This window comes from Streptomyces xiamenensis, from assembly GCF_000993785.3.
Taxonomy (GTDB): Bacteria; Actinomycetota; Actinomycetes; order Streptomycetales; family Streptomycetaceae; genus Streptomyces; species Streptomyces xiamenensis.
Genome location: NZ_CP009922.3, coordinates 4471298 through 4698694, shown reverse-complemented (window position 1 = coordinate 4698694; position 227397 = coordinate 4471298). Strand labels below are relative to the sequence as shown.

The following is a 227397-nucleotide window of genomic DNA, read 5'->3' as shown; positions in this document are numbered from 1 at the left end:
GGGCCAGCCCTTGCCGATGTCGTGCAGCAGGGCAGCGACCAGCAGCAGGTCGGGACGCTGGACGCGGCGGGTGAGCGCGGAGGCGCGGACGGCGGTCTCGACCAGGTGCCGGTCGACGGTCCAGCGGTGCACGGGGTTGCGCTGGGGGCGGCAGCGCACGCGTTCCCAGTCGGGCAGCAGGGCGTCGATCAGCCCGCCGGCCTCCAGTGCCTCCCACACCGGGACGGTGTCCGGCCCCGCGCCGAGGAGGGTGATGAACTCCTCGCGCGCTTCCGCCGGCCACGGCGCGGGGAGCGGGGCGGCGCCGGCGGCGAGCGCGTGGACGGCGGGCATGGCCAGCGGGAGCCCCGCCTGGGCCGCCGCCGCGGCGGCGCGCAGCGGCAGCACCGGGTCGCAGTCGGGACGGGCGGAACGGGCCAGCACGACCTCGCCGTCCACCTCGACCACGCCTTCGGCGAGCGGGGTGCGCTGTTCCGCCGGGTTGACCCGGCGGCCGCCGCGGCCGCCGAGCAGCTGTCGCAGCCGGGGCCGGGCGGCGCGCGAGCGCAGTACCCGGCCGACCTCGCGCCAGGTGACGTCGGAGGCGTAGGAGATGGTGCGGGCCGCCTCGTACACGCGGCGCAGCAGGGCGTCGGCGTCGAGCATGCCGAGGGCCTTGGCGACCTGGTCCTGGTCCTCCAGGGCGAGCCGGTCGGTGGCGCGTCCGGTGGTCAGGTGGAGGGCGTCGCGGATGTCCAGGAGGGTGGAGCGGGCGGCTTCGAGGCCGCTCCGGGGGGCGTCGGCGATCCAGGAGGCGGCGACGGCGCGCAGCGCGGTGGCGTCGCGCAGGCCGCCGCGGGCCTCCTTGAGGTCGGGTTCGAGGAGGAAGGGCAGTTCGCCGTGGCGGCGGGCGCGTTCGCGGCCGAGTTCGTGCAGGGCCGGGAGGCGGGCGGGTGCCTGGGCGCGCCACTGTGCGAGCAGGGCGGTGCGCAGTTCGGTGGTGAGGGCGGCGTCGCCGGCGATGTGCCGGGCGTCCAGCAGGCCGAGATGGACCTTGAGGTCGTTCGCGGCGGTCGTGTGAGCCTCGCCGAGGGTGCGGACGGAGTGGTCGAGGGCGATGCCGAGGTCCCACACGGGGTACCAGAGGCGGTCGGCGAGGGCGGCGATCTCGGCGGCGCTGCCGGTTCCGTCGTGCAGGAGGAGCAGGTCGAGGTCGCTGCGGGGGGACAGTTCGCCGCGTCCGTAGCCGCCCACGGCGACGAGGGCGACGCGGGGGCTGTGCGGCCGGGGGCCGAGCAGGCCGGTGAGCCAGGTGTCGGTGAGCTGCGCGAGTTCGGCGCGGCGCGGCGGCCCGGGCCGGGTCTGCTCGGCGAATGGTTCGCCCAGCAGACGCAGCCTGGCCGCCGCGTACCCGCCGCTGGGGCCCGTGTCCGTGCCGGTGGTGGATGTCGACTCCGCCGTCATGCGGTCCCCAGCTCCTGTTCAGATCGTCAGGTGGTGCCTTGTCGCGGTGCCCGGTGTCACAGGGCGTCGGGGCCGCGGTCGCCGGTGCGGACCCGTACGGTCGTCTCGACCGGGACGCTCCAGACCTTTCCGTCACCGATCTTGCCGGTGCGGGCGGCCTTGACCACGACGTCGATCAGCTGCTCGGCGTCGTCGTCCTCGGCGAGGATCTCCAGGCGGATCTTGGGGACGAGGTCGACGGTGTACTCGGCACCCCGGTAGACCTCGGTGTGTCCGCGCTGCCGGCCGTAGCCGCTGGCCTCGGTGACGGTCATGCCGTGCACACCGAAGGCCTGGAGGGCCGACTTGACCTCGTCGAGACGGTGCGGCTTGATCACTGCGGTGATGAGCTTCATGCGTCCACCTTCTTCTCACCGGAGGCCGTCTGGGCGGTCGCCGGAACGCTGCTGGCCACGGACACCGAACCGGTGCCGGTCTGGCTGAAGTCGTACCCGGTCTCCGCGTGGTAGACCTGGTCGAGCCCGGCGGTCTCGTCGTCCTCAGTGGCCCGGAAGCCCATGGTGGAGTCGATGATCTTGGCCAGGATCCAGGTGACGACGAAGGAGTACGCCATGACCGCGGCCGCGGCGACGGCCTGGAGGGCGAACTGGGCGAAGCCGCCGGCACCGTCGATGGCCAGGAAGCCGACCAGCAGAGTGCCGATGATGCCGCCGAAGAGGTGGACGCCGACCACGTCGAGGGAGTCGTCGAAGCCCAGCTTGTACTTGAGGCTGACGGCCCAGGCACACACCGCGCCGGCGACCAGGCCGATGAGCAGGGCACCCATCGGGTTGACGTTGGCGCCGGAGGGGGTGATGGCGACCAGGCCGGCGATCGCGCCGGACGCGGCGCCGAGCGTGGTGTACGCGCCGTGCCGGATGCGCTCGTAGGCCAGCCAGCCCAGGACGGCGGTGCCGGTGGCGACCATGGTGTTGAGGGCCATCAGGGCGGTGGTGCCGTTGGCGGCGAGCTCCGAGCCGGCGTTGAAGCCGAACCAGCCGAACCACAGCAGGGCGGCACCGAGCATGACCATGGGCAGGTTGTGCGGACGCATCGGGTCCTTCTTGAACCCGACGCGCTTGCCGATCACCAGGACTGCGGCGAGGGCCGCGACGCCGGCGTTGATGTGGACCGCGGTACCGCCGGCGAAGTCGATGACCTCGCGCCCGTCGATCTCCAGGCCGCCGATCCAGCCGTTGTCGCCCCAGACCCAGTGCGCGACGGGGAAGTAGACGATGGAGACCCACAGCGCGATGAAGACGGCCCAGGCGCTGAACTTGACGCGCTCGGCCAGGGCACCGCTGATCAGGGCCGGGGTGAGTACGGCGAACATCAGCTGGAACACGGCGAAGGTGAGGAGGGTCTCGGAGCCCTCGACACCGAGCATTCCCTTGAAGCCGATGAAGTCGAGGTTGCCGATGATGCCGCCGCCCTCGCCGTTGACGCTGTCACCGAAGGCGATGGAGAAGCCGTAGAGCACCCACAGCACGCTGGAGATGCCGGTGGCGATGAAGCACATCATGAGCATGTTCAAGGCGCTCTTGACACGGATCATGCCTCCGTAGAAGAAGGCGAGGCCGGGGGTCATCAGCATGACCATAGCGGCACAGATCACCACAAAAGCGATATCTGCTGCTTCCAACGTGAACGTCTCCTCAGAATGACGACCCGTGCGGGCAGGATCTTGGGCGGGTCAGGATGCGCCACAGGCTCTCGGAGGGCCGTTTCCGGTGATGGCCGCCCATGTTTCGCATGGGTGACGATGAGTAGCCGCATGTTAAGCAGAGATGAAATGGACCTGACCGTCACCACGCCCGTACTACGGTGTGCCGCACTGTCCTCCCGGAGTGCGGACAGGGAACCGGCCGCGGCGGGCCGACCCGGAGAGGACCTGGTGGGAATGCCGGGTCGGGTGCTCCGGGCCGGCCGCCGCGGCCGGGGATGAGGAGAGGGCGACGGGCGCGCTCAGCAGGCCCGTACCACCTCGTTTTCCGGGAGTTCCGTGGTCAGCCGCTCGGTCAGACCGCGTACGGCGGACACCTCGCCGAAGTCCCGCAGCGCGTTGGCGGAGGTCTTGCGCAGCCGGGTGTTGACCCGCTCCGAACGCAGCCGCCGGGCCAGCGCGATGGCCTGCTCGGCCCGCTCCGCGGCGGCCTCCGGCTCCCGCTCCAGCAGGTGCACGGAAGCCATGCCGATCAGGTTGAGTGCATACGACCGCTGGTGGCCGCCGTTCTCCTTGCCCTCGCACTCCGCCGCGAACAACTGCACCGCGCGCTCCATCTCCGGGCGGGCCAGCGAGACATAGGTGGGGCTGCGTCCGGCGACATAGGCGAGATCGCGGTAGGAGTGGGCATTCTCCGACTTCAGTTCGGCCTCGGAGAAGAAGCGGATCCACGGCGGGTCCTGGTCGGCCCGGCCCGCCTCCGCGAACGTCTCCTCCGCGGCGCGCGCCGCGCGATGGCACTTGGGCGGGGCCCCCATGGTGGCGTAGGCGCGCGCCTCGATCGCGTAGAGCATCGCCTGGGTACGGGCGGTGGCTCCCTCGCGGCTGCCGTACTGCGCGAGGTGGATGAGTTCCAGGGCGTCCTCGGCCCGGCCCAGATGGATCATCTGCCGGCTCATCTGGGACAGGATGAACGCTCCCAGCGGCCGGTCCCCCGATTCCTTGGCGGCGTGCAACGCGAGGACGAAGTACTTCTGCGCGGTGGGTTGCAGTCCGATGTCGTAGCTCATCCAGCCGGCCAGTTCGGACAACTCGGCGGTGATGCGGAACAACCGCCTGCGCACCGGCTCGGGGTGGGGCTCCTGGAGCAGGTCCGTGACCTCGTGCAACTGGCCGACGACCGCCTTGCGGCGCAGTCCGCCGCCGCACTGCGCGTCCCAGGCCCGGAATTCAGCGGTGGTGGCCTCCAACTGTTCCAGCTCGGGCACCGACAGATTTCCGCGCCGCCCATCGGGGCCGGCGGGCGCGGGCAGCGCGATGATCCGGGCGCCGCCCCCCGATGCTCCGGGGGCGGGTGCTTCGGCGGAGGTGGGCACCAGCCAGCGCTGCATGGGCTCTATCAGCGCGGGGCCCGCCGACATCGACAGCGAGGTGCCCAGGAAGCCGCGCCGGCCCAGCATCAGGTCACTGCGGGAGAACTCGTTGATCAACGCCACCGTCTGCGGGCCGGCCCAGGGCAGGTCGATGCCGGAGACGGCGGCGGACTGGCGGGCGGAGCGCAGCCCCAGGTCCTCGATGCCGACCACGCAGCCGAACCGCTCGGAGAACAGCTCCGACAGGATCCGCGGTATCGGTTCGCGCGGTTGTTCGCCGTCCAGCCAGCGGCGCACCCGCGAGGTGTCGGTGCTGATGTGGTGGGCGCCCAGCTCCCTGGCCCGGCGGTTGACCTGGCGGGCCAATTCGCCCTTGGACCAGCCGCTGCGCTGGAACCAGGACATGAGCCGTTCGTTGGGAACCTTCTCGGAGGTGCCGCCGTCAGTGCCCACAGTTACGCCCCCATTCCGGCCCGCATGCCGCGCGGGCCGATGGCCGTCGCCTCGCCGTACCGATCTGACGCGCCGTCTGCTGACATCCCGTCTATGAATCTACCGAAAGTAATCCTATGATCACCGACGCGCTGGAGGCGCGGCGGGTAATCGCCACCATTCGCCACCCCTCCGATTGAACCTATTGCCCAGCGTGCGCGCTTCACTGATACGGGGGATGCACGGCCTCGGGCGGAAGGAAGCACAGCGGGGGCGCGCGCTGCGCAGAACGTGCTCCCCCCGGCCTCAGCCCGACGATCGTAACTATCCGTATACCCGACCCGTTGGAGAGTGCATGGGCTTCACGATCGACGGACTGCGGGAGATCCGGGAGCTGCGGCTGACAGGCAGGTTGCCGCGCCGGCTGGTCCGGAACCCGGTCCGGATGGCGGTCGCCGAGTACACCGGCCTGTGGGGCTGGGACGTGACGCCGGGTGCGCGCGCCGTGCGGCGCGGGCCCGGTCCCGGGCGCCCCGAGTGCTCCTGCGGACGCGCCGACTGCGCCTCCCCGGGTGCCCATCCGCTCAGCGCCGGCCTCACCATCGCGGCGGGCAGCTCACTGCGCCAGGCCCTGGCCGACTGGGACCGTACCCCCGGCGCCACCGTCCTGCTGCCCACCGGACGCGACTTCGACGTCATCGAGGTGCCGCGCGGACCCGGCCGTCGTGCCCTGCTGCGTCTGGAACGCATCGGGCTGCCGCTGGGGCCGGTCGCCGAGGCGCCGCACGGTCGTGTGTGGTTCTTCGTCGCGCCCGGTGCCGCCGCCGAGCTCCCCCACCTGCTGTACCGGATGGGCTGGGACGACGCCCTGCCGCAGCTGCGCTGTCTGGGGCCCGGGGGCACATCACGGCGCCGCCGTGTGAGCACGGCGGGCTGGGCCCGGTGCGCTGGCTGCGCCCGCCGAACCTGGAGAGCTCCGCACCACCACCGGCCCGGCTGCTGATCGGCGCGCTGGCGTACGTGTGCCACCGCGCCGCCGACTGACCCGCCACCCGGGGCGGGGCGGGCCCGCCGGGCCGGCCCGTCCCCGGTCGCCGGCTCCGGCCGGGCGCAGGCCCGCGACCAGCAGGTCCTTCAGCCGATCAGCGCGTCGACGAACGCCTCGGGCTCGAACGGCGCCAGATCGTCCGCACCCTCCCCCAGGCCCACCAGCTTCACCGGCACCCCCAGCTCCCGCTGCACGGCGATCACGATGCCGCCCTTGGCGGTCCCGTCCAGCTTGGTCAGCGCGATCCCGGTGATGTCGACGACCTCGGAGAAGACCCGCGCCTGCACCAGGCCGTTCTGGCCGGTGGTGGCGTCCAGGACCAGCAGCACCTCGTTGACCGGGCCCTGCTTCTCCACCACCCGCTTCACCTTGCCCAGCTCGTCCATGAGGCCGGTCTTGGTGTGCAGCCGGCCCGCGGTGTCCACCAGCACCACGTCGGCGCCCTCCGCGATCCCCTCCTTGACGGCGTCGAACGCCACCGAGGCGGGGTCACCGCCCTCCGGTCCGCGCACCGTACGGGCGCCCACCCGCTCGCCCCAGGTACCCAGTTGCTCGGCGGCCGCGGCACGGAAGGTGTCGGCGGCGCCGAGCACCACCGACTTGCCGTCCGCGACCAGCACCCGGGCGAGCTTTCCGGTGGTGGTGGTCTTGCCGGTGCCGTTGACCCCCACGACCAGCACCACGGCGGGGCGCTCCTCGCCCTCCACCGAGACGCCGCCCTCGGTGTGCACCGCGCGGTCAAGGTCGGGACCGATGACCGCCAGCAGTTCCTCGCGCAGCAGCGCGCGCAGTTCCTCGGGGGTGCGGGTGCCCAGCACGCGCACGCGCTCCCGCAGCCGTTCCACCAGCTCCTGAGTGGGCGTCACGCCGACGTCCGCCGAGAGCAGGGTGTCCTCGATCTCCTCCCAGGTCTCCTCGTCCAGCCGCTCCCGGGAGAGCAGGCTGAGCAGCCCCTGACCGAGCGCCGATTGCGAACGTGAGAGCCGGGCCCGCAGCCGTACGAGGCGGCCGGCGGTGGGCTCGGGGGTCTCCAGCGGCGGCGCGGGGGGCGGCGGGGCGACGGGCGGCAGCACCACGTCCTCGACCGTGTGCCGGGCCTCCTCGGTCGTCGCGGGCTCCGCCTCGTCGCCCCGTTGCGGCTCGGTGGGCGGCGCGGTGCCTGTGCCTGTGGCGCCACCGGTGCCGGTCCCGGTGTCGATGCCGGTCCCGGTGCCTTCCTCCTTCGTCCGGGGCAGTGCCTTCTTGCGGCGACTGCCGACGACCAGCCCCGAGATCGCGGCGATGGCGACCAGAGCGATGACTACGACGAGAATCACGGTTTCCATAACGCGACTCAGTATCGCGGATGGCCCCCGCCACCGGCGCGGGACTCAGCCCATCTCCTCCAGAGTCTTCCCCTTCGTCTCCGGGACGCACAGCCACACGAAGGGGATCGAGAGCAGGGCGAAGACCGTGTACATGACGTACGCACCGGACAGGTTCCAGTCCGAGAGCGAGGGGAAGCTCTGGCTGACGGCGAAGTTGGCGACCCACTGCGCGGACGCCGCCACGCCGAGCGCGGCGGCCCGTACCCGCCCGGGAAACATCTCGCCCAGCAGCACCCACACCACCACGCCCCACGACAGGGCGAAGAAGAGCACGAAGCCGTGCGCCGCGATCAGCGCCGCCGTGCCCTGTGCGTGCGGCATGTGGATGGCGTCCCCGGTGCCGGTGCGGAAGGAGAACGCCCACGCCGCCACGCCAAGCGACACCGCCATTCCCACCGAGCCGACGAGCGCCAGCGGTTTGCGGCCGACCCGGTCCACGAAGAGCATCGCGATCACGGTGCCGGCGATGTTGATGATGGAGGTGGTGAAGGAGTAGAAGAACGAGGTGTCGGGGTTGACGCCGACCGACTGCCACAGTGAGTTCGAGTAGTAGAAGATCACATTGATGCCCACCAGTTGCTGGAAGACGGACAGCCCGATGCCGATCCAGACGATCGGCAGCAGCCCGGCCCGGCCACCCAGCAGGTCCCGCCAGCCGGACTTGTGCTCACCGTGGATCCCGGCGGTGATCTCGGCGACCCGGGCCTTCAGATCGGTCCCCGGGGCCTCCACGTCGGCGAGCACACGGGTGGCCTCGGCGTGGCGCCCGCGCAGGATCAGATAGCGCGGCGACTCGGGGATGCGCAGCGACATCAGCCCGTACGCCAGCGCCGGCAGCACCTCGATGCCCAGCATGATCTGCCACGCCTCCAGCCCCAGCAGCGGGCCGCGCTGATCACCGTTCGCGAGGGTGACCACGCCCCAGTTCACCAGCTGGGAGACCGCGATACCCAGCACGATCGCGCCCTGCTGGAACGAGGCCAGCCGGCCGCGGTACTCCGCCGGGGAGACCTCGGCGATGTAGGCCGGCGCGATCACCGACGCCATCCCGATCGCGACCCCGCCCACGACCCGCCACAACGCCAGGTCCCAGACCGCGAACGGCAGCATCGAACCGAGACCGCTGATGAAGAACAGCACCGCGGCCAACTGCATCACTTTGATCCGGCCGATCCGGTCCGCCAGCCGACCCGCGATCATCGCGCCGAGCGCCGCACCCAGCAGCGCGATGGCGACGACCGTGCCCAGCGTTCCGGAGGCGACTCCGAATCTGCCTCTGATGCCCTCCACCGCGCCGTTGATGACGGCGGAGTCGTAGCCGAAGAGAAAGCCGCCCATCGCGGCGGTGGCGGCGATGAAGACGACGAAGGTCAGATGCGGCGGCCGGCCCTGGCGGGCCTGGTGTTCCGCCGAAGCGGTACTGGTCACGGCACGTCTTTCCGGAGCGGGCCGACGGCACCCGCGCCGTCGGCCACGAACGACACTGTCGCCATCAAGTCCCGCACATCCGCGCCGCTCCCACCACCCGGGGAGACCCGCCGCAGGTCAGCCCAGGCGCTGGCTGATCACCTTCGAGACGCCGTCGCCCTGCATCGACACGCCGTACAGCGCGTCGGCGACCTCCATGGTCCGTTTCTGGTGAGTGATCACGATCAGCTGAGAGCTGTCCCGCAGCTCCCGCATGATGCGGATCAGCCGCTGGAGGTTCGTGTCGTCCAGCGCCGCCTCCACCTCGTCCATCACGTAGAAGGGGCTGGGGCGTGCCTTGAAGATCGACACCAGTAGCGCCACCGCCGTCAGCGAACGCTCACCGCCGGACAGCAGGGACAGCCGCTTCACCTTCTTGCCCGGCGGCCTGGCCTCCACCTCCACGCCGGTGGACAGCATGTCGGCGGGATCGGTGAGAACGAGCCTGCCGTCGCCGCCGGGAAACAGTCGGGAGAAGACCCCCTCGAACTCCCGGGCCGTGTCGTGGAACGCGTCCGTGAACACCTGCTCGACGCGCTCGTCGACCTCCTTGATCAGTCCCAGCAACTCGGTCCTGGTCTTCTTCAGGTCCTCCAGCTGCTCGCTGAGGAACTGGTGCCGCTCCTCCAGCGCCGCGAACTCCTCCAACGCCAGCGGATTGACCTTGCCCAGCTGCTTGTACGCGCGCTCGGCAGCCTTGAGGCGCTTCTCCTGTTCCCCGCGCTGGAAGGGGCGCGGCTGGTTGCGCGGATGCGCGGGATCGTCCGGCAGCGTCTCGCCCTCGGCGGGCGGGGAGGGCGGCACCGGCTGGTCCGGACCGTACTCCGCGAGCAGCGCCTCGGGTTCGACGCCCAGTTCCTCCAGCGACCGTTCTTCCAGCTGGCGGATCCGCAACCGCTTCTCCGCGCCGAGGACCTCGCCCCGGTGTACGGAGTCGGTGAGCTTGTCGAGTTCCGCCTTCAGTTCGCGTCCGGCGGCGCGGGCGGTGGACAGGGCGTTCTCCTTGGCCGCGCGGGCCGTCTCGGCGGCGGCACGGTCCTGCTCGGCCCGGGTGAGCGATGCCTCGACGTGGGCGAGCAGCTGTGCGGCGCCGTCGGCCACCGCGGTCGCGACGGCCACCTCGTGGCGCAGCCGGGCGCGCCGCTGCTCGGCGCGGGCCCTGGCCTCGCGTTCGGCGCGGGCGCCGCGGTCCAGGGCGTCCGCCCGGCCGGCCAGCGCCTTGACGCGCTCCTCATGGGTGCGGACCTGGAGCCGGGCCTCCATCTCGGTCTGCCGGGCGTTGGCGCCGTCGGCGGCCAGCCGGTCGCGCGCGGTGGTGTCGGGGTCCTCGTCGTCCTGCGCCGCGTCCTCGGCGACGGCCAGCCGTTCGGCCAGTTCCTCGGCCTGCGCGGTCGCGGTCTCCAGAGCCTCGCGGGCGCGGGCCACGGCGGCGGCGGAGCGCTCGGCCTCGCCCGCGGCGGCGCGAGCGGCGCCGGCCAGCCGGCCCAGGTCCTGGCCGACGCGGGACCGTTCGCGCTCGGCGGTGGTCAGGCGGCGGCGCAGGTCCTCGGCTTCCGCCGCGCGCTCCCGGCGTTCGGCCTCGGCCGCCGCGCGGGCCCGGGTCAGTTCCTCGCAGTGCGTCTCCAGCTCGCGCAGCCGGGCGGCGGTCTCGTCCACCGACGCCTGGACCTCCAGCAGGCTGGGGGCGGTGGCCGAACCGCCCTGGGCGAGACCGCGGCTGAGCACATCGCCCCCGGCGGTCACGGCCGTGAGTGCGCCGGCCCCGGCCAACAGGTCCGCCGCGTCGTCGAGGCCGGCGACCACGACGGTGTCGCGCAGGAGCCAACGGACGGTGGCGAGGATGTCCTCGGGCCCGTCTACGAGATCGGCTGCGGCGCGGCGGGCGGTGGGATCCGTTCCTTCGACAGTCCGGGCCGGGGGCGTGCCGGGGCCGTGGCCGCCGCCGGAGCGGGCGGTGGGCAGCGCCCCGCCGCGCGGCTGCCCGGGGGTGTGGTCGCGCTGCGCCTGGTCCTCGGCGAGGGCGGCCCGGACGGCCGGCCCCCCGGTCGGCCCGGCACCGGCCGCGACGGCACGCTCGGCGCCGCCCGGCCGGCCCGGCCCATGTCCGTCCCCGGGGCGCTCCAGCTCTCCAGCGGGCCCGGCGGCGGTGGGCGCGGTGGGGCCGGGGTGTTGTCCGGCCCGGTCCCCGGGCCGCGCGGCGGCGGAGTCTCCGTGCTCCCCACCGGCGTCTTCGATGGGCCGTGGGGCCCTCGCTGCGGGGACGGCCTTCGGCGTCGTGACCAGGAGGGCGGCGCGCCCGGCGTTGGTGGTGCGGAGGAGTTTCAGCGCCTCGACCGCCGTGCCGGGTCCGTCCACCGCGATGGCGTCGGCGGCGGCGCCGAGAGCGGCGGCGACCGGCACTTCGAAGCCGGGGGTGACGGTGAGCAGTTCCGCGGCGGGGCCCAGGACTCCGCCAAGGGTGTCCGCCGCCGCCAGCAGCGCGCCGGAGCCGTCCTTGCGGCGCAGTCCGAGGGAGAGCGCTTCGTGGCGGGCGTCGAGGGCGGCGCGTTCGCGTTCGGCGAGGGTCAGGGCGTCCCTCGCCGCGCTCAGGGCGGCGTCCGCCGCGGCGAGGCGTTCGCCGGCGCGCTCGTGCTCGGCGGCCAGTTCACCGTCCCCGGCGTCCCTCCCCGCCACTTCGTCGCCGAGTGTCCGGTGTTCGTTCCGCGCGCTCTCCGCGCGCCGCGTCGCGTCCTCGTGCGCGGCGGTGAGCCGGTCGATCTCCGCCTGGGCGGCGGCGGCCCTGCTGCGCGCGGCGGCGGCCTGACCGTGCAGCCGGGCCAGACCCTCGCGGCGGTCGGCGACGGCGCGGGCGGCGTCCCGCAGGCGGCGTTCCTCGGCTGCCAGCTCCCTTTCCAGCCCCGCGCGGTGCTCGACGGTGTCCTCCAGGGCACGCCCCGCGGCCTCCAGGGCGGCTTCGAGTTCGGCTTCCTGTTCCCTGATCCGTGCCGCCTCGCGCGCCATGTCCTCCGGGTCGCGGCCACGGCGTTCCTCCGGCTGACCGCTCCCCGCGCTGGCGATCCGGGCCTGGGCCAAGGACCGGGTGCCGCGTACGCGCTCGGCCAGCTGGGAGAGTTCGTACCAGGTCTGCTGGGCGCCCTGGAGCCGCGGCGTGAGGGCTCTCACTTCCTCCTCCAGCGCGGTCTCGGCCCGCGCCGCCTCCCGCAGCCGCTGCTCCGCCGTCTCCTTGCGCTCCTTCAGTGCGCTCTCGTCCGCGATCTCGGCGGCCAGCGCGCGGCGCTGCGTCGTGAGTTCGTCGGCCAGCAGCCGCAGCCGGGCGTCGCGCAGGTCGGCCTGGATCACGGCCGCGCGGCGTGCGACGGCGGCCTGCCGGCCCAGTGGTTTGAGCTGGCGGCGCAGTTCATCGGTGAGGTCCTGGACCCGGGCGAAGTTGGCCTGCATCGCGTCGAGCTTGCGCAGGGCCTTCTCCTTGCGCTTGCGGTGCTTGAGGACGCCGGCCGCCTCCTCGATGAAGGCGCGGCGTCCGGCGGGGTCGGCGTGCAGCACGGAGTCGAGTTGCCCCTGCCCGACGATGACGTGCATCTCGCGGCCGATGCCGGAGTCGGAGAGCAGGTCCTGGACGTCCAGCAGGCGGCAGGTGTCGCCGTTGATCTGGTACTCGCTGCCGCCGTTGCGGAACATGATGCGGGTGATCGTGACTTCGGCGTAGTCGATGGGCAGCGCGCCGTCGGCGTTGTCGATGGTGAGGGAGACCTCGGCACGACCCAGCGGCGGGCGCCCGGTGGTCCCGGCGAAGATGACGTCCTCCATCTTCCCGCCGCGCAGGGATTTGGCGCCCTGTTCGCCCATGACCCAGGTCAGCGCGTCCACCACATTGGACTTGCCCGACCCGTTGGGGCCCACCACACAGGTGATGCCGGGTTCGAAGCGCAGCGTGGTGGCCGAGGCGAAGGACTTGAAGCCGCGCAGGGTCAGGCTCTTGAGGTGCACGCCGTCGGACTTTACTCCCCGGCCTTACCTGATTGGCCGTTTCGACGCGGGGGATGGGGGGCACATCAGTAGTTGAGCCAACGCGGTCCGTAGGCCGGCCGGGAGGCGGCCGGGTACAGAGCAGAACAGCAGAAGTGGTCCGCACATGACGAAGGGACGCCGAAGCGTCCCTCGCATGATCCGCAGGCGGTGAGTGAGCCGTGGTGCCCTGCCCTCATCCTTGAGGTCAGGTCAGAGCGGGCTCCGCCTTGTGCACATCGATGCCGTCGAGCACCGGGTCGCTGTGCCGAGTGGCGGCGGCCAGCGCGTCGTTCTCCGCCTGTACCCGCAGAAGCTGCGTCTCCAGGTCCTGTACGCGCTGCTGAAGCCGTCGCATCTCGGCAAGGACACGGGGGTCCGAGCCACCGATGTGACCGAGAAGCGCCTTTGCCATGATGGATGGTCCTCCACACTGAGTGACCGACCGAAGCCGTGGTAGGTCGTGAGGGATAACGCCCGCGGCGGGTGTTCGACACCCTGTTCTCAAGGCCACATAGCTGAGATGCGCGGGGATTTCAGAGTCTCACCAAAAAGTGGGACGGTCAACACGATCACACCGCGTATCGCCGGGGGTGCCGGGCCCACGAAGACCGGACACCGCCGGGGGGCGGGGCGCTCGCACGGGGCGCCGACGCGTACACCGACCGGTGATCGGTTGGCAGCCTTGCACGTGGGGGCGGGGTTGGCAACCACTTTCCGGTACCGGACCCGCTTCGTGTCGATCACCCGATCAGCGGATGGCGAAGTCGGGGTAACGGTCCCGGGGTGTGTCCCAAATCTCGGTGACGCCATCCACCCTGCCGGGCGTGTCGCCGGCCCTGGCCCACTCCAGCAGTCGCTCGCAGCGTTCCCGGGGCCCCTCGGCCACGATCTGGACCCGGCCGTCGGCGAGGTTCGAGGCGAATCCGCGCAGCTCACCGATGGCGAGCGCCTGCGCCCGGGTGTACCAGCGAAAGCCCACTCCCTGCACGTGGCCGCGCACCCATGCCGTCATCCGGACGGGCTGGGACGGGTCGTTTTCGTGGGGTGCGGGTTCCTTCATGTGACGCACGCTATCCGGCCATCCGCACACGCGGCAGCCACGCCGCGCTCACGATGCCGTAAAGTCACGCCGCAGTAACGACCACTCGTTCGAGTGATCTTTAAGTTGTCGAGTTGACGAGGACGGTGCCACCGATGGGTCGCCATCGCCGCTCAGCGCACACCCCATCGCCCCTTCCCGCCCCGCGCGAGGAGAACGGACACAGGGGCACGCACCGCAGAAAGAGCCCCGCCCGCGCCGGCCTGCTGGGCGCTTCCGCCGCACTCACCGTGGGGGCCATGGCCGTCGGCTCCGGACTGCTGCCCGGCATGGCGGACCGCTTCACCCTGACGGACTCGGACGATCTCCAGGCCCGCCCCGGCCCCACCGAGGACCGGCTGATTCTCGGCTCCCCCTCCTCCTCCCCCACCCTGGAGCGCGGCGCAGCCGCCGAGGAGCGCGAGGAGGCCGCCAGCCGCGGACAGGGACGCACCGCGACTCCGGAGGACCCGGCCCCGTCGCAGGACGAGGAGAGCAAGCCGCAGAGCGAGGAACCGTCCGCCGAGCCCTCCTCCGAGGCCCCCGCCGAGGAGCCCAGCCCCTCGGCGACGCCGGAGACCGCGGAGCCCGACCCGACCACGCAGGCGCCGCAGCCCACCCAGAGCACCCCCGCACCCGATCCCGAGCCCTCCCCGTCCCAGGACGCCGCCTCCGCCCAGGCCGACGCCGTGCTGCGCCTGGTGAACGAGGAACGCGCCAAGGCCGGCTGCCGGCCCCTGGTCCGCGACGCCGCGCTCGCCACCCTGGCCACCGACTTCAGCCGGGACATGGCCCAGCGCGGCTACTTCTCCCACACCGACCCCGACGGCCGCACCCCCTGGGACCGCGCCCAGGCGGCCGGCATAGCGAACATGGGCGGCGAGAACATAGCCCGCGGCCAGCAGGACGCGCAGGCCGTCATGGACTCGTGGATGAACAGCGAGGGTCACCGCGCCAACATCCTCAACTGCGACTTCACCACCCTGGGAGTCGGCGTCCACCTGGGCGACGGTGGCCCATGGTGGACACAGAACTTCGGCTACTGAGCGGGACCGCACGGCCGCGGACCCCGGCCGGCCCCCGCGCCGTCCGTCAGACGACCGAGGCCGGCCTGCGCTGGCAACGGGGGCAGAAGTAGCTGGAGCGGTTCATCCACGGGCGGCGCCGGATGGGCGTGCCGCAGCGGCGGCACGGCTCGTCCTCGCGCCCGTACGCGTCCAGCGAGCGGTCGAAGTACCCCGACTCGCCGTTCACGTTCACGTACAGGCTGTCGAAGCTGGTGCCGCCCTGCGCGAGCGCCTCGTTCATCACCTCACGGATGTGGGTGACCAGCTCGGCCGTACGCGGCCGGGTCAGCGAGGCCGTGGGCCGCTCGTAGTGCAGCCGGGTGCGCCACAGCGCCTCGTCCGCGTAGATGTTGCCGACCCCGCTGATCAGCGACTGGTCGAGCAGCGCCCGCTTCACGGTGGTTCGTCGGCGGCGCAGCGCCGCGTGGAAGGCGTCCTCGTCGAAGGCGGGGTCCAGCGGATCGCGGGCGATGTGCGCGATCACGTCCGGCAACCCGTCCGCCGTCACCGGATGCAGTGACAGACCTCCGAAGGTGCGCTGGTCGACGAACCGCAGCTCGCCCTCGCCCGGGTCGGTGAACGTCACCCTGATCCGCAGATGCCGCTCGTCCGGTGCCGTCGCCGGCTGGATCAGCAACTGGCCGCTCATGCCCAGATGGGCCAGTACGGCCAGCTCGCCGTCCGCCAACGGCAGCCACAGATACTTGCCGCGCCGCCGCACCGCCGCCACCCGGGCGCCGGTCAACCGCGCGGCGAAGTCCTGCGCGCCGAGCTGGTGGCGGCGTACGGCGCGCGGGTGCAGGGTCTCGACGGTGGCGATGACGCGGCCGCTGACCCAGCGGTCCAGGCCACGTCGTACGACCTCGACCTCCGGCAGCTCAGGCAACGGACCGCCCCGGTGCCGGGCCGTCCCCGCCGCGGCGTACCGCCGCCGCGCGGATCTCCCGCCAGGCCGTCTCCGCCGCCTGCTGCTCGGCTTCCTTCTTGCTGCGGCCGGTGCCGGTGCCGTAGGTCTCGCCACCCACGCGGGCCGCAGCGGTGAAGGTCTTCTCGTGATCGGGCCCGGCTTCGTTGATCACGTACTCGGGAACGCCGAGGCCCTCGGCCGCGCTCAGCTCCTGAAGGCTGGTCTTCCAGTCGAGACCGGCGCCCAGCTTCGCGGAACGCTCGATCACCGGGTCGAAGAGCCGGTGCACCATCTCGTCGGCGGCCTCCAGGCCCCGGTCGAGATAGACGGCGCCGATGACCGCTTCCAGGGTGTCGGCGAGGATCGACGCCTTGTTCCGGCCACCGGTCCCCTCCTCGCCCCGCCCCAGCCGTACGAACGCGCCCAGATCCAGGCCACGCGCCACATCGGCGAGCGCCCTGGCGTTGACGACGGCCGCGCGCAGCTTGGCCAGCTGCCCCTCGGCCAGTTCGGGATAGGTGCGGTACAGCGTGTCGGTGACGATCACCCCGAGCACCGAGTCCCCGAGGAACTCAAGACGCTCGTTGGTGGGCAGACCGCCGTTCTCGTACGCGTACGAACGATGGGTCAGCGCACGCACCAGAAGGGCGGACTCCAGCTGATAGCCGAGCCGCCCTTCCAGAACCGCGTGGGACGAGGCCACTTCCGCCGACGCCTGGGTCTTGGACCGATGGGCGTGAGACATGGAGCCTGTCACCCGCCGATCAGACGTCGATGACCTGACGGCGGTTGTACGTGCCGCAGTTGGGGCACGCGATGTGCTGCAACCTCGGCTCCTGGCAGCGCTCGCAGCTCACCAGGTTCGGGGCAGTGGCCTTCCACTGCGACCGGCGGTGGCGCGTGTTGCTGCGCGACATCTTCCGCTTAGGAACAGCCACGGCTACTTCTCCTGTGGATCGTCCCCGCGGGTGCGGGGTGTCTTCTTGTGGTCCGCGGGCGTGTAGTCCCGCAGTGCCGCCCAACGGATGTCGACGGCAGCGTCGTGATGGTGCTCCGGGTCCTCCGCGAGCCGTGCTCCGCATTCGGGGCACAGGCCCGGGCAGTCCTCGCGGCACACCGGTTGCAGTGGCAGCGACAGCACCACCGCGTCCCGCAGTACGGGTTCGAGGTTGACCAGGTCATCCTCGAGGAAGAGCCGCTCCTCGTCCTCGGCGTCGTCGCCCGGCTCCGCGGAGCGGATCCAGTCACCGGCGTCGGGGTAGGAGAACAACTCCTGGAACTCCGCCTCGGCCTCTTGGGCCAGTGGCTCCAGACACCTTACGCACTCCCCCGCCAGCGGTGCACGGGCGGTACCGGTGACCAGTACCCCCTCCATGACCGATTCCAGCCGAAGATCCAGCTCCAGCGGAGCGCCTTCCGGCACTCCGATCACCTCGATGCCCAGGCCCTGGGGGGCCGCGACACTGCGGGTGATCCGCTTCAGCACACCGGGACGCCGCCCCAGCTCGCGGGTGTCGAACACCAGCGGGGCACGGTGGTCCAGGGGGGCGTTCAGGGCTCTCTGCTTTCTACGGGGCAGGACAGGACGTGAGGGGCGCGACCCGGTGAAATGGGCCGGCGGGCAGCCGTGATCACTGATGCGGTACGGCCGAAGAGACAGCATACGTCACGGTCGGCGCCCCTCCCAATCGGCGGTCTGCGGGCAGCTCAGGGGCGTCCCTGCTCGTAACGGCGCAGTTGCTCGGGGTCGATCATCCCCGTGTCGAAGAGGCTCGTCTCGTCCAGCGTTCCCGAGCCCTGGTAGCCGAGCGCGGGCTGCTGGTATCCGTAGCCGGCCGCGTCCTGCCCCTGGCCCTGCGGCCGGCCCTGGCCCGCGGCGTACGGGTCCGCCGGGTAGCCGCCGGACGGGGCGTACGGGTCCTGGCCGTAGCCACCGGCGCCGTAGCCGCTCTCCCGCGCGTAGGCGGCGGTGTCCTGGGCCGCGTACGGCGCGGGCTCCGCCGCGGGCTGCTGCGCGTAGCCGGGCTCACCGCCGCCGCCCGGGCCATCGGCGCTGCCGGGCGCGGTCATGCCCAGGTAGCCGTAGGTGTCCTGCTCGGTGTCCCGGGGGCCGTAGTACGCGCCGGCGTCCGGCACCGTACCGGCGCTGTCCTGCTGCGCGACGTGCTCGGCCAGCTCGTCGATGGGACGGTGCCCGGTGAGCTTGCGCCGCCCGCGGCCGACCGCCTCCAGGGTCTTGCGCAGCACCGCCTCGATCGCGGCGAACTGCGCCTCCACATAGGCGTCCGCCTGCTGCGGCAGATCGCCGCCCGGGTCCCGCTCGGGGCCCAGCAGCTTGTCACGGCCGCGCTCCACCGAACCGATGGTCTTGCCCAGGACGACCTCGAAGTTGGCGAGCTTGCTGTCCACGTAGTCGTCGGCCTCGGCCTTGATCTCGTCGGCCTCCTGCCGGGCCCGGTCCAGCAGCTGGGCGGCCTCGGCCCGGGCCCGCTGCACGATCTCGGTGCTCTCGACGAGGGAGCCGCGCTCGGCGTGCGCGGCCTGCACGATGCGCTGGGCCTCCTGCTGGGCGTCGGCTACGACGGCCTCCCGGTCGCCCAGCACCTCCTGGGCCTGGGCGAGGGAGCCGGGCAGGGCCTCGCGCACCTCGTCCAGCCGGGCCAGCAGGTCGGCACGATGGATCACACAGGACGCCGACATGGGCATGCTCTTGGCGCCGCGCACCGTGTCGACGATCTCATCCAGTTTCTGCGTAACGTCCACGGGTTGACTGTACGGCCAACGGCGCGCGGCGGTGGGCTCAGGCCAATTTGCGTTCCAGGGCCCGCATCACGGGGTCGGGGACGAGGTGGGAGACGTCGCCGCCCCAGGTGGCGACCTCCTTGACCAGGCTGGAGGAGAGGAAGCTGTAGGTGGGGTTGGTGGGCATGAACAGGGTCTCCACGCCGGTGAGACCGTTGTTCATCTGCGCCATCTGGAGTTCGTAGTCGAAGTCGCTGACGGCCCGCAGTCCTTTGACGATCGCGGGAATGTCGTGCTGCTTGCAGTAGTCCACCAGCAGGCCGTGGAAGGCGTCGACACGCACATTTCCGAACTCCCGGGTGCACTCACGGATGAGCTCGACGCGTTCCTCGGTGGTGAACAGGCCCTTCTTCGACTTGTTGATCATCATGGTGACGTGCACCACGTCGTAGAGCTTGGAGGCACGGCCGATGATGTCGAGATGGCCATGGGTGATGGGGTCGAAGGACCCCGGACAGACGGCGCGGCGCAACGGTGACTCCTCGGGCTGTGGTGGGGTTCCGGTCATGACCGGTCGCTGTCGTGCTCGGTCCCGGGTTGTGGCGCGTACGCCTGCCCGGGCTGCTGCTCGGTCCCCGCGGCGAGCCGGCCGTACCACAGGGTGCCCTCGCCGTAGCGGCGCGAGCGCAGGGCGGTGAAGCCGGCGGGCCAGGAGAAGGGGCCTCCTCTGGTGCCGCGCTCCACGGTGGCGAGCGCGTCCTCGGCGAGCCAGCCCTCCGCACGGAGTGTGAGGAGGATCTCGTGGAGTTCGGCGTCGGTCACCGCGTAGGGCGGGTCGAGGAAGACCAGGTCGTAGGGGTCCTCGGGGGCCGGGCCCCGGACGACGGCCTCGGCGCGCCCGGTGCGCAGTTCGGCGCCGGGCAGGGCGAGGTCGCGGATGTTGGCGCGGATGGTGCGGGCCGCGCGGGCGTCGGCCTCGGTGAGCAGCGCGTGGGCAGCGCCCCGGGAGAGCGCCTCCAGGCCGACGGCGCCGGAACCCGCGTACAGGTCCAGTACCCGGGCGCCGTGCAACGGCCCCCACAGGGCGGTCCAGGTGGAGAAGAGTCCTTCCCGGGCCCGGTCGGAGGTGGGCCTGGTGCCGCCGCCCGGCGGTACGGCCAGCCGCCGCCCGCCGGCGGTCCCGGCGATCACGCGGGTCATCACGGTCCTTCGCGGCGCTCGGTCATCAGCTGTCACGCACCACGCTATACGTGGCGGTGCGCCGGCCGTGCGCCGAGGTGGGGCGTGGGGAGGTGGACGGGGGTGGACCGGGAGCGCGGGCGGCGCGACGGGGCGGGGGCCGGGGGCGGGGCGCAGCGCGGCGCGGTGGCTCAGCCGGCGGCGGCCAGCGCGTGGGCGTGGCGGCGTGCGGCGCGTCCGGCGGCCACCTCGTCGCGGTAGACCTCGCAGACCAGGCGGCGGTCGGGGGTGAGGTCGTGCTCCAGCTCGTAGAGGCACAGCTCGCTGTCGTCGGCCAGGAGGAAGGCGTGCTCGTACACGGAGCACCAGCGGCGGCGCTCCCCCGGCACGGCGGAGCGGGGCTCGGGCAGCCGCTCGATGCCGTAGCCGCGGGCGCCGAGCAGCAGGCGCAGGATGTCCTCGCCCGGCCGGTCGGCGTTCTCCGCGCGCCCCAGCAGGCGCCGTGCGTGCCGGGAGGAGTCCTGTCCGGGGTAGCCGCGCGGGGCGGGCACCTCGATGTCCAGCACCGTGAAGGTCTCGGCCACCGTCGCGGCGGCCGCTTCGTGCTGGTCGGTCATGGCGGAATCCTCCCGGTACGACGGCTGGTTTCAGTCCCCGCGCGCACACACCGTAATGCCATGACTGCGTGCTGGGGAGGGTTTTGGGGAAACCGGATCGGTCGCCCGCGTCACTGGGGTTTGTAGTAGACGCTGAACCGGCGGGCGCCGGAGGCTCCGGAGGCGAACCCCAGGCACAGCCGGCGCGGGTTGCTCAGCCGGATGGCCACACCCTCGGGCTCGCGGAAGCTCAGCGAGTACGCGGCCTCGGTGCGCGAGCGCTGGGCGACGGTGCCGGTGCTCAGGTTGAGGCGGGTGAGGTAGGTGTTGCCGCGGCCCGAGGGCGGATTGCTGCCGCTCTCGGACGTGTAGGAGGTGCCGGTCATCTGGTAGGCGTGCTCGCCGAGCACGGCGAAGCCCTGGAAGACCTCGGAGTCGGAGACGCCGGCCTGCGGGACGTCGTGGAGGGCGGTGAACCGGCCGGCCTTGACGTCGGCGAGGTTCATCAGCCGGTAGCGGGCGACGCCGCTCAGCCGGTAGCGGAGCAGCAGCAGCTGGTTCAGGTTGTCGATGGACACCTGGTTGCTGGTGGAGCCGGGCACCGGGCGGATCTTGGCGAGCGAGGAGGCACCGCTGTCGAGGACGGTGCCGTTGGCGAACCGGAAGCGGCTCAGGGCCCGGCCGTACCCGGAGGAGGGGTTGGCGTCGGACTCGGTCCACAGCCAGGGGCTGGCGCCGGCGTGCTCGACGCCGATGGCCACGCCGTGACCGAAGCCCCGCACGTACATGTGGCCCAGCTTGGCGCCGGCCAGGGTGAGCTTGGTGATGCACAGGTCGCCGCGGGCGGCGCGGTCGGCTCCGGAGACGGCGGCGGACTCGCCGGACAGCCGCAGGCCGCCCTGCATCACCTGGATCGCGTAGAGGTGACCGTTGACGTCGTCGAAGGCGAAGGACTGCATCACGGTGACGTTGTGCAGCGCCTGCTCGCGGATCCACCGCTCGGCGGCCACGGAGAGGTTGAACGTACCGCCCGCGGCGGCGGCGCTCGCCCCGTCGCCCGTGGCGGCGAAAGCCGGACCACTCAGGGCCAGACCCGTGGCGCCGGTGACGGCCGCCGCTCCCGCCCCGAGGACGAAACCGCGCCGGTCCAGCTGTGCCGCACCCTGCTTGCTGCGTGCCATAGAGCGACCAACTCCTGGAGGAAAACGCCGTGTTGGCTCGAAACCGAACACCGCCACCGTAGTACGCGGTGGCGGTGTCCGCTCCAGCCGTGCCGATCGGTCGGTGAGACTACGAGGCGGTGCCCGCCGCCGGCTCCTGCGCCGCCCCGAGCATCGCGGGCGAGGCGTAGCGGGACCAGGACAGGCAGCCGTCCGGCGGGCAGTGCTCGGGACGGCGCGGGTCATGGCCCAGCTCGCGCAGCTTGGTGCGTACGGAGTCGGGGGTGCGCCCGAAGCGCGCCGCGATCCGGGCGATGGTCTCCCCGGCGTGGAACCGCTGCGTCAGATCCTCCTCGTGCTGGGGTATCCAGGGGGCGCCGTGCCCGGGGAACAGTTCCCGCAGGATGTCCCGGTCGGGGATCGGCTCGGCCACGTCGGCGGCCAGCGCCAGGGCGCGCAGTCCGCGGTTGAGGGCGATGCGCAGGGTGGGCACATCGGCCAGGGGCATGGTCAGGGAGCCGCCGGCCAGCGGCGTCAGGGGCGCCGCCTCCCGCCAGCCGGTCAGGGTCAGGGTCACGGTGATGTCGTCGTCGCTCGCCAGCTCGACGCGGAAAATCTTGTCGCCGAGCGGCAGTTCGTTGATGTGGCGGAATGCCATCAGACAACCCCCAGTGGTCCGACCGCCCGCAATCCCGGATGGATTGCCGCGGACTGGGTCCATTCTCCCAGCGACCACTGACAATTCCGAGGGCGCCGGATGCGTGCCTCAGCCCTTGTCGAGGTACTCCTCGCGGTCGGAGTCCAGCAGCGCGTCGAGGGCGGCGCGCAGCTCGGGGGCGGCCTCCAATGTGGGGTCGGCGGCGACCAGCGCGGTGGCCTCGGCGCGGGCGGCGGCGATGATCTCCTCGTCCTCGATGACCGCCAGCATCCGCAGGCTGGACCGGCCGCCGGACTGCGCCTGCCCCAGGACATCGCCCTCCCGGCGCTGTTCGAGGTCGATCCGGGAGAGTTCGAAGCCGTCCTGGGTGCCGGCCACCGCGTCCAGCCGGGAGCGGGCCGGGCTGCCCTCGGGTGCCTCGCTGACCAGCAGGCACAGCCCGCCGGCGGTGCCGCGCCCGACCCGGCCGCGCAGCTGGTGCAGCTGGGAGACGCCGAACCGGTCGGCGTCCATGATCACCATCACGGTGGCGTTGGGCACGTTCACGCCGACCTCGATCACTGTGGTGGCTACCAGCACCTGGGTCTCACCGGCGGAGAACCGGCGCATCACCTCGTCCTTGGCGTCCGGGGTCATCCGGCCGTGCAGGCTCTCCACGGCGAGCCCGGACAGCGGTCCGGCGCGCAGCTGCCCGGCGATGTCCAGCACCGCCAGCGGTGGCCGCCGGTCGCCGTCGGCGCCGCCCGCGGCCATGTCTTCTCCCGCGCCCGTGTCCTCGTCCGGCTCGGCGGTCTTCCCCGTCTTCTTCGGCCCCTTGGTGTCCTTGGGGTCCTCGTCGCCGATGCGCGGGCACACCACGTACACCTGGTGGCCGGCGGCCACCTCCTCCCGTACCCGTTCCCAGGCCCTGGACAGGAAGTGCGGCTTGTCGCGGGCGGGCACCACATGGCTGAGGATCGGGGCGCGCCCGGAGGGCAGCTGGTCCAGGACAGAGGTCTCCAGGTCCCCGAAGACGGTCATGGCCACGGTGCGCGGGATCGGGGTGGCGGTCATCACCAGCAGATGCGGCGGGCGGTGCCCCTTGCCGCGCAGAGCGTCGCGCTGCTCCACGCCGAACCGGTGCTGCTCGTCGACCACCACCAGGCCCAGATCATGGAACTTCACCACGTCCTCGATCAGCGCATGGGTGCCGATCACGATGCCCGCCTCGCCGGTGACGGCCTCCAGCAGGGCGCGGCGGCGGGCGGCGGCGCCCATGGAGCCGGTGAGCAGGGTGACCCGGGTGCCCTGTTCGGCGCCGCCGATCAGGCCGCCCTCGGCGAGGTCGCCCATCATCTCGGTGATGGACCGGTGGTGCTGCTGGGCCAGTACCTCGGTGGGGGCCAGCAGCGCGGACTGCCCCCCGCTGTCGGCGACGGCGAGCATGGCCCGCAGCGCCACCAGGGTCTTGCCGCTGCCGACCTCACCCTGGAGCAGCCGGTGCATGGGGTGTTCGGTGGCCAGGTCGGCGAAGATCTCCGCGCTGACCGTGCGCTGGCCCTCGGTGAGGGTGAACGGCAACCGGGCGTCGAAGGCGGTCAGCAGGCCGTCCGCGGCCGGGCGGCGGGCGGTGGCGGGCAGCTGTCCCTCGGTGTGCCGGCGCCGGGCGAGGGCGACCTGGAGCACGAATGCCTCGTCCCACTTCAGCCGGGCGGTGGCGGCGGCGATGTCGGCCTTGGTCCGGGGGCGGTGCACCTTCTCGAACGCCTCGGGCAGCTCGATCAGGCCGCGTTCGCGGCGCAGCGCCGCGGGCAGCGGGTCGATGAGCCCCGCCCAGCCGGAGGCGGCCAGCGAGTCGAGCACCAGGGCGACGGCCTTGGCGAGCTTCCAGGACTCCAGTTGCTTGCAGGCCGGGTAGAGCGGCAGCAGCCGCCCTGCGAACTCGCGGGCCGCGGCGGCCCCGGCCTCCGGGACGTCCCCGCCGTCGGCGGCCAGCAGTTCGTAGGCGGGGTGGGCCAGCTGGAGCTTGCGGTTGAAGACGGAGACCTTGCCCGCGAACATGCCCCGGCGGCCGGGCACCAGCTCGCGTTTGTGGTGGTGGACGCCGCGGCCGAAGAAGACCAGCTGGAGCCGTCCGCTGCCGTCGGTGAGGGTGACCTCCAGGCGCTGTCCCTTGCCCCGGTTGAACGTGTGGCTGCGGGCGTCGGCGATCTCGGCGACGACGGTCACGTGTTCGTCCAGCGGTAGTTCGGCGAGCCGGGTCAGCTCGCCGCGTTCGGCGTAGCGGCGGGGGTAGTGGTGCAGCAGGTCGCCGACCGTCCGCAGATCGAGGTGGTCGGCCATCACCTTGGCGGTGGTACCGCCGACGACCTTGGCGAGGGGTTCAGACAGCGCGGTCACGCTGCCCATTGCACACCATGGGGCTGACATCGCCGCGCAGTGGCCGGGCCCGGGGCCCGGCCCGGGCGCGGCACCGGGGCGGGCGGCTACTCGACGCCGATCAGCAGCGGGGCGGCCTGCCGGCCCTGGTAGACGACGGTGTCCACGCCGAGGTGGCCGCGGCGCACCTGGCGCTCCAGCCGGTCGGCGAGTGCGGCGGGGGTGCGCTCGCCCAGCACCAGGGTGACCAGCTCGCCGCCGGCCGACAGCATCCGGGCGAGGAGTTCGGCGGCGACCCGTTCGGTGTCCGCGCCGATCACCGCGACGTCGCCGTCGATCAGGCCGAGGACGTCACCGGCCTGGCAGATGCCCCCGGCGGTCCAGTACTCGCGCTCGGCGACGGTGACCTCGCCGAAGCGGGTGGCGCCGGCGGCGGAGGTCATGGCGACCACGTCCTCGTCGAAGCGGCGTTCCGCGGCGTGCACCGCGAGCGCCGCCAGGCCCTGCACCGGTGAGCGGGTGGGGATGACGGCGACCCGGACACCACGCTCGCGGGCCTGCTCCGCCGCGGCGGCCGAGACGTGCCACAGGGTGCCGTCGTTGGGCAGCAGCACGATCTCCCGGGAGCCGGCGCGGTCGATCGCCGCGGCCAGTTCGTCGCTGGCGGGGGTCACGCCGGGCCGTACGGTCAGGGCGGTGGCGCCGGCCTCGGTGCACAGGGCGGCCAGGCCGTCGCCGGGCATCACGCACACCACGGCGCGCTCGGCGGCGCCGGGCCGGGCGGGGGTGGCCGTGGCCAGCTGGGTGATCCGGATGTGGTGCGGACGGCCGGCCTCGATGCCCGCCTCGACTGCGGGGCCCGGGCGGTCGGTGTGCACATGGACGTTCCACAGGCCCTCGCCGCCGACGATCACCAGCGAGTCGCCGAGGCCGTCCAGCGCCCGGCGCAGGGCGGGGACGGCGGCGTCCTCGGCGTCCAGCAGGTAGATCACCTCGTAGCCGCCGCCCGCGCACCCGGGGGTCGCGGCGGTGTCCCCCGCCGCGCCGTGCCGGTGTCCGGCGGGGCGGCCCAGGCCGTGGTGCGGCAGGAGGTCGGGGGCACGGCCGGAGAGCGCGGCGTCCAGGGCGTCCAGCACGGTGACCAGGCCGGAGCCGCCGGCGTCCACGACCCGGGCGCGGGCGAGCACGTCCAGCTGCGCCGTGGTGGCGGCGAGCGCGGCGCGGGCTCCGGCGCAGGCGGCGGCGGTGACCTGCGCGGGGTGCCGGCCGGTGGCGCGCTCCGCGGCGTCCGCGGCGGCGGCGGCGACCGTGAGCATGGTGCCTTCCACGGGGTGGCTGACCGCCTCGTAGGCCAGGGTGGCGGCGCGGCGCAGCGCGCGGCGCAGCGCGTCGGCGCCGGCGTCCCCGCCGGGCGAGGCGGCCAGCTCCTGGGCCATGCCGCGCAGCAGCTGGGCGAGGATGGTGCCGGAGTTGCCGCGGGCGCCGATCAGGGCGCCGCGGGCCATGGTGCGCACGGTGTCCGCGAGGCTGCCCCCGGCTCCCCCGCCGCCACCGGCACCGCCGTCGTGCGCGGCCTGGGTCAGGGCGCGGTCGGCGGACTCCATGGTGAGGTAGAGATTGGTGCCGGTGTCCGCGTCCGGGACGGGGTAGACGTTGATGGCGTCGATCTCCGCGCGATCCCGGCCCAGGGTGTCCAGCGCGATCCGGCACCAGCGCCGCACCGCGTCGGCGTCCAGCGGTTGCGGCACGGTGGTGACCTCGGCTCTCTCCTCGGCGGTCGGCGGGGTGCAGCTTATGCGGACCAGGGCTGATTTCTCCGTTCGGGAAGCCCCGGGGTATGCTGCTGCGGTTGCTCGGTACGGGTGTTCTCCCGGTTGTCGGGCACATCCCCGAGGGTCCTGGCCCCGGGATCCCACATTCGTTTCCGTCACTCCGCGTAAGCGGGGTTGACCTGTCTTTGGAGTGACCCGTGGCTGCCAACTGCGACGTCTGCGGCAAGGGGCCGGGCTTCGGTAACAGCATCTCCCACTCGCACCGCCGTACCCCCCGCCGTTGGAACCCCAACATCCAGCGGGTGCGTGCCGTGATCAATGGGACGCCGAAGCGCCTGAACGCCTGCACCTCGTGCATCAAGGCGGGCAAGGTCGCGCGCTGACGCCTTCGGCACGCGGTTTGCTCGTTAGCCGTTGAGCCGGTCCACCTCGTGGTGGGCCGGCTTTTTGGCGTTCCCGCAACCCCGGCGCGGCGCCGGAGGACGGGGCGGGCGGGTGCGGCTTCAGATGCGGTAGCCGTGGTGGACGGGCCCGATGCCGGCACCGAGCGGGAACCCCGCGGCGATGGCCCCGGTGACGTACTCCTTGGCCGTCCGCGCGGCGTCGGGCAGCGTGGCGCCGCGCGCCAGTTCGCAGGCGAGGGCGCTGGCCAGGGTGCACCCGGTGCCGTGCGTGTGCCGGTTGGCGTGCCGCGGGGCGCGCAGCCAGTGTTCCGTGCTGCCGTCGGTGAGCAGGTCGACGGCGTCACCGCCGGGCAGATGGCCGCCCTTGATCAGCGCCCAGCGCGGCCCGTGCGCCAGGATCGCCTCGGCCGCCGCCCGCAGACCGGACTCGGCGGTGACGCGTACGCCGGTGAGCTGGGCCACCTCGTCCAGGTTCGGGGTGACCACGGTGGCGGCGGGCAGCAGGACCTCGCGCACCGCGTGCACGGCGTCGGCGGCCAGCAGGCGATCGCCGTGCTTGGAGATGCCCACCGGGTCCACCACCACGGGGACCCCGACGCCCTCCAGCAGCGCGGCGACGGTCCGCACCGTCTCCGCCGTGCCGAGCATCCCGGTCTTGACCGCCTGCACCCCGATGTCGTCGGCGACCGAGCGGAACTGGGCGCGTATCGCCTCGGCGGGCAGCGGCCAGGCGCCCTGGACGCCCAGGGAGTTCTGCGCGGTGACGGCGGTGAGCACGCTCATGCCGTGGGTGCCCAGCGCCAGCATGGTCTTCAGATCGGCCTGGATGCCGGCGCCGCCGCCGGAGTCGGAGCCGGCGACGGTCAGCACCCGTGGCGGGGGCGTGGTGGTGGCGGGGTCGGGGGTATGCGGGGCGCGGTTCATGGCCCCGACCCTATTCAGCCGCCGGAGCCGAAGTGATCCCAGCCCCCGTCCCGTTCCCAGGGGGCCCCGTCCACCGTCACCTGGGGCCGTACGCTGCCCCGCGCGGGCAGTACCTGGCCGATCACCCGCCAGCGGGCGGGGAGTTTGGTGTCGGCGGGGAAGGTCGCCACGATCGCGTGGTCCTCGCCGCCGGTGAGCACCCACTGCAGCGGGTCGACGCCCACCGCGTGCCCGATGTCGGACATCTGGGCGGGTACGTCGAGCGACTCGGCGTGGATGTCGATGCGGACGCCGCTGCTGTGCGCGATGTGCCCCAGGTCGGCGATCAGCCCGTCGCTGACGTCGGTCATGGCGGTGGCGCCGAGCGCGGCGGCGGCGGGGCCCGCGTGGTACGGGGGTTCGGGGCGGCGGTGCGCCTCGACGAAGGCGCGCGGGGAACGGAAACCGCGGGAGAGCACGGTGAATCCGGCCGCCGACCAGCCGAGCCAGCCGGTGACGGCCAGCAGGTCACCGGGCCTGGCGCCGGAGCGGGTGACGGGTTCGCGGTCGCGCAGGTCGCCCAGGGCGGTGATGGACACGGTGATGGCGTCGCCGCGCACCACGTCGCCGCCGGCCACGCCGGCTCCGGCCACCTGGCACTCGTCGTGGATACCGTCCATGAGTTCGGTGGGCCAGGTGACGGGCAGTTCGGCGGGGACCACCAGGCCGAGCAGGATGGCGGTGGGCACGGCGCCCATCGCGGCGATGTCCGCGAGGTTCTGGGCCGCGGCCTTGCGGCCGACGTCGTAGGCGGTGGACCAGTCGCGGCGGAAGTGCCGCCCCTCCAGCAGGATGTCGGTGCTGGCCACCACCCGCCGGTCCGGGGTGGCGATCACCGCGGCGTCGTCGCCGGGGCCGAGACGTACGGCGGGAGTGTCGCTGATCCGGGCGGTCAGCTCCCGGATCAGCCCGAACTCCCCCAGTTCCCCCACACTGCCCTTCACTCGGCTCTCCTCAGCTCTCTTCGGCACCGCCGCGGTCGCTCCGCGGCGATCGGCACCGGACGATGTCTCCCGGTGCAGGTCATGACGCGCTACGGTAGCGCCCCCGCACCTCGTAGCCGCCGTGGAGGACCTGTGGTACAGGCGTACATCCTGATCCAGACCGAGGTGGGCAAGGCGTCCGCCGTGGCCGACGTCATCTCCCGGGTTCCGGGTGTGATCACGGCCGAGGACGTCACCGGCCCCTACGACGTCATCGTGCGCGCCGAGGCGTCCTCGGTCGATGACCTGGGCCGGCTGGTGGTGGCTCAGGTGCAGCAGGTACGGGGGATCACCCGCACCTTGACCTGCCCGGTGGTGCATCTGTAGGGCACCCTATGCTGGCGGCGTGAGCCTCACCGTACGTACCGCCGGCGCCGTGCCGACCGCCCTGGCCGCGCTGTTGGCGCTGACCGGATGCGGCGGCGAGGGCGACGGGGGCGGCACCGCCGTGGTGGCGCCGACCCCGGACGCGGCGGCGGCGCCGGTCTGCGAGGCGGTCGCCGCGGCGCTGCCGGAGCGGGTGGAGGGCCGGGGCCGTACGGACGACGGCGCGCTGCCCCAGGTCGCCGTGTGGGGGGACCCGGGGATCGTGCTGCGCTGCGGGGTGTCACTGCCGCTGCTGCTGACTCCGGGTGAGGAAGGTTATGACCCGCTCGCCGACGCGGTGGACGTCAACGGGGTGTCCTGGCTGCTGGAGGACGCCCCGGGCGGCGGGAAGCTGTTCACCACCACCCACCGCACGGTGTTCGTGGAGGTCACGGTGCCCGCCGCGTACGCGCCCGAGGTGAACCCGCTGGTCGATCTCGCCGGGGCGATCGCCGGCAACGTACCGCTGGACGAGCTGTACGCCGAGCAGCCGCCCGGTTCCTGACCCGCACCGCGGCCCCGCCCCGGAAGGGGCCGGGCCGGGGCCGCACCCGCCACCGCGTGTGCGACCCTCCGGCCCGCACGCCGGGGGGTTCCCTAGCGCAGCCCCGTGGAGCGGCGCAGCGCCGCCTGGATGAGCCGGTCGATCAGTTCGGGGTACTCCATCCCGGAGGCCTGCCACATCCTGGGGTACATCGAGATCGGCGTGAATCCGGGCAGGGTGTTGATCTCGTTGATGACGAACTCGCCGTCCTCGGTGAGGAAGAAGTCCGCCCTGACCAGGCCCTCGCAGGAGACCGCCTCGTAGGCGAGCACGGACAGCTCCTGCACCCGGGCGGTCTGCTCGGGCGTCAGCGGCGCGGGCACGATGCCCTCGGCCGAGTCCAGGTACTTGGCCTCGAAGTCGTAGAAGTCGTGGTGGGAGACCGGCGGGATCTCGGCGGGCACCGAGGCGCGCGGGCCCTCCTCGAACTCCAGGACGCCGCACTCGATCTCCCGGCCGCTGAGCAGCGACTCCACGATGATCTTCGGGTCGTGGGCCTGCGCCTCGGCGATGGCCTCGTCGAGACCGGCGAGGCCGCTCACCTTGGTGATGCCCATGGAGGAGCCGGCCCGCGCGGGCTTGACGAAGACCGGCCAGCCGTGGTCGGCGGCGAAGTCCACGATCTTCTTGCGGGCGGCGGCCGGGTCGGCGGCCCACTCGCGCGGACGGACGACGGTGTACGGGCCGACCGGCAGCCCGAAGGAGGTGAAGACGCGCTTCATGTACTCCTTGTCCATGCCGACCGCCGAGGCCAGTACGCCGGCGCCGACGTAGGGCACGCCGGACAGCTCCAGCAGCCCCTGGAGGGTGCCGTCCTCGCCGTACGGGCCGTGCAGCACCGGGAAGACGACGTCCACGTCGCCGAGGTCCTTGGGCACCGAGCCCGGTTCGCAGTAGACGACCTCGCGGCCCGCGGGGTCGACCGGCAGCAGCACGGAGCCGCCACCGGGTTCGGCGATGGCGGCCACGGTCGGGAGTTCACGGCCGCTGAGGGCCATCCGCTCGGGGTCGTCGGCGGTCAGCGCCCAGCGGCCGTCGGTGGTGATGCCGATGGGCAGCACGTCGTAGCGGTCACGGTCGATCGCGCGGAGCACGGCGCCCGCGGTCAGGACCGAGATGGTGTGCTCGGAGCTGCGGCCGCCGAAGACGACGGCGACGCGGGGCTTGGGGCTCTGGGGTGTGGAGTCGCTGCTCATAACCCCATGAGGCTACTCGTACACCTGCCCGGCAGTCAGCGAACCTCGGCCTTGGCGCTGCGCGCCATCAGATCCTTGAGCGCGGCGGCGGGCTGCACTCCTTCGTGGACGATGCCCACCACCGTTTCCGTCAGCGGCATGTCGACGTCGTGGCGGCGCGCCAGATCCCGTACGGAGCGGCAGGATTTCACGCCCTCGGCGGTCTGCCGGGTGACGGCGATGGTCTCTTCGAGGGTCATGCCCCGGCCGAGGTTGGTGCCGAAGGTGTTGTTGCGGGACAGCGGCGAGGAGCAGGTGGCGACGAGGTCGCCCATCCCGGCGAGCCCGGCGAAGGTGTGGGCGTCGGCGCCCATCGCCAGGCCGAGCCGGGTGGTCTCGGCCAGACCACGGGTGATGAGGGACGCCTTCGCGTTGTCGCCAAGGCCCATGCCGCCGGCGATGCCCACGGCGAGTGCGATGACGTTCTTGACGGCGCCGCCGAGTTCGCAGCCCACCACGTCGGTGTTGGTGTACGGGCGGAAGTACCCGGTGTGGCAGGCGGCCTGGAGCCGGCGGGCGACATCCTCGTCGCGGCAGGCGACCACGGAGGCGGCGGGCTGCCGCTCGGCGATCTCGCGGGCGAGGTTCGGGCCCGACAGCACCGCGATGCGCTCCGGGCCCGCGCCGGTCACCTCCGCGACGACCTCGCTCATGCGCTTGCTGGTGCCCAGTTCCACGCCCTTCATCAGGGAGACCAGCACGGTGTCCGGGGGCAGCAGCGGGTTCCAGGCGGCGAGGTTCTCCCGCAGGGTCTGGGAGGGCACCGCCAGCACGGTGAACTCGGCGCCGTCCGCCGCCTCGGCGGGGTCGGCGCTGGCCCGTACGCCGTCCGGCAGCCGGACGCCGGGCAGATAGTCCGGGTTGACCCGGGTGGTGTTGATGGTCTCGGCGAGAGCGGGGCGGCGGCCCCACAGCGCCACCCGGGCACCGGCGTCGGCCAGCACCATGGCGAAGGCGGTTCCCCAGGAACCATTGCCGAAGACGGCGACGCGCGTCACTCGCTGATCTCCTTGATGTCCTTGCTCTGCTTCAGGGAAGCCGGGGCGGCGGGCCCGGTGCTCTCCGGCCGAGCGGCCGTCGGCCCCGCGGGTTCCGGGTGCTCCGGGTGCTCGGTACGGTCCCGGTCGTACACGTAGCGGCGGTCCGGCGGGGTCTGCTGCCGGATCACGGCGAGTTGTCCCGTGACGGCGTCCATGATCCGTTCGGTCGCCGTGCGCAGCACCTCGGCGGAGGGCTCGCGCTCGTACAGGTCGCTCAGATCCACCGGGGGGCCGGCCACCACGGTGAGGGTCTTGCGCGGGAACAGCCGCACCTTGTGGTTCTTCGCGTACGGCGGCATGGCCTCGTTCGCGCCCCACTGGGCCACCGGGATGACCGGGGCGTGGGTGAGCAGGGCGACCCGCGCGGCGCCGGTCTTGCCCGCCATGGGCCACAGGTCCGGGTCGCGGGTCAGGGTGCCCTCGGGGTAGAAGGCGACGCATTCCCCGCTGTTGACGGCGTCGACGGCGGCGCGGAAGGCGCCGGCCGCGTCCGAGCTCTCGCGGTAGACGGGGATCTGGCCCGTGCGGCGCATCATGAACCCGACGAAGCCCCGTTTGAACAGCCCGACCTTGGCGAGGAAACGGGGCACCCGCCCGGTGCTGTACTGGAAGTGGGCGTAGGAGAGCGGGTCGAGATAGGAGTTGTGATTCACGGCGGTGATGAATCCGCCATGGTCCGGAATGTTTTCCTGGCCCCGCCAGTCCCGCTTGAACAGGATCAGCATCGGGGGCTTTACCAGAAACGCGGCGCATCGGTAATAGAGGCCGATTCTGCGGCGGGACACTCGGACACCATCTCCTCTTGCACTACTCCGGCACGGCCTTGCGGGAGCGCCGGACAAGTGTCGCTCCAGGCGGTTTGGCTGTCCAGCGGGGCACTGTGACCCCGTGGGCATCCTGTGACCTTACGTCCCGGGGCCCGCGACGGGCAGGCAGACTGGTCGGACAGGCGGAAGCCGGGGAGGGAAACGTGATGCCACAGCACGCCGGATGGTCGCTGATCGTGCCGCTGAAGCCGCTGGGACGGGCGAAGAGCAGGCTGGTGGCGGTGAGCGCCGGGGAGCGGCGGTCGGCCCTCGTACTGGCCTTCGCCGAGGACACGGTGGCCGCGGCACTGGAGTGCGTGGCGGTACGGGATGTGGCGGTTGTCACGGATGATCCGCTGGCGGCGCGGCGGCTGGCGCGCCTGGGGGCGCGCGTCGTTCCGGACGCGCCGCGTGGTGGCCTCAACGCCGCGCTGGCGCACGGGGAGCGGGTGGTGCGCGAGCGGGGCGCGCGCGCCGCGGTGGCGGCGCTCGGCGCGGATCTGCCGGCGCTGCGTCCGGCGGAGCTGGCACGGGTGCTGACGGCGGCGGGCGGGTATCCACGGGCGTTCGTGGCGGACGCGGCGGGGGTGGGCACCACGGTGCTGACGGCGGGCCCCGGAACGGCGCTCGCGCCGGCGTTCGAGGGCGCGTCCCGGGCGCGGCATCGTGATTCCGGTGCGGTGGAACTCACGCTGGCCGGGGTGGAAAGCGTGCGTCAGGACGTGGACACCGGGGCGGATCTGCGGCGGGCGCTGGCGCTGGGCGTGGGGCCGCGCACAGCGGCCGGGGTCCGCGCGGTCACAGTGTCTGGAGTGTCACCAGGGTGATGGGGGCGGCGGGGGTGCCGTCCTCGGTCTCGATGCGTACCCGCTGGCCGGGGCGGAGCAGCAGCAGCCCTCCGGCCTCGAAGGCGTCGGGGCCGAAGTCCAGTGGGGTGCCGTCGTCCAGCAGCACACTTCCGCTGCGGGTGCCGGAGTCGTAGGTGTACGCGGTGGCCTGCATGCGGGCATCGTAGTGCGGCGGGCGGGGGCAGGACACAAGCGCGCGGGCCGGGCTCCCCGGTGGGGGAGTCCGGCCCGCGGGACGGAGGCTCGGGTGCCGTGGCTCACCCGCGGCGCGCGGTGGCCTTCTTGGCGGTGGTCTTGCGGGCGGAGGCCCGCTTGGCCGGGGCCTTCTTGGCGGTGGTCTTCTTGGCCGGGGCCTTCTTCGCCGTGGTCTTCTTGGCGGTGGCCTTCTTGGTGGTGGCCTTCCTCGCGGTGGTCTTCTTGGCGGTGGTCTTCTTCGCCGTGGTCTTCTTGGCGGTGGCCTTCTTCGCGGCCGCCTTCTTGGTGGTGGTGCCACCCGAGAGGCTGCCCTTGGGGGCCTTCTTCACGGCGACGTCGTTCTTGGGGAGCTTCTTGGTCCCGGCGACCAGGTCCTTGAAACCCTGGCCGGCCCGGAAGCGGGGGACGGAGGTCTTCTTGACCCGCACCCGCTCCCCGGTCTGCGGGTTGCGCGCGTAGCGGGCGGGGCGGTTGACCTTCTCGAACGACCCGAAACCGGTGACCGAGACGCGCTCGCCGGCCACCACTGCCCGGATGATGGCATCGAGGACGATGTCCACCGCGTCCGCGGCCTGCTGGCGGCCGCCGAGCTTGTCTGCAATCGCTTCTACGAGCTGCGCCTTGTTCACGTCTTCCCCTTCGCAGGCATGGCTGGAACGAATGTGTTCAAGCTTTTTCGCACGTTAGGCAGATATATTCCGCAAATCAAACGTGAAACGGGCTAATCACCCTTGTGTCGCAACGAACTCGGCCATCACGCGGTTCCATCGCGGCCGTGACCGGGTGGATCGGGCGGCATCCGCCCCGCGTCGACGTCCGCGATCAGCCGTTCCAGACGGCGGGCGGCGCCCGGCAGGTCCTGTTTGGCAGCCGCCGTGATCACCAGCAGTTTCCGGGTGAGGGCCTGCCGTACGGGCTCGGGCACTTGTGCGGTGCGCACCGCACGGTGCGCCTCTTTCAGCCGAGCGGCGACGAGGTCGTACAGCTCAGGTTGACCGTCGCGTTCCATACGCCGATTGTGCCACTTTGCATCCGCTCTCGCCCGGTAAGCCCCCAAAGGCCGTGTCCTGACGTGTCGTTCGGTGCCGGAACGACCACCGCCCCCATCCGGCTGGCCGGTTGGGGGCGGGTGGTAGCGGGCCACGGTGAACGGGGCCCGTCGGGGCGGGAGTCAGTGGGTCAGGGTGCGCGGCTTGTACCCGGGCCGGCGCGCCTCGAAGGCGGCGATCGCGTCCTCGTTCTGGAGCGTGATGCTGATGTCGTCGAGCCCTTCGAGCAACCGCCAGCGGGCGTTCTCGTCCAGCTCGAACCCGGCCTCGACGCCCTCGGCGGTCACGGTGCGGGTGACCAGGTCGACCGTGACGGGCGCGGCCGGGTCGGACTCGGTGAGCTGCCACAGCGCCTCGACGGTCTCCTGGGGGAGCACCACGGTCAGCAGACCGTTCTTCAGGGAGTTGCCCCGGAAGATGTCCGCGAAGCGGGAGGAGATCACCGCCTTGAAACCGTAGTTCTGCAGCGCCCACACGGCGTGCTCACGGGAGGAGCCGGTGCCGAAGTCGGGGCCGGCCACCAGCACGGTGGCGCCGGAGCGTTCCGGCCGGTTGAGGACGAACTCCGGGTCCTTGCGCCACGCCTCGAACAGGCCGTCCTCGAAGCCGTCCCGGGTGACCTTCTTCAGCCAGTGGGCCGGGATGATCTGGTCGGTGTCGACGTTGGAGCGGCGCAGCGGGACGGCCCGGCCGGTGTGGGTGGTGAATGCTTCCATGGCTCAGACCTCCACGGGGACGGGAACGCCGGCCAGATCGGCCGGGGACGCGAGGGTGCCGGTGACCGCGGTGGCGGCGGCGACCTGCGGGGAGACCAGGTGGGTACGGCCGCCCTTGCCCTGCCTGCCCTCGAAGTTGCGGTTGGAGGTGGAGGCGGAGCGCTCGCCGGGGGCCAGCTGGTCCGGGTTCATGCCCAGACACATGGAACAGCCGGCGTGCCGCCATTCGGCGCCGGCCGCGGTGAACACCTTGTCCAGCCCCTCGTGCACGGCCTGCAGCGCCACCCGGACGGATCCGGGGACCACCAGCATCCGTACCCCGTCGGCGACCTTGCGGCCCTTGAGCACGGCAGCGGCGGAGCGCAGGTCCTCGATGCGGCCGTTGGTGCACGAACCCACGAAGACGGTGTCCACGGAGATCTCGCGCAGCGGCATCCCGGCGGACAGGTCCATGTACTCCAGCGCCTTCTGGGCGGCGAACCGCTCGCTGGGGTCGGTGAACTGCTCCGGGTCGGGCACGGCGGCCGACAGCGGAGCGCCCTGTCCGGGGTTGGTCCCCCAGGTGACGAACGGCGCCAGGGCGGTGGCGTCGATGACGACCTCGTGGTCGAAGACGGCGTCCTCGTCGGTGCGCAGCGTCTTCCAGTACGCGACCGCCTCGTCCCACTCGGCGTCCCGGGGGGCGTGGTCACGCCCGCGCAGATAGGCGAAGGTGGTCTCGTCCGGGGCGATCATGCCGGCCCGGGCGCCCGCCTCGATGGACATGTTGCAGATGGTCATGCGGGCCTCCATCGAGAGCTTCTCGATGGCCTCGCCGCGGTATTCGATGACGTAGCCCTGGCCGCCACCGGTGCCGATCCGGGCGATGATCGCCAGGATCAGGTCCTTGGCGGTGACGCCCTCGGGCAGCTCGCCCTCGACGGTGATCGCCATGGTCCGGAACGGCGCCATCGGCAGCGTCTGGGTGGCGAGCACGTGCTCGACCTGGCTGGTGCCGATGCCGAACGCCAGCGCGCCGAACGCCCCGTGGGTGGAGGTGTGGCTGTCACCGCAGACCACGGTGGTGCCCGGCTGGGTGAGCCCCAGCTGCGGGCCGACCACGTGCACCACGCCCTGCTCGTCGTCGCCCAGCGAGTGCAGCCGGACCCCGAAGTCGGCGCAGTTCTTGCGCAGCGTCTCCAGCTGGGTGCGGGAGACCGGGTCGGCGATCGGCTTGTCGATGTCGAGGGTGGGGGTGTTGTGGTCCTCGGTGGCGATGGTGAGGTCGGTGCGGCGGACCGTACGGCCGCTCTTGCGCAGCCCGTCGAACGCCTGCGGGCTCGTCACCTCGTGCAGGAGATGGAGATCGATGAAGAGCAGATCGGGCTCTCCCTCCGCACGCCGGACGACATGGTCGTCCCAGACTTTCTCCGCCAGTGTCCGTCCCATCGCATTCCCTCCGCTCCACGTGGCCGCCGTCCGCTCCCCGCGTACCGGACGGTGGCCGGGTCCACCCCTTTGCGGACCCTGGCCGTCCAGGGTGGCGCCTTCTCGGGAAAAAGGAACTTGCGTTTCACAGTGTGAGACGCGAGTATCGTTGCATGGACAATTCACGTGGCGACTCCAGCGGAGTGGGTGTACTGGACAAGGCGGCCCTGGTGCTCGGCGCACTGGAGTCCGGTCCGGCGACGCTGGCCGGTCTGGTGTCGGCCACGGGACTGGCCAGGCCCACGGCGCACCGCATGGCGGTCGCCCTGGAACATCACCGGCTGCTCGCCCGTGACATGCAGGGCCGCTTCGTCCTGGGCCCGCGCCTGGCGGAGCTGGCGGCGGCGGCCGGCGAGGACCGGCTGCTGGCGGCGGCCGGACCGGTGCTGACGCATCTGCGGGATCTCACCGGGGAGAGCGCTCAGCTGTACCGCAGGCAGGGCGACATGCGCATCTGCGTCGCGGCGGCGGAGCGGCTGTCCGGGCTGCGGGACACCGTGCCGGTGGGCTCCACCCTCCCGATGAAGGCCGGGTCCGCGGCGCAGATCCTGCTGGCCTGGGAGGAGCCCGAGCGGCTGCACCACGGGCTGCAGGGCGCGCGGTTCACCGCCACGGCGCTGTCCGGAGTGCGCCGCCGGGGCTGGGCCCAGTCGATCGGCGAGCGGGAGCCGGGGGTGGCCTCGGTGTCCGCCCCGGTCCGCGGCCCGTCCAACCGGGTGGTGGCGGCCGTCTCCGTCTCCGGACCCATCGAGCGCCTGACCAGGCACCCGGGCCGGATGCACGCCCAGGCCCTGATCGACGCCGCCGGACGCCTGACCGAGGCGCTCAAGCGCGGCGGGGGCCACTGACCGCCCACGGCGGGACGTCGGGGCGCGTACCGCCCCGCTCCACACCGCCCTGCCCCGCGCCGGCGATCGCGCCCCGTCTCGGGACCCGGTCGAGCGGTCAGACCCGGCCGAGGCGCTCGGCCGCGCTCTCCCCACGCCGCTCCACGGGTATCACCCCGCCCGCGGCGCCCAGGCCGAAGGCCGGCATGTTCCGGTAGACCGACTCGTGCGCGCCGGCCGGGACCACATAGGTCTCGTGCCAGAAACCCACCCGGCCCCGGCCCTGCCGTATCCGCCGGTTGAACGCCGCCCAGGCCGGGCGATGCTCCCCGTCCGGCGCCGAGGCGTACGCCATCAGCCGCTCGTGGGACGACCAGTACTGCACCACGTAGATCAGCCTGGGCCCGCCCCACAGCAACCGGTACCCGAGCAGTCCGCTGTCCGGATCGCGGGACAGCTCGCGCAGCATCCTGGGCATCGCCCTCAGCAGCGGCCCCCAGTGGCGCACCCGCCAGAAGCTGTTGATCCGCATGCCGATCAGGAACAGCGTGACCTCCCCCGTGGCCGCCGCCGTCATCCGGCCCTCAACGATCTTGCCGCTCATGTCTTCCCCGCTCTCCGACGCACTCTTCCGGGCAGCATTGGATAGTCTCGCTATCCATGATTGGATAGTTGCACTCTCCAACCCATCCTGGCAAGGGGATCCCGGAAAAAGAGGAGCTGGGGCCGTATGCGGCTCGCGGAGCTGAGCGAGCGCAGTGGGGTGACCACCGCGACGATCAAGTACTACCTGCGGGAAGGGCTGCTGCCACCGGGCGAACGGGTCACGGCCACCCAGTCCGAGTACCGCGAGGAGCATCTGCGCCGGCTGCGGCTGATCCGCGCGCTGGTGCAGGTCGGCCGCATCCCGGTGGCCACCGCCCGGGAGGTGCTCGCCGCCGTCGAGGACGAGGAGAGCGATCAGCTCACCCGGATCGGCACCGCCATCGCCGCCCTCCCCCACCCCGCGCCGCCACGGGAGAACGACGAAACCGTCGCCGCCGCCCGCACCCTCGCCGAGGAGCTCCAGCGCCGGCTCGGCTGGCGCGTCGTGCCGGGCAACCCGGCACACCAGGCGCTGGTTTCCGCCCTCACCGCGCTGTTGCGGCTGGGCTACCCCTGCACCGTCGAGCAACTGCTGCCGTACGGCGAGGCCGCCGGCCGGCTCGCCGGGCACGAGGTGGCACTCATCGGTGAGTTCACCTCGCCCACCACCCAGTTGGAGGCGGCCGTCGCGCTCACCGTGCTCTACGAACCCGTGCTGCTGAGCCTGCGCCGCCTCGCCCAGGCCGAGACCGCCTCCCAGCACCTGGGACACCACCCCTGAACAGCGAAAAGCCCCCCTCCTCACCTGGGGTGAGAAGGGGGGCTCTGCTCGCGTACCCCCGACCGGATTCGAACCGGCGCTACCGCCTTGAGAGGGCGGCGTGCTAGGCCGCTACACAACGGGGGCCCACACAAGATCCCGAAGGATCCGTACCCCCGACCGGATTCGAACCGGCGCTACTGCCGTGAGAGGGCAGCGTGCTAGGCCGCTACACAACGGGGGCTTTGATCTGCGAACAGATCGCGCTGGGCTACCAGGACTCGAACCTAGACTAACTGAACCAGAATCAGTCGTGCTGCCAATTACACCATAGCCCACCAAATCGCAACTTCCGGAGGAAGTTTTGCTTGGCGTCCGCCGGTCTGTCCCGGCGACAGGAAGAACATTACCCGATCGGCGACGGTGCTCCAAAACGAGTTGTCCCGCCCGCCAGTTCTCTCAGCAGCAGGTACGCCCGCTGGATGAAAGCGCCGTTCAGCGCGGGCGCGCTGTTGGTCACCGCGACCAGCGCCACCCGCCGCTCGGGGCTGAAGCCCACGAACGCCGTGCTGCCCCGGGTGCCCCCCGAGTGGAAGCACAGCACATGCCCGGGGCGCTGCCTGATGTTCCAGACCAGGGCGATCCGGTCCTCCCCGGGGCGCACCACGAGACGGGGCCTGGCCACCTCCGCCAGCGCGGTGGCCAGCGGGCCGGCGCCGGCCGCCCGCCCCGGGTACAGCAGCGCCTCCAGGTAGCGCAGCAGCTCGTCCGCCCCGGCGTGCAGGACCCCGGCTCCGGCCAGCCCGGGGATCCGCCAGGGCGGCCTGGCCCGGCCGTGCCAGTAGCCGGTGGTGTCCTCCGCCGCCGCGCCGTCCCCGCCGGTGCGCAGCAGGCCCAGCGGGGTGAGCACGCGCGCGGCCAGTACCCGCTCGTACCCGCCGAACGGCTCCCCCGCCGCGCGGGCCAGCAGCATGCCCAGCAGCCCGACGCCGAAGTTCGAGTAGCGCACCCGGGTGCCGGGGGCGGCGAACGGGCGGGTGTGCGCCAGCGCCGCCAGCAGATCGCCCGGACCGTACTCCGCGTAGGGGTTGGAGAACCAGCGCGGCAGCGCCCGGCGCAGCAGCCCGGGCGGCAGCCGGGGCAGCCCCGAGGTGTGGGTGGCCAGGTGCAGCAGCGTGATGGGAGCGCCACCGATCCGCCGGTACGGGGCCGCACCGGGCGGCAGATAGCGGTCGATCGGGTCGTCGTACCGGACGTCGCCGACGGCCACCAGCTCCGCAAGCAGCAGCGCCGTGTAGGTCTTGGTCACCGAGCCGACGGCGAACCGCGTCTCCGGGCCGGCCGGAAGGCCGGCGGCGCCGTGCGCGGTACTGCCGCCGACCGCCAGCAGCCGCTCCCCCGCCAGGTGCGCCGCCACCGCCACGGCGCTGGCGCCCGGCGCGGCGGCGGCCAGCGGCGCGAGCAGCGGCCCGGCCACCGCCCGCGCCTGCCGCCGCACCCCGTTCACGCGAGCGTGCGGGAGACCGCGATGCTCCCGGCGACGGCCGCGACCACGGCGGTGTGCTGGTGATCGGCGAACCGCCGGGCCGGGTCCTCGCTCACCGGATCGCCGTCGCGCGGCACCAGACCGTCCGGGTGCTGGACGGCCGCCAGCGCCGCCCAGTCGGCGGGGTCGCACACCGGGTCCGGCAGACAGGAGCCGACGATCATCAGTTCGGCGACCAGGTCCCACTGGGCGACCTCGCGCCAGATGTCCGTCCACACCGGCAGCCAGGTGGTGAGGTAGCTCGCGATCTCCTCCGGCAGGTCCTCGGGGCGGGCGCCCCAGTCGGTGAGGTGGAAGACCGTGTGGGTCATGGAGTAGGCGGTCATCCAGTCGATGGCCCACGGCTCGGGGGTGGCGCCCAACCAGGTGGCGCGGGTCAGTGCCGCCCAGTCGAAGCCGTAGTCGAGCCCGGCGATCCGCGCCGCGTTGGCGATGGCCAGCCGGCGGTTGGGCACCACCTCGGCGGCGCGTACCGAGCGCAGCGCGGCGTTGTGCCGCAGCAGGGCGTCCATCCCGTCGTGGCGGTAACCGGCGCGCGCGAAGTGGGCGTACATCTCCAGCGGGTCGGTGAGCAGCGCGTGGCGCAGCTGCCGCTCGTACAGCAGGTCGCCCTCGCGCAGTTGCCGCCAGCCGAAGTCGAGCAGTTCGCGTGCGGCGCGCATGCTCTCGCTGCCGGCGGCGGATTCGCGCAGCACCAGGGAGCCGGCCAGGGCGGCCTCACCCAGCGGCTTGTAGACGCTGTTGGGGTCCCCGAGGTCGGCCGTGGTGCCCTCGGGCAGCGCGCCGTGGTCGCGGTGCGCGAGGAGCCAGCCGAAGGCGCGGGTGGCGACCTGGTGGGCGATCGGGGTGACGGCGGTGGTCATGCGGTCCTCCCCAGCAGCAGCCGGGCCACCGCCAGATCGAGGGCGAGGCGCGGCTCGCCGGCGGCGTGCAGGGCGATGTGCTCGGTGAGCCGGTCGGGTTCCAGCGCGAGGGTCACCCCGTCGCGCTGGGCGGCGGCCAGCCAGCGCAGCAGCCGGGCCGCGGTGGGGTAGTCACGGCGCAGCAGGGCGCGGGTGGTGGCGCGGGCCAGGGGTACGGGGTGGCGGCGCACGGCGGCCGGCACGGGGCCGCCGACGCCGGGCAGGGTGAGCGGGGCCAGCCGGGCACAACCGGCGGCCCAGCGGGGCCAGTCGGTGGCGTCGGTGAGGATCTCACCGGTGGGCGGCCGCGGGCTCTCCTGGGCCGCCGCGTCGCCGAGGGCGGCGATGAGCCGGTCGGTGGCCCAGTCGCGCCAGGCGATGGCCCAGTTCTCGATCGGACCCTCGGGGGGCGGCGCGGTGAGCACGGGTGCGGGGAAGACGGCGGTGGCCTGGCTGATGACGGCCAGGTCGCGCGGGTGCGGGCTGCCGCCGGTGAGGGCGTACGGGGCGAGGACGTCGGCCCCCAGGACGCGGACGGCCGCCAGAGCCGCCTTGGGGTCGCTCGCGGTTTCGGTGAACCGTGCGAGCGGGGCTGTGTCCCCGGCGCCCCGCAGGGCGTCGAGGACACAGCTCGCCAGCGCGGCGGTCGCCTCCGTGTATGTGGCACGGGCGGTGCGCTCGGTGGGTCCCGTCGTCACGGGTGCTCCCTCCGGCCGCCGTGCGCCGGCATCCGGCTCACTTGTCGCCCGGCTCCATGGGAGTCTTCGGCGAGAGCAGCAGGAGAAGCAGGAGGAACCCGGCCGCCTCCGGCGAGTACAGCGGGGCGTCGCTCAGCGGCGCCTCCGGTTCGGTCATCAGCGCCTGGGCGGCTGCGGCCTCGGCGGGGTCGGCGACGAGCGGGAGTGTCTTCTGCGCGAGCATGCATTGCCTCCTCATATCGGGTGCGTTGCCATGTCAGCGATACTGACGAGGCAAAACGCTACGGCATCACCCGATATGTCGCATTTTGAGGAGGCCCGCCACGGCGGACGGACGCACCGCCGCACACGCGCGGGCCCCGCCGCGGCACACACCGCGACGGGACCCGCCCCGCCCTTGCCCGTACTCGGCCCGCGCTCAGCCGGCGAGCCTGACCAGCGCCGCCTCGACGCGCGCCAGCGTGCGCTCGCGCCCCAGCACCACCAGCGACTCGAACAGCGGCAGCCCGACCGTGCGGCCGGTGACCGCCACCCGAACCGGCGCCTGCGCCTTGCCCAGCTTCAGACCATGCGCCTCACCGGCCGTCTGCACGGCCTCCTTCAGCGACTCGGCCGAACTCCAGTCGGCCTCCGCCAGCCGGTCCCGCGCAGCGGCGAGCACCTGCTCCGCGCCCGGCTTCATCGCCTTCTGCCAGGACTTCTCGTCCTCCACCGGGGCGTCCAGGAACAGGAAGTCGACATTGGCCGTGATGTCGGAGAGCACCGTCAGCCGGGTCTGTGCCAGGGGCGCCAGCTCCTCGAACGCCGCCCGGTCGAACGCCTCGGGCTTCCACGGCGCGTACGGCGCCGCCAGCCACGGCGCGCACGCCTCGACGAACGCTGCCAGGGGCAGCTCGCGCAGATGCACCGCGTTGATCGCCTCGGCCTTCTTCAGGTCGAAGCGCGCCGGGTTGGCGTTGACGTCACCGATCTCGAAGGCCTCCACCATCTCCTGGACGCTGAAGATGTCCCGGTCCTCGGCGATCGACCAGCCCAGCAGGGAGAGGTAGTTCAGCAGACCCTCGGGCAGGAAGCCGCGCTCGCGGTACAGGTTGAGCGAGGACTCCGGGTCGCGCTTGGAGAGCTTCTTGTTGCCCTCCCCCATGACGTACGGCAGATGCCCGAACGCGGGGGTGCGCCCGGAGCCGACGCCGATCTCGGCCAGCGCCGCGTACAGCGCGATCTGCCGCGGCGTCGAGGAGAGCAGGTCTTCGCCGCGCAGCACGTGGGTGATCTCCATGAGCGCGTCGTCCACCGGGTTGACCAGGGTGTACAGCGGGGCGCCGTTGGCGCGCACGATGCCGTAGTCCGAGACGTGCTCGGGCGCGAACGTCAGCTCGCCGCGCACCAGGTCGGTGAAGGTGATCCGCTCGTCCGGCATCCGGAAGCGGATGATCGGGGTCCGGCCCTCGGCCTCGTACGCGGCCACCCGCTCCGCGCTCAGGTCGCGGCAGTGCCCGTCGTACCCGGAGTGCTTCCCGGCGGACCGGGCGGCCTCGCGGCGCTCGTCGAGCTCGGCGGTGGTGCAGTAGCAGGGGTACGCCCGCCCCGCCTCGCGCAGCCGGCGCGCGACATCCGCGTACAGGTCCATCCGCTGCGACTGCCGGTACGGGGCGTGCGGGCCGCCCACTTCGGGGCCCTCGTCCCAGTCGAGGCCCAGCCAGCGCAGGGAGTCCAGCAGCGCCGTGTAGGACTCCTCGGAGTCACGGGCCGCGTCGGTGTCCTCGATGCGGAAGACCATGGTGCCGCCGTGGTGGCGGGCGAAGGCCCAGTTGAACAGGGCGGTGCGCACCAGGCCCACATGGGGGTTGCCCGTCGGGGAGGGGCAGAAGCGCACACGGACGGAGGGGGTGGTGGGACTAGTCACGCCTTGACGACCTTGTTGGTGAGAGTGCCGATGCCTTCGATGGAGACGGCGACCTCGTCGCCGGCGTGCAGCGGGCCGACGCCGGCCGGGGTGCCGGTGAGGATGACGTCCTGCGGGAGCAGCGTCATCGACTCGGTGATGTGCACGATCAGGTCCTCCACGGTACGGACCATCTCGCTGGTGCGGCCGAGCTGCCGCTGCTCGCCGTTCACGGTGCACATGATGGCGAGATCGGCCGGGTCCAGATCCGTCTCGATCCAGGGGCCGAGCGGGCAGGAGGTGTCGAAGCCCTTGGCCCGCGCCCACTGCTTCTCGCGGTCCTGGACGTCGCGCGCGGTCACGTCGTTGGCGCAGGTGTAGCCGAGGATGACGTCCTTGGCGCGTTCGCGCGGCACGTCACGGCACATCCGGCCGATGACCACGGCCAGTTCGGCCTCGTGATGGACGTTCTGGGAGATCGAGGGGTACCGGATGGCGTCGCCGTCGCCGATCACCGAGGTGGAGGGCTTGAAGAAGGCGACCGGGACCTCCGGGACCTCGTTGCCCAGCTCACGGGCGTGCTCGGCGTAGTTGCGGCCGATCGCGACGACCTTGCTGGGGAGTACGGGCGGCAGCAGCCGGACCGCCTTGAGCGGAACCCGGTGGCCCGAGCGCTCGAATTCGGCGAAGGGGTGGCCCTTGATGATGTCGAGTACGAGCCCGTCCTCGTCGGTGGGCTCCCCCTCCACCACACCGAACCCGACGGTGCCGTCGATGGAGAATCTGGCGATGCGCACGGCTGCGTTGCCCTTCACTGGCTGCTGGGATCTTTGTCCTCAGACTAGCCAACCGCCACGCGGCGGTGTCTCCCCAGCACGGGGAGACCACCGGGCGTGGCAGTGAGTGAGCGCGGGGTTCAGCGCAGGCGGGCCATGAGGGCGTGTTCGACGAGGGTGATCAGCGCCGACTTCGCCTCCGCACGATGCCGCGCGTCCGTCACGATGATCGGAGCGTCCGGACCGATCTGCAACGCCTCCCGCACCTCCTCCGGAGAATACGGCTGATGCCCGTCGAACCCGTTCAACGCGATCACGAACGGCAGACCACTGTTCTCGAAGTAATCCACCGCCGGAAAACAATCCGCCAACCGACGCGTATCCACCAGCACCACCGCACCAATGGCACCACGCACCAAGTCGTCCCACATGAACCAGAAACGATCCTGCCCCGGCGTACCGAAGAGATACAGAATCAGATCCTGATCCAACGTGATACGACCGAAGTCCATCGCCACCGTCGTGGTCGTCTTACCACCGGTATGCGTCAGATCATCAATACCGGCGGACGCGGACGTCATCACGGCCTCGGTACGCAGCGGATTGATCTCCGACACGGCACCGACAAACGTGGTCTTCCCCACACCAAACCCACCCGCGACCACAATCTTCGCAGAAGTAGTGGAACGGGAAGGAGCCGAACGGCCCGCACCGCTAGAGCTTGCGAAGTCCACTGAGCACCCTTTCGAGCAGTGTCACATCAGGCTGACCGCCGGGCTCCCCCTCGTGGCCCGGCTGGTGAATCGCGACAAGCCCAGCCTCAGCCAGATCGGCCACCAGAATCCGGGTGACACCGAGAGGAATGGAGAGGAGGGCGGAGACTTCGGCGACGGACTTGACCTCGTAGCACAGCTGGCAGATCCGCTGGTGCTCGGGAAGCTGGCCGCCGAGCTGGGCGGGGTCGGCGCTGGTGGACACCAGCGCCTCGATCGCCAGCTGATAACGCGGCCTGGTCCGGCCACCCGTCATGGCGTACGGACGCACCAGCGGCTGGGGCTCACTGTCGAAGGAGCGCCGCCTGGGCTGTTCGGGCTGCGGCTGCGGCTGCGACTGCGGCTGCCGCTGCGGGGGCGCCGCCTCGGCACGCTGGTCCGGCGCCGGGCGATGGTCCGGCGCGGCGCGCCGGTGACCGCCGCTGGGCGCCGAGGGGAAGTTGAACCGTCCGGACTGCCCGCCGCTGTGCGGCTGCGCCGGAAAGTCGTTGCCGTACTGTCCGCCTGGGGGCGTTGTCACGTGTCCTCCTCCGACTGCCTTCGTCGACCCGCGCGAAACGCGCTCACCGCTTCGCCATCACCCCCGCACCTTATGGTGCGCGGGCCCAATCCGCACAAGCAGCCCGCTACTTGAGCAGGCTGCCCTGGAGCTCGGCTCGCAGATCCGGCGTCAGTACGGTACCGGCGCGGTCGACGAGAAGGGCCATCTCATACCCCACCAGACCGATATCGGCATCCGGATGCGCCAGCACCGCCAACGACGAACCATCCGAGATCGACATGATGAAGAGGAAACCACGCTCCATCTCCACCACCGTCTGATTCACCGCACCACCCTCGAAGATCCGCGACGCACCAGCCGTCAACGACGTCAACCCCGACGCCACCGCAGCCAACTGATCCGCACGATCCCGGGGAAAACCCTCGGACAACGCCAGCAGAAGACCGTCAGCCGACACCACCACCGTATGCGACACCCCAGGAGTGTTCTCCACAAAGTTGGTGATCAACCAGTTCAGGTTCTGCGCCGCCTGGCTCATCGGGCTCACACTAACGCTCCTGATCGTATGTGTTACCAGGGCCGGGGCCCTGCGGTTCGTTCCGGCCGGTGCGGTCACTGCCGCCCCGGCCCTGTCGTACACCGCGGTGCAGGTTGCTGAGCCTGCCGCGGACATCTTCCGGATCACGGGACACCTGCGGCCCCTCGGCCGCCCCCGGCTCCGCCGGCGAGTGCTCGGTCAGATTCGCCCGGGGCACCCGCTTGGGAAGTCCGGCGGAAGTGGTGCCACCGGGCCGCGCCTCGCGGCGTGGCCCACGGTCCCACTGCGCCTCCCCGGATGCCGGTGTCGGCGCCGGAGCCGCTTCGGCGTGGTCGTGCCGCTGCGGTCCCGGCGGTGTGCGACGGGGCAGTCCCGCCCCGGTCGTACCACGGAATTCCGCCGTACCCGGCTCCGGTGCAGTGAAGCCTACGCTCTGCCCGGGGCCCGCGGGACCATCCTGCGGAGATTCTGTGGGCGCCGGATAGCCCGTGAACTGCTCTCCCTGCGCCGAGAGTTGATCGTACGCCGGTTCGACGGGGGGCGTCCGGGGGGTCTCGTACCCACCTTCGTACCCACGGTCGTACGGGGCCTGTGTACCGGTTTGCGGGAGTTGGGGGAGGGCCGGTTGTGCCGGTACGGGCGCGACGGCGGGCGCCCCGTACCGCGAGTCGTCGAAGCCCAGCTCGGCGGCGGTCCGCAGACCTGCCTGCCGCTGTGCCTCGGTGATGTGGGCGTCCTGTGCCGGTGTAACGATCCGGGAAACGGTGAATTCCTCACCCGCCACGGCTGGTTCGGCGCCCCCGCCCCGGGTGACCGACTCGGGGAGCATCACCAGGGATGTGGTGCCCGAGCGTTCCCCCGAAGGGCGTAGCTGGACGCGAATGCCGTGCCGCTCGGCCAGCCGGCCGACGACGAACAGGCCCATGCGCTGGGAGACCGACGCGTCCACGGAGGGCGGATCGGCCAGTCGCTTGTTGATCTCCGCGAAGTCCTCCGGGGTCAGACCGATACCCTTGTCATGGATTTCGATCATGATACGACCGTCGGGCAATCGGGTTGCTGTCACCCGCACCTTGGTCTGCGGCGAGGAGAAGGTGATGGCGTTCTCCAGCAGCTCGGCCAGCAGGTGCACCAGGTCGGTGACGACCGCCCCGTGGATGTCGTTCGCCGGGACGCCGGACATGTCGATCCTGGCGTACGACTCGACCTCGGAGGCGGCGGCCCGCAGCACGTCGACCAGCGGCACCGGCTCGGTCAGCCGGCGGCCCGGCTCCTCCCCCGCCAGCACCAGCAGGTTCTCGCCGTTGCGCCGCATCCGGGTGGCCAGGTGGTCCAGCTTGAACAGATGCTCCAGCTGCTCCGGATCGGCCTCCCGGGCCTCCAGCTCGCCGATGAGGCCCAGCTGGCGCTCGATCAGTCCCTGGTTGCGGGTGGAGAGGTTGGTGAAGATCGCGTTCACGTTGCCGCGCAGCAGGGCCTGCTCGGCGGCCAGCCGCACCGCTTCACGGTGCACGTGGTCGAACGCCCGCGACACCTCGCCGATCTCGTCGCGGCTGCTGATCGGCAGCGGCTCGACGCGGGTGTCCACGGAGCCGGGCTGGGTGCGCGAGAGCTGTTCGACCAAAGCGGGCAGCCGGTCCTCGGCGACGTTCAGCGCGGCGGAGCGCAGCTGGGTCATGGAACGGCTCATGGAGCGGGCCATCAGCATGGCGATGACGAAGGCCAGCAGCAGGGCGGTCACCACGACGCCGGCGCTGATGATCATGTCGCGGCGGGCGGTGGAGGCGATGTCGCGGGCCTCGCCGACGGCCGTGTCCACCAGCTCCCGCTCGATGGTGTGGTAGGCGTCGAACCGGTCGGTGGAGGCGGCGTACCAGTTCTGCGGGGTCAGCTCGGCCGCCTCCAGCTCGGACCCGTCCGCACCGGAGGCGATGAGCGCGACCATCCGCTGCAGCTCGGAGTCTGTTCCCGCGCCACTCTGGGTGAGGACCTCGGTCAGCCGGGCGGCGTCCGCCTCGGTGCCGGCCGCGGAGTACTCGTTGCGGGCGATGTTCTCCAGGTAGGCGTAGCTGCTGAAGGCGGTGAGCTGGCGCTGGGTCTGCGCGGCGCCGGGGCCGGGGTCGACCAGCAGATGGGTGCCGATGGCGCGCTGGAGCGAGCTGGCCGACTTGGCCAGGGAGATGGCGTAGACGGTGCGGCCGTAGGAGGTGATGTTGCCGGTGCCAAGACCCAGTTCGTTGGCGAAGGACATCAGGGGGTGCTGGACGGCGATGTACCCCTCCTCCGTCTCCACACCGGGCAGGTCCTCGCCGTACGCGGCCGAGCGCAGGGCCGGCAGCGTCGGCTCGGTGGCCTCCACCAGGGCGAGGCGGCGCTGGAGGCTCTCCGTCCGCGGGGCGTCCTGGACCAGGGCCCGGAACTCCGCCGCCGCCTCATCGGTGAGCCGGCGCGCCCGTTCGATGACCGGATCGTCGGGGCGGCCCTCCAGCAGCGGGCGGGCGGTCGCGTCGCGCTCGTCGATGAGGGCGTGGGCGTAGGCACCGGCGGCGCGCACGAGCTCCGCGGTGCGCTCGGCGGAGTCGGCCTCCTGCCAGGTGTCGTAGGCGTCGTAGACACGCAGGCCGCCGAAGATCAGGGCGAGCAGCGCGGGGATGAGCAGGATGGCGTTCAGCCGCGTGGCCACCCGCCAGTTGCGGGGCGCGAAGCGGCTGCCGCCCCGGCCGGGCTCCGGGCCCCCGTCCCGCTCGGGCACCTCTCCCGCGCCGGAGGGTGCGCCGGCGGTGGGCGGGGTGAAGTTGCCGCGCCCTGACATGCCCGGGGCGTCCGGCGGATTCGGAAACGGGGGCGTCGCTCTGCTGCGCCTCACTGGCCTCTCACCTCTCGGCATCGGCACACCGTCCGGATGGCCGCCACGACTGCGGAGTCGCTGTGGATTCCAGCACGTTGTGGGGGCACTTTCCAATCCCCCCGGGCCGGTGGATCCGGACGCCGGGCGGCATGGACATTCAGGTCACGGTGGAGCAAGAAGCGACATAGCCGCACGAAACCTGGGCACGGCCCGGAGCAGCTCGCTCGCTGCCCGTGCAGACCGTGCGCGGAAGGTGTGTGGAATCGTGATCGACTTGGGGAGACGACGTGTTCAACGCCACAGTGCGGCGCGGGTCTTCGGAGGGCCCGGTTCAGCCCAGGCGGGCCATGAGGGCGTGTTCGACGAGGGTGATCAGCGCCGACTTCGCCTCCGCACGATGCCGCGCGTCCGTCACGATGATCGGAGCGTCCGGACCGATCTGCAACGCCTCCCGCACCTCCTCCGGAGAATACGGCTGATGCCCGTCGAACCCGTTCAACGCGATCACGAACGGCAGACCACTGTTCTCGAAGTAATCCACCGCCGGAAAACAATCCGCCAACCGACGCGTATCCACCAGCACCACCGCACCAATGGCACCACGCACCAAGTCGTCCCACATGAACCAGAAACGATCCTGCCCCGGCGTACCGAAGAGATACAGAATCAGATCCTGATCCAACGTGATACGACCGAAGTCCATCGCCACCGTCGTGGTCGTCTTACCACCGGTATGCGTCAGATCATCAATACCGGCGGACGCGGACGTCATCACGGCCTCGGTACGCAGCGGATTGATCTCCGACACGGCACCGACAAACGTGGTCTTCCCCACACCAAACCCACCCGCGACCACAATCTTCGCAGAAGTAGTGGAACGGGAAGGAGCCGAACGGCCCGCACCGCTAGAGCTTGCGAAGTCCACTGAGCACCCTTTCGAGCAGTGTCACATCAGGCTGACCACCCGGTTCGCCCTGGTCGGGCTGGTGAATCGCGATGAGGCCGGCCTCCGCGAGGTCGGCCACCAGGATGCGCGCCACACCCAGCGGCATCGAGAGCAGGGCCGATACCTCGGCCACCGACTTGACCTCCATGCACAGCTGGCAGATCCGCTGGTGCTCGGGCAGCAGCCCGGAGAGCTGCATCGGCTCGGCGCTGGTGGACACCAGCGCCTCGATCGCCAGCTGATAACGCGGCCTGGTCCGGCCACCCGTCATGGCGTACGGACGCACCAGCGGCTGATCGCTGTCGTCATGGTGACCGTAGGGCTGATGGCCTGCGCCGTAGGCGCCCTGCGAGGGTGGCGTATTCATGGCTCCTCCGAGCGGGACATGAGGTCGGTCATGCGGGTGGTGGTGCTCATGCGGGGGGAGCTGGGAATCAGTTGAGCAGGTTGCCCTGCAATTCGGCCCGGAGCGCGGGGGTCAGTACGGTGCCGGCGCGGTCGACGAGAAGGGCCATCTCATACCCCACCAGACCGATATCGGCATCCGGATGCGCCAGCACCGCCAACGACGAACCATCCGAGATCGACATGATGAAGAGGAAACCACGCTCCATCTCCACCACCGTCTGATTCACCGCACCACCCTCGAAGATCCGCGACGCACCAGCCGTCAACGACGTCAACCCCGACGCCACCGCAGCCAACTGATCCGCACGATCCCGGGGAAAACCCTCGGACAACGCCAGCAGAAGACCGTCAGCCGACACCACCACCGTATGCGACACCCCAGGAGTGTTCTCCACAAAGTTGGTGATCAACCAGTTCAGGTTCTGCGCCGCCTGGCTCATCGGGCTCACACTAACGCTCCTACTGGTATCTGGGGCCGGAGCCCCGATCGGTCCGGCCGGCCGTGGAATTGGCCTGGCGCCCCTGCTGAATTCCCCGGCGGAGATTGGTCAGCCGGCCCCGGACTGCGTCCGGCGCGCGGGAGACCTGCGGGCCGGTCGGGGCGGCCTGCTGCTGCGACTGCTGAGCGGCGCCCGCCACCAGATTGGCGCGCGGTACCCGCCGGGGCAGACCCGAGGTGGTCACCCCGCCGGCGCTCGGCTGACGCAGTTGCCCGGCCTGACGCCCGAGCTCGTCGTTGGGTGAGGGCCGCCAGTTGGGCGAGGCGCCCGGCGTCGCGGCGGCCGGTTCGGTACGGGGGAAGTCGTCGCGCGGCGCGGCACCGAAGCCACCGCCGCCCGGTGCGGCTTCCGGTTCGGTACGCGGCGTGCTCCGGCCGCGTACCGGCAGCCCCGATCCGGTGGCGGGCGCGGGGCCCGCGGCCGGTTCCGGCGCGGCGGGAGCCGCGGGGCCCGGAGGTGCCACCCGCCGGGTCCCGAACCAGGTGGACTCCATCTCCTCGAAGATCGGAGTGCGTTCCGAGGTCGTGGGTCCACCGGTGGGCAGCGGGTCGGTGAACGCGGCCGGCTGCGCCGGCTGCTGCGGCTCGTACCGCTCGGGCCCGGCGGTGGGCGCCTGCGTGCCGAAGGCGGGGAACTCGCCGGTGTCGGCGGGGTATCCCGCGGGGCCCTGGTCCTGGCCGAGGGCCGGGAACTCCCCGGTCCCGTCCGGGTAGCCGCCGCCGGATCCGGGGCCCACCGCGGGGAAGGCGCCGGTGTCGGCGGGGAAGCCCTGACGGCCCTGGTCGGGTCCTTGCCCCAGTGCGGGGAAGGCGCCGGTGTCGGCGGGGCCGGACGGGTAGCCACCGGAGCCGGGGTCCTGTCGGCCCTGCCCCTGGCTGTGGCCCTGGTTCTGGTTCTGGCCGATCGCCGGGAACTCGCCGGCGCCCGGGTAGTCACCGGGGCCCGGCCGGCCGGCACCGGGCCGGCCCGTACCGAAGTCCTGGCCGCCCACCGCGGGGAACTCGGCCGTGTCGGCGGGGTATCCCGCGCCGGGGCGGCCGGGACCGGGGCCCTGGGCGGTGGGCGAGCGGAACTCGCCGGTGTCGCCGAAGGCGTCGAACTGCTGGGAGCGGCCGGAGGGGGCGGCCGGGCGCGGCGCGGGGCCGCTGGCGCCGGTGAAACCGGGGCGGGCGTACTCGCCGGTGTCCGGCTCCTCGTGTCCGCGCGGTCCCTCACTAGGGTCGCCGACCACGGGTATTCGGCCGCTGTCCTCGACCCGGCTGGCCCAGCTCGGCCGGCCCGAGCGGTCGGGCGCGCCGTCGCCGGGAGCGCCGGTCAGCGGGTCACGCCCCGGCTCGGACGCGGTGGGGTTCGCCGGGGCCGCCGGGGAGCCGGAACCGGTGGTGGGGAAGGAGGTGTTGCCGGGCCGGGGCGGCAGCGCGGGGCGTTCCTGGCCGCCGGCCACCTGGCCGCGCGAGGCGGAGGGGCCCTTGCCCAGGTTCGCCAGCCCGCGCCCGCGACCACCGGGGGCCTGCGGCCCGCCGGGACGTCCGGGCGGGGTCTCCCGCTGCACGGTGGTGGTGGGAGGTGCCGCGGCGGGCGCACCGGCGGCGCCGCCCGGCATGCCGCCGCCGGGCATGCCCGCGCCGCCCTGCCCCGGACGCGGACCGCGCCCGGCGCCCTGGGCCACCTCGGCGGGCAGCATCACCAGCGCGGTGGTGCCGCCGGAGTCGGAGGGACGCAGCTGGATGCGGATGCCGTGCCGCAGGGACAGGCGGCCGACCACGAACAGGCCCATCCGGCGCGAGACGGAGACGTCGACGGTGGGCGGGTTGGCCAGCCGGTCGTTGATCTCGGCCAGGTCCTCGGGGGAGAGTCCGATGCCGGTGTCGTGGATCTCCACGAGCACCCGGCCGTCGGGCAGCGCGTGACCGGTGACCTTGACCTTGGTCTGCGGCGAGGAGAAGGAGGTGGCGTTCTCCAGCAGCTCGGCGAGCAGGTGCACGAGGTCGTTGACGACCCGGCCGGCCACGTCCGTCTTCGGTACGGCGCTCAGCTCGATGCGCTCGTACTGCTCCACCTCGGAGGCCGCGGCGCGCAGCACGTCCACCAGCGGCACCGGCCGCGTCCAGCGGCGGCCCGGCTCCTCACCGGCGAGAACCAGCAGGTTCTCGCCGTTGCGGCGCATGCGGGTGGCGAGGTGGTCGAGCTTGAACAGCGAGGACAGCTGGTCGGGGTCGGCCTCGCGGGACTCCAGTTCGGAGATGAGCGACAGCTGACGCTGGATGAGGCCCTGGCTGCGCCGCGAGAGGTTGGTGAACATCGCGTTGACGTTCCCCCGCAGCAGGGCCTGTTCACCGGCCAGCCGGACGGCTTCGCGGTGCACGTCGTCGAACGCCTCGGCCACCCGGCCGATCTCGTCCCGGGTGTGCACACCGACCGACTGCACGGAGGTGTCGACGTCCTCGGGCTCCGCCTCGGACATCTGGCGCACGACCTCGGGCAGTCGCTTGTGGGCGACCTCCTGGGCGGTGTCCTGGAGGCGGCGCAGCGAGCGGACCATGGAGCGGGCCACCACGAAGGCACCGACCAGGGAGATGCCGAGCACCAGCACCACGATGGCGCCGTTGAGGATGGCTTCCTGCTGGGCCTCGTCGCGCAGGTCGCGCGCCTGCTCCTCCATCTCGGTGATCAGGGTCCGCTCGATCGCGTTCATCGCGTCGATCTTGGTGCGGTCCTGGTCGAACCAGTCACGGTAGGAGCGTTCCTGGCGCTGGATGCCGTCCAGCGACGCGAAGACCATGTCGCGGTAGGTGTCGGCCGAGACGACGTTGACGATGCCGCCCTCGAGGGGGTCGAGCAGGCCGCTGGCGCCGAGGTCGTTGCCGTAGATCTGGGTGAAGCTGTTGAGCGAGGCCGCCTCACTGGCCGCGTGGGTCTTGCCGTACCGCCAGTCACTGGGTGACAGGCCCATCTCGTCGCCGTCGCGTTCGCCGCGGGCGAGGCCGGCGGTGATGACGGCGCGCTGGATGGAGGCGTGTTCCTTGGCCGCCGAGAAGGTGGCCAGGGCCCGGGTGGAGCGGATCATCTCGCTGTTGCTGGTGGCCTGCGCCATGTCCTGCGAGAGCGACAGCAGCGCCTCGATCAGGTCGTTGTAGCGCATGATCGTCTGCGAGACGTAGTCCGGGTCGGCGTACGCCTCGTCCCGGATCTCCTTGATGCCGGTCAGCTGCCGGCTGATGTCCAGGACGGTGGCCTGGACCCCTCGCATGACGTCGTCGTCGGCCGTTATCGCGTTGGTGGCGTCACTGAACGCGCCCCGCGCGTCGTCCGTCCGCTCCCGGGCGGTCGCGATCTCGTCGCTCTTGGCGCTCATGCCCGCCACCAGCGGGCCGGCCGAGCGGTCGCGCTCCTCCTGGAGGGCGGCGGCCAGCAGGGTCGCCTGCTGGGTCATGTCCGTGAGCAGCTGCATCGTGTCCAGCTGCTCGATGTCGTCCATCGAGGACTGGATACGCAGGCCACCCAGCACGGTGGCGGCCATCACGGGGAGCGCGATCAGGGAGACCAGTCGGGTGCTGATGCGCCAGTTGCGCAGCGCCAGCCGGGAACCCGCCCGGCTGGGTCTCGCCTCGGCAGCGGCCGTGGGGTCGTTCTGGGCGGTACTCCGGTCGGCCGGGGCCTCCCCGGAACCGGGCGCGTTCCGCGCCGGGTCGCCGCTGGAGGCAGGTCCGCCGGAGGAGCCACGCTGCGTGGCACCACCCTGCTCCGGTTCTCCCGCAGCGCTGCCTTCCCTCTTGAAACGTCCCTGCACTATGCGTCGCAACCTCTGGACCAGGCGTCGCGCCGCGATGCGGCGTGACGGTATCGAGCCAGGGGCATACGACCCCCCGGCGGTCGTCGTCGTCGGTAACCGGCGTGTCCGGTGTTCAGCCAGCACGTGACGCTTGGGGCGCGCCCTGCACATGAGCTCGTGTCACGCGGCGGTCCGTGGAATTCCAGCACAGTGGCCGATCTCCAACAAGGGCCCGGAATGGTCCCGTGACATGTATGACGCTCCGCACGCGCCTCACTACCTGCCGTGGAAGCGGGGAGCAGGCATAGCGGACTTTTCTCCACACCATCGCCATCGAATCGATACACCGGAGGGTGCGTCAACCGAGGTGCTACATACGGTTTCATCCGCCATGTCCCCCTTTCATACCGTCAGATTCCCGTCCCCTATGCGGCTTTTGCCCCGCCGCTCGTGAGGAAAATCACATGCGGGTGCTGGCTGATAAGGAACGCTCGCGGGGTATACGGCACCTAGTGTCAGGCTTTACAAGCAGCAGCTCTACCTAAGGCAGATCCTCCGTGAAGAGCACCCTGAGCGTCCGCTCCACCGCCAACCCCCGGCGCACCACCCTCGCACATCTGCGGGACGCGCAGGAGCTGGCACCGGCCCCGGTCACGTACACGCTCTCGGAGGAACTGCCGGGGCAGACCGCCAACCCGCGCCGCACCATCCTCATGAAGCTGCCGGACGCGGGCTGACGCCCGGTCACCCCGTACGCCGTACCCAGCAGGGCGGGCCGGACACCGTGGATCGGTGTCCGGCCCGCCCTGTGACGTACCCGCGGCAGCACGGGCGGCGTACGGCCGCACGAAGCACTGCCGCCGCCCGCCCCGCGCGGTCAGCCCTGCCAGCTGTGCGGTGCCCGGAAGCCCGGGGTGCGCTCCAGCCGGCGCCAGCCGGCCGTGCTGCGGCCACCGGCCGCGTGCCCGGCACCGGCCGACGGGCTCTGGGCCGCCCGGGCGATCAGCAGCGCGGTCACCGCCGCCAGCTCCTCGTCGCTGGCGGCGCCCTTCTCCACGCGGACCAGCTTGGTGTCCGTCTCCGTGCTCATCTGCGGTGTCTCCTCGGTCGTCACTGACGTCACTGGGGCGGGTTGCCGTGCTTGCGGGACGGCAGGTCGGCGTGCTTGGTGCGCAGCATCGCCAGGGACTGGATCAGCACCGCGCGGGTTTCGGCGGGGTCGATCACGTCGTGCACCAGACCGCGCTCGGCCGCGTAGTACGGGTGCATCAGCTCGGTCTTGTACTCCTTCACCAGCCGCGCCCGGGTGGCCTCGGGGTCCTCGGCGGCGGCGATCTGGCGGCGGAAGATCACATTGGCCGCGCCCTCCGCGCCCATGACCGCGATCTCGTTGGTCGGCCAGGCGTAGGTGAGGTCGGCACCGATGGTCTGGGAGTCCATCACGATGTAGGCACCGCCGTACGCCTTGCGCAGCACCACGGAGATCCGCGGCACGGTCGCGTTGCAGTAGGCGTAAAGCAGCTTGGCGCCGTGCCGGATGATGCCGCCGTGCTCCTGGTCCACGCCGGGCAGGAAGCCGGGGACGTCGAGCAGGGTGACGATCGGGATGTTGAAGGCGTCGCACAGCTGGACGAAGCGGGCGGCCTTCTCGGAGGCGTGGATGTCCAGCACCCCGGCGAGCGACTGCGGCTGGTTGGCGACGATGCCGACCACCTGGCCGCCGAGCCGGCCCAGCGCGCAGATGATGTTGGTGGCCCAGCGCTCGTGGACCTCGAGGAACTCCCCGTCGTCGACGAGTTCCTCGATGACGGCGCGCATGTCGTACGGGCGGTTGCCGTCCGCCGGGACCAGGTCCAGCAGCGCGTCGCCGGAGCGGTCGGCCGGGTCCTCGGTCTCGGTGGTGGGCGGGTTCTCGCGGTTGTTGGAGGGCAGCAGCGACAGCAGGAAGCGCACCTCCTCCAGGCACGACTCCTCGTCGTCGTAGGCGAAGTGCGCCACCCCGGAGGTCTCGGCGTGCACATCGGCGCCGCCCAGCCCGTTCTGGGTGATCTCCTCGCCGGTGACGGCCTTGACCACGTCGGGGCCGGTGATGAACATCTGCGAGGTCTCGCGGACCATGAACACGAAGTCGGTCAGGGCCGGGCTGTAGGCGGCGCCGCCCGCGCAGGGGCCGAGCATGACGGAGATCTGCGGGATGACGCCGGACGCCTTGGTGTTGCGCTGGAAGATCCCGCCGTAGCCGGCCAGCGCCGAGACGCCCTCCTGGATGCGGGCGCCCGCACCGTCGTTGAGGGAGACCAGCGGGGCACCGGCCGCGATGGCCATGTCCATGATCTTGTGGATCTTCTGGGCGTGGGCCTCCCCCAGCGCCCCGCCGAAGATCCGGAAGTCGTGCGCGTAGACGAAGACGGTACGGCCGTGCACGGTGCCCCAGCCGGTGATCACACCGTCGGTGTAGGGGCGCTTGGTCTCCAGGCCGAAGCCGGTGGCACGGTGCCGGCGCAGCCCTTCGACCTCCTGGAAGGAGCCTTCGTCCAGCAGCAGCTCGATCCGCTCCCGGGCGGTCAGCTTGCCCTTGGCGTGCTGGGCCGCGGTCGCCTTCTCACTGGGACCGCGGCCGATCTCTTCGCGGATGGCGCGCAGCTCCGCAACGCGCCCCCGCGCGTCGGGGGCGGCCACGGTCGTCAGGGACTCATCGGTCATGTATAGACCCTATGAAACGCCAGGAGCGAACGCTCTCGTCAGATCCGTACAGTCTCCGCCGCCATTTCGTGGTCGTCCTGTACAGAACCACCGGGTTACGAGGAAAAGGTGCAGCGAAGTAACACAGCAGACCCGGGGGGAACTAGAGGAATCCTATAATTCCGCTCGCTCCCCCCGGCCCGGCTCAGTCCGTCGGCCGCAGCCCGGCCCGCAGCAGACCGTAGGTGTAGGCATCCTCCAGCGCCTGCCACGAGGCGGCGATGACGTTGTCGGCCACCCCCACCGTGGACCACTCGCTCGTGCCGTCCCCGGTGGTGATGAGCACCCGGGTGGTGGAGTGGGTGCCGGAGCGCCCGGCCAGGATACGGACCTTGTAGTCCACCAGCTGGAGCCTGGCCAGCTCGGGGAAGGTACGTTCCAGGCCGCCGCGCAGCGCGCGGTCCAGGGCGTTGACGGGCCCGTTGCCCTCGCCGGTGGCGACCACCCGCTCGCCCTTGGCCCACAGCTTGACGGTGGCCTCGTTGTCGACGGTGCCGTCCGGGCGCTGGTCGGTGATGGCGCGCCAGGACTCCAGCCGGAAGAAGCGGGAGGCGCGGCCGGTGACCTCGTCGCGCAGCAGCAGCTCGAAGGAGGCGTCGGCGGCCTCGTACGTGTAGCCCTTGAGCTCCTGCTCCTTGACCCGGGCGACGATCCGGCCCACCAGCTCGCGGTCGCCCTCCAGGTCGTAGCCCAGTTCGCGGCCCTTGAGCTCGATGGAGGCGCGGCCCGCCATGTCGGAGACGAGCATCCGCATGGAGTTGCCGACCAGCTCCGGGTCGATGTGCTGGTAGAGGTCGGGGTCCACCTTGATCGCGGAGGCGTGCAGGCCCGCCTTGTGGGCGAAGGCGGACAGACCCACGTACGGCTGGTGGGTGCTGGGGGTGAGGTTGACGACCTCGGCGATGGCGTGCGAGATGCGGGTCATCTCCTGGAGCGCGCCGGGCGGCAGCACCCGCTTGCCGTACTTCAGCTCCAGGGCGGCGACCACCGGGAAGAGGTTGGCGTTGCCGACGCGTTCACCGTAGCCGTTGGCGGTGCACTGGACGTGTGTGGCCCCGGCGTCCACGGCGGCCAGGGTGTTGGCGACGGCGCAGCCGGTGTCGTCCTGGGCGTGGATGCCGATGCGGGCGCCGGTGTCGGCGACGACGGTGCGTACGGTGGCCTGCACCTGGGCGGGGAGCATGCCCCCGTTGGTGTCGCACAGGATGACGACGTCGGCGCCGGCCGTGGCGGCGGTGCGCACGACCTCCAGGGCGTAGCCGGGGTTGTCGCTGTAGCCGTCGAAGAAGTGCTCGCAGTCGACGAAGACCCGGCGGCCCGCGGCGCGCAGGTGGCGCACCGTGTCGGCGATCATGGCGAGGTTCTCGTCGGGGGTGGTGCGCAGGGCGAGTTCCACATGCCGGTCGTGGGACTTGGCGACCAGGGTGATGACGGGGGCGCCGGAGTCCAGCAGGGCGCGTACCTGGGGGTCCTCGGCGGCGGTGGTGCCCGCCTTGCGGGTGGCGCCGAAGGCGACGAGCTGGGCGTGGCGCCAGGGCAGCTCGCGGGCGCGGCGGAAGAACTCGGTGTCGCGGGGGTTGGCGCCGGGCCAGCCGCCCTCGATGAAGCCGACGCCGAAGTCGTCGAGGTGCCGGGCGATGGCCAGCTTGTCGGCGACGGTCAGGTTGATTCCTTCGCGCTGGGCGCCGTCGCGCAGGGTCGTGTCGAAGACGTGGAAGCCGTCATCGGGTGCGGCGGAGGTGTCCGGTGCGGTCATGGTGGCTGGCTCCTGCGGAGGGTGCGGTTGTGGTCGGCTCCACTGCCCTGCTCCCGTCCGGCCGTGGTGGGGCCGGAAAACGAAAAAACCCCTCGCGGATGCGAGAGGTCTGCGCGCGGGTCGAGGCACGGTGGCCGCGTCACCCGGGGTGGGGTGGGGCGGCGATCACTGCGGACCGGCGCGCTCGTCACCCATAATCATGGCGATCGAGAGCACGTGCCCAGTGTGGCACAGGATGTCCGCACCAACGGGTGCGTCTCACGATTCGGACGATAGTCGGGCGGTATGCCCATGCCCGGCACCGGCCCGGCCCGCGCCGGTGCGGGACGGGCCGGGGGCCCGCACCGTACCGGCGCGGCGGGGGTACGGGGGGTCAGCCGACCCGGTGCATCCAGCCGTGCGGGTCGGGGGCCTGGCCCCGCTGGACGGACAGCAGCGCCTCACGCAGCCGCAGGGTGACCGGGCCCGGCTGCCCGTCGCCGACCGTCCAGGCGGCGTCGGAGGACTTCACGGAGCCGACCGGGGTGATCACCGCGGCGGTGCCGCAGGCGAAGGTCTCGGTCAGCGAGCCGTCCGCGCAGTCGCGCTCCCAGTCCTCGGTGGTGATCCTGGTCTCGCCCGTCGTGTAGCCGAGGTCGGCGGCGATGGTCAGCAGCGAGTCACGGACGATGCCGGCCAGCAGGGTGCCGGTCAGCTCCGGGGTGACCACGGTGGCGTCCTCGCCCGAGCCGCGCACGAAGTACAGGTTCATGCCGCCCATCTCCTCGACCCAGCGGCGTTCGACCGCGTCCAGCCACACCACCTGGTCGCAGCCGTGCTCGACGGCCTCCGCCTGGGCGAGGAAGGAGGCCGCGTAGTTCCCGGCGAACTTCGCCGCGCCGGTGCCGCCGGGGGCGGCGCGCACGTACTCCTTGGACAGCCACACCGAGACCGGCTTGACGCCGCGCGGGAAGTAGGCGCCGGCCGGGGAGGCGATGAGCACGAAGAGGTATTCACCGGCCGGCTCGTTGATGCCCAGGCCGGACTCGGTGGCGAACATGAAGGGCCGCAGGTACAGCGACTCCTCGCCGCCGTGCGCGGGCACCCAGGCGCTGTCGTGGGCCAGCAGCAGGTCGATGGCCTTGATGAAGGTGTCCACCGGCAGTTCGGGCATCGCCAGGCGGCGGGCCGAGTCCTGGAAGCGGCGGGCGTTGGCGTCGGGGCGGAAGACCCCGATGGAGCCGTCGGGCTGCCGGTAGGCCTTGAGCCCTTCGAAGATCGCCTGCCCGTAGTGCAGCGTCTTGTTCGCCGGGTCGAGCTGGAAGGGCGCGTACGGGGTGAGCTGCGCGTCGTACCAGCCCCGGCCCTTGCTCCACTTGATGGTGACCATGTGGTCGGTGAAGTAACGGCCGAAGCCGGGAGCGGCGAGCAGGGCCTCGCGCTCCGCGTCCGCCAGCGGCGCGGCGGAGGGCTTGAGGTCGAATTCGATCGGCGGCGTCGTCATGGTGAGCGCGTCCTTCGCTGAGTGATGTGGCGGACCGCCGGCCTGTCCCCCCGATGAACGCGGTACTAGGAAGTCCGAGCATCGGGAGACAGTTCGGCCCCGCGTCCGATTATCGCGCGGGGAGGTTCGGCATGCGCACGGGAGGCGGTCCTGATGGTGATGGTGGCACCCAGCGGCGGGTAAGCCCAGCCGCCGGGCGAAATGTGTGCCCGGCGGCGGTGGGGGTGCGTGTGGCGTGAGCGGTGCCGCGGGCTAGCCGGTTACGGAACCGGCTACGCGTACCGCGAGGGCGTCCCCGATGGTGTCGGTGTCACGCGGTGTGCCGTCGCGCTCCGCCAGGTCGGCGGTCACGGCTGCCTCGATCCGGGCCGCCTGCTCCTCGTGGCCGAGGTGGCGCAGCAGCAGGGCGACGGAGAGCACGGTGGCGGTGGGGTCCGCCTTGCCGGTGCCCGCGATGTCGGGCGCGGAGCCGTGCACCGGCTCGAACATCGAAGGGAAGGCACCGGTGGGGTTGATGTTCCCGGAGGCGGCGAGCCCGATGCCGCCGGTGATGGCGGCGGCGAGGTCGGTGAGGATGTCGCCGAAGAGGTTGTCGGTGACGATGACGTCGAAGCGCTCGGGCTGCGTGACGAAGAAGATCGTCGCGGCGTCGACGTGCAGGTAGTCGGTGGCGACCTGCGGGTACTCCTGGGCGACGCGGTCCACCGTGTTCTTCCACAGGTGGCCGGCGTGCACCAGGACGTTGTTCTTGTGGACCAGGGTCAGCTTCTTCGCCGGGCGGGCGGCGGCGCGCTCGAAGGCGTCACGGACCACGCGCTCGACCCCGTAGGCCGTGTTGATGGAGACCTCGGTGGCCACCTCGGCGGGCGTACCGGTGCGCATCGAGCCGCCGTTGCCGACGTACGGGCCCTCGGTGCCCTCGCGCACCACGAGGAAGTCGATGGCCGGGTTCCCGGCCAGCGGAGTCGTGGTGTTCGGCAGCAGGACGGAGGGGCGCAGGTTCACGTAGTGGTCGAACGCGAAGCGCAGCTTCAGCAGCAGGCCGCGCTCCAACACCCCGGAGGGGACGCCCGGGTCGCCGATGGCGCCGAGCAGGATGGCGTCGTGGCCGCGCAGCCGCTCCAGGTCCGCGTCGGGGAGGGTCTCTCCGGTGGCGTGCCAGCGCTTGGCGCCCAGATCGTAGGTGGTGGTCTCCAGCTTGACGTCGGAGGGGAGGGCCGCCGCGAGGACCTTGAGGCCCTGGGCCACCACCTCGGGGCCGATGCCGTCGCCGGGGATCACTGCGAGATCGATGCTGCGCGCCATGGAGGGGACCTTACGTCGGGTCCGGGGAGCGGACGTACCGCGTCCACGATCCGGACAGCGGCCGGGAGAACGCGCGCGCCCCGGTGGGATCAGTGGGCGGCGGCCGGGGCGCCGCCGTTGTCCCGGCGGTCCAGGGCGCGCTGGAGCGCGTCGGCGGCGAACCGCCGGGACGCGTCGTCGCGGACGGCGACGGAGGAGGAGGTGCGCGGGACGCGGGGGGTGCGCCGCGCGGTCTGCTCGGCTGCGGGCACGGTGAGCGTGTCGTCCATGGCGGATCGGCTCCAGGGAGTGGGGGTACGGCGAGGGCTGCCGCAGGGGGTGGGGCCGGCGCGGCGGGGGTCACCCGCGCTGCTGCACCTGGCCGCGACCGCCGCACGCTGGATGGAGCGTCACTGTCGGCTTCTACAAAAGTAGCGGCCTTCAGCAGTGATGTCTCGCTAGATACTCGACCGTCCTAGTATGTGAGACGAGAACGGCCCCGGCACGCACTTTCCGTGCGCACCGGGGCCGTTGCCGATCGTTTCCCGACCGCTCCCGACCGGTCAGCCCATGTGGGGGTAGCGGTAGTCGGTCGCCGGAACCTGGGTCTCCTTCAGCGAGCGCGGCGAGGTCCAGCGCAGCAGATTGAACTTCGAGCCGGCCTTGTCATTGGTGCCCGAGGCCCGGGCCCCGCCGAACGGCTGCTGCCCCACGACCGACCCGGTGGGCCGGTCGTTCAGATAGAAGTTGCCGGCCGCGAACCGCAGCTTCTCGCTCGCCGCGGCGGCCACCGCCCGGTCCCTGGCCAGCACCGCGCCGGTCAGCGCGTACGGGGCCACCGACTCCATCTGCTCCAGCATCGCGTCGAAGGAGTCGTCCTCGTACACGTGCACCGCGACGATCGGGCCGAAGTACTCCGTGGTGAACACCTCGTTCTCCGGGTCGGAGCAGGTGAGCACCGTGGGCCGCACGAAGAAGCCGACCGAGTCGTCACAGGTGCCGCCCGCCACGATCTCGCACGACGGGTCGGCCTTGGCCCGCTCGATCGCCGCCTTGTTCTTGGCGAAGGCCCGCTCGTCGATGACGGCGGCCATGAAGTTCGACAGGTCGCTCGGGTCGCCCATCGTCAGGCCCTCGGTCTCCGCCGCCAGCGCGTCACGCAGCCCGCCCTCCCACAGCGAGCGCGGGATGTACGCCCGGGAGGCCGCCGAACACTTCTGGCCCTGGTACTCGAAGGCGCCCCGGGTGATCGCCGTCTTCAGCGCCGCCGGGTCGGCGGTCGGGTGGGCGACGATGAAGTCCTTGCCGCCGGTCTCGCCCACGATCCGCGGGTACCCCTTGTACCGCTCGATGTGGGTGCCGATCTCCCGCCACAGGTACTGGAAGGTGCCGGTCGAGCCGGTGAAGTGCACCCCGGCCAGGTCCGGGTGCGGCAGCGCCACCTCCGAGACCTCCTTGCCGTCCCCGGTCACCAGGTTGATGACGCCCGGGGGCAGCCCGGCCTCCTCCAGCAGTTCCATCAGCAGCACCGCCGAGTGGGTCTGGGTCGGCGACGGCTTCCACACCACCACATTGCCCATCAGTGCCGGGGCGGTGGGCAGATTGCCGGCGATGGCGGTGAAGTTGAACGGCGTGATCGCGTAGACGAAGCCCTCCAGCGGGCGGAAGTCCAGACGGTTCCACACCCCCTTGGGCTGCACCAGCGGCTGCTCGGCCAGGATCTCGCGGGCGAAGTGCACATTGAAGCGCCAGAAGTCGATCAGCTCGCACGGCGCGTCGATCTCCGCCTGCTGCACCGTCTTGGACTGGCCCAGCATGGTGGAGGCCGCGATCGTCTCCCGCCACGGCCCGGACAGCAGCTCGGCCGCCTTCAGGAAGACGGCGGCCCGCTCGTCGAAGGGCAGCTCCCGCCAGGCGGGGGCCGCCGCCAGCGCGGCGTCGATGGCGTCCTGCGCGTCGGCCCGGGTGGCGTTGCCGTAGGTGCCGAGCCGGGCACGGTGCCGGTGCGGCTGCACCACGTCGAACCGGTCCCCCGCGCCCATCCGCCGGACCCCGTTGATGGTCATCGGCAGCTCGACGGGGTTCTCGGACAGTTCCTTGAGCTTGCGCTCCAGTCGGGCGCGCTCCGCCGAACCGGGCGCGTAGGTGTGCACCGGCTCGTTCACCGGCGGCGGCACCTGGGTCACAGCGTCCATGGCCGTGGGTCTCCTTCGGAAAGAGGCGGGGCACTCAGCCCCGGGTCAGCAGGGAACGGGCGAAGAAGCCGAGATTGGCGGGCCGCTCGGCGAGCCGGCGCATGAAGTAGCCGTACCAGTCGGTGCCGTACGGGACGTACACGCGCATCAGATGCCCGGCGCGGGCCAGCCGCAGCTGCTCCTCGGTACGGATCCCGTACAGCATCTGGAACTCGTAGCTGTCGGGGGCGCGCTCCAGCCGCCGCGCGAGCTCCTCGGCGATCGCGATCAGCCGCGGGTCATGGGTGGCGATCATCGGATAGCCGCCGCCGGTCAGCAGGATGCGCAGGGCCCGCACATAGGCGAGATCCACCTGCCGCCTGTCCTGGTGCGCCACGGAGGCGGGCTCCCGGTAGGCGCCCTTGACCAGCCGAACCCGGCAGCCGGTGGCGGCCAGCGCCCGGCAGTCGTCCTCGGTGCGGTACAGGTAGGACTGCACGGCCACACCGGTCCGCGGGAACCGGCCGCGCAGCGCGCCCAGCACGGTGAGGGTGCCGTCGACCGCCGTGTGGTCCTCCATGTCGAGGGTCACCATGGTCCCGGCCTCGGCGGCGGCCGCCACCACCGGCTCCACCGCGCGGTGCGCGAACTCCTCGCCACCGCCCGGCAGCCGCAGCCCGAAGGCGGACAGCTTCAGCGACAGCTCGGCCCGCTCCCCCAGGCCCTCCGCGCGCAGGGCCTCCAGCAGCGCCAGATAGGCGTCCCGGGCGCGGACCACCTGCGCCTTGTCGGTGACGTCCTCGCCGAGATGGTCCAGGGTGACCGCGAGCCCGGCGCCCGCCAGCTCCCGCACCGCCGTCAGCGACTGGTCGAGCCGCTCGCCGGCCACGAAACGGTCCACCACCGGGCGGGTCAGCGGGGTGGCGGAGACGGCCCGCCGGATGACATCGCTGCGCGCGGCCGCGAGAAGCACGGGTCCCAGCACGGGCACCTCACCTCCGGATACCAGGAAGAACTCAGTTATCCGCAACCTAGGCAGCGCCCGGCCCACGGGCTATCAACAGATGTCTGCCGCCGGGGGCACCCGCGTCAGACATCTGTATGAGAATGGTGCGCGCAACGGCGGCCGGATGCGACGCGGAGACGGCGGGAGAGGGACGGGAGGCCGGGTGGAACCCGATTACCAGGAGCTGATCGATGAGGTCTCGGCACGTCTGGGCACCCCGGCGACGCTGGAGGGCCGCGACTTCGCGCTGATCGCGTTCGGTGCCCACGACAGCGCGGACGACCGGGTGATGGACCCGGTGCGCACCCGCTCGATCCTGCACCGGCGCTCCTCGGTGGAGGTACGGGCCTGGTTCGAGCGGTTCGGCATCGCCAGGGCGCGCGGCCCGGTGCGCATCCCGCCCGACCCGGCGGCCGGGGTGCGCACGGGGCGGATCTGTCTGCCCGCCCGGCACCACGGGGTGGTGTACGGGTACATCTGGCTGGTCGACGACGGCGCGCTGGAGCTGACCGACGTGCGGCTGGCCGATGCCCAGGCCACGGCGGAACGCATCGGCAGCCTGCTCGCCCGCTCGGCCGGGCTCGGCGGCCGGCTCGGGGCGCTGCTGCACACCCTGCTGACCTCTCCGCAGCGGGAGGCCGCGGCCGGGGAGCTGACGGAGGCGCTCGGCCCGGCGGGCACCGGGCCGCTCACCATGGTCGCGGCGCTCCCCTGGAACGACGGCACCCCCGCGCTGCCCGGGGCGCTGGCGCTGTGCGCGCTGGAGGGCACCCTGGCGGCGCTGGTCCGTCCGGCCTCGGCGCGGGCGGTGGCCGGTCGGCTGTGCGGTCCCGAGGTGGCGGTGGGCATCGGCGCGGACCGTCCGGTGGCGGCGGAGCTGCCCGCCGCCTGGCGGGAGGCGCTGGGCGCGGCGCGGGCCGCGCGGGCCGAACCGGCGCTGGGACCCATCGCCTCCTGGAACGCGATCGGCCCCTACCGGCTGCTCACCACCCTTCCGCAGGCCGCCCCCGACCCGGCCGTGGCACCGCTGCTGGCCCCGGCCCACCGGGAGCTGGCCCGCACCGCCGAGATCTTCCTGGACCAGGCCGGCTCCCCCGCCCGCACCGCCAACGCCCTGGGCATACACCGGCAGACCCTCTACTACCGCCTCACCCGGGTCGAGGCACTCACCGGCCTGGACCTGGCCGACGGCGAACACCGGCTCCTTCTCCACCTGGCCCTGAAGGCGGCCCGCCTGCGGGACGCCGGATGACGGCCGCGGGCCGGTCCCCGAGGGCCACCTCGGGCGGCGGACAGCCCGGCGCGGAAGCCGGTACCGTGCGGCGATGACCGAGCACCCGGGGCTCCCGCTCCTCTTCCTGGACATCGACGGAACGCTCCTGCCCTTCGGCGGGGACCGGCTGCCACCGGCCGGCGAGAAATCGCAGGACCTGCCGCACCCGGGCAATCCGCAGCTGGCCAAGCTCAACCGGGCGGACGGCCAGCGGCTGCTGGAGCTGCCCTGCGTGCTGGTGTGGGCCACCACATGGATGGAGGAAGCCAACGAGGTGATCGCTCCGCTGCTGGGCCTGCCGGAGCTTCCCGTGTGCGAGCTGCCGGACGCGTCACGGGAGCCCGGGACCGGCCCTCTGCACTGGAAGACCCGGACACTGGTCGAGACGGCGGCCGGGCGGCCGTTCGTCTGGCTGGACGACGAGATCACCTGGCGCGACCGGGAGTGGGTGGCGGCGCACCATCCGGGGCCGGCGCATCTCCACCGTGTCGACGCCGGGGTGGGCCTCACGGCTGCGGACTTCGCCGGCGTCGGCGCCTGGCTGCGCGCGGTGACGGCCGGCGGGGGGCCGTCCGTCAGTCGACGCCGGTGATGTCCGCGAGCTCCAGGTTGTCGTCGCCGCCCTGGACCCGCTGGGAGCGGATGAGCCCCAGCTCCTTGCCGTAGTACTTCTCGGTGATCACCTCGGGGTCCAGCCGACTTGTCTCCCGGATCTTCAGCACCTCGCTGAACCGCCCCAGGCTGATCGCCAGGTCCTCGTTCAGGCTGACCACCTTGGCCTCGTTCTCCGCGACGCCGGGGGCGAACTGCTGCTGGTAGATCTCGCCCACCATCGGTTCGGCCAGCATGACCACGCCGGGCTGGGCACCGTCCATGCCCGCCCGCCAGCTGCCGTGCGCGGTGCCGGTGTCGCGGCCGAAGTACCAGACGTTGCCGCCCTCGTCCTGGGCGTAGAAGTGCCGCAGCTCGGTGGGCTGTTCCCCCTGGCAGTGCTGCCGCTCGCGGACCACCAGGGTCGAGACGCCGAGGATGTTCTCGCGGTCCTGGGTCACCTCGGTCTCCATCGTCTGGTTCCCGTGGGTGCAGCTGCCGTCGAAGTGGTGGCCGGTGCCGGGGGCCAGCGGGAGGTACGGGTTGTCGATCTCGTCGACGAAGTCCGCCGGGTCGATGGACGGGGACGGGGCGGGGCTCGGGGACGCGCTGGTCTCCTCGGCGACCCGGTCGGCGTCCCCCAGGGAGGACGAGCAGGCGGTCAGCAGCAGGGGAAGCAGCAGCGTCGCCCGCAGAGCGCGCGCCCCGCGCCGCGTGGTGGTGGTCACGATGCGTCACTCCCCAGTCTCGGCACTCCGGCAGGCCCATGATCGGGCGCGCCCCGGCGCCGCGCGGCCAGCCCCGCCCGGCCGGCCACCCGGACGGCGCAGCGCGTTCGCCGGGAGGGGCTGCGGGCACGGTTTACGGAAGCCGCCCGAGCCGCTAGCTTCGACAGCGCCCTTGGGAGCGCTCCCATCGGCCCTGCGTCCCCCACCGTGACCCCTTTCCATCCCCTCGTTGTGAGAGGAACGATTCACGTGCGCACCCCCCACACCCCCCACGCACGATCCCGCACCCGGCCCCGGCTGCTGTTCGCCGCCGCGGCCGCGGCCCTGAGCGGTCTGCTGTCCTTCGGCCCGCTCGCCCCCGCCCAGGGCACGGCGCCGCAGGAGACTTCGCGCGAGGACGCCGCCGGGCTGCCGGCCGGCACCGTCTTCCACAACCACCCCGGCGCCGTCCACGACTGGGTCGCCGCCAACCCGGGCGACGCCCGGCGGCAGCTGATCGAAGAGCGCATCGCCGACCAGCCGCAGGGCATCTGGTTCGCCACCTACCAGCCGGACTCGGTGACCCAGGACGTCGCCGCGGTCACCGGCCCCGCCGCGGCGGCCGGCGAGGTACCGGTCCTGGTGCCGTACGTGCTGCCCGACCGGGACTGCGGCGGCGCCTCCGGCGGCGGCGCGCCCGACTTCCCCAGCTACCTCGGCTGGACGCAGGGCTTCGCGGCCGGCCTCGGCTCGGATCCCGTGGTGGTCATCCTGGAGCCGGACGCGATCGCGCTGACCGACTGCCTGGACGACAGTCAGATCGCCCAGCGGTTCTCCGCGCTCGGCGAGGCGGCCGGCATCATCCACGCCGCCAACCCGCAGGCCCGGGTGTACTTCGACGCCGGGCACTCCGGCTGGCACAGCCCCTCGGTGATCGCCCAGCGGCTGCGCGACGCCGGTGCGGTGGCCCAGGGCGACGGCATCTACACCAACACCTCGAACTACCGCACCACCGCGGACGAGACGGCGTTCGCCGAGGCGGTCCTCGGGCAGCTCGGCGACCCCGCTCTCCAGGCCGTCATCGACACCAGCCGCAACGGCAACGGGCCGCGCGGCAGCGAGTGGTGCGACCCGGTCGGGCGACTGGTCGGCGAGAGCCCGACCGTGAACACCGGCAGCGCGCGGGTGGACGCCTACCTGTGGATCAAGCGCCCGGGTGAGCTGGACGGCTGCGCCGGGCCGGCCGGGCAGTTCTCCCCCGAGTACGCCTTCGAGCTGGCCGGCGGCTGACGCCTCACGGGCCCGCGCCGCCCGGTGGGTCACCGGGCGGCGCGGGCCCGTGCGCGTCCGTACGGGTTGCGCCGGTACGCGCCCGGCCCGACCGTGGGAGGACGGGTCCGGCGCAGTCGAGGAGGTCCGGCATGAGAGCCGTGCAGTACCGGGAGATCGGTGCCGCGCCGCAGGTGGTCACCGTTCCCGACCCCGAGCCGGGGCCGGGACAGGTGCTGCTGAAGGTGTCGGCGGCCGGGGTGTGCCACTCGGACATCGCCGTCATGGAGTGGCCGGCCGAGAACTTTCCCTACGCGCTGCCACAGACGCTCGGCCACGAGGGCGCGGGGGTGGTGGCGGCACTCGGCGAGGGCGTCACCGGGCTCACCGAGGGCGACTCGGTCGCCGTGTACGGGCCACAGGGCTGCGGTCGCTGCGCCAAGTGCGCCCACGGCAAGGAGAACTACTGCACCCGCGCCGCCGAACTGGGGATCTTCCCGCCGGGGCTCGGCGCGCCCGGCGCCATCGCGGAGTACCTCCTGATCGACGACTCCCGCTTCCTGGTGCCGCTCGGCGATCTGGACCCGGTGACCACCGTGCCGCTGACGGACGCCGGCCTGACCCCGTACCACGCCATCAAGCGTTCGCTGCCCAAACTGGTGCCCGGCAGCACGGCGGTGGTGATCGGCACCGGCGGGCTCGGCCATGTGGCCATCCAGCTGCTGCGGGCGCTGAGCCCGGCCCGGGTGGTCGCGCTGGACGTGGCGCAGGAGAAGCTGGAGCTGGCGCGGGAGGTGGGGGCGCACGAGGCGCTGCTGTCGGACGAGCGGGCGGCCGAACGGGTACGGGAGCTGACCGGCGGCCTCGGTGCCCAGGCGGTGTTCGACTTCGTGGGGGCGCAGCCCACCGTGACGGCGGCGGGGGCGATGGCGGCGGTGGAGGCGGATGTGACGATCGTCGGCATCGCGGGCGGTGCCCTGCCGGTGGGGATCGGCTCCACCGCGTTCGAGGTGACGGTCTCCGCGCCGTACTGGGGCAGCCGCGGTGAGCTGATCGAGGTGCTGGAACTGGCGCGGGCGGGCGCCGTCGAGGTGACGGTGGAGACCTACGGTCTCGACGAGGCACCGCGCGCCTATGAACGTCTGCACCAGGGCAAGATCAAGGGCCGCGCGGTGATTCTCCCCAACGGCTGATCACGCGCGGCGCGGCCGGCGGGCCGGTGTGGCCCGCCGGCCGCGCCGCGGTGGGTGCTTTCGGCCGGTCCGTGCCGTCAGTCGGTGAGGTTGACGCCGCGCGCGGAGGTGGCGCCGATCTCCTGGGCGATCTCCGCGAGCACCTGCGTGGAGACGGTCTCGTCCAGGGTGAGCGCGATGAGGGCCTCGCCGCCCTCCTCGGCGCGTGCCACCTGCATCCCGGCGATGTTGATCGCGGACTCGCCCAGGATGCGGCCGAGGGTGCCGACGACGCCGGGGCGGTCCGTGTAGCGCAGGAAGGCCATGTGGTCGGCGAGGGCCAGGTCCACGGTGTGCTCGCCGATGCCGACGATCTTCTGCTGATGCTTGGGGCCGGCCAGGGTGCCGGAGACCGCCACGGTCTCACCGCCGGTGAGGGTGCCGCGCACGGTGATCAGGTTGCGGTGGTCGGGCGACTCGGAGCTGGTGGTGAGCCGCACCTCCACGCCGCGCTCCTGCGCGAACAGCGGGGCGTTGACGTAGGAGACCGTCTCGGCGACGACGTCCTCGAAGACGCCCTTGAGCGCGGAGAGCTCCAGGACCTTCACGTCGTGCTGGGTGATCTCGCCGCGCACCTCGACGTCGAGCCGCATGGCGACCTCGCCCGCCAGCGCGGTGAAGATCCGCCCGAGCTTCTCGGCGAGCGGCAGCCCGGGGCGTACGTCCTCGGCGATCACACCGCCCTGCACGTTGACCGCGTCCGGGACCAGCTCGCCGGCCAGCGCCAGGCGTACCGAACGGGCCACCGAGATGCCGGCCTTCTCCTGGGCCTCACCGGTGGAGGCCCCCAGGTGCGGGGTGCACACGACGCTGTCGAACTCGAACAGCGGGGAGTCCGTGCAGGGTTCGCTGGAGTAGACGTCCAGGCCCGCGCCGGCCACCCGGCCCTCCTTGAGGGCGGACAGCAGGGCGCTCTCGTCGACGATGCCGCCACGGGCGGCGTTGACGATCCGCACGGAGGGCTTCACCTTGTGCAGCGCCTCGTCGCCGATCAGGCCCAGCGTCTCGGGGGTCTTGGGCAGGTGGACGGTGATGAAGTCCGAGATCTCCAGGAGTTCGTCGAGCGGGAGGAGCTTGACGCCCATCTGTGCGGCGCGGGCGGGCTGCACGTAGGGGTCGTAGGCGACGATCTTCATGCCGAAGGCGGCCATCCGCTGTGCGACCAGGACACCGATGCGGCCCAGGCCCACCACGCCGAGGGTCTTCTCGGACAGTTCGACGCCGGTGTACTTGCTGCGCTTCCACTCGCCGTTCTTCAGGGCGGTGTTGGCCTGCGGGATGTGGCGCGCGGTGGCGACCAGCAGGCCGCAGGCGAGCTCGGCGGCGGTGATGATGTTGGAGGTCGGGGCGTTGACGACCATGACGCCGGCCTTGGTGGCGGCGGCCACGTCCACGTTGTCCAGGCCGACCCCGGCGCGGGCGACCACCCGCAGCTTGCGGGCCGCGGCGATGGCCTCGGCGTCGACCTTGGTGGCGCTGCGGATGAGGATGGCGTCGACATCGGCGATGGCGCTCAGCAGCTGTGCGCGGTCCGCGCCGTCACAGTGCCGGATGTCGAAGTCCGGGCCCAGCGCTTCGACGGTGGCGGGGGAAAGCTCTTCGGCGATGAGTACGGCGGGCTTGCTCACTGGGTCTCACTGTCCTTTGCGGAAGGCCGCGTCCCGACGGCCGAGGCGGTGGAGTAGGCAGCCGCGTGGAGACGCACGACGCTGTGAGCCTGTGACGCGCTTGGTGCTGGGTGCAGTGTATTCGGCGCGGTGCCGCCACGGGACGGGTTGGCCGGGGCGGCCGCTCGATCGAGCGAATCCCCGCGAACGGGGGGTGGTACGGGGCGACACGAGGTGGAACGGGGCGGGCCGCGGCGGGGTCGGGGTGGGACCTGCGCCGCGGCCGTGCCGATCCGCTCAGTCCTGGTCGTCGACCCAGCTCATCAGCTTGCGCAGGTCACGGCCCGTGGTCTCCAGCAGGTGGTCCTCGTCCGCCTTCTTGTACTCGTTGTACTTGGGCAGACCGGCGTTGTACTCCGCCATCCAGTTGTTGGCGAAGGTGCCGTCCTTGATGTCGGCCAGCACGCGGCGCATCTCGGCCTTGGTGTCCTCGGTGATGATCCGCGGGCCGGTGACGTAGTCGCCCCACTCGGCGGTCTCCGAGATGGACCAGCGCATCTTGCCCAGGCCGCCCTCATACATGAGGTCCACGATGAGCTTCAGCTCGTGCAGGCACTCGAAGTACGCGATCTCCGGCTGGTAACCGGCCTCGACCAGCGTCTCGAAGCCGGCCTTCACCAGCGCGGAGGCGCCGCCGCACAGCACGGCCTGCTCACCGAAGAGGTCGGTCTCGGTCTCCTCGGTGAAGGTGGTCTTGATGACGCCGGCGCGGGTGCCGCCGATGGCCTTGGCGTAGGAGAGCGCGAGCGCGAAAGCGTTGCCGGTGGCGTCGTTCTCGACGGCGGCGATGCAGGGCACGCCGCGGCCTTCCTCGTACTGGCGGCGCACCAGGTGGCCGGGGCCCTTGGGGGCGACCATGCAGACGTCGACGCCGGCCGGGGGCTTGATGAAGCCGAAGCGGATGTTGAAGCCGTGGCCGAAGAACAGCGCGTCGCCGTCCTTCAGGTGCTCGCGCACGGACTCCTCGTAGACCTTGGCCTGGATCGGGTCCGGGACCAGGATCATGATGACGTCGGCCTCGGCGGCGGCCTCGGCGGGGGTGGTCACGCGCAGGCCCTGCTCCTCGGCCTTGGCGCGGGACTTCGAGCCCTCGTGGAGACCGACGCGCACGTCGACGCCCGAGTCCCGCAGGGACAGCGCGTGGGCGTGGCCCTGGCTGCCGTAGCCGAGAACCGCGACCTTGCGGCCCTGGATGATGGACAGGTCGGCGTCGTCGTCGTAGAACAGCTCGGCCACTTCGGTTTTCTCCTTGTTGTTCCTGCTGCGGCGGTCGCGGCGTGCGTCCACCGTAGGTGGTGCGGTGATGGGATGGGTGCGGATCTCGCTGTACGGACCGGTTCCCGCTAGGCGGATCGCTCCAGGGCGCGCAGGGAGCGGTCGGTGATGGACCGGGCTCCGCGTCCTATGGCGATGGTGCCGGACTGCACCAGTTCCTTGATGCCGAAGGGCTCCAGCATGCGCAGCATGGCTTCGAGTTTGTCACTGCTGCCGGTGGCTTCGATGGTGACGGCCTCGGGTGCGACGTCGACGGTCTTGGCGCGGAAGAGCTGCACGATTTCCACGATCTGGGACCTGGTGTCGTTGTCGGCCCTGACCTTCACCAGAACGAGTTCCCTGGTGACCGCCGACGCGGAGTCGAGTTCGACGATCTTCAGGACGTTGACCAGCTTGTTGAGCTGCTTGGTGACCTGTTCCAGGGGGAGGGCCTCGACGTTGACCACGATGGTGATCCGGGACACCTCGGGGTGTTCGGTGGTGCCCACGGCGAGGGAGTCGATGTTGAATCCGCGGCGGGAGAACAGGGCGGTGATGCGGGAGAGCACCCCCGGCTTGTTCTCGACCAGGACGGAGAGCGTGTGCTTGGACATGGGTGGCTTCGTTCCTCTACCTGTACGGCGGTGGCTCTCGTCGGTCAGTCGTCCCCGTCGCCGAAGTCCGGGCGCACCCCGCGGGCGGCCATGACCTCGTCGTTGGAGGTTCCGGCGGCGACCATCGGCCAGACCATGGCGTCCTCGTGGACGATGAAGTCCACGACGACGGGGCGGTCGTTGATGGAGTTGGCCTTCTCGATGACCGCGTCCAGCTGCTCGGGTGTCTCGCAGCGCAGTCCGACGCAGCCCATGGCTTCGGCGAGTTTGACGAAGTCGGGGATCCGGGTGCCCTGGCTGGTGGCCGTGGGGTCGGCGTCCGGACCGTCGCGCAGCACGGTGTTGGAGTACCGCTGGTTGTAGAAGAGGGTCTGCCACTGGCGGACCATGCCCAGCGCGCCGTTGTTGATGACGGCGACCTTGATGGGGGCGCCGTTGAGGGCGGCGGTGGTCAGTTCCTGATTGGTCATCTGGAAGCAGCCGTCGCCGTCGATGGCCCACACGGTGGACTCGGGGCGGCCGGCCTTGGCGCCGAGCGCGGCGGGGACGGCGTAGCCCATGGTGCCCGCGCCGCCGGAGTTGAGCCAGGTGCCGGGGCGTTCGAAGGCGAGGAAGTGGGCGGCCCACATCTGGTGCTGGCCCACGCCCGAGGTGTAGATGGTGTCCTCGGGGGCCAGCGCGCCGATGCGTTCGATGACCTGCTGCGGGGAGAGCGAGCCGTCCTGCGGGAGGTCGTAGCCCAGCGGGTACGTCTCGCGCCAGCGGTTGAGCAGCTGCCACCATTCGCGGTAGCGGGTGGCGGCGGCCTCGCCCTGGTGGCCGGCCTCGGTCTCGGCCTGCAGGGCGGCGGCGAGGTCGGTCAGCACGTCCTTGGCGTCGCCCACGATCGGCACGTCGGCGATGCGGATCTTGCCGATCTCGGCGGGGTCGATGTCCGCGTGGATGACCTTGGCGTGCGGGGCGAAGGAGTCGCTGCGGCCGGTGACGCGGTCGTCGAAGCGGGCGCCGAGGGTGATCAGCAGGTCGGACTTCTGGAGCGCGGTGACCGCGGCGACCGAACCGTGCATGCCGGGCATGCCCAGGTGCTGGGGGTGGCTGTCGGGGAAGGCGCCCAGGGCCATGAGGGTGGTGGTGACGGGGGCGCCGGTCTGCTCGGCGAGGGCCAGCAGCTCGGGGGCGGCGCCGGCCTTGAGGACTCCGCCGCCGACGTACAGCACGGGGCGCTTGGCCTCGGAGATCAGCCGGGCGGCCTCGCGGATCTGCTTGGCGTGCGGGCGCGAGGCGGGGCGGTAGCCGGGCAGGTCGATGGCGGGCGGCCAGCTGAAGGTGGTGCGGGCCTGGAGGGCGTCCTTGGCGATGTCGACCAGGACGGGTCCGGGGCGGCCGGTGGCGGCGATGTGGAACGCCTCGGCGATGGTGCGCGGGATCTCCGCGGGATCGGTGACCAGGAAGTTGTGCTTGGTGACGGGCGTGGTGATGCCGCAGATGTCGGCTTCCTGGAAGGCGTCGGTGCCGATGACGGAGCTGGCGACCTGGCCGGTGATGGCGACCAGCGGCACCGAGTCCATGTAGGCGTCGGCGATGGGGGTGACCAGGTTGGTGGCGCCGGGGCCCGAGGTGGCCATGCACACGCCGACCTTGCCGGTGGCCTGGGCGTAGCCGGTGGCTGCGTGGCCCGCGCCCTGCTCGTGGCGGACCAGGATGTGGCGCACGGAGGTCGAGTCCATCATGGGGTCGTAGGCGGGGAGGATCGCGCCGCCGGGGATGCCGAATACGGTGTCCGCGCCGACCGCTTCGAGAGAGCGGATGAGCGCCTGGGCGCCCGTGACGTGCTCGACGGTGGCGGCGGGCTGCTGGCTGCCGCCACGGGGGGCCCGTGGCTGCGGCTTGGGGGCCCCGGTGGCCTGTTCGGTCATCGACATTCTCTTCTCGGAGATGAGGGTGATGCGCTGGTGCGGGTGCGGGTCTCGGTATCGGTGCAACAAAAAACCCCCCGTGCCGGATGGCATGCGAGGGGAGCGCGTCGCTGGTCCGCGGGGGGTGTCCCGGGGTCAGCCGACGCGCCGTCCAAGTACGAGAATTCGGGTCTGCATGGTGATGACCCTCCACCTATGGGCGGCCCTGTGTCAAGTGGGCGGAATCCACGTCTCACTATGTGGGCGCCACCGGGGACGGGGCGGGCCCGGCGGCGGTCGGGTCGGCGCGGCCGTGCAGCCGGGGCGCCGGAAAGGTGGCCGGAACGGCGGCCAGACCGGCGGCAGGCTCCGTGGCCGCCCCGGACGGCCGGGGCGCCCGGCCGCTCTCCAGCAGCCGGTGCAGGCGGATCGGATCCAGGGGCTCGCCGAAGGCCGGGCCCTGGGCGTGGCTGCATCCCAGGGCGCACAGCGTGGCGGCGAGGTCGGGGTGGTCGACGCCGTCGGCCAGGGTGTGGACGCCCAGGTCCGCGGCCATCCGCAGCAGTCCGGCGGTGATGGTGCGCAGGGAGGGTGAGTCCACAAGCCCTTCGGTGAGCTCGCGGTCCAGGCGGACGAGGTCGACGGGGAGCCGGTGCAGCACGGCGGGCGGGGTGGCGGGCCCGCCGAAGCCGTCCAGGGCGATGCCCACGCCGAGCCGGCTGAGGTCGGACAGGCGGCGGCGCAGTTCGGGCGCGGCGAGCGCGGGGCCGGACTCGGGAAGCTCCAGGACGAGGGCCTCGGCGGGCAGGTCGTGCTGGGCCAGGAGTGCCTCGATGCCGCCGGCGCCCAGGGACCGGTCCGCGAGCCGGCCGGCGGGCACCCGGACGCTGACCGGCAGGGTCAGCCCCGCCGCGTGCCGCCGTCCGGCCTCGGCGACGGCCTGCTCCAGCAGCCAGCGGGTGACGTCCGTGGACCGGTCGGCGCCGCCGTGGTGGTCGGTGAGGCGGGCGAACGGGGGCCCGTACTCGCGGCGGGGGCGCAGGTGCTCCAGCGGGGTGGACAGCGGCGCGTGGGCGGAGCGCCGGCGGGCCTGGGCGCTGAGGGCGGCGATCCGGCCGTCGGCCAGGGTGACGACCGGCTGATGGAGCAGGGTCAGCTCACCGGTGTGCAGGGCGGTGCGCAGCCGTGCGGCGAGCTGGGTGCGGCGTACCGCCTCGGTGCGCAGGTGGGGCGCGTAGAACTCGACGCGGGCCTTGCCCGCCTGTTTGGCGCGGTACATGGCCAGGTCGGCGTCGCGCATCAGGGTGGCGGGGGTGCTGCCCGGCTCGGCGAAGGCGACGCCGATGCTGGCGGCCACCCGCACCTCGCCCTCGCGCAGGTGGTAAGGGCGGGACAGTGCGGCGCGCACCCGTTCGGCGATCTCCGTCATGCGCTGTTCGCGGGGGGCGGGGGCGGCGCCCGGGTCCCCGGTGATGAGCGCGGCGAACTCGTCCCCGCCCAGCCGCGCGGTCACATCGCCCTGGCGTACCGACTCCCGCAGCCGCCGGGCGGCCCGGACCAGCAGTTCGTCGCCCGCCTGGTGGCCGATCGAGTCGTTGACGGCCTTGAAGCCGTCGAGGTCGATGAAGAGCACCGCGATCTCGCCGGCCGCCACCGGGCCCTGGCCCAGCGCCGCCTGAAGGCGCTCGGTGAACAGGGCGCGGTTGGGCAGATCGGTGAGCGCGTCGTGGGAGGCGCTGTGCCGCAGCTGTTCCTGGAGGCGTACCCGGTCGGTGACGTCGCGGCTGTTGAAGATGAGGCCGTTGAGGTGGCGGTTGACAGTGGACTCGATGTGCATCCACCGTTCGTCGGGGCCGCCGTGCCGGATGCGGCACTCGATGCGGGTGGCCGGCTCGGCATCGGGGGCGGCGGCCAGGAAGCGGCACAGCTCGTAGAGCACGCGGTCGGCGTCCTCGGGGTGGATGAGGCTGTGGAACGGCTTGCCGATCAGCCGGTCGGGGTCCCGTCCGTAGACTCCGGCGGCGGCCGGGCTGACGTACCGGAGCTTGCCGTCCGAGGCGGAGATCATGATCACGTCGCTGGAGCCCTGGACGAGGGAACGGAAATGATTCTCCTGCCGGGCCAGTTCGCGCGTGAGCTTCGTGTTCTCCATGAGGGTGATGCCCTGCCGGGCCAGCAGCGCCACCACCACGGTGGCGGCGGTGACCACCACCACCGGGTCCGGCCGGCCGCCGCCGGTGTTGTAGGTGAGCAGGATACTCAGGAAGCAGACGGCGGCGGCGAGATAGGGCATCAGAGAGGTGAAGGAGCCGAGCCGGTCGGGCGACCCCTCGCCGTCCTCGTCCTCCGGGAGGGTGGCACCCGTACGCGCGGCGACGGGGGCCGCGGGGGCGAGGGGCGGGCCCGCGGCGAGCGGAGCGGACGGGGTGAGGGGGGTGAGCGAGGGCGTGGAGGGGGCGGTGGCTCCGGCGTCCGGGGTGCCGTCGGCGACGTCCGTGCTCCGGGGCGCCCGCGCGCCGGGCCGCTCGTCCTCCCCGGGCCGCCCCGACACCCAGGGGGCCAGCGCCAGCAGCAGGGACCCGGCGAACCAGCCGGCGTCCAGCAACTGTCCCGAGCTGTAGTGCTCACGCAGCATCGGGGAGCTGAACAGGGCGTCGCACAGCACCGTGACGGCGAGCCCGCCGACCGCCATGTTGACCGCGGAGCGGTGTTCCGGGCCGCGCCGGAAGTGCAGCACCAGCAGCATGGACACCAGGGCGATGTCCAGGAGTGGGTAGCCCAGGGCGAGCGCCGCCCTGGCCACCGACTCGCCCTGCCGTTCGGCGGTGTGGACCAGCGCCACGCTCCAGGTGAGCGTCAGCAGCGAGCCGGCGACCAGCCAGGCGTCCAGGCCGAAACAGAGCCAGCCGGTGCGGTTCAGCGGACGTTTGGCGAGCATCAGCAGGCCGACGATGGCCAGCGGCGCGAACAGCAGGTAGCACAGATCGGCGGCCGAGGTGCGCGGGACGGGGACCCGCAGCACCACCTCGTACCAGCCCCAGATCGCGCTGCCCAGGCCCGTCATGGCGGAGGAGAGCCCCAGCAGCACCCAGGCAGGGCGCAGGGATCCGGCGCGGGTGCGCGCGTACCACAGGCAGGATCCGCTGGCGAGCCAGGCGGCGGCGCTGAGCCCGAAGTCGCCCATGAAGGCGGCGGCCTGGGGCGTTCCCCAGCCGAACGCGGCGCCCACCACGTAGGCCCCGCACAGGGCGGCCAGCGCCAGCTGCGGCAGTGGCCCGCCGAGCAGGGCGGGCCGCGGTGGCGGGGCGGCCGGGGGCGCGGTGCTGTCCCCGGTGCTCATCGGCTCGCCCGCCACGCGGTACCGCGGCCGTGCTGAAGTCGGCATTTCGTCCATGGACCGTGCATCCGCCTGTCGCCCCCTGCTCCGCTGAACTCTCCCCGGCAGGGACGATACACCAGCACCGTCACTCAGCGCCATAGGCATTCAACCCAGAGTAATAATGAGGGGGACCCTCTGCACGATGCGTAGCGAACTCATCTCACTGTGTGATTGATGTGACTCCTGTGATCTATTCGGCTTCGGCCACCACGTACTCGGGGTCTCCCCCGCCGCGAACCGTTCCAGCTGGGCCCGGACCAGACGTTCGGCACGCGGCCTGAAAGCCGTGGAGGGGCCACCGACATGCGGGGTGATGAGCACCCCCGGCGCCTGCCACAGCGGATGCCCGGCGGGCAGCGGCTCGGGGTCCGTGACATCGAGCGCGGCCAGCAGCCGGCCCGACTCCAGCTCCGCCAGCAGCGCCTCGGTGTCCACCACCGCGCCGCGTGAGACATTCACCAGCAGGGCGCCGTCCGGCAGCGCGGCCAGGAACTTCGCCCCGACCAGACCACGGGTCGCCTCGGTCAGCGGCGTCGCCACGATCACCACCTCCGCCCCCGGCAGCAGCGCCGGCAGATCGGTGGAGGCGTGCACCGGGCCGCGCGGGGAGGTACGGGCCCGGCCGGCGACCCGTACCACCTCGGCCGGTTCGAACGGCAGCAGCCGTTCCTCGATGGCCGCGCCGATCCCGCCGTACCCGACGATGAGCACCCGCCGGTCGGCCAGGGAGGTCCACAGCCGGGTGTCCCAGCGCTCGGCACTCTGGTCGCGCACCGCCTTCGGGACGCCGCGCAGCGCGGACAGGGTGAGGGTGAGGGCGAGTTCGGCGGTCGAGGTGTTGTGCAGCGGCCCGGCGTTGCACAGCAGGGCCCCGGTGGGCAGCGCCGGTACGGCGGGCAGCATGTGGTCCACGCCCGCCGTCAGGGTCTGCACCACGCGCAGCCGGGGCATGTGCGGCAGCGGGCGCACCGCGACCTCGGGGCCCTTCATGTAGGGCACCGTGTAGAACACGCAGTCGGCGGGGTCGGCGGGGAACTCCTCCTCGCCGTTCCAGTGGACGTAGGTGAGCGAGGCGGGCAGGGGGGCCAGTTCGGCGGGTGGCAGGGGCAGCCAGACATCTCCTGTGGTCATGACCGCCAGGCTACGCGCGGCCGTTGGACGGCCCTTCCGGCGAAGCTGTCGGCCGCGCCGGTTACGTTGGAGGACGCGGACGGCGGGACGGCGGGGGCCGGGCACGACGGGGCACAGCGGGGGCACAGTGGGGAAGGAACGGTTCGGTGCGGTACAGGACGATCGGCACGGGGGCGGTCCGGGTAGGGGCCATCGGTCTGGGCTGCATGCCGATGAGCTGGGCGTATTCGGCCTCCCAGCGGGACAGACAGGGCTCGCTGCGGACGGTGCGGGCCGCGCTGGACGCGGGGTGCACGCTGGTGGACACCGCGGACATGTACGGCCCGTACACCAATGAACTGCTGCTGGGCCGGGTGCTGAAGGAACGCAGGGACGAGGTGTACCTGGCCGCCAAGTGCGGGCTGCTCGCCGGCGAGCGGCACATCGTGGCCAACGGCCGCCCCTCCTACATCAGGCGCGCCTGCGACGCGTCGCTGCGCCGGCTGCGGACCGATGTGATCGATCTGTACCAGCTGCACCGGATCGATCCCGAGGTGCCGGTGGAGGAGACCTGGGGGGCGATGGCCGAGCTGGTGGCGGCCGGAAAGGTGCGGGCGCTGGGGCTGTGCGCGCTGGAGCCACGCGGCCGGCACGGGCGCGGCGTGCGGGCCGGCGCGGTGGCACCTGACCGGTACGACCGCACGCTGCGGGTGCTCAGCCGGATCCAGCAGGTGTTCCCGGTGAACTCCGTCCAGGCGGAGCTGTCGGTGTGGTCGCCCGAGGCGCTGCGCGGGCTGCTGCCGTGGTGCGAGGCGCGGGGGATCGGGCTGCTGGCGGCGATGCCGCTGGGGAACGGTTTCCTCAGCGGCACGCTGACGCCCGGCGTCGGCTTCGAACCGGAGGACCTGCGGGCCCGGCACCCGCGCTTCACCGCGGAGATGATGGCGGCCAACCAGCCGCTGGTCGCGGGGCTGCGCCGGGTGGCCGCCCGGCACGAGGGGGCGACGGTCGCCCAGGTGGCGCTGGCGTGGCTGCTGGCGCAGGGGCGGCACGTGATACCGATACCCGGCACCAAGCAGGAGCACTGGGCGCGGGAGAACGCGGCGGCCGACGAGGTCCGGCTGACACCGCTGGACCTGAAGGAGATCGCGGCGCTGCCGGCGGCCCAGGGCTCTTGGGAATGATGTCCCCGCCCCGTGGCGGCGGAGAGCCGGACGGCCCCCTCGGCGGTCCGCGGGTCAGCGGGCCGGGGTGACCCGTTCCTCCGTCAGCAGGCCCAGCCGGTGCGCCAGCGCCGCCGCCTCCCCCCGGCCCGACACCTCCAGCTTGGCCAGGATGTGGGAGACATGGACGCTGGCCGTCTTCGGGGAGATGAAGAGCTCCTGCGCTATCTGGCGGTTGCTGCGGCCGGCCGCCACCAGGGCCAGCACATCGCGTTCGCGGCGGGTCAGGCCCCGGTCGTCCCGCCCCGCCGTCCCGGGGCCGGCGGCGGGAGCGAGCGGCAGCCGGGCGCGCTGGGCCAGTAGTTCGACCCCGCGCATCAGCGGTGCCGCACCCAGGGCGCGGGCCGCCTCGTACGCCTGGATCAGCAGCGCGCCCGCGCCCTCGCGGTCGCCGTCCGCCAGCAGTGTCTCCGCGCCGTGCGCGCGGGCCTGCGCGAGCAGGTAGGGACGCTCCAGCCCTTCCAGCGCGGCGATCACCGCGGCCCAGTCGGCCGCCCGCACCGTGCCCTCGGCCCGCCGCAGCTCCGCCTCGACCAGCTCCGCGTGGGCCTGCCACACCGGATAGTGGCGGCGGAGCCCGGCCGCGTACGTACGGATCAGGCCGATCGCCTCCGCCCGTCCGGGTGCGGCGGCCGACACCCCGGCCGCGTCCGCCTCGGCGACCGCCGCCGCGTGCACCAACGGCCAGGTGTAACTGCCGGCGCCCGGCGCGAGCCCGGCCGCCACGGCCGCGGCGAACAGTTCCCGCGCGTCCAGGATCCGGCCCCGGGCCGCCGCGAGCAGCAGCTTGCAGCGGGCCGCCGGGTGGGCGTGCTGCACCGACCGGTCGTACGCGTTGTACTGCTCGGTCATCACCGCGATCTCGGCCTCCGCGACCTCGTACTCGCCGCGTGCCAGCGCCACCTGGGCGACGAACTCGGCCGACAGCGCGCGGTTCACCGGGGACGCCGCGTCGGCGGCGGCGGTGCGCCCCGCCGTCGCCGCGTCGTCCCAGCGGCCCAGGGAGTACAGCGCGTCACCGCGGTTGCGGTGCAGCCACACCGCGGTCTGCCGCAGCCGCCACCGGTCGGTGAGCTTCAGCGCCTCCTCGCCCACCTCCAGGGACTCCCGGGAACGGCCCACGGTCTCCAGGACCGACTGGAGGTTGACGTGGCTGCGGGTGAAGACGTTGACGTGGTGCCCGGCCTGCACCCGCTCGGCCGCCGCCCGCATCACGGCGATGCCCTCCTCGCCCGCGCCGGTCTCGGTCATCAGCCCGCCCAGACTTACCAGGGCGTGCAGTTCGGCCTCCTCGTTGCCCATGGCGCGGGCCAGGTCCACGGCCTGCCGCGCCGTCTCCAGCGCGTCGGGCCCCGCGTCGAACAGCACCCCCCAGGTGGCGGCCTCGGTCAGCACATGGGCGTGGGTGGGGGACGGGTCGAACCCGGCCAGCAGCGCCTGGGCCCGCTTGAGCTCCTCCCAGCCGGTGCCCCGGGCCAGATGGCGCAGCAGCCGTGACGTCTGGCTCCAGAACCACGCCGCGCGCAGCGGATGCTCCGGCTCCACGATGATGCGCAGCGCCCGCCTGGCCACCGACAGGCCCCGCTCCGGCTCCCCCGCGAGCCGGGCGGTCAGCGTGATCTCGGCCAGCAGGTCCAGGTGGGCCAGGGTCTCGTCCACACAGTCGCACAGCGGGTACGACTCCACGTCCCGCGCCGGGCGCTGCGCGGTCCTGATCTCCGCCGGCACGCTGTCCCACAGTTCCAGGACGCGATCCAGCATCCTCAGCTGCTCGGCGTACGCGTGCCGGCCGCGTGCCGCGTCCGCCGCGCGCAGCGTCGCGGGCAGCGCCTTGACGGGGTCGTTGGCCTGGTACCAGAACCCCGCCAGCCGGGCGGGGCGTTCGTCGGCGCACACCAGCGCCGGGTCCGCCTCCAGCGCCTCCGCGTAGCGGCGGGAGAGCCGTGACCGCTCACCCGGCAGCAGGTCGTCGATGACCGCCTCCCGTACCAGGGCGTGCCGGAAGCGGTAGCTGTCGTCCTCGTCCACCCGCAGCAGATTGGCGCCTACGGCGGTGCGCAGCGCCTCGATCAGCTCGTCCTCGTCGCCGGGGACGACCGCGCGCAGCAGGGCGTGTTCCACCCGGGAGCCGCCCCTGGCGGCGATCCGGATCACCCGCTGGACGGTCTCGGGCAGCGCCTCGACCCGGACCAGCAGCAGATCGCGCACCGAGTCGCTGATCATGCCGGGCGGCTCGTCCCCCTTGAGGCAGCCCGCGAGCTCCTCGACGAAGAAGGCGTTGCCGTCCGAGCGGGCGTAGACCTGCTCGACCACCCGGGCCCGGGGTTCGCTGCCGTGGATGCCGGCCAGCTGGCGGCGGACCTCGTCGACGGTGAACCGCTCCAGTTCGATCCGCCGCACCGTGCGCAGCCGGTCCAGCTCGGCGAGGAAGGGCCGCAGCGGGTGGCGGCGGTGGATGTCGTCGGAGCGGTAGGTCATCAGCAGCAGGACCCGGCCGCGCGGCAGGGAGCGGAAGAGGTAGCTGAGCAGTTCGCGGGTGGAGCGGTCCGACCAGTGCAGGTCCTCGATGGCCAGGACCAGGGTGCGGGTCCCGGCGAGGGTTTCCAGCAGGCGCGCGGTCAGTTCGAAGAGCCGGCCGCGGCCCTCCTCGGTGCCGGCCGGGGCGGGGAGGGCGGTGGGCTCGCCCAGTTCGGGCAGGAGCCGGGCCAGTTCGTCGCCGAATCCGGCGGCGGCCTGGGTGAGTTCGTCACCGAACCGGCGGTGCAGGCCGCGCAGCAGTGTGGAGACGGGGGCGAACGGCAGGCCGTCGGCACCCGCCTCCACGCAGGCGCCGACGACGGTGAGGGCGCCGGTGTCCCGGGCGGCACGCGCGAGTGCCTCTTCCAGCAGCCGGGTCTTGCCCACCCCCGCCTCGCCGCCGATGAGTACCGCCTGCGGGGTGCCGTCGTCCGCCTCACGGAGTGCGCGGTCCAGGGCGGCGCTCTCCTTGTCGCGTCCGACGAACACCGGGCTGACGGATCTGATCTGCATGTTTCGCAGGATCGCACATCCGTCCGACAAGCTCCCGGGAGTTTCGGGGGCGGAGCCGGGGACAGGAGCGGCGGGTGTCACGCGCGGGTCCGCAGCCAGCGGCGGGGTACGGACGCCCGTACGCTCCGTTCCTGACCTCCGTCCGCTCCCGTGACGGCCGGCCTCGCGGCGTCGGCCGCCCGCCGTGCCCGGCCGGCCTCGCGCAGCAGGCGCTCGTGGCGCGCTTCGCGCCGCAGGCTCTCGATGCGTTCCCGGACGATGTCGATGTTGAGGTCGCCGTACATGGGGTCCCCGCCTTCGCCGTGGTGGCTGATCTCTGGATGCCTCCACACTCCTCGGGCAGGTGGGGCGGGCACATCGGGCAGCCTGCGCATCCGCGCGTACGGCGGGGTCCTTAGGCGGGCCGGAGTGGGGGGCGGCGGCGGGTAAGGCCCCCGCGGCGGAACTCCCGGCCCCTCCTCATCGTCCTTTCCGATGAGACGAGGATCGGTTCTCGACCTGGGAGGCGAGGATGCCCAATCCGTTCAGTCTGATGGAAGCGCTGTTCCGGCCCAGTGGGTACCACACCGAGGAAGAGGCCTGGCGGCTGGAGTTCGACCGGGTCGACGAGGGCAGCAACGCGCCCGGTGGCGCCGGCCCGATCGATCTGGAGTCGGGCCGGGTCACCGTCAGCGTCCCGGGGTCACGGGCGCCAGCAGCCTGAGCCGGTGCGCCAGGGCCGCGGCCTCACCGCGGCTGGTGACCGACAGTTTCGCCAGGATGTTGGAGACATGCACACTCGCCGTCTTGGGCGAGATGAACAGCCGCTCGGCAATCTGCCGGTTGCTGCGCCCTTCGGCGACCAGCGCGAGCACGTCCCGCTCCCGGGGAGTGAGCCCGAACGGGTCCTCGGGTGCGGACGTCGCCGCCGGCTGCCGCGGTGCGGGCACGGGACGGGGCTCCAGGGCGACCCGGGTGCGCGCCGCAAGCTGATCGACGCGGGCCACCACCGGCGCCGCGCCCAGCTCGGCCGCCACCGTGCGCGCCTGCCGCAGCAACCGGGCCGCCCGTTCCCGCTCCTCCCCCGCCGCCTGCGTGTCCCGGGTGAGCAGCGCCTCCGCCCAGCCCACCCGGGCATCCGCCAGGTGGTGGGGCAGCCCCAGCGGTTCGAGGCCGGCCACCGCCTCGGCCCAGCGCCCCGCCGTATCCCGGCTCTCGGCACGCAGCAGTTCCACATCGACCACCCGGCCGATGCCCGCCCACAGCGGAGAGCGCCGGGATACGGGTGCCATGGCCTCGCGGATCAGGCGGACCGCCTCCGGGCGGCCCTCGTCCGCTTCCGGCAGCCCCCGGGTGTCCGACTCCGCGCGGGCCGCCGCGTGGAACAGCCCCCACAGGTGGCTGGCGTTGAACGGCGGCGCACCGCCCGCCACGGACACCCGGAACAGCTCCCTGGCCAGCCGGATGTCACCCGCGCGCACCGCCAGCTCCAGCTCCACCCGGTTCAGCCCGATCAGGAAGTCACGGCGCAGCTCCGGGGTGCGGAAGCCCGCGTGCACCGCGGCCAGTTCGGCGCGGGCGGCCGGCACATCGCCGCGCAGCAACGCCAGCTGGGCGGCCATCACCCGGGCGGCGGCCCGCGGCGTGTCGGTTCGGGTCCGCTGCCCGACGGTCCTGAGCGAGGCGGCGGCCTCCGCCCAGCGGCCCCGGTGCAGCATCACCATCGCCCGGTTGCAGGACAGCCAGCTGGTGGTGTCGGCGAGGCCGAAGCGGTCGGCCAGCAGCAGCCCGCGCTCCGTCATCTCCAGCGCCAGGTCCAGCCGGCCGGCCTCCGCCACGGTGACGCCGAAGTTGACCAGGCAGCGGCCCAGCAGACTCACCTCGCCACGGGCCAGCACCCGCTCCAGCACCGCCGTCATCTCGGCGATGCCCTCCTCCGCGTCGCCGGCCTCGGTGTGCAGACAGGCCAGGGTGAAGCGCGCGTACAGCTCGATGGACTCGGCGTCCACGAGCCGGGCCAGCGACACCGCCCGCTCGGCCGACTCGAACATCTGCGGGCCCACCGGCTCCCCCGACGATTGCCGGGCGGCGTCCAGCGCCATCACCTGGGCGTGCACCACGGACGGCGGCAGTCCGCGCACCAGTTCCCGGGCCCTGAGCAGTTCGGCGCGGCCGTCGCCGCGCTCGGGGCCGTTGTCCATCCGCGAACGCTGCAGCCAGAACCACGCGGCGCGCAGCGGATCGCGGTGCTCGTCCAGGGCGCGCAGCGCACGGCGGCTGATGGACTTGGCCCGGTCGAACCCCTCGGACAGCAGGCTCGCCATGGTGGCCTCGGCCAGCAGATCGACGAAGTCCAGGGCGCCGTCCGCGGAGGGGGCCGGATAGGCCCAGACGTAGTCCACCGGGCGCAGACCGGCCCGTACCCGCTGCGGCACCCCGTCCCACAGCTCCAGGGCCCGTTCCAGCAGCCGCAGCTGCTCGGCGTAGGCGTAGCGGCGGCGGGCGTGGACCGCGGCCTCCAGCACGGCGGGCAGCGCCTTCTCCCGCTGACCGGCGTGGTACCAGTACCCCGCGAGCCGGGCGGCGCGCTGATCCTCCGGTACGGCGTCACCGGCCGCCTCCAGACCGCGCGCGTAACGGAGATTGAGCTGGGCGTGCTCACCGGGCAGCAGATCGTCCAGCACCGCCTCGCGCATGAGCGCGTGCCGGAAGGCGTAGCCGTCGCCGCCCTCGGTGGGAACCAGCAGGTGGGCGCCGACCGCCGTGCGCAGCGCGGCCAGCAGCTCGGCCTCGGAGCAGCCGGCGACCTCGGCGAGCAGGGCGTGCTCCACGAAGGAGCCGCCCGCGGCCACCACCCGCAGCACCTCCTGGCTCTGCTCGGGCAGGGCCTCCATCCGCACCAGCAGCAGGTCGCGCAGCGTGGGGCTGAGCGCCGCGCTGGCCGCGCCGCCGTCGGCGGTCAGCTCCTCCACGAAGAACGGGTTGCCCTCGGACCGTTCGAACACCGACCTGGCCAGCGCGGCGTCCGGCGCGGCCCCGGTGATGGCGGTCATCTGGGCGGCCACCTCGTGCTCGGTGAACCGCGCCAGGTCCAGCCGCCGAACGGTGCGCAGCCGGTCCAGCTCGGCGAGGAAGGGGCGCAGCGGGTGGCGGCGGTGGATCTCGTCGGCGCGGTAGGTGACCAGCACCATCAGGTGGGAGCCCTGGAGGGAGCGGAAGAGGTACCCGAGCAGTTCCCGCGTGGAGCGGTCCGACCAGTGCAGATCCTCCACCGCGAGGATCAGGGGGCGTCCGGCCGGGGCCAGCCGCTCCAGCAGCCGGACGGTCAGCTCGAACAGCCGGGCCCGGTCCGGCTCGCCGTCGCCCGTGGCGGGTGCCTCGCCCAGTTCGGGCAGCAGCCGGGCCAGCTCGGTCTCCCGGCCGCCGGCCGCCGCGGTCAGTTCGTCGCCCAGCCGGCGGTGCAGGGACCGCAGCAGCGACGCCAGGGGGGCGAAGGGCAGTCCGTCGGCGCCCAGTTCGACGCAGCCGCCGACGGCGGTGACGGCGCCGCCGTTCCGGGCGGCGGCCAGGAACTCCTCCAGCAGCCGGGTCTTGCCCACGCCCGCCTCACCGCCGATGACGAGGACCTGCGGCTCCCCGGCCCCGGCCCGCCCCAGCGCGGCGGTCAGGGCGGCGCGTTCGGTCTCCCGGCCGATGAACACGGGGCTGATCCGAGGGCTCTCCACCTGCCCGAGCATCGCACGGGCGACACCGGCCACGACACCCGATATCGCGTCGGGGCCGGCGTTCACGCCGCGGTCGACCATCCTCCGCGCGCCGCCGGCTCCGCGGCGGGCGCGGCCGGCTTCCGGCGACCGGTGGGGGCGGCCCGCCGGGCGCGGCGGCGTTCGGCGGCGGCCCGTTCCAGTTCGGCGGCGCGCTGCTTGTGCAGTTCGTACTCCATGGTCATGGCGTCCCTCCCGGGTGTGCGTCGCGCCGGCCGGTGCCGGGCGATGCCTTCACTGTGCGCCGACAGCCCCTGACGGCACATCGGGAGAACGCCGCGTTACACGCCCCGGGAGTGCCTTATCCCGGTGCCCGGGGGTCCTTAGGCGACAGTTGGACGGCGCGCGGCGGCGGTCCCGTGCCGCGGCAGCCGGACCCGGCACCGACGGTGCAGGCCGCCGGTGACCCGCCCGGGAGGCGGGCCACCCGCACCGAACACGACGGTGGGGGCGGCCCCGTCCTCCTCGGACGGGGCCGCCCCCACTGGTGCCTGTCGCGCGGAGCGGGTGGCTCAGCCCTGAACGCCCAGGCGTTCCAGGATCAGCTCCCTGGCCCGCCCCGCGTCCGCCTGGCCACGGGTGGCCTTCATGACCGCGCCGACCAGCGCGCCCGCCGCCGCGACCTTGCCGCCGCGTACCTTGTCGGCCACGCCCGGGTTGGCGGCGATCGCCTCGTCGACGGCCGCGCCCAGCGCGCCCTCGTCCTTGACGATCTTCAGCCCGCGCGCCTCGACGACCTCGTCCGGCGAGCCCTCGCCCGCCAGCACGCCCTCGATGACCTGCCGGGCCAGCTTGTCGTTGAGCGAGCCCTCGGCCACCAGCGCCGCGACCCGCGCGATCTGGGCCGGCGTCACCGGCAGCGCGGCCAGCTCGGCGCCCGCCTCGTTCGCCCGCCGCGCCAGCTCACCCATCCACCACTTGCGCGCGGCGGCCTGATCGGCGCCCGCCTCGATGGTGGCGGTGATCAGGTCGATCGCACCGGCGTTGAGCACGGACTGCATCTCGTGCTCCGAGATGCCCCACTCCTCGCGCAGCCGGTTGCGCCGGGCACGCGGCAGCTCGGGAAGCTCGCCGCGCAGCTCCTCCACCCACTCCTTGGGCGGGGCCACCGGCACCAGGTCGGGCTCGGGGAAGTAGCGGTAGTCCTCCGCCTCCTCCTTGACCCGCCCCGAGGTGGTGGAACCGTTCTCCTCATGGAAGTGCCGGGTCTCCTGGACGATGGCGCCGCCACCGTCCAGCACCGCCGCGTGCCGCTGGATCTCGAAGCGCACGGCGCGCTCGACGCTGCGCAGCGAGTTGACGTTCTTCGTCTCGCTGCGGGTGCCGAACTTCTCCCGCCCGTGCGGGCGCAGTGACACGTTCACGTCACAGCGCATCTGGCCCATCTCCATGCGGGCCTCGGAGACGCCGAGCGCCTTGATCAGCTCGCGCAGCTCGGCGACGTACGCCTTGGCCACCTCCGGCGCCCGCTCCCCCGCGCCCGTGATCGGCTTGGTGACGATCTCGATCAGCGGGATGCCGGCCCGGTTGTAGTCCAGCAGGGAGTGCGAGGCCCCGTGGATACGGCCGGTCGCGCCACCGATGTGGGTGGACTTGCCGGTGTCCTCCTCCATGTGGGCGCGCTCGATCTCCACCCGGAAGATCGTGCCGTCGTCCAGCTGCACGTCGAGGTAGCCGTTGAAGGCGATCGGCTCGTCGTACTGCGAGGTCTGGAAGTTCTTCGGCATGTCCGGATAGAAGTAGTTCTTCCGGGCGAACCGGCACCATTCGGCGATCTCGCAGTTCAGCGCGAGACCGATCCGGATGGCGGATTCCACGCCCACGGCGTTGACCACCGGCAGGGCGCCGGGCAGCCCCAGGCAGGTGGGGCAGGTCTGGGAGTTCGGCTCCGCGCCCAGGGTGGTGGCGCAGCCGCAGAACATCTTGGTCGCGGTGCCGAGTTCGACATGGACCTCAAGGCCCATGACGGGGTCGTAGGACGCGAGGGCGTCCTCGTACGACACCAGGTCGTCAGTCACGGTCACGGGTCGTACCTCTCACACACGGTCAGTGGGCTCGGGGAGGGCGAGCTCCGCCTCCCGGTTGATGCGGCGCACTTCCCGGCTCAGCAGGGCGAGGCCGGTGACGATCGCGGCGGCCGAGATGACGGCGTCGGCCAGCTCCAGCGCGTCGCGCTCCTCACGGGCGGTGCGCAGCTGCTTGACCACGCCGATCGCCCCGAACAGGGTGGTGCCGATCGACAGGTACGTACTGGCCTTGGACTTGGTCTTCTTGCTCATAGCGCGGGTGCCTCCTCCAGCAACGGGTGTCCCCAGCGTGCCTGGAAGCCGGCCTCGACCGCCGCTCCCACGCGGTACAGCCGTTCATCGGCCATCGCGGGGGCGATGATCTGCAGGCCCACGGGCAGGCCGTCCTCGTCCGCCAGGCCGCAGGGCAGCGACATGGCGGCGTTGCCCGCCAGGTTGGTGGGGATGGTGCACAGGTCGGCCAGGTACATGGCCATCGGGTCGTCCACGCGCTCGCCGATGGCGAAGGCGGTGGTCGGGGTGGTCGGCGAGATCAGCACGTCGACATCGCCGAACGCCCGCTCGAAGTCGCGGGTGATGAGGGTGCGGACCTTCTGGGCGCTGCCGTAGTACGCGTCGTAGTAGCCGGACGACAGGGCGTACGTACCGAGCATGATGCGCCGCTTGACCTCGTCCCCGAAGCCCTGGCCCCGGGTGAGGGTGGTGACCTCCTCGGCGGAGCGCCCGCCGGTGTCGCCGACCCGCAGCCCGTACCGCATGGCGTCGAAGCGGGCCAGGTTGGAGGAGCACTCGGAGGGCGCGATGAGGTAGTACGCGGCGAGCGCCTTGTCGAAGGACGGGCAGGACACCTCGACGACCTCGGCACCCAGCTCGCGCAGCAGTTCCACGGCCTCGTCGAAGCGGGCCATGACGCCGGGCTGGTACCCCTCGCCGCGGAACTCCTTGACCACGCCGACCCGCAGCCCGGCCACCGAGCCGTTGCGGGCCGCCTCGACGACGGCGGGCACCGGCGCGTTGATGGAGGTGGAGTCCAGCGGGTCGTGCCCGGCGATCGCCTCGTGCAGCAGCGCCGTGTCGAGCACGGTGCGGGCGCACGGGCCGCCCTGGTCCAGGGAGGAGGAGAAGGCGATCATGCCGTAGCGGGAGACCCCGCCGTAGGTGGGCTTGACGCCGACCGTGCCGGTGACGGCGGCGGGCTGCCGGATGGAGCCGCCGGTGTCGGTGCCGATCGCCAGCGGCGCCTGGTAGGAGGCGATCGCGGCGGCCGAGCCGCCGCCGGAGCCACCGGGGATGCGGGTGAGGTCCCACGGGTTGCCGGTGGGGCCGTACGCGCTGGTCTCGGTGGAGGAGCCCATGGCGAACTCGTCCATGTTGGTCTTGCCCAGGATCACCACCCCGGCGGCCTTCAGGCGGCGGGTGACGGTGGCGTCGTAGGGCGGGATCCAGCCCTCGAGGATCTTGGAGGCACAGGTGGTGGGGACGCCCTCGGTGGTGAAGATGTCCTTGAGCGCGAGCGGGACACCGGCCAGCGGGCCGAGCTTCTCCCCGGCGGCGCGCCGCTCGTCGACGGCGCGGGCCTGGGCGAGGGCGCCCTCGCGGTCCACGTGCAGGAAGGCGTGCACCTTCTCGTCGACGGCGTCGATCCGCGCCAGGTGCGCCTCGGCGACCTCGGTGGCGGTGACGGAGCCGTCGGCGATCTGTGCGGCGATCTCGGCGGCGGTGCGGTGGATCACGTCGGTCATGCCTCCTCCCCGAGGATCTGCGGCACCTTGAAGCGCTGCTGGGCGGCGGCGGGCGCGCCGGAGAGCGCCTGCTGCGGGGTGAGCGAGGGCCGTACCTCGTCCGGGCGCATGACGTTGGTCAGCGGCAGCGGGTGGGAGGTCGGGGGCACATCCTGGTCGGCGACATCGGAGACGCGGGCGACCGCGCCGATGATGTCGTCGAGCTGACCGGCGAAGTGGTCGAGCTCTTCGTCCGTCAGCTCCAGACGTGCCAGCCGGGCGAGGTGGGCGACCTCCTCGCGCGTGATGCCTGGCATGCGGCGATCCTCATTGTTGGTCGAGGGCTGGTTTCGGCCCCAATCCTATGGGTCCGGCGGGGGCGCCCGCGCGCGCGTTACCGGCGGGGCCCGGGGCGGGCCGCCGGGCGGGCTGCGCGGCGGGTACGGGAGCGGGCCCCGCGCACCGTGCGGGCGGGGTGCGGGTCAGCGCACCGGCTGGTGGTTGTGCGGGAGTTCTCCGGCGCCGGTGGCCCGCGCCGCCTCGGCGGGCGGCGGGTCGCTGTCGCGCCCGCGCAGCCAGGCGGTGGCCTCGGCGGGCGGCAGGGCGGCGGACACCAGCCAGCCCTGGACGGCGTCGCAGCCCATGTCGCGCAGCCGTTCCCAGGTCTCGTCGTCCTCCACGCCCTCGGCGACGACCACCAGGCCCAGGGAGTGGGCGAGTTCGATGGTGCAGCGGACGATCTCGGCGTTCTGCGGGTCGGCGGCCAGGCCGGCGACGAAGGAACGGTCGATCTTGAGCTCGCTGACCGGCAGGGTGCGCAGGTAGGACAGGGAGGAGTAGCCGGTGCCGAAGTCGTCGAGGGAGATCTTCACGCCGTGCGCGGTGAGCCCGGCGAGGGTGTCGGCGGCGTGCTGCGGGTCCTCCAGCATGACGTGCTCGGTGATCTCCAGCTGGAGCGAGCCCGCCGGGACCCGGTGCCGGGCGAGGCGGGCGGCCACCGCCTCGGTGAAACCGTCGGTGTACACGTCGCGGGGTGAGACGTTGACGGCCACCGGGACGGTCAGTCCGGCGGCCCGCCAGTGCGCCACCTGACGCAGCGCGGTCTCCAGGACGTACTCGGTGAGCTGCGGCATCAGCCCGGAGGTCTCGGCGATGGCGATGAACTCGTCCGGGGGGACCCGGCCGCGTTCGGGGTGCACCCAGCGGATGAGGGCCTCCAGGCCGGCGACGGCGCCGTCGAAGCCGACCTTGGGCTGGTAGTGCAGTTCGACCTGGCCGCGCTCCAGGGCGTGACGCAGGTCGCCGAGGAGTCCGAGCCGGTCGGGGGTGTGCTCGTCGCGGCTGGCCTCGTACACCTGGACGCCGCACCGATCCCGTTTGGCGGCGTACATGGCGACATCGGCGCGGCGCAGCAGGTCCTCGGCCTCGCGGGCGTGGTCGGGGGCGACGGCGACGCCGGCGCTGGCCTCCATCAGCAGGGTGAGGCCGTCGAGTTCGAGCGGGGCGCTGAGGGAACGGATGAGATCGCGGGCGATGTGCCGGGCGGCGTCGGCGGACTCGACGCCGGGCAGCAGCACGGCGAACTCGTCGCCGCCGAGCCGGGCGGCGGCGGCCTCCGGGGGCAGGCCGGCGCGTATCCGGTCGGCGATCTGGAGCAGCAGCCGGTCGCCGGTGAGATGACCCAGGGTGTCGTTGACGTCGCGGAAGCTGTCGAGGTCGATCAGGACCAGGGCGCAGCGGGCCGGGACGTCGGCCGGCTCGGGGGTGGGGGCCGCTTCGGGGGCGGCCTCCTCCAGGGCGGCACGGGTGCGGTCCAGCAGCCACTGGCGGTTCGGCAGTCCGGTGAGCGGGTCGAGGAGTTGCTCCTCGGCGCGGGCGTTGGCCAGCCACAGGGTGCGGTCCAGGGCGATCAGCGGGACCGCGAACAGGGGGATGAGCAGCGGCACTTCGGCGGCGACCACGACGATGAGCGGGGCGAAGCACAGCAGGGCGAGCGCTATCGTGCCCTGCCGCAGCAGCGCGGCGGCGGTGACCGCGGAACCGGCGGCGGGCAGCGCGGCGGAGGGGGTGTCGCACAGCCAGTGCAGGGTGCGCGAGACCACCAGGTAGGCCACGGCGCCCAGCAGCAGCTGGAGGAGGATGGCCGGGGTCCAGTCGTCGGGATGCCACGGGTGCGCGACGCTGGGGCGCACGCCGAAGACGGCCAGCGTCAGCCCGGCGGCGCCGACCCCCAGGATGTCGATGGACCCGTGGACCAGGGCCTGTTGGCGCCGGTCGCGGCGGGCGGCGCCGACGAGGGTGACCACGGCGAGGCTGATGAGCAGGGCCGGGACCCAGCCGTACTGGAGCAGCATGGACAGCGCCAGGGCGGCGCCCGAGCCGGAGCTGCCCCACCAGCGGTCGCCGCGTACGGCCACCAGGTGGGTGACCACGACGCCGGTGAGCAGCGCGAAACCTAATCCGGCGCGGGCGCCCGGGAAGAGGGCGTGTCCCTCGGCGACCACCCGGGAGACGCCGATGAGCAGGGCGATGGCGGCGGTGATGAGGACGGCGGGCCGGGTGTACCGGGCCAGCCACGCGCAGTTGCGCCGCTGGGTCGGTCGTCCCGTGGGGGCTGACTGCATGCGGGTCCCTCTCACGGCTTCCTTGCCCGCGCCAGGGCAGGCACACCCCCCACACTAGGCCGCGGTCCGCCCCATCGTGCGCGGGGTGGCGGAAAGTCGGGCGTTTTCTTCACACCTTGCGGGCGGAAGCCACCTTCCCTGCTATATCCCGTCGCCCCGCGTCACCCACACGTCATCTTCTGTTGCTCCCGCGTCATTTCTTCTCTTTCGTCGTCTCCTGCCCGTTCTTCCCGGCGTTTTCGCCCGCTTCCTCCGCTTCCTCCGCTTCCTCCCCCGCGCCCAGGGCCACTTCACGAGCCGCGTCGGCGCCCTGGTCCAGCAGCACCGCGAAGCCGGCCTCGTCCAGCACCGGCACCTTCAGCTGGACGGCCTTGTCGTACTTCGACCCGGGGCTGTCCCCCACCACCACAAAACCGGTCTTCTTGGAGACGGATCCGGTCACCTTGGCGCCCCGGCTCTGGAGCGCTTCCTTCGCTCCGTCACGGGTGTGGGAGCCGAGCGTGCCGGTGACCACCACCGTGACGCCCTCCAGCGGGCGCGGGCCGGCGTCCTCTCCGGCCCCCTCGTCCTCCATCCGCACCCCGGCGGCCCGCCACCGTTCGACGATCTCGCGGTGCCAGTCGACGGCGAACCAGTCCGTGAGCGAGGCCGCGATGGTCGGGCCCACCCCCTCGGTGGCCGCGAGTTCCTCCTCGCCGGCCGCCATGATCCGGTCCAGCGAACCGAATTCACGCGCCAGCGCCTGCGCCGCCACCGGCCCCACGTGCCGGATGGACAGCCCGGTCAGGATCCTGGCCAGCGGCTGCTGCTTGGCGGCCTCGATCGCCTCCAGCATCGCCAGGGTGTTCTTCTTGGGCTCGCCCTGCTGATTGGCGAAGAAGGTGACGACCTTCGGCTCGCCGGTCTCCGGGTCGCGCTTGGGCAGCCCGGTGTCCTGGTCCAGCACGTAGGAGGTGATCGGCAGCAGTTCCTCGACCCGCAGGTCGAACAGGCCGCCCTCGTCGGCCAGCGGCGGGGTCGCCGGCTGGATCGGCTGGGTGAGGGCGGTCGCCGCCACGTACCCGAAGTGGTCGATGTCCAGGCACTTGCGGCCGGCCAGGTAGTACAGCCGCTCCCGCAACTGGGCGGGGCACGAGCGCGCGTTGGGGCAGCGCAGATCGATGTCCCCCTCCTTCATGGGCCGCAGCGCCGTACCGCACTCGGGACACTCGGCGGGCATCACGAACTCGCGCTCGCTGCCGTCCCGCAGGTCGGCCACCGGCCCCAGGATCTCGGGGATGACATCGCCCGCCTTGCGCAGCGCGACGGTGTCCCCGATCAGCACCCCCTTGGCCTTGACCACCTGCTGGTTGTGCAGGGTGGCGAACTCCACCTCGGAACCCGCCACGGTGACCGGCTCCACCACGGCGTACGGAGTGATCCGGCCGGTGCGCCCCACTCCGACGCGGATGTCGACCAGTTTGGTGTTGACCTCCTCCGGCGGGTACTTCCAGGCGATGGCCCAGCGCGGCGCACGCGAGGTGGAACCCAGCCTCCCCTGGAGCGGGATCTCGTCCAGCTTGACCACCACGCCGTCGATCTCGTGCTCGACGGCGTGCCGGTGCTCCCCGTAGTGGGCGATGAACTCGCGCACCCCGCTCAGCGAGGTGACGACCTTGGCGGCTCTGGCGGTGGGCATCCCCCACTCGTGCAGCAGCTCGTACGCGTGGGAGAGGCGGTCGATGTCGAATCCCTCGCGCGCCCCGATGCCGTGCACCACCATCTGAAGGGGGCGGGAGGCGGTGACCTTCGGGTCCTTCTGGCGCAGCGAACCGGCCGCCGCGTTGCGGGGGTTGGCGAACGGTTTCTCCCCCGCGCCCACCAGGCGGGCGTTCAGCTCCTCGAAGCGCTCCATCGGGAAGAACACCTCGCCGCGGATCTCCACGAGCGCCGGGATCCGCTCCCCGTTCAGCCGGGTGGGGATCTCCTGGATGGTGCGGACGTTGGGGGTGATGTCCTCCCCGGTCCGGCCGTCGCCACGGGTGGCGGCACGGGTGAGGCGGCCGTGCTCGTAGGTGAGGTTGACGGCGAGACCGTCCACCTTCAGCTCGCACAGGAAGTGGTACGGGATGCCGTCCAGTTCGTCGGCGACCCGGTCCGCCCAGGCGTCGAGTTCGGCGTCGTCGAAGGCGTTGTCGAGCGAGAGCATGCGTTCGGCGTGCTCGACGGAGGTGAACTCCGTCTCGTACACCCCGGCCACCTTCTGGGTGGGCGAGTCGGGGGTGCGCAGCTCGGGGTGTGCCTCCTCCAGCACCTGGAGTTCGCGCAGCAGCGCGTCGAACTCGGTGTCGCTGATCACCGGCGTCTTCACGTAGTAGCGGAAGCGGTGCTCCTCGACCTGCTCAGCGAGCCGGGCGTGCCGCTCCCGCGCCTCGGCGGGCACTGCTGACTGCTGTTCGACCGACACCGTCTTGTCTCCGTCCTCACTCAGGGTTGTCCGCGAGGGATCTCGCCGCCCGGACGCAATGCGCCAGCGCCGCCCGGGCGTACGCCGGGGAGGCGCCCGCGAGACCACACGTCGGAGTGATCACCACGGACTCGCTGAGCAGGCCGGGTGAGAGCCCCAGCCTGCGCCACAGCGACCTGACTCCACTGACCGTACCGGCCGGGTCTGACAATTCCGCGGCCCGCTCGCCGGTGCCGGGCAGCACGCCGAGGAAGAGGGCCGTCCCGCCTTCCGCCGCCTCCCCGATGGCCTCGTCCTCACGCTCGGTGAGCAGCGAGAAGTCGAGGGAGACGCCGTCGGCGCCGGCCCGGCGCAGCAGCGGGAGGGGGACACCGGGGGCGCAGGAGTGCACGACGACGGGGGCGCCCGCGTCGTGGCCCACCGCGATCAGTTCGCGCAGCGCGCCCTCGGCGACGGCGCGGTCCACGGCACGGTGGGTGCGGTAGCCGCTGGCGGTGGGGACGGCACCGTGCAGCACGGCGGTGAGGGAGGGTTCGTCGAGCTGGAGCACGGGTCGGGCGCCGGGGACGCGGCGGCGGACCTCGGCGAGGTGGCCGCGCAGTCCCTCGGCGAGCGAGGCGGTGAGGTCGCGGCAGGCGCCGGCATCGCCGAGCATGGCCTCGCCGGTTCGGCGTTCGAGGGTGGCGGCCAGGGTCCAGGGGCCGACGGCGGAGATCTTCAGCGCGCCCCGGTGGCCCTGGGTGAACTCCTCCAGGGTGTCGAGGTCTTCGCGCAGCCAGGCGCGGGCGCGGCGGGTGTCGCGCCCGGGGCGGTCACTGATCCGCCAGCCACTGGGCTCCAGATGGACGTACAGCTCGGCCAGCAGCCCGGCGGTGCGGCCGGTCATGTCGGCCCCGGGGCCGCGGGCGGGGAGTTCGGGCAGGTACGGCAGGGATTCCAGGGAGCCGGTGACGGTGCGCACCGACTCCCTGATGTCCTCGCCCGGCATGGAGCCGATCCCGGTGGCCGCGGCCGGGCCCCAGGGGTGTCGCGGTGCGTTCGCCGCGTCGTCGTTCGCCGTGTCGTTCACCCCGGCAGCCTACGAGTTCCGCCGGGGTGCGCGGGCCGCCCGGTCAGCCGGTGGGGCGTACGGACAGGTCGGTGATCTCGGTGCCGCGCGGCAGGTCGAGGGCGGTGAGGAGGGTGGTGGCGACGGATTCGGGGGTCATCCAGCGCTCCGGGTCGTACTCCTTGCCCTCCTGCTGGTGCACCTTGGCCTGCATGGGAGTGGCGGTGCGGCCCGGGTAGACGGTGGTGACACGCACGCCGTGGCCCGCCTCCTCGGCGCGCAGCGCGTCGGCGAGTGCTTTGAGGCCGTGCTTGCTGGCGGCGTAGGCGCCCCACTGGGCGTTGGCGCGCAGTCCGGCGCCGGAGTTGACGAAGAGCACGTGGCCCTGGGCGGCGCGCAGCTGGGGCAGCAGCAGGCGGGTGAGTTCGGCGGGGGCGACGAGGTTGGCGGCGAGGGTGGCCTGCCAGACCTTGGGGGTGAGGTCGCCGATGCCGCCGAGGTCGACGACTCCGGCGATGTGCAGGAGGGAGTCGACGCGGTCGGGGAGCGTCTGGTGGCCCAGGGCCCAGGAGAGCCGGGCGGGTTCGGCGAGGTCACCGACGAGGGTGCGGGCGCCGGGGAAGCGGTCGCGCAGCTGGGCGGCCCGGGCGGCGTCGCGCGCCCACAGCCACAGCTCGTCGCCGCGTTCGGCCAGTCGTTCGGCGACGGCCGTACCGATTCCGGAACCCGCGCCTGTGATCACATGCGTTGCCATACGAGCATGGTCTCGTACGGACAGGAACGGCCCGGCAGTGGGAGGCGGCGGCATGACGGACGGTGCGGGAGCGAACGTGGACGCGGGCGAGAAGGCGGGCGAGCACGCGGACGGGTCCGGGGCGACGGTGCGGATCGCGGTGGGGCAGGTGCTCTCGGGGGCGTCCCCGCGGGAGAATCTGGCGCTGCTGGCGCAGACGGCGGAACGCGCGGCGGAACGTGGCGCGCGGGTGCTGGTGTTCCCGGAGGCCGCGATGGCGCGCTTCGGCGTCCCGCTGGGCCCGGTGGCGCAGCCGCTGGACGGGCCGTGGGCGGCGGGGGTGCGGGAGATCGCGGCGCGGCACGGACTGCTGGTGGTGGCGGGGATGTTCACCCCGGACCCGGACGGGCGGGTGCGCAACACGCTGCTGATCACGGGGCGGGGGGTGGACACCTGGTACGACAAGGTGCATCTGTTCGACGCGTTCGGCTTCACGGAGTCGCGGACGGTGGCGCCCGGGGACCGGGTGGTCACGGCGGACGCGGACGGGGTCAGGTTCGGCTTCGCGACCTGTTACGACGTGCGCTTCCCCGAGTTGTTCGTGCGGCTGGCCGGGCTGGGGGCGCGGGTGATCCTGGTGCCGGCCTCGTGGGGTGCGGGCGAGGGCAAGCGGGAGCAGTGGGAACTGCTGGTGCGGGCCAGGGCGCTGGATTCCACCTGCTGGGTGGTGGCGGTGGGCCAGGCGGATCCGGCGGCGGTGGGTGAGGATCCGGGGACCTCGGCGCCGACCGGCATCGGGCACAGCATGGTGGTCTCGCCGCTGGGTGAGGTACGGGCGCGGCTGGGGGCGGAGCCGGGGCTGCTGGTGGCCGACGTGGAGGTGGGGCAGGTCGCCGCGGCGAGGTCATCCGTTCCGGTGATTGCCAACCGGCGACCGGAGGCTTATCGTTAATCGATAGCATCGATAAACGATAAGGGGGGTGCGTCGTGAAGGCTGTCATGAAGGCGCTGATGAGACCGGGCGGGAGACGGCCGGCCGCCGCCGAGGGGGGCGGGCCGGATGCGGCTGGCACGGCCGGCGGGCCGCAGAAGGACCCACTGGAGCCCATCGAGGCGGCGGTCACCGCCGTGTGCACGCTGGGCGTGCTGGTCCTGACGCTGTGGGCGGTGCTGGCCGTGTTCGTCGACGGGGTCGGCTTCTACCTCCCCGACCGGGTGTGTGTGACCGACCCGGCGACCAGCGGCAGCGGCACGCCGACGGACGGCATGTTCGGCGCCGGTCCCGATGTCGAGGTGGTGGCACAGCCGACGTTCTGCTTCGACGGCAGCACGGGGCAGCGGGCGCTGTTCATCGCCGTGACACAGCTGGCGCTGCTGTGGCACGTGGGGGCGCTGGTGATGGCCTGGCTGCTGATCCGGCGGGCCCGCAAGCACGGCCCGTTCACCCGGCGCACCGTGCGCGGGCTGACCCTGCTGGGCTGGTATCTGGCAGGCGGAGCGGTGGGGTTGCACCTGATCCAGGGGCTGGCCTACGGCACACTGATCTCCTACGCGACGGACTACTGGGGCTACGCGCGGCTGCTCGATCCGACGCAGGTCCGCTGGTGGCCGATCTTCATCGGCCTCGGGCTGCTCACCTTCGCGCGGCTGATACAGCTGGCCACGGATATGCGGGAGGACCTGGAGGGGGTGGTGTGATGGCGGCGGGCGACGCCGAACCGCACGGGATCGAGGTGCACCTGGACCGGCTGCTGGCCGAGCGGCGCATGACCCTGACCGAGCTGGCCGACCAGGTGGGCGTGACCAACGTCAATCTGTCCGTGCTGAAGAACGGGCGGGCCAAGGCCATCAGGTTCTCCACCCTGACCCGCCTGTGCGAGGTGCTGGAGTGTCAGCCGGGGGACCTGCTCAGCCACCGGCCGAAGTGACCGGGGCGACCGGGGCCACCGAGCGCTCGGTGGCGGCGATGGTGGCCGAGCCGACCACGCGCGGACCGTCGTACAGCACGATCGCCTGGCCGGGGGCCACCCCGCGCACCGGCTCCGCGAAGCTGACGCGCAGCTCGTCGCCGTCCGGCTCGGCGGTCACCGGGGTCTCCCCGCCGTGGGCCCGCAGCTGGGCGGTGTAGCTGCCGGGGCCGGTCGGAGCGGCACCGCACCAGCGGGGGCGGATGGCGGTCAGCGCCCTGATGTCCAGCGCCTCGGCCGGGCCCACTGTGACGGTGTTCTCCACCGGGGAGATGTCCAGGACGTAGCGGGGCTTGCCGTCGGCGGCCGGGTGGCCGATGCGCAGCCCCTTGCGCTGGCCGATGGTGAACCCGTGCGCCCCCTGGTGGGTGCCCACCCGGCGGCCGTCCTCGTCGAGGATGTCGCCCTCGGCGGAGCCCAGATGACCGGCCAGGAAGCCCTGGGTGTCGCCGTCCGCGATGAAGCAGATGTCGTGGCTGTCGGGCTTCTTGGCCACCGCCAGGCCACGGCGCTCGGCCTCGGCCCGGATCTCGTCCTTGGTGGTGCGGGTGTCGCCCAGCGGGAACAGGGCGTGGGCCAGCTGCCGCTCGTCCAGGACACCGAGCACATAGCTCTGGTCCTTGGCGAGATCGGTGGCCCGGTGCAGCTCGCGACCACCGTCGGGGGTGGTCACCACGGTGGCGTAGTGGCCGGTGCACACCGCGTCGAAGCCCAGCGCCAGCGCCTTGTCCAGCAGCGCGGCGAACTTGATCTTCTCGTTGCAGCGCAGACACGGATTGGGGGTGCGGCCCGCCCGGTACTCGGCGATGAAGTCCTCGACCACGTCCTGGCGGAACCGCTCGGCCAGGTCCCACACATAGAAGGGGATGCCGATGACGTCGGCGGCCCGGCGGGCGTCGCGGGAGTCCTCGATGGTGCAGCAGCCCCGGGCGCCGGTGCGGAAGGACTGCGGATTGGCGGACAGCGCCAGATGGACGCCGGTCACCTCGTGCCCGGCCTCCACGGCACGGGCGGCGGCCACGGCGGAATCGACCCCGCCGGACATCGCGGCGAGAACACGAAGACGCGGCCCCGTGCGGGGGCCGGAGGGAGCACCGGGGAACTCATTCATAGCACCACCACCCTACGGGGTGCCCCGCCCCGGCGGCGGGCCCGATCCACCGCCGCCCCGGAGGGCCAGGTCAGCGGCCGGTACGGCGTCAGCTCAGGCCGGCCGTGCGGGCCCGGGAGACGGCGGGGCCGATCGCCTTCGCCACCGCCTCGATGTCCGCCCGCGTCGTGGTGTGGCCCAGGGAGAACCGCAGGGTGCCACGGGCCAGTTCGGGGTCGGCGCCGATCGCCAGCAGCACATGGCTGGGCTGGGCCACCCCGGCCGTGCAGGCAGAGCCGGTGGAGCACTCGATGCCCTGCGCGTCCAGCAACAGCAGCAGCGAATCGCCCTCGCACCCGGGGAAGGCGAAGTGGGCGTTGCCCGGCAGCCGCCCGGCCGGGTCCGGGTCACCGCCGAGCACGGCGTCCGGCACCTGGGCCCGTACCGCCGCGATCAGCTCGTCCCGCAGGCCGCCGATCTCGCGGGCGAAGCCGGCCCGGCGGGCGGTGGCCACCGAGGCCGCCGTCGCGAAGCCCGCCACCGCCGGGACGTCCAGCGTGCCCGAACGCACCTCGCGCTCCTGGCCGCCGCCGTGCAGCACCGGCACCGGCGTCCACTGGCGGCCCAGCAGCAGCGCGCCGATGCCGTACGGGCCGCCGATCTTGTGGGCGGACACGGACAGCGCGGCCAGCCCCGAGGCGGCGAAGTCCACCTCCAGCTGGCCCACCGCCTGCACCGCGTCCGCGTGCATCGGGATGCCGTACTCGGCGGCGACCGCGGCGAGTTCGGCCACCGGGAAGACGGTGCCGATCTCGTTGTTGGCCCACATCACCGTGATCAGCGCCACATCCTGCGGATCCCTGGCGATGGCCTCGCGCAGCGCGCCGGGGTGCACCCGGCCCACCGGGTCCACCGGCAGCCACTCCACCCGGGCACCCTCGTGGTCGGCCAGCCACTGGACCACGTCCAGCACCGCGTGGTGCTCCACCGGACTGGCCAGCACCCGCACCCGGCGCGGGTCCGCGTCCCTGCGGGCCCAGTACAGTCCCTTGACCGCGAGGTTGTCGGCCTCGGTACCGCCCGAGGTGAAGACCACCTCGCTGGGCCGGGCGCCGAGCGCCGCGGCCAGTTCCTCCCGGCCCTCCTCCACCGCGCGCCGTGCCCGCCGTCCGGCGGCGTGCAGGGCGGAGGCGTTCCCGGTGACAGCCAGCTGTGCGGTCATCGCGGCGATGGCCTCGGGGAGCATCGGCGTGGTGGCGGCATGGTCGAAGTAGGGCATGGTGGGGCCGATTCTACGAGCCGCCCCCACGGGGCGGCCGATGGAACCGGATGCCGGACAGTGGCGTTCTTTCCCCTCGGAGGATGAACATGGGTGAGCACGCGGGGCCGGATCAGCGACGGCGGGGGCTCGGGCGGCGCGCCCTGGTCCTGGGCGGTGGTGCCGCCGCCGTCGGGGTGGGCGCGCTCGCCGCCCGCGACACGCTCGAACGCTGGTGGTGGCGGCTGCCGGGGATGGAGGAGCCCCGTACCCCGGGTGAGGTGGACCACGTGGGCGCCGAGTGGGTGCCTGCCGCCCGGGCGAACTACCGGCGGGCGAGCCGGCCGCGCGACTACGGCATCGACCGGGTCGTCATCCATATGCCGGAGGCCACGTACGACATCACGCTCCAGGTCTTCCAGGACCCCGGGCACGGCGCGTCCACGCACTACGTGGTGCGGTCGGAGGACGGTCACGTGGCGCAGCTGGCCAGGGAGCTGGACGTCGCCTTCCACGCGGGGCACCGCGGGTTCAACGAGCGCAGCATCGGCATCGAGCACGAGGGCTGGGCGGAGGATCCGGCGTATCTGACGGACGCCATGTACGAGTCCTCGGCCCGGCTGGTGGCGGGGATCTGCCGGCGTTACGGCATTCCGGTGGACCGCGAGCACATCGTGGGACACAACGAGGTGCCCGACGTCATACGGGTGTGCCCGGGGCCGCACTGGGACTGGGACCGCTATCTGGAGCTGGTTCGGCAGGCGTGAGCGCGCGCGGCGGGTGAGGATCGTTCCAGCAAGGTCCTGCCGTGACAGGGGAGAGCCCCACCATGACCGAGAAGACCGAGTTCACCAGCTGGATCGACGACACCTACCGGGAGGTGGGGCGGCGCCCCGTACCCGAGGGCGAGGCCCGCACCCTCTTGATCCGCCGCCACTTCCCGGCCTGGGTGGTGGACGTCTGGGACGCGGTGACCGACCCGGAGCGGCTGTCCCAGTGGTTCCTGCCGGTCACCGGTGAGCTGGAACTGGGCGGCGCTTTCCGTATCGAGGGCAACGCCAGTGGGGAGATCCTGCGCTGCGAGGCCCCCAATCTGCTCGCGGTGACCTGGAACTTCGGCACCGGCCCCAGCAGCGAGCTGATGCTGCGGCTGGCCGATGTGTCGCGGGGTGAGACGGCCCTGGAACTGGAGCAGGCGCCGATCCCCGATCGCATCGACATGGACGGCCGGCGGCTCGATCCGGTGCTCAACGACTATGAGACTGGTCTCTTCGGGCTGGGCACCGGATGGGAACTCGCGCTGATCTCGCTGGCCCGATTTCTCGGCGGCGACCCCATCACCGACCCGGCCACCTGGGAAGAAGCACCGGAAGTGCAGAATTTCGCGGTCCGCAGCGGTGAGCTGTGGGCGCGGCTCGCCGCGGAGGAAGCGCGCGAGCGGCCGTAAACCCGGTCGGCGCTGTCAGTGTCGCCCTCTACTCTGGAGGGCATGATCGTGACCTGCGATGACGCCCCGACCACCGCCGCCACCGGTGCCGATGACGCGGCGGCGGCGAATGAGGCCATCCGCCGCTATGTCCGCGCGCACGGCAACCGGCCGTGGGGGGAGCGGGAGGCCGCCGAGCTGGCGCGGCTGCGCCGCATGTGGCTGGCCGCGATACGCGCGGCGGCCTGAGCCCGCCCCGGTGGGTCGCGCGCGGCGCCGGTCAGGCCGGCCAGTACAGCGATTCGGCGCGCGCCCACTCCACGGTGACCGGTTCGGAGCCGTGGTGCTGGACCTCCACCCGCAGTCTGCCCTTGTCGGCGGCGGGCACGTGGCCGGTCCAGGTGTAGACGAAGTGGCCCTTGCCCTGGTCGTTCACCGGTGAGTCGGTGGGCATCGCCGAGGCCCGTACGTACTTCCCGTTCTCCTGCCGGTAGCGGGCCACCCGCACCTTGAACTCCTGGCCGGTGGCCAGCCCGGTGACCTTCACGGCCACCGAGGCGGTGTAGTAGCAGGGGCCGAGCAGCACAGAGGGCTCGGGATCCTTGTCCACCCACTTCTTGCCGTCGTAGTAGCGGTTGAAGTTGAGGGTGGTCCAGGTGTCGGGCCGCACGGTCCGGGTGTAGGAGTTCGTCTCGTATAACGACCGCTTGGGCATATCGTCCTCCTCGGGGCTGCTGGGGCTCCATCCGGCCGACTGCTTGAGCCGGGCGGCGACCCGCTTGCGGATGTCGCTCATGGACACGCCCGGCCCACGGGGGTCTATCTTGCCGGGCTGCCATTCGAGGTGGCCGATCACCGAGGTGTCGCCGGACTTGCCCCAGCCGTGTGCGCGGAGCAGCGCGGCGGCGGCCCGCACGATGGCCTCCACCTGCTCGGCGGGCCACGGGTCCTTGCCGTCACCGAGGTTGACGCACTCGAATCCGTAGAAGTGGGGGTTGCCGTCGGTGTCCGCCGTCTTGTCGGCCGGCAGCTTCTTCTCGGCGATGACGGCCTTGAGCACGGCGCCGTCCCCCTTGCCCGCGTGGTTGGCGCGCCCGTGCCCGACCATGTGGACGGTGCCCGCCTTGTCGATCACCCCGTGGCACAGCGGCCCCGGCAGATCGGAGCGGCCGGCGTAGCACAGCTCCACCGAGGCACTGGTGCCGGAGGTGACGGTGTGATGGACCATCACACCGTGCACCGGGCCCCATGCCCCGGCGCTGTTGCGGTTGTGGGTGCGCCAGGACTTGTACTCGACGACCTTGACGCCCTCGGCCTTCAGCGCGGACAGCACCTTGTCCGCGCTCAGTGGAGTGGCCATGAAGGACCCCCGTTCGCTTACGACGACGCAGTAGCCTCCCCATCAGTGGTACGTCGCATGCCCCCGGGGCGCAAGAGCCCCCCACGGCGGTCTCGCACCTTTCAACACTCCAGGGCCTCCGGCGCGTTCGCCGCCGCGCGCGGGCCTCCGCTACCGGCGAGGCCGGTAGGCGTGGCCGGCCTCCCGCAGCGCGCTGTGCGCGTCCCGGGTGCGGCCGCGTCCGGCGGCCAGCCGGGCCTCCACCCCGGGAGCGAACCGGCGCCGCCGTACCGGCCCGAGCGTGATGTCCGACAGCCCGATGGCGTGCCACGCCGCGGTGGAGGCCGCCTCGAGCAGCGTCCGGTCACCGGTCGTCAGGGCCAGTTCGTCCAGTGCCTCGGTGACCTCCGAGCGGGCCCGGTAGCGTGCCACGCGGTGCTCGCGCGTCTCCCGTTGTCCGTCGCGGATGTCCTGGACGAACAGCCAGTGCAGCTCGCGGTAGCGCAGGACTGCCTTCAGCAGGCGGCTCACCTGGGCGCGTACCTCCCGGTCGTGCTCGCGCCGCCGGGCCCGCCGCTCGATCCACTGCTGGGTGAAACCGGTCAGCCCCACGCCCGCCAGCGTTCCCGCCACGGCGACGATGCTCGCCCACATACCCCCACCCCCTCGCGGCGGCCCGGCGGCCGCCCCGCGCGTCACGGTAGCCGGTACCGGTCGCGTCGCCCACCGGAGCCCGCGTGGGGCCCCGGTGAGGGGGCGGACGCGTGCGGGCGGCCCGCACAGGGGAGGCCCCCGACCCGTGACGGGTCGGGGGCCTCGCGCTTCCGGATTCCTTCCGGCCGGGACAAGGGGACATGGCTGCTGGTCGCCCGGATGCCCGCACGGATACCCGTCGGTGGGACGGCGCGTCCGGGACGGTGCGGGCCGGCGCGGTGCTGGGCGTCCGGCGTCAGCTGCCGTTCTCGGCCTGGAACATCCAGTGGTGCTTCTCCAGCTCCTTCACCAGGGCGATCAGGTTGTCCTCGGTGACCCGGTCGACCTCGCCCACCGCGACCATGCGATCGCGCATGCGGACGATGCAGGAGCCCAGCGCCTGGGTCAGGATGTCGACCGCCTCGGTGTCCGGCAGCCAGCCCTCGGGGACGGTGGCGATCCCGCTGCTGCCCGCGACGGTGGCGGCGCGGCCGTCGGGGCTGATGCCCAGGGCGGAAGCGCGTTCGGCCACGATGTCGGAGTGGGCGCGGGCGGTCTCCACGACGTCGTCCAGCTGGAGGTGCACGGTGCGGAAGCGAGGTCCGATCACGTTCCAGTGGACCTGTTTGGCCACCAGGGACAGATCGATGATGTCCGCCAGCGCGCCCTGCAGGGCGTCTGCGACGACCTTGAGCGCGGGCTCGGGCAGTGTGCTCTTCACGGCATACATGAATCGTCCACTTTCATCCGAATGTGCGGCTTTCCTCTCACGGTACCCCTGCTACCCGCACCCGGCAGCGCAAACCGCGATGGCAGCATGAACGTCATGACTGCCGCCGGAATCCGCTTCGCGACCGCCGAGGATCTGCCCGCGGTGTGCGCCGTGGTCAACCACTACATCGAGACCACCGCCGCCAACTTCCGCACCGAGCCGCAGCAGCCGCACGAGTGGCTGGAGCAGTGGGAGCGGGGGCACCGTACCCACCCCTGGCTGGTGGCCGAGGTGGACGGCGAGGTCGCCGGAATCAGCTACGCGTTCCCCTGGAAGGCGCGCGCCGCCTACGCGTGGACCGTGGAGTGCGCCGTCTACCTGGCGCCCGGGCAGCACGGGCGGGGCCTGGGCCGGGCGCTGTACGAGCGGCTGTTCGCGCTCCTCAGCGAGCAGGGGTTCCACTCGGTGATCGCCGGGGTCGCCCTGCCCAACCCGGCCAGCGAGGGGCTGCACCGGTCGCTGGGGTTCCGGCAGGTGGGGACGTTCCGGGAGAACGGCTACAAGATGGGGTCCTGGCGCGATGTGAGCTACTGGCAGCGGCCGCTGGCGGCGCACTCCGGCGCGCCGGCCCCGACCGCGCCGGCCCCGACCGCGCCGGTGCCCGCCGCTCAGGAGGCGGTGGGCGCCGAGTAGAAGGGGCGGGCCCTGGCGCGCAGCCACAGGGCGACCGGATCGTACGCGTCCGCCATGGCCACCGTGGCCACCGCGAGCCCGTCCGGGACGGCCTCGACGGCCCGTGCCATCATCCGGCGCACCGACTCCGCCGCCTCCCCCGGATCGTCCACCTCCAGGCCGATCACCAGGTAGGCGCTGCCCACGGCGGGCCGCACCCAGCCGCGCCGCAGGCTGCGCAGCACGGGGGTACGGCGTGCCTCGTCGGCGAGCCGCCGGTAGAAGGGCTCCGCGGGCGCGGTCGGCTCGGTGATCACCAGCGGGCCGGCCGGCAGCCGGTCCAGGCCGCCGGCGATCCGGCGCAGATCGGCCCAGGGGACGCCGAGGCCGCCGCCGGGGGTGTGCGGGTTGAGCCACAGCCCCCAGTGGTCGGGGTACAGGGCGGCGGCGATGTCCCGGCCGCCGATCACCTCGTGGTCCCGGGGCCAGCCGCTGGCGGCCAGCTCGGCGGGCGAGGTGACGGCCGGCGCGTAGCCGTGGCCGGCGACCTCGACGCTGCCGTACTGGGCGTCCGGGTCGCCGGGCCGGCCGTGCCACAGCAGCATCCACACCTCGCCGTGCGCGAGCGCGCCCAGCAGCGTCTCGTAGATGTCCGGGCGGTCGGCCGTCACCCGGGGAAGCAGTTCCTCGATCGCCCCCTGGGCTTCGGTCATGCGTCCCGCCGGTAGAACGGCTGCACGCTGTGGCGCAGCCAGTCCACGACGGGGTCGGTCACCGCGTCCAGCAGCACCAGCTGGACCGGCCAGGGCACCGCGCCGCGCGCCAGGGCGCGGCCCAGCGCGTCGTGGCTGCCGATCCGGTACTCCTCGGCCAGTGCGTCCAGCTCCAGGCCGATGAACAGCGCCGGGGCGCCGCCCTCCGCGCTGGCCAGGCCACGCCGCGCGGTGCGCACGTACGGCAGCGCGGACAGCTCGCCGGCCGCCGCCGCCAGGAAGTCGACGGGCTCCTGCTGCCAGTCCGGCTCGAACAGGCGCATCCGGGCGCCGGAGGGCGCCCCGGGCACGCGCTCGCCCGGGGTGTCCCGGCACAGCTGGGCCACGCCTTCCGGCGGGACCGGGACGCCGACGGTGCCGCCCGGGTTGACGGCGAGGCCGGCCTGCGGCGGCAGTCCGCGGGCGAACTCCTTGACGGGGGCGACGGTGAAGGACATGTGGGTGCCGACCACGAGCCGGAACTGTTCCGCGGAGCTGAAGACCGGGACGTACACCCCGCCGTCCAGCTCGATCGTCGGCAGGTCCAGGCTGCGGCTGTCCGGGCCGCCGCCCTCCGGCAGCGGCACCCACACCGGGCTGCGGCCCAGCACCTGGAGCAGCCGCGGCGCGGCGTCCGGCACGCCGACCGAGGCGGCCAGCGCGTGCTCCAGCTCATTGCCCGGCCAGCCGCCCCCGCCGGCCGCCCCCGTGTCGACGCCGCCGTCCTGCCCGGGCGCGGAGCCCTGCCAACGCTCGTTCATCTCGTCCCACCACCATCTGATCCGGATCTGTAGGGCACCCTAATGGCTCAGTGCAGGCCGTCATGCGATGATGAGCCGCACAACAACCGCAGGACAATCGAACAATGGCCGTTCGACCACGCGCGGGAGAGTTCCCGGTCCAGCACCGGGGCGCCGAAGGAGCAAGTCCTCCCTTGAATCTCTCAGGCCCCGATACCGCGCGCGGAAGGCGAATCTGAAAAGCGGGCCCCCGAACGGGCCCCACCCACGGTGCAAGCCGCAAGGCGAACCTCTCAGGTGCCGATGACAGATGGGGAGGGCGAGCCGTATCCGCGCGACCGCGCACCGCCCGCCGCCCGTACCCTCTGGAGCCACCTCATGACGTCCCGTATCACCGCGCTCGACGCCCTCCACCGCGAGCTGGGCGCCACCATGACCGACTTCGCCGGGTGGCAGATGCCGCTGCGGTACGGCAGTGAGCGCGCCGAGCACCAGGCGGTGCGCACCGCCGCCGGCCTGTTCGACCTCTCCCACATGGGCGAGATCGCGGTCACCGGGCCGCACGCCGGGCGGCTGCTGGACCACGCGCTCGTCGGCAAGCTGTCGGCGCTGGCGGTGGGCCGAGCCCGGTACACGATGATCTGCGACGCCGAGGGCGGCATCCTGGACGACCTGATCGTCTACCGGCTGGCGGACGAGCACTACATGGTGGTCGCCAACGCCGCCAACGCGCAGACCGTGCTGGACGCGCTGACCACCCGCGGCGAGGGCTTCGAGGCCCAGGTGCGGGACGACCGGGACGCGTACGCGCTGATCGCCGTGCAGGGCCCGGCCTCGCCCGCGATCCTGGGCTCGCTCACCGACGCCGACCTGGCCGGCCTGAAGTACTACGCGGGCCTGCCGGGCACCGTCGCGGGCCGGCCCGCGCTGATCGCCCGCACCGGGTACACCGGCGAGGACGGCTTCGAGCTGTTCGTCGCGCCGCGGGACGCCGAGCCGCTGTGGCGGGCCCTGACGGAGGCGGGCGCCCCGTACGGTCTGGTGCCCTGCGGCCTGTCCTGCCGCGACACGCTGCGCCTGGAGGCGGGGATGCCGCTGTACGGGCACGAGCTGACCGCCGCGACCACCCCCTTCGACGCGGGGCTCGGCCGGGTGGTGAAGTTCGACAAGGACGGCGATTTCGTGGGCCGGGCGCCGCTGGAGGCGGCGGCCGAGCGGGCGCAGAGCGACCCGCCGCGCCGCCTGGTCGGCCTGGTCGGCGCGGGCCGCCGGGTGCCGCGGGCCGGCTACCAGGTGGTGGACGGGGCGGGCACGGTGATCGGCGAGGTCACCTCCGGCGCCCCCTCCCCCACCCTGGGTTCGCCGATCGCCATGGCATACGTGGACGCCGCGCACGCCGCGCCCGGCACCGACGGGGTCGCGGTGGACATCCGCGGCGCCCGGGAGCCGTTCGCGGTCGTGGCGCTGCCCTTCTACCGGCGCGAGAAGTAACGTGCCGGGGCGCCGCCCCGGCACCGCGCCCCCACCCGTACGCCGCGCCCCCTCATCCCCCGCTTTCCTCCCGCATTGTCACCATCGAGGAGAATCGATCCCATGAGCAACCCTGTCGAGCTGCGCTACAGCAAGGAACACGAGTGGCTGTCGGCCGTCCAGGACGGTGTCGCCACGGTCGGCATCACCGCCTACGCCGCCGACGCGCTGGGCGATGTCGTCTTCGTCCAGCTCCCGGAGGTCGGCGACACGGTCACCGCCGGTGAGAGCTGCGGCGAACTGGAGTCCACCAAGTCGGTCAGCGACCTCTACTCCCCGGTCACCGGTGAGGTCACCGAGATCAACGGCGCGGTGAGCGACGATCCGGCGCTGGTGAACTCCGCCCCCTTCGAGGGTGGCTGGCTGTTCAAGGTCCGCATCGACGGCGAGCTGCCCGGCGACCTGCTGGACGCCGACGGCTACGCCGCCTTCACCCAGGGCTGAGGGGAGCCGCTGTCATGTCGTCCGTACTGAACCAGTCCCTGCACGAGCTGGACCCGGAGGTCGCCGCCGCCGTCGACGCGGAGCTGCGCCGCCAGCAGTCCACCCTGGAGATGATCGCCTCGGAGAACTTCGCCCCGGTGGCGGCGCTCGAGGCGCAGGGCTCCGTGCTCACCAACAAGTACGCCGAAGGGCTCCCGGGGCGCCGCTACTACGGCGGCTGTGAGCACGTCGATGTCATCGAGAACCTGGCCCGCGACCGCGTCAAGGCGCTGTTCGGGGCGGAGGCGGCCAATGTGCAGCCGCACTCGGGTGCCTCCGCGAACGCCGCCGCGATGGCCGCGCTGATCAAGCCCGGCGACACCATCATGGGCCTGGACCTGGCGCACGGTGGGCATCTCACCCACGGGATGAAGATCAACTTCTCCGGCCGGCTGTACAACGTCGTGCCCTACCACGTCGCCCCGGGCACCGGCCTGGTCGACATGGACGAGGTCGCGGCGCTCGCCGCCGAACACCGGCCGCAGCTGATCATCGCCGGCTGGTCCGCGTACCCCCGGCAGCTGGACTTCGCCGCCTTCCGCCGCATCGCCGACGAGGTCGGCGCGCTGCTCATGGTCGACATGGCGCACTTCGCCGGCCTGGTGGCCGCCGGACTGCACCCCAGCCCCGTCCCGCACGCGGACGTGGTGACCACCACCACGCACAAGACGCTCGGCGGCCCGCGCGGCGGAGTGATCCTCTCCCGCAAGGAGCACGCCAAGAAGATCAACTCGGCAGTCTTCCCCGGGCAGCAGGGCGGCCCGCTGGAGCACGTGATCGCCGCCAAGGCCGTGGCGTTCAAGATCGCCGCGGGTGAGGAGTTCGCCGAGCGGCAGCGCCGTACCGTGGAAGGCGCCCGGCTGCTGGCCGAGCGGCTGGTCACGGCGGACGTGGCCGGCGCGGGCATCTCCGTACTGACCGGCGGCACCGATGTCCACCTGGTGCTGGTCGACCTGCGCGACGCCGCGCTGGACGGACAGCAGGCCGAGGACCGGCTGCACTCCATCGGCATCACCGTCAACCGCAACGCGATCCCCAACGACCCGCGTCCCCCGATGGTGACCTCCGGGCTGCGCATCGGCACCCCGGCGCTGGCCACCCGCGGCTTCGGCGCCGAGGACTTCCGCGAGGTCGCCGACATCATCGCGCAGGCGCTGCTCCCCGGGTACGACGAGGGCACCGCCGCGAAGCTGGCGGCCCGGGTCTCCGCGCTCGCCGACCGTCATCCGCTCTACCCCGGCCGCTAGGCCCGTGGTGGGACGCCTGCCCGTGTGGGCGGCGTCCCACCATCCCGTCCCCCTGTAAGGAGTGGACCCCATGGCTCTGTCCGCCTTCGATCTGTTCTCCATCGGCATCGGCCCCTCCAGTTCGCACACGGTCGGCCCGATGCGGGCGGCGCGGATGTTCGCACACCGGCTGAAGAAGGAGGGCGCGCTGGCGCCCACGCACGCCGTACGCGCCGAGCTGTTCGGTTCGCTGGGCGCCACGGGGCACGGACACGGCACGCCGAAGGCGGTGCTGCTGGGCCTTGAGGGATACGCGCCCGACACGGTCGACGTGGCGGGGGCCGACGCGCGGGTCGCGGACATCCGCGCCGAGCGCCGGCTGCGGCTGCTGGGGTCCGACATAGGGGACAGCCACGCCATCGCCTTCGACCCGGACACCGACCTGGTGCTGCACCGGCGCACGTCGCTCCCGTACCACGCCAACGGCATGCGGCTGACGGCACGGGACGCGGCCGGCTCCGTGGTCCTGGAGAAGACGTACTACTCGGTGGGCGGCGGCTTCGTCGTGGACGAGGACGCGGTGGGCGCGGACCGGATCCGGCTGGACGACACGGTGCTGCGGCACCCGTTCCGCACCGGCGACGAACTGCTGCGGCTGACGCGGGAGACCGGCCTGTCGGTCTCGGCGCTGATGCTGGAGAACGAGAAGGCGTGGCGCGGTGAGGCGGAGATCCGCTCCGAACTGCTGCGCATCTGGGGCGTGATGGACGGGTGCGTGGCGCGCGGCCTGACCCAGGAGGGCATCCTGCCGGGCGGCCTGAAGGTCCGGCGGCGCGCGGCGGGCGTGGCGCGCAAGCTGCGCGGGGAGGGCGCGCGGGCGGAGTCGGCCCTGGAGTGGGTGACGCTGTACGCGATGGCCGTCAACGAGGAGAACGCCGCGGGCGGCCGCGTGGTGACCGCCCCCACCAACGGCGCGGCGGGCATCATCCCGGCGGTGCTGCGCTACTACCTGGACTTCGTGCCGGGCGCGGACGAGGACGGGGTGGTGCGCTTCCTGCTGGCGGCGAGCGCGATCGGGATGCTGTTCAAGGAGAACGCCTCGATCTCGGGCGCCGAGGTCGGCTGCCAGGGCGAGGTCGGCTCGGCCTGCTCGATGGCGGCCGGCGGGCTGGCGGAGGTGCTGGGCGGCACGCCGGAGCAGGTGGAGAACGCGGCGGAGATCGGCATCGAGCACAACCTGGGCCTGACCTGCGACCCGGTGGGCGGCCTGGTGCAGATCCCGTGCATCGAGCGCAACGGCATGGCGGCGGTCAAGGCGATCACGGCGGCCCGGATGGCGCTGCGCGGGGACGGGCGGCACCATGTCTCGCTGGACAAGGCGATCAAGACGATGAAGGAGACGGGGGCCGACATGAGCGTCAAGTACAAGGAAACGGCCCGCGGCGGCCTCGCGGTGAACATCATCGAGTGCTGAGCGCGGGGCCCGCGCGGTGTCCACGCGGGCCGCTCCTCGCCGTACATGTCCGGTGCACGTCACCAACGGGGTCGCGCGCGGAGGTTCACCACCCGGTGCGGCACGGAGACCCGCCGGGGCCGCGCGCTCAGTTCGCCCCCGGCGCGGTGAGGACCAGGGAGAACGTGGTGGGCGCGACGGTGAGCCGGTATTGGGGCAGCGGCCCGGGGCCGCAGGACTCGGTGCCGATGCCTTGGACGGACCGGTCGAGATGGACCCACACCGTGTCGCCCGGCTCCAGGTCGGTGGTGTGCCGGGCGGCGTCGAGCTGGACGTCGCTCCAGCGGCGGGCGGTGAACCAGAAGGGGGCGTCCCCGGCGGTGACGCGCAGGCCAGGGCCGCCGGCCGCACACAGTTCGGCCCAGCGGACATCGGGGCGGGCGCCGTTCTCCTGCGGGCGGACATACGGCGTCTGCATGTCGTCGACGTTCATGCTGTAGCGCCCCAGGCGGGACGCGGCACGGGTGTCGGGGTACGCCTCTCCGGGACCCCCTCCGTACCAGGTCGCGTGGTCGCAGGAGGCGGGCAGGCCCAGCAGCAGGCCAAGACGCGGCAACGGCACGGGCCACTCGCCGTCCGGTGTGACCGTCACCGTGAGCAGCAGCCGCTCGTCGTCGGCGCTCCAGTGGTAGGCGGCGTACAGACCGAGATCGGTGGCGGCGGGGGCGACCCGTGTGCGGACGGTCAGTGCCCGGTCGGCGGTGCTGATGCTGTCCACGCGGTGCTGGAGCCGGTGCAGCCCCAGCTTCCGCCACCGCATGGCGAGGCGGGCGTCCCCGAGCCAGGGGCCGCCGAGGTCGTTGTCGGTCGGTGCCCGCCAAACGTCGAGGCGCGGGCCCTGGCGCAGGTCGAGGCCGTTCAGCGAACGGAGTTCCCCGGTCGTGGCGTGGAAGACGGCGGGTCCGAGGTGGATGTTCCCGGCCTCAGCGAGCGGTGGCAGGAGTACGGCGGGCCGTTCGGGCAGCGGCCGGGGACGGGCGGGGAGCTGTGCCCAGGCCACGAGGTGGCCGCGCGGCGCCCAGGGGGTGTCGGCGCGGAGGCCGGCCCGGATGGTCCACACGGCTTCGCCCGCGCGGGCGTGCGGCGGGTCGGGGAGCGGGACCACGGCGGAGGTGCCGGGGTCCAGCGAAGGCACGGCCAGTGTCCCGGTGGCGGTCTCTTCCCCTTCGACCTCGAACGCCCAGGTGAAACTCAGGTGATCCAGGGCGGAGAAGTCGTGGCGGTTGGTGACGGTGATCGTTCCGGCGGCGGAGTCGCCGGTGATCCGCACCGGTTCGATGACCTTCTTGTACTCGATCAGGCCCGGGGAAGGGCTGCGGTCGGGGAAGAGAAGCCCGTCGCACACGAAGTTCCCGTCGTGCACGTCTTCGCCGAAGTCGCCGCCGTAGGCGTAGTAGGGGCGCCCGTCCGCCGTCCGCTTCGGCAGCCCGTGGTCGATCCATTCCCACACGAAGCCGCCCTGGCAGCGCTCGTAGGTCTCGAACAGCCGCTGGTAGTCGGCCAGCCCGCCGGGGCCGTTGCCCATCGCGTGGGCGTACTCCACCAGCAGCAGCGGGAGCGAGCGGCGACGGGCGTCGGCCTCCGGGTCCTCCAGTGGCTGCTCCTCGCCGCGGCCGATGGCCTCCACCTCGTCGTGCGGCGCGTACATCCGGGAGTAGAAGTCACTGTCCCGGTAGGAGTAGTCGTTCTCGTAGTGCAAGGGACGGGAGGGGTCGCGCTCGCGGATCCAGGCCGCCATCGCTGACAGACCCTGCCCGGCGCCGCATTCGTTGCCCAGTGACCAGATGACGACCGAGGGGTGGTTCTTGTCGCGCTCCACCATCCGCCGCGCCCGGTCGATCAGGGCGGGCGTCCACCGTTCGTCGGCGACGGGGTTGCCGCGCCAGTCGGGGAAGTAGCAAAAGCCGTGGGTCTCCAGGTCGGCCTCGTCGATCACCCACAGGCCCAGTTCGTCGCACAGGTCCAGGAAGGCGGGGTGCGGCGGGTAGTGGCTGGTGCGCACCGCGTTGATGTTGTGCCGCTTCATCAGCAGGACGTCACGTCGCATCGTCTCCAGGTCCACCGCCCGGCCGGTCTCGGGGTGGAACTCGTGCCGGTTGACGCCCCGGAAGAGGATCCGGCGGCCGTTGGCGGTGAACACCCCGTTCTCGACGCGTACGGTGCGGAACCCGATCCGCAGCGGGACGCGCTCCCCCGCCGTGATCAGCTCGCCGTGGTACAGGCGCGGGCTCTCCGCGCTCCACGGCTCCACCGGCGCCGATGTCTCCTCTCCCACCCGGACATCGAGGCCCAGTTCGGGCACGAGGATGCGGCCGGCGACGTCGCATGCGACGCGCAGCGTGCCCCGGCCCGTCAGGTGGTCGTATCCGGCGTGGACGAAGAAGTCGCAGGGCGCGCCGTCCGGGCGGTGCAGGAGGGTGACGTCCCGGAAGATGCCGGGCAGCCACCACATGTCCTGGTCCTCCAGGTAGCTGCCCGCCGACCACTGGTGGACGCGCACCGCCAGGACGTTGCCGCGCGGGCGCAGCAGGTGCCCGACCGCGAACTCGTGCGGCAGGCGGCTGCCCGTGAACCAGCCGAGTTCGTGCCCGTTGAGCCACACGCGGGCGCACGAGTCCACACCCTCGAATCGCAGAAGGGTCTCGCCGTCCTGCGGCCAGTCGCCGGGCAGGTCGAAGTCGAGTCGGTGGTCCCCGGTGGGATTCTCCGTCGGCACGCGTGGTGGGTCCACCGGTATCGGGTAGACGATGTTGGTGTAGGCGGGGGCGCCGTGGCCCTGGAGCACCCAGTGGCCGGGGACCCGCACGCGGGCCCAGTCCGAGAGGTCGGCCGTGTCCTCGGTGAAGGCGGTCCCCGTGCCCTCCGCCGTGTCCGACAACCGGAACGCCCAGGTGCCGTTCAGGGACAACCGGGCGGCATCGGAGGCCGCGTACCACACGCGGGCCGGCAGCGTGCCGTGCCCGGGCGAGCGGTCCTCTTCATAGGGGTGCCCGTCGTGCGCGGGGCGGGTGTCCATGCTCTCTCCTCCACAGGTGACGGTCGTGCCCCGACTGGCGCGCCCGTGCCGGCCGCACATCGGCGGCGGCGGTGTCAGCGGTCGTCGCCGATGTCCACGATCTGTTCGAAGAAGAACTCGTGTTTCAGGAACGACACGTCGTACTCGTGGCCCGGGTACGGCGGGATGAGTTGCGCCGCCTGGATCAGGCGCCAGCCGTCGCGCAGGGCGGCCACGCCCGTGGCGTAGGGCGGCTCCTCGGCGTCGCCGGTGGTGGGCGACGTGCGGCCGCTGCCGTCGTAGAACGCCCAGCCCAGGACGTGGGAATCCAGCGCCGAGGTGGACAGGTACAGCACCAGGATCCGCTGGCGGAGGGTGGCGCCGGGGACGGGGGCCGGGGTAGGCGGTGTCGTGGTCATACGGCGGCCTCCTGCGGGCGGTTCGAGACGCGGGTGACCCAGTGGTCGAGGTCGAAGGTGTCGTCGCCGGTCAGCGCCCGCCACATCAGGACGCGGTTGTACCGCTCCAGGCGGGCGGTCGCCTGCTCGTACCAGGGGAAGTGGGTGTCCAGTTCCGCCGCCACCCGCGGGTCCGCCAGATCCGAGGTGTCCCAAAGCAGTCGCTGCCGCACCGTCGGGTTGAAGCGGATCTTGAACATGTAGCGCGGGATGTCGCTGTCGTTGCGCCGGCCTCCGTGCCACAGGCCGTGGTGGAGAAACACCACGGTGCCCGCCTCGCAGACCAGCCGGCTCTGGCCGCGCAGGTTCTGGTAGCGGCCGGTGTCGCTCTCGTTGGTCCGCCGCAGATGACTGCCGGGGACGCTGAGCGTGCCGCCCATGTCGAGGGTCACCCGGGCCGGGTAGTACATGAGCTGGACATCGAACGCGTCGCGTCGCACGTCGATGATCGCGTCCGCGTGCAGCGGTTGCGCCTCCCCCTCGCGGGGCCCGCGAACGTGCACCGCGTGGTGGTCGATCCGGGGATCGGGCCCCACCAGACTGGCCAACGCGCCCGCCACTTCAGGGAGCTGGAGAAGCCGCCGGACGAAAGAGCCCTCCGGGTACGCCTGTGGCACCGGCGTACCGTACGGCACGGGCGGGACACCGGCGGGCAGCACCTCCATGGCCTCGTCGTTGAGCTCCGCGGGCACCACCGCGTCCAGACGGATCGTCCCATGGGAGACGAAATGAGCCATCTGCACGGAACTGAGGAGATGTTCCGTGATGTTGGTTGTGGTCATGCGCCTCAACGTAGAGGCCCCACCCCGCTCGGCGCGTGGGTTCCGCTCACCCACTACTGGTAAATTCCGACCATGCGCGAGATCCAGGTGCACCTTGAGGGCCCGCCCGTGGTCACCAGCGTCGGATTCGCCATCCACGGACCGGCCGGACACAGCGATCACTTCCGGCTGCCCGATCTGTGGCAACTCCACCTGTATCGCTACGAGGCCGACCTCACGGTGGGAGGCACCCCGCACACGATCCGTCCCGGTCGCGTCAGCCTCATCCCGCCCGCCACCCCGTGCCACTACCGCTATCGAGGACGCTCGGAGCACCTGTACGCCCACCTGCGCCTCCCCGTCTCGGGCACACCGCGCACCGTCCCCGTCATGCAGGACGCCGGACCGGAACTGCCCACGCTCTCCACGCTGATGCAGCAGGCGGTCGCCGCCTGGCCCAGCACCCCCGGCCGTGCGGCCGCGGAGATCTGGACCGCGCTGTGGCGGGTGGCCCACCTCGCCCCGGCCGAGCGCGGGGATCAGGACGCCCCGCACCCGGCCGTGAACACGGCCGTCGCCCACATCGAGGCCCGTCTGGCGTCCCCCCTCGCCGTCCCGGACATCGCCAGGGCCGCGGGGATCTCCCACACCCACCTCACGCGGGTCTTCCGCGCCGCCACCGGCAGTACCGTCGTCGCCTATATCCGGCAGCGCCGCCTGGCCCGCGCCCGACACCTGCTGCGCGAGTCCACCCTGTCCATTTCCGCCATCGCCGCCCAGGTCGGCATCCCCGACCTCCAGGCCTTCAACAAGGCGTGCCGCCGGGATCTGGGAGCTTCCCCCCGGGTTCTGCGTGCGACGCGCCAGGCCCCGGACCAGCGGGTTCCCTGAGGGGCCGAAGGTCGTACCGGTGGCCGCGGGGCCGGATCACGGGCGCGGCCGGGGGTTGCGCGACGTCCGAGCGGCCCCGCCATCCTTCGCTCAGGTTCCCGGCCCGGGCGGCGGGCGCCGGCCGGGGCGCGCGGGGCGGCGGGCCCGGCGGGTGGCGGCCCAGGAGGCGGCGAGGAAGAGCGGGAGCGTGAGGCCCATCAGGGCGAGCGTGCCGGTGACCGCGTGCAGCACGAAGGACGGATTGTGGCGGGCCAAGCCGCCGTAGTAGCCGACGATCACCACCATGAGCAGCAGCCAGCCGCCCACGTACGTACCGATGACCTGGCGCAGGAATTCCCGCCGGCCGCGGCGTTCCGGTCGGCGGCGGTGGGGGCGGGCCCGGGGATCGGCGCGGATGATCCGCACGCCCGTCGCAAGGTAGATCATCAGCAGCACGTAGCCGGCACAGACGGTGCCGATCGCGATCCAGTCCGCCATGGCGTCCGGTTACAGCTCCGGGCCGCGGAGCAGGAAGTGCCAGCCCTGGACGAACGCGTGCCAGCCGAACCAGAGCCAGGCCGCGAACAGTACCCAGCGGCCGATCTGGTGGCGCATCACCGCTTTCAGCGTCTGGCTGAGGGTGGGGAAGGAGTCGGTGGGGTTGATCAGGCCGATGGCCTCCCACGCGAACAGGCAGGCGAAGAGGACGGCCCACACCAGATAGCCGATCTGGGCGTGATGCGGCGCTTGGTACATGCGGTCATCGTTCCGCACCGCCTGTTCCGGGGGCGGGACGCGCGGCCGAAGCCGCGCCCCGCACCCTCGGTCAGCGTCCGGTCACCATCGGTACCAGCGGGCCCGGCGGCCGTGCGCCGTCAGGGGACGGACGATGAAGCCCGCGAGCCACACGATCAGCACCAGGACCGCGATCCACCACAGGACCTTCGCGGCGAAGCCGATCCCGAACAGGACAAGAGCGAGCAGCAGCACCAGCAGCATCGGAACCATGAATCATTCCTCCTCGTGATCCGCTCCGGAGTCATTCGGGTACCCCGGCCTCCCGGGTGGTTTAAACACGGGCGGTCCAGGTGAGGCGGGAGGGAGTACCCGTTGTCGAGCTGTACGAGCAGCACTGGAGGTGCGGCACCGTGAGCGAGAAGTCGGATGCGAACATGCAGAAGGCCAAGGCCAAGGCCGAGCAGGTGAGCGGCCGGGCGAAGGAGACACTGGGCCGGGCCCGGGAGAAGGTCGCCGACCAGCGGGCCAAGCGCGCCAGGAGCGACGAGCGGTCGATGCGTGAACGGCTCAAGGACGCGAAGGACGCGTTCAAACGCTGACCGGGTCCCCTCCGCCACCCGGAGCGGAGTGCGTCGTGGGCCGTGGCACGCGCCCGCCCCCGACGGCGATCAGAACCGGCGGTGACCGCCCGGCCGGGCCGGTGATGTGAGGATTAGCGCGGTCCGGCCGTCCGGTGAGCGTCCAGCGGCGCCCCCTCCCAGGGGGCGCCGCTTTCGTGCGTTCCGGGGGGTGGCGGCGGCGTGGGACCGGCCCGGGGCCGGTTCAGGCAGCTACCGGCCATTCGCCGAGCGTTCATCACATGCCCCCAACGGGCAGGAGTTTTCTTGGTCTTGAGCGACCACCGTCACAGTTTGCGCCTTTACTCTGAGACCAGGTCTCCTCATGTCCCCCACACCAGGAGGTTCAGTTGTGCATGCCCACGAGATGGCGGTCTTCGGAATCTCCGCGGCGGATGAGACCGTGTACCGGCATTTCCTCCGCAATCCGGACACCACCCCGGGCCATCTGCACCGGCTGCTCGACCTCGGCGAGGAGACCGTACGCGCCACACTCGACAAGCTCGCGGGGCTCGGCCTGCTGAGACCCGGGACGGCCCCGGGCCGTATCATCCCCGCCGCCCCCGAGACGGCCGTCGCCCGGCTCGCCGAACTGCGGCTGCGCGAGCTGTACCAGGAGGTGCAGCGGCTCACGCAGAATCAGCACATTCTCGCCACACTACGCGCGGAGACCCCCGTGCGGCACAACGCGCCGCGCGGCATTGAGCAGTTGGACGGCTGGCCGCAGATCCGCGACCGCATCGACGACCTGGCGTTCTTCACCCGCCAAGAGGTCCTGTACGCCGAGCCGATGGGCGAGGTACCCGCCGAACGGGTCGCCTACTGCGAGCCGCTGGCCCTGCGCGCGCTGCGCCGCGGCGTGCGCATCCGTGCCGTCGTCCCGGCCGCCGCGCTGGACCATCAGCCGACCGCCGCCATGCTCAGCAAGCTCGTCTCGCACGGTGCGCGGATGCGGATCGCGGACACCGTCACCGAGCATGTGCTGGTCTTCGACGGCCACTCCGCCCTCATGCCGCTCGACCCGTGGGACTCCATCCGGGGCGCGCTGCTCACCCGGGGCACCACGCTGGTCGCCAACCTGGTCGGGCTGTTCGAGAAGACCTGGGAGGGCGCCGAGGACATCGGGGTCCGCCTGGAGCGGCCGGGCGAGGATGTCGCGCCGCTGTCGGACGGCGAACTGCGCGTCCTGCAGCTGATGTGCACGGTCGGCAAGGACGAGGCCGGCGCCCGGGGACTGGGGGTCTCGGTGCGTACCTACCGCCGCTACATCGCCGATGTGATGCGCCGGCTCGGCGCCACCAGCCGCGCGCAGGCCGCCCTGCTCGCCCGCGAGCGCGGCTGGATCTAGCGCGGAGCCCGGACCCGCCCGGTGCCCGCACCCATCCGTACCCCGCCCGGCTACTCCTGGGCCCAGCCGCGCAGCGCCGTGTCCGCCAGCGCCCGCCGCACCGCCTCACGCGCCGCCGCCGCGTCCACGTCGAACCGCAGCCGTACCCGGTCCGGCTCCACCCGCACCGCGTGACACGACAGTTGCGCGGGCAGCAGCCACAGCAGCCGCAGGGCGGTCGTCTCACCGCCGGGTGCCCGCTCGTCGCGGCGCACCGCGATGACGTCCACGGGGTGCACGGGGTGTTCGCGCCCGTGCCGGCGCTGCTCATGCTCACGGAACATGCTGTTCGATGCCTCCGACCGTCTCCCGGGAGTACCGCAGAGCACACCGGAACGCCCCGGTCATCGCCCCGATGCCGGTCGGCAGGGCGGTACGGACGTCCGGGGCGAACCGCGGCGAGTGGTTGGGCGGCGGTGCGACGGGCTGATCCGTCCCACCGGCCGGGGCGAGGGCGGCGCGCCACCGCGCGGCGCCGACCGTACCCAGCATCCAGTACGCGCTCCGGATGTCCCGTCCCCCGTGCAGCCCGGCGCCCGCGCCGGCGGGCCCGAACCACGGAAAGTCCTCGGTCGCGGTGCCCGGCGGCAGGCCGGACACCCTGGACTCTCCGAACAACTCCCCGTGTGCGGCGCGCAGCGCCGCGGTCAGCCCCGCGTCGGGGGCCAGCACCGGTGACCGTGAGGTCTCGGTGAGATCAGGTGGCCGCGGCGCCCCCGACGCCTCGCTCTCGGCCCGCAGCACGCGCCGTACGGCGGCGGTCATCCGCTCCAGTACGGGTTCGCCGAACGCCCGCAGGCTGATGCCGAGTTCGGCGCGGTCCGGTACCACGTTGGCGCGGTCCCCGGCGCGCAGCCGGCCGACCGTCAGCACCGCCTGCTCCGCCGGGGCGATCTCGCGCGCCACGATGCCCTGCAGGCGCAGCACGGCGGCCGCGGCCGTCAGCACCGGGTCCACCGTGAGCTGCGGGGCCCCGGCGTGGCCGCCGAGCCCGTGCAGCACGGCGTCCAGGGTGACGCTGCCCGCCAGCACGGGCGCGCCCGGCGCGGCGTGGGCGAGGTGTCCGGCGGGGAAGGGCGCGGCGTGCTGGGCGAGTACGGCGTCGGGCGGGCCGCCGATGCGGTCGTACAGGCCATCGGCCAGCATGTCCCGGGCGCCGGTGAGGGTTTCCTCGGCCGGCTGTCCGACGATCACGGCGGTACCGCCGCGCCAGTCGGTACGGGCCAGGGTGCGGGCGGCTCCGGCGAGCGCCGCCAGGTGCAGATCGTGGCCGCAGGCGTGCATGACGCCCGGCACGGTGCTGGCGTACTTCAGCCCGGTCTCCTCGGTGACCGGCAGGGCGTCGAGTTCGGCGCGCAGCATGACCACGGGGCCCGCGCCGCGCCGGAGCACGCCGGCCACGCCGTGGCCGCCGATGCCCTGGGTGACCGCGTAGCCGTCCTCGGCCAGCCAGTTGGCGAACAGCGCGGCGGTGCGGTGCTCGGCGCCGGAGAGTTCGGGGTGGCTGTGCAGGGCGAGATACAGCTCCAGCGCGGGGCGGAGCACGTCGGGCGCCACGGTGGGCGGTACGGCCACGGCGGCTCCCTCCTCACTCAGCGGGGCATCGATCATCGCGCTGCGGCGCCACAGCGGCCGGTCAGGCCACCGACAGAAGGTGTCAGCGCACTGACAGCGGTTGGCGGGCCCATCTGCCAGCGGATGCGGCTGGAATGAACAGGTGCCCAAGCGTACCGCCGTGACCGGCGGTGCCACGGGGTCGAATCCCGCTTTCCCCGAAGGAGATTCCCATGTCGAAGAAGCCCGAGCTGGCCACCCTCGCCGACGAGATCCTGGAGCTGGAGTCGGAGACCTTCGAGATCTCGGACTACTCGGACGAGTCCGAGGTCGTGCTCGCCGGTTCGACCTCCTGCTCGTCGACCTCCACCTGCTCCAGCACCACGAGCACCACCTCCTGCTCCGCCTGATCCAGGGCACCGAGCGGTCCGGCGGTCCCCTGCGGGGGCCGCCTTTCGCGTGTGCGGCCGACGCCGCCGGGGCCGTGTTCGCGGTCGCGGTGGTGATAAATCCTTTGCCCGGGGGCCGGTTCGCCGGTCAGACTGCCGCGATGGCCGACCGACAGTTCGAGGACGAGAGCCTCGCCGCCCTGTACGACCTGTTCTGCCCGTGGGACCCGCGCGGCGACTTCTCCTACTACTTCCCGCTGGTGATGGCGGCGGGCAGTGTGCTGGACGTGGGCTGCGGCACCGGGATGCTGCTGCACCGGGCCCGCGAGGCGGGGCACACCGGGCGGCTGACGGGGATCGACCCGGCCCACGGGATGCTGGAAGTGGCGCGCGCCCGCACTGACATCGAGTGGATCCACGGCGATCTGTCCACGGCCGCGCCCGAAGGCGCGTTCGATCTGGTGGTGATGTCGGGCCATGCCTTCCAGGTCTTCGTCACGGATGACGCACTGCGCGCGAATCTCGCGGCGATCCGCTCGCTGCTGAGCGAGGACGGCCGGTTCGCGTTCGACACCCGGAACCCGGCGGATCGCGCCTGGGAGCGCTGGACGCCCGAGCACGGCCGCGAGGTGACCGGGCCCGGCGGGGAGCTGATCCGCTCCGAGCACCGGGTGACGGCGGCCGGCGGCGGCACGGTCAGCTTCACCACCAGCTACACGACCGACGGCGGCCCGCCCGAACTCAGTCACTCCACCCTGCGCTTCCTGGACCGCCCGGAGCTGGCCGCCTTCCTCACCGAGGCCGGCCTGGAGATCGTCACCCAGCACGGCGACTGGGATGGCTCCCCGGTGACGGACGGGAGCATCGAGATCATCACGGTCGCCCGCCGCGCCTGACCCCTCTATCCCTAAGGGAAGGGGTGCGGGGCCGGGTTGAGGTCCGTCGTGCCCGCCAGTCGGTGGAGTCTGGGCATGAGCGGGGCGCGCTGGCGCCGGTGGCCGAAGTCCAGCGGGAGCAGTCCCGGGACGAGGGTGGCGACGGTGTGCAGGCCGATCGCCGCCTGTTCCGGGGTGGTCTGGTCGACGGCGATCACGTCGTGTCCTGCGGTGGCCAGCGCGTCGCGCAGCGCGTGCAGATCGTCCAGCAGGTCACCGGTGCGCGGCCGTACCGCCTCCCAGTCGGCGAAGGCGTCCGCCAGGGGGACGGCCGCCGCGGGGGCGAGGAAGTGCTGGGCGTGCTCGGCCATCTCCGGCAGGCCGTACAGCTGGGCGTGGTCCTTCAGATGCTCGACCCGGGTGTGGTCCCGCGCCATCGCCCGCAGTTCCGCCAGCCGCTCCCCCACCTGGTAGGGCAGGTGCGGGATATAGGTGAGGACCTCGGAGAGCGCGCTGTCCACGGCCGACTCCGCGTCCAGGGCCGCCGCCGCGCCGAAGGAGAGATATCCGGGGCCGCCGTCGCGCCGTACCGCGAGACCTGTGATAACCGGTACTGGCAGGTCGGCGCGGGTGTCGAAGGCCCGCACCTCGTAGCCGAGCAGTTCCGCCCGGTCCAGGGCGGTGCGGATGGCCGGGTCGCGGCAGCTGTCCAGGTCGATGCGGGCCGGGCGGGTCCGCCCGTACCAGGCGACCAGGAACGCGTCGCGTTCGATCAGTTCCAGCAGCCCGAACAGGATCGCCTCGGTCAGGGTGCCGCCGGTGGCGCAGCCGTTGGAGCACTCGAAGACGAAGTTGTCGGCCCGCTCCCCCGCGCCGTAGTGCGCCAGTCTGGCCGGCACCAGGACCGGGTGGTCCTGGCCCAGCGAGTGCCCCCACAGCCAGGGGATTTCACGGTCCGGGTCGAACGGGGAGAGCAGCGGGTCCTCGCGGTAGGTGGCCTCGGCGTACAGGCCGCAGTCCGCCGGGTGCAGGACCTGGCGCTCCCCGTGGGCGCGCAGCAGGTCGTGGTACGAGCCGCGCACCGGCTGGAGGCCGCGCCGCGCGTGGGTGCCGGCGTACCGTTCCAGGCCCTCCAGGAAGGCGAGCCGGCGGCTGGTCTCGTAGCGCGAGGCCTGACCGCTCCAGGTGACGTCGTTGAGACCGGCGTACCCGCGCACGAAGTGGCTGCCGGAGACGGGGGCGGTGGTGGTGGAGACGGGGTTGAGTTCGGTGCGCGAGCCGAGCGCGCCGCACACCGGGTTGGCGAGGGCGTTCTCGGGCAGCGGGAACGAGGCCAGCGGACGGGTGCGGTGTCCGGCCGTCCGGGGTGAGGGGGTCAGCCGCATCCGGGCGCGCTCGGCGGAGGCGGGGGCCGGCCGTACGCAGTGCGGGCACAGCGGTTCCGGCAGCAGCGGGAAGGTGGCCAGCGCCAGGGTGTTCAGGTCGATCCGGGTGACGCGGGCGGGTTCGCCGGGCGGCAGTGGGCGGGGCGCGAGCGCCGCGCGGGCGGCCCGCACCGCGTCCAGCGCGTAATCGGTGAGCACCGGCCAGGCGGTGGCCCCGTCGGGGTCGAAGCCCAGCTCCAGCGCCTCCCGTTCGGAGCGGGAACGCAGCCGCTGCCAGCGGATGGCCAGGCAGTGGCCGCAGCCGCCGCCCGCACCCGGGTGCCCCCACGGCCCGAGCAGGACGGCGCGGGAGCTGAGGTGCACGGTGGCGGCGGGCCGCTCGGCGGCGTACGGGTCGGGCCCGGCGGTCTGGAGGGCGTCGCCGGCGCCCAGCGGGACCACGGGGGTGCCCAGGGCAGTGGCCAACTGGGCGCGGGCCGCTTCCAGAGGGGTGGCGGTGGCGGTGGGGAGACGCATGCGGGTGGCCCCTTCTCAGGTGCGGTCGCTCCAGCGGAAGGTCTTCAGGGCGAGCGCGCCGAACACCACGGCGAACGCGGCGAGTCCCGCGGCGCCCACCGCGATGTCGGTGCCGCCGCCGGAGCCGGTGAGCGCGGCGGAGACGCCGTCGTTGAGGTACTTCAGCGGGAAGATCCACGACAGGGTCTGCATCCAGGACGGCATCGCGTCCAGCGGGAAGAACGAGCCGGACAGGAACGCCATCGGCACCATCAGGCAGTTGGCGACCGCCGCCACCGCCTCGGGGGTGCGGGCGAAGCTGCCGACGATCACGCCCAGCGCCAGGAACGCCGTGATGCCCAGCACCAGGACCGGTACGGCCAGCGGCCAGCCGGCGTCCAGTTCCAGGCCGAAGGCGGGCAGCAGGGCGACGGCGACGAACAGCACCGCCTGGATGAGGCCGATGCCGATGGACAGGACGTAGCGCGAGCCGAGCACCGTGGTCAGCGGGGTCGGGGTCATCCGGATGACGCGCAGCAGATCGTCGCGCCGCCACTGCATCAGCACGAAGCCGACGCCGAAGACGGCGGCGTTGGCCACGCCCCAGGACAGCACGCCGGGCGCGATGTAGGAGATGTAGGGGCGCCCGCTCTCCTCCACCGTCTGGCCGCTGAAGATCAGCCCGAAGACCACCAGGAAGAGGAGCGGGAAGGCGAAGGTGAAGAAGAGGGTGGTCTTGTCCCGGGTGTAGGCCCGGTAGCCGGCCTCGCTCAGGGCCGCGTAGGCGCTCATGGTGTCGTACTCCGTCGCTTCAGGGCTGGTTGGTCAGCTGGAGGTAGACGTCCTCCAGGGTGGCGGTGCGGGTCTGCACCCCGTGCAGACCGCCGGCGGCCTTCTCCACGGCGGCGAGCAGCGGGCCGGCGTCGGCGGTCTCCAGGACCACGGCGTCGCCGTCGAGCGTGGCCGAGATGACGCCGGGCAGGGCGCCGGCCGCCTCCAGGGTGAGCCGGTCGGCGGGGACCACCAGGCGGGTGGCGGCGGAGCCGGCGGCGATCAGCCGGTTGGGGGTGTCGAGCGCGGTGATCCGTCCGTCCACCACGATGGCCACCCGGTCGCACAGCGCCTCGGCCTCGTCCAGGTGGTGGGTGGTGTAGACGATGGTGCGGCCGGCGCCCTTGAGGTCGCGCAGCACCTGCCACAGTTCGCGGCGGGCCTGCGGGTCGAGGGCGGCGGTGGGCTCGTCCAGGAAGATCAGCTCGGGGTCGTGGACCAGCGCGGAGGCGATCGCCAGGCGCTGCCGCTGGCCGCCGGAGAGGTCCTCGACGCGGACTCCGGCCTGTGCGGTGAGCCCGACGCGGGCCAGGGTACGGTCCACCGCCGCGCGGTCGGCGCGGTAGAGGGCGGCCACGGTGCGCAGGTGCTCGTGGGCGGTGAGGCGGACGAAGAACGCCGAACTCTGTGTCTGGAGCCCGATGCGGGGCAGCAGGGCGATGTCGCGGGGCCAGGGCCGGTGGCCCAGTACGGTGACGGTGCCCGCGTCGGCCTGCCGCAGGCCCTCCATGATCTCGATCAGGGTGGTCTTGCCGGCGCCGTTGGGCCCGAGCAGGCCGAAGAACTCGCCCTGGGCGATGCTGAAGGAGATGCCGTCCACGGCGTGTTTGGCGCCGTAACTCTTGTGGATGTCCGACAGTTCGACGGCCGGATCGGGGGTGGGCACGGGGGATCTCCTTCTGGCGGTTCGGCGTTCGGTGGTTCAGCGGGTGAGCACGGCGTGGGCGAGGACGGCGAGGACTGCGAGCGCGGCGGCGACGGAGGCGAGGGCGGTGGCGGCGTAGGCCGCGTACACCCGGCGGGCGCGGGGCGGATGGCCGGCCAGCGCCGTACGGTCGCGGCGCAGGACGGCGGTGAGGTAGGTGCGGCTGGAGCCGGCGAGGCCGGTGGCGCCGACCGCTTGGCAGACGATGGTGTAGCCGTCCAGTGGGGGGAGCGGGATGAGCATGGTGAAGGCGTGCAGGGAGCCGAGGAACAGCAGCCCGGCCAGGGCGTCGGCGGTGGCGCCGTCCGGGGCGAGCAGCCACCACACGAAGAAGGGCAGCAGAAACAGGGCGTTCATCACGGCCCCGGCCGCCGCGACATGGATACGGCGCCAACGCGTCGCCAGATAGCGGTAGTTGTCAACCGTGCAATACATGATCACCATCGGTAGCCGCCAGCGCAACCCGATCTCGCCGACCGTTCCGCCGTAGTGGCGGGCCGTGATGCCGTGGGCGAGTTCGTGGGCGGCGGTGCTCAGCCACAGCAGGGCGAAGACACCGGCGAGCAGCACCGGGTGGGTGAGGACGGTGACGGCGCCGTCCAGCAGCACCCCGGCGTGCAGGGCGAGGGTGATCTCCATGGCGGCGATCAGGACCAGCAGCGGCACGATCCAGCGGGCGGCGAGCAGCGGGCGTACGGCGCGGTGCAGCCGGGTGGCGGTGGCGTCGGCGTCGGCGACCAGCGGCAGGGAGCCGCGCAGCAGCCGGTTGGCGGGGCGCTCCGCAGCGGGCGGTGCGGGGTGCTCGGGGGCGCCCGCCAGCAGGCCCTTGGTGCCGAGCAGGGCGAGCAGTTGCCGCCAGTGGGCGTCGCCGAGCCGCCGGCCGTACTCCCGCGCGTACGCCGTGCCCAGTTCCTCCAGGGTGCGGTGACCGTCCATCCGGGCCAGCAGGAAGTGTTCGCGGACGCCGATCTCGAACGACCGGTCGCCGCCCGGGTGGTGCACCAGGTGGACCGTGCGGGGCCCGTGGAGCAGTGGTTCGCTCAGCAGCACGCCCGCGCGCAGCGCCGGCCGGTAGTCGGCGGTGGCGGCGGCCCCGCTCATGAGGTCATCACCCATCCGCGCAGCGCGCGGCCCAGGACGTGGGAGAGGTACGCCTCGTCCTGGATGGTGACGTGCAGTCGGTTGTTGGTCATGTGCATGTACGGGGAGAGCAGCCGGACCAGGGCCTCGTCCGGGTCGGTGACGCGCTCCTCGCGGTCCCCCTCCCAGGACCGGAACACCAGGTCCCCGGAGAGCGCCAGCGCGTGCGCCCGCTCGCGCAGCTCCACGCAGTGCGTCGCCCAGCCCGCCAGGAACCCGGGCAGCCGCTCCGGCTCCCCTGCGTCGAGCGCGGCGCGGATGCGGGTGTACCAGCGGGCCAGTTCCGGCCCGACCTCGTCGGCCTTGCGCTCGTACTCGGTGGAGCCGATGAACCCGGTGCCCGGGAACGCCCGGTGCCAGAAGGTGTAGTAGTCGTCGAGGTAAGCGGCCAGCTCCGGCTCGCCGGGGATGAACGCCGCCGACATCACCGTCATCAGCTGGGCCGAGGTGCCCAGCAGCACGGTGCGCAGATGCAGGTTCTTGGTGCGGAACGCGTCGATGACCAGGTCGCTGGAGTGCCGGAAGTGCCACTCGGCCAGCTCGATCCCGGCCGGGCCGCCGTACTTGCCGTACTCCGGCTCGTAGGGCATCGGCGCGTGGCTGTTGTTGGGGCGCAGGTTCATCTGCCCCTCGGGGTTCAGGTAGGCGCCGCGCTCGTCCTCGGGGAACTCGATCTCGAAAAGCTGGTTGTAGAAGTCCTTGAGGAAGCCGGCGTCCACCTCGTACAGGGCGGGGCGCTCGGCGAGGAAGGCGTCCACGGCGGCGGCGGTGCGGCGGCGCACCTCGGGTTCGGCGGCGGCGTCGGCCGGCTTCAGGCGCAGCCGCACATGCGGGCCCTCCAGCCAGTAGTTGATGAAGAACCAGTTGGCCAGCAGCCCGTCCGCCTCCAGTGCGGCGACCAGCGGGCGCACGCAGTGCAGCAGCAGGGGGCGCGGGTTGGCGGCGTAGTGGATGTGGGTGGCCTGCCAGGCGCCGCCGGCGGTGGTGGTCATGGGTGTCGTCGGCGTCGTCATCAGAAGGTCTCCACGGACAGCTCGGCGACATGGGTGCCGCGTTCGGTACGGGTGAGGGCCGCGTCCTCGCCGGGCAGCGCCTCGCGGAAAACGGCCTTGGCGGACGGCGACTTCAGCAGGGCCTCGAAGGCGGCCAGCGACAGCGGGCTGTCGGCGTCCAGGTACTGCGGCTTGGCGCCGGTGGCGCCGCGCGCCCCGCTGTCCGCGACGGTGACGAAGGTCTGCGCGGGCAGCCCGTGCCGGCGCCGCCAGCGGTGCCAGCCGAGGAACCACTCCTGCTCGCCGGTGCCGGGCCCGCGCAGCGGCAGGACGGAGGCGGGCGCGCTCCAGCGGCGGCGGGAGAGCACCAGCTCGCCGTGGCGCACCCGGGGGCGGCGGGTGACGCCCTCGTGCGGCTCGGACTCCGGGACCCCGCCCCACACATCGACCGGCGCCATGGAGCTGGGGGACAGCAGCAGCAGGGTGCGCGGCACCTCGGGGAGGGCGAGCGGGACGAGGTAGCCCAGGTAGACCGGGATGACCTCGGTGCCGCCCAGCCGGGTGGAGCGCAGCGCCAGCCGGTCGGTGGCCGGGTCGTGCTCCAGATAGAGGTCCTCCAGGTGGAGCCGGTGTTCCTCGGGGGCGGAGCCGGTCTCCCCGGGGCAGACGATCTCGTGGTCGGTGAGCCGGGCGTGCAGATTGAGGTTGGAGGTCACCGGCCCGCCGGTGACCTCGGCGAAGACGGCGCCGGGCGGCTGGAGGGCGCGGTTGCGCTCGCGCAGCGCCGTGGTGGTCCCGGTGCCCAGCGCGTGGGTGAAGCGGCTGAAGGGGAAGGACAGGCCGCCGTAGGAGCGGTTGAGGACGACGAGCGAGCCGGCGAGCTGGACGTGGTGGCTGTAGTACTGGCGGCCGTGGGCCGCGGGCCCGAGGGCGTCGGCCACCTCGTCGAGGAGCGCGTCGTCCAGGACGAGGTCCTCGTCGGGGCCGCTGTCCGTGTCCTGGTGGCGGTCCCAGCGGGCGCGGACGCCGTCGGTGAAGGCGCGGCGTGCGGCGTCCAGGGCGCCCAGGGCGGGCAGGCCGAGCCAGTTGGGCTCGGGGACGTAGCGTCCCTGCGCGTCGAAGGGGGTGCGGCGGGCCGCGAACGACAGGTACTGGTCGAAGAAGTCCTCGTGGAAGTCGTGGACCAGTTTCAGCAGGTCGTCGCAGCGTCCGCCGCGGCCGTAGCGGGCCAGGAAGAACCCCTGGAAGGTGATGCGCTGCGGCAGCGTCAGGTCGAAGGCGGGCAGGACGCGTTCGACGGCGCGCAGTCCGGTGCCGACGGGCTGCTCCCAGGCGGCGCGCGGGGCGCGGACGGCGGGCGCGAGGGCGTCCTCGTACAGGAGGGTGCGCGGTACGCGGGCGGTGGTGGCGCCCAGGCCGGTCTGCACGGCGGCCAGTTGGGCGCGCAGCTCGGCGAGCAGGGTACGGCGCTCGGCGGGGTCCGCGTCCGGGTAGCGGTCCAGGGCGGCGGCGGGTGCGTCGAGGGCGGCGGCGACATCGTCCGCCCAGGGGCGGTCCAGGGTGCGCAGGGAGTCCTGGAAGGCGCGCAGCGGATCGGTGTCGTGGGCCTGGGTGCGCAGGGCCGGGATCTGCACCATGCCGACGTCGAGCAGGGCGCCGAGGTAGCGGTCCACCTCGGCGGTATCGGCGCCGCTGACCTCGGCGAGCCAGGCGGCGAGTTCGCCGTGGCGCAGTTGCGGGCGGCGCTCGAACAGGCCGAGCATCCGCTCCAGGGCGCCGCTGCGGCGCAGGAAGAACAGCCGGTCCTTGACGGTGTCGAAGGTGACGGCGGTGTCGTCGTCCCCGGCGGTCACCCAGCGGCGGACATAGCGGACCCGGTCCTCCTCGCGGCCCCAGCCGGAGGCGAGGGCCACCGGGAGATCGGCGCGGCGGACCGGGTCGGCGGTGATGGCCTCGGCGATGCGGCCCAGGGCCAGCACGTTGAGGCGCGGGTGACTGTGCCAGGGCCCGGCGGCGTGCAGAGTGCGGGCGGTGGCGGTGGCGTCGTCGTCGGTGAACTCGCCCGGGGCCACGCCGGTGAAGGTGGCGAACGGGCTGGTCTTGCAGGCGGTGCGGTAGAGGTAGGCGAGCAGCGACCGTTCGATCTTCCGCGACCGCTTGTCGTCCCTGGGGGCGCGCAGATAGCCGTCGAGCTGGGCGTCGAGCGCGGGCGAGGCCAGCAGCAGGCCGGAGCGCAGCCGCTCCTCGGCGGCCAGTTCGCGCAGCGCGGCGCGGGCAGCCGCGGTCTCGGCGGACAGCAGAGCGGCGCCCTGCTCCGTACGGTCGGCGAGCGCGGCCCGGTCGCCGAGCCAGGACTCCAGGACCCGGCCGGCCGCCGGGTCCAGGCCGCCGACCAGCGCCAGATCGGCGGCGGGGTCACGCGGCAGCCGGTTGTTGAACACCTCGCGCCGCAGCCGCAGCAGGGCACGCCGGGCGCCGCCGTCCTCCGCTCCGGTCCGCGCGACCAGGTCGTGCAGCAGATCCCCGATCCGCTCGCCCTCGGCGGCGAGCCGCTCGGTGCGCTCCAGCACCTCGTCCGCCCACGCGCGCGACGCGGGAGCGCGCAGCCCCCGCACGCCCTCTACGGGCAGCCCGCCGACCCGCACCATGAAATGCCGCCCCAGCGTCATCGCCCGCACCTCCCGGTGCGAGAGGTGGAACGGGGCGCGGCGGCAGCGGTCCCGGAGGGCGTGGTGCCACCCCGGGCGGGCGACGACGCGGGGGACGCCGTCGCGGGGGAGGTCACGGCCGCCGTCACGGCGCGCGTCACAGCGAGCGCTGTCGCGGCGGGTACCGCCGTCGCCGGGTCCGGGGGCGGGGGGTGGGGAGTGCTCCGCACGGGGGTGGTCTCCTTCGGTCCGTCAGGCGATCTCGTAGCGGAAGTCGGCGGGTGCGGGGCGCTCGTGGCCGAGGAGCATGATCAGCAGCGGGGCCTCGTCGGTGCCCAGCAGGTCGAGTTCCTCGCGGTAGGAGATGTTGTCGAAGCCGAGCGCCACCCCGCAGCCGATGCCCAGCGCCGCCGCGGCCGTGTAGGTGGCCTGGGCGATGGCCCCCACCGTGGCGTTCACGACGCGGTAGCCGCGGTCGCCGACGGCGTCCAGGACCGCGTGGGTGCGCAGGGTGGGCACCAGGACGACGCCCGCCTGTTCCAGGTTGTAGTTGGACAGGAAGTAGTTCTTCTGCAGGAACGGTCCCGGCGGCCCGGCGCTCACCAGGCGCAGCGCGCCGCGCTCCGGGTCGTAGGCGTACGCCCCCGGCTCCACCCCGTCCACGTGGTTGACGAAGGCGTACAGCGTGGCCAGTTCGGGCCCGCCGCCCGCCGCGGCCGAGTCGCCGCCGAGCGAGGCGCCCGCGTGCGCGGCGGCCAGCGCCGCCGTCAGCTGGGCGGCGCTCAGCGGGCGCTGGGCGGCGAACCGCCCGAAGCTGCTGCGCCGGGCCCGCAGCGCGCCCCGTACGGTCATGGTCAGCGGCGCGGCCGGCGGCAGGGCGCACACCGCGCCGCCGGTCGCCGGCGGACGCGCGGCGGCCGGGGCGAGCGCGCCGGGCGCCGGGCGGTCCGTGGCCCCCGCCGCCGTCGCGCGCTGCATCTTCCGCAGCGCGTCGAAGCTGAGGACGGTGCGGGAGCGTTCGGCGTCCCGGTGGCGCACCGACACGGAGCCCGGTGCGGGCGCGGACCCCTCGGGGCGGGTTCCGCCGCCCGCCCACGACAGCGGCACCACCGCGAAGACGCCCTCCGCCTCCGCCTCGACGCCCAGCAGCCGTTGCAGCCGCGCCTCGTCGAACCACAGCGCCGGCTCGATCTCCAGGCCCCGCGCCCGCGCCCACATCCGCCAGGTGCCGAGCAGGGCGCCCAGGTCCATGCTCACCGCGTGGAAGGAGAAGCTGTTGTACTTGAACGCGTTCTGCCAGTACTTGATGCCCAGCAGCAGGTAGCTGTCGGCCGCCGGGGCGTCCGGCCCGAGCGCGGCCCGGATCTCCCCCGTCACATCGCCGGTCAGCAGCCGCCGCATCCCGTGGTGCCGGGCAGAGTAGTAGTGCAGCCCCGGCAGTCCGGGGCCGCCGGCGCCCGGGGCCCAGTATACGGCGACCGGGTAGAGCCCGCCGCCGGAGGCGGTGCCCCGCGACCAGTTGGCCATCGGGTAGCTGGGCAGCGCGCTCAGGTCGGTGTTGGCCTGGACCCCGAGCCGCCGCCCGGTCAGCCCGTAGGAGTCCCGCAGCAGCCCGGACAGCGCCGGCAGGGTGAAGCCCGCGTGCCCCCGGTCGCTCCCGGCCAGGCCCCGCGCCAGCGTCGCGTCGTCCGGGAAGCCGTCGTCCTGGGGCAGCGGCAGGATCTCGGTGCCGGGGTAGAACTTGGTCTTGCGCGGCCCGTCGCTCCAGTCGGGTACGAAGTCGGCCGGCTCCATCGGCACCCGGCCGCGCGACATGATCGCGTCCGCGTAGTCATGGGCGTACCCCATGGTCTGCTCCGATCAGGGGAAGGGGTGGGGGGCGGGGTTGAACTCGGCGGGTGTCAGGTCGGTGGCGCGCAGCCCGGCCTCGCGCAGCGCGGTGCGCATCCGGGGCATTCCGAGCGCCCGCTGCCGCGACCAGCCGAAGTCGATGGGCAGCAGGCCGGGGACGAGCACCGAGACCGTGGTCAGGCCCAGGTCGCGCTGTTCGGGCATGGTCTGGTCCACGACGACGACATCGAATCCGGCACCGGTGACGGCGGCGGTGCAGGCGGCCAGGTCCTCGCGCAGGTCGTCCGAGACGGCGGGCACCGTTCCGTCCCCGAACCGCTCCCCCAGCGGGTGCAGCGGCCCGCGCGGGCCGTCCAGCAGGAAGCTCGCGTGCTCGCCCATCTCCGGGACGCCGTACACCAGGGGGTGGTCGTGCAGCGCCCGCACCAGGCCGAAGTCGGCGGCCATGGCGCGCAGCCGCTCCTCGTCGCGTGCGGTGCGGCCGGGGAGGTTGACGGCGTCGGTGGCGATCTCGCACAGCGCGGAGGCGAGCGCCGATTCGGGATCCAGCCCGGCGCCCGCGCCGAAGCACATGCGGCCCATGCCGCCGTCCGGGCGGACGGCGACGCCGGTGACGACGGGGACCGGGAAGCTCACGCGGGTGTCGAAGAACCGCGCCTCGTAGCCGTACATCGCCAGCCGGTCCACCATGTGGCGGGTGGCGGGGCGGGTGCTGCTGTACGGGTCGAGTTCGGGGAGCGCGGCGCGGCCGTACCAGGACAGCAGGAACGCGTCGCGCTCGATGACCTCCATCAGCCCGAAGTAGATGGCCTCCTCCAGGGAGCCGCCGGAGGCGCAGCCGTTGGAGGACTCCTGGACGAAACGGTTCTCCAGACCCGGCGCGTGGTAGTACGTCAGCACCTCCGGCACCAGCAGCGGCCGGTGGTCGCGCAGCGAGTGACCCCACACCCACGGGATGACCCGGTCGGCGGTGAACGGCGGCACGTGCGGGTTGTCCCGGTGGAAGGCGTCCGAGTACAGGCCGCAGACACGCGGGTCCAGGGCGGGGATGCCGCGCTCGCGCAGCCCGTCCAGGCTGTCGCGGACGGCGGCGGTGCGGCCCCTGGCGCGCATCCCGGCGTACCGCTCCAGGCCCTCCAGGATGCCGATGCGCACGCTGGTGCCGAAGCTGTCGGCGTGCCCGCCCCAGAACGTCTCGCGCAGGTACTCCCCCGACCGCATGGAGAAGCAGCCGATGGTGGCGGAGGTCGAGGTGGAGGACACGTCGTACACGACGGTGGAGCCGAGCGCGCCGCACACCGGGTTGGCGTAGGCGTCGGTGGGCAGGTCGTAGGCGTCGATGGGGCGCACCCGGAAGGTGCCCGGCCGGTGTTTGGGCGCGGGGCGCAGGGTGAGCGTGGCGGCCCGCGCGGTGTCGGGCTCGGTCCGGCCGCAGGCCGGGCACTCGGGGTCGGGCAGCAGGGGGTAGCGGCGTACGCCCAGGGTCTGCAGGTCGACGAGGTGCACCACCGCGTGCGGGCCGCCGTCGCGCTCCCGGGCGCCGATCAGCGCGGTGAGGGTGTCGGCGGCGAACGGCGTCGCGTACGGGTACGCCCCGGCGGCACGGGTGGGGTGCGCCGGGTCCAGTTCCAGGGCGTCCCGCAGCGCCACCGACCTGACCGCCTGCCAGCGGCGTTCCAGGCAGCGGGCGCAGGGGCGCGGCCGGTCACCGCCGGGCGCGGGAGTGGGGCCGACGATCGCGTACCGGCCGTAGAGCCGTACGGGGGTGCCGTCGGCGGCGACCGGGGAGGTGTCGGCCAGGGCGTTGTGGAGGCCCAGCGGTGCCACGTCGGCCTGCGGGCGGACCTGCCGGATCAGGGCGGCCAGTTCAGCGGTGGGCATCGGCCGCCTCCCGGATGCGGGCGGGCACGGCGCACGCCGGGACGTCAGTGCTCGGCATCGGCGGTGGCCTCCGTCAGCAGGACGCGGGCGGTGTACAGGCCGCCGGAGCGCAGATCGGCGGGGGTGGTGTCGGTGTACAGCACGTCGCGGCCCGCCACGCGCAGCCGGTCCAGGACGGCTTCGAGGGTGGTGTCGGGGGCTGCCGGGGCGGGGGCGGCCGTGGTGGCGAGGGTGCCGGGGGCCAGGTCGGGCAGCAGCGGGTCGCCGAGGTCGGCGCCGGGAAGCTGGGCCTGGCCGAGCAGGTCGCGCAGGGCGGTGACGGCGGCGGCACGGCGTCCGGTGTCGGCCCCGGCGGCCCAGCGGCCGTCGGCGGCGCGGGCCAGCACCACATGGGCGCCGGAACGCTCCGCCTCGCCCAGGCCCAGGAGTTCCACCTCCAGGTCGAGCCGCCCGGCGGCGGTGCGCAGGAACGTCAGCTCCGGGTCGGCGTCCTCCCGCGCGAGCGGGCCCACCCGAGTGTTCCCGCGCACCGCCCGGACCAGCGCGTCCTGCGCCAGCGCGGACAGCAGCGCGTGCCCGGCCGCCTCGGCCGGCGTCTCCCCGGCGCCGGTGCCACCGCTGCCGGTGAGCCGGTGCCGGTCGCGGTTGTGCGGGCCGTACGGGCGCAGCGCGGCGGCGGGTACGGCCGCCCGCTCCTTGGTCAGCAGCGAGGTGACCGCGCTCCACGCCGCGACCTCCTGGTTCGCACCGGCGAGCAGCGTCGGCAGCGTGCCGGGACCGCCGGGCAGCAGCGGCGCCGGGACGACCCGTTCCACGTACACGGCCGCCGCCGTGCGCAGCGCGCGCAGCCGGGCGCCCGCGAGGTGGTGCACGTCGAAGGCGGCGATGGTGCGGGGCCCGCCGGCCGGGCCCAGCGGCAGTTCCACCCGGGCCACCTTCAGCGGCAGCTGAGTCAGCGACTCGTCGTCGTAGCGGGCGAAGATCCCGGCGTGCGGGCGGACCAGCGCGGTGGCCAGGCCGTTGAGCCGGTCCACAAGTTCCTCGGCGTCCCGGGCGGATTCCACCGTCGCGGTGCGGGCCACGGTCAGGGCGTCGGGCAGGTCCTGCGGCGGTCCGTCCGCGGCGGGGGCGGTGGGCCCGCACAGCCGGCAGCGCGGGTGGGGGCGCAGCGGTTCGGCGACCACGTCCAGCGATTCGAGGTCCTGGACGAGGATCTGACCGTCCGTCTCGGCGGGCAGCGCGCCGGTCGCCGCCCGGAACACCTCGTAGCCGAGAAGGTTCCCGGTCATCGCCGCGACGGGGCCGGTCAGCGCTCCGTCACCGGGCGCGTCCGGCTCGGCCACCGTGCCTGCGGCGATCTCGCTCCACCGCTCGGCGGCGGCTGCGGCGTCGACCGAGGCGCCCAGCCGCAGCAGCGCGCAGGAGACGCAGCCGGCGCTGCCCGCCGCCGCGCGCGGCCCGGTGATGACGCGTTCGCCGAAGGTCCACACCGGGATGACTTGTTGTCCCTCGGGCAGGCCCGCGGCGAGCAGCGCGTGGGTGCGGATCAGCGCGTCGTCGCCGGTCACCAGCACCACGTCGGCGCCGGCCGGGTCGGTGCCCTCCCGCACCTCGACCGGGAAGCCGGCGGCCTCCTGCCGGACCCGCCCGCCCACCCGCTCCGCGGTGACGGTGGCGGCGCCGTTCCTGATCAGGCTCAGCTGCGCCCACTGCGCGCACTCGCCGGTGCCCAGCACCAGGACCCGGGTGGCGCGGAAGGCCGCGAAGCGGCGCCGCGCGTCGTCCGCGTAGTGGTCCACGTAGGCTATCTGCGCGGCGAACCGTTCCGCGATGTCCTCGGGCAGCACGTCCGCGTCACCGGCGGCCGGTTCCTTCGCGTCGCGGGCGAAGTCACGTTCGTACAGCGAACCGACGAGCGAGGCGACCATCGCGCGCTGCTGCTCGCCCATGCCGGCGCAGATGTCGCGCAGCGGCGTCCCGCCGTCCAGGTGCGGCACGATCAGCGTGGCGAACCGGTACGCGGTGCGCCCGGCGAGGTGGAAGCCGCCGTCGGCGTTGTGGAACAGCACCCCGCCCGGGGTCTGGGTGTACAGCACGTCGCGCCGGATGCGCGGGCGGGTGCCGGCGATGGTGTCGAACGCTGCGGCCATGCCTGTCTCACACCTTCTGTGGGTCTCGGTCCGGGTATCGGGTTCTGGCGTAGCCCCGCAGCAGTGGATGCATGCGGTACGGGCCCGGTGGCCCGTCCTCCAGCAGGCCGGCGTCGGCCAGCCGCTCCAGGGCGGTCTCGGTCTCGGACGGGGTCAGGGGGGAGGTCCCGGCGGCGCCCACGGCGGTGGCCGCGTCGGCGGGGTGGAACCGGTCGCGGCCCAGCCGCCCCAGCGCGGCGAACACCGCGGGCAGCGGCGGCGCCAGCCGCTCCAGCGCGCCGTCCAGCACCCGGGCGACGGACAGCCGCGGGTCGTCGGGCAGGGCGAGGCGGGTGAGCGGGTCGTCGGTGAGCCAGCCCACCGCGTCGGCGATCCGCAGGGCGGGGCGGGTGAGCAGCCGGGCGGCGGCGATCCGCAGGGCGAGCGGGTGGCGCCCGCACAGCAGGGCGAGTTCGGCGGCGGCGCCGGGCTCGGCGGCGACCCGCTCGGTGCCGAGCGCGGCGCGCAGCAGGGCGTGGGCCTCGGCGGCGGTGAAAAGGTCCAGCCGGGTGACGCGCCCGCCGTGGGTGGCGACGAGGGCGGCGAGGCCGCGCCGGCTGGTGATGAGGGTGGCGGCGCCGCGCCGGGCGGAGAGCAGCGGGCGGACGTGTCCGGGGTCTTCGACGTCGTCGAGGACCAGGAGGGTGCGGGGGTCGGCGTCGATCTGCTCCGGCACGTCACGGGCGCCGGTGCCAACGGTCTCACCGCGGTCCGCCATGTCGATGACCCGGCAGCCGCCGGGGAAGTGATCGCGCACCAGGTCGGCGACGTGGCGGGCGAGCGCGGTCTTGCCGATGCCGGGGGCACCGCACAGGAGTTCGGTGCCGGGCTGGGTGGTCAGCCGTGCCACCAGGGCGGCGACCTCGGTGGCACGGCCGGTGAAGGAGGGCACCGGCGTCCAGGCGGGCGGCGCGGCGGCGCGCGTGGAGGGGGACGGGTCCGGGGGCGGGCTCGGGGCGAGGAGCTCGGCCGGTGCGGCCGGTGCGGGCAGCGCCGCCGGGAGCGGGGCGGGCGGCAGCGCCTGGGGGTGTTCGCTCTCCGGTGCGGGCCCGAGGCTCTCCCCGCGCAGGATGGCCAGTTCCAGCTTCTGGAGGGCGGGCGAGGGGTCCACGCCCAGCTCGTCACGGAGGTACTCCTTGAACCCCCGGTACTCGCTCAGCGCCTCCGACTGCCGCCCGGTGCGGTACAGCGCCTCGATCAACTGCTCGCGGAACCGTCCGTGGCTGGGGTGGGCGCGGGTGGCGCTCCACAGTTCGACCAGCGCGGCACCGCAGTTCCCGAGCGTCAGTTCCAGGTCGCAGACCCGCTCCACGGTGCGCAGCCGTTCCTCCACCAGGCGCGGCACCTCGTCGCGGTGCATGGTCTCCGAGCGCACGTTCGCCAGCAGGGAGCCCTGCCACAGCGTCAGTGCGTGCCGCAGCGTGGTGAGTTCGGCGGCCGGGTCGTCGGCGAGCGCGGTGCCGTGGCGGACCCGGGCGCGGAACTCGATGAGATCCAGCGTGCGTTCGTCGGCGGTGATCCGGTAGCCGCCGGGGGCCGCCTCGATGGGGGTGTCCAGCACGTGCTGGCGTTCGAAGAGCCGGCGCAGCCGCAGCACGCAGGTCTGGAGGGCGGCTTTTGCGGTGGCGGGCTGTTCGTCGCCCCAGATCATCTGCTGGAGGTAGCCGGCCGAGACGATGCTGTTGGATCGCAGCAGCAGCGCGGCCAGCAGGTTCGTCGGCTTGGAGGGCCCCAGGACGACGGTGTCGGTGCCGTCGGTCATGCTCAGCGGGCCGAGGAGCTGGAACCGCACGGCCACCGCGTCCCCCTCCCCGTCCGTTCGCCCCGCTCGCCCGTCGGGGCGTCGTGTTCGGTGCTCCGAACGGTACGGACGGGGCGGCGGGCCCGGGGAGGGGCGGCGGCGTCAGCATCTTGCAGGTGTGCCGCTCAGGTTGCTGTCAGAAGTGGCACAGCGGTCAGTTCCGCCAGGGGTCGTAGTGCGGGTTGTCGACGCACCGCGCCATGATCTCGGTGTGGGTGGTCCGGTCGATCGGACAGGCACCGGCGATGAAGGCGCGGTCGATGCCGCCGGGGAAGGCGACCTCCACCTGGCCGGCGTACTTGTGGTCGTCGCCGATGGTCAGGTTGACGTCGATGCCGCCCGGCGCGTCGATGTAGTAGTTGTAGAGCGTCCTGCGGAAGTCCTTGTACAGGTCGTGGTCGTAGGTCGCGCTGACGAACGGCGAGTGCTGGTTCTCCAGCACGTACGCCTCCAGGTCGTACTGCCCGTCGACCGTGTCCCAGGGCAGGAAGCCCTCCTCGAAGATGATCTCGGGGGCGCGGCCCTCGGCGCGGTACAGCTGGCGGCAGTTGTCGCGGTAGACGGGGTCGGGGGTGATCCGGTCCAGATCGACGTCCGTGACGGCGGCGGCGTACAGCTTGTCCTCGACGACCGGGCAGACCACGGCGGTGGCGGTGGTCGTGCCGGTGACGGCGCCGGCCGAGGTGAACAGCAGGGCGAGGGGGAGCGCAACAGCCGCGGCGCGGCGGGTGATTCGCTTGAGCAACATGCCGCACACCCTGCTGCCCGGTGACCGCCGCGCCGCGCAACATCACCCGATCGGGGGCGTGTCGGCGCCCGGGGGCAGGGCGCGCAGCAGCAGGACCGAGCGGGCCGGCAGCAGCAGTTCGCCGCCGCCGTCGTGGTGGCTGCCGGGCGGGGCGCTCTGTTCCTCCCGCGAGGTGTCGACGAGCAGCTCGTACCCGGTGGCCCAGGGCGGCCCCGGCAGCGGGAAGCGGGCGGGTTCGGCCCCGGCGTGCAACAGCACCAGGAAGCTGTCGTCGGTCACCGGGCGGCCCCGCTCGTCGCGTTGCGGGATGTCGCGCCCGGACAGGAACATGCCCAGGGTCTTGCTGGGCCGGTGCCAGTCCTCCTCGGTCATCTCCTCCCCGCTCGCGGTGAACCAGCCCAGGTCGCGCATGCCGCCCGGCCCGTGCCGCCGCCCGGAGAAGAAGGCCCGGCGGCGCAGCACCGGATGGGTGCGGCGCAGCGCGATCAGCCGCCGGGTGAGGTCGAGCAGCGGGCGCCAGGCGGGGTCGCGGGAGGCGCTCCAGTCGATCCAGCCCAGTTCGTTGTCCTGGCAGTAGGCGTTGTTGTTGCCCCGCTGGGTGCGGCCCATCTCGTCGCCCGCCACCAGCATCGGCACGCCGGTGGACAGCAGCACGGTGCTGAGCAGATTGCGCAGCTGGCGGCGGCGCAGCGCGGTGATCTCCTTGTCCTCGGTCTCGCCCTCCGCCCCGCAGTTCCAGGACCGGTTGTCGTCGGTTCCGTCGCGGTTGTCCTCGCCGTTGGCCTCGTTGTGCTTGCGGTCGTAGGAGACGAGGTCGCGCAGGGTGAAGCCGTCGTGGGCGGTGACGAAGTTGACGGAGGCGTACGGGTGCCGGCCGCCCCAGGCGTACAGGTCGCTGGATCCCGCCAGCCGGGAGCCGAGGTCGCGCACGTCGGGCAGCGCGCCGCGCCAGTAGTCGCGCACGGTGTCGCGGTAGCGGTCGTTCCACTCGGTCCACAGCGGGGGGAAGGCACCGACCTGGTAGCCGCCGCTGCCGATGTCCCAGGGTTCGGCGATGAGTTTGACGCGGCGCAGCACGGGATCCTGGGCGATGACGGCGAGGAACGGGGAGAGCATGTCCACGTCGTGCATGGAGCGGGCGAGGGCGGCGGCGAGGTCGAAGCGGAACCCGTCGACCCCCATCTCCTGCACCCAGTAGCGCAGGGAGTCGGTGATCAGCCGCAGTACCTGGGGCTGGACGACGTGCAGGGTGTTGCCGCAGCCGGTGTAGTCGGCGTAGTGGCGGGGGTTGTCGGCGAGCCGGTAGTAGCCGGGGTTGGCGATGCCGCGCAGGGAGAGGGTGGGGCCGCGTTCGTCGGCCTCGGCGGTGTGGTTGTAGACGACGTCGAGGATGACCTCGATGCCGGCGGCGTGCAGGGCGGCGACCATGTCGCGGAATTCTCCGACCTGCTGGCCGCGGGTGCCGGTGGCGGCGTATCCGGCGTGCGGGGCGAAGTAGCCGATGGAGTTGTAGCCCCAGTGGTCGCGCAGGCCGCGGCGCAGCAGGTGGTCCTCGTGGGCGAACTGGTGGACGGGCAGCAGTTCGACGGCGGTGACGCCGAGCGAGGTGAGGTGTTCGAGGGCCGCGGGGTGGGCGAGCCCGGCGTAGGTGCCGCGCAGGTGCGGGGGGACGCCGGGGTGGCGCATGGTGAAGCCGCGGACGTGGAGCTCGTAGATGACGGAGTCGGCCCAGGGGGTCTTGGGGCGGCGGTCCTCGGCCCAGGGGTCGGTCCACGGTGTCTCGCGGTCGTCGGTGACCACACCCTTGGGGACGTGCGGGGCGGAGTCGCGGTCGTCGCGCACGGTGTCGGCGGCGTCCTGGCGGGGCCAGTCGCGGACGTGGCCGTAGACCTCGGGGGGCAGTGCGGCGAATTCGCCGTCGATGGCGCGGGCGTACGGGTCCAGGAGCAGCTTGGCGGGGTTCCAGCGGGCGCCGGTGGCCGGATCCCAGGGGCCGTGCACGCGGTAGCCGTACCGGGTGCCGGGCCCCACCCCGGGGAGGAAGCCGTGCCAGATCTCGTGGGTTACCTCTTCCAGGGGATGGCGGGTCTCGCGGTCGGTGTCGTCGAAGAGGCAGACCTCGACGCCCTCGGCGCCGCCCGCCCACAGGGCGAAGTTGGTGCCCTGGGTGCCGCCGGGCCCGGTGTGGAAGCGGGCGCCGAGGGGCTGGGGGCGGCCGGGCCAGATCTGGGTGCGCCGTCCGTCCTGGGGTGTCAGGGACACGTCCGGCCTCCTGAAGTCGCGTGGTATCGCTGGGTGCTGACGGTGTTCCGGTGCCGCGGGAGGCCCTTCGCACACAGACCCCCCTTTGCCCGGATTAGGGCATTTTGCCATGGGCGCTCGGCAGGACTGTTGACATCGGGGCGCCGAACTGCGACGGAACGGTGACAATCCACGGCGGTTCCCCTCTGCACAGTGTGATTACCTGGCCGGAGAGGGGATTTCCATCGGGCTGGGCGTCCCCGGGGTGTGTGGGTTTGAGTGAGGGAGAACGCAAGCATGGTGCGTAGGCGGCCGGGCGGCAGATTCGCTTCCAGCGGGGTCGCGGCGCTACTGGGAGTGGTGCTGCTGGCGGTGTCGGCGTGCAGCGGAAGCAGCGCGGCCGACGACAAGACCGGTGAGGACGGCAAGGGCGGTGACCCCGGGAACGCGATATCCCTGGCCATCACCCCCGAGGACGGCGCCGCGGACGTGGCGACCACCGGTGAGATCGCGGTGGCCGTCGACCACGGCACGCTCACCGCGGTCAGCGTCACCGACGCCGAGGGCACCGAGGTCCCGGGCGAGCTGATGGACGACAACTCGGGCTGGCAGGCGCAGGACCACCTCGCCAACGACACGGCGTACACGGTGACCGCCACCGCCGAGGACAAGGACGGCGCCAGCGCCACCGAGACCTCCACCTTCACCACCGTGGCGGCCGGCACCACCTTCTCCACCTCCTGGACGGTCGTCGAGGGTTCCGAGTACGGCGTCGGCATGATCCTGTCGGTCACCTTCGACGCGCCGATCGAGAACACCTCCGCGGTCGCCGACGCCATCCGCATCACCACCGAGCCGGCCGTCGAGGTCGAGCCGCACTGGTTCGGCAGCCACCGGGTGGACTTCCGCCCCCAGGAGTACTGGGAGCCGGGCACCGAGGTCGGCGTGCAGTTCCGGCTGCGCGGCGTCGAGGGCTCGCAGGGCGTGTACGGCACCGCCAGCCAGGACGTGAACTTCACCATCGGCCGCAGCCAGATCACCACCGTCGACGACGCGAAGCTGACCATGGACGTCGTGCGCGACGGCGAGAAGGTGAAGACCTTCGACGTCACCACCGGGGCGCCCGGCATGACGACCTGGAACGGCAAGATGGTCATCTCCGAGAAGTACAAGGAGACCCGGATGGACGGCGCCACCGTCGGCTTCGACGGTGACTACGACATCCCGGACGTGCCGCACGCCATGCGGCTGAGCCAGTCCGGCACCTTCATCCACGGCAACTACTGGGGCGGCGACATCTTCGGCAACGGCCGCGCCAGCCACGGCTGCATCGGCCTGCGCGACACCCAGGGCGCCGGTGACCCCTCCACCGACGGCGCGTGGTTCTACGACAACTCGCTGGTGGGCGACGTGGTCGAGGTCATCAACTCCAACGACGACATCCTCGCCCCGGACAACGGCCTCAGCGGCTGGAACATGGACTGGAGCGAGTGGGGCGCGGGCCAGTAACCCCGCACCGCTCCCCCGTGTGGGCCCCGGCCGATCAGGCCGGGGCCCACACGCGTTCCGCCCCCGCCCTTTACTGTGGCGGGCATGACTGTGGACACCGCACACCTCGATGTCACGGACGGCGTCGGCACGGTACGGCTGAACAGGCCGCCGCTGAACGCCCTGGACAGCGCCCTGCAGGACCGGCTGCGGGAGCTGGCCGCCGAGATCACCGGACGCGATGACATCCGCGCGGTGGTGATCTGGGGCGGCGAGAAGGCCTTCGCGGCGGGCGCCGACATCAAGGAGATGCGCGCCATGGACCACGCCGCCATGGTGGACCGCGCCCGCGGCCTCCAGGAGGCGTTCACCGCGGTGGCCCGCATCCCCAAGCCGGTGGTGGCGGCCGTCACCGGGTACGCGCTGGGCGGCGGCTGCGAGCTGGCCCTGTGCGCCGATGTCCGGTTCGCCGCCGAGGACGCCAGGCTCGGACAGCCGGAGATCCTGCTCGGGCTGATCCCCGGCGCCGGCGGCACCCAGCGGCTGTCCCGGCTGATCGGCCCCTCCCGCGCCAAGGACCTGATCTTCACCGGCCGCCAGGTGAAGGCGGCCGAGGCACTCGCCCTGGGCCTGGTGGACCGGGTGCTGCCCGCCGATGAGGTGTACCGGGAGGCCCACGCCTGGGCCGCCCGGCTCGCGAAGGGCCCCGCGATCGCCCTGCGCGCCGCCAAGGAGGCCGTGGACGGCGGCCTCGACAGCGGGATCGACGCCGGCCTCGCCCTGGAACGCACCTGGTTCGCAAGCCTGTTCGCCACCGCCGACCGTACCGAGGGCTTCCGCAGCTTCATCGAGGAAGGTCCCGGCAAGGCCAGCTTCGGCTGATCGGGCGCGGACCGGGTCGGGTCGGGCAACCGTGCCCTTCCGCCGCCGGAACACCGGGTCCGGCGGCAAACCCCGACCGCCCCGGTCATCGCACCTGGTGGGGCCTCATCTGCTGTTGGCATATGTGCGAAGTCACCGCTGGATCAGTCACCCCACCAGGGACACTTACCCCGGAACCCCCCACGCGCCCGGCATATGCGCGTCATGATGGGCCCATGGCAGCGACGGCGGACACCCCGATGCGGGACGTCATGGGCGTGAGCGGACCGAGCGGAGCGGCGGCGGACATGACCTCCGATCCGTCGGCCGGCGAGGTACGGCTGCCCGCCCGCCCCGAATCGGCGGCACTCGTGCGCCGGCTGACCCGCGACCTGCTGCGGGACCGCTGGCTGTTGTCGCGGCAGCTCACCGAGGACGCCGTGCAGCTGGCTGCCGAGCTGGCCGCCAACGCCGTCCAGCACGCCGGGGCGCACAGCTTCGGGCTGCTGGTACGGCGCAGGCGCGGCTGGATCCGGGTGGAGATCCGCGACCCCTCGCGGGCGCTGCCCTGCCTGCTGCCCCCCGGCCGCGAGCTGGACCTCAACGGCCGCGGGCTGTTCCTGGTCGACGCCCTGGCCGACCGCTGGGGCGTGGACCTGTTGCCACGCGGCAAATCGACCTGGTTCGAGCTGCGCCTCAGCGGCCGTTAGGCACGGCACCCGCCCGCCGTCTGGTGCCCGCCCGGCGGCGGCGGTCGTTGCACAGCAGGCACTTCCCCCAGCCCGCCGGCAGCGGATCCTCCCGGTCCCCGTACAGCGGATCCACCGCACCGCGCGGATGCTCACGGCAGCCCGTCTCCCCCGGCCCGTCGCTCAGCGACTGGGCCGCCACCAGCGCCCGGCGCAGCGCGTCGACCAGCACCTCGGCCTGCTCCCCCGCCGGGCTCTCCTGGTCGAAGGCGACGTCGTACGCGGTACGCAGCGCGGCCTGGAGCTCGCGCACTTCGGTTCGACTCATGCCCGCCACCGTAACGGCCCCCACCGACAGGCGCCGCCCCCGCCCGGCGCGGGACGATGACCGCGACGGCCTCCGTCCCCGGTCGTAGGACCAAAAACCCGCTGGGAAGTGTCAGTGGCTAAACGTAGGCTCGGTGATGATGTCTGCCACAGCCCCCGCCCCAGCCGCCCCTGCCGCCAAGCGCTCCGTCGTCCGCTCCCTGCTGCGGCTGTGGCCCTATGTGCGGCCGGTGCGGGTGCGGGTCTTCGGCGCGGCGGCCGTGGCCATCGCGGCGGCCACCCTGGGGCTGACCATGCCGCTGATCCTCAAGTGGATCGTGGACGGCCCGGTAGCCGACGGGGACACCACCGGGGTGTGGCTGGGCGGCACCGTCCTGCTGGTGGTGGGCCTGATCGAGGCGCTGCTGTTCGGGCTGCGGCGGTGGCTGGTGGCCCGCCCGCTCACCCGGGTGGAGGCCGCGCTGCGCGCCGACCTGTACCAGCACGTCCAGCGGCTGCCGGTGTCCTTCCACGACCGGTGGGCGACCGGGCAGCTGCTCTCCCGGGGCACCGGAGACCTCCAGCTGCTGCGCATGTGGCTCGCCTTCGGGCTCACCTTCCTCATCGTCAACACCGCCACCATCGTCATCGGCTGCGTGATCCTGCTCTCCCAGCAGTGGACGCTCGGCCTGGTCCTGATGGCCCCCGTGCCGGTGCTGATCATCCTGTGCATGGTCTTCGAGACCAAGTACTCGGTGGTGGCCCGCCGCGCCCAGGACCAGATGGGCGACCTCACCACCCTGGTGGAGGAGTCGATCCTCGGTATCCGGGTCATCAAGGGCTTCGGTAGGCACCGCAGCCAGGCACAGGCGTTCCAGGCGCTCTCCCAGCGGCTGGTGGACACCGAGATCCGCAAGGCCAAGCTGCTGGCCTGGATCTGGACGTTCATCATGACGCTGCCCGAGCTGTTCATGGGCGCCATCCTGATCATCGGGGTGCTCCAGGTCGCCGACGGCGGGCTGACCGCCGGCACCCTGGTGGCGTTCATGGCCACCGCGATGGCGCTGCGCTGGCCGGTGGAGTCGATCGGGTTCCTGCTGGCCATGACCAACGACACGGCGGCCGCCACGGACCGGTTCTTCGAGGTGATGGACGTCGAGGTGCCCCCGGAGCGGGCCCGCGAGCCGCAGCCGGACCAGGGTGCGGGGACGGACGAGGGCATCCGCTTCGAGCGGGTCGTCTTCCGCTTCCCCGACGCCCCGCCCGAAGCCCCGGCCGTGCTGGACGGCATCGACCTGCACATCCGCCCCGGCGAGACCATGGCGCTGGTCGGCGGCACCGGCAGCGGCAAGACCGCGCTGACCGCGCTGGTTCCCCGGCTGCACGAGGTCACCTCGGGGCGGATCACCCTGGACGGCACGGACGTGGCCACCCTGCCGCTGCACGAGGTGCGCGAGCGGGTCGCGGTCGCCTTCGAGGAGCCGACCCTGTTCTCCGCCTCCGTCCGGGAGAACATCCTGATGGGCTCGCCCGAGGAGGGCGGCGAAACGCCGGACGCCGAGCTGGAGCGGGCGCTGGGCATCAGCCAGGCCGGCGGCTTCGTCGGCGCGCTCCCGCAGGGTGCCGACACCGAGGTCGGTGAGCAGGGACTGAGCCTGTCCGGCGGCCAGCGGCAGCGCCTCGCACTGGCCCGCGCGGTGGTCGGCCGGCCCCGCTTCCTGGTGCTGGACGACCCGCTGTCCGCCCTCGACGTGCACACCGAGGCCAAGGTGGAGGCGGCGCTGCGCGAGGTGCTGGCCACCACCACCGCGCTGGTCGTCGCCCACCGGCCCTCCACCGTGCAACTGGCCGACCGGGTCGCCCTGCTGTCCGGCGGCCGGATCACCGCAGTGGGCACCCACACCGAACTGTTGCGCGACAACGCCGAATACCGGCTGCTGATGACCGGCACGGCCCACAGCGGACCGTCCGAGCCAGAAGAGGTCACCGTCCGATGAGCACCACCACCGTCACCACCACCGAGGAGAGCGCCGGCGGTCCGCGGCGGACACCGCCGCCGGCGGCCCCCGATCCCATCGCCCAGGACCGGCTCCCCGCGCCCCGCAGCGCGCCGCGTGAGCTGCTGTTCTCGCTGCTGCGTCCGCACCGGGTGCGGGTGGCGCTGGCCGCGATCGTGCTGCTCGCCCAGCAGGCGGCGGTGCAGGGCACCCCGCTGCTGGTGGCCTACGCCATCGACCGGGGCGTTCCGGCCGTCCGCGACAACGACAACTACGGCCCGCTGATCGCGGTGGCCGTCGCGTACCTGCTGTGCGCGGTGGGCGGCGGCGCCCTCCAGCACATCTTCATCCGGATGGCGGCCCGGATCAGCCAGCGCGTCCTGCTGGATCTGCGCGGCCGGATCTACCGGCACGCGCAGGCGCTCAGCCTGGACTTCCACGACCGCTACACCTCGGGCCGCCTCATCTCCCGCGCCACCACCGATGTGCAGTCGCTGCGCGAACTCCTGGACGAGGGGCTCCAGGAGATGCTGATGGTGCTGGTGTCCGTGGTGTACATCGGCGCGCTGCTGTTCTATCTGGACCTGGGCCTGGGCGGGGCGGCGCTGCTGTCTTTCATCCCGCTGCTGTTCCTGGTGCAGAACTACCGGCGGCGTTCGGCCGAGCGGTTCAGCCGCCGCTCCACCGCGATCGCCAAGGTGATCGTGAAGTTCTCCGAGACCCTGAACGGCATCCGGCCGGTGAAGGCGTTCCGCCGCGAGTCCGTGAACGACGCCGGCTTCGCGGTGCTGAACCGGCAGCACGAGCGGGTGAACGGGGACACCATCCTGGAGATGGCGCGCTTCGTCCTGCTGTCGCGGATGATCGCGGCCACCGGCGTGGCGGCGATCGTGATGTGGGGCGCGTACCGGGTGGCGTCGGGCGGCATGGAGCTGGGTGCGCTGGCGGCCGGAGCGCTGTACATCCGCCGGCTGTACGACCCGATCGACCGGTTCGCGATGATCCTGAACAACTACCAGTCGGCGTCGGCCTCGCTGGAGAAGATCGCCGGGCTGCTGCACCAGCGTCCGGACGTGCCGGAGCCCGCCTCGCCCCGTACCCCGGCTCAGCGGCCGGCCGGACAGCCGGGGCGCGAGGTCGTCTTCGAGGGGGTGCGGTTCGCGTACCGCACGGGCGGCGAGGTGCTGCCCACCTTCGAGCTGACCCTGCCCGCCGGGCAGACCACGGCGCTGGTGGGGACCACCGGGGCCGGCAAGTCGACGCTGGCCAAGCTGCTGGCGCGGTTCTACGACCCGACCGAGGGCCGGGTGCTGCTGGACGGTACGGACCTGCGCGATCTGACCCTCGCCGAGCTGCGGCGCGGGGTGGTAATGGTGACGCAGGAGGCGTTCCTGTTCTCCGGCACCGTCGCGGAGAACATCGCCATCGGCAAGCCGGACGCCGACCGCGAGGAGATCGAGCGGGCCGCGAAGGCGATCGGCGCGCACGACTTCATCACGGCGCTGCCTGACGGCTACGACACGGATGTCCGCAAGCGGGGCGGCCGGATCTCGGCCGGGCAGCGGCAGCTGGTGGCCTTCGCGCGGGTGCTGCTGGCCGACCCCTCGGTGGTGATCCTGGACGAGGCGACCTCGTCGCTGGACATCCCGGGAGAGAAGGCGGTGCAGGACGCCATGGAGACGGTGCTGCGCGGCCGTACGGCGGTGGTGATCGCGCACCGGCTGTCGACGGTGGAGATCGCGGACCGGGTCCTGGTGATGGAGGGTGGCCGCGTCGTGGAGGACGGCAAGCCCGCCGATCTGATCGCGGGCACCGGCCGGTTCGCGGACCTGCACCGGGCCTGGCGGGACAGCCTGGCCTGAGCGGCGGGCCCGGCCCACGAGGACGACGGGACCGGGGCGCGAGCGGTGTCGCTCGCGCCCCGGTCCTTCGCACTGTCCCCTGTCCGCGGGCCCGGGAGGGCTACCGCAGCAGGATGCCCGTCTCCTCCGTGGCCAGGTCGCCGGCCGGGAGGGCTACCAGGCCCAGTTCGGCGGCGCCGGCCAGCAGGGGGTGGCTGGGCAGCACCCGCACCGTGTAGCCGAAGGGCCCCGGGTGGCGCAGCGGCAGGTCGGCCGTGTAGGTCCAGTGGCCTTCCAGGTCGGGGCCGCCGTCCGGCTTCAGGGTCACGGGCTCGGCGTTCAGCAGCTGATCGCTCTCGTCCACCGTGCCGGTGATCGCCTGGACCTCCACCTCGGCCGGCTCCAGCTCGCCGAGCAGGATGCCGGCCCGCAGCGGCAGCGCGCCGCCCAGGACCGGGGGTTCCTCCCCGGTCTCCACGTGCCCCACGGCCACGTTGGGCCACTCCCGCTGCAGGCGTGCGGCGTAGGCCGCCAGGTCCGCGGCGGCCGCCGCGTCCATCGCGCGGTGGGCGCGGGCGGCCGGCGCGTACAGCCCGGTCACGTACTCGCGCACCATCCGCTCCGCCAGCACCTTGGGCCCCAGCCGCCCCAGCGTGGCCCGGACCATCTCCAGCCAGCGGCCCCGTCCGCGCGCGTAGAAGCACGGGGCGACCTGCTCCTCCAGCAGCCGGTACAGGGCCGCCGCCTCCACGGCGTCCCGCCGCTCGGGGTCACCGCCGCTCAGGCCGTCCGCCGTGGGGATCTCCCAGCCGAAGTCCGGGTCGCACCACTCGTCCCACCAGCCGTCGCGCACCGACAGGTTGAGGCCGCCGTTGAGCGCGGACTTCATGCCCGAGGTGCCGCACGCCTCCAGCGGGCGCAGCGGGTTGTTCAGCCAGACGTCGCAGCCCGCGTACAGGCCGCGTGCCATGGCCATGCCGTAGTCGGGGAGGTAGACGATCCGGTGGCGCACCTCGGGGTCGTCCGAGAAGCGCACCAGTTCCTGGATGAGCCGCTTGCCGCCCTCGTCCGCCGGGTGCGCCTTGCCGGCGACCACCACCTGGATGGGGCGTTCGGGGTCCAGCAGCAGCGCTTTGAAGCGCTGGGGGTCGCGCAGCATGAGCGTGAGCCGCTTGTACGAGGGGACGCGCCGTGCGAAGCCGAGCGTCAGCACGTCCGGGTCCAGCACGTCCTCGATCCAGCCCAGCTCCGACTCCCCCGCCCCGCGCTGCCGCCAGGAGTCGCGCAGCCTGGCCCGTACCTCGTGGACCAGGGTCTCGCGCAGTCCGCGCCGCACCTCCCACAGTTCGGCGTCGGTCAGCCGGGCGGGGTCCTCGACCCGGGTGAGCGCGTCGGCGGTCCAGGTGGGGGCGTGCACGCCGTTGGTGACCGTGGTGATCGGCACCTCGTCGGGGTCGAAGCCCGGCCACAGCCCGGCGAACATGTCCCTGGCCACCGCGCCGTGCAGGGTGGAGACGCCGTTGGCACGCTGCGCCGTACGCAGTCCGAGCACGGCCATGTTGAACTGCGCCTGGTGCCCGGGTTCCGGGGCGTCCGGCTCGCGGCCCAGCGCCAGCAGCGCGGCGCTGTCCAGCGTGTCCAGTTCGCCGCCGGGCCCCAGGTGCCGGGCCACCAGCTCCTCGGGGAAGCGGTCGATGCCGGCCGGCACGGGGGTGTGGGTGGTGAAGACGGTGCCGGCCCGCACCATGCGGGCGGCGGCGTCGAAGCCGATGCCGAGCGCGTCGAGTTCACGGATGCGTTCGGGGCCCAGGAACCCGGCGTGGCCCTCGTTCATGTGGAAGACCTCGGGCTCGGGGTGCCCGGTGATCCGGCAGTACGCGCGCAGCGCCCGCACGCCGCCGATGCCCAGCAGCATCTCCTGGAGCAGCCGGTGTTCGCTGCCGCCGCCGTACAGCCGGTCGGTGACATCGCGTTCGGCGGGGGCGTTGCCGTCCACGGCGGAGTCCAGGAGCAGCAGCGGGACCCGGCCGACCTCGGCCCGCCACACCCGGGCGGCGAGGGTGCGTCCGCCGGGCAGCGCGAGGGTGACGCGCACGGGGGTGCCCTCGGCGCCGGTCAGTTCGGTGAGCGGGAGTTCGCGCGGGTCCAGCACCGGGTAGCGCTCGCACTGCCAGCCGTCGGCGTCCAGGGTCTGCCGGAAGTAGCCGTGCCGGTAGAGCAGGCCGACGCCGATGACGGGGACGCCGAGATCGCTGGCGGCCTTGAGGTGGTCGCCGGCCAGGATGCCGAGGCCGCCCGAGTACTGCGGCAGGGCGGCGGTGATGCCGAACTCGGGTGAGAAGTAGGCGATGGAGCGGGGCAGTTCGCCCTCAGCCCGCTGGTACCAGCGCGGTTCGGTGAGGTAGTCGCGCAGGTCGCCGGCGGCGACCTGCAGGCGGCGTACGAAGCCCCGGTCGGCGGCGAGCGCGGCGAGCCGGTCGGCGGTGACGGTGGCCAGCAGCCGCACCGGGTCGGCGCCGGACCGCCGCCAGCCGTCCGGGTCCACGGATCTCAGCAGCTCACGGGTGTCGGGGTGCCAGGACCAGCGCAGATTGAACGCCAGTTCCCGCAGTGGTCGCAGCGGCTCGGGGAGGACGGCTGTCACGGAGAAACGACGGATGGCCTTCACAGCATCCGACGGTATCCGGGCACCGGGGGTGGTAGCGGTGGTTTCCGGCGCAAGACTCAGGAAACCGTCACCAAACCACCCCCGGGGACCATCAGGACGGTACGGTCGCGGCCGGTTCGTCCTCCTCGCCGTCACCGGCGGGCGGTCCCGCCTCGACGTCGACGAGGACCGGCGGCGCCAGCTCCGAGGTCGGCCGCAGCGAGCCGTCCGCGATCTGCGCCGCGTAGTGGCAGGCCACCCGGTGGCCGTCGCCGGTGTCGGTCAGCTCGGGCCGCTCGGTGTCGCAGCGAGTCGGCTGCCGCCACGGGCAGCGCGTGTGGAAACGGCAGCCGGCGGGCGGGTTGGCCGGGGAGGGCAGGTCGCCGCGGAGCAGGATGCGTTCGCGGCGGTCCTCCACCTCCGGGTCGGGCACCGGTACCGCCGACATCAGCGCGCGGGTGTACGGGTGGCGCGGCTCGGCGTACAGCGCGTCGGAGGGCGCCTCCTCCACCAGCGCGCCCAGGTACATCACGCCGATGACGTCGGAGATGTGCCGCACCACGGCCAGGTCGTGGGCGATGACCAGATAGGTCAGGCCCAGCGACTCCTGGAGTTCCTCCAGCAGGTTGATGACCTGCGCCTGGATGGAGACGTCCAGCGCCGAGACCGGCTCGTCGCAGATGATCACATCGGGTTCCAGGACCAGGGCCCTGGCGATGCCGATGCGCTGCCGCTGCCCGCCGGAGAACTCGTGCGGGTAGCGGGAGAGCGCGGAGTGCGGCAGCCCGACCCTGGTGAGGATCTCCTTGATCCGCTCGCGCCGCTCGTTCCGGTCGGCGCCGATGCCGTGCGCCGCCATGCCCTCGGCGAGGATCGACTCGATGTTCTGCCGGGGGTTGAGCGAGCCCAGCGGGTCCTGGAAGACCATCTGGAGCCGGCGCCTGGCGCGCCGCATCTCCTCCTCGGGCAGCTGGGCCAGGTCCGTGCCGTCGAAGACGACGGAACCCGAGGTGATGTCGTTGAGCCGCAGCACCGCCCGGCCCAGGGTGGTCTTGCCGCAGCCCGACTCCCCCACCAGACCGTAGGTCTGACCGGCGGTCACGGACAGCGAGACGCCGTCCACCGCGTACACATGGCCCACGGTGCGGTCGAAGAGGATGCCGCGTTTGACGGGGAAGTGGACCTTCACGTCGTCGAGTTCGAGCAGGCTCACCGGTCCGCTCCTTCCTTGCCTGTCGCCGCCACGGGGTGGACGCAGCGCACCTGGTGGCCCGCGGAGTGCGGTTCGGTCAGCTGGGGGGTGCCGTTCAGGCACTGCTCGGAGTAGAAGTCGCAGCGCGGGGCGAAGGCGCAGCCGTCGCTCCAGGCGATGGTGTCGCTGATGGAGCCGCGGATCGGGTTCAGCGGTTCGCCGCGCGGCGCGTCCAGGCGCGGTATGGAGCCCAGCAGCCCGTGCGCGTACGGGTGGGTCGGCGCGGCGAACAGCGGACGGCGTTCGGCGGCCTCCACCACCTTGCCCGCGTACAGCACGTTGACCCGGTCGCACAGGCCGGCGACCACGCCCATGTCGTGCGTGATCATCAGCAGCGCGGTGCCCTGCTGGTCCACGAGTTCCTTGAGGAGTTCGAGGATCTGCGCCTGGATGGTGACGTCGAGGGCGGTGGTCGGCTCGTCCGCGATGAGCAGCTGCGGCGCGCAGGCCACGGCCATGGCGATCAGCGCGCGCTGCCGCATCCCGCCGGACAGCTGGTGCGGGTACTCCTTGAGCCGCCGGGTCGGGTCGGGGATGCCGACCCGTTCCAGCAGGGCGGCGGCCTCCTTGCGGGCGGCCTCGCCGCGCAGACCGCGGTGCCGGGTGAGGATCTCGGTGACCTGGAGCCCGATCGGGATGACCGGGTTGAGGGAGGACAGCGGGTCCTGGAAGATCATCGCCAGCTTGCTGCCGCGCAGGTCGCGCAGCTGCTCACGCCGCAGGCCCAGCAGGTCGGTGCCCTCGAAGGCGGCCCGGCCGCCGACGGTGACGCCCTTCTTGGGCAGCAGGCCCATCAGGGCGAGCGAGGTGACGCTCTTCCCGCAGCCCGACTCGCCGACCAGGCCGGTGACCTGGCCGCGCGCCACGTCGAAGGAGACCCCGGAGACCGCGCGGACATCGGTGCGGCCCCGGCCAGTGAAGGTGACCGTGAGGTCTTCCACGCTCAGCAGTGGTGGTTCCGGTGGCATGCTCATCAGCTCCGCAGTTTCGGGTCGAGGGCTTCGCGCATCGCCTCGCCCAGCAGGGTGAAGCCCAGTGCGGTGATGATGATGCCGAGCGCCGGGTAGAGCGCCATCATCGGCGCGTGGTCGAAGTACGGCTGGGCCTGCACGAGCATGACGCCCCATTCGGGCTGGGCGGCGTCCGGGTTGCCCAGGCCGAGGTAGGACAGGGCGGCGGCCTCGATGATGGCGGTGGCCAGCGCGAGGGTGGACTGCACGATGACCGGGCCCAGGGAGTTGGGCAGCACGTGCGCGGTGACGATGCGCCGCCGGCGTACGCCCAGGGAGCGGGCGGCCAGCACATAGTCGGAGTTGGACTGCGCGAGCATGGAGCCGCGCAGCAGCCGGGCGAAGATCGGGATCTGCGCCACCCCGACCGCGATCATCACCGTGGTCAGCGACTGGCCCAGGATGGCCGCGATGCTGACGGCCAGCAGCAGCGAGGGCAGCGCCAGCACCATGTCGATGAAGCGCATGACGACGGTGTCGATGCGCCGGCCGATCTTGCCGCCGAAGGCGAGTGCGGCGCCGGACAGGCCGCCGATCAGAGCGCCGGCGGTGAAGCCGAGCAGGGTGGCGACGATGCCGACGAGCAGCGTCTGGCGGGCGCCGACCAGCATCCGGGAGAACTGGTCGCGGCCCAGGTGGTCCAGGCCCAGCCAGTTCTCGGAGCGGGAGCCGACGAAGATGTTCTGGTTGAGGAACACCTCGCCGCGCCACTGCAGGATCGGGTTGTGCGGGGCGATCCAGGGGCCGATGATCGCCAGCACGATGAAGACGGCGATGATGACGCCGCCGATCAGGGCCATCTTGGAGGAACGCAGCCGGCGCAGCGCCTCGGTCCACAGGCTGGCGCCGGCGGTGGACTCGCGCTGGGCGGTCAGCTCGGCGAGCCGGTCGATTTTTGTGGTCTTGGTACTCATCAGTGCACCCGCACCCTCGGGTCGATCAGGCTGTACGCCAGGTCCACCAGCAGATTGATGACGACATAGAGCAGTGCGATGAACATGATGAAGCCCATGAGCACGGGGTAGTCACGGCCGTCGATGGCGGTGCGCAGGAAGTTTCCGATGCCGTTGAAGGCGAAGACGGATTCGGTGAGCACGGCGCCGGACAGCAGTTGTCCGGTGAGCAGGCCGATGGTGGTGACGACCGGCAGCAGGGCGTTGCGCAGCACGTGCCGGGCGCGGACGACCTGCCGCTTGAGGCCCTTGGACTCGGCGGTGCGCACGTAGTCCTCGCTGAGCACTTCCAGGACGGAGGCGCGGGTCATCCGCACGATGATCGCCAGCGGGATGGAGGCCAGGGCCAGCGAGGGCAGGATCAGGTGGGTGATCGCGTCCCAGGAGGCGTCGAACTCTCCGGTGAGTATCCCGTCCAGCACGCGGAATCCGGTGACCTCGGTGGCGTTGATGTCGTTGGATTGCCGTCCCACGCTGGGCAGCCAGCCGAGGTTGACGGCGAAAACGGCCTTCAGGAGGAAGGCGAGGAAGAAGACGGGGATGCAGATGCCCAACAGGGAACCGGAGACCGCGCCGACGTCCAGCCAGGTGCCGCGCCGGGCGGCGGCCAGGTAGCCCAGCGGGATGCCGACGACGACGGCGATGAGCAGGGCGGTCAGGCCGAGTTCGACGGTGGCCGGGAAGCGGGTGGTGAACTCCTCCCACACCGGGCGGCCGGTCTGGACGGAGGTTCCGAGGTCGAGGGAGACGAGACGGCGCAGGAACCGGCCGTACTGCACGAGTACGGGCTGGTCCAGGCCGAGGGCGGCCTCGATCTGCCGGCGGTCGGCCTCGGTGGCGCGCTCGCCCAGCAGGGCGGCGGTGGGGCCGCCGGGCAGGCGGTTGAGCCACAGGAAGAGCAGCACCGACAGGCCCGCCAGCGTGGGTATCAGCTGGAGGAGCCGGCGCACGATGAGACGCAACACCTTGAGGTCAACGCCCCTTTCTTGCTTGTCGGACCACACCGCCGCCCGGCCACGGGTGATGACGCGTGGCCGGGCGGCGGGAGGAACCGGCTGTCGGGTCCCCTACTTGAAGGACGCTTCGGAGAATTTCTCCTGCGTCAGCGGGGAGACGGTGGGCGGGTTGACATCGGCCGAGAAGGCGATCGACGGCGGGGAGGAGGAGATCGGCACGCCGGGCAGGAAGTCCATCACGAACTCGTTGGCCTCCTCGTACAGGGCGGTGCGGGCGTCGACGTCCGGCTCGGTGGAGGCGCGCTCCAGCAGGTCGAAGAGGTCCTGGTTCTCGAAGCCCCACTCCTTCTGGTACCCGGCGAACCAGGTGCCCAGGAAGTTGTAGCCGTCGTTGAAGTCGCCGGTCCAGCCGAGCAGGTACAGGTTGCAGCCGCCGTCACGGGTGACCTCGGTGTAGTCCGGGTTCCACTTGAGGGCCTTGGGCTGAACGGTGATCCCCACGGCCTCCAGGTCGGCGCGCAGCAGCTCGTACAGGTCGGCCGGGGACGGCATGTACGGGCGGGTGACCTCGGTCGGGTAGCAGAAGGTGAAGGTCAGGTCCTCCTCGCCGGAGTCGGCGAGCAACTGCTGGGCCAGCTCGGGGTCGTAGTCGTAGGTGGTGACGTTCTGCGAGTAGCCCTCGACGGTGTCGGGCATGAACTGGGTCGCCACCACGCCGCCCTCGGGCAGCTGGCTGTCTACGAGGTTCTGCCGGTCCAGGGCGTGCGCGACGGCGGTGCGCACCTCGGGGTTCTCCAGCGCCGGGTGGCTGTCCTGGGTGAACGCCAGGTAGAAGATGTTGAAGACGTCGCGGGTCGGGACCTGGAAGCCCGCGTCGGAGAGGGTCTTCACATCGGCGGGCGCGACCAGGTCGTAGCCGTGGATGTCACCGCTCTGCAGCGCCTGGCGGCGGGCGGATTCCTCGGGGATGGTCTGGAAGACGAGCTTCTCGACCCCCGCCTTGTCGCCCCAGTAGTCGTCGAAGCGCTCGAGGGTGACCTCGCCGTTGCCCTTGTTCCAGCCGGTGGCCCGGAAGGGGCCGGAGCCCACGACGGTGCCGGCCTCCTGGCTGTAGCCGGGGAAGGTGATGGCGTCGCCCTCACCGCTGGCCTCGTCGGCGGCGTACGCCTCCAGGGCCGGGCCGGAGTGGATGCCGAACGCGGCGAGCGAGAAACCGCCGGGGTAGTTGGCGGAGGGCTCGGCGACCTCGATGACGGCCGTCAGGTCATCGGGGGCGGTGCAGCCGACGTAGTTCGGGTCCGGCGTCTCCTCGTTCTCGTTGTTCGCGAACCCACCGAAAATCGTCTGCCAGTAATAGGACAGTGTGGTGTTCTGGTAGGTGCCGGTCCAGTTGTACCAGCGGTCGAAGTTCGCGCAGACGACCTCACCCGTCAGGTCGGAACCGTCGTGGAACGTCACTCCGTCACGGAGGTTGAACGTCCACTCGGTGCCGGCGTCGTTGCTCTCCCACGTGTCGGCGAGGCCGCCCTCCATCTCGGAGGTGCCCGACTTGTGGTCGATCAGTGTTTCGAAGACCTGCCGGGTGATCCGGAAGCTCTCTCCATCACTGGCCAGCGAGGGGTCAAGGGAGGCGGGGTCGCCCGCGGCGCCGAAGACGAAGGTCCCGGTGGAACCGGACCCCTTGGAGTCTCCGTTGTCGCGGTCGCTGGAGCAGCCGGTCGCGATCACGCTGATCGCGAAGATGGCCGCGAGCATCCGCACGGCCTTGGGTCTTGCTATGGACATCGTCCACCTCGAAGGGTCGGTGGTGGTATGGCGTTTCGGTGGAGCGCACATTACTGCGCTAGTGCATAGCTGTGAACAGTGGAATGAACGGCGATACAGAGCTGAGACTTCGGGCCCACTCACCCCCACACGGGTGAACGCGCCCCGGGGGCCGTCGGACGCAAACCCCCCAGCAAGTCACGAAACATATAGAAAGGACAAAGACACGAAGAGAACAGTAAATACCCACCTCCAACGCCTATGAGGTGATTCGCAGATGATCGGTCGAATTCCCGTTCTCGACGTCCAGCCGCGCATCGAATGCGGCAGACGGCCCGTCAAGGCCGTACCGGGCGAGACATTCCAGGTCAGCGCCACCGTCTTCCGGGAGGGAGCGGGCGCGGTGGGGGCGAATGTGGTGCTGCGCGACCCGGCGGGCCGCGGCGGCCCGTGGATCCCGATGCGCGAACTGGCGCCCGGCACCGACCGCTGGGGCGCGGACATCACCCCGGACGCCGAGGGCCGCTGGACGTACACGGTGGAAGCGTGGGCCGACCCGGTGGCCACCTGGCGGCACGCCGCGAAGATCAAGATCCCGGCCGGCATCGACACCGAACTGACGTTGCTCGAGGGATCGGCGCTGCTGCGCGAGGCGGCGGCCGGGGTGCCCAAGAGCGAGGGCCGGGAGATCATCGCGGTGGCCGCGGACGCGCTGGCCGACACCACCCTGTCCGGCGCCGCCCGGCTGGCCGCTGCGCTGGCCCCCGAGGTCACCACGGTGCTCGGCCGGCATCCGCTGCGTGAACTGATCAGCTCGGCACGCCCGATGCCGCTCATGGTGGAGCGCGAGCGGGCGCTGTTCGGATCGTGGTACGAGATGTTCCCGCGCTCGGAGGGCGCGGTGGTACGCCGGCACGCGCCCCCGGTCTCGGGCACCCTGCGCGGCGCGGCCCGCCGGCTGAAGGACATCGCGGCGATGGGCTTCGACGTGGTGTACCTGCCCCCGGTGCACCCGATCGGGACGGCGTTCCGCAAGGGTGCGAACGGGGCGCTGACGGCGGGCCCGGACGATGTCGGCTGCCCGTGGGCGATCGGCTCGGGGGACGGCGGGCACGACGCGATCCACCCGGACCTGGGAACACTGGAGGATTTCGACCACTTCGTGGCGACGGCGCGGTCGCTCGACATGGAAGTGGCCCTGGATTTCGCACTCCAGTGCAGCCCTGATCACCCGTGGGTGAAGCAGCATCCGGAATGGTTCCACAAGCGCGCCGACGGCTCGATCGCCTTCGCCGAGAACCCGCCCAAGAAGTACCAGGACATCTACCCGATCTCCTTCGAACAGGATTTCCGCGGCCTGGTCACCGAGACGCTGCGCGTGCTGCGGTTCTGGATGGCGCACGGGGTACGCGTCTTCCGGGTGGACAATCCGCACACCAAGCCGGTGGTGTTCTGGGAGAAGGTCATCGCGGAGATCAACCGCACCGACCCGGACGTCATCTTCCTGGCCGAGGCGTTCACCCGGCCCGCCATGATGCGCACGCTGGCGCAGATCGGCTTCCAGCAGTCGTACACCTATTTCACCTGGCGCACCACCAAGGCGGAGCTCACCGAGTACCTCACCGAGCTGAGCGGCGAGTCGGCCCCGTACATGCGGCCCAACTTCTTCGTGAACACGCCCGACATCCTGCACGCCTATCTGCAGACCGGCGGGCGCACGGCCTTCGAGATCCGCGCTGTGCTCGCCGCCACGCTCTCCCCTTCGTGGGGGATGTACGCGGGCTACGAACTGTGCGAGGGCACGGCCGCCGGTCCCGGCTCCGAGGAGTACGCGGACTCCGAGAAGTATCAGCTGCGGCCACGGGACTGGGCCGCGGCCCGTAAATCGGGCAACAACATCATCCCTTTGATCGGGGCGCTCAACCGCTTGCGCCGGGCGCACCCGGCGTTGCGCCAGTTGCGCGATCTTCACTTCCACCGCACCGACAACGAGCACATCCTGGCCTACTCCAAGCGCACCCGGACACCGCACGCCGACACCGTGCTCATCGTGGTCAACCTCGATCCGCACCACACCCACGAAGCGACGGTCTCGTTGGACATGTCGGAACTCAAGGGGTGTGGTCTCACTTTCGCTCAGGAGAGTGGAGCCGAGCCCTTCCCGGTGTGCGACCAGCTCACCGGTGAGACCTATTACTGGGGCAGGGAAAACTATGTGCGGCTCGGTCCGGAGCGTGCGGACGCGCACACCCCGTCGGCGCACATCTTCGCCCTGCGACCGTCCTCACAGACCGGAGGGTCACCCAAACATGAGCGTCAATGAGCCGGTCCTCGACACCTTCGAGGACACGCCAGCCCGCGACCGGGACCCTCAGTGGTTCAAGCGCGCGGTGTTCTACGAGGTCCTCGTCCGCTCCTTCCAGGACAGCAACGGGGACGGGGTCGGGGATCTCAAGGGCCTGACGTCGAAGCTCGACTATCTGCAATGGCTCGGGGTCGACTGCCTGTGGCTGCCGCCGTTCTTCGAATCACCCCTGCGGGACGGGGGCTATGACGTCTCCGACTACGGGGCGGTGCTTCCCGAGTTCGGCGATCTGGCGGACTTCGTGCAGTTCGTGGACGCCGCCCACAGCCGTGGCATGCGCGTCATCATCGACATGGTCATGAATCACACCAGCGATCAGCACCGCTGGTTCCAGGAGTCGCGCCGCGATCCGCAGGGCCCGTACGGCGACTACTACATGTGGGCCGACGACGACAAGGGCTATCCGGACGCCCGGATCATCTTCGTCGACACCGAGGCGTCCAACTGGACCTTCGACCCGGTGCGCAAGCAGTACTACTTCCACCGCTTCTTCTCGCACCAGCCGGATCTCAACTACGAGAACCCGGCGGTGCGCAAGGAGATGATCGCCGCCCTGCGATTCTGGCTCGACCTGGGCATCGACGGCTTCCGGCTCGACGCGGTGCCGTATCTGTACGCCGAGGAGGGCACCAACTGCGAGAACCTCCCGGCCTCGCACAACTTCCTCAAACAGGTGCGGGCCGAGATCGACCGCGACTATCCGGACACGGTGCTGCTGGCCGAGGCCAATCAGTGGCCGGAGGACGTCGTCGACTACTTCGGCGACTACGCCAAGGGCGGCGACGAATGCCACATGGCGTTCCACTTCCCGGTGATGCCGCGCATCTTCATGGCGGTGCGCCGCGAATCGCGCTATCCGGTCTCGGAAATCCTCGCCAAGACCCCGCAGATCCCCTCCGGCTGCCAGTGGGGGATCTTTCTGCGCAACCACGACGAGCTGACCCTGGAAATGGTCACCGACGAGGAGCGCGACTACATGTACGCGGAGTACGCCAAGGACCCGCGGATGCGCGCCAACATCGGGATCCGGCGCCGGCTGGCCACTCTGCTGGACAACGACCGCAATCAGATCGAGCTGTTCACGGCGCTGCTGCTGTCCCTGCCCGGCTCACCGATCCTCTATTACGGGGACGAGATCGGGATGGGGGACAACATCTGGCTGGGCGACCGGGACGCGGTGCGCACCCCCATGCAGTGGACGCCGGACCGCAACGCCGGCTTCTCCACCTGTGACCCGGGGCGGCTCTTCCTGCCGACCATCATGGACCCGGTGCACGGGTACCAGGTCACCAATGTCGAGGCGGCGATGAGTTCACCGTCCTCGCTGCTGCACTGGACGCGGCGCATGGTGGAGATCCGCAAGCAGAATCCGGCGTTCGGCCTGGGGACGTACGCCGAACTGCCCTCGTCCAACCCCTCGGTGCTGGCCTTTCTGCGCGAGCACGGGGACGACCTGGTGCTGTGCGTGCACAACTTCTCCCGCTTCTCGCAGCCCACCGAGCTGGATCTGCGGATGTGGGAGGGGCGGTATCCGGTGGAACTCATCGGCGGGGTGCGGTTCCCCGCGATCGGCTCGCTGCCGTATCTGCTGACCCTGGCCGGGCACGGCTTCTACTGGTTCCGGCTGCGGCAGGGGACGGAGCCCATCTGAGCCGGCCGCGCGGGCGGGGGCGGCGTGCCCCCGCCCGGCGGTTCCAAGCCGGTGCCGGCCCGGTTCTGGCCCGGTTCTGGCACCCGCACGACTGTTCCTTTCACATCCTTTCGCGACACGTCCCGCTCCATCCCGGCAACAAAGGCGTCAATACGGGACACTTCAGCACATAATCAAGTGTGCCCGGGGAAAGGACGCCATGTCGGAAAGCTCCTCGACCCGTGCTGCGGCCTCATCATTTCCTTGGGGCCCTCCCCGGAACGACTCCGGGCAGGGCGAGGCGCTGCTGCGTTCGCTGGCCGGGCCGCTGGCCCGCTGGCTGCCACGGCAGCGCTGGTTCGCCGGCAAGGGCCGGCCGCTGGCCGGGCTCAGTCTCCTGTCCGTCACCGAGCTGCTGCCGTGCGACGCGCCGGGGTACGCGCCGGGGCTGCTGCATCTGCTGGTGCGCACCCGGCAGTCGGGCCCGGTGGCCGCGGCGGGCGACTGCTACCAACTGCTGCTGGGGGTGCGCGCGGCGCTGCCCCCGGACCTGATGCCCGCCCTGGTGGGCCGCCCCTCCGAGGGCCCGTTGCAGGACCGGGCGGTGTACGAGGCGCTGTACGACCCCCTGCTCGCCGAGGTGCTGTTGGAGCGGCTGCGGACGCCGGGACGGCTGGGCGCGCTGCGCTTCGACCGCGCGCCCGGCGCCGATCTGCCCTCGGGACCCGGCGCGCGGGCGCTGACCGGTGAGCAGACCAACTCCTCCGTGGTGTACGGCGAGAGCCACATCCTCAAACTGTTCCGCCGGGTCGCCCCCGGCTTGCACCCCGATCTGGAGCTGCCGCGCGCGCTGGCGGCGGCCGGCTGCGCCCGGGTGCCGGCGCCCTCCGCGTGGTTCGAGGCGTCCTGGCCGGGCGGGGAGAGCGAACCCCTGACACTGGGGGTGCTCCAGCCGTATCTGGCCGGGTCCAGCGACGGCTGGCAACTCGCGCTGCGCTCGCTCAACGGCCGGGCCGACTTCAGCGCGGCAGCGCACGCGCTGGGGCGGACGATGGCGGAGGTGCACACCGCGCTGGCGCAGACGCTGCCGACCTCGGTGCTGGACCGGGGGCAACTGGAGCAGGCCGCGACCGCCATGGGCGAACGGCTCGCGGAGGCGGCCGTCGCCGTTCCGGCCCTGCGCCCGTACCGCACGGGCCTGGGGCGCGCCTACGAGGCGCTGGCCGGGTACGCCAGGGGCGGCGGCGCCTGCGTGGCGCAGCGGCTGCACGGCGATCTGCATCTGGGGCAGGTGCTGCGCTCGGGTGAGACGCCGCACTGGTCGGTCATCGATTTCGAGGGCGAGCCGGCCAGGCCGCTCGCGGACCGGCGCCGTCCCGGGCCGCCGGTGCGGGACATCGCGGGCATGCTGCGGTCCTTCGACTACGCCGCCTGTCAGCAGCAGGACGGCGGCTCGTGGGCGGCGGACTGGTCTCGGGCCAGCCGGAAGGCGTTCTGCCGGGGGTACGCGGCGGCCAGCGGCGCCGATCCGCTGAGCACGCCGGAACTGCTGCGCGCCTATGAGACGGACAAGGCCGTCTACGAGGTGCTGTACGAGGCCAGGCACCGTCCGCACTGGCTGCATGTGCCGATGACCGCGATCCGCCGGCTGGCCGCCGCCACCCCCTGACCGGCCGCCCGCCGCGCCTCCCCTTCTCCGTTCCGCACCGCCCCGCCACCCTCCCCTGCCCTGCCCCGATCCTTTCTGCCTGAGGAGCACCCGCCGTGGAACGAGACCGCCTGCTGACGGGCGCGCACCATGATCCGCACGCCGTGCTGGGGGCGCACACGGCGCCCGGTGGGGTGGTGATCCGCGTACTACGCCCGGCGGCACGCGCGGTGACGGTGGTGGCGGCCGGCGTGCGGACCGCGCTGAAGGACACCGGCGACGGCCTGTTCGAGGTGGTGCTGCCGCTGCCCGAGCCGCCCCGCTACCGGCTGCTGATCGCCCCGGCCGCCGGGGGACCGCCCCGGGAGTCGGAGGATCCGTACCGCTTTCTGCCCGCGCTCGGCGAGCTGGATCTGCACCTGATCGCCGAGGGCCGCCACGAGCGGCTGTGGGAGGCGCTGGGTGCCCGGGTGATGACGCATCAGGGGGTGCGCGGGACCCGGTTCACGGTGTGGGCACCGCACGCCCGCGGGGTGCGGGTGGCCGGGGACTTCAACGACTGGGACGGCACCGGACATCCGCTGCGTTCGCTGGGCGCGAGCGGCGTGTGGGAGTTGTTCGTGCCCAGCGTGCGCGCCGGAGCGCGCTACAAGTTCGACATCTGCCGCCCCGACGGCAGCCACACCCTGCGCGCCGACCCGATGGCACGGCGCACCGAGTGCCCGCCCGCCAACGCCTCGGTGGTGCACGAGAGCCGCTACCGGTGGGGCGACGAGCGGTGGATGGCGCGGCGCGCCGGGCACGCCGCGCCCAGCGCGCCGATGTCCGTCTACGAACTCCACCTCGGCTCCTGGCGCCCCGGGCTGAACGCGCGGGAACTGGCCGAGCAGCTGCCCGCGTACGTACGGGACCTGGGCTTCACGCACGTGGAACTCATGCCGCCCGCCGAGCACCCCTACGGCCCCTCCTGGGGCTACCAGGTGACGGGCTTCTACGCGCCCACCGCCCGGCTGGGCTCGCCCGAAGACTTCAAACACCTGGTGGACGCGCTGCACCGGGCAGGCATCGGGGTGCTGATGGACTGGGTGCCGGCGCACTTCCCCAAGGACGACTGGGCGCTGGCGTGCTTCGACGGCGCTCCGTGCTACGAGCACCCGGACCCGGCGCGGGCCGAGCATCCGGACTGGGGGACGCTGGAGTTCGACTACGGGCGGCGCGAGGTGCGCAACTTCCTGGTGGCCAACGCCCTGTACTGGTGCGAGGAGTACCACCTGGACGGGCTGCGGGTCGACGCGGTGGCCTCCATGCTCTACCTGGACTATTCGCGCGCGGAGGGCGAGTGGACCCCCAATGAGCACGGTGGCCGGGAGAACCCGGACGCGGTCGCCTTCCTCCAGGAGATGAACGCCGCCGTGTACCGCCGGTGCCCCGGGGTGGTGACCATCGCCGAGGAGTCCACCGCCTGGGACGGGGTGACCCGGGCCACCGACCGGATCGGCGAGTCCGGATTCGGCGGCCTGGGCTTCGGCTTCAAGTGGAACATGGGCTGGATGCACGACTCGCTGGTCTACCTGTCCAGGGATCCGGTGCATCGCGCGTACCACCACCACGAGATCACCTTCTCGATGGTCTACGCCTACGCCGAGAACTACGTACTGCCGATCTCCCACGACGAGGTGGTGCACGGCAAGCGCGCACTGGTCAACAAGATGCCGGGCGACTGGTGGCAGCGGCGGGCCAACCACCGCGCGTACCTGGGCTTCATGTGGGCCCACCCCGGCAAACAGCTGCTGTTCATGGGGCAGGAGTTCGCGCAGGGCGCGGAGTGGTCGGAGGCGGAGGGCCCGCAGTGGTGGACGCTCGATCCCGGCTACGCGGCGGCCGGGGACCACGGCGGGGTGCGGGATCTGGTGCGCGAGCTGAACACGGTGTACCGGGCGACGCCCGCGCTGTGGGAGCGGGACACCGAGCCGTCGGGGTTCGCGTGGATCGAGGCGGGCGCGGCGGTGGACAACGTGGTGGCGCACCTGCGGTTCGCGGCCGACGGCAGCCCGCTGATCTCGGTGAGCAACTTCTCCGCCGTGGTGCGCGAGGGCTACCGGCTGGGGGTGCCGGGGCACATTCCGGCCTGGTCGGAGGTGCTCAACACGGACGAGCGCCGGTACGGGGGCGGCGGGGTGGTCAACAGCGAGCCGGTGAAGGCGGAGGCGCTGCCGTGGCACGGCCGGGAGAGCAGCATCGCGCTCACGCTGCCGCCGCTGGCCACCCTCTGGCTGCGGCCGACTTCCTGATCCCGTGCGTCGCTACAGGAACACGCGTGCGTCAACTCCCCTGTGACGGGGCAGTCTGACGCGCAAGCGATCACAGCGGAGTGATCGGCTGTGGTTGCGGGAGGACAGATACGCATGACGGCTTCCAGTGAGATCCGGACACCGGTGGGGGAAAAGACCCCCGACCAGGGCGTCCCGCGCGGGGTGTGGATCGGGCGCTTCCTCGGGCCGGTGCTGGCCCTGCTGACCTACGCGTTGCTGGCGGGCGACGCGACACTGCCCACCCCGGCCCGCACCACCGCCGCCGTCGTGGTCCTGGTGGCGGTGTGGTGGATGACCGAGGCGCTGCCGCTGCCGGCCACCTCCCTGATCCCGATCGTGGCGTTCCCGCTCCTGGGAGTGCTGGAGATCGGCGAGGCCACCGCGCCGTTCGCCCATCCCACGGTCTTCCTCTACATGGGTGGCTTCATCATCGCGCTGGCGATGCAGAAGTGGAATCTGCACAAACGCATCGCGCTGCTGACCATGCGGGCGATCGGCACCCAGCCGTCCCGGCTGATCCTCGGCGTGATGGTGGCCACCGCGTTCATCAGCATGTGGGTCAACAACACCGCCACCGCGATGATGATGCTGCCGATCGGCACCAGTGTGCTGGCCATGGTGATGGCGCAGGACGGGGGCGCCGACGAGCAGACCGCGAAGGACCGTGCCAACTTCGCCACCGCGCTGATGCTCTCGATCGCCTACTCGGCCTCCATCGGTGGGCTCGCCACCCTCGTGGGCAGCCTGCCGAACCTGATCATGAAGGGGTTCGTCGAGCAGACCTACGGCGTCACGATCGGCTTCGTCGACTGGATGAAGCTGGCGCTGCCGATCACGGTGCTGTTCCTGATCTTCACCTGGGTCTATCTGACCCGCATCGCGTTCCGGGTGAAGCTGTCCAATGTGGCCGGTGGCCGGGACGCGGTCCGCGAGGAGCTGGCGAAGCTCGGCCCGATGTCGCGCGGCGAGTGGTCGGTGCTGGCGGTCTTCAGCTGCACGGTGGCGCTGTGGCTCTTCCGGGACCAGCTGACGGACTGGACCGCGCTCACCGATGTGCTGCCGTTCGTGGCGCATCTGACGGACGAGGGCATCGCGATCACCGCCGCGGTGGTCCTGTTCCTGGTCCCGGTCGACATCCGCGCGGGCGAGCACGCCATCGACTGGCGCCGGGTGCAGGAAGGCATCCCGTGGGGGGTGCTGCTGCTGTTCGGCGGCGGCCTGTCGCTGGCGCTGGCGGTGCAGGAGACCGGGCTCAGCGCGTACATCGGTGACCAGATGAACGGTCTGAAGGCGCTTCCCACCCTGCTGCTGGTGGGCGCGGTGTGCGGCATCATCCTGCTGATCACCGAGTTCACCAGCAACACGGCCACCGCCTCCACCTTCCTGCCGGTGATCGGCGGGGTGGCGGTCTCCATCGGCCTCGATCCGCTGCTGCTGCTCGTTCCCGCCGCGCTGGCCTGCACCTGCAGCTTCATGCTGCCGGTGGGCACCCCGCCCAACGCCATCGTCTTCGGCTCCGGCTACATCACCATTCCGCAGATGGTCCGGGCCGGGATCTGGCTCAACATCTTCGGGGTGCTGATGATCACCGGGATGATCATGGTCGTCGGCCCCTGGGCCCTGGGCATCCAGCTCTGAGACCTCCGTCCGGTGGCCCGCCCGGCCACCGGACGGACCCGGATCGGCGACCGCCTGCCTACACTCGTTCCGAGGTTCGATATTTCGGCAGGTGCCCCAGCATGCGCGATTCCCGTGCCAGACGCTCACGAATGAGTCTGGCGCGACAGCTCTTCGCACTACAGATCGTGCTGCTCCTGCTGCTGGTGGTCACCAGCGCCGCCCTCGTCTTCCTCCAGGTGCGCAACGACAACCGCAAGGACACCGAGCACCAGGTCATGACACTGGCCTCCGGCCTCGCCGAGCTGCCCGAGGTCCGGCGGGCGGTGACCGGGGACGATCCGTCCGCCGTGCTCCAGCCGCTGGCCGAGTCGGTACGGCGCTCGACCGACACCGACTTCATCGTGTTCATGGCGCCCGACCGCACCCGGTACTCCCACACCTACCCGGAGCTGATCGGCGAGCGCTTCATCGGCTCCATCGACCGCGCCCTGGCGGGCGAGCCCTTCACGGAGAGCTACGAGGGGATGCTGGGGCCGTCCATCCGGGCCGTGGTCCCCATCACGGACGACCGGGGCGAGGTCAGCGCGCTGCTGTCCATCGGGGTCCTGCAGAAGAAGATCGGCGCCGAGCTGAGCCGGCGCCTCACCCCCGTGATCCCCATCTCGGTGGGCGCCCTGATGCTGGCGGGAGCCGGGTCCTGGCTGATCAGCCGGCGGCTCGACCGCCAGACGCTGGGCCTGGGCGCCGAGGAGATCACCAGGCTGTACGAGCATCACGACGCGGTCCTGCGCACCGTGCGCGAGGGCCTGCTGATCGTCTCCCCGCGCGGGAAGCTGATCCTGGTCAACGACCACGCCCGGCAGTTGCTGGGCCTGCCGGCCGACGCCGAGGGGCGGCCGGTGCAGGAGCTGGGCCTGTCCTCCCCCGTCGGGCCGCTGCTCACCTCGGGGGCCCCGGTGAGCGACCGGCTGTGCGTGTACGGCGACCGGGTGCTGGTGCTCAACCAGGAGCGGATCGAGAAGAACGGCCGCCGGCTGGGCACCGTGACCACGCTGCGCGACCACACCGAACTGGAGGTGCTGGCCGGTGAGCTGGACTCGGCGCGCGGCTTCGCCGAGGCGCTGCGCTCCCAGGCGCACGAGTCGGCGAACCGGCTGCACACCGTGGTCACCATGATCGAGCTGGGCCGGCCGGAGCGGGCGGTGGAGTTCGCCACTGTGGAGCTGGCCTCGGCGCAGGCGCTCGCCGACCGGCTCACCGACGAGGTCCAGGAGCCGGCGCTGGCCGCGCTGCTGCTGGGCAAGGCGGCGCAGGCGGCGGAGAAGGGCGTCGAGCTGGAGATCACCGACGACACGGCCGTCACCGAGGCCGGGATCGCGCCGCGCGATCTGGTGACGCTGGTCGGCAATCTCGTGGACAACGCCATCGAGGCGGCGCTGGCCGCCCCGCCGCCGCGCCGGGTCACCGTGACCGCGCGCACCGAGGCGGACTCCCTGCTGGTGCGGGTCTGCGATTCGGGCGCCGGGCTCGACGGGGAGGCGCTGGAGTCCATGTTCACCCGCGGCTGGACCACCAAGACCGCCAGCGGGGCGCGCGGGCAGGGCCTGGGTCTTGCGCTGGTGCGCCAGGTCATCGACCGGTACGGCGGGGACGTCGAGGTCAGCGGTCACGCCGGGGCGGTCTTCACCGTACGTCTGTATCGAGGAACCACATCATCATGATCAGCACCCTCGTCGTCGAGGACGACCCCCGTATCGCGGACGCGCACGCCCAGTTCGTGGGGCGGGTGCCGGGATTCGCGGTGGCCGGGACGGTCCACCGGGGTTCGGAGGCGCTGGACTTCGCGGAGCGGCATCCGGTGGATCTGGTGCTGCTGGACTTCTATCTGCCGGACATGACGGGCCTGGACGTGTGCCGGGGGCTGCGGGCCCACGGGCAGCTGGCGGACATCATCGCGGTGACCTCGGCCCGGGACGTGCAGATCGTGCGCTCGGCGCTGGCGTACGGGGTGGTGCAGTACCTGCTGAAGCCGTTCACGTTCGCCGCCTTCCGCGACAAGCTGGAGCGGTACGCGGAGTACCGGCGGCAGTTGGTGGGGCACGGGCGCACCACGGCGCAGCAGGATCTGGACCGGGCGTTCGGCGCGCTGCGCGGCTCGGTGGGCGGGCCGCTGCCCAAGGGGATGAGCAATCAGACGCTGTCCTCGGTGGTGGACGCGCTGCGCGAGCACGCGCCACGCGGGCTGACCGCGTCCGAGACGGCGGACCGGCTGGGCATGGCGCGGGTGACGACGCGGCGCTATCTGGAGCATCTGGCGGACCAGGGCCTGGTCACCCGGCATCCCCGGTACGGGACGCAGGGCCGCCCCGAGCATGTGTACCACTGGAGCGATCCGGCGTAGCGTCCCAGCGCAGGGCGGCGGTGACGGGGACGGCGGCGGCCGGGCGGCCGCGCGGGTCCCGGTAGGGGGCGAGCAGTTCACGTATCCGGGCGGTGAGCTCCCGGCGCTCCTCGGGCGTCACGTGGAGCACGGCGCTGAACGACGCCTCGCCTTCCGGGCCGGCGCCGGGTTCCGCGTCCCCCACCACCTGGGGGAATCCGTCCCACGTCTCCCAGCGCAGCCGCCAGGGCCTGGCCCGCCCGCCCGGGTGCGGCGCCTCCTCGATGAGCCGGTAGCGGGCGAGTTGCCGCAGGTGGAACGAGCACAGGCCGGAGCTGTACCCGAGCCGCCGCGCGGCCTCGGTGGAGGTGACGGTGCCGGCTTCGGCGAGCAGGTCGAGCAGGGCGATCCGAACGGGGTGGTCGGGGAGCGGGGAGGCGGGGCGATCCCGGCCGTTGTCACTGGTGCGCACTTTGCAAAGTCTGCTACTTTGCAAAGTCCTGGGTCAAGTCATCGCGCGACGAAGGGGAATGACCTGCCATGACGGGGACGACGGTGCGCAGGATCACCGTGCTGGGCGAGGAGATCCTGCGCCGCGAGTGCCGGGAGGCCGGCCCTGAGTTCGGCACGCCGGAGCTGAGCCGGCTCATCGAGGACATGTACGCCACACTGGCGGTGGCGGAGGGCGCGGGACTGGCGGCCAATCAGGTCGGGGTGGATCTGCGGCTGTTCATCTGGGACATGGAGGACGAGTGGGGAACCCGCCACCGCGGCCACCTCCTCAACCCCGTGCTCGCCCCGCTGCCGGCCGCGCGGCGGCGGCTCGCCGAGGAGCCGGAGGGGTGCCTGTCGGTACCCGGCCCCTATATGACCGTGGCCAGGCCGGATCTGGCCGTGGTGCACGGCAGGGACCGCGACGGCGAGCCCCTGACGGTGGAGGGGCACGGCTACTTCGCCCGCTGCCTCCAGCACGAGAGCGATCATCTGAGCGGGCGGCTGTACGTGGACCGGCTCTCCCAGCGGGAGCGCAAGCGGGCGCTGCGCGCGATGGAGGAGCAGCGGGAGGGCGTATTCGCGCGCCGGGCGGCCCGGGAGGAGGCATGGCGGGCGGAAGGGCGCACGCGGGAGGGGCGGACGCACACATAACAGCGCCCCCACACGCCCCCTCTTCACAACCTGTTCGCCGCCAAATCGCTGCCGTGCTCCGTACGGTCGCGGTACGGTTGCTCTGCGCCACCACAAGTGTCGCCCTCGCGAGGCCGCTTCCCCCGCTCACCGGAGAAGGGCACCCCCCGGCATGACCCCCGCACCAACCCCTCCCCCCGCCGTTCCCCCCGCCACCACGCGTACCTCGGACAAGCTGCGCGCCCAGGTCAGAAGGGCGAACGCGCTCAGCGCCGCCAACCGCCTCAGCAAGGAGGGCGGTGCCAAGTGACCCGCGCCGTGCTTCAGTTCCAGGCGTGGAGCGTCGCCCCGGACGAGGAACCGGACGCCGAGCCCATCACCTTCGGTGCGCAGTGCGCGGTGTGCCTGCGCACGTCCTCCCGCTCGACCCTCCAGCAGGACGTGGCGGACTGGGTACGTGACCACGCCGCCCGCAACCCCTCCCACCACAGCTACCGGGAGCTGATCCAGCGTCCGCTGCGTGCCTGGATGCCGCACACCGTCAACCCCTGATGCCCTGGACGGGGTGCGGGCGGCGCTGTCAGGCTGATCCGATGCTGCTGCGACTGACCGCCACCGTCCTTGAGGCCCCCGACGCCAATGAACTGGCGGCCTTCTACCGCCGGCTGCTCGGCTGGGCCACGCTTCAGGAGGAGACGGGCTGGGTCCGGCTGGCACCCCCGGGCGGCGGCGCGGGCATCTCCTTCAGCACCGACCCGGACTTCGTCCGCCCGGTGTGGCCGGCGGCGCGGGGCGACCAGCGCATGACGCAGCATCTGGACATCGAGGTCGATGACCTGGCCGCCGCGGGGGCGCATGCCCGCTCCTGCGGCGCGGTTCCGGCCGAGTACCAGCCGCAGGAGGATGTCCGGGTCTACTTCGACCCGGCCGGTCACCCGTTCTGTCTGTGGGTGGAGCGCAGCCGCGCCAGCTGACCGGTTTCCAGGGCCACCCACAGCGCGCCGTCTGCGGTGCCGGCCAGCCCGTGCGGCTCGGACGCCGGGTCCGGCAGCGGATGGTGGCGGAACTCTCCGCCCGGCGTGATGTGCCCGATCCGCCCGGCCCCCCACTCCGTGAACCAGCAGCCGTCGCCCGCCGGGTCGGCGGTGATCGCGTGCGGCTTGGCGCCGGGATCGGGCAGCGGGAACTCGGTGATCTCCCCGCCGGTGGTGATCCGCCCGATCCGGCCGGCGGCGATCTCGGCGAACCACAGGGCACCGTCGGGCCCGGCCGTGATGCCCACGGGGCCGGCGGCCCCGGTGGGCAGGGTGTGGAGGGTGACCGCGCCGTCGAGCGTGATCCGGGCGATGGCGCCCGCCTGGTTGAGCGTGCACCACAGCGCGCCGTCCGGGCCCGCCGCGAGGGCGGAGGGGGCGGCGCCCGTGGTGCCCAGCGGGAATTCGGTGATCCGCCCCTCGGGGGTGATCCGGCCGACCAGGTCCGCGTTCATCGCCGCGTACCACAGCGCTCCGTCCGGCCCCGTGGTGATGCCGTACGGGCCGCACGCCGGGGTGGGCAGGGTGTACGAGGTGGCACTGCCACCGGTGGTGATCCGGCCGACGCGGTGGTCGCGCCCCCGGCTGAACCAGAGCGCCCCGTCGGGCCCCGGGGTGATGATCATGGGCCCGGCCTCGGCGGAGTCCAGCGGATGGCGGTCGAGCGCGCCGGTGGCCGGGTCGAAGCGGGCGATCTCCCCGCTGCCGGTGAGCGTCACCCACAGCGCGCCGTCGGGGCCCTCGGTGATGCCGTACGGGGCGGTGCCCGCGAGACCGGGCGCGAACAGGTCGATAGCGGTGTGCATGGTCACAGGGCCTTGATGATCGCGGCGAGGGTCGCCGGGTGGGCGGTGGGAATGTTGTGGTGCGAGTCGAGTTCGATGAGGGTGCGGTCGGGCCGGGCGGCGGTGAGCGCCACGATCTCCTCTTTGCGGTGGGCGTAGAAGCCACGGGTGGCCAGCACCACGGTGAGCGGGCAGCGCACCCGGTCGTAGACGTCGATGGTGGGGTAGACGGTGTCCGCCGGGTCCGGGGTGTTGAGGGTGACCATCTCCTCGACCGTCGGGCGGCGCAGCCAGCGCGTGCCGTGCGGATCGTCCGGGCTGAACGAGCGGGCCGTCAGCTCCCGTACGAGGCCGGCCCTGGCTCCCGCGTTCAGCCAGTCGGTCGGGGCGTCGCGCACGGCCCGCTCGATGTGGGCGTCGCGCTCGGCCGTGCCGGCCCGCCAGCCGTAGTGGAACATGGTGCGCAACTCCTGCTGCGCGGACGGCCGGCGCCAGCCGGCGTGGCGGCGGGCCGCGGTGGGGCGGTCGTCCAGGACCAGGCCGTCCACCGTGCACACGGCGGCCGGTTCGACCAGTCCGGCGGCGGTCACGGCGGTGACGGCGTACCCACCCAGGGAGTGCCCGACCAGCACGGGACGGCGCCAGCCCAGCGCCGCGACGGCGTCGCCGAGGTCGCGCCAGTACTGGTCGGCGCGGGTGGAGTCGAGCGTGGTGCGGCCGTGCCCGCGCAGATCGACGGCGACCAGCCGGCCGCAGTACGGCAGCAGATGGGCGGCGACATCGGTCCAGGCGGCGGCGTTGTGGCCGCTGCCGTGCACCAGCAGCACCTCGGGGCCCTCCCCGGCCCCGCCGAAGTCGATCCCGGCCAGCGCGTCTTCGCCGCCGCCGAGCGGCAGCGCAATCTCCTGTGACTCCACGGTCACACCCTTCCCCGTCCGCACACCGGTGGCAACCGTAATCCTCACCCGGGGTCAGGAAGAACGGGGCGTGGCGCCCGGCGGGCCGGGCCCGTGGGCGGGTTCCGGCGCGACGGCGGCGGGCGGTGGCCGGCTGCCCCGTGCGGGCGGAGCCGGCCACCGCCCGGCGTCAGGCGGTCGTGGCCTCGCGGTAGTACGGGTCGGCGACGGTACCCGCGCCCCTGGCCTCGTCGTACGTGTAGACCTCGCGGCCCTCGATGAAGACCCGCCGGGCGCGGCTGAGCACATCGAGCGGGTCGCCGTCCCAGATCACCACGTCGCCGTCCAGGCCGGGGGTCAGCGAACCGACCCGGTCGTCCAGGCCCAGGATCTCGGCGGGGTGGGTGGTGATGGTGCGCAGCGCGGTCTCGCGCGCCAGGCCCTCCTTGACACACAGGGTCACCTGGTGCACCAGGAAGTTGATCGGCACCACGGGGTGGTCGGTGGTGATGGCGACCTTCACCCCGGCGCGCTCCATGATGCCGGGGCCGGCCAGCGTCCGGTGCCGCAGTTCGACCTTGCTGCGGGTGGTGAACAGCGGCCCGGTGATCACCGGGACGTCGCGGCGGGCGAGTTCGTCCGCGATGAGATGACCCTCGGTGGCGTGGTTGACCACGACCTTGTAGCCGAACTCGTCGGCCAGCCGCAGCGCGGTGGCGATGTCGTCGGCGCGGTGCGCGTGCTGGCACCACGGCAGTTCGCCGTCCAGCACCCGGGCGAGGATCTCCAGCGTGTTGTCGCGCTCGAAGGGGGTGCCCTCGGCCTGCGCGTGCGCCCGCTTGGCGGCGTAGTCCTGCGCCTTGGTGAGCGCGTCCCGGATGACGGCCGCGACGCCCTGCCGGGTGGAGGGCAGTTGCTTCTTCTCGCCGTAGACCCGCTTGGGGTTCTCGCCCAGGGCGCTCTTGACGCTGACCGGCTCGCGGATCAGCATCTCCTCCACCGTGCGGCCCCAGGACTTCACGGCGACGGTCTGACCGCCTATCGGGTTGCCGGAGCCCGGCTTGATCACGGCGCTGGTGACACCGCCCGCGAGGGCGTCGGCGAAGCCGGTGTCCGCCGGGTTGATGGCGTCCAGGGCGCGCATCCGGGCGCCGACGGGGTCGGTCATCTCGTTGGTGTCCTGGCCCGCCCAGCCCTCGGCCTCCTCGTGGACGCCGATGTGGCCGTGCGCCTCGACGAAGCCGGGAAGTACCCAGGAGCCGGCCGCGTCCACCGTGGTGACGCCCTCGGGGACGGTCACCTCGGCGTCGGGGCCCACGGCGGCGATCTTGCCGTCGATGATGAGAACGGTGCCGCCGTCGATGGGCTCGGCGGCGACGGGGACGACGTATCCGGATCTGATCGCGATATCCATGGATCGTGAACCTATCTCATGCCGGACGGGCCGCCGGGGCCACGGAGTGGCAGGTCAGCGCGGTACGGACCGCTGCTGACGATCAAGCTCCCCTGTACACAAGGGGGTTGGGGCCGGTCAGTGCGGACGGGTGAGATCCCGCAGCCGGCCGGAGTCCGCTGCCGTATCCCGCGCCGCCAGGAAGGAGAGCACCGGCTTCAGCCAGCCCCGCGGGTCCTCCACCATGGCGACGTGATCGGTGGGCAGTTCCGCGTACGAGGCGCCGGGGATGCCGGCGGCCAGCAGGCGGGAGTTGGCGGGGCGCACCATGCTGTCCCGGGTGGTGGCGATCACCAGGGTGGGGACGGTGACCCGGGGCAGATCCGCGGTGGTGTCCAGAGTGGGGATGAGGTCGATGTGCGGACGCAGCCGGGCGGGTTCGGACGCGCGCCAGCCGGGCAGCAGCCCGAGCAGGTGGTCGTCGGCGCGGGCGAGACCGGCGGTCAGCACCAGGGCCGTGACCCGCTCGGGGTGCCGTACGGCGGCGCGTACCGCGACGGCGGTGCCGAGCGAGAAGCCCAGCACGGCGAACCGCTCCACGCCGCGGCTCACGGCCGACGTCACGACGGCGTCCGTGAGCGCGTCCAGGTCCAGCGGTGCCGGGGCGGGCTCGGTGGCGCCCGAGCCGGGGTAGTCGGGGGCGACGACGGTGTGGGCGACGGCCAGCGCCGGCAGCACCGGGGCGAAGTTGTCCGCGATGGAGCCTGTGGCGCCGTGCGCCAGCAGCAGGGCGGGGCCGTGGCCGGTGACCGTGGTCGCCAGGGCGGGGAAGGAATCACTCATGCCGCTACGTTGACCTGTGACATCAGTGTCAATGTCAAGAAAGGGCCGGACCCGCCATGCTGATCGGGGAACTGTCACGCCGCACGGGGGTGCCCGCCCGGCTGCTGCGCTACTACGAACAGCGCGGGCTGCTCACCTCCCGCCGGGACACCAACAACTACCGGCAGTACGCGGAGGACACCCCGCGCACGGTCGTCCGCATCCGCGAGATGCTGGACGCCGGACTGCCGACGGAGGCCATCCGGGAGCTGCTGCCCTGCACGGACGGCGCGGACAGCGGCGCCGACCCGTGCCCCGAGGTGCTGCGCACCCTGACCCTGGAGCTGGAGCGCCTGGAAACCACCCTGGCCACCCTGCACGACCGCCACACGGCCCTGACCGCGTTCCGTACCGCCTCCCTGGACCGCGCCACGGCGGACGGAGCCGGCCGGCCCTCAACCGGTTAGCCGCCCCGGATCCGCCTTGATCGCCCTCAGCAGCCCACGCAGCGCGGCCGGCCGGACCGTGAGCGTCATGCCGGGGGCGGTACTCTCGCGCAGCCGCAACAGGCCGTCGGGGGCGGCTGCGACATTGACACAGTTGGCACCCTCGGCGCTGTAGGACGACTTCTGCCACGCGAAGGCGCTCATGGCTTTCCCCTCAGGTTTCCTTGGCGACGCGGCGGATGAAATCCCTGCTCTTCCGCGGCGTGAGCGCACAGCTCTCCATCCGATCAAGGACGGACCGGTAGCGACTCACCTGAGCCGCCGCGTCCAGGAAGGTACATCCGTGGTCCGAATCCAGGATGACCGTATCCAGCTCGGGAACCGGTCCGCTCACATAGCTGATCGGCTGTCCGGAGGCCGGATAGTCGCCCAATCCGAAGGGGACGACAAGAATCTTCATGCACGGGCCCGCAGCGCGGACGTTGATCGAAGAGGCCGTCGAGGCGTTGTCGGCGCCTCGTCAGGTGCCCTGACCGGACGGGTGCCGGCTGGGCCGGGCGGCGTCACCCCCCGGTGACGCCGCCCGGGGCCGTCAGGCCGGGCAGCTCAGGTCGCCCGCCGGCAGGATGCCGGTGCGCAGGTAGGTGTTGACCTGGTCGTCCACGCAGGCGTTGCCGTACTCCCCGTACACCGCGTGGTGCGCGGCGCCCTCCAGGGTGAGGAGCCGGGAGGCGGGCCACTCCTCGCGCATCTCCACGGTGCCCTCGTAGGGCGTGCGCGGGTCGCCGGTGGCGGCGACCAGCAGGGCGGGGATGTCGTTGTCCAGCACGGTGGGGGCTTCCAGCGGCTCGTCCCAGAACTCGCAGGGGGTGATGTTGTTGGCCAGCGGACCGGCGAAGGGGTGGACGGCGCGGGCGCGTTCGATGTCCTGCCAGTAGGCGTCGACGCCGCGCGGGGCGGCCACATCGCCGCAGATGATCGCCATCTGCGCGCTGCCGTAGGCGGAGCCGGCAGCGGTGGTGAGGTGGGACAGCTCCTCCGCGAAGTCCGGGTCGGGGGTCACCTGTTCGCCGGCCGCCGCCCGGGCCAGCAGCCCGACGGAGGTGGCCAGCCGGTCGCGCGACGCGTCGACGCCCGAGCCGATGCCGCTGAAGAGCAGCAGCGGCACGGTGTGCGCGTCGATCGTGTGCGCGCCGACGCGCAGCGGTGCCTGTTCGGCCGCCGCCCGGATCGTGTCCACGACGTCCCGTACCTCCTGGCCGGTGGCGCCCAGGCCGTAGCGGTCCTGGCGCTGTGCGGCCCAGTCGGCCCACTCGGCGAGCGCCGCCTCGTTGGCGGCCTCGGTCCCCCGGAGCAGGGTCGGTGTGTAGCGGCCGGGGTGGATGACCCCGTCCAGCACGACCCGGTCGGTGCGGCCGGGGAAGAGCTGGGTGTAGACCTCGCCGAGGTAGCTGCCGTAGGAGTAGCCGAGGTAGGAGATCCGCCGTTCGCCCAGCGCGTGCCGGATCACGTCCATGTCGCGGGCGGTGTTGCGGGTGGTGAGGTACGGCAGTGTCTCGCCCTCGGTGGCCCGGCAGCGCTCCGCCAGCTCCCACTGGGCGGCGGCGTGCCGCAGATAGCTTCCCCGGTCCGGGCCGGGGCCGAAGATTCCGGAGCCCACCGGCCAGCCGCAGTCCACCGGGGTGCTGCGGCCCACTCCGCGCGGGTCGAAGCCGATGAGGTCGTACCGTCCGGCCAGTTCCTCCCCCATCGACCCGGCGAGCTGCACCGGCATGTCGAGCCCGGTGCCGGCCGGTCCGCCGGGGTTCATCAGCAGGGCGCCGATCCGCTCGCCCGTGCCGGTGGAGGGCAGCCGGGAGATCGCCACCGTGAGGGTGGGCCCGTGCGGATCGGAGTAGTCCAGCGGGACGGTCACCTCCGCGCACTGGGCACCGGCGGCGGCGAGTGCCCGGCCGGCCGCGTCGCCGTCGTTCTCGGCGGCGCAGGGCTGCCAGCGCAGGTGCTGGGTGTGGTAGGCGTCCAGGTCGCGCTCCGTGGCCGCCGCCCCGGTGGGGGCGGTGATCAGCACGGCGGCGGCGCAGGCGGCGGCACCGGCGGCCACGGCCCTCTTCCCTCGCGTTGTGGTTCGCATGGCAGGGACGCTAGGCGCGGGCGGCACCCCTGCTGAATGGGGCGGCCCCGCCACCCTGTCGGGGGGTTAACCCCCCGACAGGGCAACCGGGTTGGCGATCAGAAGACGGCTTCGGTCTCGTCCATCCGGAACTGCGGCACCCGCTTGAGGTCGGCGGTCGCGCTGGCGAGGGGCGCCATCACGATCTCGGTGCCGCGCAGCGCCGTCATCTTGCCGAACTCGCCGCTGTGGGCGGCCTCCACGGCGTGCCAGCCGAAGCGGGTGGCCAGCACCCGGTCGTACGCGGTCGGCGTCCCGCCGCGCTGGATGTGGCCGAGGATCACCGGCCGGGCCTCCTTGCCGAGGCGCTGCTCCAGCTCGATGGCGAGCCGGTTGCCGATGCCGGCGAACCGCTCGTGGCCGTACGGGTCGATCTCGCCCTTCTCGTAGGGCATGGAGCCCTCGGCCGGGCGGGCGCCCTCGGCGACGCAGATCACGGCGAACTTCTTGCCGCGCGCGAACCGTTCCTCGACCATTTTGCACAGATCATCGACTTGGAAGGGCCGTTCCGGGATACAGATACCGTGTGCTCCACCCGCCATGCCGGACTCCAGGGCGATCCAGCCCGCGTGCCGGCCCATGACCTCGACCACCATCACCCGCTGGTGCGATTCGGCGGTGGTCTTCAGGCGGTCTATGGCCTCGGTGGCGACGCCGACCGCGGTGTCGAAACCGAAGGTGCGGTCGGTGGCGGAGATGTCGTTGTCGATCGTCTTGGGGACGCCGACGACGGGGATGCCGGCCTCGGCCAGCATCCGGGCGGCGGTCAGAGTGCCCTCGCCGCCGATCGGGATGAGCGCGTCCAGGCCGAGCTTGTGGCGGAACGCCTCGGCGTTGTCGCACGCCTCGGCCAGCCGGGCACGCTCCAGACGGCTGGAGCCCAGGATGGTGCCGCCGCGGGCGAGGATCCCGGAGACGGCGTTGATGTCCAGCTCGCGGTAGCGGCCTTCCAGCAGGCCCTTGAAGCCGTCCTCGAAACCGATCACCTGGTCACCGCGGTCGACAACGGCCCGGTGGACGACCGAGCGGATCACGGCGTTGAGGCCAGGGCAGTCACCGCCCGCGGTGAGAACTCCGATACGCATGGGGATGCTCTCCTCTTCGGGGATCGGGAGGGTGGCGCGGGGCCGCTTCGTCGAGGCCGCCCGAATTGTTTCACGCCCACGGACCCCACCTCACTCCCCTGCTCACATCGTGAACGGATCGGCCACCCCGACCCACCGCGCGGGTTACTCAGCGTCATAGGTATTGTCAAGACCATAGATATAAACGATTGGGTGACGATGAGATCGGCAGTGATGGCGCCATGACCCGCAGCGTGTACGTGACCGGTATCGGCCGCGGCGACGGCCGGCAGGTGATCGAGCTGGGGGTCATGGAGCTGCTGACCCGCCAGGTGGACCGGGTCGGCGTCTTCCGTCCCCTCGCCCACCCGGGCCCCGATCCCGTCTTCGAACTGCTGCGCGGCCGCTACCGGCTCTCCCAGACCCGCGAGGACGCCCGCGGCATGGAGTACGCGGAGGCCGCCGCCCTCCAGGCCGAGCAGGGCATGGACGAACTGGTCACCGCCCTCGTCGAGCGCTACCACAACGTCGCCCGCGACTACGAGGCCGTGCTCGTCCTGGGCACCGACTACGCCGACACCCAGCTGCCCGCCGAGCTGACCCTCAACGCCCGGCTGGCGAACGAGTTCGGCTCCGTCGTCCTGCCCGTGGTGGCCGGCCTGGACCAGAGCGCGGAATCCGTGGTCGCCGAGGTCCGCAACGCGCACCACGCCTTCACCTCCCTGGGCTGCGAGGTGATCGCCACCATCGCCAACCGGGTCCGCGACTCGCACGCCGCGGCCGCCGCCCGCGAGCTGGGCACCCACCTCCCCGAGCCGGTGTACGTCCTGCCCGAGGAGCCGGCCCTCTCCGCGCCCACCGTGACCCAGATCGCCGAGGCGCTGGACGCCGAGGTGCTGCTCGGCGACCGCACCGGTCTCGCCCGTGACGTGCGCGACTTCGTGATCGGCGGCGCGATGCTGCCGACCTTCCTCACCGCGCTGCGCGAGGCCTCCCTCGTCGTCACCCCCGGTGACCGCGCCGACCTGGTGGTGGGCGCCCTGGCCGCGCACTCCGCCGGCGCCCCGCCCATCGCCGGGGTGCTGCTCACCCTCGGTGAGCGGCCCGGCGCGGAGACCATGGCGCTGGCCGCCCGGCTCGCCCCCGGCACCCCCGTCCTGTCGGTGCCCGGCGGCACCTTCCACACCGCCGCCGCGCTGTCCGGCCTGGAGGGGAAGCTGACCGCCGCGACCCCGCGCAAGGCGGAGATCGCGCTCGGCCTGTTCGAGACGCACGTGGACACCGCGCAGCTCACCGAGCGGCTGTCGGTGGTGCGCAGCGAGCGCGTGACCCCGATGATGTTCGAGCACGAGCTGATCGAGCGCTCCCGCACCGGGCGGCGCCACGTCGTCCTCCCGGAGGGCACCGAGGAGCGAGTACTGCGCGCCGCCGAGGTGCTGCTGCGCCGCAACGTGTGCGATCTGACGCTGCTGGGCGAGGAGGGCGCGGTCCGCAAGCGGGCGGCCGATCTCGGCATCGATCTGCGGCTGCACGGCGCGGCCGAGCCCGTCGACATCGACCCCGGCGCCACCGCGACCGCCTGTGTGGCCCGGGTGGTGGACCCGCAGACCTCCCCGCTGCGGGAACGTTTCGCCGAGCTGTACGCCAAGCTCCGCGCCCACAAGGGCGTCACCTACGAGCTGGCCTGGGACGTGGTGTGCGACGTGTCCTACTTCGGCACGCTGATGGTCCAGGAGGGCCTGGCCGACGGCATGGTCTCCGGCGCCGTCCACTCGACCGCCGCCACCATCCGCCCCGCCTTCGAGGTGATCAAGACCAAGCCGGACGCGGCGATCGTCTCCTCGGTGTTCTTCATGTGCCTGGCCGACAAGGTGCTGGTGTACGGGGACTGCGCCGTCAACCCGGACCCGAACGCCGAGCAGCTGGCCGACATCGCCATCCAGTCGGCCACCACCGCCGCCCAGTTCGGCGTGGAGCCGCGGATCGCCATGCTGTCCTACTCCACCGGCACCTCCGGGTCCGGCGCGGACGTGGACAAGGTGCGGGCGGCCACCGAGCTGGTGCGCGAGCGGCGCCCGGATCTGCTGGTGGAGGGCCCGATCCAGTACGACGCGGCCGTGGAGCCCTCGGTGGCCGCCACCAAGCTGCCGGGCTCGGAGGTCGCCGGCCAGGCCACCGTGCTGGTCTTCCCCGACCTCAACACCGGCAACAACACGTACAAGGCCGTGCAGCGCTCGGCGGGCGCCGTCGCGGTCGGCCCGGTCCTCCAGGGCCTGCGCAAGCCGGTGAACGACCTGTCCCGCGGCGCCCTGGTGCAGGACATCGTCAACACCGTCGCCATCACCGCCATCCAGGCCCAGCGCCAGAACCCGCACCACCCCCAGCAGCGGCACCAGCAGAAAGTGAATTCGTGAGCGACCACCCCTCCCGCGTCCTCGTGCTGAACTCCGGTTCTTCCTCGGTGAAGTACCAGCTGTTCGACATGACCGATCACTCCCGGCTCGCCGCCGGCCTGGTGGAGCGCATCGGGGAGAAGGGCGCCCGGCTGACGCACACCCGGGCCGACGGGGAGCGGCGCGAGGTCACCGACGCCCCGCTCCCCGACCACGCCGCGGCTCTCAAGGCGGCGGCGCGGGAGCTGGCGGCGGACGGCTACGGCCTGGACGACCCCGGCCTGGCCGCCATCGGGCACCGCGTGGTGCACGGCGGGAAGCGCTTCACCGAGCCGACCGTCATCGACGACGCCGTGATCGCCGAGATCGAGCGGCTTGTCCCGGTCGCCCCGCTGCACAACCCGGCCAACCTGACCGGCATCCGCACCGCGCTGGAGCTGAACCCGCGGGTGCCGCAGGTCGCGGTGTTCGACACGGCGTTCCACACCACCATGCCGGAGCACGCCGCCCGCTACGCGCTGGACATCGCGACCGCCGACGCGCACCGGGTGCGGCGGTACGGCTTCCACGGCACCTCGCACGCGTACGTCTCACGGCGCACCGCCGAGCTGCTGGGCAAGGACGTGGCGGACGTCAACGTCATCGTGCTGCACCTGGGCAACGGGGCCTCGGCCTCGGCGGTGGCCGGCGGGCGCTGCGTGGACACCTCCATGGGGCTCACCCCGCTGGAGGGTCTGGTGATGGGCACCCGCTCGGGCGACATCGACCCGGCGGTGATCTTCCACCTGTCGCGGGTGGCGGGGATGTCGGTGGACGAGATCGACGACCTGCTGAACAAGCGTTCGGGCCTGGTCGGGCTGTGCGGCGACAACGATCTGCGGGAGATCACCCGCCGGATGGCGGAGGGCGACGAGGCGGCCCGGCTGGCGTTCGATATCTACACCTACCGGCTGAAGAAGTACATCGGCGCGTACTACGCGGTGCTGGGCCGGGTGGACGCCATCGCCTTCACCGCCGGGGTCGGGGAGAACGCCGCGAACGTGCGGGCCGCCGCCGTGGAGGGCCTGGTCGGCTTCGGGGTGGTCGTCGACGAGAAGCTGAACACGACACCTGGCGGCGAGCCGCGGTTCATCTCCCCGCAGTACGCTTCCGTGGCGGTCGCCGTGGTTCCCACGGATGAGGAACTGGAGATCGCGACGCAGGCGTTCGCGCTGGTCAGCCCCTGACTCGACGGGCAGCGGGGCCGCCATTATTCCGGTACGGAACAAAACGATAGGATCGTCGGCATGCGCCGTTCCAAAATCGTCTGCACCCTGGGCCCCGCTGTCGACTCCTATGAGCAGCTCAAGGCGCTCATCGACGCCGGTATGAATGTGGCCCGTTTCAACTTCAGCCACGGGAGCCACCAGGAGCACGAGGAGCGGTACCACCGCGTACGCAAGGCGAGCGAGGACACCGGCGTCGCCGTCGGCGTCCTCGCCGACCTCCAGGGCCCCAAGATCCGCCTGGAGACCTTCGCGGACGGCCCCGTCGAGCTGGAGCGCGGGGACGAGTTCACGATCACCACCGAGGACGTCCCCGGTGACAAGACCATCTGCGGCACCACCTACAAGGGGCTGCCCGGGGACGTCGCCAAGGGTGAGACCATCCTCATCAACGACGGCAACGTCTCGCTCCAGGTGCTGGAGGTGGACGGCCCGCGGGTGCGGACCATCGTGATCGAGGGCGGGGTGATCTCCGACCACAAGGGGATCAACCTCCCGGGCATCGCGGTGAACGTCCCGGCGCTGTCCGAGAAGGACATCGAGGACCTGGAGTTCGCGCTGCGGCTCGGCGTCGACATGGTGGCGCTGTCCTTCGTGCGCGACGCCGACGACGTGCGGGACGTCCACGAGGTCATGGACCGGGTGGGCCGCCGGGTTCCGGTCATCGCCAAGGTGGAGAAGCCGCAGGCGGTGGAGAACATGGAGGCGGTCGTTCTCGCCTTCGACGCCGTGATGGTGGCCCGCGGCGACCTCGCCGTGGAATATCCGCTGGAGAAGGTGCCGCTGGTGCAGAAGCGGCTCATCGAGATGTGCCGCCGCAACGCCAAGCCGGTGATCGTCGCGACCCAGATGATGGAGTCGATGATCACCAACTCGCGGCCGACCCGCGCGGAGGCCTCCGACGTCGCCAACGCGATCCTGGACGGCGCGGACGCGGTGATGCTCTCGGCCGAGTCCTCGGTGGGCCGGTACCCGGTCGAGACCGTCAAGACGATGTCGAAGATCGCGATCGCGGCCGAGGAGCAGCTGCTCGCCCGTGGCCTGCAGCCGCTGGTGCCCGGCAAGAAGCCCCGTACCCAGGGTGGTTCGGTGGCCCGCGCGGCCTGCGAGATGGCGGACTTCCTGGACGGCAAGTCGCTGGTGGCCTTCACCAAGTCCGGCGACACCGCGCGCCGGCTCTCCCGCTACCGGGCGGCGCAGCCGATCCTGGCCTTCACCACCGAGCCCTCGACCCGCAACCAGCTGACGCTGACCTGGGGTGTGGAGACCTATGTGGTGCCGTGGGTGAGCCACACGGACGAGATGGTGGAACTGGTGGACGCGGAGCTGCTGAAGCTGAACCGCTATCACCGCGGCGACACCATGATCATCACCGCCGGTTCGCCTCCCGGGGTGGCCGGCAGCACCAACATGGTGCGGGTGCACCACCTGGGTGGTCAGCAGGGCGTCTGAGTCCGGCATCCACCGGAGACTTCCCGGCCCCGTGGCGTCGCGCCGCGGGGCCGGCCCGCGTTCCGGGGCGGGTGCGGGCCGTGCGGCGGGAGCGTGCGGCGGGGGCCGCCGGGCAGCGGAGGGCTTAGCGATCAACCGGTCAGGAAATCTGACCTTACGATGACGATCGTCGTTTCCCCGCCGCACGCGAAAACCGCGGATCCGCCCTCCGCCCCCTCCGGCGCCCGCCTCGTCGGGGTGGATCTCGCCCGCGGCCTCGCGGTGTTCGGCATGTACGCCGCCCACGTCGGCCCGGACCCGGCCGACGGCGGGGTGGGCGGCGTCCTCCTGGAGCTGACCCACGGCCGCTCCTCCGCGCTCTTCGCCCTGCTGGCCGGATTCTCCCTCATCCTCATCATGGGCCGCACCGCCCCCAGAACCGGCCGGGACGGGCGACAGGCCGCCGTCCGCGTCCTGGTCCGGGCCGTGATCCTGCTGGCCGCGGGCACCGCCCTCACCATGACCGGCACCCCGGTGGCGGTCATCCTCGCCTGCTACGGCCTGTACTTCGTCCTGGCGCTGCCGCTGTACCGGCTCGGCGTCCGCGCCCTGGCCGGCATCGCGGCGGCCGGGGCGCTGCTCATGCCGCAAGTGCTCTTCCCACTCCAGGAGTCGGCCCGGGAGGGCGCGTGGGCGGAGCAGGTCACCGCGCTCGACCCGCTCGCCGCGATCAGCGGCACCGACGGCTTTCTCGGCCTGCTGGTCACCGGCGTCTATCCGGCGCCGACCTGGCTGCCGTTCGTCGTCACGGGCATGGCCGTGGCCCGCCTGGACCTCGGCTCCGCACGGATACGCGGGCGGCTGGCGGCGCTGGGCGCGGTCCTGGCGGCGCTCGGGTACGGCTGCTCCTGGCTCGCGCTGCGCCTGCCCGGTGTCATGGAGCGGCTGACCGAGCACGCCGGGCCCACGGAGCGGGACCTCGCCTCCCTGTGGTGGTCGGACGTCGGCGGCTACCCGTCCGGTGGGACCAGCGCCTGGCAGCTGGTGGCCTCGCCGCACAGCGACACCACCCTGTCCGTCATGGGCAACACCGGGGTGGCGCTGCTCGTGCTCGCGCTCTGCCTGACGCTGACCGGCGCGCGGGCGACGTGGCCACGCCGGGTGGCCGCGCCGGTGTGCGCGGTGGGCTCGATGTCGCTGACCGCCTATGTGCTGCACATCGGAGGGATCGGGCTGCTGGGCATCGAGGAGTTGCCGGGTTCGCCGCCGGGGGTGCTCGCCTGGTTCGTCGTGCTGATGACGGCCCTGGCGATGGCGTGGAAACGCTTCTTCCGCCGCGGGCCGCTGGAGCAGTTGCTGCACAGCGCCACCGGGGTGGCCCGCCGGGTGCGCTGAGCGAGCCGGGTACGCGGCGTGTTCGGTGTGTGCGGCGGTCCGCCGCGTGTCCTGGTGTCCCGGTACGCGGCGGGACCGCTCAGCCGCCGGTCATGTACTGGCGCATGCCGGTCATCGTCAGCGTGCCGCCGAACTGCGCGGCCTGCGTGATGCTGACGCCGGTGAAGTGCGCGTACGGGATGTCGAGCGGCGGCTGGTGCTCCGCGTCGTAGTCCACCGGGATCACCCCGAACAGCAGGCCCTTCAGATGCTCGGTGTACATGGTGACCGTGCCCCCGCGGAAGGTGGAGGTGCTGCCGGGCGCGGTGGCCACGTGGTGCCGCAGCCCGTCCGCACCGTCCACGATCTGGTGCAGATCGCCGATGTCCACCTCGCGAGCGGTGAACTTGAGCGCCTGCTTGACGGAGCCGTTGGCGGTGGTGACATTGACCACGCCGTGGTACTCCAGGCCGCGCAGCGTCAGCGAGCTGGCCTCCAGGTACCAGGGGTTGTCGGCGATGACGACGGGGGTGCGCTCGTCGGTGCCGGGCACCCGCAGCTCCACCGGGCAGGGCAGTCCCGGCTTCTCCTCCTCGGCCGCCGGGTCGTGCACCACCTCGCGCTCGGGCTCGGCGGGGGGCGGCTCCTCCTCGGGGTCCGGCGGCGCGCCGCCCGCGGGCTCCTCGGCCGGCTCCCGCGCCGCGTCGTCCTGCGGGTCCTCCTCCGGCTCGTCCGGCTCGTCCGGCGGCTCCGGGCTCAGCTCCACCGTCCCCGCCTCCTCCTTGGGGTCGCGGGCGCGGTTCTGCGGGCGGTCGCTGTCCTGGGACGCGTCGGACTCCTCGGTCTCCGGGGGCTCTTGCTCCCCGCCCCCGGGCTGCGGCTCCTCCTCCGGCTCCTGGGGCGTCTGCTTTCCCGCGCCGGGGGTGAAGAAGTCCACGATGTCCCGGCCGAGCTGGTCCAGGGCCGGGCCCAGACCCAGGGGGTCGAGCGGGTTGTACTCGGGGCGCTGCGGTTCCTGGGGGTCCGGCTCGGGTTCGGGCTCGGGGTCGGGGTCGGGGTCCGGACCGGGATCCGGCTCGGGGTCGGGATCCGCGGCGGCCTCGGGGTCGGCGGCCGCGCCCTGATCCGTTCCGGGGTCGGTGACCGCCCCCTGCCGCTCGGCGATCTCCCCGTCCCCGTCCTCCTCCACCGCGTCCGCGTCCTCGTCCGCGTCCTCGTCCTCTCCGGCTGCGGTGGTGTCCGGTGCGGCCGGCGGCTCCTGCGGTTCCGGCGCGGGCGGGTCCTGGACCTCGGTGACCTGCCGCTCGGGAAGTTCCACGCAGGCCGTGCCGGAGAACGGGTTCTCCGGCTGCGGGTCCGCCTTGGCCAGCGAAGAGGTCAGACCCATGCCCAGCAGGGCGGCGGAGGGCATCGCGGCGAGGGAGATCGGCATGCGGAACCGCTGCCGCAGACGCTTGCGGGGAGCCGCGTGACGCGCGTTGCCCGCGTCGTCCGGCGCGGATATGTCCTCATGGGGCTCACTCGGCACGGCTTTCCCCCTTCTCCGGGTCCGTCCCCCGCTCCGTGGCCTGTCCGGCGAAACCGGCGAGCGCGCTGCCCGTTCCGGGGACCGCCTCCGGCGTGGTCGCTGCGGGTGCGGCCGGCACCGGCGCGGGGTCCGGTGCGGCGTTCCGTGTCCGGGACGGCACGGTGGCGGCCGGCGGGCCGGCCGGGCGCGTGCCCGGGACAGCGCTGCCCGGGGCGGCCCCGGGTTCGTGCTCCTGCGCCGGTTCTCCCGGTGCCCAGGCGATGCTCATCCCGCCGCCGATCAGCCCCAGCAGATAACCGAGCAGGAAGCCGCCGACGTTGGAGACCACCAGCGAGACCAGCACCAGCATGATGGAGGCCACGCCGGCGAATATCCGGGAGTGCGGCTGGAACCACATGGTCTGGCCCAGCACGATCAGCAACACCCCGATGACCAGCGAACCGGCCCCGGCCGTGGTGGCCATGCGGATGGTCAGATCCGCGATGGTGACCGTCGCGTACGGGAAGTAGACGATCGGCAGCCCCGCGAGCGTCGTGAACAGCCCGGCCCAGAACGGGCGGCGCCAGCGCCAGTGCCGGAAGGCCACTCTGGCCCTGGCCAGGCGCGACGTCTGAATCTCTCCCTGGGTGGTGGTGCTCATGTGCGCGGTGCTCCCCTGGCGTGACACCGGTCTGCGGCCGTCCGCTGGGCCGGACCCGGTGGGGTTGTCTAGGTGCTTCGGCGGGCCAGCCCGGGGCAGGAGCGGTACGGCCTCCTGCCCCCGGCGGACCTCACACCGTCAGAAGCACTCGGCGTCCTTGCCGCGGTGCAGGCTCAGGCTGAGCCCTGGCAGCTTGAAGGTACCTGCTGAGGTGGCCCACGCCGTCTGCTCGATGTTCGTCAGCACGGCACGGTCGGCCTGCTGCGCGAACGAACCCGGCACGTACGCGTCACCGTCGGCAGGACCGGGGCCCTTGCTGGTGTGGTCGACGCTCACCCCGATGTCGATGTTGGTGAACGTGGCGTTGGCGTCCAGATTGCTGATGTCGATGAAGAGGTTCTGCGCCTCCACCGGCTTGGAACCATTGCCCGCCGTGAGTTTCACCGTGATGTTGCCCAAGGGGGTGGGCACCACGACGGATTGGCACAGGCCGGTGATCGTCGCCTTGTCGAACGACGAGACCGCGACCGGGATGCGCTCTCCGTTGTGCTTGACGTCCAGCGCTCCGTACTGCGTGAACCCGGTGCCGTCCAGTACCTCCGTGGTGACCTTGAACTGCTGTCCGGAAACCGCGAATGACGCCGCGAGCGCCCCCTGGGCGAACGCGATGCCTATCGCGGCGGTGGCGGCCACGCTCGGCACCATGACCAGACCGAATCGCTTCCATCTGGTGCCGCCGCGAGGCTGTGACTCCATGAATTTCCTCCTTCTCGGACGAACTGCTCCGGCTCCGGCGCCCGATGGTCCGGGGGTGCCCCTCTCGGGGAGGACCGCCTGGAGGCCAGGAGGGAGAAGCAATGCCACCGGACTGCACCCCGGCGACAGCCACTGACCGCCCTTTCACGGTCTCCCCGGGAACCAGGACCCGCCGTCGTGACGGCGGGTACCCCCCTGATTCCCGGTCCGGCGCATGGCTCCACCGGTCTGGCCGATCGTGGTGCATCTCACGGAAAGGCACAAGGGGCTGGTTACCAGCCGGTAAATGCCTTATCGCACAGGGTTGTTGATGATCCTCCCCGTTGCACGGAGAGTGAGTCCCCCAACTGCGCCCGCAAGGCCCCGAACTGGACATCAACCCCTTCAAACCGTGATGCACGCCACAGAATGTAGCGGCGGCCGCGAATGCCAAGTTTTGGCAAAACACGACCGCCGCTACCGCTAAGCAGATGACCAGACTATGACTCAGAAGAGCACGCGCGCCAGCGCCCCCCGCGCCGCCGTGACCCGAGGATCGTCCGGGCCGACCACCTCGAACAGTTCGAGGAGACGGACCCGCGCCGCGTCCCGGTCCTCCCCCGCCGTACGCCGCACGGCCTCCACCAGCCGCCCGAAGGCGTCCTCGACATGGCCGCCCACCAGGTCCAGATCGGCGGCGGCGAGCTGCGCGGCGACATCGTCCGGCCGGTCGGCCGCCTCCTGCCGCACCCGCTGCGCGTCGGCACCCTGCACCCGGTCCAGCAACCGGGCCTGGCCCAGGCCCAGTCGGGCCTCCTCATTGGCCGGCTCGTCGGCCAGCACATTCTCGTAGGCGCGGATCGCGCCGCCCATGTCCCCGGCGTCCAGGGCGGCGTGCGCCGCCGCGAGCGTCGGGTTGGACGGCGGCTCCGGGGCGGTGGGACGCGGCTCGCCGCCCTCGCCCGGCGCGACCGGCGCGCCCACGATTCCGAACCGCTCCTCGGCGGCCTGGATCAGCTGATCGAGCACCTGCCGGATCTGCTGCTCGGGTGCCGCCCCCTGGAACAGCGGCAGGGCCTGCCCGGCGATCACCGCGAACACGGCGGGGATGCCCTGCACCCCGAACTGCTGGAACAGCATCTGGTTGCTGTCGACATCGATCTTGGCCAGGACGATCCGGCCCGCGTACTCCTCGGTGAGCCGCTCCAGGACCGGGCTGAGCTGCTTGCAGGGCTCACACCACTCGGCCCAGAAGTCGATGACGACCGGCACCTCGGCGCTGCGCTGCAACACCTCCTGCTCGAAGGTCGCCTCGTCGACATCGATCACCAGCTGGACGCCGGCCGCCGCGCCGCCCTGCCCCTCCGGCTGGGCCGCCCGCTGGGCCCTGGCCTGCTCGGCCTTCTGCTTCGCCTCGGCGGCGGCCTTCACCGCGGAGAGATCGACGGCTCCGCTCATGGACATATTGCGTGGCTGCATGGAACCAGTCTCCCCCCTCCGCGCCCCATGGTGGTACGCGGGCGGGGACGGACGGACACGGAAGGCCGCCCGGAGGCCCCCGGCGGGTCAGCCGGACGCGGTGGGGCGGCCCGGCGCCGGCGGCCGGCCGGGGTCCGGGGACTGCGCCACCGTGTAGCGGTCGGTGCCGGTCGCGTGCCAGTGCAGCCACCCGGCCACCACGGAGGTGAGGGCCGTGGCGCAGCGGTTGACGGCGGCGGTTCCGGGCGGCAGCCGGCGCAGGGCCCGCAGCAGATCGGCGGACCGCTCCTCGATCAGGGCGCGTACGGCCCGCCGGGCGGCGTCCCGCCCCAGGCCGCGCTCGTGCTCCAGCACCAGCACCAGATTGGTGACCATGCCGCAGGCGACCTCCTTCTCCAGGGAGTACAGGTCATTCGTCCAGGTGTTGACGTCGATGGCGGCGGCCAGCACGTCCTGGTAGGCGGGTGAGTCGTAGACGTCCGGCGGCAGTTCGGCGTGGTGGCACAGCTCCAGGATGTCGAGGGTGGGGACGAATCCGCTGGTGTCGCGGCGCAGTACCCGGTACTCCTCCAGGGTGGGCGGGACCCCGGCGTTCCTCAGTTCGATCTCGCGGCGTACGGCGGCCAGCGCGTCGCTCATGTGTCCGGCGAACCGGTGCTGCCAGTGGGGGGAGGCGAGGGCCCGCAGCCGGGCGACCAGGTCGGCCAGGGCGAGGATCAGCGGCGGGGAGGCGGGGGGCGGATCGCCGCCGGCCAGCACGGAGCGTACGGCGCCGGTGGTCGCCGACCAGGCGCGGTCGGTGCCGCCCGAGCCCTCCTCGTACTGATCGTCGAGGAAGAAGGTCCAGGTCATCCAGCAGGCGGCCAGCTCGGCGCGGGGCTCGGCGGCGTCCGGCAGCATCACGGCGGCGAGGGTGGCCGGGCCGCCGCGGGCCAGGGCGCGGGCCTGTTCCTCGCCCCGGATCAGCGCGAACCGCTCGGCCCACTGCCGGGCGGTCTCCGCCATCCGCCGTGCGTGGGGGTGGCGGCGGGCCGTGAAGGGCAGCGGGGCCGGCGGGAGGAGGTGGGCAGATGCCACGGCGGGCCGCTCCTGTCTGGTGGCGGACGGGACCCTTACGCCTTTCCGCCCGGACTCCCTTGCGCAAACCACTCCGGAGAGTGAAGCGGCGGCTTCCCCCGAACGGTGGCGGGTCCCCGGAGTTCCGACGCCACCCCCGTGCGCACTCATCACCAGTCGGGCGGTTGCCGCAAGCTGGCGCAGAAGGCGCTAAAGTGCCCATGACTGCGTAGGGAATAGGGCGATGACCGCTGCTTTGCTGGAAGCGCATCGGGCCATCCGGAAGTACAGCACGACCTGGTACGTGCCGGTGACCACGATGCCGGCGGGACTGAACGAAGCACTTTCATCGGCTTATCTGCTCATGCGGGCCATTGACGAGATCGAGGACCATCCCGAACTCCTCCCCAAGGAGAAGGACGTTCTCCTGTGCGGCATCAGCTCCGTCCTCCAAGAGCGCTGCCGCCCCGAGGACTTCAAGGCCGTGCTCGCCGACACCTCGGTGCCGCTGCCGGAAGTCTCCCTGCGCATCGGTGAGTGGGCGGCACTCGCACCGCCCCAGATCGCGCCCCGCATCCGGGAGACCTTCGCGACGATGGCCGAACGGATGGGCGGCTGGGCGCTGCACGGCTGGCACATCCACACCGAACGGGACCTGGACCGCTACACCTACGCGGTGGCCGGCACCCTCGTCCTGCTGCTGAGCGACCTGTGGAGCTGGTACGACGGCACCCGCTCGGACCGCACCCTGGGCGTCGGCTACGGCCGGGCGCTCCAGGCCGTCAACATCTACCAGGACAAGGGCGAAGACCTGGGCCGGGGCGTGGACTTCTGGCCGGACGGCTGGGACGCGGCCCGGCTGCGCGGGTACGCCATGCGGGAGTTGCGCCGGGCCGATCGCTACCTGGCCCAACTGCCCGCGCACGGGCCCGCGTTCCGCTTCTGCTCACGGCCGCTGGCGGCCGCCTGGCGGACGGTCCGGGCCGGCCCGGGACCCTGACGTGCGACAGGGGCGCGACCTCAGCCGTACGCGCCCTCCGCAATGCTCCTGTGCGCGGGGAGTGGAGGGGTGTGGGCACCGACCCGGTGGAGCAGGGGTGCATCCGTGACAGTTGTAGCCTCTCTCCCCCTCGCCCCGGGCGCCCTGCCGCTGCTCGGGCACGCCGTGCCGCTGGTGCGCCGTCCGCTGGACTTCGTCTCCTCGCTGCCCGCGCACGGCGGCCTGGTCCGGATCCGGATGGGTACCCGCTCGGTGGTCATGGTGTGCGATCCCCAGCTCACCCGGCAGGTCCTGCTGAACGACAGCGTCTTCGACAAGGGGGGCCCGCTGTTCGAGCGGGGCCGTGAGGTGGCGGGCAACAGCCTGCTGAGCTGCCCGCACGACATGCACCGCCGCCAGCGCCGGCTGTGCCAGCCGGCCTTCCACACGGACCGGTTCCCCGGCTACAACGTGGCGTTCGCCGATCTCGCCGAGAACCTGGCCAAGTCCTGGCAGGACCGGCAGATCGTGGACGTCACCGAGGCGCTGACCCGGCTGACGGCCGAGGTCGCGGTGGAGACGATGTTCGCCCGCTCGCTGCCGGCGTCCATCGCCTCGCAGATCCTGGACGACTTCATCATCCTGAGCGAGGGCATCTTCCGGCGGGCCGTCACCCCGTCCACGCTCAACCGGCTGCCGGTGCCGGCCAACCGACGCTACCGGCGGGCGCTGACCCGGCTGAAGAGCACGGTCTTCGAGATCATCGCCGCCCGCCGCTCGGCCACCACCGACCACGGCGATCTGCTGTCCTCCCTCGCCAACGCCGTGGACCCCGACAGCAAGGGCGGGCGCTACTCGCTGTCGGATGAGGAACTCGTCGACCAGGTGATCATCTTCCTGTACGCGGGCTCCGACACCACCGCCGCCGCCGTCGCCTGGGCGCTGCATCTGCTCGCCCAGCGCACCGACCTGGACATCCTGCTGTACGAGGAGGCCCGCAAGGCGCTGCGCGACACCCCGCTGGTACTGGTGGACCCCAACAGCCTGGAGATGGCCAACCGGGTGCTCGCGGAGAGCCTGCGGATGTACCCGCCGGCCTGGCTGACCACCCGCACCGTGGCCAGCGACACCGAGCTGGGCGGGGTGGTGCTGCCGGCCGGGACGATCGTCGGATACAGCCCGTACCTGGTGCACCGGCTGCCCGACCTGTACAAGGAGCCGGACACCTTCGACCCGGACCGCTGGCTGTCGCCGCCCGCCGACCGCAGCGCGTACATCCCGTTCGGGGCGGGCGCCCGCAAGTGCATCGGGGACCGCTTCGGGATGGCGCAGGCCGCGCTGATCCTCACCGCGATCATCTCGCGCTGGCGGCTGATCCCGGCCGGCGGGCGCCCGGTGCGTGCCGCCGCCAAGGTGACGCTCATGCCGAAGGGCCTGCACATGCGCGTCCTGGCCCGCGAACGCCCGTACTGAGCCGCGAGGCCCTGCGGAGCGGCGGGCTCCGCACGGCCGGCGGCCCCGCCGGCCAGGACCGGCCGCCTCAGAAGCCGGGCGGCTCGGTGTAGATGCCCCACTCGTCCTTGAGCACGCCGCAGATCTCTCCCAGCGTGGCCTCGGCGCGCACGGCGTTCAGCATGGGCTCGATCATGTTGTCCTCGGTGCGCGCCACCCGCACCAGCTCCGCCAGGGCCGCACGGACGGCGGCGTCGTCCCGGGCGGCGCGGCGGGCGCCCAGCACCCGTACCTGCTCGTGCTCCACCTCGTGGCTGACCCGCAGGATCTCCAGCTCGCCGGTGACCGATCCGGTGTGGCAGTTGACGCCGACGATCCGTTTGTCGTTCTTCTCCAGGGCGCGCTGGTACTGGAACGCCGCCTCCGCGATGTGCCCGGTGAACCAGCCGTCCTCGATGCCGCGCAGCAGCCCCGAGGTCATCGGCCCGATGGGGTGCTCGGCGCGCCCGGCGCCCAGCTCCCTGATCTGCTCGAAGATCTTCTCGGCGTCCGCCTCGATCCGGTCGGTGAGCTGCTCCACGTACCAGGAGCCGCCCAGCGGATCGGCGACGTTGGTGATGCCGGTCTCCTCCATCAGGACCTGCTGGGTGCGCAGCGCGATCTCGGCGGCGCGCTCGCTGGGCAGCGCGAGGGTCTCGTCCAGGGCGTTGGTGTGCAGCGAGTTGGTGCCGCCCAGGACGGCGGAGAGCGCCTCGACGGCGGTGCGCACGACGTTGTTGTACGGCTGCTGGGCGGTGAGGGAGACCCCGGCGGTCTGGGTGTGGAAGCGCAGCCACAGCGCCTTCTCGCTGGTGGCGCCGTACACCTCGCGCATCCAGCGGGCCCAGATACGGCGGGCGGCGCGGAACTTGGCGATCTCCTCGAAGAAGTCGAGGTGGGCGTCGAAGAAGAAGGAGAGCCCGGAGGAGAAGGTGTTGATGTCCAGGCCGCGGCTGAGGCCCAGTTCGACGTAGCCGAAGCCGTCGGCCAGGGTGTACGCCAGCTCCTGCGCCGCCGTGGCCCCGGCCTCGCGGATGTGGTAGCCGGAGACGGACAGCGGCTTGTAGGCGGGGATGGTGCGGGTGCAGTGCTCCATCAGGTCGCCGATCAGCCGCAGGTGCGGCTCGGGCTGGAACAGCCACTCCTTCTGGGCGATGTACTCCTTGAAGATGTCGGTCTGGAGGGTGCCGTTGAGGACGGCCGGGTCCACGCCCTGGCGCTCGGCGGCCACGATGTACATGCAGAAGATCGGGACGGCCGGACCGGAGATGGTCATGGAGGTGGTGACCTCGCCGAGCGGGATGTCCCGGAAGAGGATCTCCATGTCGGCGGCGGAGTCGATGGCCACCCCGCAGTGGCCGACCTCGCCGAGCGAGCGCGGGTCGTCGGAGTCGCGGCCCATGAGGGTGGGCATGTCGAAGGCCACCGAGAGCCCGCCGCCGCCGGCGGCCAGGATCATGCGGTAGCGCTCGTTGGTCTGCTCGGCGTTGCCGAAGCCGGCGAACTGCCGGATGGTCCAGGTGCGACCCCGGTACCCGGTGGGGTGCAGGCCCCGGGTGTACGGGTACTCGCCGGGCCAGCCGATCCGCTCGAACCCCTCGTAGACGTCACCCGGACGGGGGCCGTAGACGGGGTCGACGGGGTCGCCGGAGAGGGTGGTGAAGTCGGCGTCCCGCTTGCGCGCGGCGTCGTACCGGTCCTGCCAGCGACGGCGGCCGGCGGCGATGGCATCGGCGTGGGTACCCATGACGCCAATTTACTAGGACGTCCAAGTATATGTCGAGCGAAGTGCGCCGGTGCGCGGGGCTCGGGCACCGGCGCGGACTGCCGCGCCTCCCCTGGGGGGAGTCAGACCTTGCTGAGCGAGGTGGGCGCGTCCTGCGCGTCCTCGTCCTCGTCCGCCGCGATCAGCGGCTTGACCTCGGCGACCACCTTCGGCTCCACGAAGAACGCGGCGAACGGGATGCTCCCGGACACCAGGATCCACAGCAGCTTCCCGAACGGCCAGCGGGCCTTCTGCCCCAGGTCGAAGGCGAACACCAGATAGATCATGTACAGCAGGCCGTGGGCCTGGGAGACCACGAAGGTGATGTCCTCACCCTTGCCGAATCCGTACTTGAAGACCATGCAGGTGCTCAGCACCAGCAGCATCACAGCGGTGACATAAGCCATGACCCGGTAGCGGGTCAGCACGCTCTGCTTCATGCGGCGCAGCCTATCGGGTCATTCCGGGCGCCCCGCACCCGCCCTCCGCACCCGTGCCGGCCCAGCCCCGTGCGGCTACTCGGCGGCGAAGTCCCCGGAGGTGACGCGCAGCGGGCGCAGCATCGCGAAGATCTCCGCGCACTCCTCGGCGTCGTACGCGCCCAGGCCGAAGTCCATCGCCATGAGTTCCCCGGTCGCCGCGTCGCACACCTCGCGCCCCTTGTCGGTGATCGAGGCGAGGGTGCCGCGTCCGTCGTTGGGGTTGGGGCGCTTGGTGACCAGACCCGAGCGCACCAGCCGGTCGATGGTGTTGGTGACCGAGGTCGGGTGGACCATCAGCCGCTCACCGATCTTGGACATGGGCAGCTCCCCGGCCTTGCTGAAGGTCAGCAGGACGAGGGCCTCGTAACGGGCGAAGGTGAGGCCGTACGGCTTGACGACGGCGTCGACCTCGGCGAGCAGGATCTGCTGGGCGCGCATGATCGAGGTGATCGCGGTCATGGCGGGTGCGGCGCCCCATCGGCGCTTCCACAGTTCGTCGGCGCGGGCGATGGGATCGAACGGAAGGCTGAGCGGCTTCGGCACAGCAAGACCCTACCCGCTGGTCACATCCGGCGCCGGGGCGTCTCAGTCCTCGGCCGTCCGGCCGCTCCGGAGAGGGGGAGATGCCGAATGAGGGGGAGATGCCGGATGAGGGGGAGCGACCGCTGCCGGGTGCGGTCAGCCGGTCGCTCCACGAGGCGATGGGCGGCCAATCTCGCCCGGCGCTGACACGCGCCGTACCGGGGGGCGCCGGGCGGGGTCCTTCGAACGGGCGAAATCGGGCCCGTCAGGCGTTGACGACGCCCTCGCGGCGGGCACGCAGCGCGATCAGCGCGTTCTCCTCGGTCCGGCGCAGGCTGCGCTCGGCGAAGAACCCGCCCAGCGGGATCACCGACATCAGGAAGTACCAGGCGGCGGTCTTCAGCGGCCACTTCGCCCGGTTCCAGGCATCCGCCCAGAACAGGAGATATGCCACGAAAAGGAAGCCGTGCACCGCACCCATGACGGGTACGGCGTTGAAGTCGGTCGTGCGCTTCAGTACGGAGCACACGAGAAGCACCAGGAAGGAGATCGCCTCTGGGGCGGACACCAGCCGGAGCCGTCGCAGGGCGGAGACGGTCTTGAGGTCCATGGCGGAATTCTCGCAGCCGCCCTGACGATCATTCCGGGCGGGGGCGGGGTCGGGCGACGCGGCTATTCTTCGAGATTATGGACTCCGACACCGGCACCCGCTGGCTGACCGAGGGTGAACAGCGCGTGTGGCGCGCCCACCTGGACGTCAGCAAGCTGCTCATGTACCAGCTGGAACGCGATCTCCAGCCGTTCGGCCTGACCATGAACGACTACGAGATCCTGGTGAACCTGTCCGAGTCCGAGGAACGCCGGATGCGGATGAGCGATCTCGCGGCGGCCACTCTCCAGTCCAAGAGCCGGCTCTCGCACCAGATCACCCGGATGGAGAAGGCCCAGCTGGTGCGAAGAGAGCACTGCGACTCGGACAAACGCGGCCTGTTCGCGGTGCTGACCGACCACGGCTGGGACACCATGCGCACGGTCGCCCCGCACCACGTGGAATCGGTGCGCCGGCACTTCGTCGATCTGCTGCCGCAGGGGTCACTGGACGAGCTGTACGAGGCGCTCGCCCCCGTCGCGCGGCACCTGCACGCGGAGCGCGGCGGCCGGGCCTGACCGCGGTGCGCGGCCCGGCCGCGCCTCAGCCCGCCGCGGGCGGGGCGGCCGGGTCGGACGGCGGCGGCACCGGCAGCGTCAGCCGGAACAGGGCGCCGCCCTCGGGGGCGTCCGACACGGTCAGCGTGCCGTGGTGCCGCACCGCCACATCGCGGGCGATGGCCAGGCCCAGCCCGGCGCCCCCCGCGTCCCGGCTGCGCGCGTCGTCGAGCCGGACGAACCGCTCGAAGATCCGCTCCCGCTGCCCGGCCGGCACCCCCGCGCCATCGTCGGCGACCTCCAGGACGGCCGCGGCCCCGCCCTCGGTACGCAGCGACACCCGTACCGTTCCCACCGCGTGCCGCACCGCGTTGTCGATGAGGTTGCCGAGCACCCGGCTCAGCTGCCCCCGTGACCCCTCCACCGTGACCTCGGCCAGCTCCGTACGCGCGGTCACACCCGCCGCCGCCAGCAGCGCCGCGCGCTGCGCCAGCTCCTCCCGCGCCAGCTCGGCGAGGTCCACCCGGCGCCCCGCCGCCGGCTGCTCCCCCGCGTCGAGCCGGGCCAGCAACAGCAGATCGGCGGCCAGGTCCTGAAGCCGTACGGTGTCCTGCACCGCGCCGCCCAGATCCAGCAGATCGGGGTGTGCCTGGCCGACCTCCAGCTGGGTGCGCAGCGAGGCGATCGGGCTGCGCAGCTCGTGCGAGGCGTCCGCGACGAACCGCCGCTGCCGCTCCACCGACGCCTCCAGCGCGGCGAGCGTCTCATTGGTGGTGACGGCGAGGCGCCCCACCTCGTCCCGGACGGACGGCTCGGGCACCCGGCGCGAGAGGTCGGTGGAGTGGGTGATGGCCGCCATCTCCCGGCGGATCCCCTCCACCGGGCGCAGCGCACGCCGCGTCATCAGCCAGGTGATGGCGGCGACCACGGCCAGCAGCACCGGGACGCCGACCAACATGGAGGTACGGACGCTGTCCAGCGCCGCCTGCTCCACCTCGGCGGGGGCACCCGCGTAGACGGTCGTCTCGGTGCCGTCCGGGGTGGTGACGTCCACGACGGCGAAACGGTACGGGCCCGCCGCGCCGTCCACGGTGGCGCGGCCGTCGGCGTAGTCGATGTCCTCGTCCACCTCGCCGGGGCCCAGCCGGTTCCCGTCGTCCTCGTCATCGTCGTCATCATCGTCATCGTCGTCGAAGCCGGGGGGCCTGGCCGGGGGCTCCTCCCGCACGGTGACCTGATCGCTGCCCGTACCGCTGATGGCCTCAAGGCCCTCGCTGGCCGCCAGCAGCCGGTCCTCGTCGGCGTCCAGCACCTGCACGGGGCGGCTGCGGTCCAGGTCGAGGTCGTCGAAGGCGGTGCCGGTGGCGAGCTGCCCGGCCACGTCGCGGGCGGTGACCTCGGCCTGCAGGTCCACCTGCTCGACCAGGTTCCCGCGCAGCGCCACGAGCATCAGCAGCCCGGCGGCGATCAGTGCGACGGCGACCACGGCGGTGGCGCCGGTGGCGGCCTTCGCCCGGACGCTAGCCACGGTGGTCCGCCGGAGCGAGCCGGTACCCGGCGCCGCGCACGGTGTGGATCAGGCCCGGGCCCAGCTTGCGGCGCAGCGCGCTGATGTAGACCTCCACGATGTTGGGGTCGCCGTCGTAGGCGAAGTCCCAGCCGTGTTCGAGGATCTGCGCCTTGGAGACCACCTCGCCGGCCCGCGAGGCGAGATGTTCCAGCACGGCGAACTCCTTCGCGGTCAGCGTCACCTCCACCCCGGCCCTGGCCACCTGCCGCTTCACCCGGTCCACGACCAGGTCCCCCACGCGCAGGGCGGGCGCGGCACCGCCGGTGGAACCGCGCCGGCGCAGCAGGGCGCGGACCCGGGCCACCAGGACGACGTAGGAGAACGGCTTGGTGAGGTAGTCGTCGGCCCCGGTGTCCAGGCCCTCCGCCTCGTCGTACTCGCCGTCCTTGGCGGTCAGCATGAGGATGGGCGTCTCGTCGCCGGCGGCGCGCAGCGCGGCGCAGACCCGGTAGCCGTTCATGCCGGGCAGCATGATGTCGAGAATGATCAGGTCGTACTCGCCCTCGGTGGCGCGGTGCAGCCCGTCGGTGCCGGTGTGCACGACATCGACGGCGAAGCCCTCGGCCTTGAGTCCCTGGGCGAGGGAGCGGGCGAGCCGCGTCTCGTCCTCCACAATCAGCAGGCGCATGGGGTCAGCTTCGCAAATCGTTCCTGAAGAAGGCTTCAGGTGGCTTCAGCTCCGCTTCAGCAAGTGTGCGCGAGAGTACGGAACGTCAACGCGACACCGCGAAGTCACTGGATCGGGGAGAACCTCATGAAGCGCAACACCATCATCGCCGTGGCCGCCGCCGGTGCCGTCATCGCGGGCGGCACGATCGGCGGGGTCGCCCTGGCCTCCGGCTCGTCGGAGAAGGATCAGGGTACGCAGGCCGCCGCCCTCACCCCGGCGGGGCAGAGCGAGTCTCAGGTGGCGGTGCGGGACGACGACGGCGACGACCGGGACGACCGCGACGACCGCGACGACCGGGACGACCGGGACGACCGGGACGAGGACCGTACGGAGGCGGACGCCCCCGCCGCCCCGTCCACCGCCTACACCCAGGTGACCGCGCTGGCGCTGACCGAGGTGCCCGGCTTCGTCACCGACCTGGACCGCGACCGGCGCGACGACGGCACGGTGGTGTGGGAGGTGGACATCTTCGGCGACGACGGCCGCTGGTACGACGTGGACATCGACGAGGACGCGACCCAGGTGCTGCGGGCCAAGCTGGACGACGACGATGACGACGACCAGCAGGTGATCCCGGACGCGGGCATCGACATCGTCGAGGCCATCCTCATCGCCGAGGAGCACACCGGCGCCCACTTCAACGAGGTGGACCTGGACGACGACGGCCGGCACTGGGAGGTCGAGCTGCGCGGCGACGGCTTCGAGCACGAGGTGAAGGTCTCCGTCGCGACGGGCGAGGTCACGCAGTACGAGAAGGACCAGGACGACGACTGAGCCCCCGGAACCGGGGAGCGGAGCGGCGGGGTGCGGTGCAGCGCACCCCGCCGCTCCTCGCGCGCTATCCGGCGGCGACCGGCGGGAACGGCACCGCGGCGAGCGCGGGCAGCAACGTGGCCTCCTCGTGGTCGAGGTGGGCGGTCAGCTCGTCCGTCATCCGTTCCAGCGCCGCCCGGAACCCGGCGGGGTCGGCGTCACCGATCCCGTTCAGCAGGTCCAGCAGCTCCGACTGGATCCGCGCGACGGTCACATGCTCGGCCCGCAGCAGGTCCAGGGTCCCGCGCAGTTCGGGGTGGCTGCGCTCCAGCGCCGGGAAGGCGCCGTGCTCCTCGCTCATGTGGTGGAACTCCAGCGATTCGCAGAAGGCCAGACAGTGCTGCCGGATCTGCATCCCCAGAGAGGGGACGGGATGGTCGGCCCGGCCGGCGAAGTACGCCTCGGCCTCCGTCCGTACCGCGCGCAGCTGAGCCCGCAGCCAGGTGTGGACCTCCAGCAGCTTGTCGGCGAGATGCGCCACCTCCGCGGGGCCTTCCCCGTCCTCCGGACCACTCCGCTGGAGCACGACGACCGGGAGCGTGCGGGAGGTCTGCCGCTGGTAGTCGGCGTAGCCGGGGGCCGCCCGGACCACCTCGGCGAAGAGCCGGTCGCGCCGCTCGCCCTCGGCGGGTACCGCGATGGCGTAGTAGTCGTCCGCGCCGACCTCCACCCGGACCATGGGGTGGGCGAGGAGGTTGTGGTACCAGGCGGGATGCCGGTCGGCCCCGGCGGCGGAGCCGACGACCAGCAGGCCGTCGCCGTGCCGTACATAGCCGAGCGGAGTGGTGTGCTCCTGCCCGGACTTGGCGCCGGTGGTGGTCAGCAGCAGCAGATCGCCGCCCTCGAAGGGCCCGCCGACCTTGCCGCCGTTGGCGCGGAACTCGTCGATGACGGATTGGTTGAAGGACATGGGTGTGGTGTCTCCCGGGAATACGCATGCGTCCGTGAACCGCCCACGGCAGGGCGGGCGGCACGGTGAAATGAAGAAAGAGGGCGCGTCGGAGCGCGCGACGGTGATGCGAAGAGAACTGCGCGTGGGAGCGGGGCTGAATCAGCCGCTCAGGACGCTCAGATGACCCGGGGCGCGGAGTGAGTACTCATGGCGGAAGCCCTTCGACTACGGTGCTCGCCCGGCTGCCGGCCTGCCCACTGCTCTCTGGCCGGCGCCACGTGGCACGCCGGCCATGCAACATGGCCCTCGCGCCGCTGTCAAGACGCATCTCGCCCGCTCAGAGGCCCGGTGCCGAACGGGGGGAGTCGATCGCCGTCACGCATGGGCGCGACGACATGTACCGGGCGATCCACCTCGACACCGTCCCATCACGAGGGAACCGCCGACGCACGGCTGTGGAGGAAGCCGCTCGCCTACGCTGAAGCCTGTGCAGAAGTCCTGGGCTGTGCCGCGCGACTCCGATGCACTGGTGGCGGCGTTCCCCTCCCGGCTCGCCGCAGAGGTGCGTGGCGCTATTTCTGTCCTGCCGGCCTCCGCGTTCCCACCGGTCGAGCCCTTCGCTGTTGATGTGCGGGGCGAGAGAGTCACCATCCCCTCCCGCATCTACTCCGATGAGCCACACTCCGGCGCGGAGGGGTCCCTCTCCGGCACGGAGCAGTTGATCCTGCGTTGCCTCTACTCCCGGCACGGTGACGGCAGAATTCGTCAGCGGCATCTCGAACGGATCCTGGAGTCGGACGAACCCTGGGTGGCGCCGTTCGTCGTGCGGTTGGCCGGTGAGTACGTCGTCGAGATCCTGGAGGCGATCCATCGAGGGCTCCCCGGCCTCGATGTCCCAGGGTCCGCCCAGCGTCGGCTGTACGGGGAGTTCATCTCCCGCAATCCGTCGTTCTTCGCCCGGACGGAACGGCGCGTGGTGAGCTACTGGTCCTGCTACTACCGCTGGAAGTACCCGGTGTTCGGCACGTATCCGGGGAGCGCTCTGGTCGAAGCGTTCCGGAGCGCGGCAGCGGAACAGGGCGCCGTACTGGAGCCGCGGCACACTCCGCGCCCACTGTCTGCCCGCGACCCGCTTGGCCGATAGTGGTTCGCGGCCTGTCACCTGCCGGTTACTGACGTGCGCGGTGGAACGGTTGCGGCGCTCCGTCACTTACCGCTCGCCGTGGATGTCCGGCTTCTTCCCGCACCGGGAGGCATCGGGAAGGATGAACCCACGGTGTATCGCTCCAGGCCGGTGCTCACCACGAATCGCCACTCAGAAGGAAACGATGTCCCGGTGAAATCACGTCACCACGTGGCAGTGCTGGCTGCGACCATCCTGGTTGCGGCCGGCGGCTGCTCGACTTCCTCAGGTCACAACGGACCACTGTCAGCCGGAGACGGTTCCTCTTCTACCTGTGGGCCGGGGGTCGGAGAATCCGTCTTCACCTTCGGGCACGACTTGCTGACCAATGATTCCGACGATCCGGTAACGATAACCGGCGTGGAACTCATCGACCCCGAGAACCTGGAATTAATTGAGGCGATACTGCTGCCCGAACCCGACCCGCCTATGAGAATGTCGATTGGACTGGTTGACGGTTATCCCCCGACGGATTACACGGATCACTCCGACGGCGGCGCCTACTGGGAAATGCGGCAGGTTGTGGGGGAGGCGCCGGTCGAGGGCCGCGAGACGGTCAATCTCCTGATGGGGCTGAAGGCCGACGGCGCGGCCTCCATGGAGGGCGCCGTCGTCTCGTACGAGTACAAGGGCGATTCCTATCGCGTGGAAACGACGAACCGGTTCCGTGCGAGGAAGCAGTGCGGTGGCGATGACTGACGCACCGACCGGGTCCGGACTCTGCCGGAGACGTAGCTGAACCCACCGTCCAGGAAGCGGCCCTTCGTGAACGGCGCCGGGTGCGGAGGGCCCTTGGACCGTCGAGGTGATTGGGCAGGTTGGCTGTTCCCTGGTCCGGCTGGTGTGCTCGGTTCAAGGCCGTTTTCGAGACGTGGTGTTGGCGAACAGAGGAGAAGCGACGTGACGGTGGTGGCGCGGTTGGTCACGCACGCGGATGTGGATGAGGGCGCGACGACCGATCGGGTGATCTCGGTGTCGGCGCGCCTTGAGGCTGCGCTGGAGGACGGCCGCAGCCTGGTGTTGCTGGACGATCGCGGCTGGAGCCTCACCGGCGCGCCGGGAATGCGGGCGAGGGTCTCGGCAGGGGAGCTCGAAAGTACGGCCCGGGTGGTGGTCGGACCGGACGAGCCGTCCGACGGCAGGACGCATGAGCAGATGGCGGACGACCACTGGAACTGTCTGGCTGACGCCCTCAAGCGGCGTGGTGTGGACGTGCACGCGCACGAGTTGGAGCGGCTGCCCCATGATGTCGTGCTGAGCGAACGCCTTCGTACATGCCTCACCGGCGAGTGAACCGGGGCGGCCGGGTGGCTCCGCTCCCCACCGGGAGCGCCGGGCCTACGTCGTGGGGGTTGAGCCGCCCGGGCCGGGTGGGAGGTGGACCGTCATGATCAGGTGGCACGTCCTAGTGCCCGCGCCCCGGTAGGTGTGCGGGGCGTCGGCGTCGAAGGTGGCCGTCTGCCCGGCCGCCACGGCGTGTTCGGTGCCGTCGACGATCAACGTCATCCGGCCCGAGGTGACGCTGACGGTCTCCACCACCCCGCCCTGGTGCGGGTGGCTCGGGTACTCCTCGCCCGGCTCCAGGCGCCAGCGCCAGACCTCGACCGGCGACGGCCCCGAGGTCGTGAGCATGAGCCGCGCCTCGCCGCCCGCCTCCCCCGTCCACAGCGGCGCGACGGCGTCGGCGGCCACGACGCGGACCCGGCCCTCGGCCGGTCCCTCCAGCAGGGCGGAGACCGAGACGCCCAGGGTGTCGGCGAGCCGGACGAGGGTGGCGAAGTTCGGGTTGCCCTGGGCCTTTTCCAGGCCCACCAGGGCGCCTTTGCTCACCTGGGCGCGGCGTCCGAGTTCGTCCAGGGAGAGTCCGGCGCGGGTGCGGGCCGTCCTGACGTTGCGCGCGAGGGTCCGCAGGGCCGCCTCGGTATTGGTCATCGCTCACCGGTCCTCGCGCCGCCCGTCGCTGGTCCACTGGAATGTACCATTCGGTCGTTTGAATGTACCGGTCGTTCCGTTGTACGGTGCAGTCGTTTTACTGAAGGCAGGTGCGCCGTGCTCGCTCCGCCGCCGGCCCTGGACAGCCACGCGCACGCGCCCGTCGCCCCATCCGAACGGAGCTTCTCCCATGACCGCCTTCCACCTCTCCCCCGCCGTCGCGGCGGCCTTCCCCGGCACGCTCATCGCCGTGGTCACCGCCACCGGGCTGCGCGGCCGGGAGCCCTGGCCCGGCACCACGACCGCCGTGACCGAACTGGAGCGGCAACTCGCCGACGGCACCTGGCACCCGGCGGATGACACCGACCCCCGCGTCGAGGCGTGGCACACCGCCTACCGCGCCTTCGGCACCAACCCGCGCCGGGTGCGCCCCAGCGTGGACGCGCTCGGCCGCCGTCTGGCCAAGAAGGGCGCGCTGCCGCGCATCAATCCGGCCGTCGACTCCTACAACGCCGTCTCCGTGCGGCACGGCCTGCCCGCCGGGGCCTTCGACCTGCGCCACGTCAGCGGCGACATCGCCATCCGGTACGCGGAGGGCACCGAGGCCTTCACCCCGCTCGGCGAACCGGACACCACCGAGACCCCCAAGGCGGGCGAGGTCATCTACGCCGACGCGGCCGGGGTCCTGACCCGCCACTGGAACCACCGCGACGCCCACCGCACCCGCGTCACCGAGGACTCCACGCACGTCGCGTTCCTCCTGGAAACGCTGCACGCCGACCGTGACGGCGCCCTCGTCGAGCAGGCGGCGGCGGAACTGCGCGTGCTGCTCGCCCCGCACGCCGACGCCACCGCGACGCACTGGATCAGCCCGGCGGCCCCCCTGGCCACCACGGCCTGACCGCCGTTACTCCCCCACCGGGCCCCGTGGGGCCCGCAGCCCCTGGAGCAGCCGGTCGAGCGCGGCCTGGGCGGCGGGAAGGTCGGCGGGGCCGGCGGTGGGCGAGGAGAGCCACAGGGCCGCCTCGTTCATCGCACCGGACAGCAGGTGGACGAGCGGGGTGACGGGCTGGGCCGGGATGACCCCGGCCTCGATCAGGGTGGTGAGCGCCTCACCCAGGTGCCGGGCGGAGGCCGCCGCGTCCATCGCCCGCCACGCGCTCCAGCCGAGGACGGCGGGCCCGTCCACGAGCATGATCCGCCGCACGTCCGGGGCGGTGGACGCGGTGAGGAACTCCCGGCAGCCGGCGGTCAGCTGGTCCCAGGGATCCCCGTACGCGTCGGCGGCCGTCGCCACCCGCTCCCCTATCTCCCGCTGCACCTCTTCCAGGACGACCCGGAAGAGGTCTTCCTTGCCGGAGAAGTGGTGGTAGAGCGCGCCCTTGGTCACCCCGGCGGTCCGCACGATCTCGGCGAGCCCGACACCGGCGTAGCCGAGGGTGGCGAACAGGGCCCGGCTCTCCCGGACCAGCGTCGCCCTGGTCTGTTCCCGCTGCTGGGCCCGGATCCCTTGCTGCGCCATCGCACTCCCCATTTGACGTACCGACGGTATGTGAAATAATTTGTTCGCATACCGATGGTACGCGAAAGGGCCGCACCATGAACCTGACCAGCTTCTATCCCGTGATCGGCACCGCACGGCTCGCCGACTCCCGCGACTTCTACACCCGGCTGCTCGGCTTCGAGATCACCTTCGAGGCCGACTGGTATCTCAGCCTGCGCCGCCCGGGGGCTCCCGGGTCCCCCGGGTACGAACTGGCGCTCCTGGACCACAGCCACCCGACGCTGCCCGAGGGCTACCGCGCACCGGTCCGGGGGCTGCTGCTCAACTTCGAGGTCACCGACGTCGACGCGGAATGGGAACGGCTCGTCACCCGCGAGGGGCTCACGCCCGCGCTGCCGCTGCGCGACGAGGACTTCGGACAGCGGCACTTCATCGTGCCGGACCCCAACGGAGTCCTGATCGACGTGATCACACCCATCGCCCCCACGGCGGAGTTCGCGGCGCAGTACACCTGATCCGGCGGGTGGCGGCAGGCCCGGTCCGCACCTCGACGGTGTCATGGGCCGGGCCTTTCGCGCCCGGCGCACGCCGCGCACGACGCGTCGTCACGAGCGCCCCGGAGGAACTCCGCACGCTCTACCGGCTCCCGGGAGCGGCCTCAATGATGAGCACACCCGTAGATCAATCAGGTGATCCGCACCCCCGGCCACGGGCCGGACGGACGTGCGGCGGAAGGAGCCCGCGGTGTTGCTTCTCATCTCCCCGGACGGCGTCGAGGAAGCCCTCGACTGCGCGAAGGCGGCGGAGCACCTCGACATCGTCGACGTCAAGAAGCCCGACGAGGGCTCGCTCGGGGCCAACTTCCCGTGGGTCATCAGGGAGATCCGCGACGCGGTCCCCGCGCACAAGCCGGTGTCCGCCACGGTGGGCGACGTTCCCTACAAGCCCGGCACGGTGGCCCAGGCCGCCCTCGGCGCGGCCGTCTCCGGCGCCACGTACATCAAGGTCGGCCTCTACGGCTGTACGACGCCCGAGCAGGGCATCGACGTGATGCGCGCCGTCGTCCGGGCGGTGAAGGACCACAACCCGGACGCGCTCGTGGTCGCCTCGGGCTACGCCGACGCCCACCGGATCGGCTGCGTCAACCCGCTCGCCGTACCCGACATCGCCGCCCGCTCCGGCGCCGACGCGGCCATGCTGGACACCGCCATCAAGGACGGGTCGCGGCTGTTCGACCACGTGCCGCAGGACGCGTGCGCCGAGTTCGTGCGCCTCGCGCACGCCTCCGGGCGGCTCGCCGCCCTCGCGGGCAGCGTCAAGGCGGCCGACCTCGGTCCGCTGACCCGGATCGGCACGGACATCGTGGGCGTACGCGGCGCGGTCTGCGAGGGCGGCGACCGCAACGCCGGACGGATCCAGCCGCACCTGGTGGCCGCCTTCCGGGCGGAGATGGACCGGCACGCCCGGGAGCACGCCGCCACCGCCCCGGCCACCGCCCCGACCGCCGTCGTGGGCTGACCACCGGCATGACGATCTCCGAGGCCGCCCGCTCCACCGGGAGCCGGGCGGCACCGTTCGCCGTGCTCGATCCGGCCACCGGGGAGACCTTCGACGAGGCCCCCGACCAGCCGCCGGACGAGCTGGACGCCGTGGTCGGCCGGGCCCACCAGGCCTGGTACGGCTGGCGCGAAGACCCCTCCGCCCGCACCACCGCGCTGCGGGCGGCGGCCGACGCCGTCCACTCCGCCCGCGAGGACCTCGCCCCGCTGCTCACCCGGGAACAGGGCAAACCCCTGGCCGAGTCGTACGCGGAGGTCGACCGTACGGTGGCCCGTCTGCGGCACTTCGCGGACCTCGCCCCCCGAACCCGGCTCATCAACGACACCCGGCCCGTGCCCAGCGAGATCCGCTGGCGCTCCCTGGGGCCCGTCGCCGCGATCGTGCCGTGGAACTTCCCGCTCCAGCTCGCGGCGGCGAAGTTCGCGCCCGCGCTCGCGGCGGGCAACACCGTGGTCCTCAAACCGTCCCCGTTCACCCCGCTCTCCACCCGGCTGCTCGGCGCCCTGCTCTCCGCCCTGCTCCCCGAGGACGTGCTGACCGTCGTCACCGGCCGCGAACCGCTCGGCGCCCGCCTCGTCGCCCACCCGGGCATCCGGCACGTCACCTTCACCGGCTCGGTACCCACCGGGCGGGCCGTCGCCGAAGCGGCGGCGGCCTCCCTAGCCCGGGTCACCCTCGAACTGGGCGGGAACGACGCGGCCGTTCTGCTGGACGACGTGGAGGTGGAGCGGATCGCCGACCGGCTGTTCTGGGCCGCGTTCCGCAACTGCGGGCAGGTCTGCATGGCGGTCAAACGCGTGTACGTCCCGGCCCGGCTGCACGCCGAGGTCGTCGAAGCCCTCGCCCAGCGCGCGAGAACCGTCGCCGTCGGCCCGGGACTCGACCCCGGCACCCGGCTGGGGCCGGTCAACAACGCCCCCCAACTGGCCCGGGTGGAGCAGGTGGTGCGGCGCGCCCTGGCGGACGGCGCCCGCGCGGCGGCCGGCGGCCACCGGCTGGAGCGGCCGGGCTACTTCTTCGCCCCCACGATCCTCACCGATGTCCCACCCGACAGCCCCGTGGTGACGCAGGAGCAGTTCGGTCCGGTCCTGCCGGTGCTGCCGTACCGGACCCTGGACGAGGCGATCGACGCGGCCAACAGCACCCGCTTCGGCCTGGGCGGCTCCGTGTGGGGCACCGACCCCGAGCGGGCCGAGGCGGTCGCCGAACGGCTCGAATGCGGCACGGCCTGGATCAACCACCACGCCGAACTCTCCCTCGCCCAGCCCTTCGCCGGCATCAAGAACAGCGGCGTCGGCGTCGCGGGCGGCGCGTGGGGCCTGTACGGAAACCTGCGGCCGTTCGTCGTCCACCGCGCACCGGAGGACCGGCGGTGAGGTTCCGGGCAGCCGTACTGCGCGCGTACGAGGGCCCGTTCACGGTCGAGGAGGTGGCGCTGGGCGCGGAGCCCGCAGCCGGGGAGATCCTGGTGGAGATCGCGGGCGCCGGGATGTGCCGGACCGACCTCGCGGTCCGGCGATCGGCCGGGCGCAGCCCCCTGCCCGCCGTACTGGGCCACGAAGGCGCCGGCGTCGTGGTGCGGACGGGCGGGGGTCCGGGCACCGAGATCGGCGTCGGCGACCACGTCGTGCTCAGCTTCGACTCCTGCGGCCACTGTCCCAACTGCCGGGGCGCGGCCCCCGCCTACTGCGAGTCCTTCGCCTCCCTCAACCTCTTCGGCGGGCGGAAGGAGGAGGTGCCCCGGCTCACCGACGCGGCCGGGGGAGCCCTGGCCCCCCGGTGGTTCGGCCAGTCCTCGTTCGCCGAGTACGCGCTCGTCCCGGCCCGCAACGCCGTCCGGGTCGATCCCGCGCTCCCGCTCGAACTGCTCGGACCGCTCGGCTGCGGCTTCCTCACCGGCGCCGGAGCCGTACTGAACACCTTCCGCGCCGGCCCCGGCGACACCCTCACGGTCATCGGCGCCGGAGCGGTGGGCCTGGCCGCGGTGATGGCGGCCACCGCCGCTGGCGTACGGAGCGTGGCCGTCGACCGGCACCCCGGGCGGCTGGCCCTGGCCGAACGGTTCGGCGCGATCCCGCTGCCCGCCACCCCGTCCGGACTGCCCGAACGGATCCGGCGGCTGACCGACGGCGGCACCCGGTACGCGCTGGACACCACGGCCTCGCCCCCGCTCATCAACGACGCGCTGCGGGCACTGCGCCCCACCGGCGTCCTCGGTCTGGTGGCACGGCTGCACACGCCGCTCGCTCTCGAACCGGGCACGCTGGACCGGGGCCGTTCCATCCGCCACATCTGCGAGGGGGACGCCGTCCCCGGACTGCTGATCCCCCTGCTGACCGGGCTGTGGCGGGCCGGGCGCTTCCCCTTCGACGCGCTGATCCGCACGTACCCGCTGGCCGCCGTCAACGAGGCCGAACGGGACTGCGAGTCGGGCCGTGTCGTCAAACCCGTCCTGCTCCCGGAGAGAACACACCACTGAGCGGTGGGCCGGCGGCACCTCGCCACCTACTTCACTGACTCCCGGATACCGCACGTCCCCTTTTCCCGCTCCCGTTCTTGGAGGAACGATGTCCGACACGGCGACACAGCACACCGATGCGGAAGGCGTGGACGGAGGCGTCGGGCTCACCGCGCTCCTGGTCGCCGCCGCACGGGCGATCGAGACCCACCGCCACGACAGCCTGGCCCAGGACCGTTACGCGGAACACTTCGTGCGCGCCGCCCCGGCGTGCGCCCAGTGGCCGGTACGCATCGAGCAGGCCACGGACGGGGACGCCAACCCGCTGTGGGGACGGTTCGCCCGCTACTTCGGCCTGCGGACCAGAGTCCTGGACGACTTCCTCCTCACGTCCGTCGGCACGGGCGCCACTCAAGTGGTGCTGCTGGGAGCCGGGTTGGACACCCGCGCCTACCGGCTGGAGTGGCCCTCCGACTGTGTCGTCTTCGAGATCGACCGGGCTGGCGTCCTGGCGTTCAAACACCAGGTGCTCGCGGACCTGGTGGCCACCCCCAAGGTGAAGCGCGTCCCCGTACCGGTCGACCTGCGCGAGGACTGGGTCACCGCGCTGACCGGCGCCGGCTTCGACCCGACCGCACCGAGCGTGTGGCTCGCCGAAGGGCTCCTCTTCTATCTGCCGAGCGCCGCCGAGACGTACCTGATCGACACGGTGGACCAGCTCACCACCGGGGGCAGCGCGCTGGCCTTCGAGGCCAAGGTGGAGAAGCACCTGCTGCAGTACCGCGACAGCGCGACCTACACGGCGACGCGGGAACAGATCGGCATCGACCTGCTCCAGCTCTTCAACAAGGACCCGCGTCCCGACTCCACCGGCGACTTGCGGGCCAAGGGCTGGTCGGCCCGGATGCACACGCCCTTCGAGTTCACCCAGCAGCACGGACGCGGCCCCCTCCCGGAGGCGAACGACGCGCTGGAGGGGAACCGCTGGGTGTTCGCGCACAAGCCCCGGCCGTGACGAGGGCGGTGCGCGCCCGCTGATCCTGATCCGGTCTGCGGCGTCCGGGTTCCTCGCGATCGGGGACCCGGTGCGCCGGAGGCCGGGCGCTCCCCCGGCCACCAGGTCCGGCCGCCCGTCATCTCGGTCCGGTGGGCGTCCCCGCGTTCGAAGCAGAACGCGTTGCACCGGGGTCCGCGGTGGTCGGCCGCCCAGGTTCGATAAGGCCGACCATAAGGAGAGGCACGCGGTGGAGTGCGGCATCAACCGCCTCAAGACACCGCGCCGTCGCCACGAGGTACGACAAGATCGCTGTCCGCCACGAGGCGACCGTCCTCGTCGCCGCCATCAACGAACGGCTGTGACCAGCACTTTCGAAGTTCGGCAGATCTGGCGATTGGACTTCCATGCCCGCTCAGCCGGCGTGGAGGATCCGAAAGCGGTCGGGTTCCGCCGGGTCCCGATCAACGACCTGGATTGGTGTCCATGCCCATTGCCAAACACTGATGCCCGGCGTGCGGGAGAACTGGATCGGCCTACGGGTGCCCTCGACCGCCACGCGCGGCCATGACTCGGCGATGGCCGCCCGGTCCGTGCCGTGGGAACGCAGCACCGCGGCGAGGACGGCGACGGTGTCCCAGCCCTCGAAGGCGACGAAGGAGGGCGCTTCGCCAAGCCGCTCGCGGAGCTCCTTCCCGACACGTTCACCGAGCGGACCGAGGCGCTCGGGCAGGTAGCGCAGGAACGGGATCCCGGCGCCGTCCTCGCCCAGCGCCGCGGCCCATTCGGCGAACTCCGGTTGTCCGGCCGGAGCGCCGACAAGGATCTCCGCGAGCCGCCGGTCGCCCCGGACGGCCCGGACGATCGGCACCGCCGGCTCCGGATGGCCGACCAGCAGCAGGAGCGCCGTCGCGCCATGGTCGACGAGCGCGTCGCACAGGGCCTCGGGCGTGAGCGTCGCGTCGAGTTCGAGGACGGTGCCACCGCGGGGAGCGAGGTGGTCCCGCAGGACGCGGGTCCCGGACGCCCAGTAGACGCTCGGCTGGGTCGCCACGGCGATCCGACGCCGGCCCGCGCGGAGGAGGAAGTCCGCGTAGATCCGCCAGCCGTAGGACTGGGCCGGGGCCAGACGCGCAACCCACTCCGTCGGCTCCTCGGTGAGCGCGTCGAGCACCGCGGACGAGCAGAGAAACGGCACGCCGAGGGCGTCGGCTCGGGCGGCGGCGGCGCGGGCGACCACGCTGTGATACTCACCCGCCACGGCGGCCACGCCCAGGTGGGCCAGTTCGTCCACGGCCGCCGCAGCCCGCTCCGGATCGGCCGCGGTGTCCCGGACCACCAACTCCAGTGGTCTGCCGTCGATCCCGCCGGTGTCGTTGACCTCGCGAACGGCCAGGTCGAGTCCTGCGAGCAGGTGTCGGCCCGCCTCGACCCAGCCGGGCCGCGTCAGCGGGACGAGAGCACCCAGGCGGATGGACGACCCGTCTGTGTGCTCTGCCCCGGACGGCGATGGTGGCGTGTTCATCGGGTGGCGTCTCCCCTGGGACGATGCGGTCGCGGTCCGCCCGGATCGCGCGCCGCCGAGGCAGGCGCGCCCGGGTGATCATGCCGGTCATTGGATCCAACACCCGCGCCCACAGGCAACCGAGATTTCGCTCGCTGAGCCGCCAAGCTTCATCGTCATCGGCACCAGCGAGGGCCTGCACCCAGAAGGCCCTCACCCGTTCAAGCACCCAACACGCGTGTCACCAACGTCCCGGGACAACACACCTAGACGCGCGCGACGCCCGATACCCGTTCGTGCAGCGAGGTCACGCAGTCCTGGCAGCCGAAGAGGTGCGCGGACCGCCCCGCCGCCCGCGCCGAACCGATCCAGTGCACGGCCACCCCCGCGTGCCCGCACAGCGCGCACTCCCCCGTCCGGTACCAGCCGTCGCCCTGCACCGTGGTGATCTCCACCCCGATGGTGACGGCCTGCCGTTCGGTGCGCCAGGGCCGGGTCAGGATCTCCGTGAACTGCCGGTGCCCCGGGTTGCGGGCCGCGTGGTCGAGCTGCCAGTCCTGTACGCGCCCGAACTCCACGCTCGCCTCGGACTTCTTGCGGCACAGATCGCACCGCATCCGGTGCGACATCGGCGCCGCGTCGGCCCGGCGGTCACGCCGGCTGAACCACATGCCCACGGCCTTCTTCCTCCTTCAGGTCGAACTCGGCCCACACGGTCTTGCCGATCACCAGCGGGGTCACACCCCACCGGGCGGCCAACGCGGCGATCAGCAACAGGCCCCGTCCGCACGTCGGTTCCCCGACCACGGGCCGCTGCACGGGCAGCCGCTCCCCCAGCGCGTCGGTGACCTCCACCCGCAACACAGCGGGCAGCAGCATCAGATGCACCCGGAACATCCGCCCGGGAACGCGGGCGTGCAGCAGCGCGTTGCTGGCCATCTCGCAGACCACGAGCGCGGCATCCCCGGCCAGCCGGGGGCACCCCCACTCCCCCACGAGCCGCGCGGCCCGCCGCCGGGCCAGCCGGACACTGCCGGGGACGGGGGTGTAGTCGAGCCGGTCCTGACGGAGTACCAGGGAGGGATCGGGAGGAGGAGGGGCAGCGGCAGCGGCAGTCATGGACGGTCACCTTCCACGAGAGTGAGCGGTCAATGACTGACGGTAGGACCACTACCGTCAGGAGTGCAATCGGACTCAGGAATAATTTCCTGAACGAGTGAATGTGGTCGACCCGTAGCCACGGAAAGAGGTATGACTGTCACCGTGAGTCCACGCGTGAAGTCGAGCGGACAGACGTCAACTGTCCTGGGCCGGAAGCTTGGTGCAGAGCTGCTGCGCCTGCGCGATGCCGCCGGCCGAAAACAGCAGGAGGCGTCCGACGTCCTGAGTGCGACGCCGAGCAAGGTCGTCAAGATGGAACGCGGCTGGGTGCCCGTCCGCGATCCCGACATCAAAGCCCTGTACGAGTTCTACGGCGGAAACGACCCCGGCGCGCTCGAAGCGCTGCTACGACTGGCCCGTCTGGACCGGGAACGCCGCAAAGCGAAGGGCTGGTGGGGATTCGTCTCGGAGAGCAGTCCGCTCTCCCAGTACATCGCCATGGAGGACGCGGCCACGAACATCCGATCCTGGGAACTCTCCTTCGTTCCCGGTCTGTTCCAGACAGCCGAGTACACCCGCGCCCTCGTCGTGGGTCACGGAGAGTGGGAGGACCCGGAGGAAGTCGAACCGATCGTGGAGGTCCGGCAGAAGCGGCAGCAGAGAATCCACGGTGAACGGCCCGTGGAATTGTACGCGGTGGTGTGGGAAGCCGCCTTGCGACAACTCGTCGGAGGCTCGGAGGTCATGCGCCGCCAGCTGACCCATGTGCTGGAGGTTGCCGAACTTCCCCACGTCCGTTTGCAGGTCCTCCCCTTCCGAGCGGGCTCCCACCCGTGTGCCACCGGCCCGTACCAGATCCTCTCCTTCGCGGAGTCCGAGGCCATCGATGTGATCTACACGGACACCATCAGTGCCGCCCTCTGGGTAGAAAATGAGGAAGAGAGCGCCAAGTATCGGAGGTACTTCGAGCACACCTCCAGGCTGAGCCTGTCCCAGCACGACTCGCTCCGACTCATCAATGACATCCGCCAGGGGATCTAGGGCATGACAACGTACACGTTCCGCAAGTCCAGCTACAGCAACGGCAACGAGCACGGCGCCTGTGTCGAAGTTGCCACCAATGTCCGGGACGTTGTGGCGATACGCGACTCCAAGCAACCCACCGGCCCCAGCCTCCGCCTCACACCGGCGGCCTGGACCGCCTTCCTCGCCTCCAGCCTGGAGCCCAGCCCGTAACAGAGAGGAAGTCGCACCATGACGAAGTACGCCGTCCCCAAGCCCAGCTACAGCACCACCAACGGCAACTGTGTGGAGGTCGCGACGAAAATACGCACCGCGGTCGCCGTACGGGACTCCCAGCAACCCACCGGCCCCGTTCTCAGCCTCGCCCCCGCCGCCTGGACCCGCTTCCTCGCCGGGCTCAGCTGATCCGGCCGCCTTCCGTGACCAGCCACTCGCCGGTCTCCCAGACGTTCGGCCCTTCCCCGACCCGGTAGCTGAGGTCGAAACGGATGCCGAGGCCCGGCCACGGAGGGCGGACCGGGACGGTGCGGAAGATGTCTCCCAGGCCCGGGAGGGTGAGCCCTTCGGGCTCCGGGAACATCCGCTCCAACTCCGCACGGGTCAGGTCGGTCCACAGCGCGAGCTGCACCTGTGACTGGCTGAGCCAGCGGTCGTGGACCAGCTCGAAGCGGGGTTCGCGGCCGATGACGAAGTCGCTGATCCCGGCGGCGAACTCGGCCTCCGTCGAGGGAAGGACGAACGGCCACTCCTCCCCCTCCGGGTAGCGGTACATCGTGGACGCCGAGGCGAGCGCGGCCACCAGTTCGTCCCAGCCGCCGGAGGCGGCGCCGCTCGCGGGAACGCTCACTCCCAGGTGGTCCACCCGCCGGACGTGTCCGGCGAGGCGGCGGGTCAGCTCGTCCATCCCGATCCGGGGCGCGGCCGCGCGCGGGTCGGGGGTCTCCCCCACCCACACATCGACGCCGTGTCCGGTGTCGAAGGCGATGCGGGGGGTGGGGACATCGGCCAGCGCGAACGCGGTTACCGGCAGAGCCCCAGCGGGTCGGGGCGGTGTCAGGGTCAGGCGGTGATCCGCCGCGCCGGCCGCCGTATCGGCGTACGTCACCTCGGCCAGCAGCGAGCGCAACGCGTGAAGGAAGTCATGTGCGTCCGGCGTCGCGGGAGCCAGCAAGGTGATCTCGGACAGGCGTTCCATGCCGCGGACCGTAGCGGATTCGGGACCGTCCGGGAACGGCGCCGAGGACGCTCCGTCCACCGTTTGCGGCGGCGACCATCCCCCCGGAAATAATCCCTGGAGGCGTCTCCGAACCCCCTCTACGATGGCCCGATGTCGTCGATCAAGCAGATCCAGATCACCTTCGACTGCGCGGAGCCCGTGCGGGTCGCCCGTTTCTGGTGCGAGGTGCTCGGATACGTTCCGCCCGCGCCTCCGGAGGGGTACGACACGTGGGAGGATTTCGATCTCACGCTGCCGCCCGAGGAGCGCGGCGCGTGGTTCGCCGCGTCCGATCCCACGGGGGTGGGGCCGCGCCTGTTCTTCCAGCGCGTTCCGGAGAGCAAGGTCGTGAAGAACCGGGTGCACGTCGATGTGCGGGCCGGAACGGGGCTCGTCGGTGCGGAGCGCGTGGCCACGCTGGAGGCCGAAGGCGCGCGCCTGGTCGCGCTCGGCGCCACCCGCGTCCACCTGCTGCCCGCCGATGACGAGAACGAGTCGTGCCTGGTGATGCAGGATGTCGAGGGCAACGAGTTCTGCCTCGACTGAGCGGTCGGGCGTACGAGAGCGTGCCCTGCGCCCCCAGTCCCGTACATCGTGGTCGGACGCGGAACGCGGCAGCTCATCAGTCTCACGGGAAAGGGGCCGGGCGACGGTGCAGACGTCGGAGATCACCCGCGCGGTGGCCGCGGCCACGTCGATCGCCGCCTCGCTCGGCCTGTCGGCGGACGACGCGCTCGTGCTGCACGACTCGAACAAGCTCACTTTGCGCCTGTTGCCGTGTGACGTGCTGGCCCGGGTGGCGCCGGACGCGCAGCAGCTCGCCCGGTTCGAGATCGATCTCGCCCAGCGGCTCGCCGCCGCAGACTGCCCCGTGGCGGCCCTGGACCCCCGCGTGGAGCCCCGCGCCTACGAGCGCGACGGCTTCGTGGTCACGTTCTGGACCTACTACGAACCCGTCGGCGCCCAGGATCCTTCACCGGCCGACTACGCCGACGCGCTCCAACGGCTGCACACCGGCATGCGCCCGCTCGACGTCCCCGCGCCGCACTTCACGGAGCGGGTCGCGTACGCCCTCGGACTCCTGGCGGACCGCGAGCGCACGCCCGCGCTCAGCGACCCGGACCGGGAACTGCTGGTGGGCACGCTGCGCAGCCTGCCACGGGTGATCGCCGAGCGGGGTGGTGCCGAGCAACTGCTGCACGGTGAGCCGCACCCGGGCAATCTGCTCAGCACCGAGCGGGGTTTGCTGTTCATCGACTGGGAGACGTGCTGCCGCGGACCCGTCGAGTTCGACCTCGTCCACGCCCCCGAAGACGTTGCCGAGCACTACCCGGGCGCCGACCAGGAGTTGCTGCGCGCCTGCCGCGTCCTCGTGCTGGCGATCATCACCACCTGGCGCTGGGACCGGGACGACCAGCTCCCGGACGGGCGCCGGCTGGGCAGGGAGTGGCTCGGTCAGTTGCGGGCCGCCGTTGACCGTGGCGGCTTCGACATCCCGCGCTGACCACCGGCCTCCCCGATCGTGGATCGGGGCCGGACGCGACCGCCGTCGCCGCGAGATCCGTACGGCACCGGGCACGTCCGGGGCGCCATCCGCGTCCGGCCCGCCGGGATCCATGACCGGGCCCTACGGGGCCACCTCCACGGAGAGGTGATCCGACAGCGCCTCCAGGAAGTCGCGGGCGTCGAAGACCGCCCCGGCCGAGGCGACTCCGGTCGCCCGGGTCCGCCCGGTGAGGATCCGGTGGACCGCCTCCACCGCGAGCGGGGCGGTGGTGGCGTAGATGTCCCGGCCGCTCGCCGAGGCGCGGCGTTCCCCGGAGCCGCGCCGCACGCGGACGTCGACCAGGAAGGTCTGGGCGGAACGGCCGCGTCCGTCCGTGGGTTCCGGTGCGGGTGTCGCGGCGGACGCCAGGTCGTTGGCGGCCTCGGTCGCCATGTAGACGTGCACGTCAGGGATGGGCAGGTGGCTGGGGATGGTGACGGCGTCGGCCATGGTGAAGTCCCCGAGCACGCTCCGCTCCCCCATGGGCTCGGGAAAGGCCCAGGTCAGGGTGGGTGAGGCCGCGTCGTGGTACGCGAGTGCGCCGTCGCGGTAGCGGACGCGGCGGCCGGCGCGGCGGTCGTGGGAGACCTGGCCCGCCGCGCGGGTCCCTGCCGTGGGGTGCCAACTGCTGAGCCCGTACGCGACGTGCACCTCGTCGGCGTTCTTCCAGTCGCCCATCGCGGCGGTGGCGAGGAGATCGCCGAGGCCGCCGTAGAAGGCCATGGCCGGGACGATCACCGTTCCGGCGCTGCGGGCGCGGTCGGCGAAGTGGGTGAACGTGTCGTGGTTGGCCTCGATCTCGGCCGCCACGTCCACGTACGGGATTCCGGCGCGCAGGGCCGCCTCGATCAGTGGGGCGGCGGTGGTGGCGAAGGGGCCGGCGCAGTTGATGACGGCGTCCGCGCCGGACAGGGCGCGGTCGAGGGCGGCCGGGTCGTGGCCGCGGCCGGGCTGCTGGAGGGCAAGCGCGCCACGACGCACTGGGCGCACACCGAGGAGCTGGCCGCGCGTCATCCCGGGATCGAGGTCGACCCGGACGTGCTCTACGTGGACAACGGCAGCGTGCTCACCTCGGCGGGCAAGGCCGCCACGCGAACCTCAGCTCGCGCCAGCGGGGCCGCCACTTCAGGACGGTGACCGGCACCACCCCGCTGCAATGGCTGCTCAACCAGCGGATCCGGCGCGCCCAGGAACTGCTGGAGGCGACCGGCGACAGCGTGGACACGATCGCGGCGGCCACCGGGATGGGCACCGCCACGACGCTGCGCCGGCACTTCCGCCGTGCCCTGGGCGTCCCCCCGGACAGCTACCGGCGCACCTTCCGGGGCGGCCGGGTTACGCCGCCCCGGGACGAGAGGGTTCGGCCGGGGGAACAGTAGAGGCCGGTGTCGCGCGGGCCGGCGGCGGAGTTCGTGCACCGGGCACGCCCGCTGACGGGTGCTCACCCGCCGGTACAGTGGGCGCCATGCTGTGACGCCGCTCCCGCTGCCGGGGGCCTCCGCCGACTCCTTCGCCACGTGTCACCGAACCGAACTCGCGAAGGAGCAACACCACATGAACCCATCGTTCCGCCTGCACGTCCCCGAAGCCTTCCGGGCGGCGCACCATCGGCATGCCGCCTGGGTGGACGGACTGCCGGGGGTGATCGAGCGACTTCTGGAGCGCTGGTCGCTGCGCCCCGACGGTGAACCGGGCCACGGCATGGCCGGGATCGTGCTGCCCGTGCGGCGGCGCGCCGACGGGCTGCCCGCCGTGCTGAGGGTCCAGCGGAAGACCGAGGACGGCGCCGGTGTCGTCCCCGGGCTGCGCGCCTGGGACGGGCACGGCATCGTCCGGCTGCTGGCACACGACACCGACACCGACGCGCTGCTGCTGGAACGGCTGGACGCTGCCCGGCCGTTGTCCACGCTCGCCGCCGAGGACGACACCGCCGCCACAGCGGTGGTGGGCGCCCTGCTGGCCCGGCTCACCGCCGTGCCGGCACCGGACGGGATGCGGCGGCTCGGCGACATCGCGGCGGCGATGGTGGCGCGGACACCCGACGCCGTACGGTCACTTGCCGATCCGGACGAGCGGCGCCTGGTCCGGATCTGCGCGGACGCCGTCGCCGAGCTGACGGGCGAGGCCGGGCACCGGCTGCTGCACTGGGACCTGCACTACGCGAACGTGCTCGCGGGAGCACGCGAACCCTGGCTGGCCATCGACCCCGAACCCCTGGCCGGTGACCCGGGGTTCGATCTGTGGCCCGCCCTGGATTCGGCCTGGGAGACCGTGGTGGTGCCCGCCGGGGACGTACGGCGGACGGTGCTGCGCCGCTTCGACCAGCTGACCGAGGCGCTGGACCTGGACCGGCGGCGGGCGGCCGGCTGGACGCTGGGCCGGGTGCTGCAGAACGCCCTGTGGGACATCGAGGACGGCGAGGCCGCGCTGGCACCGGCGCAGGTGGTGCTCGCCGAGGCCCTGCTGGCGGATCGGATGCGGTAGCGGGCGTCAGCCGGCCGGCCAGTGGGCGGGGCGGGTGAGGGTGTCGGGGACGCGGGTGGCCGCGTCCCCCTGCGCGGCGTTGAGCTGTGCCTGGGTGAGGAAGAACGCCCCGGTCAGGTCGGCGCCGTGCAGGCGGGCATCGCGCAGGTCGGCTCCGATCAGGTCGGCCCGGGTGAGGTCTGCCGAGCGCAGATCGGCGGCGATGAGGAGCGTCCCGCGCAGGTTCGCGCCGCGCAGGTCGGCGCCCTTGAGCTGCGCGCCGATGAGGTCGGCGCCCCGGTGGTCGCGGGCGCGGGTGCCCGTGCGCCCCCGCCCCCGGCCCCGGTTCCGCTCACGACCCCGCTCCCCGCGCCGGCCGCCGGCCTCGGCCCGTACCAGTTCGCTGGTGCGCAGCAGCAGTGCGTTGACCTCGGCGCGGTGGGCGGCGAGGTCGAGGGCGCGCAGTTCCTCCGGGGTGCCGGCCGCGAGCCGGTCGGTGGCGGCCATGGCGCGGCGCAGGTCGGCGTGCAGCGGTTCGGCGGGCGGCAGGGTGAGGGCCTCGGCGAGGTACCACAGCAGTTCGTGCAGGTGCCGCACGACGGGGAAGGCGGCGAACATGGCGCGGGCGGTGTCCGCGTCACCACGCCAGTCGCGGCCGGCGAAGGTGCGCTGCGAGACGCGCTGCCCGGCGCCGAAGCAGTCGTAGACCGTGCAGCCGGTGAACCCGGCCGGACGCAGGCCGTCGTGGATGCCGCAGCGGAAGTCCTGGCGCAGGTGCGCGCAGGGGCGCCCGGCAGGCTTGTCGGTGGCGAAGTCGGCGGAGGCGGCGAAGGGCAGGGCGACGCAGCACAGGGCGAAGCAGTCGGCGCAATCCGCTGTGAGCAGCGGAAGAGGGGTGGTGGCGGGCACCGGGGCAGTGTGCCAGCGCCGATAAGGAGGGGCCATCCGTTTTCTTCCCGACCACAATGGGGGGATGCAGCACCACTATCGGGTCCTGGGCACCGTACGGGTCTTCCGGGCGGACGGGACGGAGATCGCCGTGGGCGGGGGCCGGCGGCTGCGCGCGCTGCTCGCCGCGCTGGCCGCCGCGGGCGGGCGGCCGGTGGCGTCGGAGGCGCTCGTGGCGCGGGTGTGGTGCCAGGACGCGCCGCCGGCCGAACCGGTGGCCGCGGTGCAGGCGTTGGTGGGGCGGCTGCGGCGGGTGCTGGGGGCGGCGGCGGTGGAGTCGGTGCCAGGCGGGTACCGGCTGGCGGCGGGGGCGGGCGACATCGATCTGTTCCGGTTCGCGGAGCTGGCCGAGGGCGGGGCGGCGGCGCTGGGCGCCGGGGACGCGCGGCGCGCGTCCGTTCTGCTGGAGGAGGCGCTGGCGCTGTGGGACGAACCGGTGCTGGCGGAGCTGCCGGGCCGCCAGGACGAGCCGCTGGTGGCGGACGCGCTGCGGCGGTACGGGCGGGCCCGGCGGGACCGGCTCGCCGCCGAGGTGGCGCTGGGCCGCCCGGGGCGGGCCGTGGGCGAACTCGCCGAACTGACGGCGGCGGCGCCGCTGGACGAGCCGCTGCACGCGCTGCGCATCCGGGCGCTGCTGGGGGACGGCCGCCCGGCGGAGGCGCTGGGCGCGTACGAGGAGGCCCGCGCCGCGCTGGCGGAACGGCTCGGCACCGATCCGGGCCCGGAGCTGCGCGCCCTGTACGCGGGGCTGCTGGGTTCTCCCGGGGGCGGGGCGGCGACGGAGCCACGGAACGGGGCTCGCCCGGCGGCGGTTGGGGTGAACGGGGCGCGTGGCCCGGGGAACCGTCGGGCCGGGGGCGGCGCGTCCGGCGGGCGCACGCCGCTCTCTCGCGCCGCCGATGCGGAACGCCGCACCACGGGGCGCGCGGTGGGCGAGGCCGTACCGCGCGCGGGCTCGACCACCGGAAAGCGGGAGACCGCCGGTGGCCAGGACCGGGGCGCGCCCGTCGGTGCCCGGGGGTGGGTCAGTTCCTTCGTCGGGCGGGAGACGGAGCTGCGCACGGTGCGGGAGGCCCTGGCGGGCGCACGGCTGGTGACCCTGCTGGGGCCCGGCGGAGTGGGCAAGACCCGGCTGGCGCTGGAGGCCGTCGCCGCGCCCGCGACGCGGGTCCGCGTGGTCGAGCTGGCCGGGGTGCGGGACGGGGCGGACGTCGCCGAGGCCGTGCTCCAGGAGGTGGCGGCCGGGGCCGGTGACGTGCGGGGGGCCGCCACGCTCGGCGGCGGGGGCGGCGCGACGCGTGATCCGCTGGAGCTGCTGGTGGAGTCCTGCGCCCGCCGCCGGCTGCTGCTCGTTCTCGACAACTGCGAACACGTACGCGCCGCCGCGACCGCCCTCGCCGAGGCGCTGCTGATCCGCTGCCCCGGCGTCACCGTGCTGGCCACCAGCCGCGAGCCGCTCGGGCTGCCCGGCGAGACCGTGCTTCCGGTCGGCCCGCTGCCGCCGGCCGACGCCCTGCGGCTGTTCGGCGAACGCGGGGCGGCTGCCCGCCCCGGATTCGGGGTCCAGGAGGACCCCGCGGCGTGCGCCGAGATCTGCCGCCGGCTGGACGGCCTGCCGCTGGCCCTGGAACTGGCGGCGGCGCGGCTGCGCGCGTTCACCCCGCGGGAGCTGGCCGACCGGCTCGACCGCCGGTTCGTCCTGCTCGGCGACGGCGGAAGCGACCACGGCGGCGGCCATGACCGCGGGGGAAGCGATGACGGCAGCGGCAGCCACCGTCGCCGCCGTACGCTGCGCGCCGTCGTCGACTGGTCGTGGGACCTGCTGACCGAGGCGGAACGCACCGTGCTGCGCCGGCTGTCGGTGTTCTCCGGCGGGTGCGCTTTCGGTGAGGCGGAGGCGGTCTGCGGGGCGGACACGCTCGGCGCGCTCCCCGCCCTGGTCGACAAGTCGCTGCTGACGGCTGTCCCCGAGCCCTCCGGCGGGGGGACGCGGTACCGGTTGCTGGAGACCGTCGCCCAGTACGCCGCCGAGCGGCTGACGGCGGCGGGCGAGCGGGACGCGGTCGCGCAGCGTCACCTGCACACGTACCGCGAGCTGGCCCGCGCCGCCGAGCCCGGGCTGCACGGCCCGCGCCAGGCGCACTGGATGGCGCGGCTCACCCGCGAGCACGACAACATCCGCACCGCCGTGCGCCACGCCCTCGACACGGGCCAGGAGCAGGAGGCGCTGTGCCTGGTGCTGGCCATGAGCTGGTTCTGGCGGCTCCACTTTTACATGGGTGACTTCCGCTCGGCGGCGCGCGGCGCGGCGGAGCTGGGCCCCGACCCGTTCGCCGCGCCGGTGCGCCACGCCGCGCCGCTGAGCGGCCGGGTCACCGACCTGCCGCCGCCGTGGGACACGGAGCGGCGGTGGGAGGCGCGCCGCCAGGTGCGGTTGCTGCTGCTGGCGGCCGGCGAGGGGGAGTACGCGGAGCCGGAGCGGCTGGCGGCGGTGATCGCCGCCTACCGGCCGGGGCTGCCCCAGTTGTGCGGCCAGCCCGGCCAGATGTGGTACTTCGCGAAGCTGATGGCGGGCGAGTACCCGGACGTCGAGGCGACCATGGCGGCGATGCTGGACGACTGCCGCCGGCTGGGCAGCACCTGGGACCTGGGCTGCGCGCTGCTGATGCGGGCCACGTTGCTGACCTCGGTGGAGGTGGCGCAGGAGGCGCTGGAGCAGTTGGAGCGCACCGGGGATCCGCTGGCCATCGCCCAGGCGCTGTGGGTACGCGGCGACGCCTGGCTGCTGCGCGGCCGGCAGGAGCGGGCGGTGGCGGACTTCGGGGCGGCGCTGGAGTGGGCGGAGCGCAGCGGCACACCCGCGCAGGTGCCGCTGTTGCGGGCGGAGTGGGCGGCGGCCCGGCTGGCGGTGGACCCGGCAGACGCGGCGGCGGAGCGGGAACTGCGGCGCGCGGTGGCCGACTCGCGGGAATTCTCGCTGAGCGCGCCGGGGCTGCCGGCGCTGCTGCTGGCGGAGTTCCTGGGCGGTACGGGGCGTCTGGAGGAGGCGCGTGAGCCGCTGCGCGCACTGGCGGAGGACTTCTCCGAGCACACGCCGCCGCTGATCCGCGCGCTGTGGGCGGGTCTGCACGGCTGGCTGGACTGTCAGCGGGAGGCGTACGGGACGGCGCTGGAGTGGCTGCGGGAGGCCGTGGAAGTCCTGTCGGGATCGGGCAGGATGATGGCGCCTCAGATGGTGGCGCACGAACTGCTGCTGGCGGCCTGGGCCCGGGCGGGCCTGGGCGGGCACCCGGAGGCGGCGCTGCTGCTGGGCGCGTACGACCGCTACCGGCCGGTCCCCGGCATGGGCTTCCGTCCGATGCCCACGGACCCCACGCTCTCCCCCCGGGTCCGGGCGCTGGTGCGGGCGGGCCTGCCGGAGGCGGTGTACGAGGAGCGGTACGCGGCCGGTGCGGCGCTCACGCTGCCGGAGGCGATCGCGGTGGTCACGGGGCGCGGGTGAGGACTTCGCAGCCGCTGGATCGACGGCTGAGCCCTTCGGGCAGCCGGGTGGCGGCTTCACCCCGGACGGCGGTCAGCCGCGCCTGGTGAGGAAGAGCGCATCCCGCGAAGTCGGCTCGGGCCGCCGCGCTCGCCCCTCGGCACAGCCACCGAACCTTAGCGAGTACGCCGCTTGCCTATAACCTATAGGGAGATGTCTACTGACTATAGGCATACTGCGCGTGCGCACACGGTCCGCGTGCTGGGCAGCGGCTTCCACGGCAGTGCCCCTGGAGGCGGCCGGTGCCGTCGACCGCGTTGCGGCGCCGTTCCGCCCCTGACCGGCCACCCTGGAATC

The 227397-nt window shown here is 72.5% G+C and carries 207 protein-coding genes, 3 tRNA genes, 2 pseudogenes and 2 riboswitches (1 of these 214 running past the window's edge); of the genes and pseudogenes, 73 read left to right on the top strand and 139 right to left on the bottom strand.

Translation table 11 applies throughout. The features are described from left to right. The 4 genes from SXIM_RS21790 to nsdA all read right to left on the bottom strand — a co-directional run. Positions 1-1443 carry the 5' portion of a [protein-PII] uridylyltransferase gene (locus SXIM_RS21790; protein ID WP_046724929.1) on the bottom strand. It extends 1128 nt beyond the left edge of the window, so the window shows 1443 of its 2571 coding nt (coding positions 1-1443); the start codon lies at positions 1441-1443; its stop codon lies off the left edge, out of view. Between the two features lie 56 nt (positions 1444-1499). Further along, positions 1500-1838 carry a P-II family nitrogen regulator gene (locus SXIM_RS21785; protein WP_030738355.1) on the bottom strand — a complete coding sequence of 113 codons (339 nt, stop codon included), beginning with the start codon at positions 1836-1838 and terminating at the stop codon, positions 1500-1502. Beyond that, positions 1835-3124, bottom strand: coding sequence for an ammonium transporter (locus SXIM_RS21780; protein ID WP_043178748.1), 1290 nt, complete (start codon positions 3122-3124; stop codon positions 1835-1837). The genes SXIM_RS21785 and SXIM_RS21780 overlap by 4 nt, the downstream gene beginning before the upstream one ends. A 323-nt stretch (positions 3125-3447) precedes the next feature. Beyond that, positions 3448-4971: a transcriptional repressor NsdA gene (nsdA, locus tag SXIM_RS21775; protein WP_046724928.1), complete on the bottom strand. Its 1524-nt coding sequence runs from the start codon at positions 4969-4971 to the stop codon at positions 3448-3450. Positions 4972-5305: 334 nt separating this feature from the next. Between nsdA and SXIM_RS21770 the strand changes: the two are divergent. Continuing rightward, a pseudogene (locus SXIM_RS21770) lies at positions 5306-5994 on the top strand (bifunctional DNA primase/polymerase). Between the two features lie 90 nt (positions 5995-6084). On the opposite strand, the gene ftsY reads toward SXIM_RS21770, so the two are convergent. From ftsY to SXIM_RS21745, 5 genes are all read right to left on the bottom strand, one after another. After that, a complete protein-coding gene (gene ftsY / locus SXIM_RS21765; RefSeq protein WP_030738367.1) occupies positions 6085-7323 on the bottom strand; it encodes a signal recognition particle-docking protein FtsY in 1239 nt (412 codons plus the stop codon). Positions 7324-7368: 45 nt separating this feature from the next. Further along, complete coding sequence (locus SXIM_RS21760; protein WP_030738370.1) at positions 7369-8793, bottom strand: sugar porter family MFS transporter; 1425 nt, start codon at positions 8791-8793, stop codon at positions 7369-7371. A 117-nt stretch (positions 8794-8910) separates the two neighbouring features. Continuing rightward, positions 8911-12819, bottom strand: coding sequence for an AAA family ATPase (locus SXIM_RS21755; RefSeq protein WP_030738372.1), 3909 nt, complete (start codon positions 12817-12819; stop codon positions 8911-8913). A 226-nt stretch (positions 12820-13045) separates the two neighbouring features. Continuing rightward, entirely contained in the window at positions 13046-13252 is a 207-nt protein-coding gene (locus SXIM_RS21750) for a hypothetical protein (protein WP_019435509.1), read from the bottom strand. Between the two features lie 336 nt (positions 13253-13588). Next, positions 13589-13900, bottom strand: coding sequence for an acylphosphatase (locus SXIM_RS21745; RefSeq protein WP_046724927.1), 312 nt, complete (start codon positions 13898-13900; stop codon positions 13589-13591). Between the two features lie 134 nt (positions 13901-14034). On the opposite strand from SXIM_RS21745, the gene SXIM_RS21740 reads away from it, so the two are divergent. Then, a complete protein-coding gene (locus SXIM_RS21740; protein ID WP_030738378.1) occupies positions 14035-14964 on the top strand; it encodes a CAP domain-containing protein in 930 nt (309 codons plus the stop codon). 46 nt (positions 14965-15010) lie between these two features. Here the strand turns inward: SXIM_RS21740 and mutM are convergent, their stop codons facing one another. From mutM to SXIM_RS21680, 12 genes are all read right to left on the bottom strand, one after another. After that, positions 15011-15871 (bottom strand): bifunctional DNA-formamidopyrimidine glycosylase/DNA-(apurinic or apyrimidinic site) lyase, encoded by an 861-nt coding sequence (gene mutM / locus SXIM_RS21735; protein ID WP_046724926.1) that lies wholly within the window; start codon positions 15869-15871, stop codon positions 15011-15013. Further along, on the bottom strand, positions 15864-16637 hold the full coding sequence (gene rnc / locus SXIM_RS21730) for a ribonuclease III (RefSeq protein ID WP_043178752.1): 774 nt from the start codon (positions 16635-16637) through the stop codon (positions 15864-15866). The genes mutM and rnc overlap by 8 nt, the downstream gene beginning before the upstream one ends. A gap of 19 nt (positions 16638-16656) precedes the next feature. Next, on the bottom strand, positions 16657-16830 hold the full coding sequence (rpmF, locus tag SXIM_RS21725; protein ID WP_030738386.1) for a 50S ribosomal protein L32: 174 nt from the start codon (positions 16828-16830) through the stop codon (positions 16657-16659). 2 nt (positions 16831-16832) lie between these two features. Next, complete coding sequence (locus tag SXIM_RS21720; protein ID WP_043178754.1) at positions 16833-17414, bottom strand: YceD family protein; 582 nt, start codon at positions 17412-17414, stop codon at positions 16833-16835. A 185-nt stretch (positions 17415-17599) separates the two neighbouring features. Further along, a complete protein-coding gene (locus SXIM_RS21715) occupies positions 17600-18655 on the bottom strand; it encodes a F0F1 ATP synthase subunit B (RefSeq protein WP_030738392.1) in 1056 nt (351 codons plus the stop codon). Positions 18656-18692: 37 nt separating this feature from the next. After that, positions 18693-19166 carry a pantetheine-phosphate adenylyltransferase gene (coaD, locus tag SXIM_RS21710; RefSeq protein WP_030738395.1) on the bottom strand — a complete coding sequence of 158 codons (474 nt, stop codon included), beginning with the start codon at positions 19164-19166 and terminating at the stop codon, positions 18693-18695. Positions 19167-19198: 32 nt separating this feature from the next. Next, on the bottom strand, positions 19199-19834 hold the full coding sequence (gene rsmD / locus SXIM_RS21705) for a 16S rRNA (guanine(966)-N(2))-methyltransferase RsmD (protein WP_046724925.1): 636 nt from the start codon (positions 19832-19834) through the stop codon (positions 19199-19201). A gap of 170 nt (positions 19835-20004) precedes the next feature. Next, complete coding sequence (locus tag SXIM_RS21700) at positions 20005-20430, bottom strand: DUF6227 family protein (RefSeq protein ID WP_052385470.1); 426 nt, start codon at positions 20428-20430, stop codon at positions 20005-20007. Positions 20431-20540: 110 nt separating this feature from the next. Further along, the gene (locus SXIM_RS21695) at positions 20541-21590 is read right to left on the bottom strand and encodes a phage baseplate protein (RefSeq protein WP_046724924.1); all 1050 of its coding nucleotides are present in this window, start codon (positions 21588-21590) and stop codon (positions 20541-20543) included. Between the two features lie 109 nt (positions 21591-21699). After that, positions 21700-22227, bottom strand: a complete 528-nt coding sequence (locus tag SXIM_RS21690) for a wHTH domain-containing protein (RefSeq protein WP_030738407.1) — start codon at positions 22225-22227, stop codon at positions 21700-21702. Between the two features lie 108 nt (positions 22228-22335). Continuing rightward, positions 22336-24615 (bottom strand): ATP-dependent DNA helicase RecG, encoded by a 2280-nt coding sequence (gene recG / locus SXIM_RS21685; RefSeq protein WP_174864334.1) that lies wholly within the window; start codon positions 24613-24615, stop codon positions 22336-22338. A 77-nt stretch (positions 24616-24692) separates the two neighbouring features. Continuing rightward, positions 24693-26333 carry a DAK2 domain-containing protein gene (locus tag SXIM_RS21680; RefSeq protein WP_046724923.1) on the bottom strand — a complete coding sequence of 547 codons (1641 nt, stop codon included), beginning with the start codon at positions 26331-26333 and terminating at the stop codon, positions 24693-24695. Between the two features lie 221 nt (positions 26334-26554). Between SXIM_RS21680 and rpmB the strand changes: the two genes are divergently transcribed. Then, positions 26555-26740 (top strand): 50S ribosomal protein L28, encoded by a 186-nt coding sequence (rpmB, locus tag SXIM_RS21675; protein ID WP_078576355.1) that lies wholly within the window; start codon positions 26555-26557, stop codon positions 26738-26740. A gap of 120 nt (positions 26741-26860) precedes the next feature. Here the strand turns inward: rpmB and thiD are convergent, their stop codons facing one another. Continuing rightward, positions 26861-27685, bottom strand: a complete 825-nt coding sequence (thiD, locus tag SXIM_RS21670) for a bifunctional hydroxymethylpyrimidine kinase/phosphomethylpyrimidine kinase (protein ID WP_046724922.1) — start codon at positions 27683-27685, stop codon at positions 26861-26863. 14 nt (positions 27686-27699) lie between these two features. Then, positions 27700-28668: a thiamine-phosphate kinase gene (locus tag SXIM_RS21665; protein ID WP_030738425.1), complete on the bottom strand. Its 969-nt coding sequence runs from the start codon at positions 28666-28668 to the stop codon at positions 27700-27702. Between the two features lie 132 nt (positions 28669-28800). On the opposite strand from SXIM_RS21665, the gene SXIM_RS21660 reads away from it, so the two are divergent. Together SXIM_RS21660 and SXIM_RS21655 are read left to right on the top strand one after the other, a co-directional pair. Beyond that, entirely contained in the window at positions 28801-29034 is a 234-nt protein-coding gene (locus SXIM_RS21660; protein ID WP_030738427.1) for an Lrp/AsnC family transcriptional regulator, read from the top strand. Between the two features lie 19 nt (positions 29035-29053). Beyond that, on the top strand, positions 29054-29578 hold the full coding sequence (locus tag SXIM_RS21655) for a DUF3515 family protein (RefSeq protein ID WP_234306996.1): 525 nt from the start codon (positions 29054-29056) through the stop codon (positions 29576-29578). A gap of 92 nt (positions 29579-29670) precedes the next feature. Here SXIM_RS21655 and SXIM_RS21650 read toward each other — a convergent pair whose 3' ends face one another. The 3 genes from SXIM_RS21650 to SXIM_RS21640 are packed head-to-tail and all read right to left on the bottom strand — an operon-like array spanning position 29671 to position 32677. After that, the gene (locus SXIM_RS21650) at positions 29671-30813 is read right to left on the bottom strand and encodes a D-alanine--D-alanine ligase family protein (protein ID WP_030738433.1); all 1143 of its coding nucleotides are present in this window, start codon (positions 30811-30813) and stop codon (positions 29671-29673) included. Positions 30814-30848: 35 nt separating this feature from the next. Beyond that, a complete protein-coding gene (locus SXIM_RS21645) occupies positions 30849-31850 on the bottom strand; it encodes an NAD(P)H-dependent glycerol-3-phosphate dehydrogenase (protein WP_046724921.1) in 1002 nt (333 codons plus the stop codon). Further along, on the bottom strand, positions 31847-32677 hold the full coding sequence (locus tag SXIM_RS21640) for a lysophospholipid acyltransferase family protein (protein ID WP_030738439.1): 831 nt from the start codon (positions 32675-32677) through the stop codon (positions 31847-31849). Before SXIM_RS21640 ends, SXIM_RS21645 begins: the two co-directional genes overlap by 4 nt. A 188-nt stretch (positions 32678-32865) precedes the next feature. On the opposite strand from SXIM_RS21640, the gene cofC reads away from it, so the two are divergent. Then, the gene (gene cofC / locus SXIM_RS21635; protein WP_030738442.1) at positions 32866-33525 is read left to right on the top strand and encodes a 2-phospho-L-lactate guanylyltransferase; all 660 of its coding nucleotides are present in this window, start codon (positions 32866-32868) and stop codon (positions 33523-33525) included. Here the strand turns inward: cofC and SXIM_RS21630 are convergent. From SXIM_RS21630 to leuC, 5 genes are all read right to left on the bottom strand, one after another. Then, positions 33497-33700 carry a hypothetical protein gene (locus SXIM_RS21630; protein ID WP_030738444.1) on the bottom strand — a complete coding sequence of 68 codons (204 nt, stop codon included), beginning with the start codon at positions 33698-33700 and terminating at the stop codon, positions 33497-33499. The two genes, cofC and SXIM_RS21630, sit on opposite strands and share 29 nt — an antisense overlap. Before the next feature lie 103 nt (positions 33701-33803). Beyond that, a complete protein-coding gene (locus tag SXIM_RS21625; protein WP_030738446.1) occupies positions 33804-34370 on the bottom strand; it encodes an HU family DNA-binding protein in 567 nt (188 codons plus the stop codon). Between the two features lie 125 nt (positions 34371-34495). Next, positions 34496-34750: an SCO5555 family protein gene (locus SXIM_RS21620; protein WP_030738449.1), complete on the bottom strand. Its 255-nt coding sequence runs from the start codon at positions 34748-34750 to the stop codon at positions 34496-34498. A gap of 162 nt (positions 34751-34912) precedes the next feature. After that, positions 34913-35506: a 3-isopropylmalate dehydratase small subunit gene (gene leuD / locus SXIM_RS21615; RefSeq protein WP_030738452.1), complete on the bottom strand. Its 594-nt coding sequence runs from the start codon at positions 35504-35506 to the stop codon at positions 34913-34915. Positions 35507-35509: 3 nt separating this feature from the next. Next, on the bottom strand, positions 35510-36934 hold the full coding sequence (gene leuC, locus SXIM_RS21610) for a 3-isopropylmalate dehydratase large subunit (RefSeq protein WP_030738454.1): 1425 nt from the start codon (positions 36932-36934) through the stop codon (positions 35510-35512). 152 nt (positions 36935-37086) lie between these two features. On the opposite strand from leuC, the gene SXIM_RS21605 reads away from it, so the two are divergent. Then, positions 37087-37821 carry an IclR family transcriptional regulator gene (locus tag SXIM_RS21605; protein WP_030738456.1) on the top strand — a complete coding sequence of 245 codons (735 nt, stop codon included), beginning with the start codon at positions 37087-37089 and terminating at the stop codon, positions 37819-37821. Positions 37822-37918: 97 nt separating this feature from the next. Here the strand turns inward: SXIM_RS21605 and SXIM_RS21600 are convergent, their stop codons facing one another. Further along, complete coding sequence (locus tag SXIM_RS21600; protein WP_030738459.1) at positions 37919-38404, bottom strand: DUF4188 domain-containing protein; 486 nt, start codon at positions 38402-38404, stop codon at positions 37919-37921. 126 nt (positions 38405-38530) lie between these two features. On the opposite strand from SXIM_RS21600, the gene SXIM_RS21595 reads away from it, so the two are divergent. Then, positions 38531-39166 (top strand): MerR family transcriptional regulator, encoded by a 636-nt coding sequence (locus SXIM_RS21595; RefSeq protein ID WP_046724920.1) that lies wholly within the window; start codon positions 38531-38533, stop codon positions 39164-39166. Positions 39167-39219: 53 nt separating this feature from the next. On the opposite strand, the gene SXIM_RS21590 is transcribed toward SXIM_RS21595, so the two are convergent. The 17 genes from SXIM_RS21590 to SXIM_RS21510 all read right to left on the bottom strand — a co-directional run bounded on the left by SXIM_RS21590 (position 39220) and on the right by SXIM_RS21510 (position 55257). Beyond that, a tRNA-Glu gene (locus SXIM_RS21590) sits at positions 39220-39292 on the bottom strand. A gap of 24 nt (positions 39293-39316) precedes the next feature. Next, a tRNA-Glu gene (locus SXIM_RS21585) sits at positions 39317-39389 on the bottom strand. A 22-nt stretch (positions 39390-39411) separates the two neighbouring features. After that, positions 39412-39483, bottom strand: a tRNA-Gln gene (locus tag SXIM_RS21580). A 68-nt stretch (positions 39484-39551) separates the two neighbouring features. Beyond that, a complete protein-coding gene (locus tag SXIM_RS21575; RefSeq protein WP_234306997.1) occupies positions 39552-40652 on the bottom strand; it encodes a serine hydrolase domain-containing protein in 1101 nt (366 codons plus the stop codon). Continuing rightward, positions 40649-41554 carry a DUF6895 family protein gene (locus tag SXIM_RS21570; RefSeq protein WP_030738469.1) on the bottom strand — a complete coding sequence of 302 codons (906 nt, stop codon included), beginning with the start codon at positions 41552-41554 and terminating at the stop codon, positions 40649-40651. Before SXIM_RS21570 ends, SXIM_RS21575 begins: the two co-directional genes overlap by 4 nt. Beyond that, positions 41551-42291, bottom strand: coding sequence for a hypothetical protein (locus SXIM_RS21565; RefSeq protein ID WP_046724919.1), 741 nt, complete (start codon positions 42289-42291; stop codon positions 41551-41553). The genes SXIM_RS21570 and SXIM_RS21565 overlap by 4 nt, the downstream gene beginning before the upstream one ends. Positions 42292-42328: 37 nt before the next feature. Then, complete coding sequence (locus SXIM_RS21560) at positions 42329-42514, bottom strand: hypothetical protein (protein WP_030738474.1); 186 nt, start codon at positions 42512-42514, stop codon at positions 42329-42331. A 195-nt stretch (positions 42515-42709) separates the two neighbouring features. Continuing rightward, entirely contained in the window at positions 42710-44197 is a 1488-nt protein-coding gene (gene gltX, locus SXIM_RS21555; protein WP_043178759.1) for a glutamate--tRNA ligase, read from the bottom strand. Next, a complete protein-coding gene (locus tag SXIM_RS21550; RefSeq protein WP_030738480.1) occupies positions 44194-44973 on the bottom strand; it encodes a fumarylacetoacetate hydrolase family protein in 780 nt (259 codons plus the stop codon). The genes gltX and SXIM_RS21550 overlap by 4 nt, the downstream gene beginning before the upstream one ends. Positions 44974-45092: 119 nt before the next feature. Then, entirely contained in the window at positions 45093-45686 is a 594-nt protein-coding gene (locus SXIM_RS21545; protein WP_046724918.1) for a GTP-binding protein, read from the bottom strand. Next, on the bottom strand, positions 45667-46245 hold the full coding sequence (locus SXIM_RS21540; protein ID WP_046724917.1) for a DUF742 domain-containing protein: 579 nt from the start codon (positions 46243-46245) through the stop codon (positions 45667-45669). Before SXIM_RS21540 ends, SXIM_RS21545 begins: the two co-directional genes overlap by 20 nt. Before the next feature lie 106 nt (positions 46246-46351). Continuing rightward, positions 46352-46765 carry a roadblock/LC7 domain-containing protein gene (locus SXIM_RS21535; protein WP_046725836.1) on the bottom strand — a complete coding sequence of 138 codons (414 nt, stop codon included), beginning with the start codon at positions 46763-46765 and terminating at the stop codon, positions 46352-46354. Between the two features lie 10 nt (positions 46766-46775). Then, on the bottom strand, positions 46776-49577 hold the full coding sequence (locus tag SXIM_RS21530; RefSeq protein ID WP_043178995.1) for a sensor histidine kinase: 2802 nt from the start codon (positions 49575-49577) through the stop codon (positions 46776-46778). Positions 49578-49944: 367 nt separating this feature from the next. Next, positions 49945-50538 (bottom strand): GTP-binding protein, encoded by a 594-nt coding sequence (locus SXIM_RS21525; RefSeq protein ID WP_046724916.1) that lies wholly within the window; start codon positions 50536-50538, stop codon positions 49945-49947. After that, positions 50519-50926 carry a DUF742 domain-containing protein gene (locus SXIM_RS21520; protein WP_030739487.1) on the bottom strand — a complete coding sequence of 136 codons (408 nt, stop codon included), beginning with the start codon at positions 50924-50926 and terminating at the stop codon, positions 50519-50521. The genes SXIM_RS21525 and SXIM_RS21520 overlap by 20 nt, the downstream gene beginning before the upstream one ends. Before the next feature lie 67 nt (positions 50927-50993). Beyond that, positions 50994-51407: a roadblock/LC7 domain-containing protein gene (locus SXIM_RS21515; protein WP_046724915.1), complete on the bottom strand. Its 414-nt coding sequence runs from the start codon at positions 51405-51407 to the stop codon at positions 50994-50996. Between the two features lie 19 nt (positions 51408-51426). Then, complete coding sequence (locus tag SXIM_RS21510) at positions 51427-55257, bottom strand: sensor histidine kinase (protein ID WP_046724914.1); 3831 nt, start codon at positions 55255-55257, stop codon at positions 51427-51429. Between the two features lie 539 nt (positions 55258-55796). Between SXIM_RS21510 and SXIM_RS21505 the strand changes: the two genes are divergently transcribed. Beyond that, on the top strand, positions 55797-55976 hold the full coding sequence (locus SXIM_RS21505) for a hypothetical protein (protein WP_030738923.1): 180 nt from the start codon (positions 55797-55799) through the stop codon (positions 55974-55976). A gap of 140 nt (positions 55977-56116) precedes the next feature. Here SXIM_RS21505 and SXIM_RS21500 read toward each other — a convergent pair whose 3' ends face one another. The 8 genes from SXIM_RS21500 to SXIM_RS21465 all read right to left on the bottom strand — a co-directional run bounded on the left by SXIM_RS21500 (position 56117) and on the right by SXIM_RS21465 (position 65663). Next, positions 56117-56329, bottom strand: a complete 213-nt coding sequence (locus SXIM_RS21500; RefSeq protein ID WP_030738921.1) for an acyl-CoA carboxylase subunit epsilon — start codon at positions 56327-56329, stop codon at positions 56117-56119. 29 nt (positions 56330-56358) lie between these two features. Further along, positions 56359-57942 carry an acyl-CoA carboxylase subunit beta gene (locus SXIM_RS21495; protein ID WP_030738919.1) on the bottom strand — a complete coding sequence of 528 codons (1584 nt, stop codon included), beginning with the start codon at positions 57940-57942 and terminating at the stop codon, positions 56359-56361. A gap of 184 nt (positions 57943-58126) precedes the next feature. Continuing rightward, positions 58127-59737, bottom strand: a complete 1611-nt coding sequence (gene cimA / locus SXIM_RS21490) for a citramalate synthase (RefSeq protein WP_030738917.1) — start codon at positions 59735-59737, stop codon at positions 58127-58129. A gap of 373 nt (positions 59738-60110) precedes the next feature. Further along, positions 60111-61220 carry a branched-chain amino acid aminotransferase gene (locus SXIM_RS21485; protein ID WP_030738914.1) on the bottom strand — a complete coding sequence of 370 codons (1110 nt, stop codon included), beginning with the start codon at positions 61218-61220 and terminating at the stop codon, positions 60111-60113. 252 nt (positions 61221-61472) lie between these two features. Beyond that, positions 61473-62525, bottom strand: a complete 1053-nt coding sequence (locus SXIM_RS21480) for a 3-isopropylmalate dehydrogenase (protein ID WP_030738912.1) — start codon at positions 62523-62525, stop codon at positions 61473-61475. An 89-nt stretch (positions 62526-62614) separates the two neighbouring features. After that, positions 62615-62794, bottom strand: coding sequence for a hypothetical protein (locus tag SXIM_RS21475; protein WP_030738909.1), 180 nt, complete (start codon positions 62792-62794; stop codon positions 62615-62617). Between the two features lie 273 nt (positions 62795-63067). Next, entirely contained in the window at positions 63068-64699 is a 1632-nt protein-coding gene (gene pruA, locus SXIM_RS21470; protein WP_046724913.1) for an L-glutamate gamma-semialdehyde dehydrogenase, read from the bottom strand. Between the two features lie 34 nt (positions 64700-64733). Further along, positions 64734-65663, bottom strand: coding sequence for a proline dehydrogenase family protein (locus tag SXIM_RS21465; protein ID WP_046725835.1), 930 nt, complete (start codon positions 65661-65663; stop codon positions 64734-64736). A 184-nt stretch (positions 65664-65847) separates the two neighbouring features. On the opposite strand from SXIM_RS21465, the gene SXIM_RS21460 reads away from it, so the two are divergent. Together SXIM_RS21460 and SXIM_RS21455 are read left to right on the top strand one after the other, a co-directional pair. Next, positions 65848-66936, top strand: a complete 1089-nt coding sequence (locus tag SXIM_RS21460) for a PucR family transcriptional regulator (protein WP_030738901.1) — start codon at positions 65848-65850, stop codon at positions 66934-66936. Positions 66937-67009: 73 nt separating this feature from the next. Next, positions 67010-67549, top strand: coding sequence for an HAD domain-containing protein (locus SXIM_RS21455; protein WP_030738898.1), 540 nt, complete (start codon positions 67010-67012; stop codon positions 67547-67549). Here SXIM_RS21455 and SXIM_RS21450 read toward each other — a convergent pair. After that, on the bottom strand, positions 67533-68276 hold the full coding sequence (locus tag SXIM_RS21450) for a hypothetical protein (RefSeq protein WP_046724911.1): 744 nt from the start codon (positions 68274-68276) through the stop codon (positions 67533-67535). The two genes, SXIM_RS21455 and SXIM_RS21450, sit on opposite strands and share 17 nt — an antisense overlap. 249 nt (positions 68277-68525) lie before the next feature. Here SXIM_RS21450 and SXIM_RS21445 point away from each other — a divergent pair, with 249 nt between their 5' ends. Continuing rightward, positions 68526-69545 (top strand): glycoside hydrolase family 6 protein, encoded by a 1020-nt coding sequence (locus tag SXIM_RS21445; RefSeq protein WP_053116273.1) that lies wholly within the window; start codon positions 68526-68528, stop codon positions 69543-69545. 131 nt (positions 69546-69676) lie between these two features. Next, positions 69677-70717 (top strand): NAD(P)-dependent alcohol dehydrogenase, encoded by a 1041-nt coding sequence (locus tag SXIM_RS21440; protein WP_030738888.1) that lies wholly within the window; start codon positions 69677-69679, stop codon positions 70715-70717. 77 nt (positions 70718-70794) lie between these two features. Here the strand turns inward: SXIM_RS21440 and serA are convergent, their stop codons facing one another. The 6 genes from serA to SXIM_RS21410 all read right to left on the bottom strand — a co-directional run bounded on the left by serA (position 70795) and on the right by SXIM_RS21410 (position 80696). Beyond that, on the bottom strand, positions 70795-72384 hold the full coding sequence (gene serA / locus SXIM_RS21435) for a phosphoglycerate dehydrogenase (protein ID WP_030738885.1): 1590 nt from the start codon (positions 72382-72384) through the stop codon (positions 70795-70797). Between the two features lie 276 nt (positions 72385-72660). Next, positions 72661-73659 (bottom strand): ketol-acid reductoisomerase, encoded by a 999-nt coding sequence (ilvC, locus tag SXIM_RS21430; protein WP_030738882.1) that lies wholly within the window; start codon positions 73657-73659, stop codon positions 72661-72663. A 107-nt stretch (positions 73660-73766) separates the two neighbouring features. Further along, positions 73767-74291: an acetolactate synthase small subunit gene (gene ilvN, locus SXIM_RS21425; protein WP_019434252.1), complete on the bottom strand. Its 525-nt coding sequence runs from the start codon at positions 74289-74291 to the stop codon at positions 73767-73769. A 44-nt stretch (positions 74292-74335) separates the two neighbouring features. Continuing rightward, positions 74336-76207: an acetolactate synthase large subunit gene (locus tag SXIM_RS21420; protein ID WP_030738879.1), complete on the bottom strand. Its 1872-nt coding sequence runs from the start codon at positions 76205-76207 to the stop codon at positions 74336-74338. Positions 76208-76442: 235 nt separating this feature from the next. Beyond that, positions 76443-79571 carry a putative bifunctional diguanylate cyclase/phosphodiesterase gene (locus tag SXIM_RS21415; protein WP_425473474.1) on the bottom strand — a complete coding sequence of 1043 codons (3129 nt, stop codon included), beginning with the start codon at positions 79569-79571 and terminating at the stop codon, positions 76443-76445. 99 nt (positions 79572-79670) lie between these two features. Continuing rightward, a complete protein-coding gene (locus SXIM_RS21410) occupies positions 79671-80696 on the bottom strand; it encodes a 2-hydroxyacid dehydrogenase (protein ID WP_078847000.1) in 1026 nt (341 codons plus the stop codon). Positions 80697-80842: 146 nt separating this feature from the next. Between SXIM_RS21410 and SXIM_RS21405 the strand changes: the two genes are divergently transcribed. Further along, positions 80843-81859: an aldo/keto reductase gene (locus SXIM_RS21405; protein WP_030738872.1), complete on the top strand. Its 1017-nt coding sequence runs from the start codon at positions 80843-80845 to the stop codon at positions 81857-81859. A gap of 54 nt (positions 81860-81913) precedes the next feature. On the opposite strand, the gene SXIM_RS21400 is transcribed toward SXIM_RS21405, so the two are convergent. Further along, positions 81914-84928, bottom strand: coding sequence for a helix-turn-helix transcriptional regulator (locus SXIM_RS21400; protein WP_046724909.1), 3015 nt, complete (start codon positions 84926-84928; stop codon positions 81914-81916). Positions 84929-85005: 77 nt separating this feature from the next. After that, positions 85006-85212: a hypothetical protein gene (locus tag SXIM_RS21395; protein ID WP_046724908.1), complete on the bottom strand. Its 207-nt coding sequence runs from the start codon at positions 85210-85212 to the stop codon at positions 85006-85008. Positions 85213-85439: 227 nt separating this feature from the next. Here SXIM_RS21395 and SXIM_RS21390 point away from each other — a divergent pair, with 227 nt between their 5' ends. After that, positions 85440-85631, top strand: coding sequence for a DUF6191 domain-containing protein (locus SXIM_RS21390; RefSeq protein ID WP_030738866.1), 192 nt, complete (start codon positions 85440-85442; stop codon positions 85629-85631). Here the strand turns inward: SXIM_RS21390 and SXIM_RS21385 are convergent. From SXIM_RS21385 to SXIM_RS21345, 10 genes are all read right to left on the bottom strand, one after another. Continuing rightward, positions 85597-88644 (bottom strand): ATP-binding protein, encoded by a 3048-nt coding sequence (locus tag SXIM_RS21385; protein ID WP_046725831.1) that lies wholly within the window; start codon positions 88642-88644, stop codon positions 85597-85599. The genes SXIM_RS21390 and SXIM_RS21385 overlap by 35 nt on opposite strands. A gap of 50 nt (positions 88645-88694) precedes the next feature. Beyond that, positions 88695-88856 (bottom strand): hypothetical protein, encoded by a 162-nt coding sequence (locus tag SXIM_RS27555; RefSeq protein WP_158708096.1) that lies wholly within the window; start codon positions 88854-88856, stop codon positions 88695-88697. Between the two features lie 327 nt (positions 88857-89183). Further along, complete coding sequence (gene gatB, locus SXIM_RS21380; RefSeq protein WP_030738860.1) at positions 89184-90695, bottom strand: Asp-tRNA(Asn)/Glu-tRNA(Gln) amidotransferase subunit GatB; 1512 nt, start codon at positions 90693-90695, stop codon at positions 89184-89186. A gap of 12 nt (positions 90696-90707) precedes the next feature. Then, positions 90708-90950 carry a hypothetical protein gene (locus SXIM_RS21375; protein WP_030738856.1) on the bottom strand — a complete coding sequence of 81 codons (243 nt, stop codon included), beginning with the start codon at positions 90948-90950 and terminating at the stop codon, positions 90708-90710. Further along, positions 90947-92440 carry an Asp-tRNA(Asn)/Glu-tRNA(Gln) amidotransferase subunit GatA gene (gene gatA, locus SXIM_RS21370; RefSeq protein WP_046724907.1) on the bottom strand — a complete coding sequence of 498 codons (1494 nt, stop codon included), beginning with the start codon at positions 92438-92440 and terminating at the stop codon, positions 90947-90949. The genes SXIM_RS21375 and gatA overlap by 4 nt, the downstream gene beginning before the upstream one ends. Continuing rightward, positions 92437-92736, bottom strand: a complete 300-nt coding sequence (gatC, locus tag SXIM_RS21365; protein WP_019434265.1) for an Asp-tRNA(Asn)/Glu-tRNA(Gln) amidotransferase subunit GatC — start codon at positions 92734-92736, stop codon at positions 92437-92439. The genes gatA and gatC overlap by 4 nt, the downstream gene beginning before the upstream one ends. Before the next feature lie 165 nt (positions 92737-92901). Then, a complete protein-coding gene (locus SXIM_RS21360) occupies positions 92902-95043 on the bottom strand; it encodes a putative bifunctional diguanylate cyclase/phosphodiesterase (RefSeq protein ID WP_078635884.1) in 2142 nt (713 codons plus the stop codon). Between the two features lie 193 nt (positions 95044-95236). Beyond that, positions 95237-97489 (bottom strand): NAD-dependent DNA ligase LigA, encoded by a 2253-nt coding sequence (gene ligA / locus SXIM_RS21355; protein ID WP_046724906.1) that lies wholly within the window; start codon positions 97487-97489, stop codon positions 95237-95239. 16 nt (positions 97490-97505) lie between these two features. Continuing rightward, positions 97506-98558 carry a methionine synthase gene (locus tag SXIM_RS21350; protein ID WP_030738834.1) on the bottom strand — a complete coding sequence of 351 codons (1053 nt, stop codon included), beginning with the start codon at positions 98556-98558 and terminating at the stop codon, positions 97506-97508. 43 nt (positions 98559-98601) lie between these two features. Continuing rightward, positions 98602-99291 (bottom strand): SDR family oxidoreductase, encoded by a 690-nt coding sequence (locus SXIM_RS21345; RefSeq protein WP_030738831.1) that lies wholly within the window; start codon positions 99289-99291, stop codon positions 98602-98604. A gap of 127 nt (positions 99292-99418) precedes the next feature. Between SXIM_RS21345 and SXIM_RS21340 the strand changes: the two genes are divergently transcribed. From SXIM_RS21340 to SXIM_RS21330, 3 genes are read left to right on the top strand one after another with little or no spacing between them, the layout of a single operon-like run. After that, on the top strand, positions 99419-100222 hold the full coding sequence (locus tag SXIM_RS21340; RefSeq protein ID WP_030738829.1) for a carbon-nitrogen hydrolase family protein: 804 nt from the start codon (positions 99419-99421) through the stop codon (positions 100220-100222). 35 nt (positions 100223-100257) lie between these two features. Beyond that, on the top strand, positions 100258-100968 hold the full coding sequence (locus SXIM_RS21335; protein ID WP_148236146.1) for a DUF2975 domain-containing protein: 711 nt from the start codon (positions 100258-100260) through the stop codon (positions 100966-100968). Then, positions 100968-101198, top strand: a complete 231-nt coding sequence (locus SXIM_RS21330) for a helix-turn-helix domain-containing protein (protein WP_030738822.1) — start codon at positions 100968-100970, stop codon at positions 101196-101198. The genes SXIM_RS21335 and SXIM_RS21330 overlap by 1 nt, the downstream gene beginning before the upstream one ends. Here SXIM_RS21330 and mnmA read toward each other — a convergent pair. Further along, positions 101179-102348: a tRNA 2-thiouridine(34) synthase MnmA gene (gene mnmA, locus SXIM_RS21325; protein ID WP_078846999.1), complete on the bottom strand. Its 1170-nt coding sequence runs from the start codon at positions 102346-102348 to the stop codon at positions 101179-101181. The genes SXIM_RS21330 and mnmA overlap by 20 nt on opposite strands. 88 nt (positions 102349-102436) lie before the next feature. Then, positions 102437-103606 (bottom strand): cysteine desulfurase family protein, encoded by a 1170-nt coding sequence (locus tag SXIM_RS21320; protein ID WP_030738816.1) that lies wholly within the window; start codon positions 103604-103606, stop codon positions 102437-102439. A gap of 89 nt (positions 103607-103695) precedes the next feature. Between SXIM_RS21320 and SXIM_RS21315 the strand changes: the two genes are divergently transcribed. The 3 genes from SXIM_RS21315 to SXIM_RS21305 all read left to right on the top strand — a co-directional run bounded on the left by SXIM_RS21315 (position 103696) and on the right by SXIM_RS21305 (position 105260). Next, positions 103696-104352, top strand: a complete 657-nt coding sequence (locus SXIM_RS21315) for an N-acetylmuramoyl-L-alanine amidase (protein ID WP_030738813.1) — start codon at positions 103696-103698, stop codon at positions 104350-104352. A gap of 62 nt (positions 104353-104414) precedes the next feature. Beyond that, positions 104415-105032 carry an SRPBCC domain-containing protein gene (locus SXIM_RS21310; protein ID WP_046724903.1) on the top strand — a complete coding sequence of 206 codons (618 nt, stop codon included), beginning with the start codon at positions 104415-104417 and terminating at the stop codon, positions 105030-105032. A gap of 42 nt (positions 105033-105074) precedes the next feature. Further along, on the top strand, positions 105075-105260 hold the full coding sequence (locus tag SXIM_RS21305; protein ID WP_030738807.1) for a hypothetical protein: 186 nt from the start codon (positions 105075-105077) through the stop codon (positions 105258-105260). A 31-nt stretch (positions 105261-105291) separates the two neighbouring features. Here SXIM_RS21305 and SXIM_RS21300 read toward each other — a convergent pair whose 3' ends face one another. The 3 genes from SXIM_RS21300 to SXIM_RS21290 all read right to left on the bottom strand — a co-directional run bounded on the left by SXIM_RS21300 (position 105292) and on the right by SXIM_RS21290 (position 107773). Beyond that, positions 105292-106371 carry a peptidoglycan recognition protein family protein gene (locus SXIM_RS21300; RefSeq protein WP_030738804.1) on the bottom strand — a complete coding sequence of 360 codons (1080 nt, stop codon included), beginning with the start codon at positions 106369-106371 and terminating at the stop codon, positions 105292-105294. A gap of 150 nt (positions 106372-106521) precedes the next feature. Beyond that, the gene (locus tag SXIM_RS21295) at positions 106522-107004 is read right to left on the bottom strand and encodes a hypothetical protein (protein ID WP_030738801.1); all 483 of its coding nucleotides are present in this window, start codon (positions 107002-107004) and stop codon (positions 106522-106524) included. A 295-nt stretch (positions 107005-107299) separates the two neighbouring features. After that, positions 107300-107773, bottom strand: a complete 474-nt coding sequence (locus SXIM_RS21290; RefSeq protein WP_030738798.1) for a Dps family protein — start codon at positions 107771-107773, stop codon at positions 107300-107302. 96 nt (positions 107774-107869) lie between these two features. Between SXIM_RS21290 and SXIM_RS21285 the strand changes: the two genes are divergently transcribed. Continuing rightward, on the top strand, positions 107870-108448 hold the full coding sequence (locus tag SXIM_RS21285) for a GNAT family N-acetyltransferase (RefSeq protein ID WP_046724902.1): 579 nt from the start codon (positions 107870-107872) through the stop codon (positions 108446-108448). On the opposite strand, the gene SXIM_RS21280 is transcribed toward SXIM_RS21285, so the two are convergent. Together SXIM_RS21280 and SXIM_RS21275 are read right to left on the bottom strand one after the other, a co-directional pair. Then, complete coding sequence (locus SXIM_RS21280; RefSeq protein WP_046724901.1) at positions 108424-109140, bottom strand: enhanced serine sensitivity protein SseB C-terminal domain-containing protein; 717 nt, start codon at positions 109138-109140, stop codon at positions 108424-108426. The two genes, SXIM_RS21285 and SXIM_RS21280, sit on opposite strands and share 25 nt — an antisense overlap. Beyond that, positions 109137-109940, bottom strand: a complete 804-nt coding sequence (locus tag SXIM_RS21275; RefSeq protein WP_234389661.1) for an enhanced serine sensitivity protein SseB — start codon at positions 109938-109940, stop codon at positions 109137-109139. The genes SXIM_RS21280 and SXIM_RS21275 overlap by 4 nt, the downstream gene beginning before the upstream one ends. 113 nt (positions 109941-110053) lie before the next feature. Continuing rightward, a riboswitch (glycine riboswitch) is annotated at positions 110054-110148 on the top strand. Position 110149: 1 nt separating this feature from the next. Continuing rightward, positions 110150-110239: riboswitch (glycine riboswitch) on the top strand. Between the two features lie 58 nt (positions 110240-110297). Here SXIM_RS21275 and gcvT point away from each other — a divergent pair. From gcvT to SXIM_RS21255, 4 genes are all read left to right on the top strand, one after another. Continuing rightward, a complete protein-coding gene (gene gcvT / locus SXIM_RS21270; RefSeq protein ID WP_046724900.1) occupies positions 110298-111410 on the top strand; it encodes a glycine cleavage system aminomethyltransferase GcvT in 1113 nt (370 codons plus the stop codon). 102 nt (positions 111411-111512) lie between these two features. Continuing rightward, positions 111513-111893, top strand: coding sequence for a glycine cleavage system protein GcvH (gene gcvH / locus SXIM_RS21265; protein WP_030738786.1), 381 nt, complete (start codon positions 111513-111515; stop codon positions 111891-111893). Between the two features lie 14 nt (positions 111894-111907). Next, entirely contained in the window at positions 111908-113179 is a 1272-nt protein-coding gene (locus tag SXIM_RS21260) for a serine hydroxymethyltransferase (protein WP_030738784.1), read from the top strand. Between the two features lie 70 nt (positions 113180-113249). Then, the gene (locus SXIM_RS21255) at positions 113250-114632 is read left to right on the top strand and encodes an L-serine ammonia-lyase (RefSeq protein WP_046724899.1); all 1383 of its coding nucleotides are present in this window, start codon (positions 113250-113252) and stop codon (positions 114630-114632) included. A 127-nt stretch (positions 114633-114759) separates the two neighbouring features. Here the strand turns inward: SXIM_RS21255 and SXIM_RS21250 are convergent, their stop codons facing one another. The 3 genes from SXIM_RS21250 to SXIM_RS21240 form a co-directional block, all read right to left on the bottom strand. After that, positions 114760-117687: a glycoside hydrolase family 2 TIM barrel-domain containing protein gene (locus SXIM_RS21250; protein WP_046724898.1), complete on the bottom strand. Its 2928-nt coding sequence runs from the start codon at positions 117685-117687 to the stop codon at positions 114760-114762. A gap of 74 nt (positions 117688-117761) precedes the next feature. Next, complete coding sequence (locus SXIM_RS21245; protein ID WP_030733754.1) at positions 117762-118085, bottom strand: hypothetical protein; 324 nt, start codon at positions 118083-118085, stop codon at positions 117762-117764. Continuing rightward, positions 118082-118906, bottom strand: a complete 825-nt coding sequence (locus SXIM_RS21240; RefSeq protein ID WP_046724897.1) for a phytanoyl-CoA dioxygenase family protein — start codon at positions 118904-118906, stop codon at positions 118082-118084. The genes SXIM_RS21245 and SXIM_RS21240 overlap by 4 nt, the downstream gene beginning before the upstream one ends. Positions 118907-118978: 72 nt before the next feature. Between SXIM_RS21240 and SXIM_RS21235 the strand changes: the two genes are divergently transcribed. Further along, positions 118979-119776 (top strand): AraC family transcriptional regulator, encoded by a 798-nt coding sequence (locus tag SXIM_RS21235; RefSeq protein ID WP_043177815.1) that lies wholly within the window; start codon positions 118979-118981, stop codon positions 119774-119776. 90 nt (positions 119777-119866) lie between these two features. Here SXIM_RS21235 and SXIM_RS21230 read toward each other — a convergent pair whose 3' ends face one another. The 3 genes from SXIM_RS21230 to SXIM_RS21220 form a co-directional block, all read right to left on the bottom strand. Next, positions 119867-120253, bottom strand: a complete 387-nt coding sequence (locus SXIM_RS21230) for a DUF6256 family protein (RefSeq protein WP_030733748.1) — start codon at positions 120251-120253, stop codon at positions 119867-119869. 9 nt (positions 120254-120262) lie between these two features. Then, a complete protein-coding gene (locus SXIM_RS21225) occupies positions 120263-120511 on the bottom strand; it encodes a DUF6186 family protein (RefSeq protein ID WP_148236145.1) in 249 nt (82 codons plus the stop codon). A gap of 81 nt (positions 120512-120592) precedes the next feature. Further along, positions 120593-120763 (bottom strand): hypothetical protein, encoded by a 171-nt coding sequence (locus SXIM_RS21220; RefSeq protein ID WP_030733745.1) that lies wholly within the window; start codon positions 120761-120763, stop codon positions 120593-120595. Between the two features lie 140 nt (positions 120764-120903). On the opposite strand from SXIM_RS21220, the gene SXIM_RS21215 reads away from it, so the two are divergent. Next, a complete protein-coding gene (locus SXIM_RS21215; protein WP_046724896.1) occupies positions 120904-121092 on the top strand; it encodes a hypothetical protein in 189 nt (62 codons plus the stop codon). A gap of 370 nt (positions 121093-121462) precedes the next feature. Further along, complete coding sequence (locus SXIM_RS21210) at positions 121463-122458, top strand: LuxR C-terminal-related transcriptional regulator (protein WP_174864333.1); 996 nt, start codon at positions 121463-121465, stop codon at positions 122456-122458. A 50-nt stretch (positions 122459-122508) separates the two neighbouring features. Here SXIM_RS21210 and SXIM_RS21205 read toward each other — a convergent pair whose 3' ends face one another. Together SXIM_RS21205 and SXIM_RS21200 are read right to left on the bottom strand one after the other, a co-directional pair. Further along, the gene (locus SXIM_RS21205; protein WP_046724895.1) at positions 122509-122781 is read right to left on the bottom strand and encodes a hypothetical protein; all 273 of its coding nucleotides are present in this window, start codon (positions 122779-122781) and stop codon (positions 122509-122511) included. Continuing rightward, positions 122771-124108, bottom strand: coding sequence for an amidohydrolase (locus SXIM_RS21200; protein ID WP_046724894.1), 1338 nt, complete (start codon positions 124106-124108; stop codon positions 122771-122773). Before SXIM_RS21200 ends, SXIM_RS21205 begins: the two co-directional genes overlap by 11 nt. Before the next feature lie 176 nt (positions 124109-124284). Between SXIM_RS21200 and SXIM_RS21195 the strand changes: the two genes are divergently transcribed. Next, the gene (locus SXIM_RS21195) at positions 124285-124461 is read left to right on the top strand and encodes a thiazolylpeptide-type bacteriocin (protein WP_030733737.1); all 177 of its coding nucleotides are present in this window, start codon (positions 124285-124287) and stop codon (positions 124459-124461) included. Positions 124462-124601: 140 nt separating this feature from the next. Further along, positions 124602-125336, top strand: a complete 735-nt coding sequence (locus tag SXIM_RS21190) for a class I SAM-dependent DNA methyltransferase (RefSeq protein ID WP_046724893.1) — start codon at positions 124602-124604, stop codon at positions 125334-125336. Positions 125337-125347: 11 nt separating this feature from the next. Here the strand turns inward: SXIM_RS21190 and SXIM_RS21185 are convergent, their stop codons facing one another. The 12 genes from SXIM_RS21185 to glgX all read right to left on the bottom strand — a co-directional run bounded on the left by SXIM_RS21185 (position 125348) and on the right by glgX (position 144463). Further along, positions 125348-127216: a TOMM precursor leader peptide-binding protein gene (locus tag SXIM_RS21185; protein ID WP_078846998.1), complete on the bottom strand. Its 1869-nt coding sequence runs from the start codon at positions 127214-127216 to the stop codon at positions 125348-125350. A 15-nt stretch (positions 127217-127231) separates the two neighbouring features. Continuing rightward, positions 127232-127987, bottom strand: coding sequence for an ABC transporter permease (locus SXIM_RS21180; protein ID WP_030733732.1), 756 nt, complete (start codon positions 127985-127987; stop codon positions 127232-127234). A 19-nt stretch (positions 127988-128006) separates the two neighbouring features. Next, on the bottom strand, positions 128007-128912 hold the full coding sequence (locus SXIM_RS21175; protein ID WP_046724892.1) for an ABC transporter ATP-binding protein: 906 nt from the start codon (positions 128910-128912) through the stop codon (positions 128007-128009). Between the two features lie 36 nt (positions 128913-128948). Continuing rightward, positions 128949-130067 carry a peptidase M50 gene (locus tag SXIM_RS21170; protein WP_425473473.1) on the bottom strand — a complete coding sequence of 373 codons (1119 nt, stop codon included), beginning with the start codon at positions 130065-130067 and terminating at the stop codon, positions 128949-128951. After that, on the bottom strand, positions 130049-131104 hold the full coding sequence (locus SXIM_RS21165; protein WP_030733729.1) for a lantibiotic dehydratase C-terminal domain-containing protein: 1056 nt from the start codon (positions 131102-131104) through the stop codon (positions 130049-130051). Before SXIM_RS21165 ends, SXIM_RS21170 begins: the two co-directional genes overlap by 19 nt. Further along, the gene (locus SXIM_RS21160; RefSeq protein ID WP_046724890.1) at positions 131104-133752 is read right to left on the bottom strand and encodes a lantibiotic dehydratase; all 2649 of its coding nucleotides are present in this window, start codon (positions 133750-133752) and stop codon (positions 131104-131106) included. The genes SXIM_RS21165 and SXIM_RS21160 overlap by 1 nt, the downstream gene beginning before the upstream one ends. A gap of 231 nt (positions 133753-133983) precedes the next feature. Further along, a complete protein-coding gene (locus tag SXIM_RS21155) occupies positions 133984-135579 on the bottom strand; it encodes a nitroreductase family protein (RefSeq protein WP_046724889.1) in 1596 nt (531 codons plus the stop codon). Between the two features lie 12 nt (positions 135580-135591). Next, entirely contained in the window at positions 135592-137463 is a 1872-nt protein-coding gene (locus tag SXIM_RS21150; protein WP_046724888.1) for a TOMM precursor leader peptide-binding protein, read from the bottom strand. A gap of 44 nt (positions 137464-137507) precedes the next feature. After that, a complete protein-coding gene (locus SXIM_RS21145; RefSeq protein WP_046724887.1) occupies positions 137508-139613 on the bottom strand; it encodes a TOMM precursor leader peptide-binding protein in 2106 nt (701 codons plus the stop codon). A gap of 7 nt (positions 139614-139620) precedes the next feature. After that, on the bottom strand, positions 139621-141444 hold the full coding sequence (locus tag SXIM_RS21140; RefSeq protein WP_046725826.1) for an AfsR/SARP family transcriptional regulator: 1824 nt from the start codon (positions 141442-141444) through the stop codon (positions 139621-139623). 163 nt (positions 141445-141607) lie between these two features. Next, positions 141608-142201 carry an ADP-ribosyltransferase gene (locus SXIM_RS21135; protein ID WP_030733723.1) on the bottom strand — a complete coding sequence of 198 codons (594 nt, stop codon included), beginning with the start codon at positions 142199-142201 and terminating at the stop codon, positions 141608-141610. A 42-nt stretch (positions 142202-142243) separates the two neighbouring features. After that, positions 142244-144463, bottom strand: a complete 2220-nt coding sequence (gene glgX / locus SXIM_RS21130; RefSeq protein WP_046724886.1) for a glycogen debranching protein GlgX — start codon at positions 144461-144463, stop codon at positions 142244-142246. Positions 144464-144739: 276 nt separating this feature from the next. On the opposite strand from glgX, the gene SXIM_RS21125 reads away from it, so the two are divergent. The 3 genes from SXIM_RS21125 to SXIM_RS21115 all read left to right on the top strand — a co-directional run bounded on the left by SXIM_RS21125 (position 144740) and on the right by SXIM_RS21115 (position 147501). Then, on the top strand, positions 144740-145951 hold the full coding sequence (locus tag SXIM_RS21125; protein ID WP_046724885.1) for a L,D-transpeptidase: 1212 nt from the start codon (positions 144740-144742) through the stop codon (positions 145949-145951). An 84-nt stretch (positions 145952-146035) separates the two neighbouring features. Then, positions 146036-146812 carry an enoyl-CoA hydratase/isomerase family protein gene (locus SXIM_RS21120; protein ID WP_030733720.1) on the top strand — a complete coding sequence of 259 codons (777 nt, stop codon included), beginning with the start codon at positions 146036-146038 and terminating at the stop codon, positions 146810-146812. Between the two features lie 215 nt (positions 146813-147027). Then, on the top strand, positions 147028-147501 hold the full coding sequence (locus tag SXIM_RS21115; protein ID WP_078635575.1) for an ATP-binding protein: 474 nt from the start codon (positions 147028-147030) through the stop codon (positions 147499-147501). On the opposite strand, the gene SXIM_RS21110 is transcribed toward SXIM_RS21115, so the two are convergent. After that, positions 147488-147808 (bottom strand): hypothetical protein, encoded by a 321-nt coding sequence (locus SXIM_RS21110; RefSeq protein WP_030733718.1) that lies wholly within the window; start codon positions 147806-147808, stop codon positions 147488-147490. The genes SXIM_RS21115 and SXIM_RS21110 overlap by 14 nt on opposite strands. Positions 147809-147947: 139 nt before the next feature. Between SXIM_RS21110 and SXIM_RS21105 the strand changes: the two genes are divergently transcribed. Together SXIM_RS21105 and SXIM_RS21100 are read left to right on the top strand one after the other, a co-directional pair. Continuing rightward, the gene (locus SXIM_RS21105; protein WP_043177866.1) at positions 147948-149783 is read left to right on the top strand and encodes an ABC transporter ATP-binding protein; all 1836 of its coding nucleotides are present in this window, start codon (positions 147948-147950) and stop codon (positions 149781-149783) included. After that, entirely contained in the window at positions 149780-151645 is a 1866-nt protein-coding gene (locus tag SXIM_RS21100) for an ABC transporter ATP-binding protein (protein WP_046724884.1), read from the top strand. The genes SXIM_RS21105 and SXIM_RS21100 overlap by 4 nt, the downstream gene beginning before the upstream one ends. A 100-nt stretch (positions 151646-151745) precedes the next feature. Here SXIM_RS21100 and glgP read toward each other — a convergent pair whose 3' ends face one another. The 6 genes from glgP to SXIM_RS21070 all read right to left on the bottom strand — a co-directional run bounded on the left by glgP (position 151746) and on the right by SXIM_RS21070 (position 160227). Next, positions 151746-154292: an alpha-glucan family phosphorylase gene (gene glgP / locus SXIM_RS21095; protein WP_046724883.1), complete on the bottom strand. Its 2547-nt coding sequence runs from the start codon at positions 154290-154292 to the stop codon at positions 151746-151748. Between the two features lie 91 nt (positions 154293-154383). Next, positions 154384-155484: an ABC transporter ATP-binding protein gene (locus SXIM_RS21090; RefSeq protein ID WP_030733714.1), complete on the bottom strand. Its 1101-nt coding sequence runs from the start codon at positions 155482-155484 to the stop codon at positions 154384-154386. Further along, positions 155481-156491, bottom strand: coding sequence for an ABC transporter ATP-binding protein (locus SXIM_RS21085; protein ID WP_030733713.1), 1011 nt, complete (start codon positions 156489-156491; stop codon positions 155481-155483). Before SXIM_RS21085 ends, SXIM_RS21090 begins: the two co-directional genes overlap by 4 nt. 5 nt (positions 156492-156496) lie before the next feature. Continuing rightward, positions 156497-157447: an ABC transporter permease gene (locus SXIM_RS21080; protein WP_046724882.1), complete on the bottom strand. Its 951-nt coding sequence runs from the start codon at positions 157445-157447 to the stop codon at positions 156497-156499. Further along, entirely contained in the window at positions 157447-158451 is a 1005-nt protein-coding gene (locus SXIM_RS21075; protein ID WP_030733711.1) for an ABC transporter permease, read from the bottom strand. The genes SXIM_RS21080 and SXIM_RS21075 overlap by 1 nt, the downstream gene beginning before the upstream one ends. A 102-nt stretch (positions 158452-158553) precedes the next feature. Beyond that, the gene (locus SXIM_RS21070) at positions 158554-160227 is read right to left on the bottom strand and encodes an ABC transporter substrate-binding protein (RefSeq protein ID WP_046724881.1); all 1674 of its coding nucleotides are present in this window, start codon (positions 160225-160227) and stop codon (positions 158554-158556) included. Positions 160228-160483: 256 nt separating this feature from the next. Between SXIM_RS21070 and SXIM_RS21065 the strand changes: the two genes are divergently transcribed. The 7 genes from SXIM_RS21065 (at position 160484) to SXIM_RS21035 (ending at position 172182) form a co-directional block, all read left to right on the top strand. Further along, on the top strand, positions 160484-162529 hold the full coding sequence (locus tag SXIM_RS21065) for an alpha-1,4-glucan--maltose-1-phosphate maltosyltransferase (protein ID WP_030733709.1): 2046 nt from the start codon (positions 160484-160486) through the stop codon (positions 162527-162529). Further along, positions 162516-164222, top strand: a complete 1707-nt coding sequence (treS, locus tag SXIM_RS21060) for a maltose alpha-D-glucosyltransferase (protein WP_030733708.1) — start codon at positions 162516-162518, stop codon at positions 164220-164222. Before SXIM_RS21065 ends, treS begins: the two co-directional genes overlap by 14 nt. 199 nt (positions 164223-164421) lie before the next feature. Next, the gene (locus SXIM_RS21055) at positions 164422-165870 is read left to right on the top strand and encodes a maltokinase N-terminal cap-like domain-containing protein (RefSeq protein ID WP_030733707.1); all 1449 of its coding nucleotides are present in this window, start codon (positions 164422-164424) and stop codon (positions 165868-165870) included. 95 nt (positions 165871-165965) lie between these two features. Then, positions 165966-168140, top strand: coding sequence for a 1,4-alpha-glucan branching enzyme (glgB, locus tag SXIM_RS21050; protein ID WP_030733706.1), 2175 nt, complete (start codon positions 165966-165968; stop codon positions 168138-168140). A gap of 114 nt (positions 168141-168254) precedes the next feature. Next, on the top strand, positions 168255-169799 hold the full coding sequence (locus SXIM_RS21045; RefSeq protein WP_030733705.1) for an SLC13 family permease: 1545 nt from the start codon (positions 168255-168257) through the stop codon (positions 169797-169799). 131 nt (positions 169800-169930) lie between these two features. Next, positions 169931-171502, top strand: coding sequence for a sensor histidine kinase (locus SXIM_RS21040; protein WP_052385315.1), 1572 nt, complete (start codon positions 169931-169933; stop codon positions 171500-171502). After that, a complete protein-coding gene (locus tag SXIM_RS21035) occupies positions 171499-172182 on the top strand; it encodes a response regulator (RefSeq protein ID WP_030733703.1) in 684 nt (227 codons plus the stop codon). The genes SXIM_RS21040 and SXIM_RS21035 overlap by 4 nt, the downstream gene beginning before the upstream one ends. Here SXIM_RS21035 and SXIM_RS21030 read toward each other — a convergent pair. Beyond that, positions 172112-172633 (bottom strand): winged helix-turn-helix domain-containing protein, encoded by a 522-nt coding sequence (locus tag SXIM_RS21030; protein ID WP_046724880.1) that lies wholly within the window; start codon positions 172631-172633, stop codon positions 172112-172114. The genes SXIM_RS21035 and SXIM_RS21030 overlap by 71 nt on opposite strands. Before the next feature lie 68 nt (positions 172634-172701). Between SXIM_RS21030 and def the strand changes: the two genes are divergently transcribed. The 4 genes from def to SXIM_RS21015 all read left to right on the top strand — a co-directional run bounded on the left by def (position 172702) and on the right by SXIM_RS21015 (position 174260). Further along, entirely contained in the window at positions 172702-173307 is a 606-nt protein-coding gene (gene def, locus SXIM_RS21025) for a peptide deformylase (RefSeq protein ID WP_030733701.1), read from the top strand. Positions 173308-173458: 151 nt separating this feature from the next. Next, positions 173459-173596 (top strand): hypothetical protein, encoded by a 138-nt coding sequence (locus SXIM_RS27550; protein WP_158708042.1) that lies wholly within the window; start codon positions 173459-173461, stop codon positions 173594-173596. Further along, positions 173593-173838 (top strand): DUF7848 domain-containing protein, encoded by a 246-nt coding sequence (locus tag SXIM_RS21020; protein ID WP_030733700.1) that lies wholly within the window; start codon positions 173593-173595, stop codon positions 173836-173838. The genes SXIM_RS27550 and SXIM_RS21020 overlap by 4 nt, the downstream gene beginning before the upstream one ends. A gap of 41 nt (positions 173839-173879) precedes the next feature. Then, positions 173880-174260, top strand: coding sequence for a VOC family protein (locus SXIM_RS21015; protein ID WP_030733699.1), 381 nt, complete (start codon positions 173880-173882; stop codon positions 174258-174260). Here SXIM_RS21015 and SXIM_RS21010 read toward each other — a convergent pair. The 4 genes from SXIM_RS21010 to SXIM_RS20995 form a co-directional block, all read right to left on the bottom strand. Beyond that, positions 174218-175126 carry a Vgb family protein gene (locus SXIM_RS21010; RefSeq protein ID WP_046724878.1) on the bottom strand — a complete coding sequence of 303 codons (909 nt, stop codon included), beginning with the start codon at positions 175124-175126 and terminating at the stop codon, positions 174218-174220. The genes SXIM_RS21015 and SXIM_RS21010 overlap by 43 nt on opposite strands. Positions 175127-175128: 2 nt before the next feature. Further along, entirely contained in the window at positions 175129-176022 is an 894-nt protein-coding gene (locus tag SXIM_RS21005; RefSeq protein WP_046725823.1) for an alpha/beta fold hydrolase, read from the bottom strand. A 169-nt stretch (positions 176023-176191) separates the two neighbouring features. Further along, positions 176192-177415 carry an amidohydrolase gene (locus SXIM_RS21000; RefSeq protein WP_030733696.1) on the bottom strand — a complete coding sequence of 408 codons (1224 nt, stop codon included), beginning with the start codon at positions 177413-177415 and terminating at the stop codon, positions 176192-176194. Positions 177416-177532: 117 nt separating this feature from the next. Further along, entirely contained in the window at positions 177533-178237 is a 705-nt protein-coding gene (locus SXIM_RS20995) for an alpha/beta fold hydrolase (RefSeq protein WP_046724877.1), read from the bottom strand. A 56-nt stretch (positions 178238-178293) separates the two neighbouring features. Between SXIM_RS20995 and SXIM_RS20990 the strand changes: the two genes are divergently transcribed. Further along, positions 178294-178683: a MerR family transcriptional regulator gene (locus SXIM_RS20990; protein WP_046724876.1), complete on the top strand. Its 390-nt coding sequence runs from the start codon at positions 178294-178296 to the stop codon at positions 178681-178683. On the opposite strand, the gene SXIM_RS20985 is transcribed toward SXIM_RS20990, so the two are convergent. The 4 genes from SXIM_RS20985 to SXIM_RS20970 all read right to left on the bottom strand — a co-directional run bounded on the left by SXIM_RS20985 (position 178672) and on the right by SXIM_RS20970 (position 181917). After that, the gene (locus SXIM_RS20985) at positions 178672-178866 is read right to left on the bottom strand and encodes a DUF397 domain-containing protein (RefSeq protein ID WP_046724875.1); all 195 of its coding nucleotides are present in this window, start codon (positions 178864-178866) and stop codon (positions 178672-178674) included. The two genes, SXIM_RS20990 and SXIM_RS20985, sit on opposite strands and share 12 nt — an antisense overlap. Positions 178867-178876: 10 nt before the next feature. Beyond that, entirely contained in the window at positions 178877-179122 is a 246-nt protein-coding gene (locus SXIM_RS20980) for a Scr1 family TA system antitoxin-like transcriptional regulator (protein ID WP_046724874.1), read from the bottom strand. A gap of 132 nt (positions 179123-179254) precedes the next feature. Continuing rightward, the gene (locus SXIM_RS20975) at positions 179255-180793 is read right to left on the bottom strand and encodes an alpha/beta hydrolase (RefSeq protein WP_030733691.1); all 1539 of its coding nucleotides are present in this window, start codon (positions 180791-180793) and stop codon (positions 179255-179257) included. 98 nt (positions 180794-180891) lie between these two features. Further along, entirely contained in the window at positions 180892-181917 is a 1026-nt protein-coding gene (locus SXIM_RS20970) for an ATP-dependent 6-phosphofructokinase (protein ID WP_030733690.1), read from the bottom strand. Between the two features lie 221 nt (positions 181918-182138). Between SXIM_RS20970 and pta the strand changes: the two genes are divergently transcribed. From pta to SXIM_RS20950, 4 genes are all read left to right on the top strand, one after another. After that, positions 182139-184310 (top strand): phosphate acetyltransferase, encoded by a 2172-nt coding sequence (gene pta / locus SXIM_RS20965; protein ID WP_030733689.1) that lies wholly within the window; start codon positions 182139-182141, stop codon positions 184308-184310. Continuing rightward, a complete protein-coding gene (locus tag SXIM_RS20960) occupies positions 184307-185515 on the top strand; it encodes an acetate kinase (RefSeq protein WP_046724873.1) in 1209 nt (402 codons plus the stop codon). Before pta ends, SXIM_RS20960 begins: the two co-directional genes overlap by 4 nt. A 60-nt stretch (positions 185516-185575) precedes the next feature. Further along, positions 185576-187006, top strand: coding sequence for a pyruvate kinase (gene pyk, locus SXIM_RS20955; protein ID WP_030733687.1), 1431 nt, complete (start codon positions 185576-185578; stop codon positions 187004-187006). A gap of 159 nt (positions 187007-187165) precedes the next feature. Continuing rightward, positions 187166-188380, top strand: a complete 1215-nt coding sequence (locus tag SXIM_RS20950) for a DUF418 domain-containing protein (protein ID WP_046724872.1) — start codon at positions 187166-187168, stop codon at positions 188378-188380. Positions 188381-188459: 79 nt separating this feature from the next. Here SXIM_RS20950 and SXIM_RS20945 read toward each other — a convergent pair whose 3' ends face one another. From SXIM_RS20945 to SXIM_RS20920, 5 genes are all read right to left on the bottom strand, one after another. Continuing rightward, positions 188460-189887: a hypothetical protein gene (locus SXIM_RS20945; RefSeq protein ID WP_030733685.1), complete on the bottom strand. Its 1428-nt coding sequence runs from the start codon at positions 189885-189887 to the stop codon at positions 188460-188462. After that, entirely contained in the window at positions 189877-190527 is a 651-nt protein-coding gene (locus tag SXIM_RS20935) for a DUF6114 domain-containing protein (protein ID WP_030733684.1), read from the bottom strand. The genes SXIM_RS20945 and SXIM_RS20935 overlap by 11 nt, the downstream gene beginning before the upstream one ends. A 138-nt stretch (positions 190528-190665) precedes the next feature. Beyond that, positions 190666-191283: a DUF6230 family protein gene (locus SXIM_RS20930; RefSeq protein ID WP_030733683.1), complete on the bottom strand. Its 618-nt coding sequence runs from the start codon at positions 191281-191283 to the stop codon at positions 190666-190668. A gap of 486 nt (positions 191284-191769) precedes the next feature. Further along, positions 191770-192741 (bottom strand): tetratricopeptide repeat protein, encoded by a 972-nt coding sequence (locus SXIM_RS20925; RefSeq protein ID WP_030733682.1) that lies wholly within the window; start codon positions 192739-192741, stop codon positions 191770-191772. A gap of 87 nt (positions 192742-192828) precedes the next feature. Then, the gene (locus SXIM_RS20920; protein ID WP_046724871.1) at positions 192829-193818 is read right to left on the bottom strand and encodes a terpene synthase family protein; all 990 of its coding nucleotides are present in this window, start codon (positions 193816-193818) and stop codon (positions 192829-192831) included. 223 nt (positions 193819-194041) lie between these two features. On the opposite strand from SXIM_RS20920, the gene SXIM_RS20915 reads away from it, so the two are divergent. Together SXIM_RS20915 and SXIM_RS20910 are read left to right on the top strand one after the other, a co-directional pair. Further along, positions 194042-194797, top strand: coding sequence for a squalene/phytoene synthase family protein (locus SXIM_RS20915; protein ID WP_046724870.1), 756 nt, complete (start codon positions 194042-194044; stop codon positions 194795-194797). A gap of 105 nt (positions 194798-194902) precedes the next feature. Then, the gene (locus SXIM_RS20910) at positions 194903-196249 is read left to right on the top strand and encodes a cytochrome P450 (protein ID WP_043177805.1); all 1347 of its coding nucleotides are present in this window, start codon (positions 194903-194905) and stop codon (positions 196247-196249) included. A 67-nt stretch (positions 196250-196316) separates the two neighbouring features. Here SXIM_RS20910 and icmA read toward each other — a convergent pair whose 3' ends face one another. The 4 genes from icmA to SXIM_RS20890 form a co-directional block, all read right to left on the bottom strand. Further along, positions 196317-198014: a coenzyme B12-dependent isobutyryl-CoA mutase large subunit gene (gene icmA / locus SXIM_RS20905; protein WP_030733678.1), complete on the bottom strand. Its 1698-nt coding sequence runs from the start codon at positions 198012-198014 to the stop codon at positions 196317-196319. A 101-nt stretch (positions 198015-198115) separates the two neighbouring features. Continuing rightward, positions 198116-198472, bottom strand: coding sequence for a DUF3817 domain-containing protein (locus SXIM_RS20900; protein ID WP_030733677.1), 357 nt, complete (start codon positions 198470-198472; stop codon positions 198116-198118). Positions 198473-198547: 75 nt separating this feature from the next. Further along, positions 198548-199057: a MarR family winged helix-turn-helix transcriptional regulator gene (locus SXIM_RS20895; protein WP_030733676.1), complete on the bottom strand. Its 510-nt coding sequence runs from the start codon at positions 199055-199057 to the stop codon at positions 198548-198550. A gap of 244 nt (positions 199058-199301) precedes the next feature. After that, the gene (locus tag SXIM_RS20890; RefSeq protein ID WP_030733675.1) at positions 199302-199646 is read right to left on the bottom strand and encodes a DUF3817 domain-containing protein; all 345 of its coding nucleotides are present in this window, start codon (positions 199644-199646) and stop codon (positions 199302-199304) included. Positions 199647-199723: 77 nt separating this feature from the next. On the opposite strand from SXIM_RS20890, the gene SXIM_RS20885 reads away from it, so the two are divergent. Continuing rightward, positions 199724-200203, top strand: coding sequence for a MarR family winged helix-turn-helix transcriptional regulator (locus SXIM_RS20885; protein ID WP_046724869.1), 480 nt, complete (start codon positions 199724-199726; stop codon positions 200201-200203). A 25-nt stretch (positions 200204-200228) separates the two neighbouring features. Here SXIM_RS20885 and SXIM_RS20880 read toward each other — a convergent pair whose 3' ends face one another. Next, a complete protein-coding gene (locus tag SXIM_RS20880; protein ID WP_046724868.1) occupies positions 200229-201710 on the bottom strand; it encodes a sensor histidine kinase in 1482 nt (493 codons plus the stop codon). Next, the gene (locus SXIM_RS20875) at positions 201703-202380 is read right to left on the bottom strand and encodes a response regulator transcription factor (protein ID WP_046724867.1); all 678 of its coding nucleotides are present in this window, start codon (positions 202378-202380) and stop codon (positions 201703-201705) included. Before SXIM_RS20875 ends, SXIM_RS20880 begins: the two co-directional genes overlap by 8 nt. A 126-nt stretch (positions 202381-202506) precedes the next feature. Here SXIM_RS20875 and SXIM_RS20870 point away from each other — a divergent pair, with 126 nt between their 5' ends. Beyond that, entirely contained in the window at positions 202507-203196 is a 690-nt protein-coding gene (locus tag SXIM_RS20870) for a PepSY domain-containing protein (RefSeq protein ID WP_053116271.1), read from the top strand. Positions 203197-203260: 64 nt separating this feature from the next. Here SXIM_RS20870 and SXIM_RS20865 read toward each other — a convergent pair whose 3' ends face one another. Then, the gene (locus SXIM_RS20865; RefSeq protein ID WP_046724866.1) at positions 203261-204145 is read right to left on the bottom strand and encodes a nitroreductase/quinone reductase family protein; all 885 of its coding nucleotides are present in this window, start codon (positions 204143-204145) and stop codon (positions 203261-203263) included. 610 nt (positions 204146-204755) lie between these two features. Between SXIM_RS20865 and SXIM_RS20860 the strand changes: the two genes are divergently transcribed. From SXIM_RS20860 to SXIM_RS20850, 3 genes are all read left to right on the top strand, one after another. Then, positions 204756-205271, top strand: a complete 516-nt coding sequence (locus tag SXIM_RS20860) for a hypothetical protein (protein WP_046725821.1) — start codon at positions 204756-204758, stop codon at positions 205269-205271. Positions 205272-205670: 399 nt separating this feature from the next. After that, complete coding sequence (locus SXIM_RS20855) at positions 205671-206009, top strand: hypothetical protein (protein ID WP_046724865.1); 339 nt, start codon at positions 205671-205673, stop codon at positions 206007-206009. Between the two features lie 201 nt (positions 206010-206210). Further along, positions 206211-206603: a hypothetical protein gene (locus SXIM_RS20850; protein ID WP_218941166.1), complete on the top strand. Its 393-nt coding sequence runs from the start codon at positions 206211-206213 to the stop codon at positions 206601-206603. 45 nt (positions 206604-206648) lie between these two features. Here SXIM_RS20850 and SXIM_RS20845 read toward each other — a convergent pair whose 3' ends face one another. Then, positions 206649-207242, bottom strand: a complete 594-nt coding sequence (locus tag SXIM_RS20845) for a helix-turn-helix domain-containing protein (protein WP_046724864.1) — start codon at positions 207240-207242, stop codon at positions 206649-206651. Positions 207243-207432: 190 nt separating this feature from the next. On the opposite strand from SXIM_RS20845, the gene SXIM_RS20840 reads away from it, so the two are divergent. Continuing rightward, entirely contained in the window at positions 207433-208143 is a 711-nt protein-coding gene (locus SXIM_RS20840) for a B3/B4 domain-containing protein (protein WP_046724863.1), read from the top strand. Positions 208144-208149: 6 nt separating this feature from the next. Here the strand turns inward: SXIM_RS20840 and SXIM_RS20835 are convergent, their stop codons facing one another. Next, a complete protein-coding gene (locus SXIM_RS20835) occupies positions 208150-208764 on the bottom strand; it encodes a TetR/AcrR family transcriptional regulator (protein ID WP_030733663.1) in 615 nt (204 codons plus the stop codon). Between the two features lie 77 nt (positions 208765-208841). Here SXIM_RS20835 and SXIM_RS20830 point away from each other — a divergent pair, with 77 nt between their 5' ends. From SXIM_RS20830 to SXIM_RS20810, 5 genes are all read left to right on the top strand, one after another. Further along, a complete protein-coding gene (locus SXIM_RS20830; protein WP_030733662.1) occupies positions 208842-209261 on the top strand; it encodes a VOC family protein in 420 nt (139 codons plus the stop codon). Positions 209262-209490: 229 nt separating this feature from the next. Continuing rightward, a complete protein-coding gene (locus tag SXIM_RS20825; RefSeq protein WP_030733661.1) occupies positions 209491-210264 on the top strand; it encodes a (5-formylfuran-3-yl)methyl phosphate synthase in 774 nt (257 codons plus the stop codon). 8 nt (positions 210265-210272) lie between these two features. Next, positions 210273-211682, top strand: coding sequence for an aldehyde dehydrogenase family protein (locus tag SXIM_RS20820; RefSeq protein WP_046724862.1), 1410 nt, complete (start codon positions 210273-210275; stop codon positions 211680-211682). After that, positions 211679-212785 carry an NAD(P)-dependent alcohol dehydrogenase gene (locus SXIM_RS20815; protein WP_030733659.1) on the top strand — a complete coding sequence of 369 codons (1107 nt, stop codon included), beginning with the start codon at positions 211679-211681 and terminating at the stop codon, positions 212783-212785. The genes SXIM_RS20820 and SXIM_RS20815 overlap by 4 nt, the downstream gene beginning before the upstream one ends. Before the next feature lie 88 nt (positions 212786-212873). After that, positions 212874-213779, top strand: a complete 906-nt coding sequence (locus SXIM_RS20810) for a class I SAM-dependent methyltransferase (protein WP_030733658.1) — start codon at positions 212874-212876, stop codon at positions 213777-213779. A 394-nt stretch (positions 213780-214173) separates the two neighbouring features. Here the strand turns inward: SXIM_RS20810 and SXIM_RS20800 are convergent, their stop codons facing one another. The 3 genes from SXIM_RS20800 to SXIM_RS20790 all read right to left on the bottom strand — a co-directional run bounded on the left by SXIM_RS20800 (position 214174) and on the right by SXIM_RS20790 (position 216381). Next, positions 214174-215283 (bottom strand): ABC transporter substrate-binding protein, encoded by a 1110-nt coding sequence (locus SXIM_RS20800; protein ID WP_046724861.1) that lies wholly within the window; start codon positions 215281-215283, stop codon positions 214174-214176. A 245-nt stretch (positions 215284-215528) separates the two neighbouring features. Next, positions 215529-215933 carry a DUF7848 domain-containing protein gene (locus SXIM_RS27670; RefSeq protein ID WP_174864332.1) on the bottom strand — a complete coding sequence of 135 codons (405 nt, stop codon included), beginning with the start codon at positions 215931-215933 and terminating at the stop codon, positions 215529-215531. Next, entirely contained in the window at positions 215914-216381 is a 468-nt protein-coding gene (locus SXIM_RS20790; RefSeq protein WP_046724860.1) for an ATP-binding protein, read from the bottom strand. Before SXIM_RS20790 ends, SXIM_RS27670 begins: the two co-directional genes overlap by 20 nt. Before the next feature lie 132 nt (positions 216382-216513). On the opposite strand from SXIM_RS20790, the gene SXIM_RS20785 reads away from it, so the two are divergent. From SXIM_RS20785 to SXIM_RS20775, 3 genes are read left to right on the top strand one after another with little or no spacing between them, the layout of a single operon-like run. Then, positions 216514-217404: a helix-turn-helix domain-containing protein gene (locus tag SXIM_RS20785; RefSeq protein WP_046724859.1), complete on the top strand. Its 891-nt coding sequence runs from the start codon at positions 216514-216516 to the stop codon at positions 217402-217404. Between the two features lie 3 nt (positions 217405-217407). Next, the gene (locus SXIM_RS20780) at positions 217408-217599 is read left to right on the top strand and encodes a DUF397 domain-containing protein (RefSeq protein ID WP_046724858.1); all 192 of its coding nucleotides are present in this window, start codon (positions 217408-217410) and stop codon (positions 217597-217599) included. 18 nt (positions 217600-217617) lie between these two features. Beyond that, on the top strand, positions 217618-217791 hold the full coding sequence (locus SXIM_RS20775) for a DUF397 domain-containing protein (protein ID WP_078846997.1): 174 nt from the start codon (positions 217618-217620) through the stop codon (positions 217789-217791). On the opposite strand, the gene SXIM_RS20770 is transcribed toward SXIM_RS20775, so the two are convergent. After that, positions 217784-218581 (bottom strand): hypothetical protein, encoded by a 798-nt coding sequence (locus SXIM_RS20770; protein WP_046724857.1) that lies wholly within the window; start codon positions 218579-218581, stop codon positions 217784-217786. The two genes, SXIM_RS20775 and SXIM_RS20770, sit on opposite strands and share 8 nt — an antisense overlap. A 132-nt stretch (positions 218582-218713) precedes the next feature. Here SXIM_RS20770 and SXIM_RS20765 point away from each other — a divergent pair, with 132 nt between their 5' ends. Further along, positions 218714-219148 carry a VOC family protein gene (locus SXIM_RS20765; protein WP_046724856.1) on the top strand — a complete coding sequence of 145 codons (435 nt, stop codon included), beginning with the start codon at positions 218714-218716 and terminating at the stop codon, positions 219146-219148. A gap of 106 nt (positions 219149-219254) precedes the next feature. Continuing rightward, positions 219255-220106, top strand: coding sequence for an aminoglycoside phosphotransferase family protein (locus tag SXIM_RS20760; RefSeq protein WP_046724855.1), 852 nt, complete (start codon positions 219255-219257; stop codon positions 220104-220106). Positions 220107-220229: 123 nt separating this feature from the next. Here SXIM_RS20760 and SXIM_RS20755 read toward each other — a convergent pair whose 3' ends face one another. Continuing rightward, the gene (locus tag SXIM_RS20755; RefSeq protein ID WP_376048971.1) at positions 220230-221129 is read right to left on the bottom strand and encodes a saccharopine dehydrogenase NADP-binding domain-containing protein; all 900 of its coding nucleotides are present in this window, start codon (positions 221127-221129) and stop codon (positions 220230-220232) included. Between SXIM_RS20755 and SXIM_RS20750 the strand changes: the two are divergent. Both SXIM_RS20750 and SXIM_RS20745 read left to right on the top strand, forming a co-directional pair. Beyond that, positions 221040-221527 (top strand): annotated as a pseudogene (locus tag SXIM_RS20750) (helix-turn-helix domain-containing protein); the annotation flags it as partial. The gene SXIM_RS20755 and the pseudogene SXIM_RS20750 overlap by 90 nt on opposite strands. 175 nt (positions 221528-221702) lie before the next feature. Then, positions 221703-222632, top strand: a complete 930-nt coding sequence (locus SXIM_RS20745; protein WP_046724854.1) for an aminoglycoside phosphotransferase family protein — start codon at positions 221703-221705, stop codon at positions 222630-222632. Between the two features lie 6 nt (positions 222633-222638). Here SXIM_RS20745 and SXIM_RS20740 read toward each other — a convergent pair whose 3' ends face one another. Further along, a complete protein-coding gene (locus SXIM_RS20740) occupies positions 222639-223556 on the bottom strand; it encodes a pentapeptide repeat-containing protein (protein ID WP_078846994.1) in 918 nt (305 codons plus the stop codon). Between the two features lie 28 nt (positions 223557-223584). Here SXIM_RS20740 and SXIM_RS28610 point away from each other — a divergent pair, with 28 nt between their 5' ends. Then, positions 223585-227061, top strand: a complete 3477-nt coding sequence (locus SXIM_RS28610) for an AfsR/SARP family transcriptional regulator (RefSeq protein WP_046724852.1) — start codon at positions 223585-223587, stop codon at positions 227059-227061. Positions 227062-227397: the final 336 nt, after the last annotated feature.

Coding starts and splice junctions, on each gene's coding strand:
- SXIM_RS21785 (WP_030738355.1), bottom strand. CDS start 1,838: ATGAAGCTCATCACCGCAGTGATCAAGCCGCACCGTCTCGACGAGGTC.
- ftsY (WP_030738367.1), bottom strand. CDS start 7,323: ATGGAAACCGTGATTCTCGTCGTAGTCATCGCTCTGGTCGCCATCGCC.
- SXIM_RS21750 (WP_019435509.1), bottom strand. CDS start 13,252: ATGGCAAAGGCGCTTCTCGGTCACATCGGTGGCTCGGACCCCCGTGTC.
- SXIM_RS21745 (WP_046724927.1), bottom strand. CDS start 13,900: ATGAAGGAACCCGCACCCCACGAAAACGACCCGTCCCAGCCCGTCCGG.
- SXIM_RS21740 (WP_030738378.1), top strand. CDS start 14,035: ATGGGTCGCCATCGCCGCTCAGCGCACACCCCATCGCCCCTTCCCGCC.
- rnc (WP_043178752.1), bottom strand. CDS start 16,637: ATGTCTCACGCCCATCGGTCCAAGACCCAGGCGTCGGCGGAAGTGGCC.
- rsmD (WP_046724925.1), bottom strand. CDS start 19,834: ATGACCCGCGTGATCGCCGGGACCGCCGGCGGGCGGCGGCTGGCCGTA.
- SXIM_RS21700 (WP_052385470.1), bottom strand. CDS start 20,430: ATGACCGACCAGCACGAAGCGGCCGCCGCGACGGTGGCCGAGACCTTC.
- SXIM_RS21695 (WP_046724924.1), bottom strand. CDS start 21,590: ATGGCACGCAGCAAGCAGGGTGCGGCACAGCTGGACCGGCGCGGTTTC.
- SXIM_RS21690 (WP_030738407.1), bottom strand. CDS start 22,227: ATGGCATTCCGCCACATCAACGAACTGCCGCTCGGCGACAAGATTTTC.
- recG (WP_174864334.1), bottom strand. CDS start 24,615: ATGGGCAGCGTGACCGCGCTGTCTGAACCCCTCGCCAAGGTCGTCGGC.
- thiD (WP_046724922.1), bottom strand. CDS start 27,685: ATGAACCGCGCCCCGCATACCCCCGACCCCGCCACCACCACGCCCCCG.
- SXIM_RS21650 (WP_030738433.1), bottom strand. CDS start 30,813: ATGAGCAGCGACTCCACACCCCAGAGCCCCAAGCCCCGCGTCGCCGTC.
- cofC (WP_030738442.1), top strand. CDS start 32,866: ATGCCACAGCACGCCGGATGGTCGCTGATCGTGCCGCTGAAGCCGCTG.
- SXIM_RS21630 (WP_030738444.1), bottom strand. CDS start 33,700: ATGCAGGCCACCGCGTACACCTACGACTCCGGCACCCGCAGCGGAAGT.
- SXIM_RS21620 (WP_030738449.1), bottom strand. CDS start 34,750: ATGGAACGCGACGGTCAACCTGAGCTGTACGACCTCGTCGCCGCTCGG.
- leuD (WP_030738452.1), bottom strand. CDS start 35,506: ATGGAAGCATTCACCACCCACACCGGCCGGGCCGTCCCGCTGCGCCGC.
- leuC (WP_030738454.1), bottom strand. CDS start 36,934: ATGGGACGGACACTGGCGGAGAAAGTCTGGGACGACCATGTCGTCCGG.
- SXIM_RS21605 (WP_030738456.1), top strand. CDS start 37,087: ATGGACAATTCACGTGGCGACTCCAGCGGAGTGGGTGTACTGGACAAG.
- SXIM_RS21600 (WP_030738459.1), bottom strand. CDS start 38,404: ATGAGCGGCAAGATCGTTGAGGGCCGGATGACGGCGGCGGCCACGGGG.
- SXIM_RS21595 (WP_046724920.1), top strand. CDS start 38,531: ATGCGGCTCGCGGAGCTGAGCGAGCGCAGTGGGGTGACCACCGCGACG.
- SXIM_RS21570 (WP_030738469.1), bottom strand. CDS start 41,554: ATGACCACCGCCGTCACCCCGATCGCCCACCAGGTCGCCACCCGCGCC.
- SXIM_RS21560 (WP_030738474.1), bottom strand. CDS start 42,514: ATGCTCGCGCAGAAGACACTCCCGCTCGTCGCCGACCCCGCCGAGGCC.
- SXIM_RS21535 (WP_046725836.1), bottom strand. CDS start 46,765: ATGAGCCAGGCGGCGCAGAACCTGAACTGGTTGATCACCAACTTTGTG.
- SXIM_RS21530 (WP_043178995.1), bottom strand. CDS start 49,577: ATGTCAGGGCGCGGCAACTTCACCCCGCCCACCGCCGGCGCACCCTCC.
- SXIM_RS21520 (WP_030739487.1), bottom strand. CDS start 50,926: ATGAATACGCCACCCTCGCAGGGCGCCTACGGCGCAGGCCATCAGCCC.
- SXIM_RS21515 (WP_046724915.1), bottom strand. CDS start 51,407: ATGAGCCAGGCGGCGCAGAACCTGAACTGGTTGATCACCAACTTTGTG.
- SXIM_RS21500 (WP_030738921.1), bottom strand. CDS start 56,329: ATGAGCACGGAGACGGACACCAAGCTGGTCCGCGTGGAGAAGGGCGCC.
- SXIM_RS21495 (WP_030738919.1), bottom strand. CDS start 57,942: ATGACCGATGAGTCCCTGACGACCGTGGCCGCCCCCGACGCGCGGGGG.
- cimA (WP_030738917.1), bottom strand. CDS start 59,737: ATGACCGCACCGGACACCTCCGCCGCACCCGATGACGGCTTCCACGTC.
- SXIM_RS21485 (WP_030738914.1), bottom strand. CDS start 61,220: ATGACGACGCCGCCGATCGAATTCGACCTCAAGCCCTCCGCCGCGCCG.
- SXIM_RS21480 (WP_030738912.1), bottom strand. CDS start 62,525: ATGGCGCGCAGCATCGATCTCGCAGTGATCCCCGGCGACGGCATCGGC.
- SXIM_RS21475 (WP_030738909.1), bottom strand. CDS start 62,794: ATGGACGACACGCTCACCGTGCCCGCAGCCGAGCAGACCGCGCGGCGC.
- pruA (WP_046724913.1), bottom strand. CDS start 64,699: ATGGACGCTGTGACCCAGGTGCCGCCGCCGGTGAACGAGCCGGTGCAC.
- SXIM_RS21455 (WP_030738898.1), top strand. CDS start 67,010: ATGACCGAGCACCCGGGGCTCCCGCTCCTCTTCCTGGACATCGACGGA.
- SXIM_RS21440 (WP_030738888.1), top strand. CDS start 69,677: ATGAGAGCCGTGCAGTACCGGGAGATCGGTGCCGCGCCGCAGGTGGTC.
- ilvN (WP_019434252.1), bottom strand. CDS start 74,291: ATGTCCAAGCACACGCTCTCCGTCCTGGTCGAGAACAAGCCGGGGGTG.
- SXIM_RS21420 (WP_030738879.1), bottom strand. CDS start 76,207: ATGACCGAACAGGCCACCGGGGCCCCCAAGCCGCAGCCACGGGCCCCC.
- SXIM_RS21415 (WP_425473474.1), bottom strand. CDS start 79,571: ATGCCGACTTCAGCACGGCCGCGGTACCGCGTGGCGGGCGAGCCGATG.
- SXIM_RS21410 (WP_078847000.1), bottom strand. CDS start 80,696: ATGACCACAGGAGATGTCTGGCTGCCCCTGCCACCCGCCGAACTGGCC.
- SXIM_RS21400 (WP_046724909.1), bottom strand. CDS start 84,928: ATGCAGATCAGATCCGTCAGCCCGGTGTTCGTCGGACGCGACAAGGAG.
- SXIM_RS21395 (WP_046724908.1), bottom strand. CDS start 85,212: ATGTACGGCGACCTCAACATCGACATCGTCCGGGAACGCATCGAGAGC.
- SXIM_RS21390 (WP_030738866.1), top strand. CDS start 85,440: ATGCCCAATCCGTTCAGTCTGATGGAAGCGCTGTTCCGGCCCAGTGGG.
- SXIM_RS21385 (WP_046725831.1), bottom strand. CDS start 88,644: ATGCTCGGGCAGGTGGAGAGCCCTCGGATCAGCCCCGTGTTCATCGGC.
- SXIM_RS27555 (WP_158708096.1), bottom strand. CDS start 88,856: ATGACCATGGAGTACGAACTGCACAAGCAGCGCGCCGCCGAACTGGAA.
- SXIM_RS21375 (WP_030738856.1), bottom strand. CDS start 90,950: ATGAGCAAGAAGACCAAGTCCAAGGCCAGTACGTACCTGTCGATCGGC.
- gatA (WP_046724907.1), bottom strand. CDS start 92,440: ATGACCGACGTGATCCACCGCACCGCCGCCGAGATCGCCGCACAGATC.
- gatC (WP_019434265.1), bottom strand. CDS start 92,736: ATGCCAGGCATCACGCGCGAGGAGGTCGCCCACCTCGCCCGGCTGGCA.
- SXIM_RS21360 (WP_078635884.1), bottom strand. CDS start 95,043: ATGCAGTCAGCCCCCACGGGACGACCGACCCAGCGGCGCAACTGCGCG.
- SXIM_RS21345 (WP_030738831.1), bottom strand. CDS start 99,291: ATGGCAACGCATGTGATCACAGGCGCGGGTTCCGGAATCGGTACGGCC.
- SXIM_RS21330 (WP_030738822.1), top strand. CDS start 100,968: ATGGCGGCGGGCGACGCCGAACCGCACGGGATCGAGGTGCACCTGGAC.
- mnmA (WP_078846999.1), bottom strand. CDS start 102,348: ATGAATGAGTTCCCCGGTGCTCCCTCCGGCCCCCGCACGGGGCCGCGT.
- SXIM_RS21320 (WP_030738816.1), bottom strand. CDS start 103,606: ATGCCCTACTTCGACCATGCCGCCACCACGCCGATGCTCCCCGAGGCC.
- SXIM_RS21315 (WP_030738813.1), top strand. CDS start 103,696: ATGGGTGAGCACGCGGGGCCGGATCAGCGACGGCGGGGGCTCGGGCGG.
- SXIM_RS21310 (WP_046724903.1), top strand. CDS start 104,415: ATGACCGAGAAGACCGAGTTCACCAGCTGGATCGACGACACCTACCGG.
- SXIM_RS21305 (WP_030738807.1), top strand. CDS start 105,075: ATGATCGTGACCTGCGATGACGCCCCGACCACCGCCGCCACCGGTGCC.
- SXIM_RS21300 (WP_030738804.1), bottom strand. CDS start 106,371: ATGGCCACTCCACTGAGCGCGGACAAGGTGCTGTCCGCGCTGAAGGCC.
- SXIM_RS21295 (WP_030738801.1), bottom strand. CDS start 107,004: ATGTGGGCGAGCATCGTCGCCGTGGCGGGAACGCTGGCGGGCGTGGGG.
- SXIM_RS21290 (WP_030738798.1), bottom strand. CDS start 107,773: ATGTATGCCGTGAAGAGCACACTGCCCGAGCCCGCGCTCAAGGTCGTC.
- SXIM_RS21285 (WP_046724902.1), top strand. CDS start 107,870: ATGACTGCCGCCGGAATCCGCTTCGCGACCGCCGAGGATCTGCCCGCG.
- SXIM_RS21280 (WP_046724901.1), bottom strand. CDS start 109,140: ATGACCGAAGCCCAGGGGGCGATCGAGGAACTGCTTCCCCGGGTGACG.
- SXIM_RS21275 (WP_234389661.1), bottom strand. CDS start 109,940: ATGAACGAGCGTTGGCAGGGCTCCGCGCCCGGGCAGGACGGCGGCGTC.
- gcvT (WP_046724900.1), top strand. CDS start 110,298: ATGACGTCCCGTATCACCGCGCTCGACGCCCTCCACCGCGAGCTGGGC.
- gcvH (WP_030738786.1), top strand. CDS start 111,513: ATGAGCAACCCTGTCGAGCTGCGCTACAGCAAGGAACACGAGTGGCTG.
- SXIM_RS21260 (WP_030738784.1), top strand. CDS start 111,908: ATGTCGTCCGTACTGAACCAGTCCCTGCACGAGCTGGACCCGGAGGTC.
- SXIM_RS21255 (WP_046724899.1), top strand. CDS start 113,250: ATGGCTCTGTCCGCCTTCGATCTGTTCTCCATCGGCATCGGCCCCTCC.
- SXIM_RS21250 (WP_046724898.1), bottom strand. CDS start 117,687: ATGGACACCCGCCCCGCGCACGACGGGCACCCCTATGAAGAGGACCGC.
- SXIM_RS21245 (WP_030733754.1), bottom strand. CDS start 118,085: ATGACCACGACACCGCCTACCCCGGCCCCCGTCCCCGGCGCCACCCTC.
- SXIM_RS21240 (WP_046724897.1), bottom strand. CDS start 118,906: ATGACCACAACCAACATCACGGAACATCTCCTCAGTTCCGTGCAGATG.
- SXIM_RS21235 (WP_043177815.1), top strand. CDS start 118,979: ATGCGCGAGATCCAGGTGCACCTTGAGGGCCCGCCCGTGGTCACCAGC.
- SXIM_RS21230 (WP_030733748.1), bottom strand. CDS start 120,253: ATGGCGGACTGGATCGCGATCGGCACCGTCTGTGCCGGCTACGTGCTG.
- SXIM_RS21225 (WP_148236145.1), bottom strand. CDS start 120,511: ATGTACCAAGCGCCGCATCACGCCCAGATCGGCTATCTGGTGTGGGCC.
- SXIM_RS21220 (WP_030733745.1), bottom strand. CDS start 120,763: ATGGTTCCGATGCTGCTGGTGCTGCTGCTCGCTCTTGTCCTGTTCGGG.
- SXIM_RS21205 (WP_046724895.1), bottom strand. CDS start 122,781: ATGTTCCGTGAGCATGAGCAGCGCCGGCACGGGCGCGAACACCCCGTG.
- SXIM_RS21200 (WP_046724894.1), bottom strand. CDS start 124,108: ATGATCGATGCCCCGCTGAGTGAGGAGGGAGCCGCCGTGGCCGTACCG.
- SXIM_RS21195 (WP_030733737.1), top strand. CDS start 124,285: ATGTCGAAGAAGCCCGAGCTGGCCACCCTCGCCGACGAGATCCTGGAG.
- SXIM_RS21190 (WP_046724893.1), top strand. CDS start 124,602: ATGGCCGACCGACAGTTCGAGGACGAGAGCCTCGCCGCCCTGTACGAC.
- SXIM_RS21185 (WP_078846998.1), bottom strand. CDS start 127,216: ATGCGTCTCCCCACCGCCACCGCCACCCCTCTGGAAGCGGCCCGCGCC.
- SXIM_RS21180 (WP_030733732.1), bottom strand. CDS start 127,987: ATGAGCGCCTACGCGGCCCTGAGCGAGGCCGGCTACCGGGCCTACACC.
- SXIM_RS21170 (WP_425473473.1), bottom strand. CDS start 130,067: ATGGGTGATGACCTCATGAGCGGGGCCGCCGCCACCGCCGACTACCGG.
- SXIM_RS21165 (WP_030733729.1), bottom strand. CDS start 131,104: ATGACGACGCCGACGACACCCATGACCACCACCGCCGGCGGCGCCTGG.
- SXIM_RS21160 (WP_046724890.1), bottom strand. CDS start 133,752: ATGACGCTGGGGCGGCATTTCATGGTGCGGGTCGGCGGGCTGCCCGTA.
- SXIM_RS21155 (WP_046724889.1), bottom strand. CDS start 135,579: ATGGGGTACGCCCATGACTACGCGGACGCGATCATGTCGCGCGGCCGG.
- SXIM_RS21150 (WP_046724888.1), bottom strand. CDS start 137,463: ATGCCCACCGCTGAACTGGCCGCCCTGATCCGGCAGGTCCGCCCGCAG.
- SXIM_RS21145 (WP_046724887.1), bottom strand. CDS start 139,613: ATGGCCGCAGCGTTCGACACCATCGCCGGCACCCGCCCGCGCATCCGG.
- SXIM_RS21135 (WP_030733723.1), bottom strand. CDS start 142,201: ATGTTGCTCAAGCGAATCACCCGCCGCGCCGCGGCTGTTGCGCTCCCC.
- SXIM_RS21125 (WP_046724885.1), top strand. CDS start 144,740: ATGGTGCGTAGGCGGCCGGGCGGCAGATTCGCTTCCAGCGGGGTCGCG.
- SXIM_RS21120 (WP_030733720.1), top strand. CDS start 146,036: ATGACTGTGGACACCGCACACCTCGATGTCACGGACGGCGTCGGCACG.
- SXIM_RS21115 (WP_078635575.1), top strand. CDS start 147,028: ATGGCAGCGACGGCGGACACCCCGATGCGGGACGTCATGGGCGTGAGC.
- SXIM_RS21110 (WP_030733718.1), bottom strand. CDS start 147,808: ATGAGTCGAACCGAAGTGCGCGAGCTCCAGGCCGCGCTGCGTACCGCG.
- SXIM_RS21105 (WP_043177866.1), top strand. CDS start 147,948: ATGTCTGCCACAGCCCCCGCCCCAGCCGCCCCTGCCGCCAAGCGCTCC.
- SXIM_RS21100 (WP_046724884.1), top strand. CDS start 149,780: ATGAGCACCACCACCGTCACCACCACCGAGGAGAGCGCCGGCGGTCCG.
- SXIM_RS21085 (WP_030733713.1), bottom strand. CDS start 156,491: ATGCCACCGGAACCACCACTGCTGAGCGTGGAAGACCTCACGGTCACC.
- SXIM_RS21080 (WP_046724882.1), bottom strand. CDS start 157,447: ATGAGTACCAAGACCACAAAAATCGACCGGCTCGCCGAGCTGACCGCC.
- SXIM_RS21070 (WP_046724881.1), bottom strand. CDS start 160,227: ATGTCCATAGCAAGACCCAAGGCCGTGCGGATGCTCGCGGCCATCTTC.
- SXIM_RS21065 (WP_030733709.1), top strand. CDS start 160,484: ATGATCGGTCGAATTCCCGTTCTCGACGTCCAGCCGCGCATCGAATGC.
- treS (WP_030733708.1), top strand. CDS start 162,516: ATGAGCGTCAATGAGCCGGTCCTCGACACCTTCGAGGACACGCCAGCC.
- SXIM_RS21055 (WP_030733707.1), top strand. CDS start 164,422: ATGTCGGAAAGCTCCTCGACCCGTGCTGCGGCCTCATCATTTCCTTGG.
- SXIM_RS21045 (WP_030733705.1), top strand. CDS start 168,255: ATGACGGCTTCCAGTGAGATCCGGACACCGGTGGGGGAAAAGACCCCC.
- SXIM_RS21040 (WP_052385315.1), top strand. CDS start 169,931: ATGAGTCTGGCGCGACAGCTCTTCGCACTACAGATCGTGCTGCTCCTG.
- SXIM_RS21035 (WP_030733703.1), top strand. CDS start 171,499: ATGATCAGCACCCTCGTCGTCGAGGACGACCCCCGTATCGCGGACGCG.
- def (WP_030733701.1), top strand. CDS start 172,702: ATGACGGGGACGACGGTGCGCAGGATCACCGTGCTGGGCGAGGAGATC.
- SXIM_RS27550 (WP_158708042.1), top strand. CDS start 173,459: ATGACCCCCGCACCAACCCCTCCCCCCGCCGTTCCCCCCGCCACCACG.
- SXIM_RS21015 (WP_030733699.1), top strand. CDS start 173,880: ATGCTGCTGCGACTGACCGCCACCGTCCTTGAGGCCCCCGACGCCAAT.
- SXIM_RS21010 (WP_046724878.1), bottom strand. CDS start 175,126: ATGCACACCGCTATCGACCTGTTCGCGCCCGGTCTCGCGGGCACCGCC.
- SXIM_RS21000 (WP_030733696.1), bottom strand. CDS start 177,415: ATGGATATCGCGATCAGATCCGGATACGTCGTCCCCGTCGCCGCCGAG.
- SXIM_RS20995 (WP_046724877.1), bottom strand. CDS start 178,237: ATGAGTGATTCCTTCCCCGCCCTGGCGACCACGGTCACCGGCCACGGC.
- SXIM_RS20990 (WP_046724876.1), top strand. CDS start 178,294: ATGCTGATCGGGGAACTGTCACGCCGCACGGGGGTGCCCGCCCGGCTG.
- SXIM_RS20985 (WP_046724875.1), bottom strand. CDS start 178,866: ATGAGCGCCTTCGCGTGGCAGAAGTCGTCCTACAGCGCCGAGGGTGCC.
- SXIM_RS20980 (WP_046724874.1), bottom strand. CDS start 179,122: ATGAAGATTCTTGTCGTCCCCTTCGGATTGGGCGACTATCCGGCCTCC.
- SXIM_RS20975 (WP_030733691.1), bottom strand. CDS start 180,793: ATGCGAACCACAACGCGAGGGAAGAGGGCCGTGGCCGCCGGTGCCGCC.
- SXIM_RS20970 (WP_030733690.1), bottom strand. CDS start 181,917: ATGCGTATCGGAGTTCTCACCGCGGGCGGTGACTGCCCTGGCCTCAAC.
- pta (WP_030733689.1), top strand. CDS start 182,139: ATGACCCGCAGCGTGTACGTGACCGGTATCGGCCGCGGCGACGGCCGG.
- pyk (WP_030733687.1), top strand. CDS start 185,576: ATGCGCCGTTCCAAAATCGTCTGCACCCTGGGCCCCGCTGTCGACTCC.
- SXIM_RS20950 (WP_046724872.1), top strand. CDS start 187,166: ATGACGATCGTCGTTTCCCCGCCGCACGCGAAAACCGCGGATCCGCCC.
- SXIM_RS20935 (WP_030733684.1), bottom strand. CDS start 190,527: ATGAGCACCACCACCCAGGGAGAGATTCAGACGTCGCGCCTGGCCAGG.
- SXIM_RS20930 (WP_030733683.1), bottom strand. CDS start 191,283: ATGGAGTCACAGCCTCGCGGCGGCACCAGATGGAAGCGATTCGGTCTG.
- SXIM_RS20925 (WP_030733682.1), bottom strand. CDS start 192,741: ATGCAGCCACGCAATATGTCCATGAGCGGAGCCGTCGATCTCTCCGCG.
- SXIM_RS20915 (WP_046724870.1), top strand. CDS start 194,042: ATGACCGCTGCTTTGCTGGAAGCGCATCGGGCCATCCGGAAGTACAGC.
- icmA (WP_030733678.1), bottom strand. CDS start 198,014: ATGGGTACCCACGCCGATGCCATCGCCGCCGGCCGCCGTCGCTGGCAG.
- SXIM_RS20900 (WP_030733677.1), bottom strand. CDS start 198,472: ATGAAGCAGAGCGTGCTGACCCGCTACCGGGTCATGGCTTATGTCACC.
- SXIM_RS20890 (WP_030733675.1), bottom strand. CDS start 199,646: ATGGACCTCAAGACCGTCTCCGCCCTGCGACGGCTCCGGCTGGTGTCC.
- SXIM_RS20885 (WP_046724869.1), top strand. CDS start 199,724: ATGGACTCCGACACCGGCACCCGCTGGCTGACCGAGGGTGAACAGCGC.
- SXIM_RS20875 (WP_046724867.1), bottom strand. CDS start 202,380: ATGCGCCTGCTGATTGTGGAGGACGAGACGCGGCTCGCCCGCTCCCTC.
- SXIM_RS20870 (WP_053116271.1), top strand. CDS start 202,507: ATGAAGCGCAACACCATCATCGCCGTGGCCGCCGCCGGTGCCGTCATC.
- SXIM_RS20865 (WP_046724866.1), bottom strand. CDS start 204,145: ATGTCCTTCAACCAATCCGTCATCGACGAGTTCCGCGCCAACGGCGGC.
- SXIM_RS20845 (WP_046724864.1), bottom strand. CDS start 207,242: ATGACCAATACCGAGGCGGCCCTGCGGACCCTCGCGCGCAACGTCAGG.
- SXIM_RS20840 (WP_046724863.1), top strand. CDS start 207,433: ATGACCGCCTTCCACCTCTCCCCCGCCGTCGCGGCGGCCTTCCCCGGC.
- SXIM_RS20835 (WP_030733663.1), bottom strand. CDS start 208,764: ATGGCGCAGCAAGGGATCCGGGCCCAGCAGCGGGAACAGACCAGGGCG.
- SXIM_RS20830 (WP_030733662.1), top strand. CDS start 208,842: ATGAACCTGACCAGCTTCTATCCCGTGATCGGCACCGCACGGCTCGCC.
- SXIM_RS20820 (WP_046724862.1), top strand. CDS start 210,273: ATGACGATCTCCGAGGCCGCCCGCTCCACCGGGAGCCGGGCGGCACCG.
- SXIM_RS20810 (WP_030733658.1), top strand. CDS start 212,874: ATGTCCGACACGGCGACACAGCACACCGATGCGGAAGGCGTGGACGGA.
- SXIM_RS20800 (WP_046724861.1), bottom strand. CDS start 215,283: ATGAACACGCCACCATCGCCGTCCGGGGCAGAGCACACAGACGGGTCG.
- SXIM_RS27670 (WP_174864332.1), bottom strand. CDS start 215,933: ATGTGGTTCAGCCGGCGTGACCGCCGGGCCGACGCGGCGCCGATGTCG.
- SXIM_RS20790 (WP_046724860.1), bottom strand. CDS start 216,381: ATGACTGCCGCTGCCGCTGCCCCTCCTCCTCCCGATCCCTCCCTGGTA.
- SXIM_RS20785 (WP_046724859.1), top strand. CDS start 216,514: ATGACTGTCACCGTGAGTCCACGCGTGAAGTCGAGCGGACAGACGTCA.
- SXIM_RS20780 (WP_046724858.1), top strand. CDS start 217,408: ATGACAACGTACACGTTCCGCAAGTCCAGCTACAGCAACGGCAACGAG.
- SXIM_RS20775 (WP_078846997.1), top strand. CDS start 217,618: ATGACGAAGTACGCCGTCCCCAAGCCCAGCTACAGCACCACCAACGGC.
- SXIM_RS20770 (WP_046724857.1), bottom strand. CDS start 218,581: ATGGAACGCCTGTCCGAGATCACCTTGCTGGCTCCCGCGACGCCGGAC.
- SXIM_RS20765 (WP_046724856.1), top strand. CDS start 218,714: ATGTCGTCGATCAAGCAGATCCAGATCACCTTCGACTGCGCGGAGCCC.
- SXIM_RS20745 (WP_046724854.1), top strand. CDS start 221,703: ATGAACCCATCGTTCCGCCTGCACGTCCCCGAAGCCTTCCGGGCGGCG.
- SXIM_RS20740 (WP_078846994.1), bottom strand. CDS start 223,556: ATGGCCCCTCCTTATCGGCGCTGGCACACTGCCCCGGTGCCCGCCACC.
- SXIM_RS28610 (WP_046724852.1), top strand. CDS start 223,585: ATGCAGCACCACTATCGGGTCCTGGGCACCGTACGGGTCTTCCGGGCG.